Source organism: Labilibacter marinus, assembly GCF_001659685.2.
GTDB classification, from domain to species: domain Bacteria; phylum Bacteroidota; class Bacteroidia; order Bacteroidales; family Marinilabiliaceae; genus Saccharicrinis; species Saccharicrinis marinus.
Window position 1 is genome coordinate 1 of sequence record NZ_LXYE02000020.1, and the last position, 230,686, is coordinate 230,686.

Genomic DNA, 230,686 nt, shown 5'->3' on the forward strand with positions numbered 1-230,686 from the left:
TCTACACCTAACCTATACCCATCAGGTAATATTTTTGTTTCATGTTCTTTAACAGGCTCTACTTTAACTCCCAGACTAACACCTTGTAAGGAGGTTAAAAAAGTTCGTAACCTAAAAGAAGTTGGTCCTTTAGGCATACCTAAAATACAATCTCCACCTAAAGAAACTACTTTAAGAGAATTTTTAGTTGCTTCATTTTCAATTTCATGTAATCTTGGCGCTAATAGCTGACAATGTTCGTGAGAAATGATAATCATTCCTTTACTGCCCAACGATTTAGCTTCCTTCATGAAACTATCCGATTTAGCGATAATATCGCCACCACGCATAGGAACATTAATTAAGTTTTGTGCCAAGTTTTCAAATAGATCATCCACAGTTAAAGCACTATAGTTTTCAAGATCAGGCATTACGTAGTCCCCTAAATAATTAACACCTTCAAAAGCAACATAAGCATTTACTTCATTTAAAATACTCCAAACCTCGGTTCTACCATATGGTATTAAACCATACATAGCCACAGGAATTCCTTCTTTTTCTTCCTCTGGCATATTTTCGGCATAAGCAATATACTCATCTTTTAAGCGCTTACACATATCATATGCTTTATCATCTCCCCACATAGGTAAAAATTGCATATGCCAATGCAATGGCTCCAATCCAAGATTAATTGCCCCATTTTTCTTTCTATAATTCCAAAGTTCTAAGAATTCTTTTCTAGCTATAGATGATTTATACATTACATCTTTAAACTTGGCTAGAGCTATATCATGATCTAGATGAAGAGAATCAGCAATTTCAAGAAAAGTACTCTTGAGTTGTTGAGCCAGGTGCTTGAAAGAACCATCCGCAGAATAAACAGGTAATTCAATATGGTGATGATCAATACCAAACTCTTGCTTCACATCCTCAAATGATAAACCAATACTCTCACAATAAGCACTTGAGCTAACCAACACATCTGGAATAGGAATAAGATTATCAATTAATGCCCCTTTCATTGAATTGATAAAACTACACCTTGGCGCTGTTAAACTCCCTTTATTGTTTAGGTCGATTATTTTAGAATGCGATGCAAGTAAGCTACTAAACATCTCAAGATTTAGCGGTACACAATCTAATGCCCATGCAAACTCAGAAGGCACTAAAAGTGAAGTAGCCATTACTTTAGTATCAGGTTTAAAGGAATCGCGAAGTAAGGTCGTACGACGAGTGATTAAACTTTTAGTAGCTCTCAACTTAATTGGAGAAGCGCTACTTAAAGTATCACCACTTTGAGCAGAGTCTTTATAAAATCCTCGAAAGGCCTCATAAGAGCCATTTCGTTTTTCTGCTTTTAATAAACCATTAGTTAAATTGTGTGTTTTGTTCATTTGGTTTTTGTTAAGAATCGATTATTGAAAATGTGTTGATTGATTCTTATTACAAGTTACTGCCCAAATGAAAAAAATGTTATAAAAATAGCGTGACAAAAGCGTGACAAACATATTCAGCTATATATCTGCACATTACAACCCCATCAGTATGTAAATATTAATGTACGAACTTACCATATCACAAAAAATACCCCCGTATAATTAAGTATTCTTTACCCTTAAATAGGTTCAAAAAAGCATTTCTTATAACAGAAGATATATTTTGAAGGAAAATTTATCAAGGAATGAAGACAATAATTTAAAGCTTTTCTACGAATTCATTAAAGTCGATTCCAGAGAAATTACCAGAGCTCATAAATAGTAAATTGGTATTTTTCCAGTCTTGTTTTAGCAACTCAGCCTGTAATAATTTAGTGTCTGAAAACACCTTTACATTGGAAGTTCCAAAAGCACTAAAAACCATATCTTCAGAAATAGGTTCCAATTTTTTATGCTCAACTACACTCGGGTTAAAATAAACGTATGCAACATCCGCATCTTTCATAGAATTTTTATACTGAGGTAGAAAATCTTTATTTAAACTACTAAAAGTATGCAACTCCATACAAGCCACTAATTTCCTTTCGGGATATTGCTTATTTACAGCACTTACTGTTGCACTTAACTTTGATGGAGAGTGGGCAAAATCTAGAAACGAAGCAAATGTTTCGACTTCTTTAAGGGTTTGCAACCTTTTAGCCGCTCCCTTAAAATTAGAAATACATCTTAAAAATTCATCATCGCTTATACCCAACTCAGCACAAACAATACGAGCACCATTTAAATTTTGCAGATTGTGCGCTCCAAAAATAGACAGTTTAAATTTTTCACCATTAAATGAAACTTCAGACTTACCATCTTTCACTACTGATGGCATTTCATCGTAGGCTAAACTTGTTATATCTGCTCTTAACTCTTTATTAATGTTTTGAAGTTCTTCATCCAATAAATACCAAATTAGCGTACCATTAGTATTCATTGAGTCAGCAAATATTTTAAACTGCTCAACATAATTTTCCCATGTAGGAAATACATTAATATGATCCCAAGCAACTCCTGTCAACAATGCTACATCTGGTTTATACCAATGAAATTTTGGTCGCAAATCAATTGGCGATGACAAATATTCATCTCCCTCGAAAATAGCAATAGGTGCATCGTGAGACAATTTGACCATAGTTTCAAAGCCCTCTATTTGAGCCCCAACCATATAATCGAAATTATAATCCATTTCTTTTAACACGTGCATAACCATAGAGGTGATAGTCGTTTTACCATGACTACCTCCAATAACTACTCTTTTTTTATCCTTACATTGTTCATATAAATATTCAGGATAAGAGAACACTTTTAATCCTAACTCTTGTGCTTTTAATAACTCAGGATTATCCTTACGGGCGTGCATACCAAGAATAATTACATCAATGCTATCATTAATTTTCTCAGGATACCATCCAAACTCATTAGGTAATAAACCATGTTTTAAAAGTCTAGATCGAGAAGGATCAAAAATCTCATCATCCGAACCGGTAACTTTATATCCTTTTTGATGCAACGCAATGGCTAAATTATGCATTGCTGCTCCTCCTATCGCAATAAAATGAATGTGCATGGTAATATTATCTATCTTTGTTTAACAACGAAATTAACAATTATAATAACATGCAAATAAAGGCAAAGCATATAAAATCTATATCTCCGTTTATTCTGTTGGCCGTTACCATTCTGTTACAATATATATTTAACGCAAACAACAACTTAACGGAACGATATTATTCCACTGGTATATATCCCATTATAGCTTCAACACTATCCTTTTTATCATCTAAAGTTGGGTTCTCAATAGGCGACTTATTTTATCTTTTCTTAATCGTATTTTTTTTAGTTGGTATTATCTTACTTTTTATTAAAAAGATACGAATACTCACTTTCTTACTTAGATTCTTTCAGACAATTTGTATTGTATATGCTAGCTTTTACTTTTTTTGGGGGTTTAATTACTACCGAGAATCTGCACATGCAAGGTTAAGTGTAAACAAAACTGAGGCTAACGATTCAACATTTATAAAAACTTTTGAATATATTATTAATAAAACCAATGAGAGTTATTCTCCAACAGCGCATTTTAACTTTGATACCCTAGATTCAACTCTTGAAGCATCTTACCAAAACAATGCCGAATTTCTTCAACTAAAGTATCCATCAGGAACACGACGAATTAAAAACATCAGCTTTAGTGATTTTTTTGCAAAAGCTACTATACTTGGGTATTACGGCCCTTTCTTTAACGAAACTCACATCAATAAACATTTAACTAAGTGGGATATTCCGGTGGTTAGCGCTCATGAAAAGTCTCACCAGTTTGGTATTACAAGCGAAGCCGAAGCTGGGTTTTATGGGTGGTTTGTATGTGTACATAGCAATGATCAGTTTATTGAATATAGTGGTTGGTTATATGCCTTGGATTATTTTATATATCAATCGAAAGATTTAAGCAATAGAAAAAAATGGATTCAGAAAATTCGTCCGGAGATAATAGCAGACATTAAAGCCCAAAATAAACATTGGCGGCAATGGAGAAATGCTAGCATTGACAAAGCTGCTAGCAAAGTCAACGATGCGTATCTAAAAACGAATAATGTTGAGAAAGGAATTCAGGATTACAATGGCGTGGTTCAATTAATTGTTGATTATTTATCCATGACCTCATAGTTTACAGGAACTACTAGATCTGAGATATTTTCTAATCAAGACTTTAATTCCTTCAAAAAACACCTGCCGAAGTAATAGTATTAATAATCTTTTAAACGTTTAAAAGAAATAAAAAAATACTCTACGAGACCTTGTTATAAAACAAACTCGGTTGATACTTTGGGGTATTTTAGGGCAATCTCTATTATATTAATTCATTATTTATCACTGAATAGTTACTTAACCTTAATATAGAGCGTTTTAAAATTTCTCAATTGCAAAAAAGAATTACCTTTGCAGCGATTTTCAATTAATTCGGATCATAGGGGTAATAAACCAATTAATAGAAAGTTTAACACCCGTAATTTTTTTTAAAAGATGAGTAACGTAACTGTGAACAGAGCAGCCGATAACATTAGGTTATTGTCAGCTGCCATGGTAGAACAAGCAAAATCAGGTCACCCAGGAGGTGCAATGGGCGGTGCCGATTTTATTAACATTCTTTATTCTGAATACCTAAACTATGATCCAAAGGATAGAAATTGGGTAAATAGAGACCGTTTCTTTTTAGATCCAGGTCACATGTCGCCAATGTTGTATGCGCAGTTAGCATTAACTGGAGCGTATACGATGGAAGAGGTTGCTAACTTCCGCCAATGGGGAAGTCCAACACCTGGTCACCCTGAGGTTGACTTTGAAAGAGGTGTGGAAAATACGTCTGGTCCATTAGGACAAGGCCATACAATGGCTGTTGGTGCTGCTATTGCAGAAAAATTCTTAACCGAGCGTTTCGGAAACTGGATGACTCACAACATCTATACTTTTATTTCAGATGGTGGTGTTCAGGAAGAGATTTCTCAAGGGGCTGGTCGTATTGCAGGATACTTAGGTTTAAATAACCTAGTAATGTTCTACGATTCAAACGACATTCAATTATCTACAAAAACAGATGCTGTAACTACAGAAGATACAGCTAAAAAATATGAGGCTTGGGGATGGTCAGTAATGACTATTGATGGTAACAATGCTGACGAAATTCGTAAAGCAATGGATGCTGCACAAGCTGAAACTGAAAAACCATTCCTTATTATTGGTAAAACAATTATGGGTAAGGGAGCTGTTAAGGCAGATGGTTCTTCATTCGAAAAAATGGTTTCAACGCATGGTCAGCCTTTATCTGCTGCCGGAGCTTGTTTCGATAGCACAATCAAAAACTTAGGTGGAGATGCTAAAAATCCATTTGTAGTATTTGATGATGTGGCTGAACTTTATGCTACAGCTCAAGCTAAGAAAGCGGAGTATGTGGCGGCCAAAAGAGCTGAACAAGCTGAATGGGAAAAAGCCAATCCTGAATTAGCAGCTAAGTTTGTTAAATTCTTTTCTGGAGATGCTCCAGAACTAGACTATAGCGCTATTGAGCAAAAAGCTGGTGCTGCAACGCGTGCTGCTTCTGCAACTGTATTGGGTGTATTTGCTGAGCAAGTGGAAAACATGATTGTTTCTTCTGCCGATTTAGCTAACTCTGATAAAACAGATGGTTTCTTAAAGAAAACCAAAGCGTTTGAAAAAGGTGATTTCTCTGGTCAATTCTTACAATCGGGAGTGGCTGAGTTGACCATGGCTTCAATTGCTAACGGTATGGCATTACATGGTGGTGTTATTGCAGTAGTAGGTACTTTCTTTGTATTCTCTGATTACATGAAACCTGCTGCTCGTATTGCTGCTTTGCAACAATTACCTGTTAAATATGTATGGACACATGATGCTTTCCGAGTAGGAGAGGATGGCCCTACGCACCAGCCAATTGAGCAAGAAGCACAAATTCGTTTGATGGAGAAGTTGAAAAACCATGATGGAGATAACTCTATGTTGGTACTTCGTCCTGCTGATGTTGAAGAAACAACTGTAGCTTGGGAAATGGCATTGAAAAATACCAAAACTCCTTCTGCATTAATCTTATCTCGTCAGAATATTAAGAACTTACCAGGAAGTAACTACACACAAGCTTTACAAGCTAAAAAAGGTGCTTACATTGTTGAAAAGGATGAGAATCCTGATGTAGTTCTTTTAGCCAGTGGTTCTGAAGTAGCTACTTTAGTTGATGGTGCTGCTAAATTAAGAGCTGAAAAAGGATTAAAGATTCAGATTGTTTCAGTAATTTCTGAAGGTGTATTCCGTAATCAGGATGAAGCTTACCAAACTGAAGTTTTGCCAACAGACCTTCCTCGTTTTGGTATGACTGCTGGTTTACCTGTAACCCTTGAAGGTTTAGTAGGTGCTAACGGTTCTGTTTGGGGATTAGATCACTTTGGTTATTCTGGACACTACTCTGTGTTAGATGAAAAATTCGGTTTTACAGGCGAAAACGTATTCAATCAAGTTGTTGAAATGCTTAAGCTATAGCAAATAGTTACATATTGAAAGTTCCTTAGGTGCTTTCATTATCATATAAGAAAAGCAAGCTCAAAAATGGGCTTGCTTTTTTGTTTGTATTAAACGGACGGAAATAATAAATATTTGCTCACTTGCCGCACGTATCGTTAAATATGGTAATTACCTAAATAATGGAACGCGTTAGGTGAGTGACAAGAAGTAATATTTTTGCTAAATATTTATATGATAGGTAGGATATAATGCTATTTTAGTAGGCGTTAAATGGTGGTAGTACTAGCTATAACCGCAATGCGAAATTTAGTATATAGAATAGTTGCCAACAATTAAACACAATAGCTAAAACAAGTTAATATCTAAGAAAATTGAAAACAATAACCAATCCTAAACAAACAGCTACCCTGATGTTGCTTTTTATTACTTCGAATTTAATTGGTCAGGTGATTCGGATTGATACTATACATAACTCAGAAAACTTCAAATTATTAGACATTGTAAAATATAAAGGAAGTTGTAGAATGCAAATATCTGATTCTGATACAACATTTATGTATGGTAATTGGCTGTATTATGATTTCAAAATTGATAGTTTAAAGAAATCAGAAACGTATATATGTCGCGATATGGTTTCCTACAAGCCTGAATTTATTTTAATTGAAATCAATTATTTTTTCAGAAACAGTTGGAGTGGAAGAGCTTATAATATGTTTTTCTATTTTGATAAAAAACTAAAAGGAAAACAAAAGGGAATTATTCTTTTAAATGATTTTGATCAAAAACGGAAGATTTGTTCATATTTAGACAAAGAAGACATATTTCATTTAATAAATATATTAAACGACAATATGGTATTAAATCATGAAAACGATTACCCTTATTTTAATGAGGATTATATATGCACTATGTCTACATATAATAGAAAAATTAAAGTTATAGTTGACGATAATAATGCAAGGTATGCAAACTCATATATGGTTTATGATTATCAATATGGATTAGGTAGAAATGCATATGAAGAATTTAATAAAATTGGATTTAGCCTGACTGAAAAAACTAAAATGGACAATTATGAATTATTTATGACTAAAAATGAGAAGTTTGTAAAGAAAAACAAGTTATTATCTGAAATAATAGAGAGATATTTAAATGAGGATGATTATAGATAAATAACTGTTGGCAACAAATTGGAATAAACAATGTGGGGCGGCGGTGATTTGGGAGTGAATTATGGCGAAACAAGTTCCGCCAATGCTTTTCATTCCATTTGGACCGCAAATCTACAAATACAATAACAAGCTTTGGCTCGGTAGGATTTCGGAAGTGGATTTAGATTTTATCTCCACACTGTTCATCCAAGCGGCCGTTAGACAAAATACAGTAAGACATATTAATGTCGGGTAAATGTCAGGTAATTGTAGTTGGATTATACTGGACTAAATTAAGATATTTGTGAAAAAATAATTACATGACAATAAGGCATTTTATAAAAGACACAAGGTTACAAAAAAGGCATGACTCAAGTAGAGCTCGCTGGATTTGAAATGATAGGTTCAGTTAAGGGCCTAACACCCCATACTCTTTACAAGCAGCGTCCGAATGAAAGTTATAAGACTAAAGCAAATTTCAGATAATTATTTTCAGAAAGCCTGGGAGCTTTATGAAGATGCTTTTCCTTTTGAAGAGCGAAGACTATTAGATGATCAATCGGATGTCTTACAAAATGAGAACTATCATTTTGATGTATTTATTGATAATAACCAATTTGCTGGATTTATATTATGGTGGGAATTTGATACACATAGATATATAGATCACTTGGCTACTACTGTAGAACAAAGAAATAAAGGAATCGGAAGGTTAATTCTGAATAATTTTATTGATAGTGATGATAAGTCGATTATACTGGAGGTTGAACTACCTACATCCAATATTAATGAACGTAGAATAAGTTTTTATGAAAGAGTAGGGTTTAAACTGAATCAACATCATTATGAAATACCTCCTGTAAAGGAAGACCAATCTCCGTTACAATTATTATTAATGTCCTATCCTAATTTTATATCCGAAAAAGAGGTTGATTTGTTTGTTGAAAAATATCACCCAGTTATTTTTAGGAAAAAATAAAATAACAAATAAAGCCTAGCAGCAATAAAATAAAGTTCATATAATGTCAGTATAAATTGCAGACTTTCTTTTTAAATACCCCCAGCTACCACACGTGTCCCCTCCGTGTGGTAATTGATTTAAAAGAAGGAACGCGTGCGTACACGCGCACCAGCCTGAGGGTATTTATAATCATCCGATAAATGATATAAACCAGAAGTTAAAATCAGCCATTACTGAACCAGAAGCTTTCCTTTAATATGGGTTTGCCCCTGGCTAAGTTGGTATATGTATATGCCTCGCTGTAGTTGGCTTATATCTATCTTTTCGCCAGTCAAATACTGATTGCTTAATACTAGTTTTCCGGTGCAGTCATACAAACTTAGTTGTATAGTTTCAGCTTTATTGGGCCAATTTATACTAAGATAATTACTTGCCGGATTTGGCGAAACATTAATTATCTCCTCACCAGTAGAAGGCACGTTTGTTGGAGTTCCTATAGCTGAATAATAATAGTTTTCTTCTTTATATTGAACCACTTTATCAAAACTCCGGTCGTAGCGAGAAAGCTTATTCTTTGTTAATTGGTGATGAAATACATTGGGAGAAGTGTTTCTGTTTTTATACGGTAACAACAATTTATTGGCAGAAACGCCGAAGTTGTGCGTGTATCTTTTCTCCTCTACTTCCTTGTAACCTTTTCCGTCATGGTCATCATATTCTACATTTATTGCTTCAAGTTCCTTACTTATATTGTAATTGTAAAGTACAGCGCTAATCTTTACCCAATCGTCATTGGATTTTGTAAAGCGTATGATTTGTTCAAGGGTATGATCTGTTCTGTTATATAAATAATTGTACAAAAAAAGAGGTGCCCAACTGTGGGTTTGCTCGTTCCAAAATGAAATGCCCAAGCTCTCCTTTTTACCATCTTTATAAAGGTAAAACTTCTTTCGGGTAGGTTCCCAGGGTATTTCGGGAGCAGCACGTACCAGGCGGATTTCTTCTTTAATATGGCCCGATTCGTAATAATCAATACGAACTCTTTGTCGTGCCTCCCAAGTGTTTGAGCTTGCTTCCCAAATCAATATTTCTTTTAATAACAGTTTGCTGTTATATGAATATGTGTATTTGCGATCGTTGTTCCATTCTCCAAGCTCATCCCATTTATAGTGCGTGTCCGTCATTAAAATACCCGAGGTTGTGTGGCTTGACTCCTTCTTGTCTACATTTTTCCATTTTTCGGTGTTTTCATCCCATAAATAATTGATGGTTTCGGTTTCGTTGCCCTTCGTGTCGTATGAGTAGGCTTGTTTGGTGTTTTTTTTATCCCAATTTTGAGATGATTCGTTAAATACAAATTGAACCACACTATCAAGTTTAAATCCATTGCTGATAAAACTTTGTGTATTAATAGCACTTATTGGCTCTTCAATTTCTGAAAATAGCTGTTCTTGTCCGCATAATGGGTTTAGTATCCATATATTAATGGCAAGAAATAGTACATGTTTAAGCATAATAAATCGTTTTGAGTTTGCGGTTCAAAACAACAATTTGCCTGTTACAAAAAAGTTATCTGTAGATAATAAATAACACTAGTTACAACTTTTAACATTGCTTTTTTATGTGTTTACTTTTTTCTTTACTGTATTGCTGAGGAGTCATGTTTAAATAACTAGCAATGTATTTATCTGGAGTATGCTTTAATATAAATTCCGAGCGCTTAATAATATCATGAAACAGTTGAAATCTTTTTTCAGCACTACGATACTGAAGCATCAACATTCTGTTTTCTCTATCCAGTAGAATAAACTCATATATCTTATAAAGCAAGTAACATAAATCAATGTTTTTTTTAGAAAGTTCATCTATATCCTGCTTTTTGATAGATAGAATTTCAACATCCGTAAGTGCTTCGTGTACTTCTATCGAGGGGCTTGATTTAATAAAGCTTTTCAGACTGTTAAAACCTAAACCTTCGGGGGTAATATTTATGGTTATCACAGCATCTTCATCGTAAATAAACTGATGTACCACACCTTTGGTAACAATGTTGGCATAATTGTCAATATCACCTTCCTTGAGTATTACCTGGCCTTTTTTAAAAGTACGCTTACTAAATAATTCGCTTAAGGCATAAATATGCTCATCACTAACAGTTGCGGCGCTCAAAAAAAAGTCTTTTAAAATATGATGATCGCTAGCAGAAACAGACTTAGTCATTTTATGCAATGTTGATGTTGGCGGCTAAATTAATACAATAATTGAATCCTTGCTGCTATCATTATATTAATATTAGGATGAATCAGTAATTTGGAAAAGTTATCTAGGTATAGTTACAAATAGGTACGCGTGAAGACGCGCACCAGCGAGAGTAATAATTTACAACCAACATCCCCGTTGGGATAAGACCAAAACAGCCTTTGTAGGCCTCATACCGATGGGGATATTAGTGTAGAATAATTATATAACCCCATCCCCACGGGTATGAGGCTAAAGAACGTTGAAATATCAATATCCCTATGGGGATGGAGCTATTCAGGTATAAAACAGGTATATCCCAATCGGGATGTGGATGAATTGGAGCTCAACATCAGGCTAAATATGAAGAGAATAGACTAACACTCTTCCTCCTTTTGAAACAACATGGTAAACCTAGATCCTTTGCCCAGCTCAGAGTTTACTTTTAGCCAACCACCGTGCAAGCGCATTATTTGTCGCGATAAGCTTAAACCTATACCACTTCCTGAATCCTTGGTGGTGAAAAATGGGATAAATATCTCTTCTAATAAATCAGACTCAATACCTTCTCCATTGTCAGTTACTGTAATTTCAACCTGACCTTTACTGTTGCGACCGAACCATAAAATTATCTCTGGTTTATCTTTACCTTCAATGGCATAATTGGCATTTTTTAATAAATTAATTAGCACTTGCGACAATTGATCCTTATCTCCACAAATATTCAAACACTTGTCCTTATTATCGTAATTTAGTTGAATACCCACTCCATTCACCTGATTGATAATGACGTTTTTTTCAAGGAAGTCACATAACTCAATCTTTTCTTTTTTAGGCTTAGGCAATCGCATCAACGATCGATAAGAATCTACAAAACTAATTAAACCTTTACCTTGATCTTGAATTACATCCAGCGCTCTAATGGTTGTTTCAATGGTTTTATCATTGATATCTTCCTTGGCCACAGGTACGCCATCTTTACTATAAAACGAAGCCACAGTTTCAGAAAGCGAAGTTATAGGAGCAATGGAATTCATGATTTCGTGCGTAAGAACACGTATTAATTTCATCCACGAGTCCAACTCATTTTCATCTAACTCCTTATTAATATCCTGAGCAGAAATAAGCATCACATGCTCCTTGCCAGTAGTAAATTCAACCGCTTTAAGAAGTATTTTAATAGGCGTATTATTAAGTCCAATGCTAAAGCTAACCATTCGTTGCTCCTTGTGCTTAATGTCCTTAACCGCTTTAAGCAATGCCCCATCCACTTTTTGAAGTTGCTTAGTGTGGGTCAGTTGTTCGAGCCCTAGCATTTGTTTGATACTGGCATTGGCATGAATAACAAAGCCCTCGGAATTACAAGTTAATACACCTGTTCCTATATGCTCAATTAAAGCTTTAAAGTACTGCTCTTGTTGTGCATTGGCCATTAAGGCATCCTGCATTTTCTGGTTAACCTTCTCTAAATTTTCATTGAGTTGATTAAGCACTTTGCTCTTGCGTTTTAAAGCATAAACCGAATTAAAATCTTCATTTAAAATAGATTCGAAAAAGAAACTAATTTGCTCATGTACGCCATTTAAGTATTTGAACAGATTAAGGATAACCCAAATAAGTAGTAGCAAGAAAGCAAAACCAAAAGCAGTATGAACATCTTCTTTAAGAAAACAGTAGGTAGCTGAAACAGAAAACAATAATACAAATACTATTCTACGGGCTAATTGTAAATAAAACAATTTTCTCATACCAGTCCATACTTTTTCATCTTATTATACAAAGTTTGGCGCGTAATGCCCAGCTCAGCGGCTGCTGCAGAAACATTACCGGGATGAGTATCCATTGCTTTAGCTATTAACTGTTTCTCCATTGCTTCAATGTTTAAAGAATCAATATCCGTTTTACAATTATTGATTGGTCTCAAGCAGAAATCATCTGGTTTAAGTACATTGCTCTCGCTTAAAATAATAGCTTTTTCAATAGCATGTTCCAGTTCTCTAATATTACCAGGCCAAGGGTATTTGAGCAGTTTTTCCTGTGTGTTTTTATTCAGTTTAGGAATTGGTTTATCATACTTAAAAGCATACTTTTTAAGAAAGAAATCTGCCAATACTAAAATATCATTTCCTCTATCCCGTAAAGGAGGAATTTCTATTTGTATGGTATTTATCCGATACAACAAATCTTCACGAAACAAACTCTCTTCAACCATTTTAGGCAGGTCTTTGTTGGTGGCACAAACCAACCTAATATCTATAGCTTTTGGAGTAGTGGAACCTAGTCTATTAATTTCTCTGTTTTGCAAGGCAGCCAGCAATTTAGCTTGAAGGTGAAAAGAAAGGTTTCCAATCTCATCCAAAAACAAAGTACCCTTGTTAGCTACCTCAAATTTTCCAGCTCTAGCTTCTTTGGCATCCGTAAAAGCGCCTTTCTCATGGCCAAATAACTCACTTTCAAAAAGCGTTTCGGTTATGGCTCCCATATCCACAGACACCAGCATCTCATGGTTTCGTTTAGAAAGTCGATGAATTTCGCGCGCTATTAATTCCTTTCCCGTACCATTTTCACCTGTAATTAGCACATTAGTGTCTGTTTTGGCCACCTTTTGCACCATCTTTAACACCTGCATTAATTGTGGAGAAGAACCAATAATAAATTTATCATCTTTGTTGATAACCCGTTTCAACTCCTTTTCCTTCTGCTTGAGGTCGCTGACCTCGTTACGAGAATAACTCAGCTGAATAGCGGATTGAATGGTGGCCAACAACTTTGAATTATCCCAAGGCTTTAATATAAAATCGGTAGCGCCTGTTTTTAAAGCTTTAACGGCAAGTTCAACATCGCCATAGGCCGTCATTAATACAACCGAGGTTTCTGGTGATTTTTCTTTAATCTCACTTAACCAAAATATGCCTTCATTACCAGTATTAGCACCCGATTTAAAATTCATATCTAACAAAACCAACTGATAATTGGTTTGCCTTATCTCAGATACTATTTGATTGGGTGTAGATAAACACTTTACATGCTCGTATTGTACGGATAGTAGTATATCTAATGCGCTTAGAATACTCTTGTTATCGTCTACTATTAAAATATTTCCTTTCATCATAAAAAAATTGGAGACCGGAGACCGAGAATAAAAATTTGAAACTAGAACTTTTCTTTTCTTACTGTGATTAATTTTGCCAACTGGGCAGATATTTTTCGAGTTTGTTCTATCAATATATCACATTCCTGTTTAGGAATATAGTTTAATCTACTAGCTAATATTAATTGAGTTCGAACTTCTCCTATAGAACCCTTTGCGATAAAAAGATACTGCACAAACTCTTTATTATATTGTCTCTCGAATCCTTCTGCAATATTTGAAGGAACCGAAACAGAGGCTCTACATACCTGGTCCTTAAAACCGTAATCTTTGCAATCTTTTAAAACTTGGTATATGGTAGCGCTTAGTTCAATAGAGCTCTGCCAAACATGCAAATCTTCAAACTTTTCAATTTTTCCCATAATAACAGTAATTGTGGTTTATGTGTAAAGATCTTTTTTAACGGTTTCCTGTCCACCTGTTTCCTGTTCCGATTTTTCATTATAAAACTAGGTTAAGATAAGGCCATTTCCAAAATAGTGTAAAATATATTTACACTAGGATGTAAAATTTATTAACACATCATCCGCAAGACAAAACACTTACTCACACATATTCAATACCTTATGCTTTTGGCACTGCTTTAGTATTATAAAAGTCAAAACACAAAAACTATATCGTGAAAAAAATAATATTACATAGCTTTATATTCTTATTAACACTGTCTGCAGCGCAAGGGCAAGAAATGTGGACGGTTAATAAGTGTGTTCAGTATGCCATTGAAAACAACCTTAATTATAAGAGTTATGATTTAAGTGTAAAAAGTGAGCGCATGTCTGCTGCACAATCTAAGTACGATTTATTACCTTCTGTTTCTGCATCAACATCAGGAGGGATGAGTTATGGTAGAAGTTTAGATAACAGCACAAATAGATATACAGATACAGAGCACTTTAGCGCTAACGGTAGCATTGGAGCTAACTTAAATATATTTCGTGGTTTTAGTAAGCTGAACAGAATGGCTTACACTAAATTTAGATTACAAGCAGCGGAATGGAACAAATTGAATTATCAAGACGACTTGGCTTTTGATGTTTTATCTACTTATTATGATGTGGTGTTTTACGCCGGATTGGTTAGCATTGCGAAAGACCAACTTGAGATTTCGGAATATAATCTTAAAAAGACAAATGCTCAGGTTGAGATAGGTTTACAGGCTAAATCAGATCTTCTACAAATGCAAGCCGCTCTAGAAAGAGAAAAGCTAAATATCATCATGGCCCAGAATAAATTAGATGAAATTAAATACAGACTTTGGGAGCAAATGAATTTTAGCCTTGGACAAACGAATGACTTTGATATTGATTATAGTATCCATCCAAAGTTAATACTTGCAAATCCACAGTCTGATTCGGTGTTTCATGTGTTTAGCGAGTTTTCGCCATTGTTAAAAAAAGGACAGGCTGATTTATTGGCAGCTGAAAAAAATGTGGCTATTACCAAAGGTTTTTATTACCCTTCGGTTAATTTAAATGCTTCTGTTGGTTCGCGCTTTAATGATACCGATATAGATGATAACGGCAATGTAGTTGGCTTTCCTACTCAGTTCGACAACAACTTAAACAAGTATGTAGGTGCTTCTATTTCTATTCCTATTTTTAATAGAAATCAACAACGAACACGTGTTAAGCAAGCCAAAATTAGTCATGAGCAAGTTTTAAATGATTATGAAGAGCAAAAATTGTCTTTGTATTATCAAATTGCCAATGACACCCGCGAGTTGCAGGCTTTACAAACCAAATATGTGCAAACAGAAAAGAAGTTAAAGGCAGATAATTTGGCTTACGAGGTAGCCTTGAAAAAATATAACGAAGGGCTAATTAATGTAATTGAATTACTGACTGTAAAGGATAGGTTGGTGAATTCCGAGAGTCAATTATTACTAGCCCAAATTCAGTATCAGATAAAAAGCAAAACCTTAGAATTTTACCTAGGAAATCGCTTTTGGCAATAAGCTAGAAGGAAAAGGGAAATAGGAACAAGGAGAAGGGAACCGGAAGAAAGAAAAAACAAAAATATTAAGCGCTATTACCAATAGCTCAAAACTGAAAAAATACTCGATTATGTCGATGGATAAAGTTATAGAACAGAAAAAGGGATTAAAGAAAAAGCATATTATTTGGGGTGCTGGTGCACTACTATTTATTGCTTTGATTGTACAGATTTCCTTGAGCAGTCATCAATCGGTTTACCGCACCGAAAAAGACAAGCTTACCATAAGTGCAATTATCGATGGGCAGTTTAATGATTATATCACCATCCCTGGAAGGGTAGAACCTATTTCTACCATTTATTTAGATGTGGAAGAAGGTGGAAAAGTAGAGGAAATTTATATTGAGGAAGGCGAAATGGTTCGCAAAGGTGATGTTATTCTTAAACTAAAAAATACAGATCTAAATACTTCTATCATGAATAGTGAATCGCAGTTAGCGTACCACGCCAACGAAATGCGAAACACGCAGATACAGATGGAACAACAGCAAATTTCGAATAAACGCTCGAAATTACAAATGGACTTGCAAGTGGTTAGAGCCAAAAGAAAACATAGTCAATATGAGCGTTTATTTAAGGAAGAGTTAATTGCCAAAGAAGATTACATTCAAGCCAAAGAGGAATACGATTTATCTATTCGTGAACAAGAGCTAACCTACCAAAAAATGGTTCAGGACTCTATCTTCAGATCGGTGCAAAAAAAACAAATGGATGAGAGTTTGGAGAATACTCGTCTAAGTCTTGCAATGGCACGCCAACGTTTAGATAACCTACATGTAAAAGCACCATACGACGGGCAGCTAGGTTTATTAAATGCAGAAATTGGTCAGTCGATAAACCGAGGACAACGATTAGGTTTGGTGAATGTACTCACCGACTTTAAAATCAGCGCACAGATAGACGAGCATTATATTGATAGAGTTAAACGTAAACTTCAGGCCTCTTTCGAAAGAAATGATACGGACTTTGGCCTAAACATTAAAAAGGTTTATCCTGAGGTTAGGAATGGTCAGTTTGAAGTTGACATGGTGTTTACAGGTGAACGTCCAAATAATATCAGAACAGGACAAACCTACCATATTAAGTTAGAGCTCGGTCAGCCAGAACAAAGCGTATTGATTCCACGCGGTGGTTTTTTCCAAAGCACAGGTGGCCAATGGGTGTATGTACTCAACCAAAACGGTACCGAAGCCATTAAACGCAATATTAAAATCGGAAAACAAAACCCTAAATACTATGAAGTAATAGAAGGCCTACAAGCTGGTGAAAAAGTAATTATATCGAGCTATGATTTGTTTGGGGAGAATGACCGAATAATATTGAAATAGCGAAGGGCAAGGGGCAGAGGGCGTGGTGAGGAGAGCAAAGGGCAAGGGGCCAACTATTTATAATAATAGAAATTCATTATTTTGGTTTTAAATATATTAACCAATAAAACTGATAAAACATGGCAACATTTAGATTTATGAATTTGGATATATGGAAGGAGGCCATTGCTTTAAATGACACCTTCTTTGAATTGGCAGATATCCTATCTGAGTCAAGAAGCTATAGAGTCGCTGAACAATTAAGAGCTGCATCCTTAAGTATATCAAATAATATAGCAGAAGGTTCGGGTTCGTATTCTGACAAAGACTTTGCAAATTTTCTAAATTATGCCCGACGTTCTGCTTTTGAATGTGCAAACATTATGTGTGTCCTTTTTAATAGAAAGATAATAAGCAAGGAACAGTTAGATGAGAACTTAAATAAACTAGACATACTGAGTCGTAAGATTTCGAATTTTAGAAAAACGCTATTGAAGACATAGAAATAGATGCGTAGGCAAGATGCTATTTCATCTTACACAATGCTTCAAACTAACAATATAAACTAAGCACCTTGCAAATAGCCATAAGCCCTTTGCTCTGTGCCCCAAGCTGAAAAAATGATAAAAACAGAGAATTTAAAAAAAGTATTTCGCACCGAAGACATAGAAACCAGTGCGCTAAATAGTGTAAATATCCATATTGAAAAAGGCGAATTTGTGGCCATAATGGGACCTTCGGGTTGTGGTAAATCAACCTTGATGAATGTGGTGGGATTACTAGATAATCCAAGTGAAGGAAACTACTATTTCGATGGTACTGAGGTGGGTAACATGAAAGAGAAAAACAGAACTCAACTGCGCAAAGGAAATATCGGTTTTGTATTTCAGAGCTTTAACCTGATTGACGAGCTGAATGTATTTGAAAATGTTGAGCTGCCATTGATCTACCTAAAGTACAAAGCCAAAGAACGTAAGGCAATGGTTGAAAAAGTACTGGACAGAATGAAGATTGGTCATCGTCGCAAACACTTTCCACAACAATTATCCGGTGGACAGCAGCAGCGTGTAGCTATTGCACGTGCAGTGGTAGCTAACCCAAAACTGATATTGGCCGATGAGCCTACGGGTAACTTAGATTCTAAAAACGGACAAGAGGTAATGAACCTGCTAACCGAGCTTAACCGCGAAGGAACCACCATAGTAATGGTAACGCACTCGCATCGCGATTCGGATTATGCACACCGTGTAATCAACCTTTTCGATGGTCAGGTGATTACCGAAGAAATGAAAAAGGAGATTGGCGAATTGTCGATGATGTAGAGGAGCGGAGAGCGGAGAGCAGAGGGCGAAGGGCAGGGAGCGAAGAGCAAAACAATTGACCTGAAATGATTCCTATATGACCTTGAGCCATTCCAAAGCGACCTTGGATGATTCCTGTATGACCTTGAGTCATTTCTGAGTGACCTGAAATGGTTCCTGCATGACCTTGAGTCATTTCGAGTGAACTGGAATAATTACTATGTGACCTTGAGCAATTCCTCATTGACATAGAATGATTCCTGAACGACTTAGTGACGTTTCAGCAGATGCGGAGGTTCTTTCAGTAGACTTGGAGGAATTAATAAAACACTTAATCAAAACCTAACTATTCAGAAATAATAAGAAAATCATGATACTACGTAACCTAAAAACCTTTATCAAACATCTATTAAAAAACAAGTTATATACACTTATCACGGTACTTGGTTTCGCTATCTCTTTAATGTTTGTAACGCTTTTAACGGTGTATATTCAAAAAGAGTATTCAAACGATAAGTTTCACGTAAACAAAGACAGGGTATATCGATTGGTTCATGATGAGTATTCAGGTTTTGCCCCTCCTAGTGGACCGGCTTTAATGGATAAGTTTTCCGAAATAGAGTGCTTTACACGCACATACGATAGGGAAGGATATATTTCCATCAACAGCACAGAGAAGTTTAAAATCAACTACTTAATGGTGGATTCTGTCTTCCTTAAGATGTTCTCATTTCCATTAATTAAAGGAAATATAGAAACAGCACTACAGCATAAATCTATTGTACTTACAGAATCATACGCGCTAAAGTTATATGGTAAAATACCTGAAATAGGTCAATTACTGCAAGTGAACGATAATGTAAAGTTTAAAATTGGTGGTATTATGAAGGACTTTCCTGAAAATACACACTTCAAACAAGTTGATGCACTCATCGATTTTCCTTCTTTAGCAATACAATGGAATTCCCCAAACCTGATGACTACCTATGACAATAACTCATTTGGCTTATATGTTATGGAAAAACTCCATACAAATTTTGCCTCCAGAGCACCCGATATTCTTGAATTATATACCAAAGTAAACTGGATGTATGAAAAAGAACAAGCTAAGGAGGTTGTATTTGAACCCTTAACTGATGTATATTTTGGAGATTCTTATTCTCCTGGTATAAAACAAGGTAGCCAAAGATTACTTCGCGTTCTTTCAAGCATTGTTATACTAATATTACTACTATCTATCTTAAACTACATTAACTTAACGGTAGCTCAATCAGGCAACAGAAGCAAAGAGATTGCCGTTAAAAAATTAATGGGAAGTAAGCGCCACAGCCTATTAATACAGTACACCTTTGAGTCAGCACTAATTACATTTATTTCTTATCTCATAGGCTTAGCTTTATGTTTTGAGGCTGAACCAATATTCAATTATTTATTAAATACAAACTTAGAATTAAGCAGTTTTATAAGTCTTCATTTTCTTGTAACAACTGCTTTAGGAGCCATCTTAATAGGAGTAATTTCAGGAATAATACCTGCCATTACGGTTTCTAATTTTAATCCTGTTGATGTGGTTAAAGGCGTATTCCGCTTAAAAAGTAAAGCCTACTACTCAAAAGGACTTATCACTTTCCAGTATCTCATTATAGTGATACTTATTATAGGGGCTTTATTCATCGATAAACAAACCTCGTTTATGCGTGATTATGATTTAGGTTATAACAAGGACAATGTACTGGTTATTAACAATACCATTGGTGCTCATCAGCGCAATGCCTTTAAGTCTCAATTGGAAGCTATAGCGGGCGTACAACATGTTTGCTATGTAAAAGGAAATCCCATTGATGGAGGAAATAATTACACCATGGAATACAAAGAGAAGATGATTAGCTTCCAAGCTTTTAATGTCGATTCTTCTTTTTTTAAGATGATGAATATGGAAGTAAAGCTAACAGGCGTAGCATACTCTAACAATGCCATTCTGCTAAACAAAACAGCTGTAAAAATGATGGAGCTTCCTAACAATCCTACATCCGCTGAAATTTTTGGAAAAGCCCGACCTGTATACGGTGTTGTTAAGGATTTTCATTTTAGAGCACTGAAAGAAAAAGTTGGACCTATATTTTTTAGTCTCCAGCCTAAGCAAGATGTTTGGAGCATTATGGTAAAGGTATCTAACAAAAATACCTTTAATACAGTTCAGCAAGTTAAAAGTACCTATACCGAGTTTACACATGGCCTACCCATAACCATGAGCTTTATGGATGAAAGTATTAACCAATGGTACGAAAGTGAAAATAGAATTGGACAACTAATAAAGTACTTCACCTTACTTACAGTTATTATCTCCATTATGGGCTTGTTTGCTATGTCGATGTATTACGTGCAACAAAAAACCAAAGAAATTGGCGTAAGAAAAGTAAATGGAGCAAAGGTTATTGAGATACTTACCATGCTTAATAAAAACTTTATGACATGGGTAGCTGTGGCTTATATATTGGCTTGCCCTATTGCCTATTATGCCATGAATAAGTGGCTCGAAAACTTTGCCTATAAAACAGAAATTAGCTGGTGGATATTTGCCTTGGCAGGGTTCATTGCTTTGATGGTAGCACTTATAACAGTAAGCTGGCAGAGCTGGAAAGCAGCCACTCGTAATCCCGTGGAAGCCTTGAGGTATGAGTAAACATTTTAAAGTAAATACTTTTTCTTAATCTGATGAATAAAACAAACATAAAGCTACTCTGGCGCAATATTAAAAGAAAACCCGTTTATTCTTTTATTTCCATATCCGGATTTTCTATTGCTATTACCGCATCCTTGTTAATTTGTTTATGGGTTCTGGATGAAACTAGATTTGAAGAATTTCATCCTTCTCATGAAGATATTTATAGGGTTCTTACCTTATCAAGAAAGGGAGGAGAACTAAAGAAAACTGCTAATAGTGCAAGAGCTTTAGCTGCAACATTAAAGGAAGACTATCCGCAAATAGAAGAAGCAGCCCTAATTAGTTTTAGCTCGGAAGATTCTCCTTTAATTGTAAAAGAAACTGGCAAAAAGATTGAAGCTAGAAGAGCATGGGTAAACGATGGCTTTTTCGTTGTATTTGATGGCTTTAAGTTTATCGAAGGATCACAAACAACAGCTTTAAAGGATAAAAATAACATCATTCTTTCTAAAAGAACGGCCAATAAGTTGTTTGGAAATGAATCTGCCTTAGGTAAAACAATACTTAGTAATAAGTATAACGAAATACTTTATAAAGTAGGTGGAGTTATTGATATCCCAGATCAAAGCCATATTCAGATTGACTATTTGTTGCCTGCTAAAAATATACGAAGCAATTGGCGCTTGACTGTATTTGACCATACCTATATTAAACTATCTAAAAACGCTGTAATAACTAGAGACTTTAAAAAGAACATTAGAAATCATTTATCAAAATATACCAAAACTAATGATAGGCTATTGTTTCAAGCACTTACCGATATTCATTTATATACAGATTATGAGGTATATTTAAATGATAAGCACATTGGTCATTTCAAATATGTTTGGATATTTTCAGGTTTAGCTGTACTAATAATGATTATGGCTGCCATGAATTTTGCTTCATTAACCATTGCCAGATCGTCGGATCGAGCCACGGAAGTTGGAATTAGAAAAATATCCGGATCTAAAAAAAGTGCATTATCCATTCAGTTTATTAGCGAATCAGTTATACAAACCAGTTTAGCTCTTGTTATTGCAGTAGGCTTAACTGCTTTATTACTTCCATGGTTTTCTTCCTTAACTAATAAGGGATATCACATTAGCGACTTACCTATACCAATTTTGGTTGTATTCCTATTTTCAATTATTGTTGGAGCCTTATCTGGTTTTATTCCTTCTTCGTACCTAAGTTCTTTTAATCCAGTCTTAATCTTTAAAGGAGGAAATCCGGAAGGATCAAAGGCTTTATTTATTAAAGCTTTGGTTGTTATTCAGTTTACAATTGCCATTATTTTTATTGTAGCAACTACAACCGTTTTTAAGCAATTGCAATACATCAATAACAAAGAATTAGGAATTAATAAAAGTGATATTGTAGTTATTCATACTGGCCTTTGGTATAGGAATAAACCTTTTAAGCAAGCATTATTAGATAATCCTAATATATTAGGAGTTACTTCTTCTGCACGTGCGCCTGTCGATTTTATGTGGCAAACTACCTTTGGGTACAATAGTAAAGCGGGGCCTGATAGTATCGAAGGATCTCTATTTTGGGTTGATGAAGGTTTTGCATCAACCTATGGACTTGCTCTTGAGAGAGGAAGATTTATTTCTCAAAGTTTTGAAGAATACAAACAAGAGTCAAAAAAAGCCTTTAAGAGTAGGAAGTTTCCTGTTGTGGTAAACGAGTCATTCGTAAAGAAACTAAATGTGAGTGATCCTATCTTAACAAGGTTAAATAGTCAATATGAAATTATAGGTGTGGTAAAAGATTTTCATTACCGCCCTCTTCATCACAAAATTGCACCATTAGTAATGGTTTATGATCCACAGTGTATTAATACACTAAATGTGCGAATAAATAGTAAAAACAAAGAGGCTACTCTTGAATTTATTACTGATGTGTATAAAAAATATCGTAACGGAAGATCTATGTCATATAGCTTTTTTGAGGATGAAGTGGATACAGTATATCATGCAGAAAAACAAATGGGTAACCTGATACTGTATTTCTGTTTATTGGCCATTTTTATAGCCATTATAGGAATGTTTGGTTTATCCATTTTTGCCATTGATCGTCGAGGTAAAGAAATTGGAATTAGAAAGGTAAATGGAGCTAAAATTATAGAGGTATTAACCTTGTTAAATATGGACTTTGTTAAATGGATAACGGTGTCTTTTCTTTTTGCATGTCCTGTTTCATATTTAGTTATGAATAATTGGCTAGAATCATTTGCCTATAAAACAGAACTCAGCTGGTGGATATTTGCCTTAGCAGGATTTTCAGCCTTAGGCATTGCATTAATGACCGTCAGCTGGCAAAGCTGGAAAGCAGCCACTCGTAATCCCGTGGAAGCCTTGAGGTATGAGTAATAACGACCGTCTTTGCACCCTCTAACTCCCTAAAGGGAGAACCGGCAAAAACTACAGTGTATAGAGAATAAATGAAAAAATATGAGTCAGGTCATAACTGAAATAATAAATGAATGCAAGGCCAAATTGGAGCTGCCAGAAAGTCCCCTTTAGGGGATTTAGGGGTAATCACAAACTGGCAAAGCTGGAAAGCAGCTACACGTAATCCTGTTGAGGCCTTGAGGTATGAGTAATTAGCTATGGCAAGCACTAAGTATGAATAAGTATAAACACGACAACTATGAATTTGCTAAGAAATATAAACCTAAGAATCATTATTAGAAACTTGTTACGTAACAAGCTGCACTCATCTATTAATATCATTGGGTTTGCTATTGGTATTGCTGTATTTATATTAATTGTACGTTATACAGATCATCAATTTAGCTATGATGGATTTCATCAACAGCATAACAATATCTACAAAATTCATTTAGGAGAATCTAGGTCTATCCCATCAGCAACGGCACAGTTCTTAAAAGATAATATTGCCGGTATAGAAGATGTAGTACGTTTAGATGAATGGTATGGAGGAGGAAGTGAAGGCTATTTAAAAAAGGGAACAGAAACTTTCAAAACGACTGATTTTATTTTTACAGACCCAAGCTTCTTTAACTTTTTTGACTTTAAGCTTTTATATGGAGATGTAAATAATGCCCTTGGCACTCCAAATTCAATCATTCTTTCTGAGCATTTAGCAAAAAAAATATTTGGAGACCAAAACCCAACAGGAAAACAAATTGAATATCTCAGTAATTATCCAAGTGCAAGCTATCGTTTCACCATTAAGGGTGTAATTAAAGATGCACCCTCTAATTCGTCCATACAATACAATGGTTTAGTTTCCATGTCAACTATCCCCTACCATAATATACGCAACGGGAATATTAGTGAAGATTGGAGCAACTGGGGTTTTGGTACTTATGTCAAAATATCAAATGCTAAGTTGGCTAAGCAATTAAATACTGAATCACCTGAGTTTTGGAACAAACGTGTTTTGGAGCGCTGGCAGGCAGACAAAGGCAGTCCGAGAGCAAAGGAATATAAGCTAACATTTGTTCCTTTTAAAGAGGTTCACTTTGCAAGTGGCACTAAGCGTTCATCGGTATATTTAATTTTACTAATAGGTATAATCATACTTGTTATTGCCATTATTAACTATATTAATCTATCACTTGCAATTTCTACCACCCGAATCAAAGAAATTGGTATAAGAAAGGTGATCGGCTCTCGAAAAAGCACCTTGTTTTATCAGTTTATATTTGAGTCTATTCTGCTTACCACAACTGCTGCAATTTTAGCACTTTCCATAAGCTATCTGCTCCATCCATTTTTATATGATTTCACTGGTTTCGAAACCATTATGGAATCTGGAAAAATATTTATAGCTGTACTTACATTGATGGCAGGCGTAATTACTATAGGTATACTAGCAGGTATTTACCCTGCATGGATACTAACAAATATGGCACCTGTACAAAGTCTGAAAAAGGAATTTCATAAAGGAAAAAGAGGAAATACATTAAAGCATGTATTAATAGTTTCTCAATTCGTAGTATCTATTTTCCTTGTAATATCTGTAATTGTTGTTACAAAACAAGTGGATTTTATGAAATCCAAAGAGCTTGGCTTCAACAAAGAACATATTATAAATCTGTCTGGAGGCTCGAGTATTAATAACGAGTATAAAGCATTTAGAGAATCTCTACTGAAAAATCCTACTATTAAAAATGTTGCCCGCTCAAATGGCATATTTGTTAGAAACCTAAATATCACCTCAAAACACAAAGTAAATGATGAATTCAGAACTTATCGTGCTACAACTATTGATCCTGATTTTATAGAAACTTATGGATTTGAGCTTATTGAAGGTCGCAACTTTTCGTGGAAGATTAAAAGTGATTTAAATAACACTGCGCTGGTAAATGAATGCTTTGTTAAAAAAATGGAACTTGAAAATCCAGTAGGATCGGTTGTGAAATTTTTAGATAACGATATCACCATAATTGGTGTAGTAAAAGACTTTCATATCAACTCACTACATAGTAAAATAGAACCATCCATGCTAGCCTATCTTCCTTGGAATTCTTGCATTAATATTAAAATTTCAGGAACAGATATAAACAATACAATAACAACTATAGAAAGCACTTGGAAAGACTTTTCACCAAATGTACCATTCGAGTATCAATTTTTAGATAAAGAATTTGAAGCACTCTATTCCTCAGAAGTTGAATTTAGTTCACTTATAAGAATATTCACGCTTATTGCAGTTTTCATAGCCTGTTTAGGCCTGTTTGGTTTGATCTCTTTTTCTGCGATACAGCGACGCAAGGAGATAGGTATTCGCAAAGTAAATGGAGCCAAAATTCATGAGGTATTAGCTACACTTAATATAGATGTCATCAAATGGGTCGGAATTGCCTTCTTAATCAGTTGCCCCATATCCTATTATGCCATGAATAAATGGCTAGAATCATTTGCCTATAAAACAGAACTCAGCTGGTGGATATTTGCATTGGCAGGCGTATTAGCAGTAGGAATAGCCTTACTAACTGTAAGCTGGCAAAGCTGGCGAGCAGCCACCCGTAATCCTGTTGAGGCCTTGAGGCATGAGTAATAACGACCGTCTTTGCACCCTCTAACTCCCTAAAGGGAGAACCGGCAAAAACTACAGTGTATAGAGAATAAATGAAAAGATATGAGTCAGGTCATAACTGAAATAATAAATGAATGCAAGGCCAAATTGGAGCTGCCAGAAAGTCCCCTTTAGGGGATTTAGGGGTAATCACAAACGGGCAAAGCTGGAAAGCAGCCACCCGTAATCCCGTGGAAGCATTGCGGTATGAGTAATAGAAATTAATTGATAAATCAGTATTCTTATGAAAAGGACAATTAAAGATATCATACGTATTATAAAACAATATCCATTGTATTCTTCCATCAATACAATGGGTTTAGTATTCGGATTTTTATGCATCATATTAATCAGTTTTTGGATAAAAAATGAGCTAAGCTATGATCGGTTTCATAAGAATAGTGATAACATATATCGATTCCATAGATATTGGTATGATGCCAACGGAACGGAAAACCTACATCTCCCTTTTGTTGCTCCGCCAGTAGCTCCATTGGTAAAAAATGATTTCCCCGAAATAGAAAATATAGCAAGGGTAAGTCACTCCAGTTTGCTTTTTACATTGGGCCAAAAAACCATTGAGGAAAGAGATGTTTGTTTTGCCGAACCGGATATTCTTAAAATATTCACCTTTGAAGGGGTAGACGCCAATAGTAACTTGTTAGTTGAACCGCTAACCGTTATCATCTCTGAATCTATGGCTATTAAGTACTTTGAGAGTGAGCATGCCATTGACAACACGCTAGAATTCAATGATCAATCTGGCGCAAAATATAAATTACGCGTAACGGGTGTTTTTAAAGACTGGAGTACAAACAGTCACTTTCGTCCTGAATTTTTTGTTTCCTTTTCTACCTATAAAGCTTATGTTGGAGAGGAGGAATTAAAAGACTGGGGAAGTAATAATTACGAAACCTATGCATTAATTCCACATTTGCCTGCTGATATAAATTCAAAACTTGATTTATTTATTGACAAGTATTTAAACAACGGTACTGATTGGACAAAATTACGTATCGAGAAGCTCAGTGACATACACTTTAATTGGTTCGGAAATCGATCTTACATTTATATATTGTTTTCAGCTTCTTTATTGATATTATTTCTGGCAAGCATCAATTTCATGAACCTTCATTCTGCCATTTATTTAAAAAGGATGAAGGAAATACAAATAAAAAAAGTATTGGGGGCATCACGTACTTCAATTACTTTAAAACTCATGCTTGAATCTATTTTATTCTGCGTATTGGCACTTTGCTTAGCATTTATGATAGCACCAATGGGCTTATCTCAATTAGATAATATTTTTCAAAATACCACTTCTTTAAGTTTTAATGAACACAAAGAAATGATTAGCGGATTAATTATTCTTTCAATCATTGTAGGTCTTTTATCTGCGACTTATCCAGCATTTATAGTATTATCCTATAAATCAAATAAGGATGGTGTATTAAGCCAGGCTAAAATTGGAAATCTGCCATTTAGAAAAGTATTGATCGTTTTTCAGTTTTTTGTTTCAATAGCCTTAATCATGGCTTTTATTACGGTAAACAAACAATTAAACTATGTCCAGGATAAAAGTTTAGGGTTTAGTAAAGAAAATGTACTAACAATAAGTGCAACCCCGCATCTTATCGAAAAGCTAGAAACGTTCAGACAGCAACTGAAGCGAAATCCAAATATTTTATCTGTAACAGGCTCCAAAAGGATTCCTTCGCAAATGCTTGCAGATTCAAATGGTGCTAATATTAAAAATAACGACAAACTAGAGTCTGTAGATTTTAGATTAGCTAATATTAGAATTGATGAACACTTTTTATCCACTTATCAGATGAAGCTGATAGCAGGAAAAAATATTAGTGATGAAAAGCCACTTGGCGCAGAATATTTACTAAACCAAACAGCCATAAATAAATTTGGTTGGCAAACCGCAGAAAGTGCCTTAGGTAAATTTATGCAGTACGGTGGCAGACAAGGTAAGATAGTTGGTGTAGTGGAAGACTTTCATTACGAATCGTTACATAATTCAGTATCTCCAGTAATATTGTACAAAGATCCATCAAGCTACAATAGGGTTTCAATAAGATTATTGCCGAATGATTTAAGTAATACTTTAGCTTACATTGAAAAAGTTTGGCAACCATATAACTTGATGGATTCTCCTTTCAACTATCAGTTTATTGATGATCGTTTTGATAGGCTTTATAGAGCTGAAGAAAATACACGCACTTTGTTCAGCTACTTTATGATGTTAGCCTTATCAATAGCAATATTAGGCTTATTTGCTATTTCAGCTTTTGTCATCCAACAGCGAATTAAGGAAATCGGAATACGGAAAGTGAATGGAGCAACAGTAGCTGAAATTCTATCCATGTTAAATGTAAATTTTGTAAAGTGGGTAGCCATAGCCTTTGTTATCGCATGCCCTATTGCCTACTACGCCATGAATAAATGGCTACAAAACTTTGCCTATAAAACAGAACTCAGCTGGTGGATATTTGCCTTAGCAGGATTTTCAGCCTTAGGCATTGCATTAATGACCGTCAGCTATCAAAGCTGGAAAGCAGCAACAAGAAATCCTGTGGAGGCATTGAGGTATGAATAGTAAATAATGAATTTATGATAGTTAAAGTAGTTCTTAGAAATTTAAAGAAAAGGCCATTCTTAAACCTGATAAAAATTATTGGGTTAAGTCTGGCTTTGACTTGTATCGTTTCTATTTCGTTGTTTTTAAAAAATGAGTTAACCTATGATAGGCACCATTCCAATGCGGCTCAAGTATATCGTTTAACTACTACTAATCCAAAAGTTTTAGGAGGAAAACACTTTGCCAGAACATTCAATAGCTCCATTGTTAAAGAACTAAAAGATCAGGTACCAGCGGTTGAGGAATACTTGCGTTTAGAACCTGTAAAAGGAGGTATAGTTAAATACGATAAAATGAATTATAACCTTTTGCAGGGTTTCATTTGCGATAGCACCTTTTTTAAAGTATTTGATGCTTCTCTAATATTTGGTAATAAAGAATCGGTTTTAGAGCATCAGGCATCTATGTTGATGTCAGAAAGCTTTGCAGAAAAACTCTTTGGGGATGAAAGCCCAATAGGTAAAATAGTATCCATTCCTTCAGGACAATACTACGAGAAAGAGTTGACTTTTACGGTAAACGGTGTGATGAAGGATTTTCCACCCAATAGCCATTTTCATCCAGATTTTATTGCAACACCACCATCTGGATGGCAAATTGCTTGGGCATGGACATATTTAAAGATGGCTGACAAAAGCAATATGGCTGCATCTTTGGAGAAGATTAATCATCTTGTAAAAGAAACCGGAGATATTGAGTTTAATAAAAATATAGAAGCATACCTTCAACCCTTGCTAAACATACATCTGTATTCCAATAAATATAGAGAAATAGAACCCAATGGTAATATTACAAATGTATATGTATTAGCTATTGCGGCAATAATCTTGCTATTCATCGCTATCAGTAATTACGCAAACCTGAGTATAGGTATGGCAGGGTTTAGTAATAAGTTGCTATTTGTGAATCAGATATTAGGATCCTCCACAAAAGGAGTTCTTAAATACTTTGCTTCAGAAGGAATTATTATTGTTTCTGCTTCCATAGTGCTCTCGATACTCATTTTATTTCCTGTTAGCAAAGTACTTGAAGATACTTTTGGATTACACTTGTTTGATAACAGTGCATGGTTTTTGCTTATTATAGTGACGGGATTTATGTTTTTATCGGTCCTTTCAGGTACTCTTCCTGTTTTAACTTCGGTACATTCTTTTTTTAAAAAATCACACTTAAGCAATATTAACTACAAAGGGAAAGCTGTTAGCAGAAGCCTAGTGATTTTTCAATACGCTGTATCTATTACCTTAATAGTGGCCGTAATTGTTATTACCCGTCAAACCAATTTTGCGTTAAGTAAGGGCTTAGGAATGGCCGATGATAATATATTTTGTTTTGAATCAGTTCATGCTAACGTACAAGATAAGTTTGAGGTGTTTAAAGAGGAGTTAATAAAGCATCATAGCATTGAAAAGGTTTCGGCCATGTTAGAACCTCCTGGAGGAGAGGCCAACGACATGTTCCCATTTGAAATGGAAGGCTATAACTCACAAGTACAGGATAAGAATACTGATAAGATTGGCGTATTTCCTTGCGATCACTCTTTTGCTAGCTTGTTTGATCTAAATTTTATTGGCGGGAAAAACTTCTCCTCAAATAATAAAGACAATGAAGGTTCAGGCGAATATATAATTAACCGTTCTGCTATGCATCGTTTAAATTACACAAATGCAGACGAGCTTATTGGCAAAGAGTTTAAGCTTAATTTTATGTATCCAGGAATTGAGATTCCCAAAGGCAAAATTATTGGTGTGGTTGAAGATTTTAATTTATCAAGTATAAAATCTAAGATTGAACCGCTCGTGCTTTTTAAACGTAAAAATATGTGGCTGCTTAATTTTGTAGTAGCATATAAACCCGAAATGAAAAAGCAAGCCATGCAAGATATTCAAACTGTATGGAATTCTTTATACCCCAATTACCCATTACAGTATGAGCATATAACAGCCATGTATAATAAGGTGTACAAAACCGAAGTGCTTCAATCTAAATTACTATCTATTTTTACCATTGTTGCATTAATAATATGTTCGATGGGATTACTTGGTATATCACTATTAATCACTCAATATCGAGTAAAAGAAATCGGTATTAGAAAAGTAAACGGAGCCAAAGTTTCTGAGGTACTTACTATGTTGAATATTGGATTTGTAAAATGGATTGCCATTGCCTTTGGATTGGCGTGCCCAATTGCTTATTACACCATGGGCAAGTGGCTAGAAAGCTTTGCCTATAAAACAGAACTCAGCTGGTGGATATTTGCTTTGGCAGGAGTTATTGCTTTAGGTATAGCCTTAATAACGGTCAGCTGGCAAAGTTGGAAAGCAGCAACAAGAAATCCTGTGGAGGCATTGAGGTATGAGTAATAAAAAGACCATCACATATAAACATAAACAAACATGAAACGACCATGCAAGTTCAATCAATTAATTTGCACACAGGGCAATGATTGAACTTATTTGGGAGTTCCATCTGACAAATAAAAATAAATTTAAACAGATGAAATTTTTAAAATATTTTATACGTCGAAAACTTATTGGAAATAAGCGAACATGGGGAAATATACTGGGCTTAGTGCTTGGCATGTTTACATTCTTGTTCATTGTATTCTATGTGTACACAGAAAGAAATTACGATAGCTTTTTATCTAACTCGGATAACATTTACCATATTGAATACGAGGTGAATAAAAATGATGTGAGCACTACTTATTCAAACACTCCACTACCTATAGCTAAAGTTATTAATGAAGAGGTAAGTGGTGTGAAGTCCTATGTAACCTACTGCTCCATTTTTGAAACCAATATCTTAAAAATAGGTACGAATGACTTCTTGAATCCTGATATTTTATTTGCCAATAAGGAGATGCCTTCCTTCTTTAACTATCAAGCCATTACAGGAAACATTGAAAATTCTTTGCAAGTAGGTAAAGGCATTATAACTCAATCGGCAGCCTTAAGGTATTTTGGTAAGGTTGATGTTGTTGGTGAAAGTTTTGAACTGCTTTATGATAAAAAGACTCCTTTTTTAGTTGAGGTAGCAGCTGTAATAGAAGATATGCCTTTTAACAGTAACATTCAGTTTGAGATACTCTGTAACTTAGATGATTATGTTCAAATTATAGGCCAATGGATTGATAGCTGGGTATATAAAGCGAGTCAGTCATATATTACTCTGGAAGATGGGGTAGAACTTGCCCAAGTAGAGAATCAGATCACTCAAGTACTTGATAAGTATTGGAATAGTAAAGGCTCCAATGCTAAAGGTTTTGCTCAAGCATATCTTGAACCAATATCTGAGAAACATTTTTACAAAAAGTATGATCTGCAACACCCTACAGAAACCTTTGTTAGCAAAACCACATTAAATATTTTATTGCTAGTTGGTATCATCACATTACTTATTTCGTGGCTCAACTATGTAAATTTCTTAGTTTACGAAAACACAAAATACTTTACCGAAATAGGCATTCGTAAAATTAATGGTGCCTCAAGGCGATCTTTAATCCTTACCTTAGTTAAGGAGTCTATGTTATTAGTGCTTATTCCTATTTTAATAACTATAGTACTCTTTTTTGTGCTGGGTCCACAACTATACGGATTACTTCATCTTGAGGGAATGAGTACGGTAGACATCAATCACTTATCCTTTTGGAGTTTAGTTTTTTTAATGTTTGTTGGTGGAGCTTTGGTATCCTCTATATTTCCCATTCTAAAATTAAGCAGATATCAGCCTATTCAACTAGTACGAAAAGGCAGTAATATAACAACAGTCAAAAGAATGAAAGGAGCCAGTATGTTGACTGTCCAATTTATTCTTTCGTTGATTTTAATTATCGGAGTTTTGGGAATAATTCAGCAATTAAAATTTATGGATAATCAACATCTAGGATTCAATGAAGAGGATATTATTGTTCTTTCTGCGCCCGTAACTGAAGATGCTAATACTTACCAAAACAAGATGGAATTGTTCAAAAATCAGGCTAACCAAGTAAATGGTGTTGTTGGTTTATCTGCATCGAGTTCTATACCTGGCAAAAAGATGACTACACAGAATTTTGGATTAATGAACAAGCCAGAATCTATCAATAAATATTTAATACTCATGGGTGATGGAGACTATTTTAATGTGATTGATTGCGAACTTTTAGCAGGAAGAAACTTTAGCGACAATAAAGAACTCATCAAGAACGAAGTAATTATTAATAAGCAACTGGCGCGCAAACTTGGCTTTACTGACCCTATGGATGCCATTGGTCAAATGACTAATATGCCAAACAAAAGAATAGTTGGAGTGGTAGATAACTATCATCATTATTCCTTACATAAAGAAATAAAACCAATGCTTTTTATTTATGGTCTTAACAACCTAGTTTATTTCACTATTAAGTTTTCAGGAAAAGTACAAGAGCAACAGTTAAGCGTGTTACAAAGCAATTGGGAAGATATTTTTGTACATAGTCCTTTTGAGTCTACAGCATTAAAAACAGAATACCGAATGCAATATGCTGAAGACAAAAAGCTTTCTAATGTTGTCATGATTTTCTCTTTCATATCTGTATTAATCACCATACTCGGATTAGTAAGCACCTGCTTAAATATTATTCAGCAACGCATTAAAGAAATTGGTATTAGAAAGGTAAACGGAGCAAAAGTTCATGAAGTATTAACAATGCTTAACCTAAGCTTTGTAAAATGGGTAGCACTTGCATTTATCATAGCCTGTCCTTTGGCCTATTATGCAATGAACTTATGGCTCGAAAACTTCGCCTACAAAGCCCAACTTGATTTGTGTATTTTTGCCATTAGCGGACTGATAGCCGTAGGTATTACACTAATCACCGTCAGCTGGCAAAGCTGGAAAGCAGCTACACGTAATCCGGTGGAATCTTTAAGATATGAGTAATAATGCAAATTGACAGAACTAAATCAATATCATGATACAAACTACAAGTATAAAGCTAATTATAAGAAATTGGAGACGGAATAAACTGTTTACGTTTACAGCTATTTTAAGTTTAGTTATTGGTTTTGCTTGTTGCAACCTGTTAACTGCTTTCGTAATTAATGAATGGAAAATATCAAATAGTAGTATTGATAATGATAGGATTTTTGCGCTAAAAACAGATAACCCAATGACCTTGGAGACCACGAAAGAAAAGAGTTCGTGGATTATGAAAAAAGTACCGCCATTATTTAAAAAACGCTATCCCGAAATAAACTCCTACTGCAGATTTAATACCGTTTATAGTGAAGCTATTTTTAAATCGAACGGTTTTAAAACAAACGACATCCATTTTCTACAAGCAGATAAAACCATTCGTGATTTTTTTAAAGTCCCTATAGTTGTTGGTAATTTAAGTAAAACGCTTTCTTCTCCCGATGAAGTTGCTATAACTAAAAGTTGGGCTCAAAAAGTCTTTGGTACTGCTGATATAATAGGGGAGGTTTTAGAAATGGAGGAGGATAAATCGTTAAAGAAAATTACAACGGTAATTGACGATTCTTATACGGCATCATTTATTAGTTACGATGTTCTTTTACCATTTAATAATGAGGAATTTTGGGGAGGAGTAACATTTTTAAAGCTCAATGAAGCTAATGCATTGGCAAACCTGCAACAAAAAATAGATAATGATATTAAAGAGCTTCCAAAGTTTACCAATGATTGTAATTATTATTTACAGCCATTAACCGATTTTTATTTCGATAAAAGTGAGTCGCAAACAAATTGGACTTTTTTACTTAAGCGTGATAGCCTTTTTGTTAAGGTAGGCATATTCGCCGCTTTGGCTATACTTTTTGTAGCCTGTTTCAACTTCATCAATTTATACATGGTTCGCCTGTTTAAATCCAACACCAATAATTCAATTCAAAGGTTGCTTGGAGCAAGTTATTGGCAATTACAGAAACATATATTGCTCGAATCCTTCATCACCACTTTTGTTGGCTTTTGCGCTTCATTGGTTGTAGTAATACTCTCATTACCCATCTTTAATAATTTGTTTAGTGCACATCTTTCTCTCTCATTTTTATTAGATAAAACCGTTATTCTTATCTATTTATTATTAATTACCATCTTAACCATTATTCCCACTATTTATCTTGGAATTAAATTTAAGGAGAAAGGTTTTGGTAAATTACTCAATACTAATTCATCTAACGTAAAAACAGTATTTAGTAATACCTTAATAACAATACAATTTGGCTTTTCTATTTTATTAATAATAGCTGCGGTTTTATATATGCGACAACTTAATTTTATTTCTGAAACTGCCAATGTAAACCCAAATGTGATTGAGATACAAGGAGAAGATATCCCAGACATAGAATTTAAGACCTTTAAAGAACAGGTTAATAATTTGGCTCATGTGGAGGCTTCTTCAACAGCCAATAATTCATACTTAAATGCCTGGTTGGTTTTAGGTGATGATAATGTAGCAACCTTAGGTTATAATATGGATTGTGATTTTATGAAGGTTCATAATATCCATCTAATAAAAGGAGAAGGTTATTCCATTAATTCTGAAGCCAATCAAAATCAAGGAATTGTAAATGAAACATTTTTAAAAAAATATCAGCTTGACTCACCTATTGGGAAAAATATAGAAATTGGAGGTAATCATATTCAAATAGTTGGAGTGGTTAAAGATTTTCATACTGAACCTTTTAGTAAGAAAGTACAACCAACGATTATTATGCCGTACAAACCAGCTGATGATATTTTTAAAACCATCAATATAAAATTTCATAAAGGTATACATAAACAGGAAGCATTAAGTAGTTTAGAAGTTTTATGGAATACTAACTTCCCCAACAAAAACTTTACCTATAGTTTTCCTGCTGACGATTTTAAAGCTTTACATAAGGATTACGACAACCTTGCTGAAATGATAGGCTTTTTTACCGTCATTAGCTTCTTACTAACAGCTTTTGGCCTGTTCGGAATTGCTTGTTATACGGTAGAATATCGAACCAAAGAAATAGGCATTCGAAAAGTAAATGGTGCCAAAACATCAGAAATACTCTCTTTATTGAATAAAGGCTTTATCAAATGGGTTGTTTTAGCCTTTATAATAACATGTCCAATCGCTTTTTATATCATGAGAAATTGGCTTGAGAATTTTGCTTACAAAACCGAATTCAGCTGGTGGATATTTGCCATAGCAGGGATTTCGGCCTTAGGTATTACTATAATCACCGTCAGCTGGCAAAGCTGGAAAGCAGCTACACGGAATCCGGTGGAATCCTTACGTTACGAATAAATACTAACCCTTAACAATCTGAATCATGTTAATTCAATACTTAAAAAGTGCGTGGAGAAATATTTGGAGAAACAAGCTTTCTTCATCTATAAATATTATCGGACTTGCTGTTGGGCTAGCCACCGGTATTTTAGCTATGCTTTTCTCATATCATGAAATAAGCTATGAAAAATGCCATGATAAAGCCGATCAAATAGCGAAAGTCATTACGTATGGCAATTTTGGAGCTTTCCGACAGTTACCCACTACTTTCCCGCAAACTGCATTTGATTTACCCGGTAAATTTCCTGCCATAACAAAGGCTGTGCGTACACGAAGTATTGAGAATGCCACTGTTTTTAAAGATAAAACACCTATTCTGGAAGAGTCCATGATGATAGCGGAACCGGACTTGCTGAATATGTTTAGTTTTGATATTACGCAAGGTATATATTCGGGACAAGGCAATACCATCATTTTATCCGATGTAATGGCTCGTAAATATTTTAGTAATGAAGATGCGATAGGAAAAGTATTAAAGATTGAAATTTATGGAAATATATTTCATTTAACGGTAGAAGGTATTTATAAAGACTTACCCGATAATACGCATTTAAAGTCTTCCGCTATCTTAAGTTGGAACGTGGCTAAGGTGTTGTATAAAGAAAGGCAAGGGTTTCATTCTACAGATTTTGATGTCTATTGCTTATTGCAACCTTCAGCTAATATTCAAAGCTTAAACCAGCAAATTGTAGCCAACTATGAGTTGCCAGTTAATATTGAAAATTGCACTGTTGCTTTAATGCCTATCAAAGATTTTCATTTAAGAAGTGCTTTTGAGAACAACTCGGCTAACTTATATCTTCTATTTATTGGAGGCTGTGTTGCCCTGCTCATTGCCATTTTCAACTATGTATCGCAGTCTACCATCCAATATTCTATGCGAACGCAAGAGGTAGGTATCCGTTTATCTAACGGAGGAAAATCCAGGGATATTTTCATACAGTTTATGGTTGATACCCTCCTAATAACCTTATTGGCCTTTGGTATTTGCCTGTTGATGTTATCTTCTGCTTTACCTTATTTCAATGATTTAGTAGATACAAATATCAGCTTAAACCTAGATTTAGAATATTACCTCATCATCCTATCCTTATTTGTTCTGACTGTAGTTCTGGCAGGATTCTATCCCTCCATGGTAATGGCAAAAGTAAAGCCTGGATTGCTATTAAAATCCGCGGTGAGTCCAACCGTAAGTAAAAGTAAGATGCGCAGTGTATTAACAACCGTACAATTTGTTTTTGCAATACTGTTGATTCAAATTATGATTGTATCGCAAAGGCAAGGTCATTATATCGAAAATGCTAGCATAACTGGCTTTGATGCCGAAAATGTAATAGCCATAAACGGATATAAGTGGGGAAAGTTAGATAAAATAAAAAACGAGTTACTTCGGAATAGCTCTATTGAGGCTGTGTCTTGGGGGCAAAGTATGCCAGGCATGCAAACTAGTATGACGGTGGAATGGAAAGGTACGGATAACAAACTAATGGCCAATAAATTTCATTGCGAATCTGGTTATCTCGATCTATTTAAAATTAAAATGGAAAGTGGTCGTAATTTTTCTAGCGACAATAAATCTGATTTAAAAAATGGAGTACTTGTTAATCATTTATTAGTAGAAACCATGGCTTGGAAAGAGCCTATTGGAAAAACGCTAAAAGTGAATAATAAAGACCACATTGTATTGGGAATTGTGAGTAACTACATGGCTGCACCTCCCATTTTTGATGATACGCCTTTAATTATTTTACCCGCAGGCAAACAAGCCTATAATTTAATGATAAGAGTAAATCCTAATAAGAGGCAAGAAGCGCACCAGCATATCACAGCGGTGCTAAGACAAGCCAATCCTAATTACCCTATCAATTTACGATATTACAAAGAGATTACCTATGAATTAGCTAAGTCCTTTATTTCAATGGCTACCTTGGTAAATGCTTTTGTCATCATCATTATACTAAATGCCTTTTTATCACTATTTGGTCTGTCGCATTTTATTACCGAACGCGCCAAAAAACAAATTGGCGTAAAAAAAGTATTTGGGGCTTCCATCATGAATGTGTATTGGGAATTATCAAAAAGCTTTGTCATACGATTTCTAATTGCCTTTGTAATCATAACCCCGATATCCTATCTGTTTAGTACGCAGTACGTGGCCACCTTTTCACGCCAGCTTCCTTTAACAGCAGATATATTTATTCATAGTGGATTAATGGTTTTGGCTATGCTATTGCTAGCCACCAGTTATAAAATCATCAAGTCGGCCCTCGATAATCCTGTAGAGGCATTGCGATATGAGTAATTATTCATCACCTTCAACCTTCTCTGGCTCCCGGTTTCTCCACCACGAAGCCAGAGAAGAACCCGTGATATTCATTAATGGGCCAAAGATGGCAGGAGCAAGACCAACGGTTGCAATCTTCCCCATTTGTAAGGCTAAACCAGAGGCCATTCCTCCGTTTTGCATTCCTACTTCTAAGGCTACAGTTCTGCAATCTTTTTCCTTCATCTTTAATAATTTACTTAAAGAATAACCTAAACTATATCCTAACAGATTGTGAATGCAACATGCTAAAATCAGTAGTAAACCCACTTCTAAAAGGCTATCCCTTCCTGCCGCTGTGATGATGGTGATGATAATCCCAATACCAAGCATTGAGACAAAGGAAAGCGCTTGATTTAATGATTCTTTTCCTCCTTTTATAAAGAACTTAAAGATATATACGCCAACTATTGGAAGTAAAATAAAAATTAGCACATCTATAGAAAAACCTGTGGCAAAACTATTAAAGTCCAGCCCATTTGTATTGTAGTCTATTAAGTTTTTGAGCAAAATGATAAGCAAATACGATGCTATTTGAATAATGGTATTTTTCTTGTTTTTATAGGCAAATGCAAAAAGGTTAAACACCAATCCAGCACAAATTGGAAGAATAACCATATTAAAGATTCCATACATCATTTCCCAAAAATGAATTTCAACCAATTCGCCAGCCAATAATTGCATTAGCAAAGGGGTCATTATAGGAGAAAGTAATGTAGCAAAGGCGGTTAATGTTACCGACAAAGCGAGGTTAGCCTTAGCGATAAACGACATTACATTGGATGCCATTCCGCTAGGAGAAGAGCCAACCAATACAATGCCAGCTGCTACTTCTGGTGGAAATTTGAACAATGTAGCTATGCTTATCCCTAATATTGGCATTAAGGTAAACTGACAGATAACACCAACAATAACGCCCTTGGGCATTTTCATCACACCTTTAAAATCGTTTAAACTCATTTGCGAACCCATTCCAAACATGATGATTTGAAGCAATGGAACAATTAAGCTTTGGTATTCAAATTCGCCATAATTCAAAAAATACTGCGGGTAGTACATGGAAGCGGTAACCGCGGTAAGAATCAATAACGAATATGAAAATCCTTTTAGCTTTTCGCTTCCTCTAACCGCAATTGCCAATGATACGAATGTAAATATTAAAAAAGGACCAGATAATTGACTCTTTCCTGAAAAGTAGAAATACGAGAATAATATGATCGAGAATAAAGAAATAATGCCAGATAGCTTATATACAAATTTCATTTTTAAAGATGCTAATGTTTGATTTGTAAAATAATGAAATATTCTGATTATCTAATTGTCTTTTTTGAACAGATGAGGCAATGCTTTAAAGCGAATAGATATCTGGTACGATTTAAATTAAAATATTTAGAGCTATTAATGTGAAAATTGAATAAGATAAATTTTTATCATACTAAATGCATTTTTACTTTAATAAGTACATGATAAAAACAGGCATTTGCCCCAGTATATTTGCCCAAATATGAATAATCATGGGTGGATAAATACTTTTTGTTTTCTCACGATAGTAGCCCATAAAAAGACCAAGGCTTGTGGCAAAGAAAACAACAGCACAAACAGCCCATATATCCATAAATGTGATACAAGTAAAGTGCATAGCTCCAAAAAATAATCCTGACACCCATACAGGAGTACTCAATTTTAAAAATCTTGACTGCTTATGTTGGTTTATAAATCCCTGAACAAAACCTCTAACAAATATTTCTTCTGCAATACTTGACCAAAGTACAGCAGTTAAAACTACTTCCAATATAGATGTTGGTGGAGGAAACGATTTAATGGGTGTATCTGGAGAAAATAAATTCCGCAGCAAAATATTAAAGATACCAGCTCCTAAAATGGTGGATACCACTATTAATAATGTAGATATCCAAAACAGTTTAAAATATTTTAAACTTTCAGGCTTTTTAAATCCATAACCATTCAACGAGCCTTGGTTTACAAGTAAAATGCTCAGCATCGAAAAAATAATCATTAATGATTTAACGCTTACATTTTTTGTGTAAAAATTCAGATGAACATGGGTTCCTAAAAAGTTATTAATTGGTTTGGCAATCATTGAAGAAGCAAAGAAAATTAAAACGCCTACACCAATTACAAATAACAGGCTTAAGTGTTTATTCCTTTTAATTTTATCTAACATATCGTTTCGTTTATTTTCTTGAATACAGTTCAAATAATTTTTTAACACCTGGGATTTCACTATTAAAAAAGAACTTTTCGTTGTTTAATATTTCTTTGGCCTTTGCACAGAAATCATTATCATTTATATGACTTAACAACTTTATAACCACCTGCTCGCGCGAAAACCCTGCTAATAACATATTTGATTCATACAGGTTATTACTCCATTTTGCTTGGAGAATTTCTGTGGTTGCATTATTCATTAAGGATAATAAATGTTGCTCTCCATCAATTATCACATTCATTTGTTGACTTTGCCAATATTCAAGCACATTACTAGCCATAGATGTATATGCTATTTCTGCACCTGGTAATTCAACTGGATCGTATACTTGTATATGAACTTTTACTCCTCGTTTAATGGCGTCTATAATTGATGATTTCACCCTTTTAAATGGCTCTGGAAAAATATCAATAATTGCTATTTGCTTGCATTGATCCATCATGGAGCAAAATTTTTCAAAAGCTAAGTCTGTTGAATTTATTGAATAACTTCTTTCATCAAAATGTGTTTTTCCAAGATTTCTTAATTGACTTTTTACCTTGGTCATTTTTCTAATTAAAGATTTTTCATAATGACCAATGAACTCATCCGGCAATACTGCTTTGCAAATTCTTTTCGTATTATCCTCTATAATTACGGCCCCTTTTTGAGCCAAAGTATCCATGGCTTTATAAACGTTAGCAGCTGGTTTATTCAAATGCTTTGCAATACCATATGCTGTCATTGGCTCAGTTGTCAGCAAGCCAATATATACTTCAGCTTCTAACAAATTAAATCCTATATCTAAAAGATCCTGATATAGTGTGTTATTTGATTTCATTTATATACCGTTTATACAAAATCACTTATTATACAGACTTGACGACAAAAACTGTAAATAAATAATTACGTGTGTGAATAGATTTGTGCTTGCAAATGTATAGGATAAAACCATATTTATTATTATATATTTATACTACGTCGTAGGAGCATTGACAATCATAGTATTAAAGTCAAATATTGTAGTAGTTAACAATTAATTATATTGTGGAAATCCAATATATGTCTTAAAAAAAAGGTAACTATTCAGTAGTAAGACAAAAGTATAAAGACAAAAGACAAGAGTTTATTCATTGATACTTATAATTATTAAGTTCTGAATGATTCTTATTATTAAACTAATTTAAAGAACATAGCACCTTTTTTTATCATTGTTTAGCATGAACTAGAATGTATGAAAATTGTAAAATGCTCACATCTTTATACTTGTGTCTTTATTCTTTATACTGAATAGTAACAAAAAAGTATCATCCACAACTTATATTTTGCTCTATTGACATTATTTAATCTAAAGCAAATACTCATTTCGAACTGTAAAAAAATCATCCAGTAAACTGTAAATATATTTTACACATCAGATACAGCACTTATAAATAAATAACACTTAATCTGCACTTTATGAATATTGGTATATTGTATGCAATTAGAGTCACATCTAAAACTTAAAGTCTTTTTTATGATTGAATTAAAAGGAATATTTAAATACTTCAACCACAAAACACAACGTACTTTTGTATTAAAAGATATTAATACCAAAATAGGAGAAGGCGAATTTGTGAGTATTATGGGGCCTTCGGGCGCTGGCAAATCAACCCTGCTAAATATTATTGGCTTGTTGGATGAATCATCGGAAGGTGAATACTTGTTCTTTGATGAATCTATGACTAAGGTTAAGGACAAGAAAAAAGTAGAATATCATCGCAATTATATTGGTTTCATTTTTCAGGCTTACCATTTAATTGAAGAGATGACCGTTTATGAGAACATAGAAACACCACTTATTTATAAAGGCATCAAAAAGAAAGAACGTCAGGCTATTATAGCTGATATTTTGGATAGGTTCAATATAGTTGCCAAAAAAGATTTATTCCCTCAACAGCTTTCAGGTGGGCAACAGCAAATGGTTGGAATTGCTCGTGCTATAGCCGGAAAACCTAAATTGCTTTTAGCGGATGAACCAACAGGAAATTTACATACCGAGCAGGGCAAAATGATTATGGAGGTGCTTAAAGAATTAAACGAAGAAGGAACTACCATCATACAAGTTACCCATAACGAGGCTTTTGCTCAATACGGAACAAGAACTATTCGTTTGTTGGATGGCAGAATTGAGGAAGATGTAAAAAGTAAGGTAACGTCATTGGCAGAATAAGCACATGTAATCTTTTATCACGATCATAAATTATGAGAACCATTTTACGACGTTTACAAAAGCAAAAATTCGTCACCTCTTTTAAAATTATAAGTCTCGGAATTGGCATTTCGTGCGCTGTAATATTGTTTTATATAGCGTTTAATCTTTATAGTACAGATAGGTTTTACCCCGACAAAGAGTTGGTTTATCAGGTATTTGAAAAATATACTACACCCAACGACAATTCTACTTCTCGTATTATTCGTCATCCTGTGGCTGGAGCTATGATGACGGATTTTTCGCAGGTGGAATATGGCACTACAGTAAGAAAGGATTGGGATTCGCCTTACGAATACAAACAAGAGATATTAAATTTGGAGACTTATTATGCCGACTCATTGCTATTTAAAGTCTTTCAGCGAAAATGTATTTTGGGTGACGCTGAGCATGCCCTTAAATCTTTAAATACAGCAGTAATTACTAAATCGGTTGCCCATAAGTTATTTGGCAAGGAGAATCCTATTAATCAGACATTAACGCTAAGAGGCTCCAGATTAATTGAGGTGAAGGCCGTAATAGAAGATTGGCCATCGAACGCCAGTTTTGATGCCGAAGTTATTTTATCATTTGAAACACTTAAAAATGAGGACAGGCTAACGATGAGTTGGCATGGAGGAGATAGTTTTACAGGCTACGTAAAGCTGCTTCCTGAAACAGACGTATCTATGCTACGGAGTAAGTTTAACGCTTTTGTGGGCAAATACACCGACCTTAAAAAATTAAACGCTAGCGGTTATAACCTAGAATATTTCATAGTTCCCTTAATTAAGGCTCGTTTTTTAAACAATAATAATTTAATTACTCAAATACTTATTCTGGTTTTACTGGGAACTTTATTATTGGCATTAGTTTGCTTCAATGCCTACCTGCTATCCGTATCACAACAAAACCGAATGAAAAAGGAGTTGGTAGTTCGTAGAATCAATGGTTCATCGTATAGCCAAGTATTAATGCTCATCTTTAAAGATGCCTTGTTTCAGTTTTCCCTTGCCTTAGGTATTGCTATACTAGTAACATGGAACATCGCTCCCATAGCAAGTACATTCTTTAATTTCAGCATCTTAAAAATCATTACTAGTGTTTCGTTTGTAAGCATATTTTTATCTGTTACAGCCATCATATTTTTGGCTATTTTTATTCTTCCCTCCATCAGAACAATGCGTGGAATGCATAAAACAAAGACAGCTAACAAGCCAATTTTTGCCGACTTCCCATTGGCCTTACAAATTGGCATATCATTTACTTTACTCACATTTTTTTGGTTTGTATTTCAACAACTCAATTATATACAAAGCTTTGACAAAGGCTATTCTTCAGAGGGAATTACCTATGTAGAATTACATAATAAGCAATTGTACGATAACCATGCCTTCTTAAAACGAGAGATATCAAAAATACCAGGAGTAATCAGTGTTGGAACCTCCGATGATGTGCCATTATATGGTTTATCAGGCAATATTTTTGGCACCGAGCCTAGTGGCGATAATTATAGAATATTTAGACACCTACAAGCCGATAATGATTTCTTTGAAACGCTTAATATGACCGTGGAAGGTAAAGGCTTTAGTAATACTTCGAACAATAAAAATGAAGTAATTATTACCGAGGCGGTAGCAGATGAACTCGGGTTTGAAAATCCACTATACAAAACTATTTACCAAACCAGAGGTAGACAATTCACCATAGTTGGGGTAGCTAAAGATATTGTATCTGGCACAATACATTCAAAAATTGATGGAATAGTATTTCAGAAGTTTTATGCGCCAGATACCTATACCCTATTAAGCATTAAAATGGATGAAAAAAATATGCTAGCTACTTCTGAGTATGTTACAAGAACTTTCGAAAAATTAATGCCGAATACAAATATCCAACTCAAATATTATAATCAGGATATTGAGGCGGCATATAAAACGGATTTTGCTTTAAAAAAGGCTGTTACATTTTTTGCCATTATTGCCACACTACTTACTATTGCTGGTTTAGTTGGCTTTGCTATCAGCTCAATTCAAAAACGCATGAAGGAGCTTGGCGTACGAAAAGTAAATGGTGCTACAGAATGGAATTTGCTCACTTTACTAAATAAAAACTTGGTGCTTAAAGCAGGTATCACTTTAGTGCTATTTATACCTATTTCCTGGTATTTAGTGAACTCCTGGATTCAATTCTATGCCTACCATGTACCCATTACTCCAATAGTTTTTACCGTGGCATTAATGCTGGTGTTATTTGTCGTTTTTGTAACGGTTTCTATCACGGTATGGAATGCAGTTAGAAAAAATCCTATTGAATCTTTACGCTATGAATAAAAATATGGAAGTGCGATTTTGCTATTAATTCCAAATATATAAGGTGCCGCTTCTAACTTCTGCTTGATATTTATAAAGCGAATGTTTAGATGGCCCTTTTAAAAGCCCTCCATATTCATTGGCAATGGCAAAGGTAGAACCACAAGTTGGACAAATACAGTTGATACCATCCTTTTCAAGTTCTACCAAACTACTCATTTTTTTTTCGTGCGGGCACATCAAATCAAACACATAGTATTCCTCAGGAGTCAACATAAAAATAGCTACCCCTGAATTTCCGATAGTTTGAAAATGCGAGTCGCGATAAACCGTAAAAGGATTTTTTTGATTGTATAAAGGGTCTGTAGCAATATTATTAATTTGTGCTGTAAATCTATGCGTAGGAATTATTTCCTCATAATCTTTACTACATGAAATAGATATTAATAAAATGCTAAAGATATTGATTAATAGTAATTTGTACTTCATCATTAATATTGATTTTGGTTGCAAAAATATTAAAATAATTACAGCATTTACTTGTTCTAAAAAAAAAGGACAAGCCTTGTAAATATATGAACAGATATTTTTATAACTTTATTGTTGCAAAAATAAGTTATATGGAAGATTTCGGAGATTTATTATACATTGTATTTGCCATTATTGGTGTGGTGTATAGCATCATAAAAAAGAACAATAAAAAAGCGAAGGAATCAACGCCTCCTATTGCTCCTATTGAGGATGAAGAGGAAGATTATTCTGGTGACGGTATTCCTAGTTTTGACCAAATATTTGGTAGAACTGAGGCACCCAAGCCTGCTGTTGTGCCAGAGCAAAAGGTGGTGCAACCAGCGGATAATTCGGTGCAAGCTAAAAAGAAACAGCTAGAAGATAATATTCATCGATTTAAAAGCGCTAAAGCTAAAAGTAAGCTTAAAACTGAAGAATCAGAGGAAGAAATCATTGAGCATGAGACAGGTTACAACTTTAACTTGAGGCAAGCCGTTATCTACTCCGAAGTACTTAAGCGTCCTGAATTTTAAGCAAAGGGTCATTTCAATTTTCGCACATAATTTATATATTTGCACTGAAGAGTTTCGGATTCCGGGATTCTTTATTTTTTTTATATAGTATTCATAAAAGAGGAAGACAGATGTCAAACGTAAGTTATCTTACCGGAGAGGGTTTGAAAAAACTAAAAGAAGAACTTCACCAATTAGAGTCGGTAGAAAGACCAAGTATATCGGCACAGATAGGAGAAGCAAGAGATAAAGGAGATTTATCGGAGAATGCAGAGTATGATGCTGCTAAAGAAGCGCAAGGATTGTTAGAAATGAAAATTTCGCAGATTAAAACAATTTTAGCTAATTCACGAATTATAGATGAATCAAAAATAGATACTTCAAAAGTACAGTTATTGAATAAGGTTAAAATTAAAAACCTAAAGAATAATGCTGAGATGACCTATACTTTGGTTCCAGAAAGTGAAGCCAATTTAAAGGAGGGAAAACTTTCCATCTCAACACCTATAGCCAAAGGTTTATTAGGAAAAGTAGTTGGAGATCATGCCGAGATTCAAGTGCCTTCTGGCTTAATGACTTTTGAAATTGTAGAAATATCTATCTAAAACAATTGTACGATGTCAACCATCTTTTCAAAAATAATAAAAGGAGAAATACCTTGTTATAAAATTGCAGAGGACGATAATTACTTTGCATTTTTAGATATTAATCCACTACAGGAAGGTCATACTTTAGTTATTCCTAAAGTAGAGGTTGATTATATTTTTGATTTAGAAGATAATACATTGGCAGGATTACATGTGTTCTCTAAAAAGGTAGCACAGGCTTTAGATAAAGCTTTTGATTGCAAAAGAATTGGAGTAGCTGTTTTAGGACTTGAAGTTCCGCATGCCCATGTTCACTTAGTTCCTCTTCAGGGTGAAAATGACATTAACTTCGCAAAACCAAAACTGCAGCTTTCTTCAGAAGAATTTAAAGCTATAGCTGATAAGATTAAAAAGCATCTCTAAATAATATAGAGAATAAGATAAGTTAGAGCTGGATGCAGAAATGTATCCAGCTTTTTTTATATAAAATCGTCTTCTTCGTCCGAAGAATCTTCAAGATATAGGTCTATTAAGCCTTCAGGCAAATTTACTTCTATCTTTTTACCCGCTTCTTCTACCGAAGTAATAAAATCAGGATTAATAGGCATCAATATTTCCTGGCCTTCATGCTTAATCACAAACAATGGATTGTTGGTTATTTCTTGCACTTCAACTATTTCACCAATATCACCCTTTGTGGCGTCAGTTACCTTAAAACCAACAAATGCTCCGCTAGGCATATGCTCATCATCCTCTTCAAAGGTAATTTCGGCATGTGCTTGACAACCTGATAATTCTTTCGCTTTATTTTCGCTTTCTACGGTTTCTAGCTTAACCAAAATACTCTTGGAGCCTTTTACTCTATATGATTCTACAAAAAATGGTACTAGCCCATTATCAATATCTAATAGCAAAAACTCAAGATCTAAGTCCTCAGCGTAAATACCATCAGATAATGTTAAAGCTAATTCGCCTTTCACACCATGGGGTTTCTGAATAAAACCTATTTGGGTAGTATCTTCTTTTATAATCATACCTATATTTTAAATCGGTGTAAAAGTAGGTAAATGTAAGGCATAAAAAAACCCTCACGTAAAATGAGGGTTCACATTTATCAAAGATAAATAAGCTCTTATAATTATTCTGCAGCTGGTTCTTCAGCAGCAGCTTCACCTTCACTAGCTTCTTCAACAGCAGGAGCATTTGCAGCTTCAGCTTCAGCAGCTAATTCAGATTTTTTCTTAGCGATAGCCTCAGCTCTTTCGCTGTTAATTTTAGCTTCACGTTCTAATTGCTCTTTAGCTTCGTCAGCAGCTTTTCCTGCTAATCCATCCACTTTAGATTGAACTTTAGCTTCTTTGTCAGTTAACCAAGCTTGGAATCTCTTCTCAGCTTCAGCCTCATCAAAAGCGCCTTTTTTAACACCGTCTAATAAGTGTTTTTTCATCATTACACCTCTGTAAGACAAAATCGCTCTTGCTGTATCTGTTGGTTGAGCTCCGTCAGTTAACCATGTTAAGGCTTTGTCGAAGTTCAAATCAATAGTAGCAGGATTTGTATTTGGATTATAAGATCCAATACGCTCAATGTACTTACCATCACGTGGTGATCTACTGTCGGCTACCACAATGTGATAGAATGCGTTTCTTTTACGACCGTGTCTTGCTAGTCTAATTTTTACTGGCATGTCTTTTAATTTTATTTGTTTTACAAATGTTGCAAAAACTCTGTTTTGCGGGTGCAAAGGTAAGTAATATTTTTAAAACACCATCTTTTTGATTAAATATTAACTACTTAGTGATTGAATACGAATAACCAAATGCTAAGTACTAACAACTCACTCTTACCATCCCGATAGGATATTTATGCCAAAGTTACCACTATGCATTTTACTTTGATGGATAGGGAAAGCACAGTATGGCTCAATAATAATAGCTCCTAATAAATTTATGCGAAGCGCTGCACCAGTACTCATCACAGGTATTCTTTTATTAACCTGTTGTGTACTAAAACTCCAAACAGGATTTGAAGTATTGTCCCATGCTAAACCGGCGTCGTAGAATAAAGCCAACTCCGAAAACAGAAAGCTCGACTTAAACCACCCATATTTCCTTGGACCTGAAAAAGGAATGCGCATCTCAAAGTTTGATACCATTACTTTAGAGCCTAAAAGTTGATTCGACGATATCTTCCCTTCCGCTTCGCTACCATAAAAACTACCCGACTCGTATCCTCTAACATACCATGGGTATCCTATAAAGATATCCAATAACTTACTGCTGTCGCTGCCTTTACCGTACCTGCCAAAATGATAAAAACGGAAAGCAAAAGTATAAGGCTTCACTCTAAAATATTTACGATAATCCAAGGTAAAGGTATTCATATTAACACCATGCAAGTATCGCTCATAACCAAACCTAATTCTTTTTCCCTCGATAGGCGATGCTAGTCCAAATTTAGAATTATCAATAACATAAGCCACATCAATAATTCCAACAGCAAAAGGCGATGGAGAATCCACTACTTGCTTTTTTTGAGAGTTCGTACTATAAAAAGAATTTGGGTCTTCAATGCGCTCGGTTCTATAACTATAATGGGCTGCAGAAACACCCGCCTCAATGCGGTGCGCTTTATTAAAAGGGTAATATCCAAAAAAACTGAGTTTATCTACAAACGTACGTTGAAACATATAAACCAGCTCATCATCACCTGTAGAAGAATTTGTATGGTTCGAATAATATCCAGTTCGATATGGAATATGCGATAAGCTGGTTCCCAATTTAATAGGCCTTTTCTGATTCACATAGGCCACTTGCCCTCCAAAATCATAAATTTCGCCATTAATACTCAAACCCGTGTATAATACATGCTCGCTTAATATGTCGCTAAAACGAGCTTCAACACTACCTGCCATTCCGGTACCATAACGGCCAGCCATTACTCCCACAGAGGTATTTCCAATGTAATCTAACTTAAACTTCGATTTAATGGGCTCTTGATAAAAACTATCTGCCTCTACTTTATGATTCATCTTATTCACCAATAAGTTAGCATCTACACCTGAAGGAAATTTAGAATAAGGCATTAAACGCGAAGCATAAAAATTAGCTTGCCTAGTATTAACCTGAATAGCTGTTTTTTCTATCTGAGCTAAATCTGTTTTAACAATGGAGAATTTTCCCTCAGATAACATATTGTAATACAGGTTTCTTCCTGAGATAGATAGAGCTGGAGAAAACTTTGTCATGCCTGTAATACCTGTAGGATATTGTGTTAACTGCTGAAGGTTTTCCGATTTTTCATGGAGCAGGTATAAATTACGCATTCCATCTCTATCCGAAAGAAAATATATTTTGCCATCGTCTTGAGCAACTACAGGATTTAAGTTTTGCGCTCCATCAAATGTGGTATATACTTTCTTCTTCCCTGTTTTAACCTTAACAGAAGCAATGTTGTATTGCGTTCTGTTCTCGGCCTTTTGCGATGGCGAAGACTCATCTGTGACATAAAACACTTGGGTGCTCTGCGCATTCCAGCTAGGCTGAATATTACATCTTATATCCTGGGTAATATTTTCAATTTTCTGAGTACTGAAATAATATAAATACAAATCAGATATTCCACTATTTAGGCCTGTAAAAACAATCTTTTCTCCATCGGGAGACCATGCTGGATATCCAATGCCCTCCACCTCATCAAAAGTAATAGCATCCGAAATATCTCCACTCTCCGTATCAAAAATTACTAACGAGCTTTTTCCTTTTACATAGGCTACATACGCAAAATGTCGATTATCTGGCGACCATGTTCCAGCAGTTTCTAAAAAGCTAATGGCATCTATTTCATCACTAAAAGTAGAAGAATATAATGTATTGATGACATCGCCTGTGTTAGCATCGGCCAAATAAAGATCTAGACTAAACAAATCTCTTTCGGATAAGAAAACAAGCTTTTCTCCATCCGGACTAACCGAAGGTGCTAAGTTGTAATTTCCACTATTTTTAGGCGATATTACTGTTTCTCCATACACCGAAAAAGTAGAGTCATTAATGTTTTCCATTAAATGAGATTCGAGCTTATCCTTCCATAAAACCGATAAAGAATCCATCGACATCATAAAAACATCGCTTATGGCTTGCTCCACCCCTTTATTAGCTGTTTCGAGCATTAAATGCTGAATATAATGCTCCCCATGTTCGTGAGCTATATAACTCCAAAAAGCATGTCCATATCTGTAAGGAGAGTAACCATAATTAACGGTCATTTCTTTTAAAGTTGGGAAGGCGTCATTTATCAAAGCATCACGCATCCAAAGTGCTGTATGACTATCTGTATTTCCTATAGAGAGATATTCGGCCATTCCTTCAATCATCCAAAGCGGTATATTTTGAATGGCAGATAAACCATAGGCCGATTTATTTTGAATAATATGATATTGAAAAGCATGCACCATTTCGTGCCCTAGCACATGGTCCGTTTGATGAGAAGAAAAGTTAACGGGCATCACAACCCTTCTTTTTATTCCCTCAGTAACACCACCAGTACCTACACTAATTTTGCCACTAATAACAGATGTTTGTTGAAAATCGGCATGGTTACTATAAATAAGTAATGGATTCTTGAGTTTAAAGGTATCTAAAAAAACTCCCTGATGATATTTGTACCATTTTTCGCTTTGATTAGCCAAAGCCTTCACCAAGCTATCCGACTTAAAATAGTGATACAGTTCGAAATGGGGTGTTTTATACAGCTGAAATTCAAACTGTTTATATTGCGGTTTGTTTTGGCCAAAATACTGAGCAGAAGCAATGGATGGTGCAAAAAACTGCATCCATACAAAAAGTATCTTTATTACATTTCTCCAGCCCATTCCCGTTCCAATAATTAGCCTTTTGTAAGTTACAACCAGAATGGCGTATACGCAAGAAATTAACATTGGTTTGTTCGTGTTTAAAATAATAATTCTATTGAATTCAGGACATCAATTCCCTAATTAAAGCCATATCAATACAATAAGATTTAATAAGGTCTTCTTTGATGAAAAACACCACTAATCTCATTCAAAAAATTAACTTTGTAAGTCGCCAAAAAGGCTGAACAATAGACGATAAAGAACTGATATAGAATGTTTTTAATATTTGATACTGAAACCACTGGGTTACCAAAAAAATGGAACGCTCCTTTAACCGACACAGATAACTGGCCAAGAATGGTTCAGTTGGCCTGGCAATGTCACGACATTGAGGGTAATTTCCTTTTTGCAAAAAACCATGTTATTACACCCGATGGATATACTATACCTGACGATGTTGTAGCAGTGCACGGTATCACCACAGAAATTGCCCACGAAAAAGGTATTCCCTTAAAAGATGCTTTGGATGATTTTATGGCTGATGTGGCCAAGAGTAAGTTTATCATTGGGCACAATGTTAATTTCGATATCAATATTGTAGGTTGCGAATTATATCGCTCCGAAATGGATGAACAAGCACTGGTAAATGCACCCATGCTTGATACCATGACGGGAAGTAAGGAGTTTTGTGCCCTCACTAGAGGAGGGAAACTTAAAAACCCTACCCTTACCGAACTTCATATCAAACTCTTTACAGTTCCGTTTGAAGAAGCCCATAATGCAGCGGCCGATGTTGAAGCAACTTCGCGTTGTTTTCTCGAATTAGTTCGTGTTGGAGCGCTGTCGTTGCAGATGCTTCAAATGACAGAAGCTGAACTGGAAGCTTTTAAGAAAGCGAACCCCAGTGAGATTCAACTGGTAGGAATCGAATATGAATCTTTTAAGGTAAATGTTTTTGAAGATATTTCTTTAGAAGAAGAAGAACGTATCATTCAAGAAGCAGCTAAAAATGCGGAGATATTACCCTTTGTTCATTTACACGTACACACCCAATATTCTATTCTTGATGGAGCCAATAAAACAGGCGCTATTGCTGCCAAGGCAAAGGAAGACGGACAGCCCGCTGTGGCTATTACCGACCATGGTGGTATGTTTGGGGTTAAAGAGTTTCATGTTTCGTGTAAAAAGAACGATGTTAAACCCATTATTGGTGTTGAGGCTTATGTGGCTCCACGTGGGCATTTGAGTAAAGAAGGCAAAACCGATTCATCGGGACACCATATTATATTATTGGCTAAAAACTATACGGGTTATCAAACGCTATTAAAGCTAACCTCTATAGCGCATACCGATGGTTTTTATTACAAGCCACGCATTGACAAGGAGTTACTTGAAAAATATAACGAAGGATTAATTGTTACCAGTGCATGTTTGGGAGGTGAAGTGGCCCAACATATTATGCAAGGTAATTTAGATAAAGCGAAAGAAGCTATACTTTGGTTTAAAGATGTGTTTGGTGAAGATTATTATCTGGAGCTGATGCGCCATATTAATGACGACCCAATTTTAAGACGCGACACTTGGCAAAACCAGGCCAAGGTAAATCGTATTTTAGTTCGTTTGGGAAAAGAGTTAGGCGTAAAAGTGGTCGCAACCAACGATTCGCATTTTACCAATGAGGAGGATGCGGAGGCACATGATATGTTGGTTTGCTTAAGTACAGGTAGAGATTATACCGACCCAACACGAATGCGTTATTCTAAACAGGAATGGTTTAAAACCTGTGAGGAGATGAGTATGCTCTTTGCAGATATTCCAGAAGCTTTACACAGCACCATGGAAATCTGTGATAAGGTTGAGTTCTTTGAATTAGATAGTGACCCTATTATGCCTCCTTTCGATATTCCTGAGGACTTTGGAACTTTTGAAAGCTATTGCGAAAAATATGATGAAGCTGCACTAATAGAAGAATTTACAGAGGCTTCTTTTAAACGCTTGGGCGGATATGAAAAAGTCGTTCAAATTAAGTTGGAAGCCGATTACCTAGAGCATCTTACTTACGAGGGAGCAAAATTTAGGTACCCTGATGATTTTACTGATGATAAGAGAGAGCGTATAGAATTTGAGCTCAACACCATTAAAACCATGGGATTCCCTGGTTACTTCTTAATTACCCAGGATTTTATTAACTGGGCTAAGGATAATGGTGTACTTGTAGGGCCTGGAAGGGGTTCGGCTGCTGGTGCTGCCGTAGCATACTGCATTAAAATTACCGATGTAGACCCCATTAAATACGATTTGCTTTTTGAGCGTTTCTTAAATCCCGACCGTATCTCCATGCCCGATGTGGATATCGATTTTGATGACGATGGACGACAACGCGTTCTGGATTATGTAACCGATAAATATGGACAGGATAAAGTAGCCCACATTTGTACATTTGGTACTATGGCAACCAAAAGTTCCATTAAAGATGTTGCTCGTGTACTAAATTTAGAACTTTCGGAGGCAAACCGTTTGGCTAAAATGGTGCCAGAAGCGCCTAAGATGAGTTTTAAGAAGGCATACAAAGAAGTGCCAGAATTGGAGCTTGAAAAAGAATCGTCTAATGCATTGATTGCAGAAACACTTAAGTTCGCAGAGCAATTGGAAGGTGCAGTGCGACAAACCGGTGTACATGCTTGTGGTGTATTAATCGGTAAAAACCCATTAGTAGAGCACTTGCCAGTAATGCCTACCAAAGGAGAAGAATTACTGACCACGCAATATGATGGACGATTTGTAGAAGATATTGGCCTGCTAAAAATGGACTTTCTAGGATTGAAAACCCTTTCCATCTTTAAAGAAGTATTGGATAATGTAAAGCTTTCCAAAGGTATTGATATCGATTTGGCCAAGATATCATTGGAAGATGAAAAAACCTTCCAACTTTTTGGTAATGGTGAAACAACGGCTGTTTTCCAGTTTGAATCCCCAGGTATGAAAAAACACCTGAGAGGATTGCAGCCTAACCGTTTCGAAGACCTTGTGGCCATGAATGCCTTGTATCGTCCAGGTCCGATGGAATATATCCCATCATTTATCGAACGTAAGCACGGACGAGAAGAAATTATATATGACCACCCTCTGATGGAACCCTACCTGAAAGATACCTACGGAATTACGGTATATCAGGAGCAGGTGATGCTTCAATCTAGGGCACTGGGTGGTTTTACTCGTGGAGATTCCGATTCACTGCGTAAGGCAATGGGTAAAAAAATCATTGCCATGATGGATAAACTTAAGGAGAAGTTTATCAAAGGGTGTAAGGATAGTGAGGAATTTGTAACGGCTTGTAAAGATGGAAAAACGACCAATGCTAACCCTGATAAGTTAATTGACAAAATTTGGGGAGACTGGGAGGCCTTTGCCAGTTATGCCTTTAATAAATCGCACTCCGTTTGTTATGCCTATGTGGCCTATCAGTCGGGTTATTTAAAAGCCCACTATCCAGCCGAATTTATGGCGGGTGTACTGAGTCGTAACCTAACCGACATTACCAAGATTACCATCTTCATGGAAGAGTGTAAGCGAATGGGAATGGACGTACTTGGGCCAGATGTGAATGAAAGTTACCGCAAGTTTACTGTAAATAAAGATGGTGCTATTCGCTTTGGAATGGCTGGAGTTAAAGGTGTTGGAGCAGGTGCGGTAGAAGAAATAATTAGAGTAAGAGAAAAAGGTGGCCCCTTTAAAGATATTTTTGATTTTGTAGAGCGCGTAAACCTTCAAACGGTGAATAAGAAAAACCTGGAGGCCCTAGCTGCAGCTGGAGGTTTTGATGGTTTCCCTGCATTTCATAGAGCGCAATATTTTGCCAACTTACCAGGCGAACTAACTAGCTTCGTTGAGAATATGGCTCGTTATGGTAATTTATACCAAAACGATATAGCCACAGCTGCTAATTCTTTGTTTGGAGCAGCAGGAGCATCAGCTGCAATTACAAAACCAACCGCCCCTGTTTGCGAAGAATTTTCTTTATTAGAAAGGTTGGCTCGCGAAAAAGACCTCATTGGAATCTACCTGTCAGCCCATCCACTTGACGTATATAAACTAGAGATTAACCATTTCTGCACCACCAAATTTGGTGATCTGGATGATTTGGAAAAAATGAAAGGTCGTGATGTAACCATGGGTGGCATTGTTACTGCAGCTCGTTCTGGCATGACCAAAAAAGGAAATCCCTATGGTATAATGACGGTAGATGACTACAGTGGTTCGTATGAGTTTGCTTTTTTCGGTAAAGATTATCCCGAGTTTGCGCGATTTATGGTGGAGGGGTATTATATCATGATTAGAGGCAGAATACAAGAAAAACAATGGACTAAGACAGGAGAGCTTGAAGTAAAAGTAACTAAGATTGAAATGCTGGATGGCATCCGTGAATCAAGGGTCTCTGGACTAAATATTCAAGTACCACTGCAAGCCCTAGATGAAGCCTTGGTAACCGATTTAGTCGAATTATCAAAAGAAACAGAAGGAAATGTTACTTTAAAATTCTCTATTTACGATAAAGAAGAACAAACTCATCAAGCTCAGTTTTTCTCACGTTCAACTAAAATTAATTTAAGCGATGAGATAGTAGAGTACCTAGAGGCTCATCCTGATATTTCTTTTACTTTGACTTAATATTTCTCGCGGATTAGTAACTGTTTAAATCAGCGAGAAAAAATGCTCAAGACAACAACAAACTTAAAACTAAAATAATTTTCTAATTTTGTGTCTCAAAAAAAAAAGCACTAGTTTAGGTGCTTGCTTAATTACAGTAAAAGACTATGCAACAATATCTTGATTTGTGCCAACGCGTGTTGGAAGAAGGCGTATTAAAAGAAGACAGAACAGGAACAGGAACAACAAGTGTTTTTGGTCATCAAATGAGATTTAACCTACAAGAAGGATTTCCTTTGGTCACCACTAAAAAGCTCCATTTAAAGTCAATTATTCACGAACTTATCTGGTTTTTAAAAGGTAGCACCAATGTAAAATATTTAAAAGATAATGGTGTTCGCATTTGGAATGAGTGGGCCAAAGAAGATGGTGAACTAGGACCAATTTATGGATATCAGTGGCGCTCATGGCCTATGGCTAATGGTGAGTATGTAGACCAGATTAAACAAGTTATTGAATCGATTAAAAGCAATCCAAACTCTCGACGTCATATTGTTAGTGCATGGAATGTAGGTCAGTTAGATGAGATGCAACTACCGCCTTGTCATATTCTTTTTCAGTTTTACGTAGCGGATGGCAAATTGTCTTGCCAGTTATACCAACGTAGCGCCGATTTATTTTTGGGCGTACCTTTTAATATTGCATCTTATGCCTTATTATTAATGATGGTAGCACAAGCTACAGGATTGGAATGCGGTGATTTTGTACACACTTTAGGCGATGTACATATTTACAGTAACCATATTGACCAAGTAAAATTGCAGGTTACGCGTGATCCTCGTCCATTACCTAAAATGACTTTAAATCCAGATATAAAGAATATTGATGACTTTACATTTGAGGATTTTACCTTAAGTGAATACGACCCCCATCCACATATAAAAGGAGCTATCTCCGTTTAAAATTTAACCCATGACAAAAATTTCAATGATTGTGGCCATCGCAAAACTTAATGCAATTGGCCAAAATAACGACTTGTTAGCTTATATCCCTAACGACCTAAAAAGGTTTAAGGCATTAACAACTAGTCACACTATTATTATGGGTCGAAAAACATTTGACTCATTGCCTAAAGGAGCATTGCCCAATAGAAGAAACATTGTAATATCACGAAATACAGCATTAAAACTAGAAGGAGCCGAAATCGTTTCAACACCAGAGGCAGCTTTAGAATTATCCAAGGAGGATACGGAGGTTTTCATCATAGGTGGAGCAACTATTTATGAAGCTTTTTTGCCCAAAGCGAACAAACTCTATCTAACCATGATAGACCAATACTTTAACGATGCAGACACCTTCTTCCCTGAGCTTAATCCATCGGAGTGGAGTGAGGTTTACAAAGAAGAAGTAAAAGATGATGACCGAAACGAATTTAACTATACGTTTATCGATTTAGAAAGAAAATAAATCGTTTGTAAAAGAATTTAAAGCATCAAGGTATGATACCAGAAATCATATTTTGATGCTTTTTTTGTTTTAGCCTATAGCTTTTCTCCACAAAACTTACAATGCGTAGCATCCTTATCATGTCCTTCTGCTAAACAAGCCGGACAAACCTGCGTAGTTGTTTCATCATCCTGTTTTCTGGTTAATTCAGCCGTTACAATACCTGTAGGAACAGCAATAATGGCATAACCCATTATCATCACAATGCCTGCCAATGTTTGTCCAAGAGCCGTAACAGGAGCAATATCACCATACCCTACCGTTGTTAAAGTAACGACGGCCCAATATATACTAATCGGAATACTTGTAAACCCACTGCCATCATCCGATTCTATAATGTACATTAAAGTACCCAGAATCACCACCATAATAATTACGGTAAATAAAAATACACCAATCTTGTTACGGCTGGCAATTAATGCTTTCCATAGATGTGAGGCTTCGTTGATATAACGGGTTAGCTTAAGTACTCTAAAAACTCTGAGTAATCTTAAAGCTCGCAATACAACCAACATATGAGTCCCTATAAAAACCAAACCTAAAAAGGTAGGAATAATAGCTAGTAAGTCAATAATACCAAAAAAGCTAGTGGCATAACGCCAAGGATGTCTAACCACCCAAAGGCGAATGATGTACTCTAGCAGAAAAGCAACAGTAACAATCCATTCTAAAATATTTAAAATTGAGTAGAAAGCTTCTGACTTGCCAGGTAAACTTTCCAGCATTACAATAGTTACACTAAATATGATTAAAACAATCAAGGAAATATCAAAGACTCTGCCCGCTTTGGTATCTGCCTCAAAAATGATATCGTATATTTTTTGTTTCATGATAAATCTTTAGGGTGAATAGTTTTTCAGTAAAAAAACCCATCGTATATTTACCAAAAATAGGAACAAAAATGAGTATTGATAGCATTAAGGACAATTTTAAGGAAGCGCAACGAATATTGAACGATTTTATTCAAGAAGATAGTAACTGGGATAAGTTAAAAGCGGCTGGTGATATCATGGTAAATTGTTTAAAAAATGGAGGTAAAATTATTTCGTGTGGCAATGGTGGTTCAATGAGTGACGCTATGCATTTTGCGGAAGAATTGAGTGGTCGTTTCCGAGATGATAGAGAAGGGTTAGCAGCTATTTCTATCTCAGATCCTACTCATATTACTTGTGTAGGAAATGATTATGGTTTCGATTACATTTTTTCAAGATATGTGCAAGCAGTGGGTAAATCTGGAGATGTATTATTAGCAATTAGTACCAGTGGGAATTCGGCTAATGTTGTGCATGCGGCAGAAGAAGCGCGTAAAAAAGGAATGCAGGTTATTGTATTATCAGGCAAAAGCGGTGGAAAGCTAAAGGATATTTGTGATGAAGAATTAAGAATTGCTCATAACGGTTACTCAGATAGAATTCAGGAATTACACATACAAATTATACATTCCTTAATTCAATATATAGAAATGGAATATTTTAAATAACGTTATTTGAAACTAAACGCTTTTATGCTCTTGTAATAATATAGAATTTAAGTACAAAATCAGAATAGTCTAAATTAGAAGTCATGTTAAATCGGATCTTAATCATATCAACTTTATCGGTCATCTTCTTGCTAAACCCAAGTTGTATTAAAGAAGATCTTAGTAAAATATCGACTAGTAAAGATCTAAATATAAAGACATCTTTTCCTGTTAGTTCTTTTGACATCAATGAGAATGAATATGGAGGTTCTCTTTCTTTATTAGATACCTACAACAGGTACAATAAAATTTTAATAACTGAAGAATTTGATTTTGACTTGTCTAATATATTTAGCGAAAGTGATTACATAGAGCAATTGCTTTTAAGAGTTGAGATTACTAATAACTTTCCTGCAAAACTCGAAATTGATGCATTTTATATGGATGAAGTTGGAAGAACTCTTAAAAGTATCACTCCCTCGGGGCAATTAGAACTTGATATACCTACAATAGCTGATGACGGAACAATAACAACACCTACGTATCTAATTCATGACGAAACATTTACAAAGGCAGACATTCCTACGCTATTGAATGCAAAAAAAATACTGGTGAGAGTTTTCATTAAGGAAATGGTACTTAGCCCTGAAGTACAAGCCAATATGGATAAGTACAATGTAAATATAAATATCGGCTTGCGGTCTGCCTTAAATGTACCGATGTAAGAAATTTTGCTGAGAAGCGATTCAATGACTGATTATATAATGCTAAAACCAATTAATACCATTTTTAAGTTGCGTGCGACTATTAAAAACATATTTATCGCATGAAACTCCTATTAGCTCTTACCCTTACTTTCTGTTTTATAATTAAAACGAATAGTCAACAGAACAACACTTTGTTTTTGATGCACGATTTACCTCAGGCAAATATAGTTAACCCTGCCGTTGGTATTAATTGCAAGGTATTTGTTGGCATGCCCGTATTGGGTTCAACTCACATAAATGCTTATTCAACGGGGTTTGCCCTAAGTGATGTATTAACCCCAAGCACTGGAGATTCATTGATATTTAATCCTGACGAAACCATCAGAAACTTTGGCAAAACAGAAGTGGTTGCTACGGAAGTTCATTTATCATTATTGTCTGCAGGTTATAAACATGGAGCTAACTACTTTACTTTGGGGATAAATGAAAAAATAAACAGTTTCTCAGTTTTAAACAAAAATGCCCTTTTACTACTAAACGAAGGTAACTCACAATTCGAAGGTAAAAATGCTGACATGAGTGGCACTCGTGCTAATACTATTCATTATAGAGAATATGCCTTAGGTTGGGCCAGAGAAGTAAATGAGAAACTAAGTATAGGAGTACGGCTTAAGTTTTTATACGGCAAAGCAGATGTATATAATAAACCTATCGATTTACATCTTTTTACCGATGCTACCACTTTCGAAACCTATATAAATGGTAAAGGTGATTTATATGGTTCTTTACCCGTTGATATAACCACAGATGCCGATGGGTATTTGGAAGAAATAGAATTCAAAGAAGAAATAGATACTAGAGAATACCTCATGAACAAAGCCAATAAAGGCTATGGAGTTGACCTAGGCCTTGTATATCAAATCAATAACACCACAACGCTTTCTGCAAGTTTGTTAGACATCGGCTACCTGAAATGGAAATCGGATGTATTTAGTTTACACAGCGAAGGTGAAATTGATATTACAGATGAATTAACAGATGATGGTGAGATAGGAGATTCTATTGCTGAAATATTTAACCCAAGAGTATTATACGATGGATATTCATCTCCACTTGCGCCAGCTTTGTATATAGGAGTATCTAAAACCATGAATGAGTGGCTAAATGCTGGTGCCGTATTTCATACTGAGATGTACAAAAAGCGATGGCATCCGTCTTTTACGCTTTCTGGAAATGCCGAGATTACAAAGAATATATATGGTAGTGCCTCATACACATTACAAAACGGACAGTTTACCAATGTTGGTTTAGGCTTTGGAGCTAAATTTGGTTTTCTTCATTTTCATGCAATATCCGATAATGTATTTGGATGGTCTGATTTGGGCGGAACTAGAAATGCCAATCTTAGGTTTGGCTTGAGTATGTTATTTGGCTGCGATAAAGAAAAAGGTTCGAATAATGACAATGGCATTAGAGCCTTACCTTGTATTGGCGACCCATACAACGCGGTTAAAAGGAAGCATAGGAGAAGGAGATAAAAAAGCACCAAGGTTTATGGTGCTTAAATATTTTCTTACGGTTTATTTATAAACTCATCTAAAATCTCTGTTAAATCAGGCTTACCGATTTCTTGCAGAGCGTATTTAACTCTAGTATATGGTTTATTAATATTCAATACTCTGGATAAATCAATAGGTGTAGCAATAACAACGCTATCGCATGGTGTATTTTCAATGGTAGCTTCTAACTCCTTTATCTGAGTATTACTATAACCCATAGCTGGTATTACTTCCTCTAAATGAGGGTTATTTTTATAAACATCTTTAATGCTACCTTCAGCGTATTCGGCAGGTTTCACTATTTCAGCAGCTCCATACTTTTTGCTGGCAATAATACCAGCACCAAAACTCATTCCTCCATGCGTTAATGTAGGACCATCTTCAACCACCAACACTCTTTTTCCAGTAATTAAAGAAGCATCCTCTACTTCTACTGGCGAAGCTGCCTCAACAATAGTTGCCTTTGGATTTATAGCTATAATATTCGAACGTAATTGATTTACATCATCTGCATTGGCACTATCTATTTTATTGATGATAATTACGTCCGACATTCTAATATTAGTCTCACTAGGATAATAACTTCCCTCATCTCCTACCCTATGTGGATCTGCAACCGTTATCATTAAATCAGGTTTGTAAAAAGGCATATCATTATTTCCTCCATCCCAAACAATTACATCGCAGCCTTTTTCATCATCCTCAGCTTCGCGTAAAATATCATGATAATCAACACCCGAATAAATCACATTTCCCTGCTTAATATGTGGTTCATACTCTTCCATTTCCTCAATGGTACAGTTATTTTTTTGCAAATCAAGAACCGATGAATAACGTTGAACAATCTGATCTTTTAAATTGCCATAAGGCATAGGATGACGAATAACCACCACTTTTTTTCCTTTGCTCTTCAGGTATTCAGCAACCTTTAATGAAGTTTGACTTTTCCCACAACCTGTTCGCGTAGCACAAACGGCTACCACAGGTTTTAAACTGTTGAGCATGGTATTTTTAGGACCTAACAACCTAAAGTCAGCACCTGCCGCCTGAACAACAGAAGCCAAACTCATCAATCTTTTATAGGAAACATCGCTATACGAAAAAACACAAACATCCACGTTTAGCTTTTTAATCAAGTAAGGCAAATCCTCTTCTTTTAAAATAGAAATACCGTAAGGGTAGTGCTTACCTGTTAATTCAATAGGATAATTTCTATCTGCTATATCAGGAATTTGAGTAGCCGTAAAAGCAACTACTTTATAATCATGATTATTTTTAAAATATACATTGAAGTTATGAAAATCGCGTCCAGCGGCACCTAGTATTATTACATTTTTCATCTGCTTAAATTTTATTTCTTTTGGCCAGATGGAACTCGCCATAATGGTGATCTTCCGATGCCTGATGGCAGGCAGGTAAGAAAAGCTGTCTTGCGGCTCGTTTCATTGGTTGGGGCTTTTTATTTTCAACACATAAAGTAAATGAATTTATTGTAAGCTTATCTATTTCTTTAAGCAAAAATTACATTCGCAGGTAAGAAAATCAGCTATATTGGTAACTTTACACTATGAATTTTCTGGCACATATATATTTATCTGGCAAACCCAGCCCTTTAATGATTGGCAATTTTATAGCCGATTATGTAAAAGGTAAACAGTTGGAACGTTATACTCCAGAAATTCAGCAAGGTATTCGTTTGCACCGTAAAATAGATGCTTTTACGGATAAGCACGAGATTGTAAAAAGAAGCACTGCTCGCTTTAAACCTTGCTATCAACGATATGCTTCTGTAGTGATTGATGTTGTTTACGACCATTATCTGGCTAAATTTTGGAACAATTATTCTGATGCTGAATTAAACCAATATGTTACCGAAGTACATAATTACTTTCTGAAGCATTATTTTACTTTGCCCAATCGGGTTAAAGGCTTTTTGCCTTTTTTAATCAAAAGTAGACGATTGGAAACCTACAAACACATGTGGGGCATTGAGCGCTCTTTAGCGATCATGGCCAACCACAGCTCTCTACCGGCAAAATCAGACTGTGCTATTAAAGTCATGGAGGAGCAATACGATGAAATACATCATGAATTTGATGCCTTTTTTGTTGATATGAGAAATATGGTTCAATCTGAAATAGCTACACTAGCCACTGACCTTTAACCATCCTATCTTTGCCAAATAAATCTTTACGCAATTGTATATTTTTAAACCCTAACGAAATCATTAGGTCGCAAGTTTCCTGACCTAAACCCTCGTTTATCTCAAAATAAAGTAAGCCTCCATTTTTTAATAGCTTTGTAGCTAACTGACTAATTTTTCTGTAAAAAATAAGCGGATCCTGATCGCTCACAAACAAAGCCAAATGTGGTTCAAATTCTAATACATTATCCTGCATCAAATCCTTCTCAAGCTCGCGAATATAAGGAGGATTGCTAACCACAACATCCAATTGCAATGACGATTCAATATCCGATTTTAAGACATCTTGTAATTTGAAATTAACCTTTGTGTCATTTAGTACAGCATTCTGTTTTGCAACATTCAAGGCTTCTTCCGAAATATCCCAAGCGCTCACTTCGGCTTCGGCAATATTCTTTTTTAAGCAAATGGGAATACAACCAGAACCTGTACCAATATCAAGAATATTTGGCTTTGTTAGCTTGTTATCCTCAATAATCCATTGCACTAATTCCTCTGTTTCTGGACGAGGAATTAATACATGCTCATTCACCTGAAAAGTTAGACCATAAAACTCTGTATTTCCAATAATTTGCTGAATGGGTTTATGTTGTTTAAGTTGCGATAGTGCTTCCTCACAAAACAATTGCTGTTCCTCATTCAATACTTGGTCATCCTTGGTTATTAAATCAACTTTTGAAAACCCCAGAACATGCTCAAAAATAATCCAAACGAAATTTCGAATCTCCTCCACAGGATAAAATCCTTTTAATTCAGCTTTAAACTTATTCGAAACCTCTTTAACCGTGCTAAGTGCAATCATTTACATGTATTATTTTTGTGATGCAGCAAAATTAACCATTTTTGTATAAGATTGGTCCATTTCAGAGATGAGCTTATTTTGTATCTCTATTAAAATTGGAAGGATAGCAGAACTATGGATAAAAAATACATGCAACGCTGCCTCGACTTGGCAAAAATTGGTCTAGGAAACACCTACTCAAACCCAATGGTGGGCTCAGTTATTGTGCACCAAGGCAAAATAATTGGAGAAGGTTTTCATCATAAAGCAGGTGAACCACATGCAGAAGTTAATGCTGTAAACTCTGTTAAGGATAAATCTTTACTTACGGAATCTACCTTATATGTAAACCTAGAGCCTTGTGCACACTTTGGCAAAACACCTCCATGTTCGCTTCTGATAAAAGAAAGTAAAATACCCAAAGTGGTTATTGGTTGCACAGATACTTTTTCGAAGGTGGCAGGTAAGGGTATTGAAATGCTGAAAGAAGCAGGTGTTGATATTACGGTAGGTGTATTGGAGGAAGAAAGCCGAGAATTAAATAAGCGCTTTTTTACCTTTCATGAAAAGAAACGACCCTATGTAATTCTTAAGTGGGCGCAAACCTTAGATGGTTTTATCGATATGGATAGAACAGAAGAAAACTATGGTCAGCCCACATGGATAACCAATGATTTTGCTAAAAAATTAGTGCATAAATGGCGTAGCGAAGAGCAGTCTATTTTAGTAGGAACCAATACGGCCATCAAAGACAATCCTTCTTTAACTACCCGAGAATGGTCAGGCAATAATCCTACCCGAATTTTAATTGATCGTCAAGGTAGAGTTCCTGAGTCGCATCACCTTTTTGATGGATCAGTTAACACCATTGTTTTTACCGAACAAGAGAAGGTTGATAAAGAAAACCTGCAATACATTAAGATAAACTTTAACGAGAATATTATTACCCAAATACTCCAAGAGCTTTATAAAGCCAACTTACAATCTGTAATTATTGAGGGAGGTAAACAAGTATTACAAAGTTTTATTGATAGTAACTATTGGGATGAAGCTCGTGTATTTATAGGTGATAAACTATTTGGGAAAGGAGTAGATGCACCAAGTGTTAATGCCGAAATACAGATTCAGGAAGAGGTTGGAAACAGTAAATTATGCTTTTACAGGAATAATGGAGCAAAATAGTATGTTTTTTAAATGCGAAACTCTATTTTTAGGCAAAGCGAATACTTAAACTCTATTTTATGTGGTGGAATGAAAACTGGGATTCACTCGTTTACACCTTTCTGATAACATCTTATATCATCTCCATTTTTGTGGTGATTGGAGTGATGATTCTTGAAAATCGCAGCCCATTAAAATCGCTATCATGGATATTGGTTCTGCTGCTATTACCTATACTTGGTGGCGTACTATACTTATTTTTTGGCCAAAACCTCAGAAAGGAGAAAATCATTCGTCGTAAAGGACTTAAAAACCATGAGTATCTGCAGAACCTAGCCAATTCACAAACCAAGAAACTGGCTGAGCTTCACGGAGAACATGGCGATATAGTAGAAGAGAAAAAACGTATTATTCAATTACAATTAAATAATAGCCATTCGGTAATCACTTCAGGTAATAAGTTAGAATTATATAACGATAGCAAAACCAAGTTTGACTCCTTATTTGAGGAATTAAGAAAAGCTAAACACTTTATTCATCTACAATATTACATCATTGAAAAAGATGAAGTAGGAATGAAACTAAGAGATATTTTAGTTCAGAAAGCAAAAGAAGGAGTTGAAGTAAGAGTAATTGTTGATGATGTTGGCTCTTGGAATATAAAGAAAAAAGATTTCGAGAACTTGCGTAAACAAGGCGTTCATATTTACCCCTTTTTAAAGGTGATGTTTCCTGCTTTTACCAGCAAGCTGAATTATCGAAACCATAGAAAAATAGTGGTTATTGATGGATTAGTAGGTTTTGTTGGTGGTGTAAACGTAGCCGACAGGTATATTCATGGTAGTCCTGAATACGGTATTTGGCGCGATACCCATTTGAAAATTGAGGGTGATGCAGTCAACAATTTACAAACTATTTTTTCTATCGATTGGTATTTTGTGAGTCAAGTTGAATTGGCCGATAAAAAATATTACCCAAGCAAAGATGCCCTTGGAGACAAGATAGTACAAGTTAGTTCTAGTGGACCAGATACCGATTGGCCAGGCATTATGATGGGCTTTTTTAAGTTGATTACCACCGCTAAAAAATATGTATACATTGCCTCGCCTTATTTTATGCCCAACGAAAGTGTTCTGATGGCTTTAAAAACTGCGGCTATGGGTGGAGTGGATGTGCGTATCATTATCCCTGAAAAATCAGATGCTTACATCACAAAACTATCATCCATGTCGTATCTAAAGGAAATGATGCAGACCGGCGTTAAGTTTTACTTTTATCAGAAAGGATTTATCCATAGTAAGGTGATTGTTTCGGATGATATGATTGCTTCGGTAGGTTCAGCCAATATGGATTTCAGGAGCTTTGAGCAAAACTTTGAAGTAACCGCTTTTGTGTACGATAAAGAATTTGCCATACAAGTTAAAGAATCGTTTATTGAGGATTTTGCAGACAGTAGACGTGTAATCCTTTCGGAATGGCGCAAACGACCTTTAAAGCAAAAAGCCAAAGAATCACTGGCCAGGTTGCTAAGCCCGCTGTTGTAGCTAATTTTCTTTCAGCAAATAACTTTGAATAAACTCGGTTACTTCCGAAACTTCACCTTTAGGCGTAGCCAAAACTACATCGGTACTTAAGGTGGTATCTAATTCAACAAAGGACAGCTCTGGATAAATATGGCTTCGTTGTATACTCGATGGCACTATGGAAACACCCAATCCATTTCGCACTAATTGAATGATAGAATTAATATTGTTTGATTCGTGTACAACATTTGGAATAAACCCATACTTAGAACATATCTCCATTAAAGATTGATAATACGATGGAGCGTAATCTTTATTATAAAACACAAAAACCTCATCTTTCAGATGCTTTAAATCTTCTGCTTTTTCCGTAGAGATATTCCGTTTATTATACACTAGAGCATACGAATCCTTATACCACAATTGTGTATCTATATGGGTAGATATTACAGGAGCCCTTAAAATCCCTAAATCAACTTTATGTTGTTCCAACGCGCTTATCTGTTTGTTTGTGGATGTTTCGTATAGTTTAATATTCAGGTAAGGATATTTCTTGATCAAATGCTGCACCAGACTCGTAATAGTTTTCGAAAAAGTAGAGCTAATATATGCAATCCGATATTCACCGCTTACGTTTTCCGAAATCTTTCGGGTTTTTAAAACTATAGCTTCTAGTTTTTGTATTTGCAAAGTTATTTGCTCCTTAAAATACAACCCAGCTTCCGTTAAAGCCACCTTTTTATTATTGCGCTCAAATAATTGAGCTCCAATTTCATTTTCCAGTTCTTTAATCTGTCTACTCAATGGTGGCTGAGAAATATAAAGCCTTTCAGCAGCCTTAGTAAAGTTGAGTTCTTCGGCAACAGCCAAAAAGTATTTTAGGTGACGTAATTCCATATTATACTCATAAGGTATTAATAATTGACAAAATAAGTCTTTTTAACTCATTATACGAATCTATACTTTTGAAATAGTATCCATCACTTAAAAACTAAAGGATGAAAAAATCGAGCGTACAAGAAATTAAGGAACGTTTTGACCATGATGTAGAGCGTTTCTCAGAATTAAACACAGGGCAAGCAACTACAATAGATGCTACGGTTTCACTTGAACTATTAACCGAAGCAGCTAAACGGATTAAACCTGATGCCACTAATTTATTAGATATTGGATGCGGAGCTGGAAATTACACCTTAAAAATGCTAAGTAAAATTCCTCACTTAAATTGCACCTTAATAGACTTAAGTCAAGCCATGTTAAACAGAGCACAGGAAAGAGTATCTCCGCTAACCAATACGCAGGTAAGCTGTATTCAATCAGACATTAGAGAGCTTAAATTGTCCGAAAATAAATATGATATCATATTAGCGGGAGCTGTATTACACCACTTACGTGATGACAACGATTGGGAAAATTCTTTTAGAAAATTGTATGCATTGTTAAAACCAGGAGGTTGTTTGATGATTTCAGATTTGATTATTCAGGAAAGTGATGCCATAACCACATATACCTGGTTTAGGTATGGTGATTATTTAGAGGATTTGAAAGATAAGGCCTATAGAGATTTGGTTTTTAATTACATTGAAAAGGAAGATACCCCTAGATCCATGACCTATCAATTAGATTTAATGAAAAAAGTTGGTTTTAGAACAACTGATATATTGCATAAGAACATGTGCTTTGGGGCATTTGGGGGTATTAAATAATTTTGAACAACAGACAAAATATGACAAACATGAACAAGCAAAAAATTCCCTTTTTCATCTCTCTTATTCTCTTAATATTTACAAGTAATGGAGTAAGCCAAACAACAGATAAAAGATCATTATTTTTAGAAGAATTAACCTGGACAGAAGTTCAGGATTTTATAATTAATGAAGGTTCTTCCATTATAATACCTACGGGAGGTACGGAACAAAACGGGCCACATATGGTGCTCGGAAAGCATAATATTAGAGTAAAATATTTAGCCGATAGAATTGCTCAAGAACTGGGAGATGCGTTGGTAGCACCGACTATTGCATATGTACCTGAAGGTAAAATAAACCCCGCGGAAGGCTGGATGAAATATCCTGGAACGATTAGCTTGCCCGAGGAGTATTTTATTAAACTTCTGGAGTACACTTGCCGAAGTTTAAACCAGCATGGCTTTGTAGATATCTTCTTAATAGGAGATAGTGGTGGCAATCAGAATGGATTGAAAACAGTTTCTACAATATTGAATAAGGAATGGGCTAGTTCAGATACTAGAGTTCATTTTGTTTCAGAGTATTACGGAAAGCCATTTATGCAAGTGAATGATTCCTTAATTGCTGCTGGTTTTTCGCCTGAAACCGTAGGAGCTCATGCAAGTATTGTTGACGTTTCTTTAATGCTAGCCATTGATTCAAGTGGCGTAAGAAGAGACAAACTTAAATATGCAGATTTAAGCAAAGAAGAAAAATTAGAGTTAGGCTTTTCAGGCGATCCATCTAAAGCAAGTATTAAAATTGGTGAGCAGATGATACATAAAACCATAAAAGCTAGCGTAGCTCAGATGAAAACTTTGAAGGTTAAAAACCGACTTAAAGAACAGTAGATATAACCCCGAAAGCTTAAATCTTGGCAATAAAATCAGTTAAATTTTCATTTTTATCCAAGCCAAAACGTTTGCGTAATCTATATCTTGAAACATGAACACTTGTAACTGAAATACCCAAAAGGCTAGCCATTTCTTTACCTGAAAAATTTAGTTTTATCAAGGCACAATGCTTACGCTCCGTTGGACTTAGCTCTGGGTATTTCTTTTGCAGATGTTCATAAAATCCACTATTTACGGCAATAAAACGACTATTAAATTCATTCCATAAGCCCACCGTTTCCGCATTTAAAGTTTTCAGTATAGTTTCAGTCGATTGGTCTCCTTTTGATGTTTCACGCAGTTTCTCGGCCAAGGTATGAATCGTTTCTTCTTTTTCTATCAGCTTAAGTGTAAAAGCAGTTAACTCCTTATTTTTTATATCTAAAGCTTCTTTGGCTTTCTCTTGTTTTTCTTGGATAAGCTCTTTCTCCAGACCAAACTTAGTGCGTTGTTTTTTTATTTGATATAATAAAAAGAAGATAACTAATGTGCCTATTAATACGATTAAAATTATTCTAAAAATAAAGATGCTTTGACGCTGATCAGAGAGTAATTTTTCCTGTTCGAGTAAGGCTATTCTTTGTTGAACTACTTCTTCTTTATACTTGTTTTTTATTTCTATAAGTGAATTATTGCGGACACTTGTGGCACCAAAATATGCATCGCCTAACTCCTTAGATTGCCGAAGACTTAAATAGGCTTGTTTAAATTGTAATGAATTAAATTGAGCCAATGCCTCCCGTTCTAAAATATCCGTACGCAAACTATTGTGGTATCCATATTTTTCGTTGTAGTGTAAGGCTTTTTGATAATACGAAATGGCTGGTTCAAATTTGTTTTCCTTTAAATAAGCATTTCCCAGGTAATAGTAAACCACACTAATAAACCCTTTCAAACCCTCGTACACCTTATCGTCTAACATCTCATCTAAAATAAGCCTTTCAACATCGTGCAAAATCATCTTGGCTGTATCTGTCCTGCCAATTTGAGTATATATAAAAGCCTGCTCCGAACGGTGATAACTGTCAAACACCTTAGGTCGATTCATGATTTCACTAATCACCTCATTTGTATCCAAATGATTTAAAGCTAAATCGTAATGGGCAAACTTTCGGTAATGCGTGGCCAAGGTAAAATGTGCTCCCGACAATCTTTGCTGACTAATTTTGTTTTGCTTATACAAATGCTTCACAAGCTCAAGGGAATGTATGAGGTACTCACGAGAAATATTCTCCTTACCAAATTCTTGATATAAAATGCCCAAGTCGGCCTTTATGGTAGCCATGGAAAGGCTATCCTTAATCGCTTCTGCTATGGCCAAAGCCTGTATAGAATAATCAAAGGCATCTGCAAAATTTTGCTTGCGCCCTTGTATCTTACCAATGCGTATACTGCATACCATAGTAATGGAATCTTGCAAAAGCTCTGCTGAATCTATCAGAGATTTATAGAACACCAAAGCCGAATCTTCATCGGATTTTTCCAATGCTTTAGCCTGTATTAAAAACGCATGCCTCTCTTCTTGAGTTTGTATAGCTATATCTGCGTTAATATCTAACACTGAAATAAAGACAAGGTAAAGTAGTAGTAGATGTTTATTCATTATTTTACTGATAGTGTACAATTTATAACAAAACAAAGCTATGTATTACTTTTTAATTGTATTGATTTTTAAAGCACTAAAATGGTGTTTGTATAGATTTTTCTCATGTTAAATATGAGTATAAGCTTATACTTTCCACGTAATATTGTAATCATAAAACGCCATGACTGAATCTAACGGAAAAATAAAGATGGCTTTAATATCAGTATTTCAACATCCTTAATTTTCTTATCTGAATATGGATAAACGAGATGTTGAATTAATGCCTAGAATATAATGATATCAGCAATACAAAATAAAAATATAGAGTTATGAAAATGAGAATTCTTCTACTTGTTGCCTTTGGTATATTTTATACACTACCAGCACAAAAATTGGTAAAAGCCAATGATCCAGTGTTAGATTTTTTAAATCTGAAATTTGGCATGTTTATTCATTATAACACGGGTACCTACCATGCCGAGCAATGGGCCTACCCTTTCCACGATCCCAAAGATTTTAAACCCTCCGCATTAGATTGTAATCAATGGGCTTCGGCAGCCAAGTCTGCAGGCATGCAATATGCTGTTTTTACCACTAAACACCACGATGGTTTTTGCTTGTGGGATACTAAAGTAAGCAACTACGATATAGCATCGGCTGAGAAGGAGTATAAAAATATGGATATTGTAAAAGAATATGTGGATGCTTTTCGTAAGGCAGATATTACCGTTGGTTTGTATTTTTCGGTATGGGACAGACATCACGGTATTCAGCATGGAAATATTAACGAGGAAAACATTGCCTTTACCAAGCAACAACTAAGCGAATTATTAACTAATTATGGCGAAATAGCTTGCATTGTGATTGATGGGTGGGGTTCGAAATGGGGCAATGGACCAGACTTTAAGGAATTACCCTATGCTACCTTAGCCGACCATATTCACTCAATTCAACCTAATTGTTTGGTGATAAACCATAGCTGTCGTACAGATTTAAGCTTAACGCAATTGGCGCATTACGAGGCTACTCACGGGCAGCATTGCCCATTTGACAATACAGTTCCATCGCAGCAGGGGCCAACTATACAGCCAGCTTGGTTTTGGGAAAAGCATTTTGCTAATCTGGAATTAAAATCGGTTGAAGATGTAAAAAAAGAATTAAATTTTGCCAACACACATTACGCTAACTACCTATTAAATGCAGCGCCAAACGACAAAGGTTTAATGGACGATAATGTTATTGAGCGTTTAAAGGAAATAGGAAAAGCCATCACCTTGTCAGAACCTTTAACAGAATTACCCAAAGTTGAGTCGGTTCATAAAGGAGTAAAAGCAAAAGCAAGTAGTTACAACGGAAAAGAGTTTGCTCCAACTAATGTAATTGATGCAAATTTATTTACTCGTTGGCAATACAAAGAAGGCGATAAAGAACCTTGGTTAGAGTTGGACTTTGGCTCACCTCAAACATTTAATAAGGTAATTTGTGGAGAGTTCAGAAAAGGTATTGAAGCCTTTAAAATTGAAGCTTTAGTTGATGGTAAATGGGTGTTATTAACTGAGGGAAAACAAATGACTTTTAATTATAATCGTAGTTTCCCAGATGTTACTGCACGTAAATACAAACTTACTATTCTTAAAGCTAGCCAGCTCCCTAAGGTGGCAGAGTTGACGTTTGTTAAATATTAAAAATCCATATAAAATGAACTCAAAATATATCTTCAGCTTACTTTTTCTTTTTTGTATAACAATACCCTCAAAATCGCAGCAGAATGCGCCTAGTGTTGAACAAAGTAAAGCGATGTTGGATGCGCAATATCAAAAGGATTGGGCTGAAATTGATAAGAGACCATTACCTGCTTGGTTTAACAAAGCCAAGTTCGGTATTTTTGTGGTTTGGGGGCCGTATTCCGTTCCTTCTTATGCACCTGTTGGCCCTAACGGTTATGCCGAATGGTATTGGGCTCGTTTAAAAAATGAAGACCCAGATATAGTAAAATTCCATGAACGTGTTTATGGCGATACTAAAGTAGAGGATCTGATTCATGACTTCACTGCTGATTTTTTTAATGCTGAGGATTGGTGTAATCTGTTTGCTGAAAGTGGTGCCAAATATGTGGTAACCACAGCCAACTATCATGATGGTTTTGCCATGTATCCAACGGGGTATGCCGAAACAGAATCTACCAAAAACTGGAATAGTGTTGAGTTAGGACCTAAACGCGATGTAATTGGAGAGCTCAATAAAGCTGGAAATAAAATGGGTTTAAAAATGGGTATCTACTTTTCACTGTATGAATGGTATCATCCTTTATGGTTAAGCGATAAGGATAAGTTTGTTACGGATCATTTTCATCCTAAGTTAAAAGAAGTAGTTAACCGTTATGAACCATGGAGCATATTTTTTGATGGCGACTGGGGTATGTCCGGAAAACGATGGCGCAATAATGAGCTGGCCAAATGGTTGTATTACGATTCTCCTGTGAAAGACAAAGTAGTAGTTAATGACCGATGGGGAAGTTCGCGAGGTATTAATGGAGATGTTTTTGAGAGTGAATATGGCTATGGAAAATGGACTTCTCCTCATCATCCTTGGCAAGAAGACAGAGGCATAGGACAAAGCTATGGCTATAACCGAAGCGAAGATATTCATGATTATAATAGTGCCGATGAACTGATTGAACAACTTTGTTTAGTAACAGCTGGTGGTGGTAACTTTTTGCTATGTGTTGGCCCAACCGCAGATGGTAGAATTCCCGTAATTATGCAGGAACGTTTATTACAAATGGGTAATTGGCTTAAAACAAATGGTAATGCAATTTACGATGCTAAAGCCAATCCTTTTTGGCCAAGAACATTTGACTGGGGAACAATAACGACGAAGGAGGATACACTTTTTATGCATGTTTTTAATCCTGAAACAGCAGAAATTATATTAGATGGATTTGCTGGCAAAGTTACTTCGGCCAAATTGCAAGGTATAAATGGAAATAGCAAGGTGAAATTTAAACAGAATAAGGATGCTATCTCACTAAGCTGGGATTTTAAAAACAACCAAAACGATGTGTCAGTAATTAAACTGGTTACTGAGGGAACATGCAGTTATGATACGATTCAAAGGCAGTATAAAAACGGAGATTTATTTTTAACAGCACGTGCTTTTAACTATTCTAATCCTAATATTAAACCTATGTATGGAGGGTTTAGAGACCGTATGAAAGTAATAGGTTGGAAAAATGCCAAGGACTCCGCCTATACAGATATTATTATTACACAACCTGGCACATATAAGGTTTCTGTTAGTTATATGGCTACCAATAAAAAGCAAACGGGTAGTGAAATTATAATAGAATTGGCCAACAAATCGTTATACCATACAACCGTTTTGTGTAAGGAAAATAAGGACTATATTTTTGAACCAAAAACATTAGGAGAAGTACAATTTAATAAACCCGGTAAGTATTCGGTTCGGATAACTGGCAAACCCAATGGCACTTGGAATGAATTTGGACTTCAATCATTCAAATTGCAGAAGGTAGGAGATAAAAAATAAATATCCCATCGCTCTTCCCTTTGCTGTACAAGAGCAAAGAGAAGAGCCAAAGGTGATCGGATGGGAAATTAATCGGAAAAATGCCTCGTCCGCTATTTGGACTTTGATTTCATTCTTACTAACACCTCGTATATTAAAACCCAAGGCTACAATATTTTTTCGTCCCTATCGGGCTTTAACGTGTACATAATTTTCTTCTAAAATTTTAAAGAGCCATAGCTAATATCTATATTTCGCTTAACTAATAAAGTAGTGTATGGCAAACCTTTGGGGAATCCCTAATGAAGTTGAAAAACTAGTTATAAAAAGAGATATCAAATGTGTTTACTGCGGCATTGAGTTTTCTCATGAAAAAATACCAAGAAAGAATAAAGCCTCTTGGGAACACATTATTAATGATATTAGATTAAACAGAGAAGATAACGTAGCTTTATGTTGTATTTCGTGCAATGCAAGTAAAGGAGCAAAACTTATTAAAGAATGGTTTAAAAGTGATTACTGTAAAAGAAAAAATATTTCATTGGAGACGGTCTCGCTAGTAGTAAGAAACGTTGTATTAAAATGAATGCCAATTATGAAATTAAACCGCAATAAAATATTATCTGAAATAAAGCAATGTATACATGATAACAATATTGAATCATTTATTAAAACTGTTTATTCAATGGCCAAGGCCAATTGTAATAACTCTCGCTTTGAATCACACTATATTGAAATAATACATTTTGTACTACTCCCTGAAATACTATCAAACCATAAAACAAAGCATAATGAAATTTTAGAAGCTGTACTTGACTTATTTTGGCACCAAGACACCCCATTAAAAAAGCTAGATAATGACTCTCAGGAACTACTATCCAGTTTATTAAGTTTAGCGTGCAATACAACTTATAAACCAGATGATGAATTTTATTTTTTTGCATTAAATAAATCGATAGACTTAACTAAGTTTATCCATCAAATAGAAACAAAGAGGTTTTTAATTAAACAATACCTAAACCACCCAGACTCTTTGATTCAGTCTACTGCAAATGAATATGCAAAACTTAACGAATTATTATAATTTCTTGGATACAAACTACCACACCTATGAAAACAGAGAAAGAGAAAATGCTTTCGGGCAAACCATATAAAGCTTTTGGCGAAGAGTTATTATCTGAAAGACAACATGCCAAGGAATTGATTTTTGACTTTAATGCTTTACGCCCTAAGCAAATTGAGGAACGAAATGAGATAATTAAAAAGCTATTGGGCAAAACCAAAGGTCAGTTTTTTATCGAACCACCCTTTAGATGCGATTATGGATATAATATTGAGGTAGGAGAAAACTTCTACGCAAACTATAATTTAATTATTTTAGACTGTGCCAAGGTAACTATTGGCGATAATGTTTTGATGGGTCCCAATGTAGCTATTTATGCAGCAGGACACCCTTTACATCACGAAATGCGTAACCAGGAGTATGAGTATGCTTTTCCAATCAACATTGGTTCTAATGTATGGATAGGAGGAAATGTAGTTATCAATCCCGGAGTTTCTATTGGCGAAAATTCCGTTATTGGCTCCGGAAGCGTGGTTACTAAAGATATCCCTGGTAACGTTATTGCCATCGGTAATCCTTGCAAAATATTACGTGAAATAAGCCAAGAGGATAAAGCATATTATTATAAAAATTTAAAGTTTGAGTAGTAGATGTTCCGCCCGCTATTCGGACTATGATTACCATAACTTAATACCTTGGATTAAAATCCTAGGCCACAATATAAGTCGTTCATACAGGACTCTTATACATCATATCTTCATACAGCGTATTCAATCATAAAAATAACGTTTACTCTTGTAAGAGATCAAAAGCCATAGGCTCACTCCATATTGTAAGCATAGAGTAAAATCCTTACATAAGCGCACATAAAAAAATCGAAATTTATAAGTTCGATGTATGTCTCAATCCACAATATTAACCTACACCTAAGTTCCACAAATTACCCCCTGTACATTTTATTATTAGATAGTATTTTCACACTGTATATATATTGTATATCCTTTTGCACAGGACTTTTACGTTCTATAAAATACTTTTGAAACTGAGATTTAAACTTATCACAAACCTTATTTTCACTCGGTTAATCTAATAAATGCATAAAATAATGATATCTGTAGTTAATTCTTTTTGCCATGGACTTTCTAAAGTCGCAGTTTTACTGTTGGTTGTTTTTTATAGCACACAACTTTTGGCACAAACCCATACTCAACCCAATATTCTTTGGATAGTAACCGATGATCAAAGAGCTGATGCGTTAGAATGCTTTAATAAAGCAACTACTGGTAAAAATCAAAGTGCTTTAGGTTATGTTTCGTCTCCCAATATAGATAAGTTGGCCTCCGAAGGAGCTTTATTTGTAAATGCTTTTTGCAACTCGCCTGCATGTGGCCCCTCACGTGGCTCAATGTATAGTGGTCGTTATCCTTTTCGTAACGGTCATTATGCTTTTGAATTAAGTCATCAAAACCCCGATTTTGTAAAACCATCCTTTCCGCAAACACTGCAAAAGCATGGTTACGGAACAGCTGTTTTTGGCAAAGGTGACTCCTATATTTACGAATGGGGTCCTGGACAGAGCTATAAATACCCTGCCCACTTTAATTATAAAATGCATTTTAAACATGATCTTCAACACAATAATGTGGGAGATTTGTGGGGGCCAGCAACAAAAGGAGATAAAAAAGAGTTTGTTTTATATGCCAATGGTAACCTGGTAACTTATGAATATGATAAAAAAACAGGGGAGGCTACAGGAGAAGATAAGGTAAAGAAAAAACAGGTAGAAAAGGATTTTGATATTTTACGATCGTATACACGTTCCAACAAAAGCTTAATTATTGGTGGAGTTAACCCTCAGCCAGCAGGCAAAACTGTTGATGGTATGATTGTTCATGAATATAAATCCTATTTAAAGAACCAAAATAAATCATATACCACCAGTTGGGGCGCCACTGCACAGGGTGCCGACACTCAAAAACCATTGATGATTAATCTGGGTTTCCATCTTCCTCACACGCCAGTATTGCCACCTAAAGAGTTTCGCGATAAGTTTAAAAAACAAACATACAAGGTTCCTGCGTTTGATGAAACAGAATTGGATAAACTTCCTCCACAAATGATAAAGCTGTTCAACGGGCTGAATATGTCTAGAATGACTGATGAGGAAAAACAACAAGCCATTCAGGATTATTATGCCTTTTGCGCTTATGGCGATGCTTTAATTGGAGAATCGGTGGAAGCTTTTAAGCAATATTGCAAAACTAATAAGCAGGAATATGTAATCGTATATACGGTAGGCGATCATGGTTGGCATTTAGGAGAGCAAGGCATCGAAGCTAAGTTTGGCCCTTGGGATAAATCAATTCATGGAGCTTTAATTGTAGTAGCATCCGACAAAGCAAAAGTACCAGAAGGGTTAATTCAAGAACAACTGGTAGAATATGTTGATGTTACACCTACCATACTTTCTGAAGCTGGTGTTGATATTAAGGCTGAAAAGTTTGAATACCTAGATGGTTTTAACCTGATAAACTTTATCGATAACAAGGAGGAAAAAAGAGAGTATATCCTTGGAGAAATACATTTAGTGGCTGGCCCACGAGCTTATATTCGATCCGAAGATTTTGCTTTTTCGATGAAAACAAGACCTAGAAATGCAAATTTAAATAAAGACGTACGTTGGGCATTGGATTGCCCTGTAGAAGAATCCGATTTAGCATTGTACGATTTACGTAATGATCCCTTAGAGCGTAACAATGTAGCTACAGATAAGGAGTATGTTGCTTTAGCACAATGGTTCAGAAAAAAGCTGGGTAATATTGTTTTAGGAGATGGCAGAATTGAGTGCGATTGGTCAAAAGCAAATACTTATGCTTTAAGCAATTTTGCAGTTGGAGCCGATGATAAAAAAATGGACATCCCTAAAAAACTAATACCAAAAATTAAGTAAAGACCATACATATTTAAACAGCGAAGAATGGCCTTCGCTGTTTATGACTATATAGCTTTCCATCAAAACTTTTTTGCTAAAAAGGTAATTTCTCCATATCTACATTACCTCCCGTTAAAATTACTCCTACCCGCTTGCCTTTAAAGGCTTCTTTGTTATCCAAAATAATTGCCAGAGCCACTGCACTTGAAGGTTCTACAACAATCTTCATTCTCTCCCAAATTAAACGCATGGCTTTAATTATCGATTCATCGGAAGTAGTGATAATTGCATCAACATTTTTTGTAATCGCTTCAAAGGTATGATCTCCCAAAGCCGTTAAAAGACCATCAGCAATTGTATTAGGATTGGTCATTGGCATGCGCTCGTTGTTTTTTAACGAACGATAGGCATCGTCAGCACCATCAGGTTCTGCTCCAATGATCTCAATTTCTGGATTTAGATATTTAGCGGTAATAGCTGTTCCGCTTAATAATCCACCACCTCCAACTGGAGCTACTATTGCTTCCAGATCGTTTTGTTGTTCCATAAATTCCAGTGCACAAGTTCCTTGCCCTGCAATAATTTCTTTTTGATTGTATGGGTGGATCATGGCAGCGCCAGACTCTCCAATAATCTTATCTAAAGTTTCCTCTCTATCTTTTAAAGTAGGTTCGCAAAAGGTGATAACGCCACCATAACTACCTACAGCCCGTTTTTTAACGCCAGGCGCATTTTTCGGCATCACAATATAAGCATGCGTTTCTTTTAATTTGGCAGCCAAAGCTAAAGCCGCTGCATGATTACCTGAAGAGTGCGTGGCTACGCCTTTTGCTGCTTCCTCATCAGACAAAGAAAAAACGGCATTACAAGCTCCTCTAAATTTAAAAGCACCTACTTTCTGAAAATTCTCGCACTTAAAATATATATCTGCTCCAGTCATTTTATTAATGGCCGTATTGGTCAGTACTGGTGTTATATGTATATAAGGTTGAATACGGATAAAAGCATCTTCAACATCTGAAAAAGTAGGTAAATCTATCATCTTTATTGATTAAGAACGGTGTGAAATATACACCATAAAAAGCATTAACTGCAATTTATACATTATCATCCGAAATCAAAACTTTACTTTCAAGGCAGCTAAATAAAAAAAGCCCGATTAAGCCATGTCAAAACTTAATCGGGCCTCAAAAAACCAATTATTAACCTAAAAATATGTCTTTTTAAAAGATAGCAAATGCAACAGTAAGTCCACTCATAACCACACTTACCATGGTCATTAATTTTATTAAGATATTTAACGAAGGACCAGCAGTATCCTTAAACGGATCTCCCACTGTATCACCTACAACACCTGCATGATGAGCCTCACTACCTTTACCTCCAAAGTTTCCTTTTTCGATATACTTTTTAGCATTATCCCAAGCTCCACCAGCATTATTTAAGAATATTGCCAAGGTAAAACCTGTAGTTAAACCACCCATCAATAGACCAATAACTCCAGCTACACCAAAAACAATTCCAACAACTATAGGAACAATAATGGCTAATAGAGAAGGTAATAACATTTCCTTTTGTGCTCCTTTGGTTGAGATGGCTACACATTTAGCATATTCTGGAGTACCTGTTCCTTCCAAGATTCCAGGAATTTCTTTAAACTGGCGACGCACTTCATCTACCATAGCTCCTGCAGCACGACCAACAGCTTTCATGGTCATGGCACAGAATACAAAGGCCATCATAGCTCCAATAAATAACCCAGCTAACATCAGCGGATTAAAAATAGTTAGGTCGTAGAATACAGAAAAATCTTTCAGTGTAGCTTCTGATATAACCACATTTCGAACGCCCTCTGTAGCTAATGCAGATGAATCTAACACAAACTGAATCGAGTTTTGAACGATAGTATCTCCTTCAACAAGTGCGCGCTTTATCCATATCTTAATCTCTTCCATATAAGCGGCCATCAATGCCATAGCTGTTAAAGCAGCCGAACCAATAGCAAATCCTTTACCCGTTGCAGCAGTTGTATTTCCTAACATATCTAATGCATCGGTTCTTTCTCGAACTTCCTCAGGTAGTTTGGCCATCTCTGCATTACCACCAGCATTATCAGCAATAGGCCCGAAAGCATCCGTTGCTAATGTAATACCTAGGGTTGAAAGCATACCAACAGCGGCAAATCCAATACCATAAACACCTTCTGCGAAGTTTTCAAATCCACCTGCAAAACCAAATGCTCCAATGATACCTGCAACAATAGTTACAACAGGAATCCAAGTTGAATACATACCAATAGCAATTCCATCTATAATAGTGGTTGCAGGTCCTTGCTGTGCTTGACTAGCTATACCTTGAGTGGGTTTATATCCATCCGAAGTATAATATTCTGTTCCTTGGCCAATGATTACACCAGCCACTAAACCAGATACTACAGAACCAAAAATGCCCCATGAAATCCAATCCATATAGGCCATTCCTGCAATTGCAATTAGTACCAATACCGAACTTCCCCCTGTACCTATTAAAAGCGAATTAAGTAAACTCTTAGCATTAGCATCCTCTTTGGTTTGAACCATAAAAATACCAACGATAGAAAGTACAATACCAATGGCAGCAACCAGCATAGGTGCAATTACTTTTCCTGATAAATCTTCTCCTGCATTAACTGATAAGGCAGCACCTAAAGCAGCCGTAGCCAGTATCGAACCACAATACGATTCGTAAAGGTCGGCACCCATTCCTGCAACATCACCTACGTTATCACCTACATTATCGGCAATAGTAGCTGGGTTACGCGGATCATCTTCGGGAATACCAGCTTCAACTTTACCCACAAGATCGGCACCCACATCAGCAGCTTTGGTATAAATACCTCCTCCAACACGAGCAAACAGCGCCTGCGTAGAAGCACCCATTCCAAAGGTTAACATGGTAGCAGTAATTTCCATTAATTTAGCCGACTCATCCATACCTGCATGTACCAAATCAAGTCCTAAAAAGGAAAAACCATGGGTCATGTTTTCGGCAGTATAAACTACTTTGGTTAATAACATATACCATAAAGAAATATCTAGTAATCCAAAGCCTACAACTACTAACCCCATTACAGCTCCACTTCTAAAAGCAACTTTTAAACCTTTATTTAGTGATTCCGAAGCTCCATGAGCGGTACGGGCCGAAGCAAATGTGGCAGTCTTCATTCCAAGGAAACCGCATAAACCAGAAAAGAAACCACCAGTTAGGAAAGCGATAGGAACAAATGGGTTTTGAACACCCATATAGGCAAGAATAGTAAGGATAATCAATAAAACAAGAAAAACAATTCCAACAACTTTATATTGTCGGGACAAATAGGCCATTGCACCATCTCTTACATGCTGCGCAATTTCTTTCATTCTGTCTGTCCCTTCGGAACTTTTCATCATGCTTTTAAAAAAAAGCCAGGCAAACACCAATGCCACAATAGATGCGACTGGTATAGTCCAAAATAATTGTGTAACCATAATAAAAATAGATTTAATTTGTTTTGATTTATATTGAGTAAGTTATTGAACTAAATAAATAGCATAAACCGATAATAGGCAATATTAAAACAAACCAGAAGTTCACGTTTGAACTTCACATAAGCTGAGATTTTAAGGAAGAAGCCTTTATAATTAAGGGATATTAAAAGACTTCGATTTTTCAATACCTCCAATATAGTAAAAATAAAAGCGCTTAAGTACAGTAATATGCATTATTAATGTAGATTGAATAAAAATTGTAGGAGATAATATGTACACTTATCAAAGGTAGTCCTTGATTAAAAGCATATCTTTGAATGATCAAAAAGATATTAACCAAAGAAGTTGATTAGGATGGCATTTTTTGAATTGGTTTTTCATACTTGGTACGGATCGTTGGTGGTCATGATTATTTCTTCTATCATTATGGCCAAGGCCTGCAATATTTTTGAAGTAGCCACAGACTACCTAGGGCGAAACCTAAGAGATGGAGTGAAAGGTGCCACTTTAAATGCCATTGGCTCATCTATGCCAGAACTCTTAACAACCGTTTTCTTTTTGGCTCTGGCCAGCAGACAAAATTTAGGTAGAGATTTAGCGGCTAGTGTGGGAGGTAATACAGGCTCGGCTATTTTTAATAGTATTGTAATTCCTATATTAGTAATATGGGTTGTGCTGGCTACAGTAGCTGGAGTAAAAGGAATACAAGTAGCTAAAAAAGTAATATTGCGTGATGGACTATTTTTAATAGCTGCAGAAATATTACTACTCGTATTACTTTCGAGTGATTATATAACCTATTGGCACGGTTGGGTTTTTACGGGGTTCTATCTTATTTATCTGACTTATACCTTACTTTCCATGAAAAAAGAGGATAACCAAGTAGAAATGCACCATTGGGAAATTGAAAATTGGTATACCCGCTATCAACTCAGAAAGCCCAAAGGACGAAGCATCAGAAGTTGGATACTCCTTTTAGGTTCTACCGCAGTGATAGCTATTACATGTGCTGGGTTAGTAGAAAGCTGTATAGGCATGGCTGAAGCAATGGAGATTAATCCATTATTTATTGCATTGGTTTTAGTAGCTGGAGCAAGCAGCATTCCCGATACAATTATTTCAATTAAGGATGCCAAAAAAGGAAATTATGACGATGCACTTTCTAATGTTTTAGGTTCAAATATTTTTGACATTACCATCAGTATGGGTCTTCCTTTAGCTATCTATTTAATGATTACTGGATATAAGGTTGATTTTCGTGAGGCGGGAGCAACTCTAATTGACATTCGAATTATGTTGGTAGTGGTTACCATGGCAACAATGAGCGTTTTTTACTTTGCCAAAAAACTAAAAAAAAGACATGTAGCTTACCTCATTTTACTTTACGTGATGTTTGTTTTATATGCTATTGGAGCAGCTTCCTACGAAGCCGGAGGAGATGGTGTTTTAGCGCAATGGGCTGGTAAATTTATAGCGTTTTTAAACAAGCCTGATGGTATAAATGAAACCTTACAGGAATTAGCTAACGGCTTAACCTCAAATTGGTAATCTCGTTTTCTAAAATCATCTATCTATTCAACTCATAATTGCTCTCTTTATCGCAATCAATTCTTATCTTTGTAGCCTTAATTTTTAGAAAGGGATTATACCTATGATGATAGACCAGGGAACTGTTGATAGAGTAGTAGAAACTTCGCAAGCACAAATTGTGGATGTGGTATCGGAGTTTGTCACGCTGCGTAAAAGAGGTATCAACTATCTTGGTAACTGTCCATTTCATAACGAAAAAACACCTTCATTTACTGTTTCTCCTCATAAGGGAATATATAAATGCTTCGGTTGCGGAAAAGGAGGTAACGCCGTTAACTTTTTAATGGATGTAGAGCAAATCTCATTTATCGAGGCTATTAAACAACTGGGTAAAAAATTCCATATTCACATTGAGGAAGTTGAATTAAGCCCAGAACAAAAGCAAGTTAAGAACGACAGAGAGAGTATGATGGCCGTTTCTGGCTTTGCACAAAAGTACTTTACCAACCAACTTCTAAAATCCGACGAAGGTCGCTCTGTGGGTCTATCCTATTTGCGTAGTCGTGGTTTTAGAGATGATATCATACAAAAATTTGACTTAGGATACTCGCCAGAAGCCAAATCTGCATTAACAGATGAAGCCCTTAAAAATAGTTTTAAGCTGGAGTTTCTGGAAAAAACGGGTTTAAGTATCGTCAGAGATAATTATAAAGCGGATAGATTTAGAGGTCGGGTTATTTTTCCCATCCATAGCATATCGGGTAAGCCCACTGCTTTTGGAGGACGTATTTTAAAGAACGATAAAAAAACAGCCAAGTACCTGAATTCACCAGAATCGGAAATTTATCACAAGAGTAGAATACTGTACGGTATTTATCATGCCAAAACAGAAATCACTAAAAAAGATAGATGTTATTTGGTGGAAGGATATACCGATGTAATTTCATTTCATCAGGCAGGAATAACAAATGTGGTGGCCTCCTCGGGAACGGCCTTAACGGTAGACCAGATTAGACTGGTAGCACGTTTTACACCTAACATTACCATTATTTATGATGGTGACCCCGCAGGTATCAAGGCCTCTTTACGAGGAATTGACTTAGTGCTGGAGCAAGGCATGAATGTAAAAGTAATGCTTCTTCCAGAAGGAGAAGATCCCGATTCATTCTCCAAAAGCAGAAATGCGGAAGAGCTCCATGCATATATAGAAAAGCACGAAGGTGACTTTATCAAGTTTAAAACGGGCTTACTTTTAAAGGATGCAGAAAATGACCCTGTTAAACGAGCAGGACTTTTACAGGATATTGTTAAAACCATTTCGGTAATACCCGATGCCATTGTGCGAGGAGAATATGTAAAAGAGTGTAGCGCTCTACTGAATGTTCGTGAGCAGGTACTTTACAATGAAATTGGCAAACTCACTAAAAAAAGTAAAGAAGAACAATATAAAAGTAAAGCGCCAAGCAATGATATTCCTATTGAGATACAGGAGCAAATGGCCGCAGCCTCTTTTGCTCCACAGAGCCTATATGAAGAGGAAGAAAAGGAGCTAATTCGTTTCATTATTAAGTATGCAGATTTAAATTTGGTATCTGTTGAAGAAGGTGAAGAGGAAGTGGAGAAAATGACGGTTGGCGACTATATACTCATGCAACTGAATGAGGATGAGTTAGAGTTTGAAAACCCTTTGTACAATAAAATATTTAAATTGTACCAAGAAAATAAAGATAACCAAGGTTTTCAGGCAGTTAAGTTTTTTGTTAGTAACATGGACAAATCTGTGAATCAATTAGCCACTGATTTATTAAGTCGCGAACATGCCTTAAGTAAGATTCATGAGCGCTTTGGAGCTACCGACCTAGAAGAAAATACAAGGTTGGATATTTTAGTTCCTAAAGTGGTTAACGAGCTTAAACTAAAAAAGGTGAAAGCCCTGATAGAAAAATATAGAAAAGATTTAAAAGTCGCAGAACAGGCAAAAGATGGAGATAAGATGATGGAGATAATGCAAACCATGGTAACTTTACAACAGTTACAAGCATTATTGTCGAAGGAGCTGGGAAATAGAGCAATCGTGTAAGCAATTATTTTATACAATATGAAGACCGTAGAACATTTAAACAACGAGCGAATTGAAACTATCATAAAAAAATGTGATGTATGTTTTATTGGGGTAGTAGATGGTGATGCACCTTATGTACTACCTATGAACTTTGGCTTTAAAGACAATGTTATTTATCTGCACTCCGCACCAGAAGGGAGAATCGTTGACATCTTAAAAAAGAACAGTAACATATGTGTTACATTTAGCACTGGTCATGAACTAGCTTTTCAGCACCCAGAAGTGGCATGTAGCTATCGCATGAAATCCAAAAGTGTAGTCGCTCTAGGAAAAGTAAAGTTTCAGGAAGACTTTGAAAAGAAAGAAGAAGCCTTAAATATTATTATGGAGCAATACTCCGAAAAGAAGTTTAAGTATTCTGGCCCAGCCATTCGTAACGTGTTAATATGGGAAGTACCTATTGATAATGTTACTTGTAAAGAGTTTGGTGCTCCTCACGAAAAGTACAAAGGAGATGATACCGTAAAAAGAAGTTTCTAACACCAATGTAATCTTAACCCTAATCTATATTTTTAAAGAATGGTATTAAATTATATTTGGATAGGCTTTTTCCTGATTGCCTTTGTAGTAGCTTTAGTTCGGCTTATTTTTTTGGGAGATATGGAAATATTTCCCGCTTTGATGAATTCAACCTTTAGTAATGCCAGAACTGGTTTCGAGATATCTTTGGGACTTACAGGTGTTCTTTCACTTTGGATGGGTTTTTTGAAAATAGGCGAAGAAGGAGGCATTGTAAAAGCACTATCTAAATTAATTGGCCCGCTTTTTAACAAGTTATTTCCCGATTTACCTAAAAACCATCCCGTTTTTGGTACCATCATGATGAATCTCTCTGCCAATATGTTAGGCTTAGATAATGCAGCCACACCAATGGGTCTTAAAGCCATGAAGCAACTGCAAGAAGAGAATATTTCGAAAGAAAGTGCCAGCAATGCACAAATTATGTTTCTGGTATTAAATACTTCAGGGCTTACCATTATACCCGTAAGTATTATGGTTTATCGTGCACAAGAAGGAGCCGTAAATCCTGCTGATATATTTATTCCAATTCTGTTAGCAACTTTTTTTTCTACCCTTGCAGGAATTATTGCTGTATCTATCGTTCAAAAAATAAATCTGTTTAATAAAGTTATTTTAGGATATTTAGGAGGACTAACAGCACTTGTTTCGGGACTTATTTATTGGATGTCTACTTTACCTAAGGACCAGATAAAGAGTATTTCACTTGTTTCAGCCAACCTTATTTTATTTTCTATCATCGTTGTTTTTCTTATGGCAGCCATCCGCAAAAAGGTAAACGTTTATGAGAGTTTTATAGATGGTGCTAAAGATGGATTTCAGATAGCCATTAAAATCATACCTTATTTAGTAGCTATTTTGGTGGCAATTGGGTTATTTCGCACATCAGGAGCGATGGATTTTATCACCGATGGCGTAAAGCATTTTTGCTTATTTTTAGGAGTAGATACCCGTTTTGTAGATGCATTACCTACTGCCTTAATGAAACCTTTGAGCGGAAGTGGTGCACGTGGAATGATGATTGAAAGTTTTACCACTTTTGGTGTAGATTCCTTTCCTGCTAAAATAGCATCAACAGTTCAGGGAGCTACCGATACCACCTTTTATATTATTGCGGTATACTTTGGCTCAGTAGGAATTAAAAATACTCGTCACGCCATTAGTTGTGGCTTAATAGCAGACCTGGCAGGTATTATCGCAGCTATAGTTATCGGTTACTTATTTTTTGGTTGATATCACAATAAATAGATAACATTTAACGTATTAACCTCGTACTGATTGCAATGCTTATTTAAGTCTTATACATTGTTTAAAATTCTAATTAAATATATCCTCGCAAACGCTCTACTTGCCTTTGGCTTAATCGTTTCGGCACAGCCCCAGTCAAATAGTGAAATAGATAAGTTTTCTTCCTTAAGTTTTGGAATGGACTACATGGGTGATTATAATGTAAATGGTCGTGTAAATACACAAGCCAGTCAACCCAATTTAACTAGTATGGCTAGCTATTTTCATAAATCTGGATTTGACATTTCATTCATGTATACTAATATCTGGAATTCAGATGAAACTTATACTCAAGCCACGCAAGAAACAGATTTATCCTTAGGCTATTCCGCCGAAATTACCAACTGGTTAAATGGAATGGCATCCTATAGTCACTTTATATATAGTGATAATTCCAATTCTTTTCGCTCCAATTATAAACACCTGGTTTCTGCAAGTTTATTTAGCGAAGTAAATTGGTGGCTAGCAGATGTTACTGTTGGTTATTATTCCGGAAGGTCAAACGAGCTTTTTAGTAGTTTTGAAACAGGCGTACTATTTGAGTTTGATGACTTTTTAAAGAAAGACAATTCCTTATCTATAGAACCAATGGTAATGATAAACATGGGTGATATTGGTTATTACGATGCACAAGCTTATACCGATTATAGGTTTGCTTATGGCTTTGCCAAATCATTCCCTCAATTAACTGCAGGTGAGTTTTTGTCGATAATTGATAATCCACAAACCTATCGAGAAAAGAATATCAGTGATCGCCTGCAAAACCAACCCGACAAAATAGATAAACTGAGAGAGCTGTCTGACGACACTGTTTTGTGGAATATGTTTGAAGAAAAGAGCACCTTTAATTTAAACAATATCGGGTTTACAATACCAATATATTATTATTGGAGTGACTTTATGATTAACATTGGTTTTTCAGCATTTAAACCCATTAATCAGCCTTCATATGTTGAAGAAGAATGGAGCAGTTATGCCAACTTTGGCTTAACCTATTTTATGAGTTGGTAGATAAAACTACTGAAATCAATTAATGAGTTTTTAAAGTAAAAAAAATAGACTCTAAATTATAACACCTAATACAATCTACATACACCTCTAGTTAATTCACGTTTTTGAAATAGAATTTTTGCTTGTTATACTAGTTACAAAACTCCATTAAATAAAAATCGGCTCCTTCATCTCCAAGCGAAGCAGCCTTATTTAAATCCTCACAGCCTGCATCTTTGTTTTCAATATTAAAATGAGCAATGGCTCTGTTAAAATAAAAATCTGATACATCATTATTTAGATCAATCGCTTGCGTATAATCCAAAATAGCTTCGGCATAATTACCCAGCTGAAACCAAGCATTAGCTCTATCGTAATAAGCCAAAGAAAAGTTAGGCTCCAATTTAATTCCTCTATCAAAATCTGCGATGGCATTCTCAAATTCTCCAAGTTGATAATAGGCATTCGCTCTATCAAAATAAGCATCGTAATATTCACTATCTACCTTAATTAAGGCACTAAAAGTCTTTATCGCCAATTTATAATCAACTAGTTCGTAATATACATTGGCCATATTATATAATGCATCTTTATAATTAGCATCTAATTTAACACAGGCCTTGTAGCTATTAATAGCATCCTGAAATTCCTTATTATCCAAATAAGAATTTCCTAAATAAAAATACAAATCAGCATTATTCTCTTCAATAGCAATGGCCTGCTGAAACGTTTCAACGGCCTTTGTAAACTGCTCTTTCTCTAAATATTTATTACCCTGCTTAACCAGATCCTCAACATTGGTTTGTCCCGAAAGATTTACCGAAACCATCACTAGAAAAGCAATTGTATATTTAATCATAGTCATAATAAACTAGTTTATTCTTCAATTACTGGTTTAACTCATTAGCCATAAGCAAAACTATCTCTTCCTTTTTTTCGCTTTCATTCTTTGTTGCTTCCTCATCTTTTTTTGCTGCGCCTTTTTCTGTAGCACCAGTTTTTTATTTCTTGTATTTTGTTGACTACGTAAATTGGCTTTTTGCAGTTGTTTGTTTTTTTGAAGCTGCTTGGCACTCTTTACTTTTCGCTTCATCTGTTGCATACGCATATCCTTACGCTTATGGTCATTACCTCGCGTAACCATAGAATATTGCCTACTATTGGAGCGCAGGTTAATACCTTCAGGTTTAACCGTTTCCTTTACTGCTTTTTTTTCTTGAGCATTGATTCCTCCTTCAACTAAAAGGATCATCAATAATATAAAACCTATTCTCATACCTATCATTTTTCTATCCACAAAAATCGAATAGTTTGTTCGTACTCTTTGGTACTTGGATAACAAATTTATAAAAAGGTTTAAAAGCAAGTTCATTTTTATGCTTAGATATCCACTAATTTTCAATATTAACTAATCAATAACTATTCTGTAAAAAAAGTTAATCCATTGGGATTTTATCATTTTTCAATTCACAAAAGGTCAAACATCAACAAAACAGTACTATATGAGATATATTTCAAGTTAAAACAAATGAATACCTCAAATTATTTGTTAAATGTTTGTTAAAAAATAAAAATAAATTCTATATTAGTGCTCGGAAAAATAATACCCTTTTCCCTTAAATCAGATAAAAAAAATCCGGAAGAAAAAAGACCCACTGCCCTTGGGTCTTTTTTTCGTTTATACCCTCCCATTGAACTAATACTTAAACAAGCCTGTTAACTTTGTTTACAATACAAAACAATTGAGCATGCAACAATTTTGGGACGAACGTTTTTCATCTGAAACATACTTATATGGCGAAAGCCCTAATCCACAGTTTAAGAATTTTTTAGATAGTAATACGCCAGGCAAAATATTGCTTCCTGGCGAAGGTGAAGGAAGGAATGCCGTTTACGCAGCCATGCAAAACTGGAGTGTTTCTGCAATAGACCAAAGTCTGGTAGGCAAAGAAAAAGCACTATCACTAGCTTCTAAAAATAAAGTAAAGATAGATTACCACATTGGTGACTTATTAAAACATCCTTATAAAACAGAGCAATTTGACGCGATTGCTCTTGTGTTTTTGCATTTACCTAAAGAACTCCGCTTTAATATTCATCAGCAATTAACATCTCTGTTAAAGACAGGTGCTAAATTATTAATTGTTGGATTTTCTGAGGATCAGTTAAAATATAATAGCGGCGGACCAAAAGATATAGAGATGCTATACTCAACAGATAAATTACAGAGTGATTTTAAGGATCTGCAGATAGATAGAAATGAAAACGTTATGGCAAATCTAGAAGAAGGAATTGGGCACAAAGGACAGGCTTCTCTGATTGTATTTGAAGCCACAAAAAAGTAAGTAACTATTTGAAATGATTAATTTTTACCAATAAGTATAGGTTCTGCAATCAAAGGATGGCCTGGGTTTTCAAGAATAACACGCTCCAGTACATCATGAAGTTCAGCATCACTAAAAATCGGAATCCAATTTTCGTTGGTATAACTAAAATCTTTATTTTCGTTTTGTAAATCCCTCATCACTACCAATTTTATTTTTATCTCTATTCCAATATTTATGCCAAAAAATTTAAACTTCCTCGCATCACGATTTCAGCAACAACTTAGTTTTATTACCGAAATTGATCAGTTAAAGCAAATTATACGGCAAACTTTGCTATTAGATTCATCAAAACAAGAAAATGATGCAGAACACTCATGGCATATGGCTGTATCTATCATTATACTTGCTGAATACGCCAACGAAAAGGAATTAGATATTTTAAAATGTGTAAAAATGGCGCTCATTCACGACGTAGTTGAAATTGATGCAGGAGATACCTACGCTTATGATGAAATGGCTCATCAAGACAAGGAAGAAAGAGAACAAAAGGCTGCTCAAAGAATATTTGGATTATTACCTCCTGATTTAAATAAAGAGTATACTGATTTATGGTATGAGTTTGAAAAGGGAGAAACGAAGGAGGCTAAATATACAGGGGCTGTCGATAGATATATGCCAGTTCTTCATAATTATAAAACACAAGGTAAGCAATGGGTAAAACACAATATTAGTGCCGATATGGTTTTGAAAAGAAACAAACCTATTGAAGAAGGGTCAGCCTTTTTATGGAATGAAGTGAAACAGATGGTTGCCAAAGCGCAATCAAAAGGCTTTTTACGATAGTGCACTAGATGGCATTTGTATGAAGCCTTAATTATGGTATTTTTGAACGAAATTAATGATTAGATGGAAAATGTAGATAGTAGTTGGGAAGAGTTACTTTTAAAAGTGAGCAAAAAATTTAATGTGCTAGCAGATTTCGATTTCTTGTTATTCCTGATTGGGATTCAAGAAAGAGGAACGGGTTATTTAAAGTACAGCAAGGAAGAAAAGATGGATTTAATTAACTTAGCCAGATGTATTTTATTTGAGCAAAAAGGTTTTTACGAAAACAATGGTGTGGATGATGCTGGATGGCCTACATTTACTGTCATTAACGAAGTTTCAGACCTTCCTCCTTCAGAAAGAGAGGCTATTTTAAAAGGTGCCATGATGGAATACCTAAACGACAAATTATAAACAACAAAAATGATGAGGAACGTATTATTTGTATTTACAACAGTTTTAATTTTTAGCGTATTTGGTTGCTCTGCAAAAACTAACGAAGCTATTGTATTAATTAAAACCAACCATGGTAATATTAAAATTAAGCTATACAACGAAACACCTGCTCATCGCGATAATTTTATAAAACTTGCCAACGAAGGCTTTTTAGATGGTACGATATTTCATCGTGTAATTAAGGATTTTATGATTCAAGGAGGAGACCCGAACTCTAAAGATGCAGAAGCGGGTCAGTCCTTAGGAGAAGGTGGACCAGGATATACCCTACCTGCTGAATTTGATTATCCTAAATACTATCATAAAAAAGGAGCGCTATCTGCTGCCAGACAAGGCGATAGGACTAATCCTGAAAAAAGGTCGTCTGGTTCGCAGTTTTACATTGTACAAGGCGAAGTTTTTGATGATAACAAACTTACTAAAATTGAGAATCAAACGCGCGAAGGAAAACGAAGAGCAGTTTTTAACGAATTAATTGTGGAATATAATGATTCGTTAAACGCACTTCAGCGCTTGGGTGACGAAACTCAAATTGTAGCACTTCAGAATTTTATCATGGCTGAAGTAAATAAAAAATACGGCGAGCAAGATGAATTCACTATTCCTGAGGATATTAAAGAGGTATACAGAACTGCTGGTGGAACACCATTTTTGGATGGAAGCTACACTGTATTTGGCGAGGTGATTGAAGACAAAAATTTAATAGAAAAAATAAAATCTTTGTTTGGTGCCAAGTATGGTTTTGAGGTGCTGGATTTAATTGCCAATGAGGAAACTGACTCAAGAGACAGACCGCTTAAAGATGTGGTTATGGAGGTGAAGGTTATTAAAGACTAATTTGATGCGTACTACTTTATATTTTCTTGTATTTATATTCATATGCTCTTCGTGGGCTCATGCTCAAAGCAAAAAAGTAATTATCTCTACTAATTTTGGAGATATTAAGGTGATGCTTTATGATGATACGCCTAAACATCGTGAAGCTTTTTTAAAGCTTGCAAAAGAAGGACACTACGATGGTACTTTGTTTTATAGGGTAGTTAAAAACTTTGTGATTCAAGGTGGTTCTAGCGATTCGAAAAATGCACCAGCTGGCAAGCATATTGGATATGGAAGTTCAAAATTGACTATCGATTCGGAGTTTACAGAAAAGCGTTTTCATAAAAAAGGAGCTATATGTGCACCTCGACAGCCCGAAGAAATTAATCACTTTAAACTTTCCGATATCAGCCAGTTTTATATCGTTCAGGGTAAAGTGTATAAAAACGAAGAATTGGATTTGCTGGAAAAAGCGACCAACAACCCCATTAAAATAAAATTAAAGAAGAAATATTACGTACCCTATAAAGAGGAGCTTCAAAAACTAAAAACGGAAAACCCTAAGGAATTCAATAGGCGACTAAGAGAGATAAAGCAAAAAATAGCGGTTGATTATGCTTTATCGCGAAAGCTTGAATTTACTGAAGAGCAACGAAACGTATATACTACAATTGGTGGATTGCCCGAATTAGACGCCGACTACACCGTTTTTGGAGAAGTAATTAGTGGTTATGATGTGATGAAAAAAATTGCTGCTTTAGAAACGGATAAAAACAGTCGTCCTTATAAAGATGTTAAACTAGTTGTTAGAATTCTATAATTGTACCTCATGAATAAATTAGTTGTTCTTGTTTTTACCGTGCTGGCCTTTGCTGCCTGTAAACAAACATCACAGAAACAAGTCATATCTGAGGAGGAATATTCTAGACCCAAAGGTTCGTATCAAAAAAACATAAAGGCCATTGCCACAATTGAAACCTACGATCATTACAATCGACAATTAAAAAGAGGTTATGGTTTTTATATTTCAGCCAATACCTTGGTTACAAATTTAGATTTAATAAAAGGTAGCTATAAAGCAAAAGTTACCCCAATTGGAACGGATGCTTTCACTGATGTGGCTGGCTACACGGCTTTTGACATTGCGAACAACCTGGTCATCATTAAAACCTGGAAGGAGAATTTAAAATACATCCATCTAGAAAAATCAGTGAGGAATATTCCTGATTCCGTAGCTAGCTTATATCGTAAATCGAAAAATATTTATTTACCCAAAACAGCAGTATCTGCAACCAAAACCGATTCATCCACCAACTATATTTTAAGTAAAAAAATATCATCTGGTTTACCTGCCTTTACATTTATGCATCACCCAGTTGGTATGGTTCAAAATCTTAAAACAGATAGTGGTCGGGTTTCGTACCTTGTACCATCTAGCACCATTGAAGCACTTAGCAAGCAACAGCTAAAACAACAGAAAGCGATTTACGACCTCAGGAATAAAACCAATAAAGTATATCCTTCTTATAAAAATATTAGTGGTTTTAAGGTACATACAACGGCAGGTAATTTTACGCTTCGTTTATATAACCAAACGCCAACTTTTAGAGATAATTTTATCAAACTAGTCAGTGATCAGTTTTACGATAGTTTACTCATTCATCGTGTATTAAAAGATTTTTTAATTCAAACAGGAGCGGCGGATAGTAAATATGCAAAAAAGGATGATATAGTAGGATGGCAAGGACCAGGATATAATTTAAAAACTAAAATTATTGATGGCCTTTACCATAAAAGAGGGGCTATAGCTGCGTCAAAAATGCCACCTGAGCGAAACCCCAAAGACAGGTCTGATGGATCTCAATTTTATATTATATCAGGACGTGTTTTTAATATGGCCGAGTTACAGGAAATTGAAAAGGATAAAGGAATCAAATTCACTTCTGCTCAAATTAAGACCTACACAACAATTGGAGGAGCTCCACATTTAGATGGCGAATATTCTGTGTTTGGAGAAATTACTTCGGGCATGGAAGTAGTAGATAAAATTGCTGCCGAAAAAACCTACGCTGTGGATAGACCAATAAAGGATATCCGTATAAAAGAGATTGAAATTTTAAAGAAGTAAAGCAGCTCAAAAATCAATATTAAAGCGCTTTGGTTTAGCTGTATTAACCACAATTTGTACTTTCTTATCTTTCAACTTTAAGAACTTTCAACTTTAAGAACTATTATTGATTCCTTTTATTAAATTTGCAGATTCAGAATAACGATAAAAAAGCCAGCAATGCTTGATAAAATAAAAGCTTTACGCGAAGAAATAAAGCAACTTACAGCTCAATCGGCTGAGGAAGCAGAACACTTAAGAATTAAATACCTGAGTAAAAAAGGTATTGTATCGGAACTATTTAACGACTTTAAAACTATACCTAACGAACAAAAACGTGAGGTAGGACAAGTTATTAACGTGCTTAAAAACGAGGCTCAGGAATTTATCAATTCGCTAAAAGAGCAGTTTACCAGCACGCAAGTAAAAGGTACTGGTGTTGATTTAACGCTTCCTGGAACATTGATGAAACTAGGTAGTCGTCACCCCTTGTCGTTAGTGCGTAACGAAATTGTAGATATTTTTGCTCGCTTAGGTTTTAATGTTTCTGAAGGTCCTGAAATTGAGGATGATTTTCATGTGTTTACCGCATTAAACTTTCCTGAAGAACATCCGGCTAGAGATATGCAAGATACTTTCTTTATTGAGAAAGATCCAGATGTGTTATTACGAACACATACTTCTTCTGTACAGGTGCGTGTGATGGAAAAAAAGAATCCACCAATTCGTTCTATTTTCCCTGGTCGTGTATTTCGTAACGAAGCAATTTCTGCCAGAGCACATTGTATTTTCCATCAGGTAGAAGGTTTATATATTGATGAAAATGTTTCATTTGCGGACTTAAAACAAACATTGCTTTACTTTGCAAAAGAGATGTTTGGTGAGAAAACAGAAATTCGTTTACGTCCATCATATTTCCCATTTACAGAACCATCTGCAGAAATGGATATTTCGTGTACGCTATGTGGTGGAAAAGGATGTAACGTATGTAAGTATACCGGATGGGTAGAGATTTTAGGTTGTGGAATGGTCGACCCTCATGTATTAGAACATTCTGATATTGATAGCGGGAAATATACTGGTTTTGCTTTTGGAATGGGTATAGAACGTATTACAATGCTTAAATATCAAATTAAAGATATTCGTTTATTCTTTGAAAATGACGTTCGCTTCTTAGAACAGTTTAAAGCAGATATTTAGCGAGTAATCGCATAGATAAATATATCACAAGGTCGATTCATAATTTGAGTCGACCTTTTTTATGCTTCATGAATAACAATTAGAGCAGCACCCTGCTCTTTAGCTGAAACTACTTTGCTTCGCAAGGAGCGCTATTCTTGGCAATTAAAGCAGCCACTACCGCAGCTCTTAAACCACCATCAATATTAACCACCGTTAAATTAGGCGCACATGATGCCAACATAGACGTAAGAGCAGCTTCTTTGGCTCTAAATCCATAACCCACTGAAGTAGGAACACCAATAACTGGCAGAGCCACTAAAGACGCCACAAAAGGGGCCAGTGCACCTTCCATACCAGCCACCACAATAACAGCCTTCGCATTTTTCTCAACACCATGTTTAATGGCTTCTAACACACGTGTAGGATGAGCAATTCCTCTATCCTCAAAAACAATGGGGTTTACGCCAACAGCTTTTAAAATAATTTCACATTCCTCACTTACTGGATGATCAGCTGCTCCAGCACTCACTACCAAAATATGACCTTTCGCTTTAGGAAGTTCACCAATAACTAGCACGTTATCGCTTTTTATTACCGGATGATTATACTCAAAGTGCTCGGCCAGATCGTTATTAAACTTACTTCGAGAAATAACCACACGTGGATGCTCTTTTAATATATTAGTAGTTAGCTCAATGGTTTGTTCCAGCGACTTATATTCTCCATAAATAATCTCAGGAATATTAGTGCGCATACCTCTATTAACATCTAAAATATAGCGACTTGCGGTTTCCATCCAATCTAAAGAAAAATGCTTTTGTGCATCTTCTTTGCTTATTTCACCAGCTTGTATTTTATTAAATAGTTCGTCAAAAGTCATTTTAATCGTAGTTATAAATTAGTCCTAAATCTATTAAGCCTTATTAATTCTGTTATCGTAAGCATTTGGTCTGGATGGTTTTAAATCAACTGTTGTAAATAAGGCAGATTGCTCACCCATTGTTATTAATTCATTTCTAAAGTCGGCATCAACAATAGCCCTAAAACTATCTTCGGATGATAATTCAATCCTAATATGGTCGGCATCATCAATTCTACACCTCACATTAAAATCTCCTGTTTTAGCAATAACTGCCTGTTCAATTGCTCTAAGCACTTGCAATGATCCATCCAACAAAGGCACATCATAATTAATACGAGTGGCTAAACAACTTTCTAAGTCAGCAATATCTTTATTGGCTCCCATAAAAATAGCCATTTCTTTTGCTTCCGCAGAAGAAATATCCAGTTCTGCCAAAGGAGAAATAACCCCATATTCATTCAATGCTTTTCTACCAGGACGATAGCCTGTATCACTACCGGTAGTACCATCTATAACTTTACAGGATGAATTAAGTTTACGAATGGCTGATATAATCTGTCCTTTACAATAATAACATCGATTGGTTGGGTTTTCAATAACCGATTCTTCTGGCTTCAGATGAATTATCTGTAAAGGTTCACCGCCCATTAAATTAACCTGCTCTCTAATCTGCGCCTCATCTGCTCTACCAAACCCATTATTAATCCACACTGGCTGAACACGAACCCCTCCTCTAACTGCAGCACCCAAAATAGCACAACTATCCAGCCCGCCAGAAAACATTAAGTAGCTTTCTCCTATTCCTTTTACCCTTGAAATTAAGGCGTTTAATTTATCCATAAATGCAAAATAACGGTTTTGGAACAATTATTGAGTTAACACGATGTAAAAATAAAAAGTTTGAGAAGTGTATGTATTGTTTTTTAACGAACACCACTTATGTAGTTACATATATTTCATTAACTTACAGTGTTCATCATCATTTTTTTGAATGTGCATAAAAAATTCCATTTGTATAATCACAATGGTTTTATAATTTTTAACCTTTCATACCCCAATTGGCAAAATTAGATTTTATGGAGAAGAATGGATTTATTGGCATGATTGAGCATGCCTTAAAAACACATAGCAATCAAACCGCATTTAGCGACTATCAAGGATCAAGCTATACATATAATCAGGTGAGTGAACGTATTTATTGGATTCATGAGCTTTTTAAAAAGTGCGACATTAACAAAGGAGACAAAGTTGCATTAATAGGCAGAAACCTTAGCAACTACGCCATTACCTATTTGGCTACCGTTTCGTATGGAGCTGTTGCGGTACCAATTTTACCCGACTTTGGTAGTAACGAAATCCATCATATTGTAAATCATTCGGAGTCTAAACTTTTGTTTTCCACCGATTTAATATTCAACAAAATTGATGATAATAAGATGCCTCATATACATGGCATTGTTAGTATTGAATCGTTTAAACCTTTATTAAAAGGGAAAGGAAGCCTAGCTGGTTCCATTGATTCTATTCAAATTCCAGATGATTTTAGTGTGAATATGATTGACTTCCCTCAGATTGATCAGGAGGAGTTGATGGTGCTCTCCTACACCTCTGGAACTTCAGGGTTTTCAAAAGGAGTGATGTTGCCACACAGAAGCATATGGTCGAATGTACTTTATGCACAAGAGCATCTTGAACTAAAACCCCAAAACAGAATAGTTTCCTTTTTACCGCTAGCACACGCCTACGGTTGTTTATTTGAATTTTTATGGCCGTTTACCGTTGGTTGTCACATCACATTTTTAAGCAGAACGCCTTCTCCACAAATTATTACAGAAGCCTTTCAAAGTGTAAAGCCGCATTTAATATTGGCTGTACCGCTAATTTTAGAAAAGATATTTAAGAAGCGTATTCTTCCTGTATTAGAGAAGAATCCTGTAAAAACATTAAGCAAAATTCCGATACTTAATCAGGTTGTTTATCAGAAAGTGAAAAAGCAACTAGTAGAAGTTTTTGGGGGTGAATTCCAGCAAATTATCATTGGTGGTGCTGCGTTAAATAAAGATGTGGAAGATTTCCTACGTAAGATTGGTTTTCCTTTTACCATTGGCTACGGCATGACCGAGTGTGGTCCGCTTATTAGTTACGAACCTTATGACACTATTCAACCCCGATCTGCAGGTAGATTAGTAGATAGAATGGAAGTTAAAATAGACTCAACAGATCCGTTTAACGAAGTTGGCGAAATAATGGTTAAAGGCGTTAACTCTATGCTGGGTTACTATAAAAACCAGGAAGCCACCGAAGCAAGTTTTGATAAAGATGGCTGGTTACACACTGGAGATTTAGGAGTAATTGACGAGAACAATTTCATCTTTATAAAAGGCCGAAGTAAAAACATGATTTTAAGTGGTTCTGGCCAGAACATTTACCCCGAAGAAATTGAAGCTAAACTCAATAACATGGAGTATGTGCAGGAGTGTTTGGTACGAGATATGGGTGATGGAAAATTAGAAGCATTGGTTTACCCAGATTACGAAAGAGCCGATAGCGAAAATTTACGGGAGAAGGAAATCACCGCAACCATAGAGGGACTTAAGGCCATTATTAATGCCGAATTACCCGCTTACATGAATCTTTCGAAGGTAACCTTGTTTCCTGAGGAATTTGAGAAAACACCCAAGAAAAGTATTAAGCGATATAAGTATACTAAATAATAAAATATCAGTTTATTACAAACAAAATAGGGAGCCGAATATCGACTCCCTATTTTTTTGCGCCAACATAAACGGTTGACCTATATTCTAAGAACTTTTTTTAGTATCTGTAATGATCCGGCTTATAAGGTCCTTCAACAGGTATACCTAAATAATCGGCTTGCTCTTGTGATAATGTAGTTAGTTTCACACCTAATTTATCTAAGTGTAAACGTGCTACTTTTTCATCTAAAACTTTAGGTAAAGTATAAACATTATTGTCGTACTTACTAGCATCAACATGTAACTCAATTTGAGCCAATACTTGGTTGGTGAATGAAGCTGACATTACAAAACTTGGGTGACCTGTAGCACATCCTAAGTTTAATAAACGACCTTCAGCTAAGATCAATACCGAATGACCATCTTTGAAAGTAAACTTGTCGTACTGAGGCTTAATGTTTGTACGTACAATACCGTCAAACTTCATCAATTCAGCCATCTGAATTTCATTATCGAAGTGACCAATATTACCTACAATAGCCATATCCTTCATTTTTGACATATGGTCTGCTGTAATAATATCTTTGTTTCCTGTAGTGGTTACGTAAATATCGGCATACTCTAAGGTATCTTCAACAGGAAGAACCTGATAACCTTCCATAGCAGCTTGTAAAGCACAAATAGGATCGATCTCAGTAATAATTACACGAGCACCTTGACCTTTTAACGACTGAGCACAACCTTTACCCACATCACCATAACCACATACTACAGCAACTTTACCTGCAAGCATCACATCTGACGCACGCATAATACCGTCAGTTAATGAATGACGACATCCGTATAAATTATCGAACTTCGATTTTGTAACAGAATCGTTTACATTAATAGCAGGGAATGGTAATTTACCGGCTTCAGCTAATTGATATAAACGGTGAACACCCGTTGTAGTTTCTTCGGAAACACCGCGGATCGCTTCTCTTTTTTGCGTCCATAAGTTCGGTGTTTCGGCCAATGTTTTTCTACAAAGATCAAGAAATACACCTTCTTCCTCAGAATGCTTGTTAGGATCGAAAGCAGGCACCTCTCCAGCAGCTTCAAACTCTGCACCTTTAACAACTAACATAGTTGCATCACCACCATCATCTAAAATTAGATTTGGACCGGATCCATCAGGCCAAGTCAAAGCTTGAGCTGTACACCACCAGTATTCCTCAAGTGTTTCACCTTTCCAAGCGTAAACAGGCACACCTTTAGGAGCATCAATAGTTCCTTCTTTACCCACAACTACTGCGGCAGCAGCATGATCTTGGGTAGAGAAAATATTACATGATACCCAGCGTACATCCGCACCAAGTTCAACAAGAGTTTCAATTAAAATAGCAGTTTGAACGGTCATATGAAGAGAACCCATGATCTTGGCACCAGCCAAAGGTTTCTTTCCTTTATACTCATCTCTTAATGCCATTAAACCTGGCATTTCAATTTCTGCTAAATCCAATTCTTTTCTTCCAAACTCGGCTAATCCAAGATCAGCTACTTTATATGGAAACGAATCTGTTAATATTTTTGACATAACAATATCTTTTAATTTTGATGTGCAAAAGTAATAAAAAAGTAAGGTTTTATACTGTTTTATATCAGCATAATTGCAACGGTTCCAAAACCTTTCTTATCGTAACTTCATCCAGCTTAAGCTGATGAACTAAAGCATCTAGACCATCAAACTTTTTTTCGTCTCTAACCTTAGAAATAAAAGTTACTTCTATTTCTTCTGAATAAATATCTTGATTAAAATCGAGGATATGCACCTCAATGGTTAATGCTTTATCTGAATTAACAGTTGGCCTAACCCCAATGTTTAACATACCACCATAAGGTTTACCCATAACATGAACCAAACAGGCATATACACCAGATGACGGTATTAACTTATAATGTTCGTTTGGGGTGATATTAGCGGTAGGATAGCCCAACTTACGACCTAATTTTTGTCCTCCTTTTACCGTTCCGAAGATAGAGAAACGATAACCCAAGAGTTCATTTGCTTCCGCTATTTTACCTTCTAACAAATATTCTCGAATTACAGTAGAGCTTATAGATGTTTCATTTTTAAACACTGCATCCACCTTAGAGATACCAAAGCCATGCTTTTCACTATATCCTTTATATGCGTTAAAATCTGCAATACGATCCTTTCCAAAACGGTGATTATAACCTACTACCAAATGACTCAACCCTATTTTCTTAATTAGAATATCTGTGATGAATTGTTCTGCTGTGAGGTTGGCTAACTCTTTGCTAAATGGCAGAAGAATCAAATTATCTATTCCTTTTTCGCTGATAATTTTTGTTTTCTCATCCAGCGTCGTAATAAACTGGAGATCGCTGGTGTCTTGTTGTAACACCAACCGTGGGTGTGGCCAAAACGTTAAAACAGCGCTTTTTGCATTCTTCTTCTTTGCCTGATCTACCACATGTTCAAGCAACTTGGCATGACCTTCATGAACACCATCAAACATACCAATAGTTAGCACTACATTTTTATCAGTAAAAGAATCTGGATCAGAATAGATCTTCATGCGCTTAATTTTTGATTTGCTTCGTGGGCAAAAATACCGTAAAAATTGAGAAAACTATAATTACTGCAAAACAAGTAACACCAATAGAAAACTAAAAATTGATATGGGTAGTTCTTTTGCAAAAGAATAGGACAAGATTTACAAGATTAACAGGACTCAATTTTTAAGGAGATATCTTCATATTGATGAAGCATTTTTTCCTCCATGATGGAGTTATTTTTTCATACCTATAAAAATATTCCTTCATAGGTATGACCAATTAATAAAATCAAAAACACAAATTTATTGCAAAAGGAAATACCATCTAGACTTTAAATATTATGAAAAAATTAAATAAAGAAGAACATGTAAAAACATTAAATAATCTTTTGACCTGTTTTCACAAGAATTAGAATTAGTCAAGGTGTGAAATTTACATGGTACTTATAGCCATACTGTGACGAGCTAGATTACAAACTAAGCACATCCTTTAATAGTTTATACCCACTTTTGCTCACCTTCAGTTTACAGTTTTCGTTTACAATGGCCACATAACTTTCTTTATCGTATTGCTCTATTTTATTTATTTTAGAGATATTTAAAATATAGGACCGATGAATGCGAACGAATTGTGCTTTATCCAAATTTTCTTGAAAGTGCTTCATGGTGGCTGATTTGATAAACTTGTTATCTGCTGTATGAATAAAAACATAATCATCGTCCGCCTCAATATAAACCACCTCGTTAACTGGAATTACGTTTAACTCTGAACCCTTTTTAACCACTATTCTGGTTAATCGCTCATTTTTTAATTGATGTGTTTCTTCAACCGTTTTTGAAATAACCTTTTTATTTACCTTTTCTTTACCATCGATGGCTTTTTGCAATGCGGCATCAAACCGTTCTTCGCTAAAGGGCTTTAATAAATAATCGATAGCATTTAACTCAAATGCCTTTAGCGCATACTCATCGTAGGCCGTTGTAAAAATTACAAAGGGAGGATTATCAATTACTTCTAACATTTCGAGTCCGGTAACCTTGGGCATTTGAATATCTAAAAAAATAACATCAGGCTTAAGTTCCTGAACTACTTTTATGCCTTCAAACCCGTTGGAAGCTTCTCCCAATACATCAATATTATTGTGCTTTTTAAGGTAGGCCTTAATTAAATTTCGAGCAGGAAGCTCATCATCAATGATTACAACGCTTATTTTATGACTCATAACTTACCAATTGAGGACATGTTAGCACTACCTTAAAAACCTTTTTTGTTTGGGTAAGCTCTACCAAATCTGATTTATTATAAATACTATACATTCGCTTTTTTATATTACTCAAGCCAATACCTTCCCCTTTGTTTACCAAGGCATCTTGCTCGTATTCGTTTTCAACAGATATCACCAAATCTCCACTTTTCATCTCTGCTTTTACCGCAATTAAAACAGGCTCTAACGAATCGTAAACCCCGTACTTAATGGCATTTTCTAAAAGTGGCTGTAGAATTAAAGAGGGTAACTTTTTAAGCTTGCATTCTTCATCCACATCGAGCTCAAAGATAATTTTATCACCAAATCTTACCTTTTCAATTTCAATATATCGTAAGGAATTATCCAGCTCTTCGCTGAGCATTAAAAGCTCTTGATTATTTTTTAATGAATAACGCAGAAAATCCGATAGTTCAGTAATCATTTTGCGAGCTCCCTGAGGTTCTGTTATAGTTAATGAACTAATGGAGTTTAAGCTATTAAATAAAAAGTGCGGATTTAATTGCGACTTTAAGGCATTCAACTCCGCCTCTTTAAGTAGCCCTTTTAATTTGCTCTGGTGTTGTTTTTGCTCCTGCAGATTATCGGCATATATCAACACAAAATATACCGATAGGAACGACAGAAATATAAAACACCCCGTTAAAATCCGAACTAAAACATAACCTGAACCAACAGTCAAATCGAGCTCGGAATAGTATTCAACCGAAGAAATTAAAGAGTGACTTATCAAATACCAAATACCAATATAAATACCCCCAGTAACAATAAATTGAATGCTATTATAAACAATTCCTTTGCTTTTATCCAGATAAAAAATAGGATACCAAAGCGGTAAGGCTAGGAGCAAAATAACCAAGTTATATACACTGGCATTGATAGCAGCATTAATTATGGAAGTTTTGAAACCGTATCGTAAAACAAAATAATCTAAGATTATTAATACCAGTCCTACCAGCCAATATGCACCTACTATACCTCTATTTGCAAAAACAGGATGACGCATATAATCTGAAATTTAGCTATTAAAAGTTACGTAATTCACCACCTCCAAAAATGGCTGCTCCTTTAATCACGAGTGTTTTTGTGTTTTCTCCAGGCTCCGATTCATAAATTCTTTTATCGGCAAACCCACCGAAAATAGAAACCACCTCCACACGTACACTCCAATCGCGCGGCACAGTAAGTTTAGAACCTCCAAAAATAGTGGTTAACTCAATCACTGCACCTTCGGGCGATATTTGCGCATTCTGTAGGTTAATCTCTGCGCCTCCAAAAATACAGGTTATTTCGCCGCCTTTAAAGTCATCGCTTTCAATTTTAGTAACGCCGCCACCAAATATTGAAACTACATCCACCACATCTTCTTTACTCGATGAAGAAAACCAGTTTGATGATGCCTCGCCACCTTTTTTACCAAAGATAAACACCACACCGGCAATAATTAGCAATGCTGGCCAGTACATAAATATATCCCTAAAATGAAAACCATTTACCACATGAGGTAAAAGAAAAAATGTACCTACAGAAATTACAATTAAACCCGAACCAAAATCTTTACGGATAATTTGAAATATTCCCACAACAATAAGAATGCTTGGCCATCTGAAGAAGGTATGATAAATTTCGTGAGGAATAAGCCCTAAGTTGCCTAATAAAAGAAATCCACCAACTATTAATAATATAAGTCCTAAACTTGCTTTGCCTTTGTTAAATATCTTTTCCATCGTTTTAAGTTTTTAATGATTATGCCAACAAATATAGCGTGTACATTATCTCCATTAAAAGGTAAATCGGTAAATCGGCGCAACTTTTCGGTAAATGGAGAAAGGAAAAAGGCAGAATATTTACTGTAAACATTCCGCCTTATATTTTATTCAAACTTAAGTTCAAAAATTAAACCTTATTTAAGTGGACCTTAAAGGTCTTTCTGAGTCTAAATTTCTCGAAGTACCTAATAATGTTTCGCAATACATCAAAATATAAAGTCCAGTATAAAATAAAGGTGCTTAGCCAAATAACCAACACATTATAAAAGGGGGTAGGAATAATGATTCCTGCAATTGTTTTGGTAGGTGCAAAAAAGTGAGCACGCCCCCAATAAGAAGAGCCATCTCGTAATACGGGTTCCTTTTTGGAGATATACTCTCCATTTTTTAACACAATTTGCTTTAGCACACCCTTATTCAGTACTAAGCCTGCTAACTTATTATTATGATATTCTTGCTTTAGATTAAAGACTTCTTCCTTGCCACCCAACTCTTCTGTAAGAGATTTATAGGTCTGGTCTTTATGTTTTCGAGTTATTCTATATTGATTCTGAAAATAGGTAGCCAAGCTATCTAATACCAACTCTGTTTTTTTAATCTTAGCTTCAGTTAAATCTCCAACATAGCTTTGTAATTGAAAAGGTGTTTGAAGGGCTACGTTGTTATGCATCTTTCCCAACTCAATATTTACTATAGAATTATGCGCATTAGCAGCTTCCAGATTTCCTGATTTAAAATTGGTTTCGCAACTGTGGTTATGCTGCTTTAGTTTGGGTATAAGTAATGAATTATAATATGAAGCTTGACTTATTTTTTCCTCATCTTCAAAAAAGTGCTTTTCGTATTTATTGTTGGCAAACTGATTTACGGCCAAGGCTTCATAGGCCCATCGTGCTGTCATTACATCCGCAATTCGCGGCACATAATCTTTGGTTGATATGGAGTTATGGAGTTTATCAAAGTCGACAATTACTCCACTAAAAAGCAACTGAGGCACCAACACGAGTGGAATTAAAATATAAATAGCTACCACCGATTTTAAACCGCTACTGATATTCAATCCCAGCATATTAGAAAAACATGCTGTAGAAAATAGTATCAGCCAATAGCTAAAATGAAGACCTTTAATTTCGAGAATATAATTACCTATAAGCACCAAACTGAGCGTTTGTACCGCCGATATGCCAAATAGAATCATGATTTTACTATTCAAGTAACTCGATCTACTTAAATTTAGAAATCTCTCACGTTGCAATAGCTTTCTATCCTTTATAATTTCCTCTGCACTTACATTTAAACCCAAGAATAAGGCCACCACTACTGCCATAAAAAGATACGCAGGTATATTATCATTTTGACTGAAAATATACTCGTTAGCATTCGATTCGGTGCCAATGATAAACTTTGTAAAATAACCCAGAATCAATGCCAACAAAGGAGCTTCCAGAAAATTAATCATCATATATTGCCTATCCTTCCATTTAGATAAACTATCTCGGTAAGAATATATCATAAACTGCCTTAACCTTCCTGGTATATTATATAGGTTAGGTGGCAGTTCTTCCTTTTCTTCTGGCTCCTTAGAATTCTTCCAGTCAAACGTGCTCTCAATTTCTTTTTGATAGCTTTCGTACCATTCAACAGGCTTCGTTTTTCTTTCACGAATCAATCGACCATTGGGGTCAACCATACGCGCTTCAATGATACGCAAAGGCTGTTCTACCTTAACATTACCACAAAGGTAACATTCGCTATCCTCAGGATTTACGTAATGCGCACTTTGCTTAAAATACACAATGGCATCCATAGGATTACCATTATAAATAATATATCCACCTTTATCAATAATCAACAACTTATCCAGTAACTTATATAAGTCGGATGATGGTTGATGGATATTGATGATCACTAGTTTTCCCTTTAAAGTCTGGCGTTTTAGCAACACCATTACTTTTTCAGAATCCATAGAAGATAAGCCTGAAGTAGGTTCATCTACATACAGGATAGAAGGTTCTCTAATCAGCTCAAGTGCAATATTTAAGCGCTTACGCTGGCCTCCACTTAATATTTTATTTAAAGGATTACCAACTACTAAATCACGTGCTTCAACCAGGTCAAAGTCCTTCATCGCTTCTTCAACCAATCGATCGATTTGCGGTTTAGTGAAATCGCTAAAACACAGCTGCGCATTAAAAAATAAGTTCTCAAAAACGGTCAGTTCTTCTATCAGCATGTCCTCTTGAGGTACATAACCGATTACCCCTTTTAGCTCTTCCTTATTTTCTTGAACATCTAATCCATTTATTCTTAAAGAACCACTCGTTAGTTTGTAATTACCATTTAATACATTCAGCAGTGTAGATTTACCTGTACCACTGCCTCCCATAATACCCACCAATTGCCCCGATCGTCCAGTAAAAGAGAAAGGATGGATACCTGTTTGTTTATCATTAAACTTATAAACAACATCCTGGGCTGTTAGCATTATTCGGCCTCTATCAGCCTTCTGCACAAAAACCTCAGCAACCTTGCCATAATATACAGGAGCCATTCTGGAAGTTTTAACAACCGAACCAACCGATAATATATATGAGTTGTTACGCTCAACCATATGACCGTTTAGGTAAAGGTTTCGGTCTCCTGAATATCTAAAAATAAAAGTATGCGTACTTTGAATATAAAGCACCCAAACGTAAACTTGCTGTTTTTCGTTATATATGTGTTTGAATTCTGGTAGTGGAGGCTCTTCTTGGCCACTTATCACCAAAACTTTTTCACGATTACTAACCTCCATAGGTCCGTTTAGGATAAAGGTTTTTAGTAACTCGTAGTCTTCCGGATCAATCATCATACCATCCGATAGTTTGTCCACCACCTGATTGGCAATTATGCTGGTCTTCTCCTCTTTGCGCATAAACTCAAAGAGCTGCACAAACAACCAAATTTTCGATTCACTCTCCAGTTCTTTATTTAATTCGTCGCAAATAGAAGTTATTTGATTGTAATTATCTGATGACTGTTGTTCTACTTGAGACTGTATAGGACTATATGAATATTTATGAAACGATTGTATATAAAAATTGAATCTTTGCAAATACTGATCTACATATTCTCTATTGAAATTGCGCAGTAATTCCTCTTCAATTAATTTACGAGCACTATCAAGCCTACTCTCTTTCCTTACGTTAGTAAGCAAAGCATACAACTTCATCAATGCATCCAATAATGTTTCGCTCATAATAATTATAGTTGTTTTAACTACCCCTGCTATACCTTATAATTGGTATAAAAATACAATATACTCTATAAAATCAGCTATTTATACAGGCAAATAAAACATGATGGTATAAAAAAAGCGATCATAGAATGATCGCTTTAGTGATATCCTGTTCTTGCTTACTTAATTAGCAGCAATAAATTTCTTTCTAATTTTTAATGATTCTTCAGCAATTTGAATCATCTGCTCTTGTGTAATGGCAGTATCCTCAATTCCCGAATAGATATTAGCCATAGTTGACAAATCTTGGATTGTTTCTGCAATACCTTCATCATCCTTATACTTAGATAAGATTTCCATTAATTTTAATAATGGTTCTTTTTGCTTTAAGATGATAGTAACCATCTCTTTGCTATTGAATGTTTCTTCAGAGATATGCGTTGCAATGTATAATCCTTCAACCCAAGCACCAGCCATAACTAAGGCAGATACAGCAGCTCTATCATGAGCATTTAAGAAATCATACGTATCATAAAACGAATTCGTAATTAAGTCTACTAAAGCTTCCTTATTATCTTCGTTAGCCTCAATTTGCTGTGGTAAATCTTCGCGAACTGCAGCATTTAAATCTAAGCCTTCTAACATCTTTCTTGAAGCATCAATAAAGTTTACAGTTTCTTGCTTTTGATTATAAGTACTTGCATAACTTAAGTCTCCACCAAAGATTCCTAAATTGATAGCCATATCTTTTTCAGTAGTATACTTATCAGCATTTGCTGGATTGTTGGCTAAGTCGAAAATGTAAGCTGCTTCAATTTTATTTAGCATCTGTACAATTTCGTAAGAAGTAGGAAGAGGATATACAAATTCTCTCACTTTAGTTTCCACTTCTTCTTTTTCAATTAGAACAGTTTCTGATTTCTGCCCTTTTTTAGACGTGCCATTGCAAGATGCAAAACCAATCATAACTGCTAATAACAATGAGGCTACACCCCAAAAATTTAAACTTTTTTTCATGTGTATAGGTTTTACTATATAAGTAAATCAGTGTATTTAAACCTTAATTTTTAACACTTAAGTGTTTGTTTATTTTTGAATTGCTACAAATATAATTTATTTCAAAAACAAATTGATTTTTGTTGTTTTATTTTTCTAACAAATCAACATTTATTAGCAATATATAGCAGATTTTAATCAGAATACTCTCCTGCATAAGGAAATTTAAGATCCTTAAGCATCATTTGAAGGGTTGATCGGCCGTTATAAACATTTTCTTCAATGGTATAACAAATATCAAAGGGGTTACCTGTTTGAAGTTGATCTAAATATTTACCCATAGAAAAAGCAATACCCTGTTTTATAGAACCTGATTTTTCCTCAATCAACTCTACCTTCAGATGATCTTGATCTTTTCCTACCTTTTTACTTGTACCGTAATCAAAGACTCTTTTTGTAACAAACACAGGCCTTAAGTTTCCTGGTCCAAACGGACGGAACTGCTTTAAAATACGAAAAAACTTATCATTGATATCCGTTAAACCAATCACCTCATCTACTTCAATTTGCGGTATCAGCTGATCTGGAGTGATATGATTGGATACATATTCTTCGAACCTTCTGGTAAATTCTGGAATATTTTCAATTTTTAAGGTTAGCCCTGCAGCATACATATGTCCACCGAAGTTCTCCAATAAATCACTACACGAGTCAATGGCTTTATACAAATCAAAACCATCTACCGAACGAGCCGATCCTGTTGCAAAACCTTTTGATTCCGTTAAAATAACCGTAGGGCGATAATACGACTCAGTTAGCCTAGAAGCTACAATTCCAATAACACCTTTGTGCCACTCTGGCTCAAAAAGCACTGTCGCTTTTTTACTTTTAAGCTCATCGCTATTCGCAATTAAATCCAGCGCTTGCTGCGTTATATCTCTATCAAAGCCTTTACGCGTATCGTTACATTTATCAATATCGATACTCATACTATTGGCTTTCTCTTCGTTGTCACTTACTAATAAATCAACAGCATCTCCACCCGAATCTATTCTACCAGCAGCATTAATTCTTGGGCCAATTTTAAAAACAATATCGCTAATGGTAATTTCGCGACCTTGCATTCCTGCCACTTTAACAATATGCTTTAATCCAATACCTGGATTAGTATTTAGTTTTTCTAAACCAAAATGCGCTAGAATACGATTTTCTCCTGCAATAGGAACAATATCAGAAGCAATACTCACCGCCACTAAATCAAGAAGATCATACAACTTGGTATGATCTAAATCTCGTTTAACACAAAAGGCCTGAATAAATTTAAAACCAACTCCGCAACCCGAAAGGTTTTCATCAGGATAAGAACAATCAGCTCTTTTAGGATCTAAACATGCTGCCGCATCAGGCAACACATCACCTGGTGTATGATGATCGCAGATGATAAAATCTATACCGCGCTCTTTTGCATATTCCATCTTTTCAACGGCCTTTATACCGCAATCAAGCGCAATAACCAAAGAGCACTTTTCTTCGGCAAAATGATCGATCCCTTTATAGGAAATACCATAGCCCTCTTCGTATCTATTGGGAATATAAAAATCTATGTTTTTGAAGTACGAACGCAAAAAAGAATATACCAAAGCAACCGAAGTGGTTCCATCCACATCGTAATCACCATATACAATCACTTTTTCATTGGCATCAATCGCTTTTTCAAGCCGATCAACGGCCTTATCCATGTCCTTCATCAAGAAAGGATCATAAAGTTGATCCAATGATGGACGAAAAAACGCCTTGGCCTCATCATAGGTATCGATACCACGTTGAACTAGAAGATTTGATATAAACCTGTCTACATTAAGCACTTCACACAGGTGTTTTATCTTTTCTTCGTCACCAGTATCTTTAATATTCCATCTTTTTTCCATGTTGTAATTGAGGCCTTTTTTGCGAGGTTAAATTTTCCTAAAAAAAATGGATTTTCAAAGCTCGATACCGTTTAATATATTGATTTTACAAGCGATTGCGATTGGTAAGGAGGTAAACCAAACCAGTATCAAACAATTAGCAGGTTAATTAAATGTTAATTTTTAATTCAAACACACGTTGTATATGTCCTAATAGCTTTCGCTTAATTTCCTCGAAATTTTGCTCCTCTCCAAGCTCTTTCTGTAAAGAAGTAACACCTTTGTCGACAAATCCACAAGGATTAATATGATTAAAATAACTTAAATCGGTATTTACGTTTAAGGCAAATCCATGCATGCTCACATATCTACTTGCCTTTACTCCAATAGCACAAATCTTACGCGACTTTCCAGGCACATCAGTATCTAACCAAACCCCAGTTGCACCATCTAATCTAGCACCTTTTATTCCATATTCGGCTATACAATTGATGATAGATTCTTCCAACAGGTGAATATAACTTTTTACAGTTAATCCCAATTCTTCCAAATCAAAAATAGGATAACCCACAATTTGGCCTGGTCCATGATAGGTAATATCTCCACCTCTATTACTTTTATAATAAGTGGCATTTATCTGCTTTAAAAACGCATCATTTATTAAAAGATTATTGACCGCACCACTTTTACCTAAAGTATAAACATGAGGATGCTCACAAAAAAGTAACTTATGAGTTATTTCTTTAGGCTTATCAGCATTCTCACGATTAAAAAGCTTGGTATCAATAATGGCATTAAAATTTTCTTCCTGATAATCCCAAGCCTTTTTATATTCTACAGAGCCTAAATCTTCAAACTGAGTTTTTGCATTCATAATAACTTAATCTTTTAATGCATTAATGTGTTTTTCGGCATGATAAGAAGAACGGACCATCGGACCACTCTCAACGTACTTAAAACCCAATTCTAAACCAAACTTCTCGTATTTGGCAAATTGCTCAGGTGTTACATATTCTTCCACTGGTAAATGCTCTTTACTTGGCTGTAAATATTGCCCAATAGTAAACACCTTTACACCTGAAGCATAAGCGTCTTTCATAGTTTGAAAAACCTCTTCTTCTTTTTCGCCAATACCTACCATAATGCCAGTTTTAGCAACCACACCAGCATCCGAAATATATTTAAGTACATCTAAACTTAAGTCATATTTGGCTCTACTCCTAATAATAGGCGTAATCCTTCTCACCGTTTCTAAATTGTGCGAAATAACCTCTGGTTTTGCATCAATCACTTTTTGTATTAGATGATGAAGTCCATTAAAATCAGGAATTAAAACCTCCTGCGTGGTGTTAGGATTTGTTTCTTTCACCTTTAAAATGGTTTCGTGCCAAATATTAGCACCACCATCCTCTAAATCATCACGATCTACCGAAGTAATAACCGCATGCTTGAGTTTCATGATTTTAATAGAACGTGCAATTCGTAACGGTTCTTTTACATCAACGGCTAATGGTTTACCGGTTTTCACATTACAAAACTTACATGCTCTGGTACAGATATCTCCCAATATCATAAATGTTGCCGTACCCGCGCTCCAGCACTCAGCTGCATTGGGACATTTTCCGCTGGTACAAATAGTATGTAATTTATTATCTCGGATGGTTTGATTCATCCATTTATAATCTTCGGTATTGGGAAGTTGTATTTTTAACCAATCTGGTTTTTTAGTTCTTATCTTCATCTCACTCTGAATAATTATGCCTACAATATTAATTAATCTATCGACTTTTACCTATGAAAAATATTAGGTTTATGCTTTCTTCACTGCATCAATATCACCAATAAACATTAAAAAATAAGTTAAAGTTCATTGCCTATATGTTATATATCTTCAATATTAAAGGTTATTGATTATCTTTGCATCGATTTTTCTATAATTTTTACTTGTTATAGTTAATGCTATCTCATTGAAAATGTGCTTTTGATGGTGTTTTTTCTTTGAGAATCTTTAAAAATATTTAATAGATAATAATTGGTATGAGTGCCGTTGAACTAAGCGAACAGGAATTAATCAGACGAAATAGTCTGGAAGAATTAAACAAATTGGGAATAAATGCATTCCCTGCGGATGAATTCGAGATAACCCACTATTCGGAAGATATAAAGAAACAGTTCGAAGCAAACGAGGAAGAGGAAGGTTTGAAAGATATTACTATGGCTGGTAGAATTATGAGCCGTAGAATTATGGGAAATGCTTCTTTTGCTGAAATCAAGGATCAACAAGGCCGCATTCAATTATATTTCCGCCGCGATGATATTTGCGAAGGTGACGACAAAACCATGTATAATACCGTATTTAAAAAGTTATTAGATATTGGTGATATCATTGGTATTCGCGGATATGTGTTTAAAACACAAATGGGCGAAACTTCGGTTTATGTAAAAGAGTTTAAAGTATTAACTAAATCGTTAAAGCCACTTCCTATTGTAAAAGAGAAAGATGGTAAAACATACGATGCTTTTACTGATCCTGAATTACGTTACCGTCAGCGTTATGTTGATTTAATTGTGAACGATCAAGTAAAAGATACCTTTTTAAAGAGAACGAAAATCATCAATACGATGCGCGATTTCTTTAATGACAAAGGATATATGGAGGTAGAAACTCCGATTTTGCAAGCTATACCAGGTGGAGCTTCGGCACGTCCGTTTGAAACGCACCACAATGCACTTAACATCCCATTATATTTAAGAATTGCCAACGAACTTTATTTAAAACGATTAATTGTTGGTGGATTTGATGGTGTTTACGAGTTTGCTAAAGATTTCCGTAACGAAGGAATGGACAGAACCCATAATCCGGAATTTACGGTAATGGAAATTTACGTGGCTTATAAAGATTATAAGTGGATGATGAATTTCACGGAAGAGATGATTGAAAAAGTAGCTCTTGCATTACACGGTACAACTAAAGTACAGGTGGGCGATAAAGAGATTGATTTCAAGCGTCCTTTCAAACGCATCTCTATGATTGATTCTATTCAGGAACACACTGGTGTGGATATTAATGGAATGAATGAAGAGCAACTGTTTAAAGTGTGTGCTGACTTAGGTATTGAAACAGATCCATCAATGGGTAAAGGAAAGTTGATTGATGAGATTTTTGGTGAGAAATGTGAAGGTAGTTATATACAACCTACATTTATTACGGATTATCCTGTTGAGATGTCGCCTCTTTGTAAAAAACACCGCGAAAATCCTGAGTTAACAGAACGCTTTGAGTTGATGGTGAATGGTAAAGAATTGGCTAATGCTTATTCTGAGTTAAATGACCCAATCGACCAATTAGATCGTTTCCAAGATCAGTTAAAGCTATCTGAAAAAGGAGATGACGAAGCTATGTTTATTGATATGGACTTTGTTCGTTCTTTAGAGTATGGTATGCCTCCTACATCTGGTATGGGAATTGGTGTAGATCGTTTAGCTATGCTAATGACTAACCAACAGTCTATTCAAGAAGTTCTTTTATTCCCTCAAATGCGCCCTGAGAAAAAAGTGGAAGCTGATGGACCAGAAAAATATGTAGAACTGGGAATGGCACAAGAATGGGCCGAAGTAATCATTAAATTGGGCTACAAAAAAGTGGATGCAGTAAAAGAGGTTAAGCCTACTAAGTTGCATCAAGAAATGTGTGGATATAACAAAAAGAATAAATTAGGATATAAGAATCCATCGCAAGATGACGTTAAAGCTTGGTTAGCTTAAGCGGAAATCTTAATTTTAAGGCGGATAAGCACAAAATATGGACGAATCATCTAGAGTTGGTATAATTGGTAGTGGGAGTTGGGCTACAGCTATAGCTAAAATGCTCACAAACAATGTACTCGAATTTAATTGGTATTTTCGAAATCCTAAGCACATAAAAAAGTTTAGGAAGCACGGCCATAATCCCAATTATTTAACTAGCGTTGATTTTGAAACAGATAAGGTTAACTTTTATTCTGACATCAACCATATTGTGGAAGAAAGTGATGTTTTAATCATTGCCATCCCATCTGCCTTTGTTAAAAATACTTTTAGCGAACTGTCTGTATCTCTTAAAGATAAATATGTTGTATCGGCAGTTAAAGGGTTAGTTTCTGAAGAAAATATGATAGTGGGTACTTTTTTAAACGAGTTTTATAAGGTACCCCTTGATAATATAGGTGTAATATCGGGCCCTTGTCACGCAGAGGAGGTAGCCCTTGAACGCTTATCCTATTTAACTATCGCGTCACAGGATGTTAAGAAAGCACGCGCTTTCGCTTCATTTTTAAGTTGCGGATACATTAAAACATCTGTGTCTGACGATATCTACGGAACCGAGTTTGCCGCTGTATTGAAAAATATTATGGCAGTTGCTTCAGGTATTTGTCACGGTATGGGATATGGAGACAACTTTCAGGCGGTGCTGATGTCTAATGGTATTCAGGAAATTAAACGCTTTGTAGACACGGTGCATCCGATTACTCGCGACATAAAAAGCTCAGCTTATTTAGGCGATTTATTGGTAACAGGATACTCTCAGTTTAGCCGTAACCGTACCTTTGGAACCATGATTGGTAAAGGTTACTCAGTAAAATATGCCCAAATGGAAATGTTGATGATTGCCGAGGGATATTATGCCGTTAAAAGCATTAAAGAAATCAACGAAAAGTACAAGGTTAATATGCCTATTACCGACGCGGTATACAACATTATCTACGAACGTATTTCACCATCAATTGAAATTCGGTTATTAACCGAAAACCTACGATAATTAATAGTCCTTATTCATAAAATCAATTTCACAATGGAAAACTTAAAAATTGATATCTCGAGAACTTTCGATTTTGTATCGGAAGAGAAAGTGAACGGATACAAAAGTGAGGTTGCCTCTCACCTGAAATCCTTATACGAAAAGTCAGGAAGAGGAAACGACTTTTTAGGTTGGGTAAACCTTCCAACAAGCATTGACGATGCTCAATTAGCCGATATTGAAGCTACAGCTGCTAGCTTAAAATCAAAAGCCGACATCGTTGTTGTAATCGGTATTGGAGGAAGTTACCTAGGAGCCAGAGCTGTTATCGACGCCATGTCAAATAGCTTTGATCACTTAATTACGGATAGAAAAAATCCTGTTGTAGTATACGCAGGTCAAAATATCGGTGAAGATTACACCGCTGAATTATTAGATCTTTTAAAAGATAAATCTTTTGCTTTAGTAGCTATTTCTAAATCAGGAACTACTACTGAACCTGCATTGGCATTCCGTTTATTAAAGGATTTATTAGAGAGCAAGTATTCTGCTGAAGAAGCAAAAGATCGTATTGTTGCTATTACAGATGCTAAAAAAGGTGCATTAAGAACTTTAGCTGACCAAAAAGGATATAAAACTTACGTTATTCCTGATGATGTTGGTGGTCGTTTTTCAGTATTAACTCCAGTTGGTTTATTACCTATTGCTGTAGCAGGTATTGATGTACGTGCTTTGGTAAAAGGAGCTCAGGACATGGAAAAAATTACTGCTGAAGAAGGCGAGAATAGTGCTGCTGCAACTTATGCTGCTGTACGTAACGAGCTTTACAGAAACGGTAAAGGGACTGAGATTTTAGTAAACTACCAACCAAAGCTTCACTTTGTTGCTGAGTGGTGGAAACAACTTTACGGAGAGAGCGAAGGAAAAGAAGAAAAAGGAATTTTCCCTGCTGCTGTTGATTTTTCTACTGATCTTCACTCAATGGGTCAATGGATTCAGGAAGGTGTAAGAAACATCTTTGAAACTATTGTTACTGTTTCTAACGCCAACAGAAAAGTTGAAGTACCCACTGATGCTGCTGACTTAGATGGTCTAAACTTTTTAGCTGGAAAACGTGTGGACTATGTAAATAAAATGGCTGAGTTAGGTACTTTATTAGCTCACGTTGATGGTGGTGTTCCAAACATTAAAGTTGAAATTCCTGAGTTAAACGAGTATTACCTGGGTCAATTATTATATTTCTTTGAGATTGCTTGTGGTATCAGTGGTTACATTTTAGATGTAAATCCATTTGATCAGCCAGGAGTAGAGGCTTACAAGAAAAACATGTTCGCTTTATTAGAAAAGCCAGGTTTTGAAGCTGAAACTGCAGCATTAAAAGCGAAGTTATAGAACTTCATTATCTACAGATATACAAGCCCGAGGATATATTTCTTCGGGCTTTTTTTATAATCGCGCTAGCGACATTTCCGCAGTATTTAAATAAAATAAGTTGTCTTTATAATAGGAAAAGCCTAATTTCTGAAAAAAAGCGTACAACTTTAATTGTACCGTTTCCTCGTCAAATGAACCATCCTCATAACGCATTGATTTGGTAAAGTCATCCAAGTTTTCACCCACTATTCTTTTTCTTTTAGTAACAGAAGTTTGAAACGGCACAACCTGAATGCATAAGGTAGAAAACATCGACTTAAATCGACATAGAAAGTCGGTAAGCGTATAAACTCCAATTCCCTTTCCTCTAAAACCAGGAAGTAAATCCAAGTCATGAATAATACACAAATTTCCCTTTTGCTCCGCATTGATGTCATTTAAAAATTGACCATTATCAAGCCTTATAAATTTAGAACAGATATGAATCAACTCTTCTTGTTCCTGCAAAACATCCAAAGGACTTTTATTGAGTTCAATAATTTGATTTACCAAAACAATTGAAAAATTAAAACGTCCCACTTTAAGTGGAGTACCTGACGATTTTTGAACAAATATTTCAGCCTTAAAATTATTAATAAACTTACAAGCACCGTCTTCCTGAAAATCTGAATCTAATTGATAATTAATAGAATAGTCAAATGAACCCATAAATAACCTGTTATGTGACGCCAAACAAGGTAATTATTTATTCAAGATTATCACAATTTCAGGTATAAAAAAAGCTACCCAAGAGTAGCTTAAATATATTATTCCGATAGGATTTTACTAGTAATACTTTTGTCCACCCGAAGAGCTTACTCCAGTTATTAAGATACCACCTTTATCAATTTTCAATTTCTTTTTACCGTTGGTTCCTTTGGCCTGCAAACCACCAGAAGAGGCTGTCAAATCAAAAGATAATTCTTCCGATCCATTGGTCAACCCCATTTTAATACCACCCGATGAAGATTTGAAAGACGAATTCCCTGTTAAAGAAATATTTTCACCATACTGACCTCCACTCGATGTATTTACCTTTAGCGCTCCTTCAATATCTCTTAACTTGATGCTTCCAGAACTGGCCTTAGCAGTAACATCACCTTTGATTCCAGAAATATTTAAACTACCAGAAGATGCTGTTGCTTTTACATTTCCTGCAATCATTTTTATGTTTTGTGATCCAGATGAGCACGTAGTAGTCACATTACCCTTAATATCCTCCATCTTAATACTTCCTGAGGAACAAGTCGCTCTAGTTTCTCCACCAATTTTAGATAAATACTGACTACCCGAAGAACAAGTTGAAGTTAAGTTACCACTAATATTAATTGCTTTAATGCTACCTGAACTTGCAGAAACCTTTAGGTTACTATCAATATTTTCAGCCTTTACACTTCCTGAACTTGCGGACAAATCAACGATGCTTTGACCAATATTGGCTACATAAACACTACCCGAGGAATTCTTTACGGTAATATTTGTATTGCCTGGAACCTTAAAGTCAAGCATTCCTTTAAACGAACCTCTGTACGAATTCGGCTTATCGATCCAAACCTCTAGTGTAGATCCATTTTCTTCATATCTTATCTTGATATCATCGCGTTGTTTATTGGCTTTTATTTCGCCTTTAAAAGCAACCGTATTGGAACTATGACTATCAATATTAACAGCACAAAACGCACCTTTTACAACTACTGTAGCAATATTATCAAAGTCCTTTTCTGCCTGATCAATTACAATGTTTGCTTGCCCCGTAACCTCGTTTATAAAGCAGCTATTCATGGTAAGCATCACCACTGCCAACGCTAAATAAGTTTTTAAATTCTTCATGATAATTAAGTTAATGTTATAGATATTAGGTGAGACGCCTATAGATAAGTATAAGTTACAAAAGCTGTTAAAAAATAAATGGGAGACTATCTGCATAGCACAGCCAGTCTCCCACTCATCTATATAAATAAAATATTTCTATCCCAATATCATTCCGACAATGGTGGCCGAAAGCAAAGAAGCTAAAGTACCTGCAAGAAGGGCTTTAACACCCAGTTGAGTTAAAGTAACACGTTGTTTTGGGGCGATGGCTCCAATTCCTCCAATCTGAATTCCAATGGAAGCAAAATTAGCAAATCCACAAAGCACATAAGTCGCTATATAAATTGATTTTTGTTGCGCAAAAATACCAGCTTCTTTCATCTCACCAAGGCTTACGTAGCCAATAAACTCAGTCATAATAAGTTTCTCACCAAGTACTCTTCCTACTAAATCAATATCTTCGGCGCAAACGCCAATTAACCACATCAATGGCGAGAAAAAGTAGCCTAATAAAAACTGAAGGCTTAGTTCAGTGTAGTCTCCACCCGTAGCACTTGCAATTACCTCGTTTAACCCTGAATAATATCCAATTTTAAGGAAAATATAGTTGGCCATAGCTATAAAGGAAATAAAGACCAATAACATAGCTCCAACATTAACAGCTAACTTAAGTCCTTCTGTTGTTCCATTAGAGATAGCATCTAAAACATTTTTGCCAATTTTCTCCTGACTTACATTAACCTCGTTATCTATTTTTTCAGTTTGAGGAATTAATATCTTTGAAATAACTACTACGCCTGGAGCTGCCATAATAGAAGCTGCTAAAAGATGTTTGGCATACATTACTTCCTGCACAGGGTCACCTCCACCAAGTATTTTAATATAAACCGCTAAAACACCACCTGCTAAAGTGGCCATTCCTCCAGACATAACCAATAGCATTTCAGAGCGATTCATTTTATCCAAATATGCCTTAATCATTAAGGGCGACTCTGTCTGCCCTAAAAAAATATTTCCTGCTACAGAAAGACTCTCGGCTCCAGACAATCTCAATAGCTTTGTCATAGCTAGTGCTAAAACATAAACCACTTTTTGAATAATCCCATAATAAAATAATAAACTGGTCAGGGCTGAAAAAAAGATAATAGTTGGCAGAATAGTTATTGCAAAATTCACTAATGGCGACTCAATCACTCCTGAGCCAAAACTTTTAAATAGAAAAGCGGTTCCTGCTTCGGTAAAATTAAGTACCTGAACGAATATTTTACTTACAAACTCAAAAATAGATTGTACAAATGGAATATTTAAAATAGATATAGCTAATACAAGCTGAATAGATATACCTACACCTACTACCTTCCAATTAATGGCTTTCCTGTTAGAACTAAAAACCCAAGCGATTCCAATTAGAACGCACATTCCTATAATTCCACGTATAATACTTATAGCCGAAATTCCTGAACTTTGAGAGGTATCAATAGCGGAGTCAGCAAAAGAGGGTTGTGCTATTGCCAACAATAGCATAGCAATGATAGGTACTGCCTTTTTAATCATGTAAGTTGGGTGTAATTATTAATCTTAAAACAAGCTATTAAGAAGCACTTCGTCGTTGAATTTCATCTCTAATATCCGAAGCCTTTTCATAGTCTTCGTTTCCGATAGCCTCATCCAACAACTTATTTAAATCATCCAGCGATTTTTTAGTGTATTTAGATTCACCACCTTTAGCTGCTTGTTCGTCTACATCTAACTCAATTTCCTGGTCTTTATTAACATCCAGAACAATACCTGCCGATTCAATAATAGATTCGTAAGTATAAATAGGGCAATTAAAACGTAATGATAATGCAACCGCATCCGAGGTTCTTGAATCTATCCTTACTTGTTCACCTTCCTTTTTACAAACTAACTCAGAATAAAAGATACCTTCCTCCAGTTTATAAATAACTACCTCGATAATTTCAATATCAAAGGCTTTAGAATAATTCAAGAATAAATCGTGTGTTAATGGACGAGGTGGCTCTAGTCCCTCTAGCTTAATCGCAATAGATTGTGCCTCTACACCTCCAATAATAATTGGAATTCTTCTTTCCCCATCTTCCTCGGCAAGAACTAACGCATAAGCGCCAGATTGAGTTTGGCTATAGGATAAGCCAAGTATATTTAGTTTAATTTTCTTTTTGCTCATAGACTAACTTCGTGGTTCGAAGACTCGTTTTATTGTACATTTACTAAGAACAAATATAACAAAATGTTTTTAACAAAGTTTATGCATGCACCCCTAATAACTTGGGTATTTTTGCTCATCTTACCACTTGTAATACCGTATAAATATTTCCTAATCAATCTGAATTTCACACTTTTAAATCAAATATTTTTGCAAGAACAAAATTAATGTCTACTTTTGCACTCCAATAATTCTCGCAAGGCCTGATAAAGTAGCTAATTATTAGAGAATAAGCTCGCCTTCTGGATGAAATTTTTAAACAATTTGTGATGTACGCGATTGTAGATATTGCAGGTCAGCAATTTAAAGTAGAAAAAGACAGCAAAATTTATGTACACCGTCTTGCTCAAGAAGAAGGTGCAGCTGTTGAATTTGAAAAAGTAATGTTAATCGACAATGATGGAACTGTTCAAGTAGGAGCTCCTGTTGTAGATGGCGCTAAAGTTACCGCTAAGGTACTTTCTCATGTTAAAGGTGATAAAGTAATCGTTTTCAAAAAGAAAAGAAGAAAAGGTTATAAGAAGAAAAACGGTCACCGTCAACAATTTACTCAAATTCAGGTTGAAGACATTTTAGTTGGATAATTAAAAAAATTAGAATAAGATGGCACATAAAAAAGGAGTCGGTAGTTCGAAAAACGGTAGAGAGTCCGAAAGTAAACGTTTAGGTGTTAAAATTTTTGGTGGTCAGGCCGCTAAAGCTGGAAACATCCTTGTTCGTCAAAGAGGAACTCAGCATCACCCTGGTGACAACGTAGGTATGGGAAAAGATCATACTTTATTTGCACTTATTGAGGGAACAGTAACATTCCGTAAAAAAAGAAACGACAAATCTTACGTATCAGTTGAGCCTTTCGCTGCTGAGTAAAAAAGATTTGTAAAGATTTTAAGAGTCTCCTGTTTTTGTTACTTTCGTAACGGATTCAGGAGATTTTTTTTTATCCTAATTAGTACCCTGAGAAACCGCTATTTTTAAGTCTTTGATAAGAAGACTAATCAACAATAAATTATACACCATATAATGCTTACGCTAAAATTTATTCGCGAAAACAAAGACGAAATTATTAACCGTCTTAAAATAAAACGTTTTGATGCCGCTGAGGTAGTTGAAAAAGTGATAGAACTTGACGATTTGCGTAGATCTACTCAAGGTGAGGTAGACCAAAAGCAAGCCGAGATGAATACACTTTCCAAGGAAATTGGAATGTTATTTAAACAAGGTAAGGCCCAGGAAGCAAACGAGGCCAAAGCAAAAACTGCAGATTTAAAAGAGCAAATTAAAGAATTAAACAACCAGTTGAACGAAGCAACTTCATCACTGGATATTGAAGTAGTGAAACTTCCTAACATACCTCACCCAAGTGTTCCTGAAGGAAATAGCGATGAAGACAATGTGGTTATTAAAGAAGGTGGTGTAATTAAAGAAGTTGAAGGAGAAAAAGCTCCACATTGGGACTTAATTGAAAAATACGATATCATTGATTTTAAACTAGGAACTAAAATTACTGGTGCTGGATTTCCTGTTTACAAAGGTAAGGGTGCAAGATTACAACGTGCTTTAATTAATTTCTTTTTAGATGAAGGTGAAAAAGCAGGTTACAATGAGGTACTTCCTCCAATATTAGTAAACGAAGATTCTGGTTTTGGAACAGGGCAATTACCTGATAAAGAAGGAATGATGTATCACGCAACAGCGGATAATTTATATTTAATTCCTACCGCAGAAGTACCTGTTACCAATATATATAGAGATGAAGTGGTAAAAGAGGAGGAGCTTCCTTTAAAAAACATGGCTTATACTCCTTGCTTCCGTCGTGAGGCTGGTTCGTGGGGAGCACATGTACGTGGTTTAAATCGCTTACATCAGTTCGATAAAGTGGAGATTGTACAAATCTCGCATCCTGATAAATCATACGAAGCTTTAGATAGCATGGTTGCTCATGTAGAAAGCTTAGTCAACAAGCTAGGCTTACCATACCGAATCTTAAGACTATGCGGAGGAGACATCAGTTTTACCTCAGCCTTAACTTTTGACTTTGAGGTATATTCTGCTGCTCAAGAGCGATGGTTAGAAGTTAGTTCTGTATCCAACTTTGAGAATTACCAAGCCAACCGTTTAAAGTGTAGATTTAAAGGTAAGGATATGAAGAAGCCAGAGTTAGTGCATACCTTAAACGGAAGTGCTTTAGCTTTGCCTCGAATATTGGCCGCTATTTTAGAAAACAACCAAACTGCAGAAGGAATTAAAATTCCTGAGGTACTTGTACCTTATTGCGGTTTTGATATCATTAAATAAATAATACGATTGGCTCTTTAGGAGGTTATCTTAAAGAGCCATATCCATATAGAATATTAAAATTCATGTTTGTATTTAATACTACGTTTGTAATTGCACCCGCTAAATTTAACCAGTGGGAAAAATGGTTAAAGGGGACTTATAAGCCTTTAATTAAAACTGTTGTTCCTAAGTGTGAAGTGGGCATTTACGAAGTAATGACGGCTGAAGAGCAGAAGGAAAGAACAGTATCTGTTCAATGGAAAGTGAGTACTCCAGATGACTTAGAAATCATCAACAAACAATCTCCTGTTGTATTAGGCCAGATGAGTTCCGAATTTGGTCAGGATGTATTATACTTCAGCACCATTTTAAAATCTTTACAATAATTACGTGGTAAAGGAGCGTATTATATTAGGAATCGACCCTGGTACAACTGTAATGGGGTACGGTATTCTAAAGATAATAGGCAATAAACCATCTTTAGTTTCAATGGGTGTTCTTGAACTTCAAAAGTACGACAACCATTATATTAAACTAAGGAAAATATACGATACTGTTGTACGATTATGCGACAACTATCATCCCGACGAGTTAGCCATTGAAGCCCCTTTCTTTGGTAAAAACGTACAATCTATGCTAAAGCTTGGCCGTGCACAAGGAGTTGCCATGGCCGCTGCTCTATCCAGAGACTTACCCGTATTTGAATACGCTCCTCTTAAAATCAAACAAGCTATAACGGGTAATGGAGGTTCAAGCAAAGAACAGGTAGCCAATTTTCTTTCGCGCTATCTAAAAATTGAAGCACAGCCCAAATACCTTGATGCCACCGATGGCGTAGCCGCTGCCTTATGTCATTTCTTCCAAAATCAAAATTTAAAAGCTGAAAAAGGACCTAAGACCTGGAAGGATTTTATGAGCAAAAACCCCAATCGGGTTAAAAAATAATTTTCTAAGCTCAGCAGCAGTTATTTACATTCCCTTCTTTCTAAAGTGTCAATACTAATCACTTCATCACGATTATGTTCATAGCAAACTAAAAGTTTACCCTGTCATTTTTTACACATTAATACAATTAAATATACTCAAAGGCCAAATATTTAACATTCTTTGACTTTGTTCAGGAAATAATACATTATGATTTAGGGTAAAATTGTACACCTCAGTATTATATATTATACACAATCTGAATCTTTCCAATTAAAACTCACGATACCCTAACACCTCTCTTACTGACTCTTACAGAACATAGAATAGTAAATATCAGCACACAAAACTATAAACATTACTGAAAAGCACAATTCGTATTGATAAAAATATTAAATTCAATTGTAACATTATTTAACTTTTTTAAAACACCCCAAAACATTATACCTAATTAACATATGCAATTAATGAAATTGAATTTTAAAAACTATAGCACTATTAAATACAACCTTAAAAATTAAAGTATGAAAAAAAGCCTATTAAGTTTAATGTTATGCTTCCTGAGTTTTGCATTTATGCATGCTCAAAGCATTCAGGTATCGGGTAAAGTAACCGATGGTAGTAATGGGGATCCACTCCCTGGAGTATCCGTAGCAGTAGTTGGTACATCCACTGGTACTATTACCGACATTGATGGTAAGTACTCTCTTAGTGTACCAAGTGAAGCTACATTAGCAGTCTCTTTTATTGGTTATGCAATGCAACAAGTTGCGATTGCAGGTCAAAGCAATATTGATATTGTATTACAACCAGACTTAATCTCATTAGATGAAGTTGTTGCCGTTGGTTATGGAGTCGTTAAAAAAAGAGACGTTACAGGTTCGGTAGGTTCAGTATCTGCAGATAAATTGTTAGCACAACCAATTACATCATTAGATGCCGGTCTACAAGGAAAAATCGCAGGAGTTTCGGTACAACAAACCACCGGCGCACCAGGTCAGAAGATGAAAATTCGTATTCGTGGAGGGGCTTCTATTAACTATAGCAATGAGCCTCTATATGTAATTGATGGGTTTATAGGCGCAGATATTACTACAATAAACCCTAGTGATATTGCTACAATTGATGTATTAAAGGATGCCTCTGCTACCGCTGTATATGGTTCTCGTGGCGCAAATGGTGTAGTCCTTATCACAACAAATACTCCCAAAGCAGGCAAGTTTAAATTTTCTTTTGATGCGAATGCAGGTGTCAGCACTATGATTAATGAGTATAATAGATTATCAGCAGTTGACCAAATGTTACTAATGAACGAGCAAGACATTGCTGGAGATAAAGATCCAGCTTTTGATGAAGGCTTCATTAATCTTTATAGAACCGGCGAAAGAAAAGCAACTGATTGGACTGACCTACTAACTCAACAAGGAGTAACGCAAAACTACAGTTTTAATGCCACCGGTGGATCAGAAAAGATTCAGTATTATTTCTCAGCAAACTACAATGACGAAAAAGGAGTAATCAAAAACTCTTTTTATAAACGCGCTGCAGTTAGGTCTAACATTAAAGCTGCTTTATCCGACAAAATTGATTTAGTATTTAATACATATGGAACTAGTACTAAATCGCAAGCTAATGGACGTGGCACTGGAGGAAGAAATAACGTAATTGGGATGGGAACAATACATCCACAATTATGGGAACCATACATCACTGCTGACAATATTGATAGGTATCAAGCCGTGGATGAATTTGGTAAAAATAAATATCAAATAGGTGATATTATCGACCCTAATGATGACGACAACTTCAATGGTACATACCAAGCTGGAGGCGATGATAGTCCTCTACATAGGATTCGTCAGAATCAAGAAAGTTTTAGCGATAGGGTTATTTCTAATCTGGATTTAACGTTTGATCTAGGAGCCAATTTAACATTGTTTATTTCCAATTCAGGTAGTTACAACTCTACCTATAGTGGCTCTAGAGCTTTGGAGACATGGATAAAAGTACCTTCAGAAAATATAACTGCTCAACAAAGGTATGGAAGAAATGTAAGATGGATGAATACTGATATTTTAACTTACGAAAATGACTTTGGCAGACACCATTTAAAGGTTTCAGGGGTATACGAATATTCAAAGACCGTTAATCGCAACATGACAGGTTCCGTTGGGGAGCTTTCAACATTAGCTAATGAGTGGTACTTGTTAGGAAACGGTAAAAAGCCACTTAGTACAGTTTCAAATTACTACCAGCTAGCCATGAGATCTTGGATGGGTCGTGCAAACTATAGTTTTGCAGATAAATATTTATTTACTGCCTCTGTTCGTGCGGATGGAACCTCTGTATTTAGTGAGGATACTCGCTGGGGATACTTCCCATCAGCAGCTTTTGCTTGGAGAGCATCAGAAGAACCGTTTATTAGAGATATAGACTTTATTCACAATTTAAAACTAAGAGCGGGATTTGGTGCCACTGGTAATACTGCTATTGGTCCATATGTAGTTACACCAAGTATCGATGGAACTCCAAGCCAAAACCAAACATACTATCCAATGTATGGCGAATTAACAAGTGGAACAAGACCTGCATCACCAGCAAATAATGCCATTCAATGGGAAACAACAAAACAGTATAACTTCGGTCTTGATATTGCAGTACTGAATGGAAAATTATCTGCTGTACTTGATTTATATTCGAAGCAGAGTACCGATGTAATTATTGGAAAATCTATACCGAGACATTCTGGTTTTAATTCTTACACAGATAATGTTGCCGAAATTCACAACAAAGGTTTTGAACTTGGAATAACTTGGAATATTATAAACAATAGTGATTTTAACTGGGATGCTAACTTCAATATCGCACGAAATGTGAATGAGGTAGTAGACCTAGGTGGAGATTCAGATCAAATATTTATTGCCAATGAAGAAGCAATTGGTATGTGGGGACAAGGAACTAAGTTTGTGGTTCAAAAAGGTGAATCTATGGGGTCTTTCTACGGATTAAAAAAAATTGGCCTTTGGCAACCGGGAGAAACTACGTATCATAAAGCTAAACCAGGAGAAACTAAATATGAAGATGTTAATGAAGATGGAAAATACACGGCTTCTGATCGTCAGATTATTGGTAATGCCTCTCCTGATTTTACCTACGCTTTAAATACAAGTTTAATGTATAAAGGGGTTGACCTTAACATACAATGCGTAGGTTCGCAAGGAAATGAAATTTACAACTACTCAGAAAGTGTTATGCAAGAACAGGCTAGAATTGTAAGTTCTAAATATCTAGACAGATGGACTCCTGATAACCCAAACTCTGACCAACAAACAATGCCAGTTGGTAACGACCAATCCATGAAGCACTTAGTCAGTCAACATGTTGAAGATGGTAGCTTCTTTAAAATAAGTAACATTACATTGGGCTACACCTTACCCAAAAAGCTTACCGACAAAGCTAAATTGGGCAATGTTAGATTTTATGCAAGCATGGACAATGTTCTTACAATCACAGGCTATACTGGTTTAGATCCCGAAGCATCAAGTACAAATCTACAGAGTGATTCTCAAGCAGGAATTGATGCCTTCTCATACCCATTAACTCGAACAGTAAGAGGTGGAGTTAAAATTAATTTCTAGAACATATATGCAATAAAAAATAAAAAAAATCATATGAAACTAAATATATTCAAATACATTACTCCAATCATAGTCTTATCAGCTACACTACTTAGTAGTTGCGAAGAATTAGAGTTGGATACAAAAGGGACAGTACCTGAAGAAAACTATTTTACCATTGAAAATGCCCTAGAACCAGCAGTAGTTGGTATATATGCAAGAGTACACAGAGGAACTTGGGCTCTTGATCAATGTGCACCATACTACGGAGCTGACGATCTAACATCTAGAACTGGCAGTAACAAACAACCTGTACTAGAAGCAGATCAGTTTGCTCGAACCGATGGTAATAGCTGGGTAGCTAACACCTATAACCTATATTACGATGCAATAAATGCATGTAATAGTTTAATTAGTGGAGTTGAGCGCGATGGTGAAAACCTAGATCCTGCTCAAGCCACTAATGCAATAGCTAATGCAAGATTCATTAGGGGTATGTTGTACTTTAGATTAGCCACTAGTTTCAAGAATATTCCGATGCCATTAACTTCAGAGCTTGACTTGACTATATCTAGAACTCCTTATCAGGAGGTAATGAACCAAGTAATAAGTGATTTGAAATATGCAGAGAAATTTTTGAATAGTGCAAGAGACGGAAATCCTGAAGCTATAGATGGACATGCAACAATAGTTGCGGCTAAAGCTTTTTTAGCTAAAACTTATATGCAGCTGACAGGATACCCTACTGATTTAACATCTATTATCGTTGGCGATGAAACAATAATTTTATGGGACGAGGTTCAGCGATTAACAAAGGAAATTATTGATGAAGGAAAGTATTCCTTAACGGATGATTTTGCAGCCTGTTTTCAGGAGCCAACTCAAATAAATAAGGAAATGATATTTTCTCATATGTGCACTAGAGGTGCAGGGGCCGTAAAGGCCGAGAGTAGGTATTATGGTTTTAAATGGCGCGATTGGGGAGATTGTTATCTGGAACATAAGTTTTCAGACGCTTATCCTGATGGATATCGCAGACATTTTTCTATAGTTACAATTGCTGATACAATTACTAAAACTGATAAAACAACTAAAGAGTACAAGCCATTTATTAAAACCTGGAAGCATCCTATGGTATCTAAGTTTTCATATGGTACGATTAAAGGAAACCCTGGATTTGAGCATAAATGGCAAACCTCTAATGACTGTCCTGCAATGCGCACGGCTGAGGTTTACTTAATGTATGCAGAAGCTTGTGCCAGAAAAAGCGAATTTACTGAAGCCAAAAGATATTTAAATTACATTAAGAGAAGAGCCTCTGCAAGAGGAACAACTACTCAGGCTGAAGCACAAGCATTACCAATGGGTTTCTGGATGGATGACTCTTATACTATGGATGATTATTCAGGAGCTGACGTGGTGGATGAATTGGTTGATGCAATAGTTATGGAACGTGCTTATGAGTTCCTTGGAGAAACAGGAGGAAACAGATGGTTGGACTTATTACGCCTTAGAAGAATTGCTGAGGTAAATGAGTATAGAAAAACAGCGGACAATGAGGAAGAAATGATTGGTGACCCCGCAGATGAAACTCAATGGTGGACACCGCTTCCGGGAACAGAGTTGATACTAAATCCAAATTTAGTAGAGTAACTATAGAATTAGTGATGTATTTGAGGCCTCCAATTCTGGGGGCCTTTTTTATTTACCACTTCTCAACAACACCAATCCTCTTCCTCCATTCCTCAGGAATAACCATTGAAGTATGATTTTGTGGATTAAAACCTACCATCACTGATTTACAGGTAGCTTTAAGGATTTCTTTATCATCATAAACATGCTGGGTAAGCTGCATACTTTTATTTCCGATAGAAGTGATTTTTGTTTTCACAATTAAGGAATCTGAAAGAAATACAGGGGCAATGAAATCGGTTTTTATGGAAGCAACAATAGCTCCAAATTTACTCCAATTCACCTTATTATCAAACACCTTGTTAAAATAGCCTAGCCTACCAAGATCGAAATACTCTTGAAGCGTAGTATTATTGACATGACCTAGGCCATCAATATCGTTAAATCTTATTTGAATTGAATCTTGGTGATTAAATACAATTTTTTCCTCGCTCATCCTATTCTCTTATAACTTGTACCAAACCATCCACTTCAAGTTTAACTATACTGGAAGGAGCAGGATTATTAGTTTCATCTTGCCTATACCCTACTATGTAATCTACACCTTTTTTTACTTCCTCAGATATTTCTCCAAAGAATTTAGGTGAAGGCTGGCCACTGATATTAGCTGAAGTGGAAACAATCGGCTTCTTAAATCTTTCGCAAAGCTTTTTCGAGAATTCCTCTTTGGTGATTCTAATTCCAACACTTTTATCCTCTGCCAATAGATTTTTGGCCAAGTTTTTAGCGTTTGGATAAATAATGGTGATAGGTTTTGTACTCAGCTCAATCATATCCCAAGCCATTTCTGGCACTTCAACAACATATGAATTAAGCTTAGCATCGTTACCCAATAAAACCAACATGCTTTTACTGTCCTCACGCTGCTTTAAAGCGTACACCTTTTTCACAGCCTCTTCATTGGTAGCATCACAACCTATCCCCCAAATAGTATCCGTTGGATAAAGAATCAAACCTCCTTGCTGAAGTACTTCAACCGCTTTTTTAATATCGTCAGTCATTATATCAGTCATTAGTTAAATGGTCATTGGTCATTAGTTACTACCTACTATTGACCAATGACTAATAAGCTTATTAAACCGCTACGTTATTTTCGCGCAAAGCATCGTTTAACGAAGTCTTTTTATCAGTAGATTCCTTACGTTGCCCAATAATTAAAGCACAAGGAACTTGATATTCTCCTGCTGGGAATTTTTTAGTGTAAGTACCTGGAATAACTACAGAACGTGGAGGAACATAACCTTTAAATTCAACAGGCTTATCTCCGGTAACATCAATAATTTTAGTAGACATAGTAAGTACTACATTAGCACCTAAAACAGCTTCTTTACCAACTCTACATCCTTCAACTACAATACAACGAGAACCAATAAATGCGTCATCCTCAATAATACATGGAGAAGCTTGAATTGGCTCAAGTACACCACCGATACCAACACCACCACTTAAGTGAACATTTTTACCGATTTGTGCACAACTACCAACAGTAGCCCAAGTATCAACCATTGTACCAGCATCAACGTAAGCTCCAATATTAGTATAAGATGGCATTAAAACAACACCACTTGAAATATAAGCACCATAACGAGCAACAGCATGAGGTACTACGCGGATACCTAATTTAGCATAGTCTTTTTTAAGCGCCATTTTATCATGAAACTCTAATGGACCAGCTTCTATAGTTTCCATTTTTTGAATAGGGAAATAAAGAATAACTGCTTTCTTCACCCACTCATTCACTTGCCAATCGTCACCTTTGGGCTCAGCTACACGAATTTTACCTTTATCTAGCATCTCCATTAACTCACGGATAACATCTTGTGTTTCCGTTTTCTTTAAAAGATCCCTGTTTTCCCAGGCTTGCTCAACAACTTCTTTGTATTGCTCTAACATGATTGTTCTAATTTATAATTTGCTGCAAAAATATAATGAAAGCAATCTAATTGCAAATCAAATATCTATAATAAATGATAATTTGAAATTAAGATGCTCTTTTAAGTTAGATATTACCTTAACAAGGTACGATTCTTGTAACACCTAGCATAGGTTAAAGTTTGGTTAACAACCTGCAAAAAATACTTCAACTCAAATTTTGTTTATAATTTTCCGACATTAAATTATAGTTGTGATATGCGCCTAGCCCTACTGGTACTTCTCATATTAATTTGTGCACGTTCTCATGCACAAGACTCTCTACGCACTGAGATCTGGGTAAAAGTATTGGTGTTTGATAAAACAGACGACCGAATTATTGAAAATGCACAAATCATCAGTTACGAAACTATGCAGGCATTTTCTACCGATACCTTAGGAACATTTAGAAATATATTTAACGACTCCGATTCCTTAAAAATATTTAGCTTAGGTTATGATGCGGTTACAGTTAAGGTAGCTGATTTTAAAAATCTACCCGATGGAGGAGAAATAGGGCTTACCAGACGCACGTATATGATTAAGTCAGTTGATGTGCAGGCCAAACAAGAACTACATTTACATTTACCAGATGATATTAAGCTGGCTAAAAAAAGCAAAGATGACAAACCATTAGCAGTACGAAGCGAATTATTTTCGAGTAAACCACCAGTACTAGCTGCTGTGGTTAACCCCATTAGTTTTGTACATTATTACACCAGCAAAACGGAGCGAAGAAAAAGGAATGCTATCAAAGAATTGGCAAAGTCTGCAGAACAGCAAAAAATTAACACCTTCTTTAATCGAGACATTATAAAAGAGGTATCTGGTTACAGTGAAGGTGATTCATTAACTAACTTTATAGTGTACTGCAATGTTAACCTTAAATTAAGCTCACGCGATAACCCTTTAATTGTAAAACAACAGATTTTAGAACTGAAGGAAAAATTTGAAACAGATGCGAAGTAATATATCCATAATATCTATCTTACTTTTAACTCTTACCTGTGGGTTAAACGCTCAAGAAAAGGAGCTTCATACTTTGTCTGCTTACTTATCGGAAAGCGTTTCTGAAAACAAAGTACGCTTTGCAGCCATTAAAAACGAAGTATCTGGCGAGATTACACTTAGCAATACGGATGGTCTATTTACCATTCAGGGCTCTGTTGGCGATACTCTACGTTTTCATAGTTTGGGTTATAAAGACACCACTTGGGTGATTCCAACAGTATGGGTAAACATGCATGAAACCATTCAACTCAATGTTCAATCAAATATTTATTCGTTAAGCGAAGTAGAAGTGCTTCGTTACCGCTCTTACGCCCATTTTAAGCAAGCCTTTAAAGATTTAAGAGTGGATAAGACCGAAGCTGAAAAAGTTAAAGATATCTTTATTTCATGGAAGGATGAAATAAATTTGGCTGCTGCGATGGGTTATGCCGAGAGGAAATCAGGAGGAGGAATTTCTATAGATATTAAAAGCGAAGATGAAAGAAAACGAGAAGAGGTAAAACGTTTAGAGAATATCCGAGAAAAAAGCACACGCTTTAACTACTTTGTTTCTCGAGACAACCTGCTTCAACTAACAGAATACAAAGGCACTTGCCTGGATTCGTTTATGATTTTTCTAAATACGGGATATAATTTACACTATAAAATGGATGAGTATCAACTACTAGAATCTATCCTGCAAGCATCAAATGATTTTAAAGCTAAGTATGGAGAGAAAGATTGGTATAGTCAACCAATCGACTAGCTGTATACTCATTTCTTAAAACATGTTGAATAGTTTCGGATGAATGGAAATCTTTCGTTATTTTGTATTTCATTCAAACGTTATCCGAAATGAGTTTGCAGTTAGATTCTTTGCCTCAGTTAGTGGCTAAATTTATCAATAACACCAATCAAAACATTTTCTTAACAGGAAAGGCCGGAACTGGTAAAACTACTTTTTTAAGAAATATTACCAAATACACGCATAAGAGTGTGATTGTTGCTGCTCCTACAGGTATTGCTGCTATTAACGCTGGTGGAGTAACCTTACATTCCTTATTTCAATTACCCTTTGGTGCATTTATTCCAGATAACAATGGATTGAACAGTCAATCCATGAGTACACAAATTAATACACCTCGTACATTGCTCAGCTCCTTTCAAATGCATAAAACCAAACGCAATATGCTCAAAAAAATGGAGCTACTCATTATTGACGAGGTTAGTATGTTGCGTGCTGATTTGTTAGATGCTATAGATTTAATTTTACGTAGCGTTCGAAGAGAGCGCGACCTCCCTTTTGGTGGCGTTCAGGTACTTTTTATTGGCGATTTATTGCAGCTTCCTCCCGTTGTTAAGGAAGATGAATGGCGAGTAATTGGAGCATATTATCCAAGCGCCTTCTTTTTTAGTGCTCAAGTTTTAAGACAAATGCCTCCACTTTACGTGGAATTAGAAAAAATATATCGTCAGTCCGATGATACTTTTATTAAACTATTAAATAACCTTCGTAACAATATAGTTACTGCGGAAGATGCTAATTTGTTGAATAAATATTATAAACCAAGTTACCAACAGAAAAGTGACGAAGGCGTAATTCTTCTTACTACCCACAATAGAATTGCCAACGACAAAAACCTAAAAGCTTTACAAGGTATTAAGGAATCCTCTGTATTTTTTAAAGCAGAAGTAATTGGCGATTTTAAAGAGTTTAGTTATCCAACCGACGAAAGTCTTGAGCTAAAAAAAGGTGCTCAGGTCATGTTTACTAAAAACGACTATTCAGGAGAGCAAAAATATTTCAACGGTAAAATTGGAACCATTACAAAGTTGAATAGGGAACAAATTGAAGTCAGCTTTTCCGATGGCTCTGAATCAGCCATTGCTGAACAGTATTTATGGGAGAATAAAAAGTACTCTGTAGATAAGGATTCTAACGAAATTGAAGAAAGTATTGTAGGTACCTTTAAGCAATATCCTTTAAAATTAGCTTGGGCGATTACAGTGCACAAAAGTCAAGGTTTAACTTTTGATAAAGCGATTATTGATGTACAAAATGCTTTTGCTCCAGGGCAAATTTATGTTGCACTTTCACGCCTGCGCAGTTTAGATGGTTTGATCTTAACCTCTCCTATTCCTACCGAAGGTTTTCAAGTAGACCCATCTTTAAAGTCCTTTTCGGAGATAAAGAAACAACCAGAGGAACTAATACCTATCCTGAAATCCGAATCACAAAATTATTTTAAAAGCTTTGTTCTTCACGCATTCGACTTTGCAGGATTAATGCAGGATTTGAGCTATCACATTTCCACCTATAATAAGGATGCTAAAAAGTCTATAAAACAGCAACATAAATCAAAGGCATTAGCTTGGTTAGAAAACACACAACCTATCAGAACAGTTGCAGATTCGTTTAGAGCTGAAGTAAATCGAATTGTAACCGAAGGAAGTAAGAATTACCAATTGCATTTACTAGAACGCATCAATAAAGCAGCAGCTTATTTCGAACCATTGATAAAAACCATTCACGACGACATCCGTGAATTATGTAATGAATTAAAAGGAACTAAAGGTGCTAAAGCCTATCATACAGAATTGATTGATTTATCCAACCTATATTATGGCCAGCTGCAATTAGTTTATAAAGCACAAACCTTAATTAAAACAGCTATCGACGGAACGGACTTTGATAGAAACTCCATAAAAAAACCTTCGTTTGCCGAGAGTAGAGAAAACCTAAGTCCTGTAAATAAAAAGCGTACGCCGAAGGAAAAGAAAGAGAAAGTAGATACCAAGCAGGTTAGCTTTGAAATGTACAAGGAAAGCAAAAATATTAAGGCCATTGCCAAAGAGCGTTCTTTAACAGAAGGAACCGTTGAAGGCCACTTGGCTCATTACGTTCAGTTGGGAGAATTGGATGTATTAGATTTTATTGGGCAAGGTAAGTTGTCTATGATTGAAAAAGCGATTCACAGTTTAGACACATTTGCCCTAACTCCGCTTAAAAAAGAATTGGGTAAAGAGTTTTCCTTCGGAGAATTAAGATTGGGGGTAGCTTATATGATATCGCAAAACAAAGTTGATAATAGTGATTAGATATATTTATCTTTACAATGCAATTATACAATCGTGGCAAAAGAAAAACAAAATATACCAACATACGGGCTTCAGTCTTTTAGTCATCCACAATTTGGCAGTAGACAGTTTCACGTGGAGCCTTTTGATGCTAACCGACACTTTACGGTAAAGTATCCGCATCGTCACGACTTTTTTGAGGTATTGTATTTGACCAAAGGCTCTGGGTATCATATTATCGACAGTAGTTATTATGCTATAGACCCTCCGTGCATCTTTTTTATGTCTCCAGGACAAGCGCACAAAATAGAATATTCAACTGATATAGAGGGCTACCTATTTATTTTTTCAGCTGACTTTTACCTGTTCGACAAAAACAACCAAAACAGGCTATTAGAATTTCCTTTCTTTTTTAATATCCAACAAGATAACCCTCCACTACAACTCGTGGATAAATCAGATTGTGAATTCTTAAGACAACTATTTGTAAAAGGAATAGACGAGATAGGTAGAAAAGATGGAGGTAAAATAGATTTACTTCGTTCAATATTAGATACTATATTAAATTACACCGCTTGCTTATACCCAACTGAAGAGGAAGGGCTAAGCTCTGGCAAAGGTCACCTACTCGTAAAACGTTTTTTTCAGCTAGTAGAGGAAAATTACCAAAAAAATCTAAGCGTAAATCAATATGCCGAACTTTTGGCCATTACTCCTAATCATCTAACGCAAACACTGAAACAATTAACTGGACGTACCTCAAATGAAATTATCCAGTCGAAACAAATGTTGGAAATAAAGAGGCTACTCATTCATACAAGCCTTACTGTTACACAAATTTCAGACCAATTAAATTTCTCCGATCAATCGTACTTCACCAAGTTTTTTAAGAAACAAATCGGCGTTACTCCCAACCAGTTCAGAAGTCAATTTGAACGTTGAAAACATATACAACACTTCTGTATATTTATAAATCCATGAAAAGTACCTAACAAAAGTGCTTTTATACGATAATTATTCCCTTTTTTATCCGTTGATTTGTATCATGAACTTATGTACCTTAGGTATCGTTTTAAAAATCAGACCTAAATACTAAGTTTTCAGTGTTTAAAAATTAAGAAATAGTTTAAATATTTAAAATTATTAAAATGGCTAATTATTTTAATACATTACCGTTACGTGAGCAGTTGAATCAATTAGGAGTTTGTGAATTCATGGATAACACAGAATTTGCAGATGGTGTTGAAAAACTAAAAGGTAAAAAAGTAGTAATTGTAGGTTGTGGAGCTCAAGGATTAAACCAAGGGTTAAACATGAGAGATTCTGGATTAGATGTATCTTATACATTACGTCCTGCTGCTATCAAAGAGCAACGTCAATCATGGAAAAATGCTACTGAAAACAACTTTGCAGTGGGCACTTACGAAGAGATGATTCCTACAGCTGATATGGTTGTAAACCTTACTCCAGATAAGCAGCACACTAACGTAGTGACTGAAGTAATGCCATTGATGAAAAAAGGAGCTACACTTTCTTATTCTCACGGTTTTAATGTGGTTGAGGAAGGAATGCAAATTCGTGAAGACCTTACGGTTGTAATGGTTGCTCCTAAATCTCCAGGTTCTGAGGTACGCGAAGAGTACAAAAGAGGATTTGGTGTTCCAACATTAATCGCTGTTCACCCAGAAAATGATCCTAATAAGGATGGATTAGAAATTGCAAAAGCATATGCTGTAGCAACTGGAGGTCATAGAGCTGGTGTTTTACATTCTTCTTTTGTTGCTGAGGTTAAGTCTGACTTAATGGGAGAGCAAACTATTCTTTGTGGTTTATTACAAACAGGTTCTATTCTTTGCTTCAACAAAATGGTTGAAAAAGGAATCGACAAAGGATATGCTTCTAAATTTATCCAATACGGTTGGGAAGTTATTACTGAGGCTTTAAAAATTGGTGGAATCACTAACATGATGGACCGTTTATCTAACCCAGCTAAAATTGAAGCTTTCAAAATCTCTGAAGAATTAAAAACTATCATGCGTCCATTATTCGAAAAGCATATGGATGATATCATGAGCGGTGAGTTTTCTTCTACTATGATGGCTGACTGGGCTAACGGAGATAAAAACTTATTGACTTGGAGAGCTGCAACTGGCGAAACTGATTTCGAGAAAACACCTGCTGGTGATGTAGAAATTTCTGAGCAAGAATATTTCGACAATGGTACTTTAATGGTTGCTATGGTGAAATCTGGTGTTGAGCTAGCTTTTGAAGCTATGACTGAAGCTGGTATTAAGGAAGAAAGTGCTTATTACGAGTCGTTACACGAAACTCCACTTATTGCAAACACTATTGCACGTAGAAAATTATATGAAATGAATAGCGTAATTTCTGATACTGCTGAGTACGGATGTTACTTATTCGACCATGCTTGTAAGCCTCTATTAACTGACTTCATGAAAAAAGTTGAAACCAATATTATTGGTAAAAACTTTAACGAAGGAAATACTGGGGTTAGCAACAAAGAATTAGTAGACGTAAACGAAGCTATCCGTTTTCATGATGTGGAAATTGTTGGTGCTGAGTTAAGAGATGCTATGACTGCTATGAAAGCAATTATCTAAGACTAATTATTAGATGAATATATAAAACCCTGTTTTGATTAATTTAAAACAGGGTTTAATTTATCCAATGTATTGAAAAACAGTAGGAGTTTTTCATGAAAAGAATGAGTGAAGTCAAAATTACATAGTAGAACAGATGATTTAAGTATTCGAGCAATACAGAATCTGTTTTCAGTTTATTACTTCAATAAACAAATTATCGTAAAACGAAGTAAATGAACACTTTGTAATGACATTTACATTGACTGTATAATCATGCAATCTGATTGCTTAAATATGGAAAAATATACATTTTGAAATTCAAATTGCTTTAAGTAGTTATCTAACAGCTTGAAAGTAAATGTATGATTTAGCATTTATTTTTTTGGAGATTCAAAAAAATCTCTACATTTGTAAACGTTGTTTAACAACATAAAGCAAAACGAAATGAACAATATTTTTTCACTCATTCTCATTAACGTCATTCTCTTGGTCATCACCAAGCGAACGTGAGAATTCTGTGCAAAAAATAATCATATAAGATATTTTGTATAGGCCTTTCTCACATGTTGAGAAAGGCCTTTTTTTTGCCTTTAACTGAAACGCATAGTAAGCTTTTTTAAGCTTCAATAAAATATAAATCGCATTTAAGCAAGTCACGATTCGTCCTGATGCTTGAGTCTTGATACAGATAACGAAATGAAGAATAAATTAAGAAGTGCAACCACCACCGAAGGCCGTAGAATGGCTGGAGCACGTAGCTTGTGGAGAGCTAACGGCGTAAAAGAAGAGCAATTCGGTAAGCCGATGATTGCGATTGTTAACTCATTCACACAGTTTGTTCCAGGTCATGTTCATTTACACGAAATTGGACAAGACGTGAAGAAAATGATTGAAGCACAAGGTTGTTTTGCTGCCGAGTTTAATACCATTGCTGTTGATGATGGTATTGCCATGGGACACGACGGTATGTTGTATTCTTTACCTTCAAGAGATGTTATTGCAGATAGCGTGGAATACATGTGTAATGCGCACCAGGTAGATGCTATGGTTTGTATTAGTAACTGCGATAAAATTACACCTGGAATGTTAATGGCAGCTATGCGATTAAATATTCCTGCTGTATTTGTATCAGGAGGCCCAATGGAAGCGGGTAAAGTTGGCGATAAAGCACTTGATTTGGTTGATGCTATGGTAATGGCTGCTGATGACAGTGTATCTGATGCAGACGTTCAAGCTGTTGAAGAAAACGCTTGTCCTACTTGTGGTTCTTGTTCAGGTATGTTTACCGCTAACTCCATGAACTGCTTAAACGAGGCAATTGGATTAGCTTTACCTGGTAACGGAACAATTGTAGCTACTCATGCTAACAGAAAGAAGTTATTTGAAAAAGCTGCTAAAATCATCGTTGAAAATACTTATAAGTATTACAGAGACGGCGACGATTCTGTATTACCCCGCAACATCGGATCATTTAATGCATTTAAAAATGCGATGACTTTAGATGTGGCTATGGGAGGTTCTACCAATACGGTATTACACATTTTAGCTATAGCACACGAAGCTGGTGTTGAGTTTACCATGGATGATATCGATAGAATATCACGTAATACACCTGTGTTATCTAAAGTAGCGCCTAATTCAGACTATCATATCGAAGATGTAAACCGAGCCGGTGGTATCATCGGAATTTTAGCTGAGTTAGATCGAAAAGGGTTGTTAGATAATAATGTATCTCGTGCAGATGGCCTTACTCTTAAAGAAGCGATTGCAAAGTATGATATAATGAATCCTGAAGTTTCGGAAGAAGCCAAAGATATATACACTAGTGCTCCTGCCGGAATCAGAAACCTAACAATGGGCTCGCAAAAAACACATTACGCAAAGCTTGATGTGGATAGAGCAAATGGTTGTATCCGTTCTGTTGATGAAGCTTACAACAAAGATGGCGGCTTGGCTGTTCTTAAGGGAAATATTGCCGCAGATGGCTGTGTTGTTAAAACCGCAGGTGTGGACGAATCCATCTTTATTTTTAAAGGAAAAGCCAGAGTTTATCAATCGCAGGATGCTGCTTGTGATGGTATCTTAGCAGGAGAAGTTAAAGCAGGAGAAGTTGTTGTTATTACATACGAAGGACCCAAAGGAGGACCAGGTATGCAAGAAATGCTTTACCCTACTTCATATATCAAATCTCGTCATTTAGGCGAAAAGTGTGCCCTCATTACAGATGGTAGATTTTCAGGAGGTACTTCTGGTTTATCTATAGGTCACGTTTCTCCTGAAGCTGCTGCAGGTGGAGCTATTGGATTAGTTCAAACTGGCGACGAAATTGAAATCAACATTCCAGAACGCTCTATTAATGTACTGGTATCTGATGAAGTTTTAGCAGAAAGAAGAAAAGCAGAGGAAGCAAAAGCTGAAAATGCATTTATGCCAGAACCTCGCGAACGTAACGTATCTAAAGCACTTAAGGCATATGCAAGCTTAGTTAGCTCTGCCGATAAAGGTGCTGTTAGATTAATATAATATAAATAAGAAAATGGAAAAAGAGACCAAGCTAATTCTAGGTCTCTGTTCTAAATTCAAATAAATATGCAACCACAAAGCCAATTACTCATGGAAAAGAACAAAAAAGGAAAAGAGAGAATTTCCGGTTCAGAAGCAGTGCTTCGCTCGTTAATATGTGAGGGTGTGGATTTAATTTTTGGATATCCTGGAGGTGCTATCATGCCAGTTTATGATGCCCTTTACGATTATCAAGACAAACTACACCACGTACTCACAAGGCATGAACAGGGTGCCGTTCATGCTGCACAAGGATTCGCAAGAGTTACGGGTAAGGTGGGTGTCTGTTTTGCAACTTCGGGGCCTGGAGCAACAAATACCGTTACAGGAATTGCTGATGCGATGATTGACTCAACCCCAATGGTGGTTATCACTGGCCAGGTTGCTTCACCATTACTTGGAACAGATGCTTTTCAAGAAATTGATGTGGTAGGCATAACGCAACCCATTACTAAGTGGAACTACTTGGTTAAAACTGCGGAAGAAATTCCTGAGGCCATTGCTAAAGCTTTTTACATTGCTTCAACGGGCCGTCCAGGACCAGTAGTTATTGATATAACCAAAGATGCTCAGTTTGGAGAAGTGGATTTTGATTATGAAAAAGTAAATCATATCAGAAGTTATATTCCAGTTCCATTAACTAAGCCTGAATCTGTTCATGATGCAATAGACATAATTAATTCAGCAAAAAAACCAATGGCACTTGTAGGTCAAGGAGTAATCCTAGGACACGCAGAAGAAGAGCTAAGGGAGTTTTTAGATAAAACAGGTATTCCTGCCGCATGGACCTTATTAGGAATGTCGGCTATGCCAACTGATTATCCTTTAAATGTAGGTATGTTAGGTATGCATGGTAACTATGGTCCAAATGTTAAAACCAATGAATGCGATGTATTAATTGCCATTGGAATGAGATTCGACGATAGAGTAACCGGTGATGTTAGCAAGTATGCCAAACAAGCCAAAGTTATTCATCTAGAAATAGATCCTGCTGAGGTAAATAAAATTATTAAAGCTGATGTAGCTGTTTTAGGAAGCGTAAAAGACACCTTACCTGCTTTAACGAAAGAAGTAAAAGGTAATACTTATCCTGAATGGTTGGCAGAGTTTAAAGCTTGTGATAAAATAGAGGACGAAAAAGTTATTTCTGGCGAGGTATTTCCAACCCAAGAAGGAATGACTATGGGTGAAGTAGTTCATAAAGTATCAAAAGCATTTAATGATGATGCGATTTTGGTAAGTGATGTAGGTCAGCACCAAATGATGGCTTCTAGATATTTTAACTTTAAGCAATCCAGAAGTAATGTAACTTCAGGAGGACTTGGAACCATGGGATTTGGATTGCCTGCAGCTCTTGGAGCAGCCCTTGGTGCACCAGATAGAGATGTTTGTGTGTTCATTGGCGACGGTGGTTTTCAAATGACAATACAAGAACTAGGTACTATTTGGCAAACCAGAGCAAAAGTTAAAATTATTGTACTTAATAATAACTTTTTAGGTATGGTACGTCAGTGGCAAGAGTTATTCTTTGATAGAAGATATGCATCAACTGAATTAATGAATCCAGATTTTCAGATGATTGCTAAAGGATTTGGTATAGAAAGTGCTTTAGTTGATTCGAGAGACAACCTTGATTCTGCTATTGAAACTATGGCAAAACATGATGGACCTTATTTCTTAGAAGTAAAAGTGGAGAAAGAAGGTAATGTTTTTCCAATGGTACCAGCAGGAAGTTCAGTTTCTGATATTCGTTTAGAGTAGTTATTTGTCATCTTTAAAGATTGAAATCATGCAACAAGAATTCACAATTACCATATTTTCCGAAAACCACGTAGGTCTCCTCAATCAGGTTACAACGGCTTTTACACGTCGTAGTATCAATATTGAGAGTTTAAATACATCTGAGTCGGCACTCGAAGGAGTTCATAAATTCACGATTGTAGTTTTTACTACTCGTGAACAAATGGATAAACTCGTTGGTCAACTCGAAAAGAAACTCGATGTTCTCAAGGTATTTGTTTTTACTACTGATGAAATAATACATCAAGAGCTAGCACTTTATAAAGTACCTACTGAAGCACTCCTCAATGGAAACGAAATTGAAGGAATTGTAAGAACGTACGGAGCACAAATTATGGAGGTAACGCCAGAGTATACCGTAATACAAAAAACCGGGCATAAAGCCGAAACACAAGAGCTATTTGTAAAACTCGATAAATATGGTGTATTACAGTTTGTTCGTTCTGGTAGAATTTCTATTACAAAACTGAGAACTGAGCTCCTCGAAAAATACCTCAGGGAACTGAGAACAGAAAACAAGATTCGAGGAATCGAAACATATTAAAGTAAAAAAAGAGTAATTAATTATAGGAAAGAGGTCCTCCCGGCTTCTTCCATTTAAAGCGTTATAAATATTATGGACAATAAAGTTTATATTTTTGACACCACGTTGAGGGACGGTGAGCAAGTTCCAGGTTGCCAGTTAAATACTATTGAAAAAATAGAAGTAGCTAAGCAACTAGAAAAACTAGGTGTTGATATTATTGAGGCCGGGTTCCCAATCTCCAGCCCTGGGGATTTTAATTCGGTCGTCGAAATTTCAAAAGCAGTTACTAATCCTACTATTTGTGCATTAACACGTGCTGTAAAAAAGGATATTGAAGTGGCTGCCGATGCTCTTAAATTTGCTAAGAGAGGCCGTATTCACACAGGAATAGGCACCTCACCTTACCATATCTATCAAAAATTAAACTCTAATCCTGAAGAGATTATTGAGCGTGGTGCTGCTGCGGTTAAATTTGCTCGTCAGTTTGTAGATGATGTAGAGTTTTATGCTGAGGATGCAGGACGTAGTGACAATGAATATTTGGCACGTGTAGTTGAAGCAATGATTGCTGCTGGAGCAACCGTAATTAATGTTCCTGATACAACGGGTTATTGTTTACCAGGTGAGTATGGTGAAAAGATTGCTTACTTGATGAATAATGTACCTAATGTTGACAAAGCCATTATTTCAACGCATTGTCATAACGATTTAGGTATGGCTACGGCCAATACTTTGTCGGGCATAATTAATGGAGCTCGTCAGGTAGAGGTTACTTTAAATGGTTTAGGCGAACGTGCTGGTAACACTGCTTTAGAAGAAGTAGTAATGGCTATTCAGGCGCATAAAGATCTTGATTTTAAAACTGAAATTGATGCCAAGCAAATCATCAAAACAAGTAAGTTAGTTTCTACTTTAATGCGTATGCCAGTTCAGGCAAACAAAGCTATTGTAGGACGTAACGCATTTGCACATTCATCAGGCATCCACCAGGATGGGGTGTTAAAAAATCGTGAGACTTACGAGATAATTGACCCAGCAGATGTAGGTGTTAAGGAGTCGAGTATTGTACTTACAGCTCGTAGTGGACGTGCAGCTTTAAAACACAGGTTAGAAGTTCTTGGTTATAAATTAGATCAGGAGAAAATCGATCAGGTATATAAGAATTTCTTGGTATTGGCTGACTCTAAAAAAGACATCTCTGACGAAGATTTAGAGGTGTTAGTAGGTCATGAAAAGAAAGAAGAAAGAGTATTGAAGTTGGATAAATTCCAGGTGATTTGCGGTAAATCTTGTATCCCATCAGCTACTGTTACCATTAACCACAATGGCACTATTAAAACAGAAACAGCTACAGGTGATGGTCCAGTTGATGCAGCTTTTTCTGCCATCAAAAAAATGATAGATATAGATGTTGTACTTGAAGAGTATTTAGTACAAGCTATTACTAGAGGTTCTGATGATATTGGTAAAGTACACGTTCAGCTTTCGCACGACGATAGAACAGTACACGGATTTGGTGCTAACGTAGATATTTTAACTGCTTCGGTTTGGGCATATTTAGATGCTTTATCGAAAATAGTTTAACAGAGATAAAAATTTAAAGACGAAAGCTATAAAGAGGTTGAACAAGCTACTTTATCTTTTGTCTTTAATATGAAGTACTTTATACTTGAAATAAATAATAACTTATAAATAATAGTAAATTGGCAGGGAAAACACTTTTCGACAAGATTTGGGATATGCACGAAGTGAAGACTATCGAGGATGGTCCTTCCGTATTGTATATCGACCGCCACTTGGTTCATGAAGTAACCAGTCCGCAAGCATTTGCAGGATTAAAGGCAAGAGGAATTAAAGTATTCAGACCGCAAAACACATTTGCAACGCCTGATCACAATATTCCAACCATCAACCAACACCTTCCTATCGCAGACGAGATTTCAAGATTCCAAGTGGATACCTTGACTAAAAACTGCGAAGATAATGATGTAACGCTATTTGGTTTAGGTCATCCTAAAAATGGTGTTGTACACGTTGTAGGACCAGAGCTTGGGATTACTCAACCAGGTATGACCATCGTTTGTGGAGATAGTCATACTTCTACACATGGTGCTTTTGGTAGTATTGCCTTTGGTATTGGTACTTCTGAGGTTGAAATGGTACTTTCTACGCAATGTATCATGCAACCACGTCCTAAAACGATGAAGATTAACATCGATGGGGAATTAGAAAAAGGAGTTTCAGCAAAAGACCTTGTTTTATATGTCATCTCTAAGTTGACTACAGGTGGTGGAACTGGTTATTTTGTTGAGTTTGCTGGATCTGCTATCCGCAACTTAAGCATGGAAGGCCGTATGACCGTTTGTAACATGAGTATCGAAATGGGTGCACGTGGAGGTCTTATTGCTCCTGATGAGAAAACAATTGAGTACGTTAAAGGTCGTGAGTATGCGCCTAAAGGTGCTGATTGGGATACAGCTGTTGAAAAATGGAAAGCTTTAGTAACTGACACTGATGCTGAGTTTGACAAAGTATATAACTTTGATGCTGCTGATATTGAGCCAATGATTACTTACGGTACTAACCCAGGAATGGGAGTTGGTATCACTCAAACTATTCCTGCCTTGGATACCGTTGAGGAAGCTTCTCAAAAAACTTACTTAAAATCGCTTGATTACATGGGCTTTGCTCCTAGCGAAAAGATGTTAGGTAAGAAAATAGATTGGATTTTTGTGGGTTCATGTACGAATGGACGTATTGAAGATATACGCACTTTTGCTAACGCTGTAAAAGGTAAGAAAAAGGCAGATGGCGTTACAGCTTGGATTGTTCCTGGCTCTCACAAAGTAGAAGATCAAGTTATTGCTGAAGGTTTAAAAGATATTCTTGAAGAGGCAGGTTTTGAATTACGTCAGCCTGGTTGTTCAGCTTGTTTAGCAATGAATGACGATAAAGTACCTGCAGGTAAATATTCTGTAGCAACTAGTAACCGTAACTTCGAAGGTCGTCAAGGACCTGGTTCAAGAACTTTACTAGCTGGTCCGTTGACTGCTGCCGCTTGTGCTGTAACAGGTGTAATTACTGATCCTCGTACTTTATAACCTTTAAATTTCAAGAAAATGCCTATAAATAAGTTTATAACATTAGAGTCAACATACGTACCTCTTCCAATTGAGAATGTAGATACGGATCAAATTATCCCGGCTCGTTTCTTAAAAGCAACTACTAAAGATGGTTTTGGCGATAATTTATTTGCCGACTGGAGATACAACAAAGATGGTTCTCCTAAAGCTGATTTCGTTTTAAACAAACCTGAATATAAGGGATCTGTTTTAGTAGCTGGAAAAAACTTTGGATCTGGATCTAGCCGTGAGCACGCTGCTTGGGCCGTTGATGGATATGGATTTAAAGTAGTTGTTTCTAGTTTCTTTGCAGATATTTTTAGAAATAACTCTTTAAACAATGGTGTATTACCAGTGATTATCTCTGAGGAATTTCTAGCAGAATTATTCGCAGCAGGTGCCGATAATACAGTAGTAGTTAACCTTGAGGAACAAACTATTACTAATAAAGCGAACGGAAAATCAGAATCTTTTGACATTAATAGCTATAAGAAAAACTGTTTACTAAACGGTTTCGACGATATCGATTATTTAATGAACGCAAAAGACGAGATAGAGACTTACGAACGAAACAGATCGTAATAAAATCATATAACGGCATAAACTTTTTAGGGTTTATGCCGTTTTCTTCTTTGAAGATTCATAAAGTAGATGCCGAATTTCTGCGTCTAGAACTAAACATGATAGCATGAAGATTGAAGTAATGGATACGACGCTCCGTGACGGGGAGCAAACTACTGGGGTGTCATTTAACGAAAGTGAAAAGCTAGCTATGGCTGGTTTGTTAATTGAGGAATTAAAGGTAGATCGGATTGAGGTGGCTTCAGCTCGTGTTTCTGAAGGAGAATTTGCTGCTGTAAAGCGCATTACCGAGTGGGCAAAAAAACATGATTGCCTTGAAAAAATTGAAGTACTTGGATTTGTAGATGGAGACATCTCGCTAAAATGGATTCAAGATGCTGGAGCCAAAGTAATTAATTTACTGACTAAAGGTTCTTTAAAGCATGTTCAAAGCCAACTTCGAAAAACACCTGAGGAACATATGACAGATGTGGCCAAAGTAGTTGAAACTGCTGAAAAGATGGGCATCACAGTTAATGTTTACCTTGAGGATTGGAGCAACGGCATGCTTACCTCTCCAGAATACGTTTACTTCGTGATTGGAGAGATTCAGAAAATGAATGTGAAAAGAATTATGCTTCCTGATACTTTAGGGGTGCTTAATCCAGATCAAACATTGGAGTTTTGCTCTAACATAGTGGCCAAATTTCCAGATGTTCATTTCGATTTTCATTCTCATAATGATTACGATATGGCTGTAGCCAATGTTTTTTCCGCACTCAAAACAGGTATAAAAGGAATTCATACTACCGTTAATGGATTGGGAGAGAGAGCAGGTAACGCTCCTCTAGCAAGTGTCATCGGTATTTTAAACGATCATCTTAAATTAGAGCATAATTTAGATGAATCGAATATTACTAAAGTAAGTAAAGTCGTTGAGCAGCTTTCTGGTTTAAGAATTCCAGAAAATCAGCCCATCACAGGTTATAACGTGTTTACACAATGTAGTGGTGTACATGCCGATGGGGATAACAAAGACAACCTGTACTTTAATAACCTGATGCCAGAGCGTTTTGGTCGTAATCGTAAATATGCATTAGGCAAAACATCGGGCAAAGCCAACATAAAGAAAAACCTTGAGGAATTAGGAATTGAACTCGGTGCAGAGGACATGAAAGAAGTCACTCGAAGAGTCATTGCGTTGGGCGATAAAAAAGAAATTGTTACCATAGAAGATCTTCCTTTTATTATAGCCGATGTACTTAAAAGCTCATCGGTAAAGGATGCCATTAAAATTAGAAACTATCATCTTTCATTAGCACACGATCTGCGTCCATTGGCTTCTATTAGCATAGAAATAAATGGAGAAAGGCAAGATGAAACTGCTGTAGGAGATGGTCAATACGATGCTTTTATGAAGGCATTATGGCGTATTTATAAAAGATTAAATAAAGCACATCCAGTATTAGTAGATTACTGGGTTAGTATTCCTCCTGGAGGAAAAACAGATGCCATTGTAGAAACCATGATTACCTGGGATTACAAAGGAGTAGAAATTAAATCGAGAGGTTTAGCAGCTGACCAGACTGAAGCTGCTATTGAAGCCACTATAAAAGTGTTAAACGTAATAGAAGAAGGTTCGTTAACACGCCAGGCCAACTGGAAAGAGACATTAGAGAAGTAAACAAATAAGACAAAAGTATTAAGTATAAAGACAAAAGAAATTGAGAATAAAAAAGTCTTTCGTCTTACTACTTACTACTTTATACTAACAATTGAAACATGAAATTAAATATTGGAGTATTAGCCGGTGACGGGATTGGTCCCGAGATTGTAGAGCAAGCGCAAAAGGTGCTTGATGCAGTAGCAACAAAGTTTAACCACGAAATAGTTTACACACCTGCAATCGTAGGAGCTTGTGCTATTGATGAGGTAGGTGATCCTTATCCAGAGGCAACTCATGAGGTTTGTATGAACTCTGATGCGGTTCTTTTTGGTGCAATTGGTGACCCAAAATTTGATAATGATCCTTCAGCTAAGGTTCGACCAGAGCAAGGTTTATTAGCGATGCGTAAAAAGTTAGGTTTATATGCCAACATTCGTCCGGTTACTACATTTCCTTCTTTATTAGATAAAAGTCCTTTGCGTTTAGATATCGTAGAAGGTGCTGATATGGTTGTTGTTCGTGAGTTAACAGGTGGTATCTATTTTGGTGAAAAGGGTCGTTCAGAAGACGGAACTAAAGCGTTTGATACTTGTACTTATACCACTGAGGAAATTGAGCGTATCTTAAAGCTTGCTTTTTCTTATGCTGAGAAAAGAGATAAGCGCTTAACCGTAATCGACAAAGCTAACGTATTGGCTACTTCTCGTCTTTGGAGACAAGTTGCTCAAGCTATGGAAGCCGATTACAAAGATATTGAAGTGGATTATATGTTTGTTGACAATGCTGCTATGCAGTTAGTTCAATGGCCTAAGAAATTTGACGTAATGGTAACTGAAAACATGTTCGGTGATATCATTAGCGATGAAGCTTCTGTAATTACTGGTTCATTAGGTTTATTACCATCTGCATCAGTAGGTATTCATACTTCTGTATTTGAGCCTATCCATGGTTCGTATCCACAAGCTGCAGGTAAAGATATTGCTAACCCTATTGCAACCGTTCTTTCCGCTGCTATGTTATTAGAGTCTTTAAACTTATTAGACGAAGCTGCTGCTGTTAGAGAAGCAGTTAACAAGTCTTTAGAGGCTGGAGTAGCAACTGAAGATATTGTAAACGAAGGCGAAAAAGCTTATAAAACTTCAGAAGTTGGAGATTGGTTAGCTAAGGCTATCTAAGGGTAATATACCTTGATATTATGATATAAGTAAGCCCTGATTGCGAAAGTAATCAGGGCTTTTTTGTGTTTATGCGATGGTGCCTTTGCTCCGTTGGAGCGATAATGACTAATATGGTATATTTACCTATGGCGTTGCCATAGGCTTTTGCTGCAAGTCCGTTGGACTTGAAAGCATATGTTACAATAGAAAGAAATGCTATTTGTAGCTCTTCCTGCACAATTAGGAACATTCTCCCTACGACTTAAGGGAAATGCTCCCTATAACCTTAAAAGCACACTCCCTACCTCCTTAGGGAGATTCTCCCTATGGCATTAGGTATAACCTCTCCACCATATTGAAGTTTAAGAGAGGTAAACACAGGGAGATTCTTATTGGAATATAAAGCAGTTACAGAATGCTATCCAACTTAAAACTCTCTCCTTCTTTAATGCCTTTATCTGTTTTAATTACATGGCAGCATTCGTTATATAAATCGTGCTCAAAAAACAGGATATACTCTTTCTCTACTGCTTCCTTTAAGAACTCTCTTTTCTCTGTCATGGCAGTGATAGGGTCGGCATCATATGCAGAAACCCAAGCTTCGGGTACGCTGGGCATAACAGGAATTAGATCGGCTGTATACACCAGGGTTTTATCTTTATACTGGATAAGCGGGATGATTTGTCCCTTGGTATGGCCATTGAATAACCTCATCTCTACTTCAGGAATGAGTTGGGTATCTTCCTTAATAAACTTTAACTGACCAGACTCTAATACTGGTAGTATATTCTCTTTAAAATAGACTGAGCCTTCGCGTATGTTAGGCTTATTAAAGTTGTCCCATTGTGCTTGTGCTAACCAATGTGTTGCATTCGGAAAGGTTAAAACCAAATTATCTTCAGCATCTCTTTTTACCGCTCCTCCACAATGATCGAAATGCAAATGGGTTAGTATTACATCGGTTACCTCATCATACGAAGTACCTATGGCAGCAAAGGATTTTTCCATACTATCATCGCCATTTAGGTGTTGATATGATAGAAACTTCTCGCTTTGCTTATCTCCTATTCCGGTATCTATAAGAATAACTCTATCGCCTGTTTTAATTAACAAGCAACGCATGGTCAGGTTGCAATAATTGTTCTCATCACAAGGGTATTTCTTTTCCCACATTACTTTGGGTACTACTCCAAAAATAGCACCTCCATCGGCCATAAAATTGCCTGTATTAATTATATGTAATTCCATAACTATTAGTAAAACAAAAGGGCTTCAGTAAAACCGAAACCCTTATATGATGTATGTTATTAACGTATTTAATGCGATTGAACCGCTGCCACAAAATCGTCTACCTTCCAATTATCGGCATCGGCAATTAGCTTGGCTTGTTTATAAAAGTCTTCCCTTTCTGCTAGTTTAACAGCAATAAAGTGTAAGAGTTCATCGCCCTGTTTTCCTTCAATTAAAGGTCTTTTATTTTTAGATGTTTGTAACCTATCGTATATAACCTGTGGTGTTAGCTGTAAATAAATAGCTAAACCAGTATTATTCATTACCTCCATATTATCGAAATAACAAGGGGTTCCGCCACCTGCTCCAATAATCACTTTTTCGAAGGTGCTCACCTCTTTTAAGCAAGAGGATTCCATCTTACGAAATTCAGTTTCTCCCTTTTCTTCAAATATTTGAGGAATGGTTTTATGGTACTTGTTCTCAATAAAATGATCCAGGTCAATAAAGGTCCAACCTTCCATGGCATCTGTTAACCATCTACCCAGCGTTGACTTACCGCTACCCATAAAACCAATTAGATATACTCTTTCTGTCATTTGATCTTTATTTAAAATAATGACATTTGGTCCTTATCATCTTCATCCTCCTCCTCTTTCACTTCAGGTTCTGGCTCCTTAGGTTCAGGGAGTCTAATAGGCTCTAACTCGTTAATCTTAGACACCTGATAAGTCGTTAATCGTTTACCTCTGGCTTTAAAACTCTTTACTCCAATAAACTCATCAACCTCCACAATCATCTTATCCTTCTCCTTATCATCGCCACCAAACTTAACTTCTAATCTAGGATAATCAACGGTTGTTACTCTTACTAAATACGATTTACTGTGATCGCCAATAAAACTTTGTGGCTTGGTAGACGCCTCCACTTGGAAGCGTTTTAAGTAAAAATACTTCTGATCGGCATCGTAATAAGCCACCGACCAAACTTTATCTGCATTAAACTTCTCAATCAGTAATATATTATCCTCGTAATGATTACTTAAGTCGAAATTGGTATGGTAGAACTTACCTTCTTTGGTAATAACCAATATTGTATCATCCGCATGAAACTCTCCTAAATAATCACCTCTACTATCCGAATTTATGCGCAATACATCTTTATCAAACCAAATTTTTCGTCCACCTAAAGTAGAAACACCCTTTTTACGCAAGGAAACCTTCTGGACTTCGTACTTGGTTAAAATATTACCCATAGCACCACGACCTTTAATGGCCAATTCGGCCATATCGAAATCAAAAATCATATTCCGAATTCTGGCCTTCGGTTTAAGTATAACCTTCAGTACCTCAGCTTCGCCATTAGGGTTGGCACTAAAATATAAAATATCAGAACCTTTAGTTCCTTTGGTAACATTGTATTCTTTATCGCGTGTGATACCCGTAACAGCAAACCTTTTTACGTAACTCGAACCACCTTTCCCATCTCGATAAACCAAGTTGTAAATGGTTCTGGTATCTGACTTCTTAAACACCGCTAGGTGAAGGATTCCTTTACCAATAAAGGCTTTATCAGATACTTTGGTAATGAGGTAACGTCCATCTTTATAAAAGATGATGATATCATCAATATCGGAACAGTCACAAACAAACTCATCTCTACGCAACGAAGTTCCCATGAAACCCTCGGCACGATTGATGTATAACTTCTCGTTTTTAACTACCACCTTACTGGCCTCAATACTCTCGAAACTTCTGATTTCTGTTTGGCGAGGATGATTTTTACCGTATGTTTTTTTAATATGCTTGTAATACTTGATAGAATAAGGAATAATATTCTCCAGGTTGTAAGCTATTTGCTCTAATTCCTCCTCAATAGAAGCAATATACTCATCTGCCTTTTTAGCATCAAACCTCGAAATTCTCTTAATCTTAATCTCAGTAAGCTTGATGATGTCATCGCGCGTAACGTCTCTTCGCAGATTCTTTTTAAAAGGCTCTAAACCATGATCAATGGTTTGGATAATAGCCTCCATCGTTTCACAGTCTTCAATCTTTTGGTATATCCTATTTTCAATGAAGATACGCTCCAAAGAAGAAAAATGCCACGCTTCCTCTAATTCTCCTCTTCTAATCTCTAGTTCTCGCGTAAGCAGATGAACCGTGTTATCCGTGTTTCGTCGTAAAATTTCAGAAACAGGCATAAACTTAGGCGTGTTATCTTCAATTAAACACGAGTTAGGTGAAATAGAAATTTCACAATCGGTAAATGCGTATAAGGCATCAATGGTTTTATCTGTAGAAACACCGTTAGGCAAATGGATTAAGATCTCTACCTTTTCTGCGGTGTTATCATCAATCTTTTTAATCTTAATTTTCCCTTTATCATTGGCCTTAATAATAGACTCAATAAGGGTAGTCGTATTTTTACCAAAAGGAATATCCGTAATATTTAGTGTGCGATTATCCTCTTTAACAATGCGAGCACGAACCTTTACTGCTCCCCCTCTTATACCATCGTTGTAACGAGATACATCGGCCATACCTCCTGTAGGGAAATCTGGAAATATCTCGAAACCTTTTCCTTCTAGATGAGCTACAGAGGCATCAATCAACTCATTAAAGTTATGCGGCAATAGCTTAGAAGCCAACCCTACTGCAATACCTTCAACACCCTGAGCAAGCAATAGCGGAAACTTAACAGGAAGGGTAATAGGCTCTTTGTTACGACCATCGTAACTCATTTTCCAATGCGTAGTTTTTGGATTAAAAACCACCTCTTGAGCAAACTTGGTTAATCGTGCCTCGATATAACGAGCGGCAGCAGCTCCATCACCTGTAGCTACATTACCCCAGTTACCTTGACAATCAATTAATAAGTCCTTTTGCCCCAGCTGCACTAAAGCATCTCCAATAGAAGCATCACCATGTGGGTGAAACTGCATGGTAAAACCAATGATATTAGCCACCTTATTATACCTACCATCGTCCATACGGCGCATGGCATGTAAAATCCTACGCTGTACTGGTTTTAAACCATCGTTTAAATGGGGCACAGCACGTTCAAGAATTACATAAGAAGCATAATCCAAAAACCAACTTTTGTACATGCCACCCAAATGTGATATTCGGGTATCCGCAACTGGGTTATCTGATTTATGTTCCTCTTGAGAATTATTCTCTTCGTGGTTAGGCTCTAACTCTTCTTCGTTTGATGTGTTATTTTCGTCGCTCATTCTACTGGTGCATTATAAAAATTAAGCAGGGTCTTCTTCTATCACAAGATTCTCAATAATAAACTCCTGACGGGTTGGTGTATTTTTACCCATATAAAAAGTAAGTAACTCTTTTACGGAGTCCTCTTTTTTCATTCTAACAGGCTCTAATCGTATATCTTTATTAATAAAATGCTTAAACTCGTCTGGGCTAATTTCTCCAAGTCCTTTAAATCGAGTAATTTCTGGATTAGCACCCAACTTTTTCATGGCTGATTGCCTTTCCTCTTCGGAGTAACAATATATAGTCTTCTTTTTATTTCTTACCCTAAACAATGGTGTTTGTAATATATACAAGTGGCCATTTTTAACTACCTCAGGGAAGAATTGTAAAAAGAAAGTAATCAATAATAATCGGATATGCATACCATCCACATCGGCATCGGTAGCAATGATAATATGATTATATCGTAAAGTATCTAAACCGTCTTCAATATTTAATGCCGCTTGCAGTAAGTTAAACTCTTCGTTTTCGTATACTACCTTTCTGGTTAAACCGTATGAATTTAGCGGCTTACCCTTTAAACTAAAAACGGCTTGGGTATTTACATTTCGAGCCTTGGTAATAGAACCACTCGCAGAATCTCCCTCGGTAATAAATATGCTGGAGTTAATGGCATCTTCATTTTTGGTATTGTAATGAACACGACAATCTCTTAGTTTCTTATTATGCAGACTTACTTTTTTGGCTCTTTCTTTAGCTAGTTTCTGAATTCCTGAAATGGCCTTACGCTCTTTCTCCGATTCTAGTATCTTCTTCATCAAACTTTCAGCCACCTCTGTGTTTCTATGCAGAAAGTTATCCAGCTCCTTCTTAATAAAGTCAACCACATAATTTCTTACAGAAGGTCCTTTAGGTCCCATATCTTTTGAACCCAACTTAGTTTTAGTTTGTGATTCAAAAACAGGCTCTTCAATTTTAATACTTACGGCAGCAATGATACCCGTCCTGATATCCGACACATCGAAATTCTTATTATAAAACTCTCGAATAGTCTTCACCAAAGCTTCTCTAAAGGCCACTTGGTGTGTACCTCCTTGCGTTGTATGCTGACCATTTACGAAAGTATAATATTCTTCACCATACTGATTTCCATGGGTAAAAGCCACTTCAAAATCTTCAGTTGTTAGCTGAATTAATGGATATTCACCTGGAGAAGTCATGTTATCATTTAATAAATCAAGTAAACCATGTTTTGATTTATATATCTTACCATTATAATTAATGGCCAATCCAGCATTCAGATAAGTATAGTTTTTTAATAGAGGTTCAATATATTCATCGCGATAAGTGAACTTTTCAAAGATTTCGTGGTCAGGCGTAAAAGTCACAAAGGTACCGTTCTCCTCCGTACTTGGCTCAACATCAAATTCCTTGATAACATTTCCTTGCGAGAATTCTACTTTTTTGCATTCGCCCTCTCTAAAAGCAGTTACTGTAAATGTTGTAGACAGTGCATTTACTGCCTTAATACCTACCCCATTAAGGCCTACCGACTTTTTAAATGCCTTAGAATCGTACTTGGCACCCGTATTCATTTTTGAAGCTACATCGATTACTTTACCTAAAGGAATACCTCTACCATAGTCGCGAATGGTAACTACACCTTCTTGCACTGTAACGTCAATTTTTTTACCATAACCCATCATATACTCATCAATGGAGTTATCCATAACCTCCTTTAATAGGACGTAAATACCATCATCGGGATATGCACCATCACCAAGCTTTCCAATATACATACCCGGTCTTTTTCGAATATGTTCTTTCCAGTCTAATGTTCTAATGGCGTCTTCAGAATACTGTTGCTGCGACATAGCTACCTTATATTTAAAGATTAATACTGTATCAAAGAGTTAGATACAGAAGTATGCTTCTAAAAAATCTCTCAAATATAATAAAAGCGAGTTTTGTTTGGTAATTCTTTTATCAACAGTTGAAATTAAAATGCCCAAGAAGCAAACTGTTATTGGGTTTACCTAGTTAGTAAGTTTTATTAATTTTTTATCTTACAAAATAGAAATCTCCAAAGCATGTATCAGATATTAAAGAATTCCAATACTCAAATATCAAACTGGTTTAGTGCAATATTGACACTTATTATAAGTTCTCTCCTCAAATATTTTCTGATATTCGTACTCAATTTAACGCCAATAGCACCTTCGATACTAAAATGTTATTATTTTTATACCGCCAACATAAAAGCATATTGATATAGATGGAATATTCTTTAATAGATTTACTTAAACTAGCCGGTGCAATTGGGCTTTTCCTATACGGAATGAAGCTGATGAGCGAAGCGCTCCAGAAGGTTGCTGGGTCAAAAATGAGAAACATCTTTGCCGCCATGACATCTAATCGATTTTTAGGTGTTTTTACTGGGTTACTTGTATCTGCCACCATTCAATCGTCCAGTGCAACCATATTAATGGTTGTAAGTTTTGTGAATGCTGGTTTAGTTTCATTGGTAGAATCTATCGGAGTAATCATGGGAGCTAATGTTGGAACCACCATAACAGGTTGGTTAATCTCCTTATTTGGGTATAGATTTAACTTTACCGAATACGCGCTACCATTAATGGCCGTTGGTTTTCCCCTAGTATTCTCCAAGGGGCAAAGACATAAGTCATGGGGTGAAGCTATCATTGGGTTTTCGATACTTTTTGTAAGCCTTGACTTTATAAAAACTACCGTTCCTGATATTAATAATAACCCTGGCTTACTTAGCTTTTTAGCTGATTACACTAACCTAGGTTTTGCTTCGGTAATGCTATTTTTGTTTATTGGTAGTCTGCTTACCGTTATTGTACAGTCATCAGGAGCTACTATGGCCATAACCTTTGTGATGTGTAGCCAAGGTTGGGTACCTTTTGAATTAGGGGCTGCCATGATTTTAGGAGAAAACATAGGAACCACTATTACACCCAATATCGCAGCCACCGTTGGAAATGTGTCAGCTAAGCGGGCAGCTCGATTTCATATGTTATTTAATCTCTTGGGAGTTATTTGGATGTTGTGCATTTTTACGCCATACACCAATTTTATTGAAGAGGTAATTACTAGCATCAACGCAGTATCTGTTAAAAATCCACAAGCACTTATTCCATTTTCACTGGCATTATTTCATACCTCCTTTAATATTATCAACCTACTATTGTTTATTGGATTTGTTCCTTTAATTCACAGAGTAATTATTGAATTAGTGCCACAAAAAGGTGAAGAGGGAGAAGAGTTCAAACTTAGATATATTACAACGGGAATGTTATCTACCTCGGAATTATCTATACTTCATGCTAAAAAAGAGTTACAATCCTATGCAAAGCATACTAATAAGATGCTCGGCTTTAACCGCAAGCTTTTATTGGAAGAAAACGAGAAAAGATTCAACAGACTGTATTCCAATATCGAAAAATACGAATCTATTAGTGACGATGTTGAGGTAGAAATTGCCAATTACCTAGCTAAAGTATCTCAAGGTAAACTGAGTGAACAAAGTAGAGGAAAAATTAGAGCCATGCTTAAGCTAGTGAGCGATTTAGAAAGTATAGGCGATAGTAGCTACACCTTGGCTCGCATCATTAACCGTATGCATAAAAACAAATTGAAGTTTTCTCCATTAATTATGGAGAAGCTAGATTTGATGTTTAATCTGGTAGAAGAATCATTAACCGTAATGCGTCAGAACTTAAATGCGGATGAGAAAAAGATTGAACTGGCCAGAGTAAATAAAATTGAAGGGCAGATTAACCAATATTGCGACCAATTAAAAATGGAGCATTTAGAGAGCTTGAAGAATAAAGACTACTCCTATGACGAAGGTGTGGTTTTCACCGATATTTTTCATGAGTGCGAAAAAATTGGAAACTTTGCCATCAATGTGTCCGAAGCTCTTTACGAAACAAAGAAGAAATTCATTATTTAACTATCTAACATAACAAACTCAAGCTTATTAAAATTAAATTCTCCTCCAACTACTAGAGGAGAATCTAAATGATTTTAGTAGTTTAATGTCTTACGTGTTACAGCTATAAAAATGTCCATAGCCCGCAACTGGTCTTTAATAGCGAGTAAATCTTTAATTTTTATGAGTCCTATTTTGTAATTGCAATCTACGCTAGAATACTCCTCTGAAATACTTTTAAACTTGAATTGCGTTAAATCCGCATCATTTTTATATCTCAAGTAAATTTCAATCTCTCCAGTTTGTTCGTATGACAATTTCTGATAATAGTTTTTCTTTTTGTACTCGTATTTATAATCGTGTGCAATCGCTGTGATATCCGATAAAACTGCCGAACCAGTTGGATGTCCTCCGGCTCCTTTTCCAAACATAAATTGTTTGTCGTAAGCTAAACCTTGAATAACCACTCCATTAAACTCGTCCTCCACATTATAGATGTATTTATCCTTCATCACCAAACGTGGCAACACAAACAAGGATATTTTATCTTCTTCCAACTTCTCAACCTGACCAACTAATTTTAATTTATAACCTTTTTCTTTGGCATAACGAATATCGAAATCGGAAATATTAGATATACCATAGTGTAAAACATCCTCTGGGCTTACAACAGTTCCAAAACTGTGGGCAGTAAGTATTACTAATTTAAATAATGAGTCAAAGCCATCTACATCAAAACTTGGGTTAGCTTCAGCAAAACCTAAATCTTGTGCTTCTTTTAAGGCTTCATCGTAACCCTTGTTATGATCGAATATTTTAGATAAAATATAATTAGATGAGCCATTTAAAATTCCTGTTACCGATAACAATAAATCATTATCGTAATACTCCTCCAGATTTCGAATGACTGGAATACTGCCACAAGCAGAAGCTTCGTATAATAATGAAACATCATGCTCCTTCTGCAACTCAATGAGTTCAGCCAAATTTTCAGCAATCATCTTTTTATTTGCAGAAACTACATTCTTACCACTTTTTAAAGCCTCCGTAACAATGGTATAAGCCTCATCTGCATCCGAAATTAATTCAACGATAAGGTTAATTTCTTCGTTTTCGATAAGCTCTTTAGGAGAATAACAGAACATATCCTCTGGCAAAGAACGTTCTTTTTTATTCTTAACACATATTTTTAGAACCTGTGCATTTAAGGCAGGACTTTTTTGTAACACATCGTACAATCCCTGGCCTACAACACCAAAACCAGCTAATCCTATTTTTAATTCTTTATTCATTTGTCTTCGTTATTGGGTAAAAACTAAGGAGGTTCAAAACTGAGATATCTCCCGCAAAGTTCACTAAAGTAACACAAGGCTAAGAACGCAAAAGGAAGTTATTCTAACACTTTGCCTTTGCGAACTTAGCATAATTGATTAGCGCTTTTTGCGCGAAACTATATCATGTAATAATATAAATTAAGAATTTTTGAATCCACCTTCTAGGTCAGCAATAATATCATCTATATGCTCAATTCCAACAGAAAGACGTAATAGACCTGGCTCAACACCAGCCGCCTTTTGCTCTTCTATAGATAACTGCTCATGCGTAGTTGTACTTGGGTGAATAATTAAAGTTTTAGCATCACCAATGTTAGCCAAGTGACTCACTAAACCTAATGACTCAATAAATTTATCCGCTCTTTCGTTTCCGCCTTTAACTTTAAAAGTCATTACGCCACCAAAACCACGCTTCAAGTATTTTTTAGCTAGCTCATGGTATGATGAACTTTCTAAACCAGGATAGTTTACATACTCCACCTCATCATTACTCTCTAACCATTTGGCTACTTTTAAAGCATTTTCAACTGTTCTATCTAAACGAAGAGATAATGTTTCTAAACCTTGAATTAATTGAAATGAGTTAAATGGACTTAATGCTGGTCCGAAGTCTCTTAAACCTTCAACTCTACAACGAATGGCAAAGGCAATGTTTCCAAATGGACTCCCTTCGCCAAATACATCCCAAAATTTAAGTCCATGATATCCTTCACTTGGCTCTGTTAATGATGGAAATTTACCATTCCCCCAGTTAAAGTTACCTCCATCTACAATTACACCACCAATTGACGTACCATGACCTCCAATCCATTTAGTAGCTGACTCAACAACTACATTGGCTCCATGCTCTAATGGACGGAATAAATACCCCCCAGCTCCAAAAGTATTATCCACAATTAAAGGAATTCCATGACGCTTAGCAATATCTGCTAACTTCTCAAAATCAGGAATATTAAACTTAGGGTTACCAATAGTTTCTACATATATAGCTTTTGTTTTCTCATCTATTCTAGCTTCATAATCCTCAGGACTATCTCCCTCAACAAACTTAACATCAATGCCTAAACGTTTAAATTGGACTTTAAACTGAATATAAGTTCCTCCATATAAATAAGATGTAGACACAAAATTATCACCTGCCTCAAGAATATTATTTAAGGCAATAAATTGAGCAGCCTGACCTGAAGATACGGCCACAGCAGCAGCTCCACCTTCTAAAGCGGCAATTCTTTTTTCAAAAACATCCGTAGTAGGATTCATGATTCGGGTGTAGATATTACCGAACTCTTTTAATCCAAATAAATTAGCGGCATGCTTTGAATCGTTAAATAAATAAGATGAAGTTTGATAAATAGGTACAGCTCTTGAGTTGGTTGTTGCATCAACCTCGTGACCTGCATGTAACTGTAATGTTTCAAATTTTAACTCAGCCATGATATTTTAAAGTTTAATGAATAATAAACAAGTTCGTACTTTCCTAATGCATGCCTAACGCATTATATTAAGAAGTGTTTAGTAATTATTCAAATACAATGCGTTGTGACCCTATAATAGCATCATCATACAACACATCATATCTCTTGTATCAAAAGAATGAGTTCCGTTAGCTTCTGAAATATCGCTAGCGGTATAAAGGAAAGTTGATATATAATTATGGTTTTTCAAACTTAATTATGCTTTTCACAAATAAAGGAAATAAAACTTTAAAATAAAAGAGTCTACTGTCCTTTTTATTTATTTTTAAAATATTTCCAGACAAAAAGCAACCTTTTTATAAAACTTGAGTCTAAGCATTAGAAACCCTTAAAAAACCAATTTCATGAAACACCTAATGCGTATTAATCTCCTAAAATTCAAACGGATTGAAATTCCCGAAAGATTCTTACTTCTTCAAATTATGGTACTCGCTACTATAGCACTATTGATGGCATTTTAATGCAGAAACCAGGCATCCTATAAGGGATGCTTTTTTTATCTAGTAAATAATCCTTTTTGTCTCCCTTGTTTATTTCCAAAGTGATAAGTTAAATCAAAAATAGGCATAATAGGTCCTTCACTTCCTTTACCAAAAGTTAACCAGTAACCTCCAGAAAGAGAAAAGCGGGGTGTTAGTTTATACCGCAACAAGCCATTGTTCTCAATAGAATTACCAATCTCTCCTCCACTAAATAATGCCCGAATGGCCATGGTTCCGTATAAATCTCTGGCAATATAAAAATCACCTTGAAGTCTTGCTGTTATAAAACCACCTCCTCCTAAAATAACACCGCTCCTTTGCTGAAAGAACTTTCTTTCCATCATTTCAACGCTTGTATCATATATCGGGATACCATAATCAAAAGCTGCTGCAGCGGTAATTATAATATAAGGTTGTTTTACACTACCGCACTTTAAATCTTTTAAAAACGGTTTACTTAAAATCAATTCGTTTTTTATACCAATAGAAATAGGCAGATTTTCATTTGGAGGAAATATTCCAGGATATTCTAATTGCTGAGCCCAGTATAACATGGGAGCATACGAATATATTTGATGTCTACTAGCTACATAAACTCCACCTTCTTTCCATCTTTTCTTTATATAGAAGTTAGGTGCCACAGGCAAGGCAGCTATAGAGCCACCAAACTCAACACCTCTATAAGTAGAAAAACGAGATGGCGCTATTAAACTAATATCACCAGCATATATCGGCACAGTATTGGCTGTTTCATAACTCCAAATCATATCAATACGAGCTTGCGACGATTTATGCCCCATAGGCTGTAACTCATTAAACTTGTTGTATTGGCTTTTTTTATTGGCCTCTTCCTGCCTTTTTCTTATCTCTCTTTTACTGGTTCCTTTATTCCGATTTTTCTTAAACTGACCCTGTACTTGAGGAGCAGCCATTAAAACCAATGTTATAACAAGTAAAATATGTCTCAATTTTATATTCATAAAAAAACTTTTTAGGATCTTAAGCGTCTCAATTCAAATATGGATATGCTGTAATATTATAACGTTTATTGATTTTAAATATTTTAATAAAATGTTGGGTTGAGCTAATTTCCAATAATATATAAAGTATATAACTTCAGTTAGAAATTAACCGAAACTTAAGAAACTTTTTACGTCTTAATAGTTTCCAAAACAAAAAGCTTTTTTACTTTTGTACCAAATTATTTAATTATTCCTGAATTTTAGGAAATTATATGAACGAAATAGAAGAATACATTAGTAAGATTACCGCTCTCTTTTTGCAGTATGGTATTAAAAGCGTTAGCATGGACGATATTGCAAAAGAGCTTGGCATATCTAAAAAAACAGTATATCAGGTTTTTACGGATAAAAATGATGTTGTTTTTAAAAGCATTGCTCACCTTAAATTACAGATGGATAACATCATTGAGGAGTTTAATAAATCTAAGCTCAATGTAATTGAAAAGGAAATTGCGCAGCGTAAAAAGTACATGAAAACCTATTTAAAAATAAAGCCAACTTATATGTACGACTTAAAGAAGTTTTATCCGAACATATTTGACGACTTTATTCAATACAAAACCAGAATTATTTCAGAAACAACTTATAACTTTATTAAGGAAGGTAAAGAACAAGCATTGTTTAGAAATGATTTGGATCCAGAGTTTATGACCAAACTATCGGTTACCTTAACTTTTGCAGTTTTTCATCCTGACATAGAAACTTTTTCGGAAGGTGATTTAACCTCTAAAAAATTTTCGGATCAGTTTTTTATTTACCATATGAATGGTATTTGCTCTGATAAAGGAAGAAAGTTATTCAACGAATTATTAAATAACGAACAATTACTAGAGGACTAAATCATAACACAAATGACAACAAAAATGCGAATATTAATTATTACACTTTTAATGTGTTGTTCATTAATAACCAAAGCCCAAAACGACACCCTAGAAGTTTCTATGAATCAAGCTATGGCTTATGCAACGGAGTTTGGTTACCAAAGTATAAATGCACGAACCGACATTGAAATTGCAAAAAGAAAAGTAAGGGAAACATTAGCTATTGGATTACCTCAGGTTAATGCAAGTGGATTTCTAAATAGCAACCTTAGAATCCAAGAAAATCAAATTCAATTTGGAGATACTACAACGATCAGAACAAAATTTGGCACAAAACTAAATAGTTCAATTGGAGGAAGAGTTGATCAATTGTTATTTGACGGCTCTTATTTAGTAGGACTTCAAGCCAGTAAAGTTTACGTTCAGCTTTCTGAGAATGCCAAGCAAAAGACAGATATTCAAATTAAAGAAGCTGTGGCTAACGCATACTTTTTGGTTTTACTAGCTCGAGCTAATATAGACGAATTTAAGGCAAACTATGAAGTTATTAACAAGACACTTAAGGATACCAAAATTTACTATGAAAATGGTTTAGTGGAAGAAACGGATGTTGATCAGGTTAGATTAATGGAAATCGAAACTCGACGTTTGTATTCCAATGCTCAACGCCAATTAGAAATAGCTATGGCGGTGTTAAAGTTTTCTATGGGTGTTGATATTGATAATGGAATACGGTTGTCGGATAAAATTAGCGATATCTTGCTTACTATTCCTAATGATCCAAGTAGTACTACTAATATTCAATCACATATAGATTATAGAATTCTAGCAACTCAAATAGATATCCAGGGATTGGATATTAAAAACCAAAAAGCTCAGGCTATGCCTAAGTTAAATGCTTTTGCTAATTATGATTATTCTTGGTTTGGAGATGAGTTTAGTCAATTAGTAAATACTGATGCTGCTGCGATTGGTGTATCCTTAAATATCCCAATTTTTTCAAGTGGAATGCGCTCATCTCAACTAAAGCAGAAAAAACTGGAACTTAAAAAACTAGAAGTTGATAGACAAATGTTAGAACAGGATTTAAGAATGACTGTTCTAGTGGCCTCTACCAACTTAAGCAACGCCAAGGAAGAATTTGAAAGTGCCATTGAATCTAAAAATATTTCCTCAAAAATTTATGATAAGTCACTGATTAAATTTAAGAATGGCTTATTAAATAGTCTGGATTTATCGCAAGTAGAGGGTAGAAAAGTTGAAGCCATTATCAATGCAAGTAGAGCCGCATCTACCTATTTCGACAACTATATTATTTACCAAAAAGCCACATCTCAATTATAATACCTATTCCCAAAAATGATAACAATGAAAAAGATATTCACATTACTATTTTCTGTCTTGCTACTAGCTTCATGTACAGAAACTGATACTGAAAAAATAAAAGCTGAAATAAAAGCTAATAAAGCGCAAATACAGGAACTGAAAGCTAAAAACAAAGAACTTGAAGAGGAATTAGCCAAGGTAGATACGGTTGAGATCAAGCATAGAATTCCTATCATTACAAGAACAATTTCTACTAAAACCTTTAACCACTTTATTGAAACCAGTGGTCTTTTAGAGGCTAAAGAAATTGCCTATATCAGCCCTGAAGTTCCTGGGCAAGTAACAAAAATTCATGTTATGGAAGGCCAGCGTGTAAATAAAGGTCAGTTATTGATATCCTTAAACTCTAGTGTAATTAAAAATGCGATTAGAGAAATAGAAACCAATCTGGAGCTTGCTACAACTACTTTTAAAAAACAAGAAAACCTTTGGAACCAAAACATCGGGTCAGAAATTGAGTACCTGCAAGCCAAAGCACAAAAGGAATCTTTAGAGAGCACCTTAGAATCGCAAAACGAGCAACTAAAAATGTATAATGTTACGGCTCCTTTTAGTGGAATTGTAGATGACATTATTATTAAGGAAGGTGAACACTCTTCTCCTGGAATGACCAATGTATTAAGCTTGGTTAACCTGGATAAAATGAAAGTTAATTCGGATGTTTCTGAAGTGTATTTACCTGCCATTCATAAAGGTGACACCGTAAAACTAAGCTTTAGCACATACCCCGATTTAATTATTGAAACACCTATATCACGTACCAGCAATATTGTACATCCTGATAACAGAACTTTTAATGTACAAATTGTATTGGATAACATTAACAATAAACTTAAGCCTAATATGATGGCCAAATTGCAAATTAAAGATTATAGTTTAAGCAATGCCATTACTGTTCCTTCAGCCATTATAAAAAATGATATTTCGGGTAAGTTTTTGTTTACAGTACAAGAGGGCCAAGCACAAAAGGTATATATAGAAACTGGTCGTTCGTATAAAGATGAAACACTAGTTACTAAAGGGCTAATGGCAGGAGATGTTGTTGTAGTTGAAGGATATAACACGGTTTCTAACGGAGCCTTAGTTGCTGAAAAATAATATTTTGCATCATGCTATAATTGATAAAAAATGCAAGAAAAAGAAAACCAATCAAATCAAAGTTTTAAGGAGAAAGTAGCCAGAGAATTTAAGTTGACTACTTTAGCCTTGAAAAATAAAACTACCATCTTATTATTAACATTCTCGTTAATGATATTTGGCTTGGTATCATACAATACGCTCCCTAAGGAATTATTTCCTGAAGTACAATTACCTTGGGTTATGGTAATGACACCATACCCTGGTAACTCTCCTTTAGATATTGAAAACTTGGTTACTCGACCAATCGAGAAAGAGTTGGAAAGTATCGATGGAATAAAAGATATCAAATCTACCTCCTCACAAGGGCTTTCGTATATATTCCTGATATTTAATAGTGACGTAGAATCAAAAGTCGCTTTGCAGGATACCAAAGATGCAGTAGATGTTGCCATTAGTGAATTACCAACTGATTTACCCGCCGATCCAGTTGTTAAGGATATCGATGCTTCAGAGTTTCCTATTGTGAACATTAATCTTTCGGGAGATTACAGTATTGATGAACTAAAAAAGTACGGCGAAATTCTGGAAGATAGAATTGAGAGTCTTTCTGAAATTTCGAAAGTGGAAATTCAAGGAATCAATGAAAAAGAGATTAAAGTAAATGTAGACCCTCTAAAAATGTCTGCCTATAAACTAGGCTTTAAAGATATTTCGGATGCCATTGAATTCGAAAACATGAGTATCTCCAGTGGTGAGATTAAACTTGGTAACACACGAAGAGCCATTCGTGCGCTTGGTGAGTTTGTCGATGTAAAAGAGATGGAAGATATCATTGTTAAAAGTGAAGAGGGAAAGGTGGTTTACCTAAAAGATGTAGCTGAAGTTATTGATGGTTACGAAGAACCTTCGAGTATTACTCGCTTAGGACAAGAGCCTGTTATCTCGCTTCAGGTAGTTAAAAAAGGAGGAGAAAACCTATTAAATGCCACCCGACAAATTGAAGAGATTCTACAAGAAGTGAATGATAATCACATCTTCCCTGAATCCTTAAAAATTACTATTACTAACGATCAATCCGATCAAGTTAAGGCGCAGTTAAACAGCCTTGAGAATAGTATGATTATGAGCGTTCTTTTTGTGGTGTTAGTGTTATTCTTCTTTTTAGGAACTCGTAATGCCTTGTTTGTTGGTTTGGCTATTCCGTTATCCATGTTCATGTCTTTTATCATTTTACAAATGATTGGATATACCATTAATATGATGGTATTATTCGGACTTATTTTAGCCTTGGGTATGCTAGTGGATAATGCGATTGTGGTGGTCGAAAATATTTATCGATTTGTAGATAAGGGATACAAACCACTTGAGGCGGCCAAGCTAGCTGTAGGTGAAATTGCCGTTGCCATTATCGCTTCTACCGCGACTACGTTGGCAGCTTTCTTCCCATTGGTATTTTGGGATTCTATTATGGGTGAGTTTATGAAATATTTACCCATCACCCTTATCATTGTATTATCCTCATCCTTATTTGTGGCCTTGGTAATTATCCCAGTTTTCTCTTCTATTTTTATTAAACATACAGAGGAAGATAAATTACCAGAAAGCAAAATGGTATACCGCATCATCGGTATATTATTGGTATTAGGAACCCTTTGTTACGCAGGAGGAATAAATATTTTAGGAAGCTTGTTGTTTATAGCAGCTTTTGTTTCGTTAATGAACTTGCTATTTTTTGCTAAGATAGGCATCTGGTTTAAAACCACTTTTTTAGATTATTTAGAAAAAGTGTACGTTACCTTTCTAACGGCCGTGTTAGAAGGTAAGCGACCAAGAAATATGCTGATAGGAACAGTAGTATTGATGTTTGTAACCATGTCGTTCTATAATTTAAGAGCACCCAATACTATATTCTTCCCTAATGGGGATCCTAACTTTATCAATATTTTTGTTGAGTTACCTGCAGGAACACATATTACTACAACCGATGATTTTGCTAAAAAGCTTGAAGGTGATGTTATTGACTTGTTAAACCCTTATAAGACTATTGTAAAATCGGTATTAACTAATGTGGGTGATGGTGCCAGACTTGAAAACGACCTCGACTTTTCAACACGTGATAATAAATGTTTGGTTACTGTTTCGTTTGTTGATTACGAGGATAGAGAAGGTGTTAATACTTCTGAGGTGATGAAGATGTTTAACGATGAGTTAACCTACAATTATCCAGGAGCCATCTTTACCATTGACAGAAATCAAGATGGACCACCAACAGGAAAACCAATTAACCTAGAGATTTCCGGGTACGATTTTGATAAGCTAATATACCTATCTGATACTATTATGCAGGTAATAGATCAATCGGACATTGAAGGTATTGAAGGCCTTAAAATGGACCTTAACGTTAACAAACCAGAAATGATTGTTACTATTGATAGAGACAAGGTACGAAGGTTTGGAATGTCCACCGCTCAGGTTTCTGATGCACTGCGTACTGCGCTTTTCGGTAAAGAGGTTTCTGATTTTAAAATTGGTGAAGATAAATTCCCTATACAGCTCCGATTTATGGAGGAATATCGTAATAACATTTCTGCATTGATGAATCAGAAAATAGTTTTCAGAAACAACATGGGAAAACTTAGGGAAATTCCTATTGCATCCGTTGCTTCGTTTAAATATGCCAGCACTTACGATGCTATTAAACGTATTGATTTAGATCGTGTAGTAACCGTATATTCCAATGTATTGGAAGGGTATAATGCCAACAATGTAAATGCACAAATCAAGGAGCTTCTTTCAGACTTTGAAATGCCAACAGGTTACCAGTATAACTTTACAGGAGAACAAGAGGAGCAGGCAGAATCAATGGAGTTCTTACTATTTGCCTTGGTCATGGCTATTGTACTTATCATGATTATTTTAGTATCTCAATTTAATTCTATTGTAAAACCATTTATTATCATTGCAAGTGTTGTATTTAGTACCATTGGAGTATTTGGAGGTATTGCCACCTTTAAAATGGATTTTGTGGTTATTATGACTGGTATTGGTATTGTATCGCTTGCTGGTGTTGTAGTTAATAACGCCATTGTACTCATTGACTACATTGAGTTACTAAAAAAGCAAAAACGCGATGATCTTGGACTAGGAGAAAATGACTTTTTACCTGTAGAACATGCCACTGAATGTATTGTAAATGCTGGTAAAACAAGGTTACGCCCTGTACTTTTAACCGCTATTACAACTATACTTGGTTTATTTCCTATGGCTGTAGGTATCGATATCAACTTCTTTGGATTACTAAGCAGCTTTAACCCTGAAATTAGTTTTGGTGGAGATATGGCATCCATGTGGTCACCTATGTCGTGGACGGTAATATTTGGACTTACCTTTGCAACTTTCTTAACCTTAATTATCGTACCAGTTATGTACAGAATTGCAATACTAACTAAGAAAAGAATGATGCGTCTTACAGGAAAAGCATAACGTATTTAAATGATAAGACAAAGCCCCGATTGATTCATCTCAATCGGGGCTTGCTTTATTATATGTATTTAGCATTATATTATCCAACGATCGCGGAACTATGCATCCAATGTCATTGGAACTAGGCTTCCAAGGTTGTTGGAAAATAGAACCTGCAATCCTATTTGGTATAAACTCTATTTTCCTGTTCAGCCACTCTAATAAAAGTAGTTCTTTTAGATAGCTCTTTTAACTGTTGAGCTCCCACATAAGTACACGTACTTCTAACTCCCCCAAGAATATCCAATAAGGTATTATTTACTGGGCCTCTATATTCTACTTCAACCGTTTTACCTTCGCTAGCTCTATAATTAGCTACTCCACCAACATGTTTATCCATGGCTGTTGCCGAACTCATTCCGTAAAACTGCTTATACTGTTTCCCGTCTTTTTCCACTGTTTCTCCACCACTTTCATCGTGCCCTGCTAGCATACCACCGAGCATCACAAAATCGGCTCCTGCCCCAAATGCCTTTGAAACATCACCTGGTACCGAGCAACCACCATCACTAATAATTAAACCTCCTAAGCCATGAGCAGCATCGGCACATTCAATAATAGCTGATACTTGCGGATAACCTACGCCTGTTTTAACACGAGTAGTACAAACAGAACCTGGTCCAATACCAACTTTAATAATATCAGCACCAGCCAACAATAATTCCTCTACCATCTCTCCAGTAACTACGTTACCAGCTATAATAACCTTATCAGGAAATAAAGCTCTAGCCTTTTTTACAAACGCAACAAAATGCTCTGAATATCCATTGGCCACATCTATACAAATAAATTTTAGATGCGGGTGTTTATTCATCATTTCTTCTACCTTATTTAAATCAGCATCGCCAGTCCCTGTGCTGATTGCTATATAATTCTCAATACCTTTGGGTGCATTGCCTAAAAATGCATCCCACTCCTCAATCGTATAATGTTTATGAATTGCTGAGAAGAGCTTTTTATCAGCCAAAGTAAGCGCCATTTCAAAAGTACCTACTGTATCCATATTTGCCGCCATAATAGGCACACCTGTCCACTCATGTGTACTATGCATAAATTTATAGGTACGCTCCAAACTTACCTGAGACCTACTTTTTAAAGTGGAACGTTTCGGTCTGAACATAACATCTTTAAACCCTAATTTAATCTCATTTTCAATTCTCATAAGCAAATGTTTTTACACAAAAAAGGTTGGTAAAAAACCAACCTTCATCATTCAATTTTAATATATTCTATTTGGAGAGGGCTTCTGCTCCTCCTACAATTTCAAGTATCTCGTTTGTAATTGATGTTTGTCGAGCTTTATTATATACCAGCTGTAAATCACCAATCATTTCGCTTGCATTATCCGTTGCTTTGTGCATCGAGGTCATCCTTGCCCCATGCTCTGCTGCAATAGAATCTAATACAGCTTTAAAAAACATTGTTTTTAGCGATTTAGGAATTAAATCATTAATGATGGTTTCCTGATCTGGCTCGTATAAATATTGCGAAATATGATTGATATCTTTTTCAGGTAATTCTAAAGGCAAAAACTGTTGAACAGAAACTTTCTGAACAGCCGCATTCACAAATTCATTATAAGCCAATAAAACTCTATCGTATTTCTTACTTAAAAAGCCTTCTAGTATTTCATCCGATATTTCTTCAACACTACTAAAATCAACATGGTTATAGATATCGTTTTTATCATCACTACAAATAATACCTGCCGACTTTAATAACTTTTGACCTTGTTTACCAATCGCCAGAATATCTATAAAACCATTTTTAAGATGAGAACTATACTTTTCATTCACTAAATGATTTACTTCTTTTACCACATTTGAGTTAAAAGCACCACACAAACCTCTATTGCTTGTAATCATAACCACAAGAATATGATCTGCCTCTCTCTCCTCCGCCAAATTAATGGTAATACTCTCATCCATTGCATTCACCAAGTCATAGATAATCTCGTTCAGCTTATTTGCATAAGGTCTAATCTGAACAATATCATCCTGCGCCTTTTTTAGCTTGGCTGCCGATACCATCTTCATGGCACTGGTTACCTGTCGCGTGGTTTTAACAGAATCAATTCGAGTACGTATATCTTTTAAACTGGCCATTGGCTAATTTTAATTTCTATTCTTCAACTGATTTAAATCTTCGCGAAATATCCGCAGCTACTTCCTTAAGAACATTAATTTGTTTATCCGAAAACTGACCTGCACCAAGTTCTTCTACCGTTTCTTTATGTCTCATATCTAAGTCATCGATAAAGCTTCGTTCAAACTCCTTCACTCTATCTCCAGCCACATCTGACAATAAACCTTGTGTACCACAATAGATTAATGCAGCCTGATGAGCTACATTTACTGGTGCATATTGAGGTTGTTTTAGTAACTCCACATTTTTTCGTCCTTTATCTAACACTGCTTTAGTAGCAGGATCTAAATCAGAACCAAACTTAGAGAAAGCTTCTAATTCACGATACTGAGCCTGATCCAACTTTAATGTACCAGATACCTTTTTCATGGACTTAATTTGCGCATTACCTCCCACACGTGATACTGAAATACCTACGTTAATGGCAGGACGAATACCCGCATTAAATAAATTACCTTCTAAGAAAATCTGCCCATCTGTAATAGAAATTACATTGGTTGGAATATATGCCGAAACATCACCAGCTTGCGTTTCAATGATAGGAAGTGCGGTTAATGATCCACCACCTTTTACCTTATCTCTAATAGATTCGGGCAAATCATTCATTTGAGCTGCAATTTCATCTGATTCGATGATTTTTGCAGAACGCTCTAATAAACGTGAATGAAGATAGAATACATCTCCTGGATACGCCTCACGACCTGGCGGACGACGTAATAACAATGAAACCTCACGATAAGAAACTGCTTGCTTTGATAAATCATCATAAATAATCAACGCAGCTCTACCTGTATCTCTAAAGAACTCTCCTAAAGCAGTACCGGTAAACGGAGCATAAAATTGCATCGCAGCTGGATCAGCAGCACCCGACGAAACAACCGTAGTATATTCCATTGCCCCATGTTTTTCTAATGTATTTACAATTTGTGCTACCGTTGAACCTTTTTGTCCAATAGCCACATAAATACAATAAACAGGGTTTCCTTTTTCAAAATTTTCTTTTTGGTTGATAATGGTATCAATTGCAATTGCAGTTTTACCCGTTTGGCGGTCACCAATAATTAACTCGCGCTGACCTCTTCCAATAGGAATCATGGAATCGATGGCCTTTAAACCCGTTTGCAAAGGCTCCTGAACAGGCTGACGATAAATTACGCCAGGTGCTTTTCGTTCTAACGGAAATTCGAATAACTCTCCATCTATACTACCTTTACCATCAATCGGCTCTCCGTTGGTATTAATCACACGACCAAGCATTCCTTCACCTACCTTAACGGAAGCGATGGTTCCTGTTCGTTTAACGATATCTCCTTCTTTAATACCTCTTGATGTTCCCAATAATACAATTCCAACGTTATCTTGCTCAAGATTTAAAACTACTCCTTTGCACGATTCAAACTCAACTAACTCATTAGCTCTAACTTTTTCCAATCCGTGCACACGAGCAATACCATCCCCTACCTGAAGTACAGTTCCAACTTCTTCTAAGTTAGTATCATTGGTAAAACCTTGTATTTGCTTTTTTAATAATTCCGAAACCTCGGCAGGTCTAATATTTTCCATTAGTACAATTTTAACCGGTAGTAATTTAACTCAACAGCTTCTTTTTAATTTCCTTTAGTTTATTGGCTACAGAGGCATCCATCATTTTGCCATCTACCATTAAAACAAACCCTCCAATAAGGTTATCCCTTACTCTTACATTCATCTCAATTTTGGCTGCCAATTCTACTTGCAATAAGTCTTTAATTTTTTCAAGATAATCCTCATTCAACTGAGAAGCCGTAAAAAGCGTCACAGTTTTTAAGTCTTTCTCTTTTTTATAAAAATCAATATAATTTCTGGCAATATCATCTAATAAAGCTTCTCGCTTATTATCGACCATAATGGCCAAAAAATTTATTGTAAGTTGATTTACATGCTTATCAAAAACAGTTTTTAAGGCCTTTTTTTTCTTTGCCGGTGTTATTACCGGGCTAGACAAAAGTTCTTTAAACTCTTTTGTATCGGAACAATACTGATACAGCATGTTCATATCGTTATAAACATTATCAACTTCTCCCTTTTCTTTACTTAAAAGGAACAAAGCTTTTGCATATCTTACGGATATTAAACTGTTGTTCATGCGTTTACATTTCAAATTTCAAGGTCACATGAAAGGGCCTTATTACAAGACTTTTCATTTTCCTTACTCCGTAATTAATTAAAATTTACATTATCCAAGTACTTATCAATGATAGCCTTTTGTTTGTTATCATCTTTTAATTCTGTTTCAATTAAAAGACTTGCTATATCCACTGATAATTCTGCAACCTGCTTTTTTAATTCCTTTATAGCGGCACTTTTTTCTGCCTCTATTTGTTTTCGAGCCGATTCGATTATTTTATCAGCTTCGCTATTGGCACCTGATCTTGCTTCTGCTAAGATTTTATCCTTTAACTCACGTGTTTCTTTTAATAGATCATCACGTTCGTTTTTAGCATCATCCATCATTTCTTGCCTGGTTATAGCCAATTGTTCCACTTCAACCTTAGCACGTTCTGCAGCTTTTAACGACTGCTCAATCGTTTCGTTTCTAAGATTTAATGCATGTAAAATTGGTCCCCAAGCAAACTTTTTTAATATGAATGCCAGAATAGCAAATGATATGGTAGTCCAAAAGACTAAACCAGGATCGGGTGTTAATAAAAAATCCATACGCCTCGTTTTTTAATTCAAGCTCTGATCGGAAATATTATCCTTTAAGCAGAGCAACTACAATAGCAAAAAGAGCAGCACCTTCAATAAGGGCGGCAGCAATAATCATCGCTGTTTGGATTTTTGAGCTGATTTCTGGCTGACGAGCCATTGCTTCCATTGCTCCATTAGCTAATTTTCCGATTCCTAAAGCGGCTCCTAATACAATAATTCCTAGACCTAAAGCTGTAAGAGAAAGTGTCATAACTTTTTAATTTTATAAAAATAATATATTAAACTTCGATATTAATGTTCGTGATCTTCAACGGCCATACCTATAAATAAGGCCGATAATAAGGTGAAAATATAAGCTTGTAACGCTGCCACTAAAAGTTCTAAAACAAACATAACGAGTGTAAGTAAAATTGACACTGGCGAAATGTAAATCGTTTTTAAAATAAAGATGAGTGAAACTAAGCTTAATATTATAATATGACCTGCTGTAATGTTGGCTAATAAACGAATCATTAAAGCAAATGGCTTGGTAAATAAACCAATAATTTCAACTGGAACTAATAAAACTTTTACGAAAAATGGTACTCCTGGTGCGGTTAAAGTATGTTTCCAATAACTTTTACTACCATTAATATTAGTAATAAAAAAGGTTATTAAAGCCAACACCATAGTTACAGATATGTTTCCAGTAAAGTTACTTCCTCCTGGAAAAAATGGAACCAAACCTAATATGTTGTTAAACCATATAAAAAAGAAAACGGTTAGTAAGTAAGGAGCAAATTTAGGTCCTTTTTCAGCACCAATTTGTTCCGTAATGATATCCTCGTTTACAAACTGTATAATCGGCTCAAATAAAGACTGAGCTCCTTTGGGCTTTGCAGGCCCGCCTTTGTAAGCTTTAGCAACAGATGTAAATACCCAAATCATAATAACAATAGATATCCACATAGACCATACATTTCTTTTTAAAGAAAAATCTAATGGCTTGCTATTGATTATATGATGATCTGAATCATACTCTACATTACCATGCTTATCCGTATTGTAAATTTTACCGTGATGATAAAAAAAGTAGCTTCCTTTACTCTCTGCTATATGGGTATCATGATCAAACTCAGAATATAGAAAGAAATGAAAAGTACCATCATTAATTAAAATAATAGGCAAAGGAATTTCGATATGTTTTTCGTTTTCTCCTTCGCCCCACGAAACCACATGCCAAACATGAGAATCTGATATGTGATGCATAATTAACTCTGTAGGATCAAACGCCTCTTCGTTTTCTTCCGTTTTAGAATGAGTATCTGAAGCATAAATTGCAGAACAAAATATACTCGAAAGCACTACTAACACACAAAGAAATTTCTTCATTTCAATTCTTTATACAATCGGCTTATAAAATTACTCGCTTTTTACGATAGTTACCACCGAAAAATTAAGGTAAATTAAATAATTCACCATAAAAATAAGTATTACTGTTTCCTTGTTACTTGCCTCACTATAAATGATAGGTAGCATATAAACTAATGCTATTAACATTTTAATACTCATCATGACCAGCAAAAACATGGCACTATTATTCGCTATTTTTTTCCTAAGCCAAGTAGTTAACCATGTAAATGATCCAAATAAAATTATTAAAAAAACCTGTGCTTTTAAAACATCTTTTAATAATTCATTATAGAAAATAGTAGCACTGCCAACATTTAGCAATAGCAATACTACTGCAAACAGTAAAAAAACCTTAAACAAGCGTCGACCCACTTTTGTTGACCCAATTATTTTTTATTTGCCCCATTTGATGTTTCAACTTGCTTAGCAGCTCCACCCATTTGACATTTTCCTGTAAATACAGCACCTGGTTCAATTGTTAATTTACTTGTATTAATATCACCTAAAAGTTTTGATGTAGCTTTTAGTGATAATAGTTCTTTTACGTTTAATTTTCCTTCCAACACACCCTCAACTTCAGCATTAAGGCAATTAACCTCACCTTTTACTTTACCTTTAGTACCAATAACCACTCTACCATTAGAAACAATATTTCCCTCTATATCTCCATCAATTCTAAAATTCTCATTGGTTTCAATGTTACCTACTATTTTTGTTCCTGGACCTATAACATTTGCTTGATGAATTGGTGTTTCGTTTGACTTTCCCATGATTTTATTGAATTTTAGCTTAAATATATTTATTGATATCCAAAGAAAATAAAAAAATAAAGAATCTTAAATCAATCGTAGATTTATATTTTATAGAAAAAAAGCTAGTGACACAAAATTGCACTTCTTTATTTTAAAGATACGGTTTCTATTTCAATAATTCCTCTATTTTTTTTAACTGCATCTCTTTATTTACTTGTCTTAACTTTCTTGCTGTTTCAGTATAATATACATGCCTGGATATGAATGCATATTGCTTTTTGTTCCACTCCTTTTGCGAAATCTTACCATTATAATTACATAATTCTTCCCAAAGTTTTTCGGATAATGGTATAAAGTCTGCCCTTCCTAAATAATCTAAATCAGCATCTTTAATAATTTTCTCCATTAAAATTTTAGGCTCCACATCACTCTCTGTTACCAATATTAACTGAGCAATAGCTTCTATTTCAGCAATACTATACGAAAAATGGGGTAACATCTCTTTAGCAATTCTTACACTTTGCTGTTCATGTCGATGTGGATTAACCATATAACCGGTGTCATGAAATAACGCTGCTGTTTTTAACAATAGTAGTTCCTTACTATTTAAACCTTCTGCCCTACCAAAAACTTCAACTTGAGTACAAACATCCATTGTATGACTAATGTTGTGATATTTTAACGAAGAGGCCAACTCCTGCCTCATTTGGCCAAAAACAGCATCTTCCAAATCATTATATCTTATCCATTGTAGCTTGGTAAGAAAATCATCATTCGGAACCTTTCCCTGTCCATCGATAGAAAGTTTAGGCTTAATGCCTTTTACAAAATACATATCGGTTTCACCCTTATATTTAATAGGCATTTTACCTCGGTATTCGCACTCAAAAAAATCTTTAATGAGCTGATAAGTTACACCAGATACATTTATTTTTCCCGCCACACCAGAGGATTCCATCCTACTGGCTATATTTACGGTGTCGCCCCAAATATCAAACGATAGTTTTTTACGACCAATAACACCAGATATTAATGCTCCAGTGTGAATTCCGATTCTAAGCTCCCAGAAGTCCTTTCCGCTACGCTGTGCATCTTCACCAGTCTCTTGCATAAACCGTTGCATTTCAATAGCTGCTAACACTACTTCAATTGGGTTAGTTCTATTTTTCTCGGGCAAACCACCAGCACACATATAGGCATCACCAATGGTTTTTATCTTTTCTATTTTATATTTCTCAGCTACTTCATCAAAATGTACAAAAAAACGATCCAGTTCATCAATTAATGTTTCTGGATTCATATGCTCAACTATTTTTGTGAAACCCTGAATATCTGCAAAAAGAACTGTTGCCTTTTCGTACTTAACCGATGCCCTATGAGTTAAGGTTTGACTATTCTCTTGTTCAGGTTCTTTCTTTTTGATATACTTTTCTATAATCGGTGCAATAGAGTCTTTGCGCCAAGAGTGCATTTTTTTTGAAACACTTTGCGATAACCTTAACTTTAATAAAAAAATAGAAAAAAGTATGATAAAAAGGAGAACTATGGATGATATTAAATATCTATTATAATTGTTAGTAACAAGAATAATTAAACTTTGAGAATCATCTTCACTCTCAATTATAAAATTATAGGAACCTGTTGGTATACGGCTATAGGTAACACTATTTTTATAACTCCAATTACTCAATACGGAATCTACACCCTCTAGACGAAATCTATACAATTGAATTTTCTCCTTTCGTTTTGGAATAAAATTGATTTCCAGATACTCAAATTGAGCCTCTTTTAATACCAAAGTATCCATATTTTGATTGAAATCAACCGTATCTCCAGAAACTATGATAGAATTAATCAAATTTTCTTTTCCTTCAGAAAATGAAATTACATTGTTGGCAAAACATCCATCTCCTTGGATTAGCAACACATATAAAACAATTAACGCTGCATATTTTCCTTCAACGTTGAAAAGTTTTTCCCTCACAATGGATAGTTTTATTCTTAAATTCTTGATTTTTTATCAAAAGTAGTATATTTATTTCGCAAAATAAACCGTTATCTTTTAATTATATCTCATGGAGAACTCGGAAAACATAATACTAGTACCATATGACTTCACAGAAGTTGCCATGCATGCAATAGAGCACGCCAAATCACTTTCTGATAGAAGCAACTCTTCCATTTGCATCTTACATATTGTTAAAAAAGATACTGATATGGATGCGGCAACGGAACTTTTAAACAAGGAAAAAGATGTTATTAAAGGCAAATTTGGAATTGATATTAAAGCGATAGTTAAGGAAGGTACCATTTTTAAAACCATTAATGAAGTTGCCGATGAAATTGGCGCAATCATGGTGGTAATGGGAACTCATGGTATCAAAGGCATGCAAAAACTGACAGGAAGCTGGGCACTTAAAGTTATTATTGGCTCTAAGATTCCATTTTTTGTAGTTCAAGAGAAACCATTAAATAGCCCAGTACATAAAATTGTTTTCCCTGTTGATTTTAAAACTGAGAATAAGGAAAAATTAGTTTGGGCAGAGTTTATTTCTAAGTTTTTAAACACTAAAATATATTTACTGAGTAGCTCTACAAAAGATGGAGTTATTGAACCACGTACAAAAGCTAACTTAGTATTCTGCAAAAAATTCTTGGAAGAAAAAGGTATTGATTATGAATTATCGCTTTCTGAGGGAGGCGGTTCATTCTCTCAAGAAACCATTAAGTTTGCAGATAATATTGAAGCTGCAGCTATTATCATAATGACCACACGAGACATTGCATTTCATGATTATATACTAGGTGCTAATGAGCAACAAACAATTGCAAATAGCTCTAAAGTTCCAGTAATGGTAATTAACCCTCGAACGGACCTAATGAAATATGGTTATGGCGGTTTTGGTTGATTCTTAAAAATCTTACATATAAAAATTAAACAACGGCTGCTTTGTCGTTGTTTTTTTTTAGTATAAAATACTATCACAACCAATAATTACGTTAATGTTTTAAATATGGAACTAGTTTTTGCTACCAATAATTTAAACAAACTGGAAGAGATTCGTCATCTTTTAGGAGATAAAATCAAAATAGTTAGTTTAGAAGATATTAATTGTACAGAAGAAATACCTGAAACAGGTTTTACATTAGAGGAAAACGCATTACAAAAATCCGAATACGTTAATAAGAAATTCAACATCAATTGTTTTGCTGATGATACAGGTTTAGAAATTGACGCTTTAAATGGTGAACCTGGAGTTTATAGTGCAAGGTATGGAGGAGAAAGTAAGGATGCTAACTTAAATATGGAGAAGGTTCTTGAAAAAATGAAAAGAACTAGCAATCGTAAGGCTCGGTTTAGGACGGTTATTTCTTTGATTATAGATGGCAAGGAATCTCAGTTTGAAGGTGTAGTTGAAGGAAGAATTAGTGAAACAAAATCAGGCAGCAAAGGTTTTGGCTACGACCCTATATTTATACCAGATGGTTATGGTACATCTTTTGCTGAACTAGATATTAATGAAAAAAACAAAATAAGCCATAGAGCTTTAGCTATAAAAAAACTAGCTGCGTTTTTAATGGATATTAAATAAAAATAAGATTGTTGAGATGAGAGTTGTTGTAATTATATCTATTTTTCTTTCTAGTATAACATTGTCTTTTGGTCAAGCTGCAATTGGAGAATGGCAAGATTATTTATCCTTTTATAATGTACATAGCATTGCAAAAGTAAATAACAAAATATATGCGGCATCTGAAGTTGGCATGTTTTCCTACGACATAGAGGAAAAAGCATTACAAAAACACACTAAAATTAATGGACTATCCGATATTGAAATAAGTGCCATAGCAGCCATTCCAAATACTAACAGCTTATTTATTGGATATAAAAATGGAAACATTGATATTTTAAAAGAGAATTCCATTGAGAACATCCCAGATCTTTATCTTAAAGATCTTATGGTTGATAAAGCTATAAATCATATTCATTTTGATAAAAACAAAGCATATTGTTCCACCAATGTTGGAATTGTTGTAGTTGACTATGCTAAACGAGAGATTTCAGACACATATATTCTTGGCGAAAATTCGTCATATCTAAACGTAAACCAAGTAACTTCAACCTCTGATTCAATTTTTGCAGCAACTCAAAACGGAATACTAGGCGCTCCAATTAATAGTAATGCACTTACATACTTCAAAACCTGGAAAGACATTACAAAGGATGATAAAGAATATTCTTCAATAGCTTCTTATGAAGACAAAGTTTATGCAGCTCGTATAGAAAACCAACAAGGTAAAATATATACCTATGATAACGGCCTTTTAAAGTTCGAATTCAATCAAAATAAATTTAAACAATTGACAATTACTGCTGATAAGGTAGCCTTAATTTCAAGTGATCTTATTTCTATTCGATACCCGAATCTATCTGCTATTGAAGATGTAGCTAATTATAACCTCGAAGATAAAACAATTAGCCCCAATTTCTCAAACATTATTATTGATACGGAGGGCAATAAATGGATATCAGATAATTCAACTGGTTTAGTTAAAAACTCTGAACCTTACGATTTATTAATAGTTCCCGATGGTCCAAATTCAAACCTTGCGTATAAAATAAAAGCTTCTGAAAATTCTCTTTGGGTTGTTGCTGGTGTAAATCATTATGTATATCCAATATTTATCCGAGCAGAGTGTTCAATCCTAAGAGATAACAAATGGACAAACGTTAATACCCACAATAATGACATTTTAAAAAAATCATATATCCTAAATATCAATGGTGATACTTTATGGGGTGCATTTAATTTTAATGATATTGCCATTGACCCAAGAGACGACACGCATGGATATATCAGTAGTGCTCATACAGGAATTTATGAATTTAAAGACGATAAAATAGTTACTCATTACTCCCTATATAACGACAATTTTCCAATTGCTCTTGCTCACATTTGGCAATCGGTAAACGGTGTTGCAATAGATAGGGAAGGTAACCTGTTTTCTACTAATATAGGTGATTCAATACCCATTTTAGTTAAACCTGACATTATACAAGATAAAAGTGAAAATAATAATTATGGCTGGTACAAATACAACTATGTTTCATATGAAGACAATGTATCAGACCCATGGTTATGGCAGACTATTATAACAACTTGGAATCATTTTTGGTGTATTTCATTTCGTAATCCTGCTGGGTTATTCGTTTATGATATTAATGGAACAATTGAAACAGATTCCGATGATTCCTATAGATATGCTGGAGATTCGAATAATACAGGTTACTCACCGTTTTTACTTTGGGATGAAGATGGAAAGGTTATAGATGCTAAGCCCACTTGTTTAGCTGAAGATAAGAATGGGTATATCTGGGTTGGCACCTCTCAAGGAATACTAGTCTATTATAGACCTAGAGATATATTCAACATTGAGAAACTTGTAGCCTCTAGAATAAAAATTCCACGAAACGATGGCAGTAGTTTAGCTGATTTCTTGCTTGATAAAGAAGAGATAACGGACATAGCTGTTGATGGAGCGAATAGAAAATGGATTGGAACATTAAACAATGGAGTTTATTTGGTATCATCGGATGGTACAAAAACAATAAACGAATTTAACACTTCTAATAGTCCTCTTATTTCTAATATTATTACTTCAATTACTATCAACCCTAAAAGTGGTGAGGTATTTATTGGTACGAATAAAGGAATTGTTTCTTACAGAGGCACAGCAACTGAAGGTGAGAAATCATACTCAAATGTTAAGGCGTTTCCAAACCCAGTTCAGCCAAATTATATGGGTTCAATTAGCGTTACAGGATTAATTGAAAACTCCAATATTAGAATTACAGATATTAGTGGTAAAGTTGTATACCAAGCTAATTCTACCGGAGGTCAAATAATCTGGGATGGGAAAAATGTTTTTGGTGAAGCTGTTTCTAGCGGTGTGTATTTAGTTTTTGCAACGAATGAAGATGGGTCAGAATCCATGGTTACAAAAATTATGATTATTAAATAAACTTATAATATCAAGCACACTAATAAAGAAACACTCAAGCTTTCAGCTTAAATTAATGAATAAGTTTTTCTATTTTTGAGGGATTAATATAATCCCGTATTTATCTATTAACTTTTTCATTAGATGACAAAAAGAATTGTTTCTATTTCTTTGGTTATAGTTTTATCTGGCCTTTTAGCTTTTGCATATTTCTACTTCAATAATCTTAAAAATTTCAAAAACAATGATACTATCAAAGGTATACCTACTGATGCATCATTAATAATTCAAATCCAGAATCCGGATAAAGTTATAGATATAATCTTAAACGAAATAGCATATAGTGAATCTCTAAAAGCATTTAATTGGTTCAGAGGATTCTCATCTTCATTAAACTATATAAAAGAGGATTCTTTAATAGACCAATCATTTGCCAAAAAACTATTAAAAAAATCTCTAACTATTTCATTACACCCAATTGGAAAAGATAAATCCTTTCCATTGTTTATTTATTCACTAAATAATAAAGCAGAACAAAATAAAATAATTGGTTTATTCGAACAGAATAACTTAGGCTTACAATTCAATCAAAGAAAATATAATTCTTCCACAATATATTCTTCAAAACTTTCTAATGGTAATGGTGATATAAATATAAGTATATACCGTGGCCTTCTATTAATTAGTAACTCATCTCTTTTAGTAGAAAACTCTTTAAGGCAATTAAGAGCGGATTTTTCGTTGCTTGAAGATCCAATCTTTAATAAACTTTTTAAAACAAAAGGAAATAACACCGATGCTAATTTATTAATCAACTTCGAAAATCTACCAAAAACTATTTCTGCACTATTTAAAAATTCAGATAAAAAAATCACAAACAAAATAAATAGAATAGCCAATTGGGGGGAGTTGGACATCAATCTGAAGGATAACCACATTTTAATTAATGGTTTTTTATATAGTCAAGATAACGTAGGTAAGTTAAATTTACTTTTTAAAAATATCAATTCTAAAAAATCAGATATCATTGAGGTAATTCCTGATAATGCGAGTTTTATCCACTCCTATAGTTTCGATCATTCAAAAAGGCTATTGAATAATTATAGAGTATATCACAATACAGTAAATCAGTATGGCGCAAAAAACAAACTAATTAAGGATTTAAACTTAAAGCTAGAGGGTGCAGAAATTGAAGAAGGTGTTTTTAATCTATTAGATAACGAATTTGCTAGTGTAGTTCTTAATTCAAATGTAAAAACTGAAAATAAAATCCTGATTATAAAAACAAAAAGTAAATCGAAAACCCTAGAATTTTTAAAAGAAATACAGAAAACAGAAGTTAAAACTGCACTAAATTATAATATTGATGCAGAAACTAAGCACATTATATACAAGAGTCAAGCTTCTATTATCTTTCCTGTACTACTTGATACTTATTGCCCCAATTTACCCAATAAGTATTTTACATTTATTGATAATTACCTTATTTTTTCAAACTCAACTAATACAATAAAAGAAGTAATTTACTCCAACGTGTTAAATAAAACACTTGATAATAATATATATCAGGAGCAATTCAAAGATCTATTTTCATACAAAGACAATATGTATATCTATTGCGATCTTTCAAAGATTAAAAATATCCTTCCTAAGACTAGTAATTTTGAATTATTGAATCCCAACGAAACGCAAGAAATTGCGCTAAGTAAATTCTATGGCTTGGGTATTCAACTATCTACTGCAAATGACTTATTATACGTAAATGCATGTATTCAACACCTTCCTAATAGGGAGAAAGAACCAGAAACAGTATGGCAAAGTGGTTTAGATAGTACAATTATTGCCAAACCTACCTTAGTTAAAAATCACAATACTAAAGAAAAAGAGATTATAGTTCAAGATAAATCGAATATGCTTTATCTTATCTCTAATTCTGGAAGGATTTTATGGAAGAAACTGCTTGATGGCCCTATCTTAAGTAAGATTGAACAAGTTGACTACTATCGAAATAATAAATTACAATACATCTTTAATACACGCAATAAAATTTACCTATTAGACAGAAATGGTAATACTGTAGATAGATACCCAATTAATCTGGCGGATAAGGCTACCAATGGTATATCTATATTTGATTATGACAATAATCGTAATTACAGAATTTTTATAGCCTGCGAAAACAAGAATGTATATGCTTACAACATTAAAGGTCGTTTGTTAACAGGTTGGAAAATGGACAAAACAGAAGGGGTAATCAGCAAACCAATCCAGCATTTTAGAACCCAAGGAAAAGATTACATCGTACTTTCCGATGATAAACGAAATTATATTCTAAATAGAAAAGGTAAAATAAGAGTGCCTATTAAATCAAACTTCATCGCTAACTCAAGAAGTGAGTTTAGTTTAATAAGTGAGAACAATATTTCGATATTATCTACTACTGATACGAAAGGTAATATTCGCAAAATAAATTTAGCAGATGGAAACTGTGAAATGGTTACTCTTCTAAATAAGCAAGTTGAACATTATTTTTTATCCAAAGATATCACCTCTTCCAAAGGGAATGAAAACATCCTAGTTACTAAAGATAAAGTAAAAGTATATAATGCCGCATATAAAAAGCTATTTGACATAGATATAGATGGTGATCTTGCATTAGTGGCAGATACCTACATATTCTCCAAAAACAACACCAAAATAGGCGTATACGATACAAAAAACAGTATGATCTACTTAGTTAATAACGATGGAACTATCTATAAAAACTTTCCGTTACGTGGTCGTTCAAGATTCAGCATTGGATTTATGAATAAATCAAGCACAAATTTTAACCTCATTGTAGGCGGAGAGAATAATTATCTATACAATTATAATGTAGAATAGAATGAAAAAACTAAAAGTTGGTGTTCTAAGCACTTCAAATCACTTGGTAAAAAGAATTGTTCTTCCTTTACAAAACACAAAAAATTGTGAAATATATGCTATTGCTTCTCGCGATATAAAAAAAGCACAACAGTTTGCTGAAGATTTCAATATTCAGATAGTCCACGAAAGTTATCAAAATATTATTGATGATCCTTCCGTAGATATCGTATATATACCATTACCAAACCATCTGCACTTAGAATGGGTAAAAAAAGCAGCCAATGCTGGTAAGCACATACTGTGCGAAAAACCCATTGCTTTAAATACCGAAGAGGCCATTAAATGCTTTGATGTAGCGAAGAAAAACAATGTGTTACTAATGGAGGCATTTATGTATAAGTTTCATCCTCAATGGCAACATGCCAAAAACACAGTTAAAACAAAGCAAATAGGAGATATTACATACATTAGAAGCTCATTTGCCTATAGTAACCCTTCACCTTCTAACATTAGAAACATTAAAGGATTTGGTGGGGGAGCATTAATGGATATTGGTTGTTATGCTATTTCAGTTCCTCGTTTTATACTTGACATGGAGCCACAGAAGGTTATTTCACTTCAACAAACTCATCAAGAATTCAATACAGACTTTTTAAGTAGTGGGATTCTCGATTTTAATGGAATTCATGCTAGTTATACTGTTGGCACACTTAGTCAGCCAAATCAGTCTGTTGAAATAATTGGAACAGGAGGTAGTATTAAAATAGAAATCCCTTTTAACACATATGTGGATACAAAAGCTGTTATTGAAATATCCACTCCGCAAGGTTTAAGGAACGTTGTTTTTGATGCAGAAGATCAATATGGATTAATGTTTGATGCATTCGCTGAAGCTATTATAAACAAAGGTAACTCTCCTATCAATATTGAAGATGCCATTAATAATATGAAGGTAATTGATGCTGTTTCTTTATCTGCAACGTCTCAGCAATGGGAAATATTATGATGCAAAAAAGAGCGTTACTTAAATTAAGTAACGCTCTTTTTTTATTTTATCTTATCTTCTATTAAAAGTTCATTTCTCCAGCAGAATATTGCTTTACCAAAGACATAACAGCCTTTGAACAACCTTCTTCTCCTCCTTTAAATGAAAATACCAAATTATATACTTTTGATTTACGACATATATACTCGATAGAGTTATACATTTTGCCACCCTCAAAATTACTAATTAACATTCTATCTCCATCAAAAAGTTGTAAAATAACTTTTTCAGGATTACCAACACCATTAGATGTATTAAATTTATAATGGCTTCTACTATTTAAAATTACACTGAACTTGATAGTACCTGTTTTTGTATCTTTTTTAGCTTTTTTAAGATCAATAGTAAAATCCTTCATGTATTGGGCATCACCCATTTCTTTTAAAGCTTTTTTAAGCAAATCATCACCACATTGAGCATTACTCGAAACAGTAAATACCGAAATGAACAGAATTGCTAAAACTAATATCTTTTTCATACGCTTAATTTTTTATCCAAATTCTTGTAATAAGAATTACTTCAAATTTCAGCTTAAATATCTACCGAAACTCTACTTATCAATAACTAATTAAATATTAATTACAAAGGTAATTTATTAAATTTAAATACCTATGAAACAATAAAATCACGAAGACTATTTATTTCATTTATAATATTATCTATCTGTTCTGGAGTAACTTCTATATGACTTATTTCATCCTGAACTATAATTAAAGTACCGTCTTTCTCTATACGTTTCGGTTCTCCAAATGTAGTTGTAATCTTAACATCAGCATAAGCTTGTTTAATCTGCTCCATCTTAACAACCATTTCTGCAAAGTTCGGGTCTGCACTATAGTTCTCTAAAATGATAAGCAAAATATCAATAATATCTTTTTGCTCACCAATACGGTTTATTAATTCCTCATCGTTAGTTTGCTTAATAACTTTACCCGAAATATATAAACCTTCTACCCAGGCACCAGTTACAATTAAAGTACTAACATTACTTCTGTTTTGCTCTCTCAAATAAGAATCCATTTTATTGAAGCTACTTACAGAAACCTCCATCAATGAATCTAAATTATTACTGTTAGTAGCCATCTTTTTTAAAGCTGCAAAGTCAAAAAACTGACCAACTTTAATACCCTCAGCTAATTCTTTAACAGATAGTAAATACGAAACAACAATATTGTTTTTATCAAATGTGTTGATATAACCTAAGTCTGCACTAAAAACACCTAGGTTTAATGCTCTCTTAAAACTTGTGTTATAATCGTCAACATTCTCAGGTTTATTTAAGATTTTCTGAGAAAAATCAACACCCGATTTTTTAATTAAGGCAGCCATCTCTACAGGAGATGAGATGTTCTGAATTACATCACCAATTATTTCTTCTGATAATTGTAAAGGTGCATCTTCATTTAATGCTGAGTCTGATAAGGAAAAATCTCCATCCCCTTCTTGCTTATTCTTATTAGAATTTCCTGCACAAGCAGAAAATAATAGTATCCCGCCGAATATAGCCGTTGTGTAAAATAATTTCTTTAACATGATATAGGTTTTTTAAAAATAAAAACTTCTGACTTATACTAGAAACCCTTTAAAAGGTTACTTTTTAAGATATTTTAATTCCCCAAATACCTTAAACAACTTTCTTAATAAATCATAATACAGAGCAATATACATCAATATAGTAAATATCCATACCATTGCAATATTGAACCATAAGGTATTAAACATACTTCCGCCAATATGTTTTTTGGGAGCGAAAAAATGTGTTCTAAAAGCCAATGCGTGTTCAGGTTCAGGTAACTGATAAATTGGATCTACATTTTGAATCAGGTTATCTCTTTCCCTTAAAATCTTATTCTTTTCAAATACTTTTCTAACGATATCTGAGATACTTTCATTCAGATGTTTATTCTTAACAGCAGTAAACTCCTCCTTACCATACTTAGACATGGCAAGATTTATCATCTTCTCTTTTTTAGTTGTAGCCGTAACAAACCTAGTAGTGTAATACGATTTTAAATTCTCAATATGATCTGTTATTTCGTTGAACAAATCCATATTAAAATCAATAGAATTGATTCTTTCTAAATCATTAAATTGAATACTTTCTATTCTAGAATTCTCTTTGCTTAACTCATTCTTTATTAAAGCTAAATTTAATTCAAAGTCCTTATCTTCTTCATTAGAATGATTTTGTAATTTCTTTCTACAATCGTTTAAAATATCTTCTATTTCAGGTAGATAGTGAACAATTTTAAAATCAGTAGTACTTTCTTCCTGTTCAATATTAAAGAATAGCTTCTTAAATTTATTATTGGAATACTGATCCACCATTAAGCCCTCATAAATCCATCTGGATGGCATAAATTCAGCGATCCAAGGCACCTTATCAGCACTCGAAATATCCCTATTTAGTTTATCAAAAGTAAACATCGCTCCTCCTAATACCATTTGCGGAATCATTACAAGAGGTATTAAAATATAGATAGTTACAATTGAGTTAAAAGAAGCTGATAACACAAGACCTAGAATATTAGCAAAAGCAGATACCGAAAATAACGCTAACCAAAATTCAAAGTACATTCCTTTTATTCCTAATACGGTATTAGCCACACCTACAAAAAGAGCCATCTGCAATGCAGAAATGGTAAATAAAATAAGCACTTTAGAAACTAGATAACTAGATCGTGAGAGGTTCAAGAAAGATTCTCGCTTCAATATCTTCGCATCTTTAAATATTTCTTCCGCACTAACTATTAAACCAAAGAACAATGCAACAACAATACCCATAAAGATGTAAGGAGGTATATTTTCATTGTCTCTAAAGATGTAGATATTAGAATCTGGATCAACAATATATCTTATTAGAAAGGAAAGTATTAAACCTAGAATAGGGGCTTCGAGTAGATTTAATAAAATATATTGTTTATTAGCAATTTTAGAGAAGAAATCTCTTAAAGTATAAATCTTAAATTGCCTTAACCAACCTGGAATATTTAATGATTGTGGTGGTGAAGTATCTAAATCTTGAACTTCTGGAATCTCTATATTCTTTATATAGAAATCATTCCATTCCTGAGGACTTGTTTTTCTTCTATTTGTATAGTTACCATACTCATCGAGAACATTAGCATCAATAATATTAAATACCATCTCTGGATTTAAATTACCGCACTGAGGACATTCACCCTGCTCACTATTAATTTGTTCATCGAGCTGTTTAAAGTATATTAAGCTCTCACTTGGATTACCATAATACACTGGATATCCACCTGTATCCAGAATAAACATCTTATCAAACATTTTAAAAATATCTGATGATGGTTGGTGAATAACAACAAATATTAATTTTCCTTTAAGGGTTAATTCCCTTAATAGATTCATTACATTTTCCGAATCTCTTGAAGATAGCCCAGAAGTTGGTTCATCCACAAAGAGAATTGCAGGCTCACGAATTAGCTCTAGAGCAATATTTAACCTTTTTCTTTGTCCTCCACTAATCATTTTATTTAAAGGAGAACCTACCTTTAAATTTCTACGCTCAAACAGGCCTAAACTTTGAAGAGTATCATTAACCATCATGGTTATTTCTTCTTCATTTTTATCCTTAAAGCAAAGTTTAGCGTTATAGTAAAGATTTTCAAAAACCGTTAATTCTTCAATTAATAAGTCATCTTGAGGAATAAGACCGATTACACCTTCAAGCTTATCCTTTTCGGTGTGAAGATTAACCCCATTAATACGAACCTCTCCTTTACTAGGAGACTCTGTTCCTGATAATACATTCAATAAAGTAGTTTTACCAGCTCCACTAGCTCCCATTATACCAACTAACCTACCGTGCTCCTCACCTAGGTTAACATCGCGTAAACCAACGCCTCCATTTTTAAAAGTATATCCTAAATTTTCTACAACATAAGATATTTTAGGCGTTGAGGCATCACTCATAAAATGACCAACAACATCAGTATAGTATATTGGAATACCAACAGGAAACTTTAAGAAGCTTCCCTTGGGAAATAGATAAATTCGTCTTTGATTTAGGAGAAGACCATTTAAAAACACTTCTTGATTTCCTGTATATCTTAAGAAATAAAGGTCTGCACTCTTTATTCTTAAAATTAAAACCTCTCCATCTAATTTCCCAACCTTTATATGCTCTCTATTTTGTCCATCATCTTCTGATGAATTGAGCACCATTAGGTTTTCAATATCCAAATCATTTAACTGTGTGTTGACAATAAATGATTCAATACTTTTCTTTTCGTCTTCTGGTAAGCGAAAAACATCCGCTGCAGTATTAATAATAGCCATCCTTTGATCCGTAAATCTACGGTCAGCATTTATTAATTCATACAACCTAACCAGAACTACAACTTTTTGTTCTTTATTAAGTTGCTTATTAATTTTTTTGCAGATTCCGATAATCCTTACAGAATCTTTCATTGAGGTAAGCTTAACCTTACCCTCATCTTCTTCCTTATTATTACCTCGAGCTTTTTTATCTTTTGAGTGCTTTTCGAATAATGCAAAATACTCAGCCACAGCCTCTGCACTTAACTGCTGTTTCAAAAAGTTTTTTACGTAATCGATCTCTGTTTCTTGTACCCCACCATCTTGTTTGGCAATTAAACCAAACAACTGCATTAAGGCTTTTAAAATTTCTTCACTCATAAAACTAAAGTATCAGTATCAATAAGGCTTTACTTAGTCAGTATACGCTTCGTATTCGAATGGTATTTCAACAATGTCGGCATATTCTTCACCTGCTTCTAACATATCTTCTTCTTCTTCATGATAATGCCAGATGATTTTCACATCATTTCCATCTTCCACTATTTCTTCAAACTTCAATAAGATATCTAAAATAATTTTTGATGATGCAGTATTAAAATACTCTAGCTTGATATGAAAAATTGTTTGATCATTGGTATCTTTAGAGTATCCATCAATCCAATCCATGATAGGTTGATAAAACAAATTTACATCTTCTGGTAATGATCTTCCCGATATTTCAAATTTTCCGTTGTCCTTGTCAAGAATTACATTAGGAGTATCATCGGTTCCCTGAATATTGATAACTTCCATGGTTAATTTTTTATACGTTAATTATAGATTTCGTTTAATAGTAGATGTTAGAATAAAGAAAGAAACTTCATCGTTTAATTCTTTAAACTGGTATGTTAGTGTGCTTCCTGTTTTTTTAGCAATATCAATTAAGCCTAAACCAGCACCACCTTTATCTGAGATTTTTCCATCTCGCATTTGAGTTTTATAAAGCTCAGAAAGGCCCTTTTTATCTAAAGAATTTACTTGTTCAAGGTTTTCTTTTAACCCTGGAACCTTTTCATTTTTGATAATATTACCTGTGATAATATTATGTGAGTCTTCATTTTTACTCACCATAACAATACCTCGCCTTTCTTCTCCATCTTCATCACCCATGGAGTCAGCATGTTTACTAATATTTTGTAAACATTCCACCATTACATTAAAAACTTTCCTTTGAACGGCGTTTGACTCCTCACTTTTAGCAAGGTTTCTTTCTGTTAAAGAAGTAAAAGTTTTAGTAATCTCCTGCGTAACTTCTCCTTCGTATACTAAACTAATTTCATTCGTTTTCATAGTACGATAAAGCTGATACGCAAAATCTAAGAAACTATGTTTATCTAAATTTCCCATTGTAATAATTATTTAAATAGATACTTACAATTCAATTCCAATTAATAAAACATCGTCAACTTGTTTTTCTTCTCCCATCCACTCGTAAAAGTCGGAAGAAAAATGTCTCTCAAAATGAGCCATTGACAAATCTTCTTTTTCAGTTAAGGCCTCCCTAATTCTTTTTGATTGATATTTTTTTCTTCTGTCACCTCCCAATTGATCAGGTAAACCATCAGAAAAAATAAATACTTTATCACCATCTTGATAAGGAATTTCATGATTCTCAAAAACCTTTTCTTTTTTCTTCAAAAGAGGCTTTCCTCCAATTCCTTTTCTACTTCCTTTATATTCAATTAGCTCTCCATCTCTAAGCAAATATAACGGATTATGTGCTCCTGCATACTGAATAACCTTTTTTTCTTTATTAATCTTACATAAAGCTAGGTCCATTCCGTCTCTTCCATTATTCCCTTCATCATACTGCTTTAATGTAGTACGAACCCCTTCGTGAAGTAAATCCAATATTTTTGCTGCATTAAAGTTGTTATCGATATTCACAATATTATTTAAAAGGAAATATCCGATAAAAGACAATAAAGCTCCAGGAACACCGTGACCAGTACAGTCTACGGCTGCTACATAAAAAGTTTCATCTTTTTTCACAAACCATGGAAAATCACCACTAACAACATCCTTTGGTCTATAAAAAATAAACGATCTTGGAAAATGTTTTTGTATAAATGACGTATCAGGTAGAATAGCTGTTTGAATGCGCTGGGCGTAATTTATACTATCAGAAATCTTTTTGTTCTTTTCTTTTACTTCCTGTTCAATCCTTTTAATATCAGTCATATCATGAGATACAAACAATACCGATTCTAAAATCTTTTCGTCACTTAATTCTGGTATAGCCTTAATCTGCATTATACGATCACCTAAAGGTGTAGATAATTCAATTTCATCAATAATTTGTTCTTCGTTCCGTTTAATTTCGCTTAATACATTATTAATAAATTCTATTAAACGTTCGTCTATATTTAAATCATTGATTCTTTTTTTGGTAACTTCTTGGATAGATAAATCTATAAATTCAGACACAATTGGATTAGCATATACAATTTTCCCAGTTGTATTTATCCTTAATATCATATCTGGCGAATTCTCAGATAAGGATTGCATACGACTTTTCATTCGCTCTTCCTTTTCTGCTCTAATTCTCTCAGTTATATCTTGCGTATTAAAAATTATTCCTTTTATTGCTGGATCATGTAATAGGTTTTTTCCTTGGGTTTCAAGAAAAAGTTTTTCTCCTGTCTTTTTTAGATAAGAATACTGAGCAACACTTTCTCCTCCAGGAGTTTGTTTAAGATAATTAAAAAGATTGTTGATGGTTTTGTATCCTTTAGGTGTCATCATTTCAGGATCCATTCCAATTATCTGTTCCTCATCATCATATCCAAGTATTCGTTTGACTGAAGGACTTTCAAACACTAAACGTTGTGACTCATCATAAATAGAAATAAATTCAGAAGCATTTGTTAATAAGGCTACAAGACGCTTTTGTCCATTTTCAACCTCCTGAATTTTTGTTTCAAGTAACTCATTTGATTGTTCAAGGTCTTCTTGAGCAATCATCATCTCCTTAGCATTCTCCTTTAATTTCTCCTCATTCTGCTGAAGTGTTACAGTCATCTGTTGCGATTCGGATAGTAAAACTTCCGTTCGTGCATTTATTTTTTGAGCATAAATGGTTCTACCCACCATAGAACTTAACTCTTGAGCAAAGTTTAATTTATAGGTTGGAATATGATCCTGTAAGTATGCTATTTCTAAAATTCCTTGAAGTTCTTCCTCCTGCATTATCGGGAGAATAATCAAGCTTTTAGGCTTAACATCATCTAATAATCCTGATTTTACAGTAAAATAATCATCTGGAATTTCCGTTCTGTAGATCATTTGTTTTTCATAAGCTACCTGCCCAACCAATCCTCTACCAATCTCATATTCTTGTTTAAGAAAACGTTGTCTATTAAATGCATAAACGGCATGACTAACTAGCTTCTCATTTTCTAATAAATAGAAAGCCCCTTGAACACCTTCTGTATACTTAATGATACCTTTTAGAACTTCTATTGATAATTCATCAATATTCCTATATGTTCTTAAAATATCATTAATTATTTCTTTTCCTTTTGTAATCCATTTTAGTTCCTCCTCTTTATGATTTGTTTCCATCAAATCTTTGGCTAAACTAATTAAGGGAGAATCTTCATTTCCAATGTTTAAAATCTTCTTATAATCGGTTTTTCTAATTAAATCCGCTATTAAAGTATTTGATTTTATTTCCTCATTTAGTTCCTTAACTTCCTTATCCTGATCAATTTTTAACCTTCTAAAATAATTTACAGCAATTAGTACCCCAAAAGAAATAAGAAACAGTAAAACATCTACAAACCAAACCAACCACGAAGTATGAATGGTTAAGATTGTTTTCATTGAAAACGGATATCTCAAAAAATCGATAAACCCTAGCCATGTTACCAAGTAAATAACCAATAAGAAAAAGCCAAGAAAGAAGATCTCCTGTTCTTTTAATACCGAAAAGTCTAAGTAACCCTTTATATGTTTTTTTATCCTCTTATCAGGCATATCTAATTTTTAAATTGAAATTGTATTAACTAATTTTTCATTTAAATTATCCCATTGGAAATCTAAACTTAATTTAGCAAATGAAGCAATTTCTATTAATCCAATACTTTCTTTATCCTTAACTATCGGTAAAAGGTAAATATATTTAGGTTTCGATGATCCTGAACAAGATTCTATATCAAAATACTCATCATCAATTTCATTCAATACCATCGTTTTTTGATCTCTGATCGCTTGACCATTTAGTCCCTCATCTGGAATAAAATCTTTAATTACAACTTCATCTCCTAAACCATAAGTTCCAACCGCTTCATAATTATTAGCCGTATCGTTATAAAAATAACATATTCCAATACTAATATCATATTGTTTTGATAAGCCTAAAAGAATATGCTTTCCTATATCTTTAATATCGCTTAAGCTTTTTAAAATAGTAGCAAAATAGTCCTTTACAAGACTTACTTCATCTCCATCAGATCCGGTTTCATTGTTCGCTTTTAATTGCTCAACCTCTCGTTCTAACTCTTCAATTTTATTATCGGATTGTTTTTTAAATTCAATGAACTGCTTTTTTGAACTAAGTTGTTCATTTTTATTATCTCGAATTGATCGATCATATAAATAAATGAGTAATAAAAACAAGCCATAGGATACAAACTCAAAAATGAAAAATTTAGGAGATAACTCTTCACTTCTAATAAATACATATTTAACTAAAGCAAAAAGAAATGCTCCTAAAGCCAAAAAATACAATTTATATAATGAGTTCTTTATCATCGAAACTTACAATTATAGATTATTTAAAAAAACAACAATTTCTTCAGGAGTTAAAACCTGATTTGGACTAAATAATTGCAATGCTGATTTAGTCATAGTATCTACATCACATGTATTTGGATCTTGTACAATGGTATAACCTTGTTTTGTATGCACTTCGAAAATACCTTGCGCTCCATCTTTATTAGCTCCTGTCAATAAAATCCCAACCATTTTGTTCCTAAATGAGGTTGCTGCAGAAGAAAAGGTATAATCAATAGAAGGCCTACTATGATTTAATACATCCTCCGCTGATAAACTAACAGTAGCATCGAACTCTACAAACATGTGATAATTTGAAGGGGCAAGATAAACTTTTCCTCCTTCTATTTTTTGTTTGTCGTATGGCTCAACTACAGGTAAGTTAGATTTAAGATTTAAACCCTCTACTAAACCTGATCTAATATGTTTTAACCTATGCATACAGAGAATAATAGGGTATTTAAAATCATCTTTTATCTGAGATAAAATTTTAGATACAAGAGAGAAACTTCCTGCTGAACCTCCTATTACAATTCCCTTATATTGTATATTCTTTTGCACTAATTAAATGTTTATGAAACCTTATAAATTTGCTCTCCATTATCATATAAATCATAATAGTTCTCATTCTCATCCAATATTCTTTCTTTTATCCCTAGACTAAGAAAACTACCTCTTTCAATACTACTATGTATATGTCTCTCTGCATTTAATTGCAGCTTTTGATTATAGTACAACATTTTGTTCCTGAAAATAGTCATTCCAATTTTGTCAACTGGTACTTTCTTAAAATAATGCTCTCCAATAATCTCAACATTCTTAAGTAAATCAACATATATAAAGGTAAAATCACGATCTTCTTTAAAATATTTATCATAAGAAGCATCTAACTCTAACCTTTTAAAGTTTTGCTTATTTATGTCAATATTGTTTGAATAAATTTTACCTTCTTTAATTTCTTGAATTCGTTTTTCACTGTTTATATTGCAATAAACCTTCGATTTATTAATTAATTCTTCTTCGTTCAGAATAACCAATAATGAAAATAACTCCGCTGAAGAAGAAACTTCAGGAAACCAAAATACTAATTCCTCATCACTTAGTTTCGGAAGAATTCTTGTTCTTAAATTTCTCCAAAAAGATGGGTCTCTAAATAACTCCGTCTGCCCTACTGGGAAATAATAATTAAAATCCTCAAGGATTTTACCATCATTAATAGCAGTTATAAAATCGGCAGTATTTTTAACCTTTAGCTTATTATAAACAAAAGCAAACCTTCTTCTTAGAAAAGAAAAGGCATAATTAGAATAATCCATGCCTAGTTTTTTGGACAACAAGGCTGTTACCTCTCTAATATCATTAATAGTTGGACCTGCCATTTCGCTATTTATACTTTAAATGAAAGGTATTACTTTTTGTATATACCATTCCATGTTTAACAAAACGGGTTTTAAAAAAACCATGTAAAGCTTCATGCGTTCCTAAAATTAACACTCCTCCATCATGTAATTTATCAAAGAATTTTCTCACTATTTTCAATTGCAGCTCTGGATTAAAATAAATTAGAACATTTCGACAAAAGATGATATCAAACTTTTGATAAAAAGGAATATCCTCAACTACTAGATCATGTTTAATGAATTTCGGAATCTTCTTAATAAAATCCTTGGCTATTATTTTATCATGGTCTTCATCAATATTGAAATAATGTTCAAATGGTTTTGGATTAGTCTTTAGTCCGTTCCATAATTCATTAAATACTTCAATATATTGAGCATTAAATTTATAATCATACTCCCCTAATTTAGCAGATCTAATAACCTTTTTATTAATATCTGAGGCCACTACTTTTACTTTATCTAATAAGTCTAATTCGTTAAACAAAATTAAGTTTGAATAAACTTCTTGACCAGTGGAACAACCAGCGTGCCATATATTAATGTTTGTTTTCGATTTTAAACCAGGTATAACTTTATTGTATAAATACTCCCAAGTTTCCTTGTTACGAAACAATTCTGTAGTATTAACAGTAATATCATCTACCAACTGCTCAACAAATTCAGGCTCTGACTTGGTTTTAGCTAAGAGCTCATCTATTTGCAAATTATGTTCCTTTAAAACTTTATCAATACGCCTTTGAATAGAATTATCTGAATAATCACAAAAATTATAAGGTGTATGTTTTTTTAGTTCTTCAAGAAATTCTTTAAAATTAATCTCTGCCACTTGTTAGTGATATATTTTAAAATAATTCAACTTCTACATTCTGTATAAATGCAGTAAATGATTGATCATCTCCAACTTTTGCTTCCGAAAGCAAGAATAAAACATCAACGTCATCCCCAAATTTATTTTTAATAGGAACTTCTTTCCTTTCTCCAATAAACTTGTCGTCTTCTGTTGTTACATAGGCTTTAACAAAAGCATCGTTTTTAGCCGTTTCTGCAGAAAACAGCATTCCAATATGTTCTCCTAATACTTCAGCCCTTTCATAACCCCATAGCTTTTCTGCAGCCTCATTAAAGAATTCAACTATTCCTTCCTTATTGGTTGTAATTATAGCATCCAGTGCTCCCTCTAATGTTTTTTCATTTCTTATTTTTACCGCTTCAATTTCTTTAAACTGTTCCTTCATTTCATCACGTGCCTGTTCGAGCATTACACCAAGTTCCTCTTTCGAACTCTTCATTTGCTCTTCCATATGCACCTGATCGGTAATATCATTTTCCAAACTTAGAATCTTAACAATGTCGCCTTGGTTATCCATAACTGGCGTATACGTTGCTAATAAAAATATTTCTTCGCCCAGCTTAGTTCTTCTTCGAACTCTACCCTTGAAGTTTCGACCTCCTTTAAGGTCTGATAGTATTTTATTTAATTCATCAATATCATCTTGGAAAAAGAATATTTTAAGGTTTTGACCTTCTATCTCTTCAGGTAAATATTTAAAACTCTGCAAAAACAATTGATTAACTGAAATAAGAGAACCATCTGTTTCAAACTCTGAACTTATTGCAGAGTTGTCAATAGCTTCAAGTATACCTTTCATTTCAACCTCTCGCCTATCAGACTCCTCTTGAGTGGCTTGCATTTCTTCGAGGTTTTGCCTCAACTCTTCCTCCTGTTGCGACATCTTCTCTGCTTGAATTTGTGTTTCATGTAGAAGTTTGGTCGTCTGAATATTGATTTGAACCGTTGAAATAGTGGAAGCAATGCTTTCTGCTGTTTTCTCTACAAATTCAATTTCATACGGATAAAATTCTCTAAAGGATGCCAATTCAATTACGCCATAAATCTCATCATTAACCTTTAGGGGTACTATTAATATTGCTTTTGGGTTTGCTTCACCTAAACCTGAAGTTATTGTAGTATATTCATTAGGCAAATCAGTAATATATATTGTTTCTTTTTCTAGCGCACATCGTCCCAATAATCCGGCATTGGCATCAATCTGCTTATCCGCAAACTTCTTTCTATCAAATGCTATACATGCTTTTAATTCAAATATTTTCTCGTTTCTCTTATTAGTATTTAATAAAAAGAAGCCACCTTGATTAATCTTTAAATAATTAACCATGTAGCTTATAATATTATAAGATAGTTCCTCTAAATTGTCATTATTCTTTCTTAAAATTTCTGCAAATTGAGCAAGCCCTTGAGTCACCCAAGTTCTTTGTTCCTCTTCAAGTCTTCCTTGTTCCTGTTCCTTTTTACTTTTAATTAGATAATCCCGGAGTTTTAACAACGATTTTGCAAGTTGATCTTTCTTTTCAGACCCAATAGTAACAGCATCTAAATTTCCTTGTCTCAGATTATTAATAAACTTAAGTATAGATTCAGATCTACGAGCCTCTGCTTTTATTGATTTGCGCTGTTTGCGTATTATTTTCTCAAATACCTGAGCCCAAAAATAACCAACCATTCCTGTAATGAGAGGTAAAAATATTAAAACCCACATTCCTGGAAATATATAGAACATATTAGCTATTGTTCTATTTGATTGCATAAATACTTCAGAATTTAAGTTGATTAAAACCACAAAGATTAAAACCACTAATCCTAAAAATATCCCTCCCAATGTAAATCTTCCTTTTATGCGAGATAATTCAACTTTTTTCACAATGATCAGTTTTGTATTTAATAATAAAATTCGCTAAGCGAAATTAAAAACTTTTAGTCTTTTTTCTAGCAAATTACTAGTCTAAAAAGTCAATAGAATTAATACTTTTAAAGAGATTTTAAAATATGAGGTCCAATTTCCTCTAACGATAGTATCTCATCGGCTGCCCCAAGTTTAGCTGCTTCCTTCGGCATACCATAAACAACAGAACTAGCTTCATCCTGAGCTATAGTATTAGCTCCAGACTCTTTTAATTCTAAAAGCCCTTTTGCACCATCATTCCCCATACCTGTTAGCAAAATACCTGTAGAGTTTTTACCCGCATATCTAGATGCACTTCTAAAAAGAACATCAACTGATGGGCGATGTCTATTTACCAATGGACCATCTTTAACTTCAACAAAATACTCTTTGCCTACCCTCTTAAGAAGCATATGGTGATTACCAGGGGCTATTAGAACTCTACCTTGATAAAGCTTATCTCCATTTTCCGCTTCTTTTACCTCTAAATCGCAAATATTATTTAGACTATTCGCAAATGATTTGGTAAAACCTTCAGGCATATGCTGAACAATAGCAATACCAGGCATTTTTCCTGGCAAATGTTTTAAGAAGTGCCTTATAGCTTCAGTACCGCCTGTTGAAGCACCAAGTACAATTACCTTTTCCGTTATTGTAATTCTATCTGAAGCAGACCCTTTTTCCAAAATAACATCTGCAGAATACTTTGGTTTTACCTCTAGGGGTTTTGTAGGCCTTTGGGATGATGGTCGAGACTTTGGCTTAGCTATTACTGTAGCATTTGAAACTATCTTTTTTCTCGAAAGCTTAGCTTGTGCCGATGCCTTTACAGCATCACAAATCATTATTTTTGATTCGTTAATAAACTTAGCCGCATTCATAGCTGGCTTCCCTATAATTTCTGAAGCTCCGTATTCTAAGGCTCTCATCGCAACCTCAGTACCTTCCGTTGTTAAAGAAGAAATAATAACAACAGGAATAGGATGTTGTGACATTATTTTTCGAAGGAATGTTAAGCCATCCATTCGAGGCATTTCAATATCCAGCGTTATAACATCTGGAATTTCCTTCATTATCTTTTTAACCGCAATAATTGGATCCGCTGCCGTACCCATCACCTCAATCTCAGAATCTGAGCTTAAGATAGAAGATAGGCTTTGTCTTACAACGGCCGAATCATCAACTACTAATACCCTAATTTTATTCTTCCCCATAGAACAAGGTTAACAAGTCATCTTAATCTATAAACGCTAGGTAATATAGAAAAAAAATTCGTGGTTCATTAAAAAAACTAAGGCAAATGGTTATTAAATAGATTTCTTATCTAATAATTTATGCCTTACTTCTCCAGTATCAGTAAAAAAAATTATTTTTCTACCTTGCTTGCCTCCTGTGCTAGAAGCAACTACCGGAATATTTCTTTCCTCAAGCATTAATCTGGCAACTCGTATATTCCTTTCTCCAATTAAGGTCTTAGAATTACCTGTTTGCATTAACTCACCACCTCCAAATACTTTTGCCTGCAGATCGTCAATTCTAGATCCCAGAAAAAGCATTCTATCAATTAGCTTATCAATTGCAATATTACCATACTTTGGCGACGCTAGGTCATTACCATTCCAGTTTGGTAACATATAATGATTAATACCCCCTACTTTTAATTTAGAATCCCATAAACAAACAGCCACACAAGATCCAAGAATCGTTTTAACCAAATGTGGCTCTTTACTTACAAATAAAGAGGAAGGATACAAAAAATGTTGTAAATATTGATTCATCTAATATTCCTTAAAAAATCTCATCCTCTTCATCAAAGAAAATATCATTACCATCACCACTAAAACCATCAACAATATTTTTTGCTTCTGGAACGCTAATAGTAAATGTAGATCCTTCTCCTTTTTGACTAGCTATTTCAATATCGCCACTTAATACATCAAGTAATGCTTTTGTTATCGATAATCCTAATCCGTGACCTCTATTAATAGAGTTAATTCCTGTATCTAATCTTTTAAAACGTTGAAAAATTGTTTGCTGATTCTTTTCAGAAATTCCTGTACCAAAATCTTTAACCGATATTTTTAATACATCTTCATCATCCAGCCAAACAGAAATAACAACACTACTATCTTTATAACTATATTTTAATGCATTATTAATTAAGTTACTTAGTATTAACTTAAGTTTCTCAGAATCAGTTTTAAAGTAGAAGTTTTTCCCAAAGCCATGTTCAATATTAAACTGAATATCAAAATTAATACCCATTTTTCTGGAGATAATATTAAAAGAATCAACTACTGTTTGCAGCAAACTTCTAATATTCACTTTCGCCACGTTTGGAGCTATTTCACCAGCTTCAATTTTAGCTGCAACAAATATGTTCTTCAACTGAAAATCTAAATTAAAAGCTTCTGAATGAATTAATGCAACCATAGAAACTACTTTTTTCCAGTCATGCTTTTCAACAGACAAAATAGCTTTTGATAAACCTAATATCGACGTAAATGGGTTTACTATCTCGTTAGATATATTTGATATAAAGTGACTTTTAAGTGCTTCCGAATCCTTAAGCTTCTTTGATACACTTTGTAAGTCAAGCGTTAAATCCTTTATTTCCTTTTCACTACTCTTACCACTCTCAAGTCGCATTCTTAGCTCCTTAAGCAACTGTCTGTCAGATAAATTATTCATGGTTATAATTTTGTACTTTATTTTTTTCTAAAAATAGTTGGCTTAATATGTTCTAAAGGCACATCCATTCCTGTTAAGGATTCTGAATGTCCGATAAAAAAGTATCCTCCTGGTTTAAGGTGCATACTTAGTTTATTGATAACACTCTCTTGAGTTTTTCTGTCAAAGTATATTAAAACATTTCTACAGAATACTACGTCAAATGTTTCATTAATATTAGAATAACTCGAATCCATTAAATTTAAATATTTCAATCTTAAATTACTTTGTAATTCTGGACGAACTTTAATGGTTGGATTTTCCTTATCCTTACTTTTTAATAAATACTTCTTCTTTAATTCTAAAGGAACAATATCAACTTTACTACTTGCATAAATTCCTTTTGCAGCTTTGGTTAAAACATTTTGAGAAATATCCGTTCCTAGCATTGAGAATGAAAATGATCTATGTTCAGCCTTATACTCATTCAATGTCATTGATATTGTATATAACTCTTCTCCACTAGAACATCCAGCGCTCCATATCTTAAATGGTTCATTTATCCCTTTGTTAGAATACTCAGGTAAAACACTTGATTTTAAAAAATCGAAATGAACAGGTTCTCTAAAAAAATCTGTTTTATTGGTAGTTACAACATTCAGAAAATTAAATATTTCTTCTTTTTGTCCTTCACTACTAAAAAGATAATCCTTATACTCACTATATGTTTTCATGTTTAATTGCCTAATCCTCTTTAGCAACCTTCCTTGTAACATGACTCTTTTCACAGGTGGCATTTTTATACCAAATTCACTGTATATAAAGTTACTAAAAGCTTCAAAGTCTTTCTCAGACAGTTCTGCTTTAAAGCAATCCAACTCTTTTGAGTATAATTTACTATCTCCCTCCACTATTCCTTTATTTCTTCAACTAATTTGCCAATTCCAATAATTTCGTTTATGCTAAACACTTCATCAGAGTTGAGAACTAAATAAAAGTTTCCTCCTATATTACATGTAGCCTGAATATAATTTGGACTATAATCACTCTCTATTTTCTTAAAATCATCATCTCCAGCTTCAAAAACATCAGATACTCCATCCGTAAGTACACCTACTTTAAAAATTGAATCTGTATCTTTTCTTTTAACATCAATGATTACAATACAAGTAAGTTGCGTTATCTCAACAGGATTTAGTCCAAATTTAACTCCTGTATCAATTACAGGTATTACTTCATCTCTATGGTCAATAACACCAGCCATGAAAGAAATAGTTTCAGGCATATTTCTTGGTTCCTCGTACTCTCTTATCTCATTTACTTTACTAACATGTATAGCAAATGTTTCAGAACCTACTTTAAATGATAGATATGAGTTATTTATCTCTTCCATCCTATTTATTTTTACTTTCTATTTGCGATACAACATGAATTAGATCTATTAGATGAATAAATTCATCTTTTTCTTGAACCGTCCCTTCAAAGGATTCAATCAGTCCCATATTATTTTGAAAAACAGTAGGTTTAATATTTTCCTCCTGTACCTCAAAAACCTCTTTAACCACATCCACCATTATTCCAAATTGCGATTCTAATTTGTCCTCTGGAGATACAATAATTATTGAGGTATCTTTGGTTCGTTCTTGATCATCTAAATCCATAATATTACGCATATCAGCTACTGGAATAATATTACCATGCAAGTTTATTACCCCGAGTATATAGCTACGTGTATTTGGCACTTTGGTTATATTTCCTTCGTAAGGTAAGATATTTCTTACTTTAAGACTATCAAACGCAAAGGTTTGCTCTCCAAGGCCAAAGGATATTAATGTTTTGAAATTACCCTCCATAATTATTTGTGTAATTTTTGATTCCCATGAAAATGAACGAGTCTATTGGTATCAATTACCATTGAAATGGTACCATCCCCCATAATTGAAGCTCCGGAAATAACTTCCTGATCTTTTAGGAGTCTTCCAAATGGTTTAACTACCGTTTGATATTCTCCAATTACTTCATCTACCACTAATCCTACTTTTTTATCCTCAAATTTAACAAGGATTATATGCTGCTTGATTTCCTCTAATGGTTCATTAAAAATATTCCTTAAATTAATGATAGGGAACTGCTCATTATCGAATGTTATAACATCATTAAATATATTTTTTCGGTCTTCAATTTCCAGTGGAAATATTTTTTCTATAGCAGAAATTGGAATCACATATTGCGAACCAGAAACAGTAACCAATAAACCATCTATAATCGATAAGGTTAAAGGTAGTTCCATAGTAACAGTGGTTCCCTTATCTATTTCTGAATCAATAGAAACCTCACCTCGGATTTCGCCAATTTTTCGTTTAACAACATCCATTCCCACTCCTCTACCTGATAAATCGGAAACATTATCTTTTGTAGAGAAACCGCTCATAAATACCAAGTCAAGAATTTCCTTCTTAGTTAATTCTACTCCCTCGTCAACTAGGCCTTTACTAATCGCTTTTTTAAGAATAAAATCGGGGTCAATTCCCTTACCATCATCAATAATTTTAATGATAACACTGGCTCCTTCGTAATAAGCTTTAAAGATGATAGTACCTTTAGGATTCTTTCCTTTTTTAATACGATCATCAGGCATCTCAATGGCATGATCCACACAATTACGAATCATATGTAATAAAGGATCGGTTAAATGCTCAATAATATTCTTATCAAGTTCAATATCTCCACCTTCAATAATAAAGTCAATATCTTTATTTAATTCTTTAGAAAGATCCCTTACCAATCTTTGAAAACGCATCAGATCGTTTTGGATTGGAATAAGGCTTATTTCAAAGGCATTATCACGCAGTTGACGTGTTAATTTTTGAATACTTTCTGATAAAGCTAAAACTTTCGGTTCCCCACTATTTTCAGCATATAAATTTAATTGCGCTTGAATGGTAACTAATTCACTCACCAAGTTAACTAGTTCATCAATTTTTGTTGAAGCAACTCTAATACTTGAAATCTTATGTTCCTTGAGTTGTGTTTTCTTCTTTTCTACAACTTTCTTTTCAGCACCCGACCAGGCAACTCCTTTAAGTAGTTCAGCTGTTAGCTTTTCTTCTCCATTTTTACACTTATCAAAAAGTGCGTCAAACAATGGGTTATCAATAATATTCCCACTAAAAATTTCTGTGATATCTAAATCACATTCATCTTCAACAAAAATAAATACATCCTGAATTTCATTTAACGGTTCTGTTGTGTTTAACACAATATCCCAAGTAACAAAACACTCATGTGGGTTTAACACACTTAATTCAGGTACTTTATCCTTATTTCCTAAAACAATGGCTTTACCTAGCGCATGTAAATCATCTAAAAGAAACAAAGGGTTTGTTCCGTTCTGAAGAATATTTGTATGAGGCCTAAAACTAATTAGATAAGTCTTAGAATCGTCCTGTTCTACTTTTACTTCTGTAACAGAACTAGGTTGATCTTCTTTTTTTGCCTCTTGTTTTTCAGAAACAAGACTTTGTATCTTTTGAGTAAATTCTGCTAATTCTTTCTTTTCAGCTTCATCCGTTAAATCTCCAACTTCTAAAAAATGCTTAATTTGATCGATGGCATTGAATGTAACTGAGATTATTTCATCCGAGATTACCAGTTTTCCATTTCTAACCCAATCAAAAACAGTTTCTAAATGATGTGTAAACTCACTTAAGTCGTTAAAACCAAACATAGCCCCTCCTCCTTTTAGAGAGTGCATGGCCCTAAAAATACGTTCGATAATTTCCTTATCAGACCTATCATTTTCAAGGAGCAGTAAAGCTTCTTCTAAGTCGTGTACATTGTCGAGGGATTCTTCGACAAATTTGGCTCTAAACTTATCAATCATGTGCTTGATTTAAGGATATAAGAGAGTCAAAAAAACGCAAAGATTTACTAACGTCTTCTGAATCAAATTCAAATTGTTGACTTATACCTAATTCTGATTTTAAAACAGGAATAAGCTTAATTGTGTTTGATAATATTTCATTCGAAAAAGAAAGATCACCTTGACGAATAGCACCATAAACGCGTTCTATAGAAAATGCTATCTTATCCATGCCATTTATACCAAGCATAGGTGCTGTACCTTTAATTTTATGTACCGCTGTAAACACTTTTTCTACGATACAATCTGATGCATCTCCAAGTCTATCAACCCCTAAATCTAATTCAATCGAATTTAAGTCGTTTAGGGTATCATTGATAAATCCTTCTTTAATTTTGTTTATCATCTTAATACTCTTGATATAGCACTTAATAATTTTGCTGGCACAAATGGTTTTATAATCCAACCTGTAGCTCCAGCTTGTTTAGCTTCCATTTTTTTAGCCGCCTGCGATTCCGTAGTTAAAAATAGAATTGGAATATGCTTATAAGCATCAATTTCTCTTACCTTACGTATCAACCCTAAACCATCTAGGTTAGGCATATGAAGGTCAGTAATAATAATATCGATATTTCTTCCATCAAGAAATTGAAGAGCATCTTCTCCATCAATTCCAACCAATACGTCATACCCTTCGTTTTCTAGGGTAAAATTTACTACTTCTCTTATACTTTCGGAATCGTCAACAATAAGAACTGTCTTAGCCATAATTAGTTATAATTTATTCTATAGTTTAAATAGGTCGTTAAAACCTGCATTTGCAACTAAAGCGAACATATCTTCATTTAATGTTCCCTCCATATTAAAATTTAATCCATTGTTTATATAGGTAGCTTCAATAGCAACTATTACTTGTATAAAAGTAATATCTATACCAGAAGGATTAGTAACATTAATATTTATGTGTTTAGAAAGATCAATTACCTCGATAAGTTGCTCTTTTATTAAATCTATATGATTAATAATTAACTCACCCGAAATAATTAAACTTTGAGAATCACTTGTGCGATTAATATCAATTGAAAATGGGTTATCCATATTTTGCAGGTTTCAATTAGGGATTTAAAATTTTTCGTAATTATCTAAATCCATCTCTCTTTCGAGATTTATTAAATTTCCTTTTTCTGACACGTTAGTTTTAGCAGGGGCTTTTTCTGTTCTATCTTCTTTAACATCAATACCAGCTTTCTTTTCTTCGTCGACCTTTTCTGCTTTTTTAGCAACTATTTCATCCTGATCTCCAATTTTAAAGAAACTAACTGCTTCTTTTAAACCATCAGCAAGTACAGATAGTTGCTCAGCACTTTGTGTTAATTCATCAGATGAAGAAGCATTTTCCTGCGTAATTAAATTAAGCTGTTGCATAGCCATATTAATTTGCTCTGCTCCAGTTTTTTGCTCCAAACTAGCTGCCGATATTTCTTTAATCAATTGCGTAGTCTTTTCAATATCTGGTACTAAAAGTCTAGATTTTTCTCCAGCTTCTTGAGAAACTTTCAATCCACCATTTACTAAGCCATGAATTTCATCCGCTGCTACTTTACTTCGTTCCGCTAATTTACGGACCTCAGCAGCAACAACAGAAAAACCACGACCGTGTTCACCTGCTCTTGCAGCCTCAACCGCTGCATTTAAAGCTAATATATTTGTTTGAAATGCAATATCTCCAATAATGGTTATTTTTTCAGCTACACCTTTCATTGAATCGGCAGCTTCTGATGATAGTTTATCTGCCACATTTACATCTTTAGCTGTTTCAACTGTAATCTTTTCTGTTTGAACAGCATTATCTGTATTTTGATCGATATTAGCTACCATTTCTTCAATAGAAGTAGACACTTCTTCAGCTGAAGCTGCCTGATCGGCAGAACCTTTGGATAATTGCATCGAACTATCTTTTACACTTTTGCCACTTGATACAAGATCGTTGGCATTATCCTTAATAGATACAACAATGTTTTTGATATTTAAAGCCATTGCTTTTAAAGCATCGGCTAGTTGCCCAATTTCATCCGTCTGATTAATCTCTAGTTCTACAGTTAAATCACCTTCTCCTATAGCTTGAGCGAAACTAACACCTTTGATTAATGGTTTAACAATGCTTGAATATAATATATACGCAATTGCTGCTGAAACGATGATCAATAATATCATCATGAAAATAACAACACGATTAAATCCAGCAAATGATTCATCCATCTCGTTTAACGCATCTCCATTTTGTTTGCTAAACTTATCAACAAAGACAGTTAGTTCATTAACTATTTCATTACTTAAAGTTAATATTTCTCCATCTTCCTGAACCATAGGCTCCACTTCGAAAATAACCATAACATCATCATAAGACTCAAACGAGTTTAAACTTGACATTACGTATTGATGTTTGGTAAACAGAGAATCAACTTTATGAACAATTGCATCAAACGCTACTTTATCGTCCTCATTTGCCCAACCTTTTTTGTATTTATTAATGTTTTCAATTAAGGCAGGATAATCTTCTGAATGAAGCTTTTGTAAAACAACTTTATCTGCAGTACCTGGTTGTCTATCAATAAAAACCCAACTTTTAATTAAAGCCTTAGAGCTAATAACCATATCCTTAAAAGACTGAATATTACTCTCAGATGGGCCATATACTTGTGTAATATTTTCACTTAATTTTCGACTTTCATTTAAAGTAACAGAAGTCAAAACACCGTTAATAATAATTGCCAAAAGAATTAAACTAAAACCAGCAATTAGTTTTTGGGCAATATTTAATTTTAATTTCATTTAATACTACTTTTTAATGGCAGCAGCCATGTTAGATAACTTTGAACTAATACTAAGTCCTAAATTTTGAGCATTACTATTATGTATCTCAAATTTTAAATTATTTTCTCGAACTACAAAATTTATTACCGCTCCATGTTTAGTAGCCCCTTCTGTTTCAGTAATAAGTAAGGAACTTTTTCCTATTTTTCCTAATAAATTTTCAGATTGTCTTGAAAAATTAACACTACCTGAAACATAAAGAACTTGGCAATCTGTAACCTCATCTACAGACTTAAACTGCTTTATAACTACATTCTGGTAACCAAATTTTTTACCTCCAGATTGTTTAGTTAACCAATCGGCAATTTTTGGATTTTTTAAAACACCAATAACAAAGTCACCTTGCTTTGCATCTTCTGGCCAACCTATATAACGAATAAAATTTAAGGTGAAAACAGATTTATATTTCTCTACTTGACTAAAACCTAATTTAGGTATAAACAAGAGAAAAACTAAAATTAATAATATTTTTCTCATAACACACTCCATTAAATTATTTGTTTTCCTGCACTCTGTTACGGTCTATGCATAAAATAGGTTACTTTTTTTGTTCATAAAATGTTAATAAAAGAACATTGCTTAAAAAATGTCGAACAGTAATACATGGTAAACCAATAAAACCAATAAATTTGCCCCAAATTAATTTGATAATAAATGAGGGTTGTAAAACAGGCAAGTGCTAGAGGTGATAAATCGTTTGAAAATAAAATAAAAGACACGTTAGAATCCCTTATAAAGCAATATAAAGAATACAATTTAGCTAAACTAGATATTTTCGTAGATAACGCTATTTGTAAGGAAAATAAGCAAATAGGATTAAGTATATCTTCTATAATTAAAGATCTTTTTAAATCCAATAGCCCAGCCTTTATTGTTCATACTCTAGATATTTGTGATAACTCAGATATTTATATTTGCGCACAAATATTTGAAAAGTCAGAATCAGAAATTCAGTATAAAACAATTTTAAAACATCCTTACGTTGTTATTAAAAGCAATAATAGCACCGAAGTTTTATCTGGAAGCATAAGATTTCAAGAAGATTCATTATTATTCTCAGCACAACGCTGTTTTGATTTTGCGGAACAGATTTTGATGGCAGAGGATATGAATTTTGGAAACATTTATAAACTATGTAATTATATTCCAGACATTAATGGTTCATCAAATTATGAAAATACACAAAGGGGTAACCTTCATATTTTTAATGAAATAAAAGGTTTTTTCTTTGAGGAAAATTTATTTACTCATGGAAAGCCAATAATTTCTAACAGAGATAACTCTGCTGGTAGCTTAGTAATTGATTTCAATGCTATTATTCAAAATAATGAAAGCACAGACTTATCGATAGAGCAGAATGCAAAAATTAATTCTGATATCATAAATTGTAAATCTGTTGGTAATGTGAGTAATAATTATTGGTTCTCTTCAAATAAGGATTTTGAAATAAAATCTGATGATATAGAACAACAGACCATTGAAATAATTAAAGCTATTACATCGCTACAAAATAATATTAAAGGAGAATCAGCAGCACTAAAATTTATTAATGTTAATATTAAAAATAAAGATGATTTTAAATGTGTGAATGAAATTATAACAGGAATTTTTCCTGATACTCCGATAATAATATATACATCGGATGATTTTAAAAATAATCTTCTTATAGAAATTGAAGGTTTAATTTCATGTTAATAAAAAAATAGAATATAGTAAATATCTACTTATTCATTAAATACTTTTTAAAATAAAATGTGGATTATAATTGCACGTACCATATTAAAAAATAGAATTCTATTTTTATCAATTTTAGCTGTTATTACAATCTTTATGGGATATAAAGCTGGTGATGTACAGATGTCGTACCAGTATGCTCCTTTATTACCTGAAGATGACCCAGCATATTTAGAATACGAACAGTTTGAGGAAGTTTTTAGCAACGAAGGAAATCTATTAGTTTTGGGTATAAAAGATCGTGATTTTTTTACCTTAAATAATTATAAAAACTGGATATCATTAACCGAAAACATAGATTCTATTGCAGGGGTTAGTTCTGTTTTTTCTGTTTCGGAATCATACAATTTAATTAAGAATAAAGCCTTAAAAAGATTTGAAATTGAACCTCTTTTCAAGAATAAAGTGGCTTCTCAATTCGAACTCGATTCTTTAAAAAACAAGTTTTATACTTTACCTTTCTACGAAGGTACCATCTACAATAAAGAAAATAGCACTTATTTAATGGCAGTCACTTTAGATCCCGCTATTTTAAAAAGTCCAGAACGTGTTAAATTAATTCAAGAAATTGAAAAAGCTGGAGAAGCTTATACGGAAGCAACAAAAATTGAAATTCACTACTCAGGATTACCATACATTAGAGTAACCACTGCCGAAATGATTAAAAAAGAATTGAATATGTTTATATTCATGGCTTTAGGGATAACGGCTGTTATTATTTTCATGTTCTTCAGATCTTTTAAAGTAGTCATTTTCTCCATGCTAGTTGTAGGAGTTGCAGTGATTTGGGCCTTAGGTACACAAGCCTTATTCGGATTTAAAATTACAGTTTTAACAGGAATGATTCCTCCACTTATCATTGTAATAGGTATTCCTAACTCTGTATTTTTGCTTAACAAATATCATCAGGAATATAAAAATCATGGTAATAAAATTAAGGCTTTACAACGTGTGATTAGAAAGATTGGTAATGCTACATTTTTAACCAACTTAACAACGGCTTCTGGTTTCGCTACATTTATATTTACCAGTAGTAAAATATTGGTTGAATTCGGAATTATTGCTGCAATCAATATCATTGGAGTGTTTATTCTTTCTTTATTGTTGATACCCATCATCTTTAGTTTTTTATCAGCTCCCAAAGAAAGACACTTAAATCATTTGAATAATAAAGCTATAAATAAGGTGGTTGATAAACTAGTTCATATTTCTTTAAACCACCGAAATATAGTTTATGCAACAACAGGAGTTATATTATTACTTGGGGCTATTGGTATAACCATGATTAAAACAACAGGGTATATGTTGGATGACATACCACATGAAGACCCATTGTACTTAGATTTAAAATTCTTTGAGGAAAATTTTGATGGTATGATGCCATTAGAAATCATGATTGATACTAAAAAACCCAATGGAGTTTTAAGAGCAAGTAATTTAAAAAAGATGGATCAACTCCATAAAAAACTATCTGCTCATCCTGACATTTCCAAAGCCCTTTCCTTATCCGAAGCGGTTAAGTTTGCTCGTCAGGGTTTTTATAATGGAAATCCAAAATATTATAGCATACCAAGTAATCAAGAGCGTACTTTCTTACTTTCATATATCTCAAAAGGAGAAGGGGAACAAAAGCAAATTATCAATACTTTTATTGACACACTAAAACAAAAAACCAGATTTAGTTTTAGAATAAAGGATGTTGGAACCACTAAAATGACTGAGTTAAACGATTTGGTTATTGAGCATATCCATGAAATATTTCCTGAAGAAAGATATAACACTACCGTTACTGGAGCAAGTGTGTTATTTTTTAAGGGTACCAAATATTTAATCCGAAACTTATTCATAAGTCTGTTTTTAGCTATCGTTTTAATCGCCTCTTTTATGGCCTGGATGTTTTCATCCAAACGTATGGTAATAGTATCACTGATTCCTAACTTAATTCCTTTAATTATGACAGCAGCATTAATGGGATATTTTGGAATTCCTATTAAGCCATCCACTATATTGGTATTTAGTATAGCCTTTGGTATTTCGGTAGATGATACCATTCACTACTTGGCTAAATACAGACAGGAATTAAGTGAAACCAATTGGAGTATTAAAGCTGCAGTAGTGCTTGCTCTTAAAGAAACTGGGGTAAGTATGATTTACACATCTATCATATTATTCTTTGGTTTTGGTATTTTTGGATTCTCTGAATTTGGAGGAACAGTAGCCTTAGGTATTTTAGTGGCTGTTACTTTATTAATAGCCTTAGTTTCTAACTTAGTTTTATTACCATCATTATTATTGACCTTAGAAAAACATATCACCAATAAATCCTTCAGAGAACCTCTTCTTCATATATATAACGAAGATGAAGACATTGAACTTGAAGATTTAAAAATTAAAGAGGAGTCAAAACCTTTACAAGAGTAAAACAAAAAACCTTAACTAATGCTCAATATAAAAGAACTACAAGAACTGGTAAATAAAAAAATAGATAGTTTAGATATAATATCAGCCCCCAGAGAACTATATACACCTATTGAGTATACGCTTTCGCAAGGAGGTAAAAGAATACGACCCGTTCTTTGTTTAATGGCTAGTCAGCTATTTAAAAAAGATGTTAATGAGATCATTTTCCCTGCGCTCGCTGTAGAGGTATTTCATAATTTCACCTTATTACACGATGACATTATGGACAATGCTGATGTTCGCCGAAACCAACCTACTGTGCACAAAAAGTGGGATGCTAATGCTGCTATTCTTTCAGGAGATGCAATGATGATTAAAGCATACCAATACTTGTGCAAATGTGATGCTAAGCAATTACCCGAAGCCATTGAATTGTTTAATAATGTTGCTCTGGGCGTTTGCGAAGGTCAGCAATACGATATGGAGTTTGAAACTAGAAATGATGTTACTGTTGATGAATATCTGGAAATGATTCGATTAAAAACAGCAATTCTTTTAGCGGGTAGTTTAAAACTTGGAGCCATTTTGGCCAAGGCATCAAAAAAAGATGCTGATTTAATATATGAGTTTGGCATTAATATAGGATTGGCTTTTCAGTTACAAGACGACTACCTCGATAGTTTTGGTAATCAAGATAGCTTTGGTAAAAAAATAGGTGGAGATATAGTTGCCAACAAGAAAACATTTTTATTATTATCAGCATTTAAAAATGCTAAAGGTGAAGATCAACTTAATCTTAATCATTGGGTTGACAAAAAAGATTTTAATAGCGAAGAAAAAATAAACGCAGTTAAACAGATATATTCTAAACTTAAAGTTGATAAATTATCTGAAGAAAAAATGAATGGTTTTTACGAAAAAGCAGTTCATTGTTTGTCGCAAATTGAAGGTGAAAACGAGGCTAAAAAGGAGCTATTAAACTTTTCTTCGAAATTAATGCATAGAATTAATTAGTACTTTTAGAACAATCTTGTTATTTTTAACTTTACTATTCAGTACAAATAAAAAATTCTCTATATCTCACAGGTAATAATAGCCTAATTTATTATTGCCATTTTAGATAAACATATAAGATGGAACAATTAGAAGGGAAAATCATTCAGGTAGTTGGACCTGTAATCGATGTAAGTTTTGACCTAATAGATCAAGAACTTCCTAATATTTTGGATGCACTCGAAATCACCCGAGATAATGGCGAGGTAATAACCGTAGAATGTCAGCAGCATATTGGTGAGCAAACCATTAGATGTATTTCTATGGATGCTACGGATGGACTAGTTCGTGGAATGAAAGTAGTGGCTACAGGCCAGCCTATTCTTATGCCACCTGCCAATCTAGTGAAAGGTAGATTAATGAGTGTAACAGGTAAAGCCATTGATGGGATAGGAGAATTAGATAAAACTAACGGTACACCTATTCACCGTGAACCGCCAAAGTTCGAAGAGCTTTCTACAGAAACAGAAATTCTGTTTACAGGTATTAAAGTAATTGACTTAATTGAACCATATGCCAAAGGAGGAAAAATTGGTTTGTTTGGTGGAGCTGGAGTTGGTAAAACTGTTCTTATTCAGGAATTGATTAATAATATTGCCAAAGGATATGATGGTCTTTCAGTATTTGCTGGGGTAGGGGAACGTACTCGTGAAGGTAATGACCTACTGAGAGAAATGATTGAAGCTGGAATTGTAAATTACGGTGACGAGTTTAAGAAAAGTATGGAAGAGGGTAGTTGGGATTTATCTAAAGTAGATAAAGATGCTTTAGACGATTCTCAGGTAACCATGGTTTTTGGTCAGATGAATGAACCTCCGGGTGCACGTGCTCGTGTAGCATTATCCGGGTTAAGTATTGCTGAAAGTTTCCGTGATGGAGATGGTTCAGGAGCAGGAAAAGATATTCTACTATTCGTAGATAATATTTTTCGTTTTACTCAAGCTGGTTCAGAGGTATCTGCTTTATTAGGACGTATGCCTTCAGCGGTAGGTTATCAGCCAACTTTATCTTCGGAAATGGGTGAGCTACAAGAACGAATTACTTCTACTAAAAGTGGATCAATTACTTCAGTACAAGCAGTATATGTACCTGCAGATGACCTTACAGATCCAGCACCGGCAACTACTTTTACTCACCTTGATGCAACCACAGTATTGAGTCGTAAAATTGCTGAATTAGGTATTTACCCAGCAGTTGACCCATTGGATTCAACATCTAGAATTCTTTCTCCAGATATTGTTGGAGAGAAGCATTACGAAACAACGCAACGTGTAAAAGAAATTCTTCAACGCTATAAAGAATTACAAGATATTATCGCCATTCTAGGGATGGAAGAATTATCTGAAGAAGATAAGTTAGTCGTTCATAGAGCACGTAGAGTACAAAGATTTTTATCGCAACCTTTCCATGTTGCTGAGCAGTTTACAGGTTTAAAAGGTACCTTTGTAAGTATCGAAGACACCATTAAAGGTTTTAATATGATTATTGATGGTGAAGTGGATAAGTATCCAGAGGCTGCTTTTAACCTAGTAGGTACCATTGAAGAAGCGATTGAAAAAGGAGAAAAAATACTTGCTGAAGCTGAAAAATAATGGATTTAAATTTACAGATAATAAGCCCTGAAAAAGTATTATATTCTGCTGATGTAGGATTAATACAACTACCTGGTGTAAATGGAAGCTTTACAGTTTTAAAAAATCACGCAGCTATTGTATCATCGTTAACCCAAGGTAAAATAAGGGTTATTGGTAAAGATGGAAAAGAAGATTTTTTTGATTGTGAAGAGGGTATATTTGAATGCAATAACAACAAAGCAACCGTATTAATTGGTGCTGTTAAAAAATAAAAAAGTAATTACAATATAGCATAGAACCGTTACCACTTGTGGTATCGGTTTTTGCATTTTATAGGTATAGTTTTGGAAAAGATTTTAATTATTAGACTCAGCTCTATAGGAGATATTATTCAATGCATGTCGGTAACAGGTGGTTTTAAAAATCATTACCCTAATTGCGAGGTCCATTGGATTGTGCGTAAGGACTTAGCTTCTTTACTAAAAATTGATCCTCGTATAGATAACTTAATTGAGTTTGATAGAGAAGCGGGGATGGGTGGTTTAATTAAACTGGCTTTTCAGCTAAAAAAGGAAGGTTATACTCATATTTACGATGCACATAGCAACATTCGTTCTAATGTATTAAAAAGCATTCTAAGTCCTTTAAAACTGAAAGCTAAAGTTATAACCAGAACTAAAGCCAGATTGAAAAGAATGCTTCTTTTTAATTTTAGAATTAACCTACTTCCAAAACCATTTAGAGCTTTTGAATCTTTCAGAAAACCAGTTGAAAAATGGGGAATTACTAACTTTTATACCGACACTAATAATTGGGTATTTCCAAAGGAAACTGAAGAAAAATGTATAGAGTTATTAAAAGATCAATCGGCAAAATCAATTACCCTAGTTCCTTCTGCAGCTTGGGAACTAAAAAGATGGCCTGTTGAATATTGGCAAAAATTAATACAGTTACTTCCCGATTTTAGTTTTAATATATTGGCAGGTCCGCAAGATGATTTTTGTGAAGATATAGCAAAAGTTGCCCCTGATAGAGTATTAAACTTAGCAGGCAAAACCTCGTTACTGGAAAGCTTTTGTGTCACTGCCCATTCGAAATATGTGGTGAGTGGAGATACTGGTTTTTTACATGCTGCCGATTTATTCAATATTTCAGGTTGTGCCATTATTGGACCTACAGCCTTTGGTTACCCTACTGGTGAAAAAATGAAAATATTTGAATTGGGTCTTCCATGTCAGCCATGTAGCAAACACGGAGATACTAAATGTAAACTTCAAGAAGTGAAAAAGTGCTTGGTAGATATTACACCTGAACAAATTGCCAAACAAGTATTAAATAGTTATCCAGCTTAAGCTGAGTTTTCTAAAATACTTTTTAAAATTTTAGATTAACAGTGGTTAAGTATTATTGATTCTCTTTTATGAATGTAATATTGGTATAACTATCAATAATATTACTTTTGCAGGATAACCAATTTATATAAACTATATGACCATACTTTTTATAAACTCCATTGGGAAAAATAAATGGGGGGGTGGAGAAAAATGGATTGTGAATACAGCTGCTGGATTACAAGACATGGGTCATAAAGTAATTATTGGTTCCAGAAAAAAATCAATTCTTCAAAAAAAATCTGTTGCTAAAAATATTGATACCATAAATATAAAGCACAGCAACGATTTTAGCATTTTCAGCGCATTTAAGCTTGTTAAATATATCAATGATAACAACATTCAAATTATCGTTGCTAGCTTAAATCGTGATGTTAGAATATGCGGTTTTTCCTCGCTCATATCAAAACATAAACCTAAGGTTATTGGTCGTCAAGGAGTGCAGTTAATTTCTAATAAATGGAAATACAGATTTAGCTTTAAAAATCTGTCCCATGGTATTTTAACCAACTCAAAATCTATCAAAAAAATATATGATAGTTATGGTTGGTGGAACGATTCTTTTGTAAAAGTTATTTATAATGGAATAGCACCTAACGAAACCACCAATAATACCTTCGATTTATCTACAATTCCTTCCATAAAAACAACGGATAAAATAGTAGTTAGTGCTGGTAGATTAGATAAACAAAAAGGCTTTAAATACTTAATTGAAGCTGCTAAAATAGCTAGAGACGAGCAGGATAATATTAAGTTTATAATTGCTGGTACGGGTAAACAATTAAATTATCTGACCAAGTTAATAGTTGATTATAAACTACAGGAGCACGTATTTTTAGTTGGATTTGTAGAAAACATTCAAGGCTTATTAAAAAATGCGGATGTATTTGTGCTAACCTCTTTGTATGAAGGCATGCCCAATGTACTTTTAGAGGCTATGTTGCAAAATATTCCTGTTGTAACTACGCCTGTTAATGGAGCTTCAGAATTAATAGAAGAAAATAAATCGGGCCTTTTTGTACCGATCAAAGATCCTAAAGCCATTTATAGTAAAATTAAACAGGTAATTGATTCCCCTGAAGAAACAAAAGCTATTGTTAAGAATGCGAAACAAGTTGTAACCGAAAATTTTAGTTTAGAAAAATCAGTTGAGAGGGTAAATCAATATTTTTTAGATGTATTAAAAGCAGATCATGAATTGTATTTCCTTGGAGATCATCCAAAAATACGAAAAATACGTTCTGAGTATAATACATTTCGACATAAAAATTTTAAACCTGGTTATTACCTTAAAAACTATTTAAAGGTTAAATACCTGCCTCAATTCTCAAAAATGAAGGCAAGTTCCATGATAAAACATCTTAATCGTTTCGATAACGATTATATCAACTCACGTATTGAGTATTACAATAAGATTAATACACCTACATCCTTACATACTGATTCAATTGAATTAAAAGACTTTATCTACACAGGAGAGGAAAAGACCTATTATTTTGATACGTGGAAATATACACGTCATTTCAATCCGAATAATAAGTTCGCGTTTGAATTTGGTGATGTAACGAAAATTCCCAACGTTCCATCCATTGTAAAAAGCAGACCTATCAATGGTAAAAATCAAAATTCTGTCCTACTAAACCTAAATAGAATAAGACACTTTATCTTTGTTAATGATAAAAAGTCTTTCCTATCTAAAAAAAACAAATTAGTTTGGCGCGGCAATATATGGACTTACCAACCGCAACGTATTGATTTTTTGGAGAAACACTTTAACAATCCAATGTGTAATGTTGGTCATGTAAATAAGGCTGATATAAATACAGTATGGAAAACTGATAAACTATCCATTGATGAACAACTTCAATATAAATTTATATTGTCTATTGAAGGAAATGATGTAGCCACTAATTTAAAATGGATTATGTCTTCCAACTCTTTAGCCGTTATGCCTACCCCAAAATATGAAACCTGGTTTATGGAAGGTAAACTAAAACCAGATTATCATTATATTCACATTAAGGATGATTATTCCGATTTAAATGAAAAATTGGAGTATTATATTACTCATCCTGAAGAAGCTGATCAAATACGCTTAAATGCTAATAAATACGTCAATCAATTTAAAGATAAGAAGAGAGAGAAATTGATTTCGTTATTGGTATTAGATAAGTATTTTGAGAATATTAATTAATCAGACAAGTAAAAAACAACTATACAGAAACTGATAAACAAATTAAGCATGAAAAATATTGGAGTGATTTTGGCAGGAGGCAGCGGGACTAGATTTGGAAGTGAAAAACCCAAACAATTTTTACGCGTTGCAGGAAGAAAAATACTAGAACATACATTGGACACTTTCCAAAACTCCCATATTATAGATGAAATAGCTATTGTAACGCATAAAGGTCATGTAGATGAAGTTAAAGAATCAATTACCGTTAATTCTTTCAATAAAGTAAAAAAAATATTATTAGGAGGAAGTACTAGAAACGAATCAAGCTTAGCTGCTATTAATGCATACTGGTCTAATGAAGACGCAGACAAAATAAATTTAATTTTCCATGATGCCGTTCGTCCATTTGTATCTAACAAAATTCTTAAAGACATTAAAAGTAACTTAGAAAAATATAATGCAATTGATGTTGCTATTGCATCAACGGATACAATAATTGAAGTTGAAGATGATAAAATAGTAAACATTCCTGATCGTAGTAATTTAATGAATGGGCAAACCCCTCAAGCTTTTAAACTTAAAACTATAAAAGAAGCATACGATATTGGTCTTCAAGATCCTAATTTTAAAGCAACAGATGATTGTGGTGTGATAAAAAAATACCTTCCTAAAGAACCTATTTTTGTAGTTCAAGGCGATCCTACTAATATTAAAATTACACATGAATTAGATCTTTTTATCTCGGATAAAATATTTCAAATACGACACAAACAATACTTTAATCAACCATCTCTCGAAGAAATAAAAGGTAAAGTTTTAGTTGTTTTTGGAGGAAACGATGGGATAGGAGGAGCTGCAGCAGATTTAGCAGAAAAAATTGGTGCTCATGTATTTAGATTTAGTAGAAGTTTAACAGGAACAGATATTACATATCCAGAAAAAGTTAAGCAAGCACTAGAGCATGCTTATAATGAGTGTGGAAGAATTGATTACGTTGTAAACAGTGCAGCAATACTTAATAAGCAACCTTTAGATTTAATGGATTACGAAACTATTAACGAATCATTAAATGTAAATATTAAAGGTGCAATTATTGTAGCTAAAGAGAGTTACCCTTATCTGAGTAAATCACATGGTCAACTTATAAATTACACTTCCAGTTCATATACAAGGGGACGCGCTTTTTACTCTGTTTATTCGTCAACCAAAACAGCCATAGTAAATTTAACGCAAGCATTGGCAGAGGAATGGGAGTTAAATAAGGTTAGAGTAAACTGTATAAACCCAGAAAGGACTAAAACACCTATGCGTACCAAGAATTTTGGAATGGAAGAGGAAGATACTTTATTAAAAGCTGAAAAGGTTGCTGAGGTTACTTTGAAAACACTATTAAGTAAATCTTCAGGTCAACTTATTTACGTAAAAAAAATATAGTATTATTTAATTAATAGAGGCTAGAATTTAGCCTCTATTAAAGATTATCATACAGTCACATAAACTGGCGATCTCCTAAATATTTTCCTTCTTTCTTTTCCTTTTATAAATATAGACGATACTTGTTTTATTGTTCTTAGGACAATTGCTTTATATAAATATAAATAGTACATTTTATTGGCTTCTTTTTCTGAAATTGGTTTAATATTATTAGAATAAGGAAAAGCCTTTATTAATTCTTTTCTAATTTTATCTACGTCTTCTTTTCTAACTGCATAATCCTCAATTATAGTGTCAATATTATCTGCGGACAAATCTCGTTCAGATAAATCTATAAATTCAGGTTTTAAATTAAAAACTGAATAATAATCATCAAATTTATAGTTAGAAACATCTTTATGCTTTGCACTATTTCTATTGCTTTCATTTGTAGAAAACTTTAACCATTTATTAGGAACTCCAAGTCCATCCGCAATGATTAAAGGATGCATTGCAGAAGAAACCAATACTTCACATTGAGCTATTTGCTTCACTAATTTATAAGGATTACCTAATACATCAATAACGACTGAATCATTAATATTCTTTTTAATTCTTTTAATTGCTGGATTATTTTTATGTGTAAAATGAGCAACAATACCCAATTTATACTTCTTCTGAATATTTTCTACATTAAAAATATCTTTTACTAATAAACCAGGATCTCCAAGTGCAATACCTTCAAGCGATGAGTTTAAAATATCTTCTAATCTCTTTTTAGAAATCTTACCTCGTAAAGCATGTGGAATTACAGGTCGAATTAGAGTTTCTGGCTTAACAATTTTTTGTTGCATTGTATGGCTATATTTTGGATAATGAAATCCAGAACCATAAATAAAAATTGGACTTTGATTTTCAGGTATCTTCTTTTCAATAGCCCCTAAAAGCAAACGACTATCGGCACAAGATCCTATACCAATACAATCTGCCTCTCTCGGAGGACAACATTCCACATCTACACCAAAAGCCTTAAACATATAGGTATTTAAAGCATCTCCAAAATTATTACTATCCCAAAAACTTAATTTAATTTTGTTTAATTCTTTACTCATAGTTTATATAATACTATAGATTATAGGTTTAATATTTTTCTAAAATATCACAAATTCGTAATGAAACTTTTCCATCTACTTTACCAACAATTTGTTCAGTAACTTCCTTTCTTTCTTTTTCTTTATTATTTATATGCTCTAATTCATTCATTACAACTTCATGAATGAAAGAAGAATCCAATATTTCAATACCTACCTTTCTGTAAATATCCATATTAGAATCTAAACGCTTTTTTATTTTTGATTTAAAAATTCTATATGATAATCTATATCGAATATCTCTATTTATAATAACTGGTTTATTTAATGCAGCGAATTCAAATATAGCGGATGATTCATCTGTAAGCATTATATCCGAAACCGCCATAAATGGGCATAAATCAAAATCCTCGGCATCTGCAAAAAACACATTATTGTATTGTTTCCATAAGGCAAACTTTTTTAAATGATGTTTGTATTTTTTACGTTGTAAACTAAAGAAATGGGGCTTTACAATAATATTTAAATCCTTGAATAATTCAGGGAAATTATTGGGCATATTTTCAATTGAACTTGGATAGAAAGTAGGTGCATATAAAAGAGTTTTTTTACTTAAATCAAGATTGTATTTTTTGAAATAATACTCCTTATCCTCTTTTATAATTTTTATAGCTGTATCTAATTTAGCAAACCCAACGTTATACAAGTTACATTTAGTATCTGGAAATAATTCCTTAATTCTATCTACCCTTTTTTGACCTTCAATAAATCTAATATCATGGTTGTTTAAAATATCAGAATAATAACCGGATTTAGTACCAATACCATGTACAATTGAAACAGAATAATCATAGTTTATATCGAAAACAGGAAATTTATTTCCTCCATTAATCATAAACTTACAAAGAATAGGTTCATCCTCTTCTTTAAAGAGCTTATATTCAAAACCATTGTCAATGCAAAAGTCAATTGCTACTTGGTTTTGATACTCTAAATCTTTACACATCAAGAGAATTAAAAAATCTCTATTTCGTTTTTTTAGCTCTAAAGCAATAGGGTAGAACTGCGGTAAAAAATAAAGATGTTGCGAAACAAATAAGGCAAAATATTTTTTATCCATATAAAATTAATATTGCTTAGATTTAGGATGATTACATTTGTTAAATGGTAAGATTTTATGTGCATGTACTTTTCTTTGATCTTCTGGAGGTAAAGACATATAATCACCATACATATGTGTTAAATACTCATCAACTTTATTAGGACCATAAAAAGATAAACCTTCAAATTCTATCTTTCTTAAAGGGAACATGGTGTCATATTCAAACGAACAAAAACCAACAGTAATATCTATTCCTGTTGACACCATATTATTGCCACTATTTTTTCTTAAAAAGTAATTTTTCCATCTATTAAAACCAACTGTTTTAACTGCAATTGTTGCTAGCATATTTAATAAACCAGACATTTTCTTAACTTTTTTATTTTTAGAAAGATGGTATCTTCTATTAATAAATAGTTTATTCTTATTAAAAGTATCTTCAATGATATCGTACGGAAAAATATCTACAAAAATACCTTGATGATATTTAATGCTTTTATCCACCTCTGTTTTTTGAATAAAAGTGCTATAAACATCTCTAATTTTTGCCCATTTCCAAATAGAATGATCAGTGTCTCGAGTTTGTAAAAACAAACCTTCAGGTAATTCACTCTCAACTATTGAAATAAATTTTTCATAATCACTCCTGATCATACAAATATCTAAATCATCATCCCAAGGTATAAAACCTTTATGACGCACTGCACCCAATAAAGTACCCGCATCTAGCCAATACTTTATGTCATATTTTGAGCATATTTTATCAATAACCTTTAAAACTTCCAACATAACTAATTGAGCTTGTTTAAGAACTTCGTCCGATTTCTCTCTTACCCTTATATCATACTCCATATAAACTATATTCTTTTACTACCAATTAATTGTAATTTTTAACCAATCTAATCATCAAAAGTAAACAAATAAACACAATCGCAAATAGACTTATCATCAATACTTAATGTAAATAGGTACACTAATTCCTAAAATAAGTACATTTGTAATCTATTTGAATCATTTAGCATAACAATGAAAAGAGAAGATTTTGAGATAATGGCGCCAGTTGGTTCTTACGAATCACTTAGAGCGGCAATTCAGGGAGGAGCCAATTCTGTATATTTTGGCATTGAGGGGTTAAATATGCGTTCCAGATCGTCGAATAATTTTACCGTTGATGATTTACATGAGATTGTAAAAATAGCTCAAGAAAGTAATGTTAAAACATATCTTACAGTTAATACTGTTCTTTACGATCAGGATTTAAATTTAATGCGTAAGATTATAGTTGCAGCAAAAGAAGCTAATATTTCGGCTGTTATAGCATCTGATGTTTCTGCTATTTCATTTGCGCGTGAAATTGATGTTGAAGTTCATTTAAGCACACAATTAAATATTTCAAATATTGAGGCTTTAAAATTCTATGCTCAATTTGCAGATGTTGTTGTTTTAGCTCGGGAGTTAGATTTAGATCAAGTTGCAAACATATATCGCGAGATTCAACTACAGCAAATTAAAGGACCAAACGGAAATTTAATTCAAATAGAAATGTTTAGTCATGGTGCCCTGTGTATGGCAGTTTCTGGTAAATGCTACTTAAGTCTGCATAACACCACATCATCGGCCAACAGAGGAGCATGCCTACAAACCTGCAGAAGAAGTTATATTGTTACAGATAAAGAAACTGGGCAGGAACTTGAGGTAGATAATGAATATATTATGTCGCCAAAGGATTTAAAAACCATTCACTTTTTAAACAAAATGGTAGATGCAGGAGTTCGTGTATTTAAAATAGAAGGTAGGGCACGTGGTCCAGAATATGTTCATGCTGTAGTAAAAGCGTACAACGAAGCTTTAAATTCGATATTAGAAGGCACATTTAATCAAAAAAAGATTGATACTTGGGATAAGGAATTAACAACCGTATTTAATCGCGGTTTTTGGGATGGTTATTACTTAGGTCAAAAGCTTGGTGAATGGAGCCATAATTATGGAAATAGGGCCTCTAAACGAAAAATTTACATAGGAAAAGGAACTAATTACTTTCCGAAGATAGGTGTGGCCGAGTTTTTAATGGAAACGCAAAATTTAAAAGTTGGTGACGAAATTTTAGTAACAGGGCCAACCACAGGTGTTGTAAAACTAGTGGTTCCTGAAATACGTGTTGATTTAAAATCTGTTGAAGAAACAGTAAAAGGGGAGAGGTTTTCAATTCCTATTGAAGAAAAAATAAGACGTTCGGATAAACTGTATAAATTAGTCGATGCTCATGCATTATTAAATCAATAATACAACAAAATAAGCACAATGAAATATAAAGGCAATATATCTAAAATGAAAAGTAATTTATCCAATGAGGTAGAGTATTCTTTACCTATTGGCAATGATTTGGTAGAACTAAGTTCTCAAATTAATAAACCAATTACTTTAAATTTCCTTAATCAGATTAATTGTATTGCCTGTGGTAAAATCACAAAAAAATCCTTTGGTCAAGGGTTTTGCTATAATTGCTTTGCTTCAGCTCCAGAAGCCAGCGAATGTATCTTACATCCAGAAAAATGTCAAGCTCATTTAGGCATTTCAAGAAATATGGATTGGGCAGAAAAACATTGCTTACAAGCTCATATAGTTTACTTGGCCATATCATCTAATTTAAAAGTTGGGATAACTCGTAAATCACAAATTCCAACACGATGGATAGATCAAGGGGCAAGCCATGCAATTGTTATAGCAGAAACGCCCAATAGACACATTGCTGGAACAATAGAGAAATTTCTGATGCAATTTTATTCAGATAAAACTAGTTGGCAAGCCATGCTAAAAGGTAAATCGGTTGATGTTGACTTAAAAGCTGAAGCTATTACTGCAATAAATAAATTACCAAAAGAGCTCCAAAAATATACAGACACAACAAATGAAGTTCTTGATATTAACTTTCCAATCAATGAATATCCTACAAAAATTTCAAGTTTGAGTTTTGATAAAACTAGTATAGTTGAAGGAGTTTTAAAAGGTATTAAAGGACAATATTTATATCTTAATGATAATCAAGTTATAAACATTAGAAAACATACTGGATATTTAATAGAAATGGATGTTTAAAGATTATTCAGGTATAGTATTTCCTGATTTATTTCTTTTAATTTTTTGAGTACTAAATTTAAACTCCACATTATTTACCAAAGAATCTTTATTGGTATTTACTGATGAAGTTATCACATCAAAAAAATCGTTTACTAAAAATTCAGAAATTTCTCCATTTACAATATTAACTTCATTTAAAGGATATATTCCTTTCCAATTATTAATTAATACCTTTCTTAAGGTAGTATTTTGAGAAAAAAAGTCGCCAATTAATATTACTGGAAGGCCAGCAGAAACATTGTCTATACGGCGTAAAACTTCGTATGCAATAAATTCAGACTGCTCATTATTTAAAACCCTCTGCAACTGTAAATTAAATAAGTAAAAAACATGACCTGTTTGAATATTTTTTAACTGAAACCATGAAACTATATTCTTATCCTTTTCTAAATATTCCTTTTTAAAAATATAAAAGGAAGAACCTAACAGTGTAAAAGAAGTAGATTTATAAACTATAGGCGAATAGAAAATATTTGAATCTGACTGTAAATGGTGAATAGGAATAAACTGATATCCTTTAGCTTCTATAACAGATTTACAATTATCACTAAAGATAGTTTCCTTAAAGCTAATTAAATCAGGCTCCAGTTTTGAAATAAATACCTGTAAGGTGTCGAAGTATGGTTGATTTATATGTACAGGGTTTGAGGTATACTTACAGTTAAATTTAATGGTAGATATAGATACTTTTTTGCCTTGATTATTACACGAAGCAAAAATTAATAATAAACATACCCATATAGCACCAGTTACTTTCATTCTTTGATAGATTTTGGGCTAAATATACTGGTGTAATAGGCAATTAAAATACCTTTTTACATATGAGTAGTTTAATCGTTGATAATAGTGCTTAAAACGATGACTACGGCAACTAATCTAACGAATCAATATGAATAGTAACTCCTAAGTTATATTTTTCTTTTACCACATTTTCATACTCTGTGGCAATATGGTGAGCTTCAGATAAACTCATGTTTCCAGGCAATGATATATGAAAAGTTAACTCACTGTGATGTCCATATTTATGAATCAGAAAATGATGTGGATCAAGATCTCTCGTAAATGTATTCACACCCATTTGTTGAATACTCTCCTTTAACTCATCTTCAATTCGTTCACCTAAAAATAACGACAGTGCTTCTTTTAAAATAGAGTAAGTGGTATAAAATATTAATGCAGAAACAATTAAACCTAAAACTCCATCCATCCACCAGTAATATTTTCCAACGAATATCCCAACCAATATAACTACACTCGAAATAGCATCACTTCTATGATGCCAACCATCCGCAATAAGCGAAGAAGAACTAGTCTTTTTTCCATAGTAAATAGAATATTGAGCCATTACTTCTTTTACTAGAATAGAGATAACAGTAATAATAATAGCCCATTTTCCATAAGTCACAGATTCATGAGAACTCAACTTTAAAATTGATTCGTAAGTAAAGTTAGCTCCAACTATGGCTAATAAAATACCCACGAAAATAGTTGCAATAAGCTCAGCTCTACCGTGCCCAAATGGATGATCCTCGTCAGCAGGCTTTAATGAAACTTTAATACCAATAAGTACAGCAAATGATGAAATTGAATCCGTTAAAGTATGCCAGGCATCGGCAATTAATGCCACTGAGTTGTATAATAAACCAACCCAGAATTTAATAACAAACAGAACTATATTTAATAAAATAGATAACCAGGAAACAATTACACCTACATTATATTTTCTTACTGAACTCATTTAATCAATTCTTAATAATTATATTCTCTACGGGATAACCTTCTCTTATCCATTCTTTTAAACCACCTTTAAGCTCATATGCTTTTCTGTAACCTCTATTTTTTAATAGTTTAGCACATTCATTACTTCTTTTACCTATTTTACAATAAAGTAGGAGAGTAGTTTGTCTAGGCACATCTTTTAAAAGTATAAATAAACTATCCTTTTCACCAGCCCAAAGTGCATTTTTAATCCTATTATTCTCATACATTTCAATAGGTCTAATATCTAAAATAAGGGCATTTTCTTCCTCATTTATTAATTTATAAAATTTTTCGCATTCTACCTCAGTTTTTTTTTGAGCAAAACCTGGAATAGAAAATAAACCAATGAAGAAAACTACTATAAATACTCTCATAAAACACATTTAAACAATAAAGAAATCGGATATAATTTGATCAGTTAAAAACTTACTTTCACGTCTCACTTTTAAATAACCTTGTTCTTCAATTAGTTTTTTTGCCTTTATATTTTTTTGCTTTATCTGTTTAAATTCATCCATAAAAATAGCACTAAAATTATTCATTGAATTAAGATAAACTCCTTTACTTGTGCGTAAACCAAGCATAATTAATTCATTATACAAATCCTTTTCTGTTAAAGTTTCAGTTTCATAAAACACTTTATCCTGACTTATATTTGTAATATATTTTTTTAAATCAGAAACATTCCACCTTCTCCTATTATTAGTATACGAATGTGCAGATGGCCCTAAACCAACATAACTATTTCCTGTCCAATAATTAGAATTGTGCTTGGACTCAAAACCTTCCTTACAAAAATTTGAAATTTCATAGTCATTAAATTTAGCACTTGTAAGCTTTGTAATTAAAGTATTATACTGCGAAACACTTTCCTTATCATCAATTTCGCTTACAATATTTCTTTTTAAGTTTTTATAAAAAGGAGTACCTGGTTCAAAAGTTAAATGATAAGCTGAAATATGTATTACATCTAATTCTATGGCGGTATCAATAGTATGTTTCCACTCCTGATCAGTCATTTTAGGAATACCATAAATTAGATCTATACTCATATTAGTAAATCCTGCAATTTTTGCTAATTGAACCGCAATTTTTGCTTCTTCAGCACCATGCCTGCGATTCATATAAGTTAAAATTCTGTCGTTAAAACTTTGAATACCCATACTTAAGCGATTAAAACCAATTTCTTTTAAATCACCTAAATATTCAGTTGTTATATCATCAGGATTAACTTCTATCGTTATTTCCTCTAAAAACGAAAAATCATAAACCTCTTTTAAAGCATTAAAAATGATTACTAATTCCTCTTTTTTTAAAAGGCTAGGCGTTCCACCACCAAAATAAATAGTTTTAATTTTTTCATCAACTTCACCGGCTCTCAGCCCAATTTCCTTAACCAATGCATCAATAAATTCAGACTTATCTTTTAGTCTTATAATACTGTAAAAATCACAGTATCCACACTTTTGAGTGCAAAAAGGAATATGAATATAAACTCCTGCCATTATATATTTTTCTATTCAACTATTAATTACAAATAATGTTTAAAATTATTTAACATGAACGTTTCACGTGAAACATTTGTTTTATACTTATTTATGGTATTTTTGTTGATAACTTTAATAGCGTTGTTAATAACCAAATTTACAATTCAAAACTTTCGTATATATCTAATTATGAATATATTAAAAAATTATTGGAGAACCCTTTTACTAGTCGCTATCATCATTTTTTTAAGCCTTATGAACGTTAATAAGGTTATGCCTGATAAAGTTAGTTTTCATAAACATTTTGATAAATTCGCACACTTTTCAATGTACTTTTCATTAAGTTTTATCTTTTTTATAGAAAACTATAAAAACTCAAAACATATTAGAAAACGTTGGATTGTGCTAGATACTATAACTTTAGGTATTGCATTAGAATTTATGCAAGCTCTTTTAACCAGTAATAGAAGTGGTAATTTTTATGATGCCGTATTTAATAGCATTGGAGTAATATGCGGAGCTATA

At 34.6% G+C, this 230,686-nt stretch carries 185 protein-coding genes (1 of these 185 cut by a window edge); 95 read left to right on the forward strand and 90 right to left on the reverse strand.

What is annotated here, in order from left to right; translation table 11 throughout:
* Together A8L32_RS09030 and A8L32_RS09035 are read right to left on the reverse strand one after the other, a co-directional pair.
* Window positions 1–1,373 (reverse strand): 2-hydroxyacyl-CoA dehydratase family protein (locus tag A8L32_RS09030; protein WP_143525048.1); only part of this gene is annotated, 1,373 nt, incomplete at its 3' end.
* A 301-nt stretch (window positions 1,374–1,674) separates the two neighbouring features.
* Window positions 1,675–3,027, reverse strand: a complete 1,353-nt coding sequence (locus tag A8L32_RS09035) for a UDP-N-acetylmuramate--L-alanine ligase (protein ID WP_066629975.1) — start codon at window positions 3,025–3,027, stop codon at window positions 1,675–1,677.
* A 50-nt stretch (window positions 3,028–3,077) separates the two neighbouring features.
* Here A8L32_RS09035 and A8L32_RS09040 point away from each other — a divergent pair, with 50 nt between their 5' ends.
* The 4 genes from A8L32_RS09040 to A8L32_RS09055 all read left to right on the forward strand — a co-directional run bounded on the left by A8L32_RS09040 (window position 3,078) and on the right by A8L32_RS09055 (window position 8,621).
* Window positions 3,078–4,127, forward strand: coding sequence for a DUF3810 domain-containing protein (locus A8L32_RS09040; protein WP_066629977.1), 1,050 nt, complete (start codon window positions 3,078–3,080; stop codon window positions 4,125–4,127).
* Between the two features lie 357 nt (window positions 4,128–4,484).
* A complete protein-coding gene (locus A8L32_RS09045; protein WP_066629978.1) occupies window positions 4,485–6,509 on the forward strand; it encodes a transketolase family protein in 2,025 nt (674 codons plus the stop codon).
* A 353-nt stretch (window positions 6,510–6,862) separates the two neighbouring features.
* Window positions 6,863–7,663: a hypothetical protein gene (locus A8L32_RS09050; protein ID WP_143525049.1), complete on the forward strand. Its 801-nt coding sequence runs from the start codon at window positions 6,863–6,865 to the stop codon at window positions 7,661–7,663.
* Window positions 7,664–8,093: 430 nt separating this feature from the next.
* Window positions 8,094–8,621 carry a GNAT family N-acetyltransferase gene (locus tag A8L32_RS09055; protein ID WP_066629982.1) on the forward strand — a complete coding sequence of 176 codons (528 nt, stop codon included), beginning with the start codon at window positions 8,094–8,096 and terminating at the stop codon, window positions 8,619–8,621.
* Window positions 8,622–8,833: 212 nt separating this feature from the next.
* Here the strand turns inward: A8L32_RS09055 and A8L32_RS09060 are convergent, their stop codons facing one another.
* The 5 genes from A8L32_RS09060 to A8L32_RS09080 form a co-directional block, all read right to left on the reverse strand.
* Window positions 8,834–10,117 carry a T9SS type A sorting domain-containing protein gene (locus tag A8L32_RS09060; RefSeq protein WP_066629984.1) on the reverse strand — a complete coding sequence of 428 codons (1,284 nt, stop codon included), beginning with the start codon at window positions 10,115–10,117 and terminating at the stop codon, window positions 8,834–8,836.
* 91 nt (window positions 10,118–10,208) lie between these two features.
* Window positions 10,209–10,823, reverse strand: coding sequence for a Crp/Fnr family transcriptional regulator (locus tag A8L32_RS09065; protein WP_066629986.1), 615 nt, complete (start codon window positions 10,821–10,823; stop codon window positions 10,209–10,211).
* 395 nt (window positions 10,824–11,218) lie between these two features.
* A complete protein-coding gene (locus A8L32_RS09070) occupies window positions 11,219–12,589 on the reverse strand; it encodes a sensor histidine kinase (RefSeq protein WP_083631245.1) in 1,371 nt (456 codons plus the stop codon).
* The gene (locus tag A8L32_RS09075; RefSeq protein WP_066629988.1) at window positions 12,586–13,953 is read right to left on the reverse strand and encodes a sigma-54-dependent transcriptional regulator; all 1,368 of its coding nucleotides are present in this window, start codon (window positions 13,951–13,953) and stop codon (window positions 12,586–12,588) included. Before A8L32_RS09075 ends, A8L32_RS09070 begins: the two co-directional genes overlap by 4 nt.
* Before the next feature lie 41 nt (window positions 13,954–13,994).
* A complete protein-coding gene (locus A8L32_RS09080) occupies window positions 13,995–14,354 on the reverse strand; it encodes a four helix bundle protein (RefSeq protein WP_066629990.1) in 360 nt (119 codons plus the stop codon).
* 257 nt (window positions 14,355–14,611) lie between these two features.
* Between A8L32_RS09080 and A8L32_RS09085 the strand changes: the two genes are divergently transcribed.
* The 12 genes from A8L32_RS09085 to A8L32_RS09140 all read left to right on the forward strand — a co-directional run bounded on the left by A8L32_RS09085 (window position 14,612) and on the right by A8L32_RS09140 (window position 38,603).
* Window positions 14,612–15,946 carry a TolC family protein gene (locus A8L32_RS09085; RefSeq protein WP_066629992.1) on the forward strand — a complete coding sequence of 445 codons (1,335 nt, stop codon included), beginning with the start codon at window positions 14,612–14,614 and terminating at the stop codon, window positions 15,944–15,946.
* 115 nt (window positions 15,947–16,061) lie between these two features.
* The gene (locus tag A8L32_RS09090) at window positions 16,062–17,312 is read left to right on the forward strand and encodes an efflux RND transporter periplasmic adaptor subunit (protein WP_066629994.1); all 1,251 of its coding nucleotides are present in this window, start codon (window positions 16,062–16,064) and stop codon (window positions 17,310–17,312) included.
* Between the two features lie 119 nt (window positions 17,313–17,431).
* Window positions 17,432–17,794, forward strand: a complete 363-nt coding sequence (locus A8L32_RS09095) for a four helix bundle protein (protein ID WP_066629995.1) — start codon at window positions 17,432–17,434, stop codon at window positions 17,792–17,794.
* 117 nt (window positions 17,795–17,911) lie between these two features.
* Window positions 17,912–18,613: an ABC transporter ATP-binding protein gene (locus A8L32_RS09100; protein WP_066629996.1), complete on the forward strand. Its 702-nt coding sequence runs from the start codon at window positions 17,912–17,914 to the stop codon at window positions 18,611–18,613.
* A 349-nt stretch (window positions 18,614–18,962) separates the two neighbouring features.
* A complete protein-coding gene (locus tag A8L32_RS09105) occupies window positions 18,963–21,275 on the forward strand; it encodes an ABC transporter permease (protein WP_071797459.1) in 2,313 nt (770 codons plus the stop codon).
* Window positions 21,276–21,307: 32 nt separating this feature from the next.
* On the forward strand, window positions 21,308–23,674 hold the full coding sequence (locus A8L32_RS09110; RefSeq protein WP_066630000.1) for an ABC transporter permease: 2,367 nt from the start codon (window positions 21,308–21,310) through the stop codon (window positions 23,672–23,674).
* A 280-nt stretch (window positions 23,675–23,954) separates the two neighbouring features.
* Window positions 23,955–26,333: an ABC transporter permease gene (locus tag A8L32_RS09115; RefSeq protein WP_075590470.1), complete on the forward strand. Its 2,379-nt coding sequence runs from the start codon at window positions 23,955–23,957 to the stop codon at window positions 26,331–26,333.
* Between the two features lie 262 nt (window positions 26,334–26,595).
* Window positions 26,596–28,956, forward strand: a complete 2,361-nt coding sequence (locus A8L32_RS09120) for an ABC transporter permease (RefSeq protein ID WP_066630006.1) — start codon at window positions 26,596–26,598, stop codon at window positions 28,954–28,956.
* 14 nt (window positions 28,957–28,970) lie between these two features.
* Window positions 28,971–31,361 (forward strand): ABC transporter permease, encoded by a 2,391-nt coding sequence (locus A8L32_RS09125; protein ID WP_066630007.1) that lies wholly within the window; start codon window positions 28,971–28,973, stop codon window positions 31,359–31,361.
* Window positions 31,362–31,494: 133 nt separating this feature from the next.
* The gene (locus A8L32_RS09130) at window positions 31,495–33,900 is read left to right on the forward strand and encodes an ABC transporter permease (protein WP_075590471.1); all 2,406 of its coding nucleotides are present in this window, start codon (window positions 31,495–31,497) and stop codon (window positions 33,898–33,900) included.
* Between the two features lie 31 nt (window positions 33,901–33,931).
* Complete coding sequence (locus tag A8L32_RS09135; protein ID WP_066630010.1) at window positions 33,932–36,259, forward strand: ABC transporter permease; 2,328 nt, start codon at window positions 33,932–33,934, stop codon at window positions 36,257–36,259.
* A 25-nt stretch (window positions 36,260–36,284) separates the two neighbouring features.
* The gene (locus A8L32_RS09140; protein ID WP_066630012.1) at window positions 36,285–38,603 is read left to right on the forward strand and encodes an ABC transporter permease; all 2,319 of its coding nucleotides are present in this window, start codon (window positions 36,285–36,287) and stop codon (window positions 38,601–38,603) included.
* Here the strand turns inward: A8L32_RS09140 and A8L32_RS09145 are convergent, their stop codons facing one another.
* The 3 genes from A8L32_RS09145 to A8L32_RS09155 all read right to left on the reverse strand — a co-directional run bounded on the left by A8L32_RS09145 (window position 38,604) and on the right by A8L32_RS09155 (window position 41,674).
* Complete coding sequence (locus A8L32_RS09145) at window positions 38,604–39,887, reverse strand: bile acid:sodium symporter family protein (RefSeq protein WP_083631246.1); 1,284 nt, start codon at window positions 39,885–39,887, stop codon at window positions 38,604–38,606. It abuts the gene before it with no gap.
* A 184-nt stretch (window positions 39,888–40,071) separates the two neighbouring features.
* A complete protein-coding gene (locus tag A8L32_RS09150) occupies window positions 40,072–40,809 on the reverse strand; it encodes a CPBP family intramembrane glutamic endopeptidase (protein WP_143525050.1) in 738 nt (245 codons plus the stop codon).
* 10 nt (window positions 40,810–40,819) lie between these two features.
* The gene (locus tag A8L32_RS09155; protein WP_066630015.1) at window positions 40,820–41,674 is read right to left on the reverse strand and encodes a TrmB family transcriptional regulator; all 855 of its coding nucleotides are present in this window, start codon (window positions 41,672–41,674) and stop codon (window positions 40,820–40,822) included.
* Window positions 41,675–42,349: 675 nt separating this feature from the next.
* Between A8L32_RS09155 and A8L32_RS09160 the strand changes: the two genes are divergently transcribed.
* Both A8L32_RS09160 and A8L32_RS09165 read left to right on the forward strand, forming a co-directional pair.
* Window positions 42,350–43,045, forward strand: a complete 696-nt coding sequence (locus tag A8L32_RS09160) for an ABC transporter ATP-binding protein (RefSeq protein ID WP_066630017.1) — start codon at window positions 42,350–42,352, stop codon at window positions 43,043–43,045.
* A gap of 32 nt (window positions 43,046–43,077) precedes the next feature.
* Window positions 43,078–45,396, forward strand: coding sequence for an ABC transporter permease (locus tag A8L32_RS09165; protein WP_066630018.1), 2,319 nt, complete (start codon window positions 43,078–43,080; stop codon window positions 45,394–45,396).
* A 24-nt stretch (window positions 45,397–45,420) separates the two neighbouring features.
* On the opposite strand, the gene A8L32_RS09170 is transcribed toward A8L32_RS09165, so the two are convergent.
* Entirely contained in the window at window positions 45,421–45,867 is a 447-nt protein-coding gene (locus A8L32_RS09170; protein WP_143525051.1) for a Rieske (2Fe-2S) protein, read from the reverse strand.
* Window positions 45,868–45,995: 128 nt separating this feature from the next.
* On the opposite strand from A8L32_RS09170, the gene A8L32_RS09175 reads away from it, so the two are divergent.
* From A8L32_RS09175 to A8L32_RS09185, 3 genes are all read left to right on the forward strand, one after another.
* A complete protein-coding gene (locus A8L32_RS09175) occupies window positions 45,996–46,418 on the forward strand; it encodes a hypothetical protein (protein WP_143525052.1) in 423 nt (140 codons plus the stop codon).
* A gap of 110 nt (window positions 46,419–46,528) precedes the next feature.
* Window positions 46,529–47,002: a transcription elongation factor GreA gene (gene greA / locus A8L32_RS09180; RefSeq protein WP_066630023.1), complete on the forward strand. Its 474-nt coding sequence runs from the start codon at window positions 46,529–46,531 to the stop codon at window positions 47,000–47,002.
* Window positions 47,003–47,014: 12 nt separating this feature from the next.
* Complete coding sequence (locus tag A8L32_RS09185; protein WP_066630025.1) at window positions 47,015–47,407, forward strand: HIT family protein; 393 nt, start codon at window positions 47,015–47,017, stop codon at window positions 47,405–47,407.
* Window positions 47,408–47,463: 56 nt separating this feature from the next.
* Here the strand turns inward: A8L32_RS09185 and rimM are convergent, their stop codons facing one another.
* From rimM to A8L32_RS09200, 3 genes are all read right to left on the reverse strand, one after another.
* Window positions 47,464–48,018: a ribosome maturation factor RimM gene (rimM, locus tag A8L32_RS09190; RefSeq protein ID WP_066630027.1), complete on the reverse strand. Its 555-nt coding sequence runs from the start codon at window positions 48,016–48,018 to the stop codon at window positions 47,464–47,466.
* Window positions 48,019–48,122: 104 nt separating this feature from the next.
* Complete coding sequence (locus A8L32_RS09195) at window positions 48,123–48,671, reverse strand: 30S ribosomal protein S16 (RefSeq protein ID WP_066630029.1); 549 nt, start codon at window positions 48,669–48,671, stop codon at window positions 48,123–48,125.
* A 156-nt stretch (window positions 48,672–48,827) separates the two neighbouring features.
* Window positions 48,828–51,920: a PD40 domain-containing protein gene (locus A8L32_RS09200; RefSeq protein WP_083631247.1), complete on the reverse strand. Its 3,093-nt coding sequence runs from the start codon at window positions 51,918–51,920 to the stop codon at window positions 48,828–48,830.
* Between the two features lie 189 nt (window positions 51,921–52,109).
* Between A8L32_RS09200 and dnaE the strand changes: the two genes are divergently transcribed.
* The 3 genes from dnaE to A8L32_RS09215 all read left to right on the forward strand — a co-directional run bounded on the left by dnaE (window position 52,110) and on the right by A8L32_RS09215 (window position 57,950).
* Window positions 52,110–56,504, forward strand: a complete 4,395-nt coding sequence (gene dnaE, locus A8L32_RS09205; RefSeq protein WP_071797461.1) for a DNA polymerase III subunit alpha — start codon at window positions 52,110–52,112, stop codon at window positions 56,502–56,504.
* 146 nt (window positions 56,505–56,650) lie between these two features.
* Window positions 56,651–57,445, forward strand: coding sequence for a thymidylate synthase (locus tag A8L32_RS09210; RefSeq protein ID WP_066630031.1), 795 nt, complete (start codon window positions 56,651–56,653; stop codon window positions 57,443–57,445).
* Between the two features lie 10 nt (window positions 57,446–57,455).
* Window positions 57,456–57,950 carry a dihydrofolate reductase gene (locus A8L32_RS09215; protein ID WP_066630033.1) on the forward strand — a complete coding sequence of 165 codons (495 nt, stop codon included), beginning with the start codon at window positions 57,456–57,458 and terminating at the stop codon, window positions 57,948–57,950.
* A gap of 74 nt (window positions 57,951–58,024) precedes the next feature.
* Here A8L32_RS09215 and A8L32_RS09220 read toward each other — a convergent pair whose 3' ends face one another.
* Window positions 58,025–58,819: an ion transporter gene (locus A8L32_RS09220; protein ID WP_066630035.1), complete on the reverse strand. Its 795-nt coding sequence runs from the start codon at window positions 58,817–58,819 to the stop codon at window positions 58,025–58,027.
* 71 nt (window positions 58,820–58,890) lie between these two features.
* Between A8L32_RS09220 and lpcA the strand changes: the two genes are divergently transcribed.
* The 3 genes from lpcA (at window position 58,891) to A8L32_RS09235 (ending at window position 61,693) form a co-directional block, all read left to right on the forward strand.
* A complete protein-coding gene (gene lpcA / locus A8L32_RS09225; RefSeq protein ID WP_066630518.1) occupies window positions 58,891–59,469 on the forward strand; it encodes a D-sedoheptulose 7-phosphate isomerase in 579 nt (192 codons plus the stop codon).
* A gap of 83 nt (window positions 59,470–59,552) precedes the next feature.
* Window positions 59,553–60,173 (forward strand): hypothetical protein, encoded by a 621-nt coding sequence (locus A8L32_RS09230; RefSeq protein ID WP_143525053.1) that lies wholly within the window; start codon window positions 59,553–59,555, stop codon window positions 60,171–60,173.
* Window positions 60,174–60,274: 101 nt separating this feature from the next.
* Window positions 60,275–61,693 (forward strand): DUF5723 family protein, encoded by a 1,419-nt coding sequence (locus A8L32_RS09235; RefSeq protein ID WP_143525054.1) that lies wholly within the window; start codon window positions 60,275–60,277, stop codon window positions 61,691–61,693.
* A gap of 35 nt (window positions 61,694–61,728) precedes the next feature.
* Here the strand turns inward: A8L32_RS09235 and A8L32_RS09240 are convergent, their stop codons facing one another.
* The gene (locus A8L32_RS09240) at window positions 61,729–63,054 is read right to left on the reverse strand and encodes a cyclic 2,3-diphosphoglycerate synthase (protein WP_198931751.1); all 1,326 of its coding nucleotides are present in this window, start codon (window positions 63,052–63,054) and stop codon (window positions 61,729–61,731) included.
* 227 nt (window positions 63,055–63,281) lie between these two features.
* Between A8L32_RS09240 and A8L32_RS09245 the strand changes: the two genes are divergently transcribed.
* Window positions 63,282–63,878 carry an ACP phosphodiesterase gene (locus tag A8L32_RS09245; RefSeq protein WP_066630043.1) on the forward strand — a complete coding sequence of 199 codons (597 nt, stop codon included), beginning with the start codon at window positions 63,282–63,284 and terminating at the stop codon, window positions 63,876–63,878.
* Here A8L32_RS09245 and prmC read toward each other — a convergent pair.
* Entirely contained in the window at window positions 63,856–64,719 is an 864-nt protein-coding gene (gene prmC / locus A8L32_RS09250; RefSeq protein WP_066630044.1) for a peptide chain release factor N(5)-glutamine methyltransferase, read from the reverse strand. The two genes, A8L32_RS09245 and prmC, sit on opposite strands and share 23 nt — an antisense overlap.
* Window positions 64,720–64,833: 114 nt before the next feature.
* On the opposite strand from prmC, the gene ribD reads away from it, so the two are divergent.
* Window positions 64,834–65,880, forward strand: coding sequence for a bifunctional diaminohydroxyphosphoribosylaminopyrimidine deaminase/5-amino-6-(5-phosphoribosylamino)uracil reductase RibD (ribD, locus tag A8L32_RS09255; protein WP_066630045.1), 1,047 nt, complete (start codon window positions 64,834–64,836; stop codon window positions 65,878–65,880).
* Window positions 65,881–65,939: 59 nt separating this feature from the next.
* Window positions 65,940–67,403: a cardiolipin synthase gene (cls, locus tag A8L32_RS09260; RefSeq protein ID WP_066630046.1), complete on the forward strand. Its 1,464-nt coding sequence runs from the start codon at window positions 65,940–65,942 to the stop codon at window positions 67,401–67,403.
* On the opposite strand, the gene A8L32_RS09265 is transcribed toward cls, so the two are convergent.
* Window positions 67,404–68,279 carry a LysR family transcriptional regulator gene (locus tag A8L32_RS09265; RefSeq protein ID WP_066630047.1) on the reverse strand — a complete coding sequence of 292 codons (876 nt, stop codon included), beginning with the start codon at window positions 68,277–68,279 and terminating at the stop codon, window positions 67,404–67,406. It abuts the gene before it with no gap.
* A gap of 101 nt (window positions 68,280–68,380) precedes the next feature.
* Between A8L32_RS09265 and A8L32_RS09270 the strand changes: the two genes are divergently transcribed.
* Window positions 68,381–69,088 (forward strand): class I SAM-dependent methyltransferase, encoded by a 708-nt coding sequence (locus A8L32_RS09270; RefSeq protein WP_066630048.1) that lies wholly within the window; start codon window positions 68,381–68,383, stop codon window positions 69,086–69,088.
* Window positions 69,089–69,117: 29 nt separating this feature from the next.
* Window positions 69,118–69,960: a creatininase family protein gene (locus tag A8L32_RS09275; RefSeq protein WP_066630049.1), complete on the forward strand. Its 843-nt coding sequence runs from the start codon at window positions 69,118–69,120 to the stop codon at window positions 69,958–69,960.
* Between the two features lie 16 nt (window positions 69,961–69,976).
* Here the strand turns inward: A8L32_RS09275 and A8L32_RS09280 are convergent, their stop codons facing one another.
* The gene (locus A8L32_RS09280) at window positions 69,977–71,605 is read right to left on the reverse strand and encodes a tetratricopeptide repeat protein (protein ID WP_066630050.1); all 1,629 of its coding nucleotides are present in this window, start codon (window positions 71,603–71,605) and stop codon (window positions 69,977–69,979) included.
* Window positions 71,606–71,916: 311 nt separating this feature from the next.
* Between A8L32_RS09280 and A8L32_RS09285 the strand changes: the two genes are divergently transcribed.
* From A8L32_RS09285 to A8L32_RS09310, 6 genes are all read left to right on the forward strand, one after another.
* On the forward strand, window positions 71,917–73,272 hold the full coding sequence (locus tag A8L32_RS09285; protein ID WP_198931752.1) for an alpha-L-fucosidase: 1,356 nt from the start codon (window positions 71,917–71,919) through the stop codon (window positions 73,270–73,272).
* Window positions 73,273–73,285: 13 nt separating this feature from the next.
* Window positions 73,286–75,136: an alpha-L-fucosidase gene (locus A8L32_RS09290; protein WP_075590473.1), complete on the forward strand. Its 1,851-nt coding sequence runs from the start codon at window positions 73,286–73,288 to the stop codon at window positions 75,134–75,136.
* 256 nt (window positions 75,137–75,392) lie between these two features.
* Window positions 75,393–75,701, forward strand: a complete 309-nt coding sequence (locus A8L32_RS09295) for a hypothetical protein (RefSeq protein ID WP_066630054.1) — start codon at window positions 75,393–75,395, stop codon at window positions 75,699–75,701.
* Between the two features lie 9 nt (window positions 75,702–75,710).
* A complete protein-coding gene (locus A8L32_RS09300) occupies window positions 75,711–76,199 on the forward strand; it encodes a hypothetical protein (RefSeq protein WP_143525055.1) in 489 nt (162 codons plus the stop codon).
* Window positions 76,200–76,225: 26 nt separating this feature from the next.
* On the forward strand, window positions 76,226–76,825 hold the full coding sequence (locus A8L32_RS09305) for a sugar O-acetyltransferase (RefSeq protein WP_066630058.1): 600 nt from the start codon (window positions 76,226–76,228) through the stop codon (window positions 76,823–76,825).
* Window positions 76,826–77,271: 446 nt separating this feature from the next.
* Complete coding sequence (locus A8L32_RS09310; protein WP_198931753.1) at window positions 77,272–79,128, forward strand: sulfatase-like hydrolase/transferase; 1,857 nt, start codon at window positions 77,272–77,274, stop codon at window positions 79,126–79,128.
* A 76-nt stretch (window positions 79,129–79,204) separates the two neighbouring features.
* On the opposite strand, the gene A8L32_RS09315 is transcribed toward A8L32_RS09310, so the two are convergent.
* Window positions 79,205–80,152: a pyridoxal-phosphate dependent enzyme gene (locus A8L32_RS09315; protein ID WP_066630064.1), complete on the reverse strand. Its 948-nt coding sequence runs from the start codon at window positions 80,150–80,152 to the stop codon at window positions 79,205–79,207.
* 181 nt (window positions 80,153–80,333) lie between these two features.
* Window positions 80,334–82,616, reverse strand: a complete 2,283-nt coding sequence (locus A8L32_RS09320) for a sodium-translocating pyrophosphatase (RefSeq protein WP_066630065.1) — start codon at window positions 82,614–82,616, stop codon at window positions 80,334–80,336.
* Window positions 82,617–82,970: 354 nt separating this feature from the next.
* Here A8L32_RS09320 and A8L32_RS09325 point away from each other — a divergent pair, with 354 nt between their 5' ends.
* The 5 genes from A8L32_RS09325 to A8L32_RS09345 all read left to right on the forward strand — a co-directional run bounded on the left by A8L32_RS09325 (window position 82,971) and on the right by A8L32_RS09345 (window position 89,085).
* Entirely contained in the window at window positions 82,971–84,164 is a 1,194-nt protein-coding gene (locus A8L32_RS09325; protein ID WP_066630066.1) for a sodium:calcium antiporter, read from the forward strand.
* A gap of 103 nt (window positions 84,165–84,267) precedes the next feature.
* Window positions 84,268–86,226, forward strand: coding sequence for a DNA primase (gene dnaG / locus A8L32_RS09330; protein ID WP_233145473.1), 1,959 nt, complete (start codon window positions 84,268–84,270; stop codon window positions 86,224–86,226).
* Window positions 86,227–86,244: 18 nt separating this feature from the next.
* Window positions 86,245–86,748: a pyridoxamine 5'-phosphate oxidase family protein gene (locus A8L32_RS09335; RefSeq protein ID WP_066630068.1), complete on the forward strand. Its 504-nt coding sequence runs from the start codon at window positions 86,245–86,247 to the stop codon at window positions 86,746–86,748.
* A 39-nt stretch (window positions 86,749–86,787) separates the two neighbouring features.
* On the forward strand, window positions 86,788–88,020 hold the full coding sequence (locus A8L32_RS09340; protein ID WP_066630069.1) for a nucleoside recognition domain-containing protein: 1,233 nt from the start codon (window positions 86,788–86,790) through the stop codon (window positions 88,018–88,020).
* Window positions 88,021–88,092: 72 nt separating this feature from the next.
* Window positions 88,093–89,085, forward strand: a complete 993-nt coding sequence (locus tag A8L32_RS09345) for a hypothetical protein (RefSeq protein WP_143525056.1) — start codon at window positions 88,093–88,095, stop codon at window positions 89,083–89,085.
* A gap of 130 nt (window positions 89,086–89,215) precedes the next feature.
* Here A8L32_RS09345 and A8L32_RS09350 read toward each other — a convergent pair whose 3' ends face one another.
* Entirely contained in the window at window positions 89,216–89,929 is a 714-nt protein-coding gene (locus A8L32_RS09350; protein WP_075590475.1) for a tetratricopeptide repeat protein, read from the reverse strand.
* A gap of 54 nt (window positions 89,930–89,983) precedes the next feature.
* Window positions 89,984–90,340 (reverse strand): hypothetical protein, encoded by a 357-nt coding sequence (locus A8L32_RS09355; RefSeq protein ID WP_143525057.1) that lies wholly within the window; start codon window positions 90,338–90,340, stop codon window positions 89,984–89,986.
* Between the two features lie 472 nt (window positions 90,341–90,812).
* Here A8L32_RS09355 and A8L32_RS09360 point away from each other — a divergent pair, with 472 nt between their 5' ends.
* Window positions 90,813–91,409 carry a class I SAM-dependent methyltransferase gene (locus tag A8L32_RS09360; RefSeq protein WP_066630074.1) on the forward strand — a complete coding sequence of 199 codons (597 nt, stop codon included), beginning with the start codon at window positions 90,813–90,815 and terminating at the stop codon, window positions 91,407–91,409.
* A 17-nt stretch (window positions 91,410–91,426) separates the two neighbouring features.
* Here the strand turns inward: A8L32_RS09360 and A8L32_RS23520 are convergent, their stop codons facing one another.
* Window positions 91,427–91,588, reverse strand: coding sequence for a hypothetical protein (locus A8L32_RS23520; RefSeq protein WP_158027220.1), 162 nt, complete (start codon window positions 91,586–91,588; stop codon window positions 91,427–91,429).
* A 37-nt stretch (window positions 91,589–91,625) separates the two neighbouring features.
* Between A8L32_RS23520 and A8L32_RS09365 the strand changes: the two genes are divergently transcribed.
* The 6 genes from A8L32_RS09365 to pheS all read left to right on the forward strand — a co-directional run bounded on the left by A8L32_RS09365 (window position 91,626) and on the right by pheS (window position 96,798).
* On the forward strand, window positions 91,626–92,234 hold the full coding sequence (locus A8L32_RS09365) for an HD domain-containing protein (RefSeq protein ID WP_066630075.1): 609 nt from the start codon (window positions 91,626–91,628) through the stop codon (window positions 92,232–92,234).
* Between the two features lie 63 nt (window positions 92,235–92,297).
* Window positions 92,298–92,630, forward strand: a complete 333-nt coding sequence (locus A8L32_RS09370; protein ID WP_066630077.1) for a hypothetical protein — start codon at window positions 92,298–92,300, stop codon at window positions 92,628–92,630.
* Window positions 92,631–92,642: 12 nt separating this feature from the next.
* Window positions 92,643–93,509, forward strand: a complete 867-nt coding sequence (locus A8L32_RS09375) for a peptidylprolyl isomerase (RefSeq protein ID WP_198931754.1) — start codon at window positions 92,643–92,645, stop codon at window positions 93,507–93,509.
* 4 nt (window positions 93,510–93,513) lie between these two features.
* Window positions 93,514–94,311 (forward strand): peptidylprolyl isomerase, encoded by a 798-nt coding sequence (locus A8L32_RS09380; protein ID WP_066630081.1) that lies wholly within the window; start codon window positions 93,514–93,516, stop codon window positions 94,309–94,311.
* Window positions 94,312–94,320: 9 nt separating this feature from the next.
* On the forward strand, window positions 94,321–95,619 hold the full coding sequence (locus tag A8L32_RS09385; RefSeq protein WP_066630083.1) for a peptidylprolyl isomerase: 1,299 nt from the start codon (window positions 94,321–94,323) through the stop codon (window positions 95,617–95,619).
* A gap of 159 nt (window positions 95,620–95,778) precedes the next feature.
* Complete coding sequence (pheS, locus tag A8L32_RS09390) at window positions 95,779–96,798, forward strand: phenylalanine--tRNA ligase subunit alpha (protein ID WP_066630084.1); 1,020 nt, start codon at window positions 95,779–95,781, stop codon at window positions 96,796–96,798.
* Between the two features lie 109 nt (window positions 96,799–96,907).
* On the opposite strand, the gene larB is transcribed toward pheS, so the two are convergent.
* Both larB and A8L32_RS09400 read right to left on the reverse strand, forming a co-directional pair.
* On the reverse strand, window positions 96,908–97,660 hold the full coding sequence (gene larB / locus A8L32_RS09395) for a nickel pincer cofactor biosynthesis protein LarB (RefSeq protein WP_066630086.1): 753 nt from the start codon (window positions 97,658–97,660) through the stop codon (window positions 96,908–96,910).
* A gap of 33 nt (window positions 97,661–97,693) precedes the next feature.
* On the reverse strand, window positions 97,694–98,482 hold the full coding sequence (locus A8L32_RS09400; RefSeq protein ID WP_066630088.1) for an adenine nucleotide alpha-hydrolase family protein: 789 nt from the start codon (window positions 98,480–98,482) through the stop codon (window positions 97,694–97,696).
* Window positions 98,483–98,718: 236 nt separating this feature from the next.
* On the opposite strand from A8L32_RS09400, the gene A8L32_RS09405 reads away from it, so the two are divergent.
* The gene (locus A8L32_RS09405; RefSeq protein WP_066630090.1) at window positions 98,719–100,356 is read left to right on the forward strand and encodes an AMP-binding protein; all 1,638 of its coding nucleotides are present in this window, start codon (window positions 98,719–98,721) and stop codon (window positions 100,354–100,356) included.
* Window positions 100,357–100,456: 100 nt separating this feature from the next.
* Here A8L32_RS09405 and ahcY read toward each other — a convergent pair whose 3' ends face one another.
* The 10 genes from ahcY to lipA all read right to left on the reverse strand — a co-directional run bounded on the left by ahcY (window position 100,457) and on the right by lipA (window position 113,794).
* A complete protein-coding gene (gene ahcY, locus A8L32_RS09410; RefSeq protein WP_066630092.1) occupies window positions 100,457–101,914 on the reverse strand; it encodes an adenosylhomocysteinase in 1,458 nt (485 codons plus the stop codon).
* 64 nt (window positions 101,915–101,978) lie between these two features.
* Window positions 101,979–102,920 carry a bifunctional riboflavin kinase/FAD synthetase gene (locus A8L32_RS09415; RefSeq protein WP_066630094.1) on the reverse strand — a complete coding sequence of 314 codons (942 nt, stop codon included), beginning with the start codon at window positions 102,918–102,920 and terminating at the stop codon, window positions 101,979–101,981.
* A 449-nt stretch (window positions 102,921–103,369) separates the two neighbouring features.
* The gene (locus A8L32_RS09420) at window positions 103,370–104,122 is read right to left on the reverse strand and encodes a LytR/AlgR family response regulator transcription factor (RefSeq protein ID WP_066630096.1); all 753 of its coding nucleotides are present in this window, start codon (window positions 104,120–104,122) and stop codon (window positions 103,370–103,372) included.
* Window positions 104,112–105,170, reverse strand: coding sequence for a sensor histidine kinase (locus A8L32_RS09425; protein ID WP_066630098.1), 1,059 nt, complete (start codon window positions 105,168–105,170; stop codon window positions 104,112–104,114). Before A8L32_RS09425 ends, A8L32_RS09420 begins: the two co-directional genes overlap by 11 nt.
* Window positions 105,171–105,189: 19 nt before the next feature.
* The gene (locus A8L32_RS09430) at window positions 105,190–105,891 is read right to left on the reverse strand and encodes a LiaI-LiaF-like domain-containing protein (protein ID WP_066630100.1); all 702 of its coding nucleotides are present in this window, start codon (window positions 105,889–105,891) and stop codon (window positions 105,190–105,192) included.
* Between the two features lie 169 nt (window positions 105,892–106,060).
* On the reverse strand, window positions 106,061–109,171 hold the full coding sequence (locus tag A8L32_RS09435; protein WP_066630102.1) for an ATP-binding cassette domain-containing protein: 3,111 nt from the start codon (window positions 109,169–109,171) through the stop codon (window positions 106,061–106,063).
* A 162-nt stretch (window positions 109,172–109,333) separates the two neighbouring features.
* Window positions 109,334–110,167, reverse strand: coding sequence for a hypothetical protein (locus A8L32_RS09440; RefSeq protein WP_066630103.1), 834 nt, complete (start codon window positions 110,165–110,167; stop codon window positions 109,334–109,336).
* A 173-nt stretch (window positions 110,168–110,340) separates the two neighbouring features.
* A complete protein-coding gene (gene recJ, locus A8L32_RS09445) occupies window positions 110,341–112,074 on the reverse strand; it encodes a single-stranded-DNA-specific exonuclease RecJ (RefSeq protein WP_066630104.1) in 1,734 nt (577 codons plus the stop codon).
* A 148-nt stretch (window positions 112,075–112,222) separates the two neighbouring features.
* The gene (gene lipB, locus A8L32_RS09450; protein ID WP_066630105.1) at window positions 112,223–112,927 is read right to left on the reverse strand and encodes a lipoyl(octanoyl) transferase LipB; all 705 of its coding nucleotides are present in this window, start codon (window positions 112,925–112,927) and stop codon (window positions 112,223–112,225) included.
* Window positions 112,928–112,933: 6 nt separating this feature from the next.
* Window positions 112,934–113,794, reverse strand: coding sequence for a lipoyl synthase (gene lipA, locus A8L32_RS09455; RefSeq protein WP_066630107.1), 861 nt, complete (start codon window positions 113,792–113,794; stop codon window positions 112,934–112,936).
* Window positions 113,795–114,090: 296 nt separating this feature from the next.
* Between lipA and lysS the strand changes: the two genes are divergently transcribed.
* Genes lysS through A8L32_RS09470 form a run of 3 tightly spaced genes read left to right on the forward strand, consistent with a single transcriptional unit; the run spans window position 114,091 to window position 118,222 of the window.
* A complete protein-coding gene (gene lysS, locus A8L32_RS09460) occupies window positions 114,091–115,818 on the forward strand; it encodes a lysine--tRNA ligase (protein WP_066630109.1) in 1,728 nt (575 codons plus the stop codon).
* A 37-nt stretch (window positions 115,819–115,855) separates the two neighbouring features.
* Complete coding sequence (locus A8L32_RS09465) at window positions 115,856–116,851, forward strand: NAD(P)H-dependent glycerol-3-phosphate dehydrogenase (RefSeq protein WP_066630111.1); 996 nt, start codon at window positions 115,856–115,858, stop codon at window positions 116,849–116,851.
* A gap of 33 nt (window positions 116,852–116,884) precedes the next feature.
* Window positions 116,885–118,222 carry a glucose-6-phosphate isomerase gene (locus A8L32_RS09470; protein WP_066630113.1) on the forward strand — a complete coding sequence of 446 codons (1,338 nt, stop codon included), beginning with the start codon at window positions 116,885–116,887 and terminating at the stop codon, window positions 118,220–118,222.
* A 54-nt stretch (window positions 118,223–118,276) separates the two neighbouring features.
* Here the strand turns inward: A8L32_RS09470 and A8L32_RS09475 are convergent, their stop codons facing one another.
* The 4 genes from A8L32_RS09475 to A8L32_RS09490 all read right to left on the reverse strand — a co-directional run bounded on the left by A8L32_RS09475 (window position 118,277) and on the right by A8L32_RS09490 (window position 122,243).
* Window positions 118,277–118,912 carry a hypothetical protein gene (locus tag A8L32_RS09475; protein WP_066630118.1) on the reverse strand — a complete coding sequence of 212 codons (636 nt, stop codon included), beginning with the start codon at window positions 118,910–118,912 and terminating at the stop codon, window positions 118,277–118,279.
* Window positions 118,913–119,029: 117 nt separating this feature from the next.
* Window positions 119,030–120,073: a DUF4097 family beta strand repeat-containing protein gene (locus A8L32_RS09480; RefSeq protein ID WP_066630120.1), complete on the reverse strand. Its 1,044-nt coding sequence runs from the start codon at window positions 120,071–120,073 to the stop codon at window positions 119,030–119,032.
* Between the two features lie 138 nt (window positions 120,074–120,211).
* Complete coding sequence (locus tag A8L32_RS09485; RefSeq protein WP_066630122.1) at window positions 120,212–121,609, reverse strand: NupC/NupG family nucleoside CNT transporter; 1,398 nt, start codon at window positions 121,607–121,609, stop codon at window positions 120,212–120,214.
* A gap of 37 nt (window positions 121,610–121,646) precedes the next feature.
* Complete coding sequence (locus A8L32_RS09490; RefSeq protein WP_066630124.1) at window positions 121,647–122,243, reverse strand: bifunctional nuclease family protein; 597 nt, start codon at window positions 122,241–122,243, stop codon at window positions 121,647–121,649.
* 308 nt (window positions 122,244–122,551) lie between these two features.
* Here A8L32_RS09490 and rplU point away from each other — a divergent pair, with 308 nt between their 5' ends.
* The 7 genes from rplU to A8L32_RS09525 all read left to right on the forward strand — a co-directional run bounded on the left by rplU (window position 122,552) and on the right by A8L32_RS09525 (window position 130,753).
* Window positions 122,552–122,866, forward strand: a complete 315-nt coding sequence (gene rplU, locus A8L32_RS09495) for a 50S ribosomal protein L21 (protein ID WP_066630125.1) — start codon at window positions 122,552–122,554, stop codon at window positions 122,864–122,866.
* Between the two features lie 19 nt (window positions 122,867–122,885).
* Entirely contained in the window at window positions 122,886–123,149 is a 264-nt protein-coding gene (rpmA, locus tag A8L32_RS09500; RefSeq protein ID WP_066630127.1) for a 50S ribosomal protein L27, read from the forward strand.
* Between the two features lie 153 nt (window positions 123,150–123,302).
* Complete coding sequence (gene serS / locus A8L32_RS09505; protein WP_066630129.1) at window positions 123,303–124,577, forward strand: serine--tRNA ligase; 1,275 nt, start codon at window positions 123,303–123,305, stop codon at window positions 124,575–124,577.
* Between the two features lie 65 nt (window positions 124,578–124,642).
* Window positions 124,643–124,945: a DUF4286 family protein gene (locus A8L32_RS09510; protein ID WP_066630131.1), complete on the forward strand. Its 303-nt coding sequence runs from the start codon at window positions 124,643–124,645 to the stop codon at window positions 124,943–124,945.
* A 4-nt stretch (window positions 124,946–124,949) separates the two neighbouring features.
* Window positions 124,950–125,504: a crossover junction endodeoxyribonuclease RuvC gene (gene ruvC / locus A8L32_RS09515; protein ID WP_066630135.1), complete on the forward strand. Its 555-nt coding sequence runs from the start codon at window positions 124,950–124,952 to the stop codon at window positions 125,502–125,504.
* A gap of 503 nt (window positions 125,505–126,007) precedes the next feature.
* Window positions 126,008–129,121: a SusC/RagA family TonB-linked outer membrane protein gene (locus tag A8L32_RS09520; RefSeq protein WP_075590477.1), complete on the forward strand. Its 3,114-nt coding sequence runs from the start codon at window positions 126,008–126,010 to the stop codon at window positions 129,119–129,121.
* A gap of 33 nt (window positions 129,122–129,154) precedes the next feature.
* Window positions 129,155–130,753: a RagB/SusD family nutrient uptake outer membrane protein gene (locus A8L32_RS09525; RefSeq protein WP_066630137.1), complete on the forward strand. Its 1,599-nt coding sequence runs from the start codon at window positions 129,155–129,157 to the stop codon at window positions 130,751–130,753.
* Window positions 130,754–130,805: 52 nt separating this feature from the next.
* Here the strand turns inward: A8L32_RS09525 and A8L32_RS09530 are convergent, their stop codons facing one another.
* From A8L32_RS09530 to A8L32_RS09540, 3 genes are all read right to left on the reverse strand, one after another.
* Window positions 130,806–131,228: an acyl-CoA thioesterase gene (locus tag A8L32_RS09530; protein ID WP_066630141.1), complete on the reverse strand. Its 423-nt coding sequence runs from the start codon at window positions 131,226–131,228 to the stop codon at window positions 130,806–130,808.
* 1 nt (window position 131,229) lies between these two features.
* Window positions 131,230–131,805 carry an L-threonylcarbamoyladenylate synthase gene (locus A8L32_RS09535; protein WP_066630143.1) on the reverse strand — a complete coding sequence of 192 codons (576 nt, stop codon included), beginning with the start codon at window positions 131,803–131,805 and terminating at the stop codon, window positions 131,230–131,232.
* A 61-nt stretch (window positions 131,806–131,866) separates the two neighbouring features.
* Window positions 131,867–132,685 carry a 2,3,4,5-tetrahydropyridine-2,6-dicarboxylate N-succinyltransferase gene (locus A8L32_RS09540; protein ID WP_066630145.1) on the reverse strand — a complete coding sequence of 273 codons (819 nt, stop codon included), beginning with the start codon at window positions 132,683–132,685 and terminating at the stop codon, window positions 131,867–131,869.
* A gap of 237 nt (window positions 132,686–132,922) precedes the next feature.
* Here A8L32_RS09540 and A8L32_RS09545 point away from each other — a divergent pair, with 237 nt between their 5' ends.
* The 13 genes from A8L32_RS09545 to leuB all read left to right on the forward strand — a co-directional run bounded on the left by A8L32_RS09545 (window position 132,923) and on the right by leuB (window position 150,786).
* A complete protein-coding gene (locus A8L32_RS09545) occupies window positions 132,923–133,672 on the forward strand; it encodes a hypothetical protein (protein ID WP_066630147.1) in 750 nt (249 codons plus the stop codon).
* Window positions 133,662–134,459, forward strand: coding sequence for a hypothetical protein (locus A8L32_RS09550; protein WP_066630148.1), 798 nt, complete (start codon window positions 133,662–133,664; stop codon window positions 134,457–134,459). The genes A8L32_RS09545 and A8L32_RS09550 overlap by 11 nt, the downstream gene beginning before the upstream one ends.
* Before the next feature lie 89 nt (window positions 134,460–134,548).
* Window positions 134,549–136,792, forward strand: coding sequence for a helix-turn-helix domain-containing protein (locus A8L32_RS09555; RefSeq protein WP_066630149.1), 2,244 nt, complete (start codon window positions 134,549–134,551; stop codon window positions 136,790–136,792).
* 33 nt (window positions 136,793–136,825) lie between these two features.
* Complete coding sequence (locus A8L32_RS09560; protein ID WP_066630150.1) at window positions 136,826–137,713, forward strand: AraC family transcriptional regulator; 888 nt, start codon at window positions 136,826–136,828, stop codon at window positions 137,711–137,713.
* 206 nt (window positions 137,714–137,919) lie between these two features.
* A complete protein-coding gene (gene ilvC / locus A8L32_RS09565; protein WP_066630155.1) occupies window positions 137,920–139,392 on the forward strand; it encodes a ketol-acid reductoisomerase in 1,473 nt (490 codons plus the stop codon).
* A gap of 678 nt (window positions 139,393–140,070) precedes the next feature.
* On the forward strand, window positions 140,071–141,897 hold the full coding sequence (gene ilvD, locus A8L32_RS09570) for a dihydroxy-acid dehydratase (RefSeq protein ID WP_066630522.1): 1,827 nt from the start codon (window positions 140,071–140,073) through the stop codon (window positions 141,895–141,897).
* A 90-nt stretch (window positions 141,898–141,987) separates the two neighbouring features.
* Window positions 141,988–143,697, forward strand: a complete 1,710-nt coding sequence (gene ilvB / locus A8L32_RS09575) for a biosynthetic-type acetolactate synthase large subunit (protein ID WP_233145474.1) — start codon at window positions 141,988–141,990, stop codon at window positions 143,695–143,697.
* A 28-nt stretch (window positions 143,698–143,725) separates the two neighbouring features.
* Window positions 143,726–144,280: an acetolactate synthase small subunit gene (gene ilvN / locus A8L32_RS09580; RefSeq protein WP_066630159.1), complete on the forward strand. Its 555-nt coding sequence runs from the start codon at window positions 143,726–143,728 to the stop codon at window positions 144,278–144,280.
* Between the two features lie 72 nt (window positions 144,281–144,352).
* Window positions 144,353–145,846, forward strand: coding sequence for a 2-isopropylmalate synthase (locus tag A8L32_RS09585; protein WP_066630160.1), 1,494 nt, complete (start codon window positions 144,353–144,355; stop codon window positions 145,844–145,846).
* Window positions 145,847–145,965: 119 nt separating this feature from the next.
* Window positions 145,966–147,363, forward strand: coding sequence for a 3-isopropylmalate dehydratase large subunit (gene leuC, locus A8L32_RS09590; RefSeq protein WP_071797463.1), 1,398 nt, complete (start codon window positions 145,966–145,968; stop codon window positions 147,361–147,363).
* Between the two features lie 18 nt (window positions 147,364–147,381).
* On the forward strand, window positions 147,382–147,966 hold the full coding sequence (leuD, locus tag A8L32_RS09595) for a 3-isopropylmalate dehydratase small subunit (RefSeq protein ID WP_198931755.1): 585 nt from the start codon (window positions 147,382–147,384) through the stop codon (window positions 147,964–147,966).
* 106 nt (window positions 147,967–148,072) lie between these two features.
* On the forward strand, window positions 148,073–149,629 hold the full coding sequence (locus A8L32_RS09600) for an alpha-isopropylmalate synthase regulatory domain-containing protein (protein WP_066630164.1): 1,557 nt from the start codon (window positions 148,073–148,075) through the stop codon (window positions 149,627–149,629).
* Between the two features lie 98 nt (window positions 149,630–149,727).
* Window positions 149,728–150,786, forward strand: a complete 1,059-nt coding sequence (gene leuB, locus A8L32_RS09605; protein ID WP_066630166.1) for a 3-isopropylmalate dehydrogenase — start codon at window positions 149,728–149,730, stop codon at window positions 150,784–150,786.
* A 52-nt stretch (window positions 150,787–150,838) separates the two neighbouring features.
* Here the strand turns inward: leuB and A8L32_RS23395 are convergent, their stop codons facing one another.
* The 5 genes from A8L32_RS23395 to A8L32_RS09625 all read right to left on the reverse strand — a co-directional run bounded on the left by A8L32_RS23395 (window position 150,839) and on the right by A8L32_RS09625 (window position 157,090).
* On the reverse strand, window positions 150,839–151,018 hold the full coding sequence (locus A8L32_RS23395; protein WP_066630168.1) for a hypothetical protein: 180 nt from the start codon (window positions 151,016–151,018) through the stop codon (window positions 150,839–150,841).
* A gap of 158 nt (window positions 151,019–151,176) precedes the next feature.
* Window positions 151,177–152,016, reverse strand: coding sequence for an MBL fold metallo-hydrolase (locus A8L32_RS09610; protein ID WP_066630170.1), 840 nt, complete (start codon window positions 152,014–152,016; stop codon window positions 151,177–151,179).
* A gap of 68 nt (window positions 152,017–152,084) precedes the next feature.
* Window positions 152,085–152,597 carry a shikimate kinase gene (locus tag A8L32_RS09615; RefSeq protein ID WP_066630172.1) on the reverse strand — a complete coding sequence of 171 codons (513 nt, stop codon included), beginning with the start codon at window positions 152,595–152,597 and terminating at the stop codon, window positions 152,085–152,087.
* Between the two features lie 11 nt (window positions 152,598–152,608).
* On the reverse strand, window positions 152,609–155,233 hold the full coding sequence (locus A8L32_RS09620; RefSeq protein ID WP_066630176.1) for a DNA gyrase/topoisomerase IV subunit A: 2,625 nt from the start codon (window positions 155,231–155,233) through the stop codon (window positions 152,609–152,611).
* 21 nt (window positions 155,234–155,254) lie between these two features.
* Complete coding sequence (locus A8L32_RS09625; protein ID WP_066630178.1) at window positions 155,255–157,090, reverse strand: DNA topoisomerase IV subunit B; 1,836 nt, start codon at window positions 157,088–157,090, stop codon at window positions 155,255–155,257.
* Between the two features lie 401 nt (window positions 157,091–157,491).
* Between A8L32_RS09625 and A8L32_RS09630 the strand changes: the two genes are divergently transcribed.
* Entirely contained in the window at window positions 157,492–159,195 is a 1,704-nt protein-coding gene (locus A8L32_RS09630; RefSeq protein WP_066630180.1) for a Na/Pi cotransporter family protein, read from the forward strand.
* A gap of 74 nt (window positions 159,196–159,269) precedes the next feature.
* On the opposite strand, the gene A8L32_RS09635 is transcribed toward A8L32_RS09630, so the two are convergent.
* From A8L32_RS09635 to A8L32_RS09645, 3 genes are all read right to left on the reverse strand, one after another.
* On the reverse strand, window positions 159,270–160,466 hold the full coding sequence (locus A8L32_RS09635; RefSeq protein ID WP_066630182.1) for a homoserine dehydrogenase: 1,197 nt from the start codon (window positions 160,464–160,466) through the stop codon (window positions 159,270–159,272).
* A gap of 180 nt (window positions 160,467–160,646) precedes the next feature.
* Window positions 160,647–161,942 (reverse strand): O-acetylhomoserine aminocarboxypropyltransferase/cysteine synthase family protein, encoded by a 1,296-nt coding sequence (locus tag A8L32_RS09640; RefSeq protein WP_066630184.1) that lies wholly within the window; start codon window positions 161,940–161,942, stop codon window positions 160,647–160,649.
* Window positions 161,943–162,479: 537 nt separating this feature from the next.
* On the reverse strand, window positions 162,480–163,445 hold the full coding sequence (locus A8L32_RS09645) for a hypothetical protein (RefSeq protein WP_066630186.1): 966 nt from the start codon (window positions 163,443–163,445) through the stop codon (window positions 162,480–162,482).
* A 254-nt stretch (window positions 163,446–163,699) separates the two neighbouring features.
* Between A8L32_RS09645 and A8L32_RS09650 the strand changes: the two genes are divergently transcribed.
* Genes A8L32_RS09650 through A8L32_RS09665 form a run of 4 tightly spaced genes read left to right on the forward strand, consistent with a single transcriptional unit; the run spans window position 163,700 to window position 170,257 of the window.
* Entirely contained in the window at window positions 163,700–164,326 is a 627-nt protein-coding gene (locus tag A8L32_RS09650) for a TetR/AcrR family transcriptional regulator (protein ID WP_066630188.1), read from the forward strand.
* A gap of 12 nt (window positions 164,327–164,338) precedes the next feature.
* Window positions 164,339–165,652, forward strand: a complete 1,314-nt coding sequence (locus A8L32_RS09655) for a TolC family protein (protein WP_083631250.1) — start codon at window positions 164,339–164,341, stop codon at window positions 165,650–165,652.
* Window positions 165,653–165,676: 24 nt separating this feature from the next.
* A complete protein-coding gene (locus A8L32_RS09660; RefSeq protein WP_066630192.1) occupies window positions 165,677–166,792 on the forward strand; it encodes an efflux RND transporter periplasmic adaptor subunit in 1,116 nt (371 codons plus the stop codon).
* A 30-nt stretch (window positions 166,793–166,822) separates the two neighbouring features.
* Window positions 166,823–170,257 (forward strand): efflux RND transporter permease subunit, encoded by a 3,435-nt coding sequence (locus tag A8L32_RS09665; protein WP_066630194.1) that lies wholly within the window; start codon window positions 166,823–166,825, stop codon window positions 170,255–170,257.
* 160 nt (window positions 170,258–170,417) lie between these two features.
* On the opposite strand, the gene A8L32_RS09670 is transcribed toward A8L32_RS09665, so the two are convergent.
* From A8L32_RS09670 to A8L32_RS09715, 9 genes are all read right to left on the reverse strand, one after another.
* Entirely contained in the window at window positions 170,418–171,458 is a 1,041-nt protein-coding gene (locus A8L32_RS09670) for a GMP reductase (protein WP_066630198.1), read from the reverse strand.
* A 67-nt stretch (window positions 171,459–171,525) separates the two neighbouring features.
* A complete protein-coding gene (atpG, locus tag A8L32_RS09675) occupies window positions 171,526–172,401 on the reverse strand; it encodes an ATP synthase F1 subunit gamma (protein WP_066630199.1) in 876 nt (291 codons plus the stop codon).
* A 16-nt stretch (window positions 172,402–172,417) separates the two neighbouring features.
* Entirely contained in the window at window positions 172,418–174,004 is a 1,587-nt protein-coding gene (gene atpA, locus A8L32_RS09680; RefSeq protein ID WP_066630200.1) for a F0F1 ATP synthase subunit alpha, read from the reverse strand.
* Between the two features lie 25 nt (window positions 174,005–174,029).
* Window positions 174,030–174,566, reverse strand: a complete 537-nt coding sequence (gene atpH, locus A8L32_RS09685) for an ATP synthase F1 subunit delta (RefSeq protein WP_066630201.1) — start codon at window positions 174,564–174,566, stop codon at window positions 174,030–174,032.
* Between the two features lie 74 nt (window positions 174,567–174,640).
* On the reverse strand, window positions 174,641–175,138 hold the full coding sequence (gene atpF / locus A8L32_RS09690; RefSeq protein ID WP_066630203.1) for a F0F1 ATP synthase subunit B: 498 nt from the start codon (window positions 175,136–175,138) through the stop codon (window positions 174,641–174,643).
* 37 nt (window positions 175,139–175,175) lie between these two features.
* Window positions 175,176–175,382 (reverse strand): ATP synthase F0 subunit C, encoded by a 207-nt coding sequence (atpE, locus tag A8L32_RS09695; protein ID WP_066630205.1) that lies wholly within the window; start codon window positions 175,380–175,382, stop codon window positions 175,176–175,178.
* Window positions 175,383–175,423: 41 nt separating this feature from the next.
* Window positions 175,424–176,503 carry a F0F1 ATP synthase subunit A gene (atpB, locus tag A8L32_RS09700; protein ID WP_066630207.1) on the reverse strand — a complete coding sequence of 360 codons (1,080 nt, stop codon included), beginning with the start codon at window positions 176,501–176,503 and terminating at the stop codon, window positions 175,424–175,426.
* Between the two features lie 407 nt (window positions 176,504–176,910).
* Entirely contained in the window at window positions 176,911–177,294 is a 384-nt protein-coding gene (locus A8L32_RS09710) for a bactofilin family protein (protein WP_083631252.1), read from the reverse strand.
* 148 nt (window positions 177,295–177,442) lie between these two features.
* A complete protein-coding gene (locus A8L32_RS09715; RefSeq protein WP_233145475.1) occupies window positions 177,443–179,260 on the reverse strand; it encodes an adenylate/guanylate cyclase domain-containing protein in 1,818 nt (605 codons plus the stop codon).
* A 91-nt stretch (window positions 179,261–179,351) separates the two neighbouring features.
* On the opposite strand from A8L32_RS09715, the gene A8L32_RS09720 reads away from it, so the two are divergent.
* The 5 genes from A8L32_RS09720 to A8L32_RS09740 all read left to right on the forward strand — a co-directional run bounded on the left by A8L32_RS09720 (window position 179,352) and on the right by A8L32_RS09740 (window position 187,150).
* Complete coding sequence (locus tag A8L32_RS09720; protein WP_066630211.1) at window positions 179,352–180,185, forward strand: universal stress protein; 834 nt, start codon at window positions 179,352–179,354, stop codon at window positions 180,183–180,185.
* A 105-nt stretch (window positions 180,186–180,290) separates the two neighbouring features.
* On the forward strand, window positions 180,291–180,869 hold the full coding sequence (locus A8L32_RS09725; protein WP_066630212.1) for a non-canonical purine NTP diphosphatase: 579 nt from the start codon (window positions 180,291–180,293) through the stop codon (window positions 180,867–180,869).
* 16 nt (window positions 180,870–180,885) lie between these two features.
* Window positions 180,886–183,300, forward strand: a complete 2,415-nt coding sequence (gene porZ / locus A8L32_RS09730) for a type IX secretion system anionic LPS delivery protein PorZ (protein ID WP_066630213.1) — start codon at window positions 180,886–180,888, stop codon at window positions 183,298–183,300.
* 123 nt (window positions 183,301–183,423) lie between these two features.
* Complete coding sequence (locus tag A8L32_RS09735; RefSeq protein WP_066630215.1) at window positions 183,424–186,162, forward strand: DUF3352 domain-containing protein; 2,739 nt, start codon at window positions 183,424–183,426, stop codon at window positions 186,160–186,162.
* A gap of 1 nt (window position 186,163) precedes the next feature.
* Window positions 186,164–187,150, forward strand: coding sequence for a Gfo/Idh/MocA family protein (locus A8L32_RS09740; protein WP_066630216.1), 987 nt, complete (start codon window positions 186,164–186,166; stop codon window positions 187,148–187,150).
* 61 nt (window positions 187,151–187,211) lie between these two features.
* Here the strand turns inward: A8L32_RS09740 and A8L32_RS09745 are convergent, their stop codons facing one another.
* The 23 genes from A8L32_RS09745 to A8L32_RS09855 form a co-directional block, all read right to left on the reverse strand.
* Window positions 187,212–187,667 (reverse strand): hypothetical protein, encoded by a 456-nt coding sequence (locus A8L32_RS09745; protein WP_066630218.1) that lies wholly within the window; start codon window positions 187,665–187,667, stop codon window positions 187,212–187,214.
* A gap of 131 nt (window positions 187,668–187,798) precedes the next feature.
* Window positions 187,799–188,722, reverse strand: a complete 924-nt coding sequence (locus A8L32_RS09750) for a hypothetical protein (protein WP_066630223.1) — start codon at window positions 188,720–188,722, stop codon at window positions 187,799–187,801.
* Window positions 188,723–188,779: 57 nt separating this feature from the next.
* The gene (locus tag A8L32_RS09755; RefSeq protein WP_066630224.1) at window positions 188,780–191,857 is read right to left on the reverse strand and encodes an ATP-binding cassette domain-containing protein; all 3,078 of its coding nucleotides are present in this window, start codon (window positions 191,855–191,857) and stop codon (window positions 188,780–188,782) included.
* Between the two features lie 33 nt (window positions 191,858–191,890).
* Window positions 191,891–192,271: a DUF1987 domain-containing protein gene (locus A8L32_RS09760; RefSeq protein WP_066630225.1), complete on the reverse strand. Its 381-nt coding sequence runs from the start codon at window positions 192,269–192,271 to the stop codon at window positions 191,891–191,893.
* Window positions 192,272–192,292: 21 nt separating this feature from the next.
* Window positions 192,293–192,865: a SiaB family protein kinase gene (locus A8L32_RS09765; protein ID WP_066630226.1), complete on the reverse strand. Its 573-nt coding sequence runs from the start codon at window positions 192,863–192,865 to the stop codon at window positions 192,293–192,295.
* A 24-nt stretch (window positions 192,866–192,889) separates the two neighbouring features.
* Window positions 192,890–195,343: a PAS domain S-box protein gene (locus tag A8L32_RS09770; RefSeq protein ID WP_233145476.1), complete on the reverse strand. Its 2,454-nt coding sequence runs from the start codon at window positions 195,341–195,343 to the stop codon at window positions 192,890–192,892.
* A gap of 162 nt (window positions 195,344–195,505) precedes the next feature.
* A complete protein-coding gene (locus A8L32_RS09775) occupies window positions 195,506–196,240 on the reverse strand; it encodes a GAF domain-containing protein (protein ID WP_143525059.1) in 735 nt (244 codons plus the stop codon).
* Between the two features lie 45 nt (window positions 196,241–196,285).
* A complete protein-coding gene (locus tag A8L32_RS09780) occupies window positions 196,286–196,855 on the reverse strand; it encodes a chemotaxis protein CheB (RefSeq protein ID WP_066630233.1) in 570 nt (189 codons plus the stop codon).
* A gap of 11 nt (window positions 196,856–196,866) precedes the next feature.
* Complete coding sequence (locus tag A8L32_RS09785) at window positions 196,867–197,673, reverse strand: CheR family methyltransferase (RefSeq protein WP_066630234.1); 807 nt, start codon at window positions 197,671–197,673, stop codon at window positions 196,867–196,869.
* 4 nt (window positions 197,674–197,677) lie between these two features.
* Window positions 197,678–198,520, reverse strand: a complete 843-nt coding sequence (locus A8L32_RS09790) for a CheR family methyltransferase (protein WP_233145477.1) — start codon at window positions 198,518–198,520, stop codon at window positions 197,678–197,680.
* Between the two features lie 16 nt (window positions 198,521–198,536).
* Window positions 198,537–200,414, reverse strand: a complete 1,878-nt coding sequence (locus A8L32_RS09795) for a PAS domain S-box protein (protein ID WP_066630235.1) — start codon at window positions 200,412–200,414, stop codon at window positions 198,537–198,539.
* Between the two features lie 107 nt (window positions 200,415–200,521).
* On the reverse strand, window positions 200,522–201,649 hold the full coding sequence (locus A8L32_RS09800) for a protein-glutamate methylesterase/protein-glutamine glutaminase (RefSeq protein WP_066630236.1): 1,128 nt from the start codon (window positions 201,647–201,649) through the stop codon (window positions 200,522–200,524).
* 93 nt (window positions 201,650–201,742) lie between these two features.
* Window positions 201,743–202,213 carry a chemotaxis protein CheD gene (locus A8L32_RS09805; protein WP_066630237.1) on the reverse strand — a complete coding sequence of 157 codons (471 nt, stop codon included), beginning with the start codon at window positions 202,211–202,213 and terminating at the stop codon, window positions 201,743–201,745.
* Between the two features lie 10 nt (window positions 202,214–202,223).
* Entirely contained in the window at window positions 202,224–203,126 is a 903-nt protein-coding gene (locus tag A8L32_RS09810; RefSeq protein ID WP_066630238.1) for a sensor histidine kinase, read from the reverse strand.
* 17 nt (window positions 203,127–203,143) lie between these two features.
* A complete protein-coding gene (locus A8L32_RS09815) occupies window positions 203,144–204,016 on the reverse strand; it encodes a CheR family methyltransferase (RefSeq protein ID WP_066630239.1) in 873 nt (290 codons plus the stop codon).
* A complete protein-coding gene (locus A8L32_RS09820; RefSeq protein ID WP_066630244.1) occupies window positions 204,016–204,498 on the reverse strand; it encodes a chemotaxis protein CheW in 483 nt (160 codons plus the stop codon). Before A8L32_RS09820 ends, A8L32_RS09815 begins: the two co-directional genes overlap by 1 nt.
* A gap of 1 nt (window position 204,499) precedes the next feature.
* Entirely contained in the window at window positions 204,500–204,958 is a 459-nt protein-coding gene (locus A8L32_RS09825) for a chemotaxis protein CheW (protein ID WP_066630246.1), read from the reverse strand.
* A gap of 2 nt (window positions 204,959–204,960) precedes the next feature.
* Window positions 204,961–206,988 (reverse strand): chemotaxis protein CheA, encoded by a 2,028-nt coding sequence (locus tag A8L32_RS09830; protein WP_066630248.1) that lies wholly within the window; start codon window positions 206,986–206,988, stop codon window positions 204,961–204,963.
* The gene (locus A8L32_RS09835) at window positions 206,981–207,373 is read right to left on the reverse strand and encodes an Hpt domain-containing protein (protein ID WP_066630250.1); all 393 of its coding nucleotides are present in this window, start codon (window positions 207,371–207,373) and stop codon (window positions 206,981–206,983) included. The genes A8L32_RS09830 and A8L32_RS09835 overlap by 8 nt, the downstream gene beginning before the upstream one ends.
* Window positions 207,370–207,735 (reverse strand): response regulator, encoded by a 366-nt coding sequence (locus A8L32_RS09840; RefSeq protein ID WP_066630252.1) that lies wholly within the window; start codon window positions 207,733–207,735, stop codon window positions 207,370–207,372. Before A8L32_RS09840 ends, A8L32_RS09835 begins: the two co-directional genes overlap by 4 nt.
* 18 nt (window positions 207,736–207,753) lie before the next feature.
* Entirely contained in the window at window positions 207,754–208,065 is a 312-nt protein-coding gene (locus tag A8L32_RS09845) for a hypothetical protein (protein WP_066630254.1), read from the reverse strand.
* 24 nt (window positions 208,066–208,089) lie between these two features.
* Entirely contained in the window at window positions 208,090–209,799 is a 1,710-nt protein-coding gene (locus tag A8L32_RS09850) for a methyl-accepting chemotaxis protein (RefSeq protein ID WP_066630257.1), read from the reverse strand.
* A 6-nt stretch (window positions 209,800–209,805) separates the two neighbouring features.
* Window positions 209,806–210,318, reverse strand: a complete 513-nt coding sequence (locus A8L32_RS09855; RefSeq protein WP_066630259.1) for a YfiR family protein — start codon at window positions 210,316–210,318, stop codon at window positions 209,806–209,808.
* 177 nt (window positions 210,319–210,495) lie between these two features.
* Here A8L32_RS09855 and A8L32_RS09860 point away from each other — a divergent pair, with 177 nt between their 5' ends.
* From A8L32_RS09860 to A8L32_RS09900, 8 genes are all read left to right on the forward strand, one after another.
* Window positions 210,496–211,536: a RidA family protein gene (locus A8L32_RS09860; RefSeq protein ID WP_066630261.1), complete on the forward strand. Its 1,041-nt coding sequence runs from the start codon at window positions 210,496–210,498 to the stop codon at window positions 211,534–211,536.
* A gap of 57 nt (window positions 211,537–211,593) precedes the next feature.
* Window positions 211,594–213,996, forward strand: a complete 2,403-nt coding sequence (locus tag A8L32_RS09865) for an efflux RND transporter permease subunit (protein WP_066630262.1) — start codon at window positions 211,594–211,596, stop codon at window positions 213,994–213,996.
* An 18-nt stretch (window positions 213,997–214,014) separates the two neighbouring features.
* Entirely contained in the window at window positions 214,015–214,989 is a 975-nt protein-coding gene (locus A8L32_RS09870; RefSeq protein ID WP_066630263.1) for a polyprenyl synthetase family protein, read from the forward strand.
* A 119-nt stretch (window positions 214,990–215,108) separates the two neighbouring features.
* Window positions 215,109–216,620, forward strand: coding sequence for a F0F1 ATP synthase subunit beta (gene atpD, locus A8L32_RS09875; RefSeq protein WP_066630268.1), 1,512 nt, complete (start codon window positions 215,109–215,111; stop codon window positions 216,618–216,620).
* Entirely contained in the window at window positions 216,620–216,874 is a 255-nt protein-coding gene (locus A8L32_RS09880; RefSeq protein WP_066630270.1) for a F0F1 ATP synthase subunit epsilon, read from the forward strand. The genes atpD and A8L32_RS09880 overlap by 1 nt, the downstream gene beginning before the upstream one ends.
* Before the next feature lie 72 nt (window positions 216,875–216,946).
* Window positions 216,947–217,954: a glycosyltransferase family 9 protein gene (locus A8L32_RS09885; protein ID WP_066630272.1), complete on the forward strand. Its 1,008-nt coding sequence runs from the start codon at window positions 216,947–216,949 to the stop codon at window positions 217,952–217,954.
* Between the two features lie 136 nt (window positions 217,955–218,090).
* On the forward strand, window positions 218,091–220,187 hold the full coding sequence (locus tag A8L32_RS23305; RefSeq protein ID WP_083631254.1) for a glycosyl transferase family 90: 2,097 nt from the start codon (window positions 218,091–218,093) through the stop codon (window positions 220,185–220,187).
* 48 nt (window positions 220,188–220,235) lie between these two features.
* Window positions 220,236–221,603, forward strand: a complete 1,368-nt coding sequence (locus A8L32_RS09900; RefSeq protein ID WP_066630274.1) for a bifunctional cytidylyltransferase/SDR family oxidoreductase — start codon at window positions 220,236–220,238, stop codon at window positions 221,601–221,603.
* A 47-nt stretch (window positions 221,604–221,650) separates the two neighbouring features.
* Here A8L32_RS09900 and A8L32_RS09905 read toward each other — a convergent pair whose 3' ends face one another.
* From A8L32_RS09905 to A8L32_RS09915, 3 genes are read right to left on the reverse strand one after another with little or no spacing between them, the layout of a single operon-like run.
* Window positions 221,651–222,694, reverse strand: a complete 1,044-nt coding sequence (locus A8L32_RS09905) for a polysaccharide pyruvyl transferase family protein (protein ID WP_066630276.1) — start codon at window positions 222,692–222,694, stop codon at window positions 221,651–221,653.
* Between the two features lie 28 nt (window positions 222,695–222,722).
* Window positions 222,723–223,793: a CDP-glycerol glycerophosphotransferase family protein gene (locus A8L32_RS09910; protein ID WP_066630278.1), complete on the reverse strand. Its 1,071-nt coding sequence runs from the start codon at window positions 223,791–223,793 to the stop codon at window positions 222,723–222,725.
* A 6-nt stretch (window positions 223,794–223,799) separates the two neighbouring features.
* Window positions 223,800–224,627: a LicD family protein gene (locus tag A8L32_RS09915; RefSeq protein ID WP_066630280.1), complete on the reverse strand. Its 828-nt coding sequence runs from the start codon at window positions 224,625–224,627 to the stop codon at window positions 223,800–223,802.
* Between the two features lie 174 nt (window positions 224,628–224,801).
* On the opposite strand from A8L32_RS09915, the gene A8L32_RS09920 reads away from it, so the two are divergent.
* Together A8L32_RS09920 and A8L32_RS09925 are read left to right on the forward strand one after the other, a co-directional pair.
* A complete protein-coding gene (locus A8L32_RS09920) occupies window positions 224,802–226,058 on the forward strand; it encodes a peptidase U32 family protein (protein ID WP_066630282.1) in 1,257 nt (418 codons plus the stop codon).
* 18 nt (window positions 226,059–226,076) lie between these two features.
* Window positions 226,077–226,871, forward strand: a complete 795-nt coding sequence (locus A8L32_RS09925) for a DUF2797 domain-containing protein (protein ID WP_066630284.1) — start codon at window positions 226,077–226,079, stop codon at window positions 226,869–226,871.
* Window positions 226,872–226,874: 3 nt separating this feature from the next.
* Here A8L32_RS09925 and A8L32_RS09930 read toward each other — a convergent pair whose 3' ends face one another.
* The 4 genes from A8L32_RS09930 to hemW form a co-directional block, all read right to left on the reverse strand.
* Window positions 226,875–227,672 carry an exonuclease/endonuclease/phosphatase family protein gene (locus tag A8L32_RS09930; RefSeq protein ID WP_066630286.1) on the reverse strand — a complete coding sequence of 266 codons (798 nt, stop codon included), beginning with the start codon at window positions 227,670–227,672 and terminating at the stop codon, window positions 226,875–226,877.
* Window positions 227,673–227,784: 112 nt separating this feature from the next.
* A complete protein-coding gene (locus A8L32_RS09935; RefSeq protein ID WP_066630288.1) occupies window positions 227,785–228,651 on the reverse strand; it encodes a cation diffusion facilitator family transporter in 867 nt (288 codons plus the stop codon).
* Window positions 228,652–228,655: 4 nt separating this feature from the next.
* Window positions 228,656–229,048 (reverse strand): rhodanese-like domain-containing protein, encoded by a 393-nt coding sequence (locus A8L32_RS09940; RefSeq protein ID WP_075590480.1) that lies wholly within the window; start codon window positions 229,046–229,048, stop codon window positions 228,656–228,658.
* 9 nt (window positions 229,049–229,057) lie between these two features.
* Complete coding sequence (gene hemW / locus A8L32_RS09945; RefSeq protein WP_066630292.1) at window positions 229,058–230,179, reverse strand: radical SAM family heme chaperone HemW; 1,122 nt, start codon at window positions 230,177–230,179, stop codon at window positions 229,058–229,060.
* A 171-nt stretch (window positions 230,180–230,350) separates the two neighbouring features.
* Here hemW and A8L32_RS09950 point away from each other — a divergent pair, with 171 nt between their 5' ends.
* Window positions 230,351–230,686, forward strand: partial view of a VanZ family protein gene (locus tag A8L32_RS09950; protein WP_143525060.1) — the 5' portion only. It continues 60 nt past the right edge of the window; the window shows 336 of its 396 coding nt (coding positions 1–336); the start codon lies at window positions 230,351–230,353; its stop codon lies beyond the right edge, outside the window.

What these genes read in the sequence shown, in the direction of transcription:
- atpG (WP_066630199.1), bottom strand. Translation starts at nt 172,401, where the DNA reads ATGGCCAGTTTAAAAGATATACGTACTCGAATTGATTCTGTTAAAACC.
- porZ (WP_066630213.1), top strand. Translation starts at nt 180,886, where the DNA reads ATGAGAGTTGTTGTAATTATATCTATTTTTCTTTCTAGTATAACATTG.
- A8L32_RS09290 (WP_075590473.1), top strand. Translation starts at nt 73,286, where the DNA reads ATGAACTCAAAATATATCTTCAGCTTACTTTTTCTTTTTTGTATAACA.
- leuB (WP_066630166.1), top strand. Translation starts at nt 149,728, where the DNA reads ATGAAATTAAATATTGGAGTATTAGCCGGTGACGGGATTGGTCCCGAG.
- A8L32_RS09585 (WP_066630160.1), top strand. Translation starts at nt 144,353, where the DNA reads ATGGACAATAAAGTTTATATTTTTGACACCACGTTGAGGGACGGTGAG.
- A8L32_RS09855 (WP_066630259.1), bottom strand. Translation starts at nt 210,318, where the DNA reads ATGAGAAAAATATTATTAATTTTAGTTTTTCTCTTGTTTATACCTAAA.
- A8L32_RS09835 (WP_066630250.1), bottom strand. Translation starts at nt 207,373, where the DNA reads ATGATAAACAAAATTAAAGAAGGATTTATCAATGATACCCTAAACGAC.
- A8L32_RS09065 (WP_066629986.1), bottom strand. Translation starts at nt 10,823, where the DNA reads ATGACTAAGTCTGTTTCTGCTAGCGATCATCATATTTTAAAAGACTTT.
- A8L32_RS09740 (WP_066630216.1), top strand. Translation starts at nt 186,164, where the DNA reads ATGAAAAAACTAAAAGTTGGTGTTCTAAGCACTTCAAATCACTTGGTA.
- A8L32_RS09325 (WP_066630066.1), top strand. Translation starts at nt 82,971, where the DNA reads ATGGCATTTTTTGAATTGGTTTTTCATACTTGGTACGGATCGTTGGTG.
- A8L32_RS09555 (WP_066630149.1), top strand. Translation starts at nt 134,549, where the DNA reads ATGAGTTTGCAGTTAGATTCTTTGCCTCAGTTAGTGGCTAAATTTATC.
- A8L32_RS09115 (WP_075590470.1), top strand. Translation starts at nt 23,955, where the DNA reads ATGAATTTGCTAAGAAATATAAACCTAAGAATCATTATTAGAAACTTG.
- A8L32_RS09925 (WP_066630284.1), top strand. Translation starts at nt 226,077, where the DNA reads ATGAAATATAAAGGCAATATATCTAAAATGAAAAGTAATTTATCCAAT.
- A8L32_RS09620 (WP_066630176.1), bottom strand. Translation starts at nt 155,233, where the DNA reads ATGAGCGACGAAAATAACACATCAAACGAAGAAGAGTTAGAGCCTAAC.
- atpD (WP_066630268.1), top strand. Translation starts at nt 215,109, where the DNA reads ATGGAACAATTAGAAGGGAAAATCATTCAGGTAGTTGGACCTGTAATC.
- pheS (WP_066630084.1), top strand. Translation starts at nt 95,779, where the DNA reads ATGCTTGATAAAATAAAAGCTTTACGCGAAGAAATAAAGCAACTTACA.
- A8L32_RS09130 (WP_075590471.1), top strand. Translation starts at nt 31,495, where the DNA reads ATGAAATTTTTAAAATATTTTATACGTCGAAAACTTATTGGAAATAAG.
- A8L32_RS09385 (WP_066630083.1), top strand. Translation starts at nt 94,321, where the DNA reads ATGAATAAATTAGTTGTTCTTGTTTTTACCGTGCTGGCCTTTGCTGCC.
- A8L32_RS09930 (WP_066630286.1), bottom strand. Translation starts at nt 227,672, where the DNA reads ATGAAAGTAACTGGTGCTATATGGGTATGTTTATTATTAATTTTTGCT.
- A8L32_RS09380 (WP_066630081.1), top strand. Translation starts at nt 93,514, where the DNA reads ATGCGTACTACTTTATATTTTCTTGTATTTATATTCATATGCTCTTCG.
- lysS (WP_066630109.1), top strand. Translation starts at nt 114,091, where the DNA reads ATGAGTGCCGTTGAACTAAGCGAACAGGAATTAATCAGACGAAATAGT.
- A8L32_RS09245 (WP_066630043.1), top strand. Translation starts at nt 63,282, where the DNA reads ATGAATTTTCTGGCACATATATATTTATCTGGCAAACCCAGCCCTTTA.
- A8L32_RS09075 (WP_066629988.1), bottom strand. Translation starts at nt 13,953, where the DNA reads ATGATGAAAGGAAATATTTTAATAGTAGACGATAACAAGAGTATTCTA.
- A8L32_RS09660 (WP_066630192.1), top strand. Translation starts at nt 165,677, where the DNA reads ATGAAAAAGATATTCACATTACTATTTTCTGTCTTGCTACTAGCTTCA.
- leuD (WP_198931755.1), top strand. Translation starts at nt 147,382, where the DNA reads ATGCCTATAAATAAGTTTATAACATTAGAGTCAACATACGTACCTCTT.
- A8L32_RS09510 (WP_066630131.1), top strand. Translation starts at nt 124,643, where the DNA reads ATGTTTGTATTTAATACTACGTTTGTAATTGCACCCGCTAAATTTAAC.
- A8L32_RS09630 (WP_066630180.1), top strand. Translation starts at nt 157,492, where the DNA reads ATGGAATATTCTTTAATAGATTTACTTAAACTAGCCGGTGCAATTGGG.
- A8L32_RS09110 (WP_066630000.1), top strand. Translation starts at nt 21,308, where the DNA reads ATGAATAAAACAAACATAAAGCTACTCTGGCGCAATATTAAAAGAAAA.
- lpcA (WP_066630518.1), top strand. Translation starts at nt 58,891, where the DNA reads ATGAGTATTGATAGCATTAAGGACAATTTTAAGGAAGCGCAACGAATA.
- larB (WP_066630086.1), bottom strand. Translation starts at nt 97,660, where the DNA reads ATGACTTTTGACGAACTATTTAATAAAATACAAGCTGGTGAAATAAGC.
- A8L32_RS09430 (WP_066630100.1), bottom strand. Translation starts at nt 105,891, where the DNA reads ATGGAAAAGATATTTAACAAAGGCAAAGCAAGTTTAGGACTTATATTA.
- A8L32_RS09440 (WP_066630103.1), bottom strand. Translation starts at nt 110,167, where the DNA reads ATGAAAAAAAGTTTAAATTTTTGGGGTGTAGCCTCATTGTTATTAGCA.
- A8L32_RS09240 (WP_198931751.1), bottom strand. Translation starts at nt 63,054, where the DNA reads ATGAAAAATGTAATAATACTAGGTGCCGCTGGACGCGATTTTCATAAC.
- ilvD (WP_066630522.1), top strand. Translation starts at nt 140,071, where the DNA reads ATGAAGAATAAATTAAGAAGTGCAACCACCACCGAAGGCCGTAGAATG.
- A8L32_RS09655 (WP_083631250.1), top strand. Translation starts at nt 164,339, where the DNA reads ATGACAACAAAAATGCGAATATTAATTATTACACTTTTAATGTGTTGT.
- A8L32_RS09810 (WP_066630238.1), bottom strand. Translation starts at nt 203,126, where the DNA reads ATGAATAATTTATCTGACAGACAGTTGCTTAAGGAGCTAAGAATGCGA.
- A8L32_RS09160 (WP_066630017.1), top strand. Translation starts at nt 42,350, where the DNA reads ATGATTGAATTAAAAGGAATATTTAAATACTTCAACCACAAAACACAA.
- prmC (WP_066630044.1), bottom strand. Translation starts at nt 64,719, where the DNA reads ATGATTGCACTTAGCACGGTTAAAGAGGTTTCGAATAAGTTTAAAGCT.
- A8L32_RS09375 (WP_198931754.1), top strand. Translation starts at nt 92,643, where the DNA reads ATGAGGAACGTATTATTTGTATTTACAACAGTTTTAATTTTTAGCGTA.
- A8L32_RS23520 (WP_158027220.1), bottom strand. Translation starts at nt 91,588, where the DNA reads ATGAGGGATTTACAAAACGAAAATAAAGATTTTAGTTATACCAACGAA.
- A8L32_RS09355 (WP_143525057.1), bottom strand. Translation starts at nt 90,340, where the DNA reads ATGAGAATAGGTTTTATATTATTGATGATCCTTTTAGTTGAAGGAGGA.
- A8L32_RS09610 (WP_066630170.1), bottom strand. Translation starts at nt 152,016, where the DNA reads ATGGAATTACATATAATTAATACAGGCAATTTTATGGCCGATGGAGGT.
- A8L32_RS09915 (WP_066630280.1), bottom strand. Translation starts at nt 224,627, where the DNA reads ATGGAGTATGATATAAGGGTAAGAGAGAAATCGGACGAAGTTCTTAAA.
- A8L32_RS09265 (WP_066630047.1), bottom strand. Translation starts at nt 68,279, where the DNA reads ATGGAATTACGTCACCTAAAATACTTTTTGGCTGTTGCCGAAGAACTC.
- A8L32_RS09805 (WP_066630237.1), bottom strand. Translation starts at nt 202,213, where the DNA reads ATGAATCAATATTTACAACATTTTTTGTATCCTTCCTCTTTATTTGTA.
- A8L32_RS09665 (WP_066630194.1), top strand. Translation starts at nt 166,823, where the DNA reads ATGCAAGAAAAAGAAAACCAATCAAATCAAAGTTTTAAGGAGAAAGTA.
- A8L32_RS09165 (WP_066630018.1), top strand. Translation starts at nt 43,078, where the DNA reads ATGAGAACCATTTTACGACGTTTACAAAAGCAAAAATTCGTCACCTCT.
- A8L32_RS09860 (WP_066630261.1), top strand. Translation starts at nt 210,496, where the DNA reads ATGAGGGTTGTAAAACAGGCAAGTGCTAGAGGTGATAAATCGTTTGAA.
- A8L32_RS09305 (WP_066630058.1), top strand. Translation starts at nt 76,226, where the DNA reads ATGAAAACAGAGAAAGAGAAAATGCTTTCGGGCAAACCATATAAAGCT.
- A8L32_RS09315 (WP_066630064.1), bottom strand. Translation starts at nt 80,152, where the DNA reads ATGATAGATTTACCTACTTTTTCAGATGTTGAAGATGCTTTTATCCGT.
- A8L32_RS09845 (WP_066630254.1), bottom strand. Translation starts at nt 208,065, where the DNA reads ATGGATAACCCATTTTCAATTGATATTAATCGCACAAGTGATTCTCAA.
- A8L32_RS09470 (WP_066630113.1), top strand. Translation starts at nt 116,885, where the DNA reads ATGGAAAACTTAAAAATTGATATCTCGAGAACTTTCGATTTTGTATCG.
- A8L32_RS09420 (WP_066630096.1), bottom strand. Translation starts at nt 104,122, where the DNA reads ATGAGTCATAAAATAAGCGTTGTAATCATTGATGATGAGCTTCCTGCT.
- A8L32_RS09270 (WP_066630048.1), top strand. Translation starts at nt 68,381, where the DNA reads ATGAAAAAATCGAGCGTACAAGAAATTAAGGAACGTTTTGACCATGAT.
- A8L32_RS09060 (WP_066629984.1), bottom strand. Translation starts at nt 10,117, where the DNA reads ATGCTTAAACATGTACTATTTCTTGCCATTAATATATGGATACTAAAC.
- A8L32_RS09235 (WP_143525054.1), top strand. Translation starts at nt 60,275, where the DNA reads ATGAAACTCCTATTAGCTCTTACCCTTACTTTCTGTTTTATAATTAAA.
- A8L32_RS09520 (WP_075590477.1), top strand. Translation starts at nt 126,008, where the DNA reads ATGAAAAAAAGCCTATTAAGTTTAATGTTATGCTTCCTGAGTTTTGCA.
- A8L32_RS09200 (WP_083631247.1), bottom strand. Translation starts at nt 51,920, where the DNA reads ATGTTAATTTCTTGCGTATACGCCATTCTGGTTGTAACTTACAAAAGG.
- A8L32_RS09435 (WP_066630102.1), bottom strand. Translation starts at nt 109,171, where the DNA reads ATGAGCGAAACATTATTGGATGCATTGATGAAGTTGTATGCTTTGCTT.
- A8L32_RS09645 (WP_066630186.1), bottom strand. Translation starts at nt 163,445, where the DNA reads ATGAATATAAAATTGAGACATATTTTACTTGTTATAACATTGGTTTTA.
- A8L32_RS09340 (WP_066630069.1), top strand. Translation starts at nt 86,788, where the DNA reads ATGGTATTAAATTATATTTGGATAGGCTTTTTCCTGATTGCCTTTGTA.
- A8L32_RS09335 (WP_066630068.1), top strand. Translation starts at nt 86,245, where the DNA reads ATGAAGACCGTAGAACATTTAAACAACGAGCGAATTGAAACTATCATA.
- A8L32_RS09120 (WP_066630006.1), top strand. Translation starts at nt 26,596, where the DNA reads ATGAAAAGGACAATTAAAGATATCATACGTATTATAAAACAATATCCA.
- rpmA (WP_066630127.1), top strand. Translation starts at nt 122,886, where the DNA reads ATGGCACATAAAAAAGGAGTCGGTAGTTCGAAAAACGGTAGAGAGTCC.
- A8L32_RS09360 (WP_066630074.1), top strand. Translation starts at nt 90,813, where the DNA reads ATGCAACAATTTTGGGACGAACGTTTTTCATCTGAAACATACTTATAT.
- A8L32_RS09745 (WP_066630218.1), bottom strand. Translation starts at nt 187,667, where the DNA reads ATGAAAAAGATATTAGTTTTAGCAATTCTGTTCATTTCGGTATTTACT.
- greA (WP_066630023.1), top strand. Translation starts at nt 46,529, where the DNA reads ATGTCAAACGTAAGTTATCTTACCGGAGAGGGTTTGAAAAAACTAAAA.
- A8L32_RS09710 (WP_083631252.1), bottom strand. Translation starts at nt 177,294, where the DNA reads ATGGGAAAGTCAAACGAAACACCAATTCATCAAGCAAATGTTATAGGT.
- A8L32_RS09035 (WP_066629975.1), bottom strand. Translation starts at nt 3,027, where the DNA reads ATGCACATTCATTTTATTGCGATAGGAGGAGCAGCAATGCATAATTTA.
- atpE (WP_066630205.1), bottom strand. Translation starts at nt 175,382, where the DNA reads ATGACACTTTCTCTTACAGCTTTAGGTCTAGGAATTATTGTATTAGGA.
- A8L32_RS09040 (WP_066629977.1), top strand. Translation starts at nt 3,078, where the DNA reads ATGCAAATAAAGGCAAAGCATATAAAATCTATATCTCCGTTTATTCTG.
- A8L32_RS09640 (WP_066630184.1), bottom strand. Translation starts at nt 161,942, where the DNA reads ATGGCTGAGTTAAAATTTGAAACATTACAGTTACATGCAGGTCACGAG.
- A8L32_RS09475 (WP_066630118.1), bottom strand. Translation starts at nt 118,912, where the DNA reads ATGGGTTCATTTGACTATTCTATTAATTATCAATTAGATTCAGATTTT.
- A8L32_RS09650 (WP_066630188.1), top strand. Translation starts at nt 163,700, where the DNA reads ATGAACGAAATAGAAGAATACATTAGTAAGATTACCGCTCTCTTTTTG.
- A8L32_RS09090 (WP_066629994.1), top strand. Translation starts at nt 16,062, where the DNA reads ATGGATAAAGTTATAGAACAGAAAAAGGGATTAAAGAAAAAGCATATT.
- A8L32_RS09215 (WP_066630033.1), top strand. Translation starts at nt 57,456, where the DNA reads ATGACAAAAATTTCAATGATTGTGGCCATCGCAAAACTTAATGCAATT.
- A8L32_RS09045 (WP_066629978.1), top strand. Translation starts at nt 4,485, where the DNA reads ATGAGTAACGTAACTGTGAACAGAGCAGCCGATAACATTAGGTTATTG.
- A8L32_RS09850 (WP_066630257.1), bottom strand. Translation starts at nt 209,799, where the DNA reads ATGAAATTAAAATTAAATATTGCCCAAAAACTAATTGCTGGTTTTAGT.
- A8L32_RS09100 (WP_066629996.1), top strand. Translation starts at nt 17,912, where the DNA reads ATGATAAAAACAGAGAATTTAAAAAAAGTATTTCGCACCGAAGACATA.
- A8L32_RS09760 (WP_066630225.1), bottom strand. Translation starts at nt 192,271, where the DNA reads ATGGAAGTTATCAATATTCAGGGAACCGATGATACTCCTAATGTAATT.
- A8L32_RS09425 (WP_066630098.1), bottom strand. Translation starts at nt 105,170, where the DNA reads ATGCGTCATCCTGTTTTTGCAAATAGAGGTATAGTAGGTGCATATTGG.
- A8L32_RS09195 (WP_066630029.1), bottom strand. Translation starts at nt 48,671, where the DNA reads ATGCCAGTAAAAATTAGACTAGCAAGACACGGTCGTAAAAGAAACGCA.
- dnaG (WP_233145473.1), top strand. Translation starts at nt 84,268, where the DNA reads ATGATGATAGACCAGGGAACTGTTGATAGAGTAGTAGAAACTTCGCAA.
- A8L32_RS09295 (WP_066630054.1), top strand. Translation starts at nt 75,393, where the DNA reads ATGGCAAACCTTTGGGGAATCCCTAATGAAGTTGAAAAACTAGTTATA.
- A8L32_RS09170 (WP_143525051.1), bottom strand. Translation starts at nt 45,867, where the DNA reads ATGATGAAGTACAAATTACTATTAATCAATATCTTTAGCATTTTATTA.
- A8L32_RS09840 (WP_066630252.1), bottom strand. Translation starts at nt 207,735, where the DNA reads ATGGCTAAGACAGTTCTTATTGTTGACGATTCCGAAAGTATAAGAGAA.
- A8L32_RS09465 (WP_066630111.1), top strand. Translation starts at nt 115,856, where the DNA reads ATGGACGAATCATCTAGAGTTGGTATAATTGGTAGTGGGAGTTGGGCT.
- A8L32_RS09155 (WP_066630015.1), bottom strand. Translation starts at nt 41,674, where the DNA reads ATGAAATCAAATAACACACTATATCAGGATCTTTTAGATATAGGATTT.
- A8L32_RS09480 (WP_066630120.1), bottom strand. Translation starts at nt 120,073, where the DNA reads ATGAAGAATTTAAAAACTTATTTAGCGTTGGCAGTGGTGATGCTTACC.
- cls (WP_066630046.1), top strand. Translation starts at nt 65,940, where the DNA reads ATGTGGTGGAATGAAAACTGGGATTCACTCGTTTACACCTTTCTGATA.
- A8L32_RS09140 (WP_066630012.1), top strand. Translation starts at nt 36,285, where the DNA reads ATGTTAATTCAATACTTAAAAAGTGCGTGGAGAAATATTTGGAGAAAC.
- A8L32_RS09935 (WP_066630288.1), bottom strand. Translation starts at nt 228,651, where the DNA reads ATGAGTTCAGTAAGAAAATATAATGTAGGTGTAATTGTTTCCTGGTTA.
- A8L32_RS09095 (WP_066629995.1), top strand. Translation starts at nt 17,432, where the DNA reads ATGGCAACATTTAGATTTATGAATTTGGATATATGGAAGGAGGCCATT.
- A8L32_RS09485 (WP_066630122.1), bottom strand. Translation starts at nt 121,609, where the DNA reads ATGATTAAAAAGGCAGTACCTATCATTGCTATGCTATTGTTGGCAATA.
- A8L32_RS09765 (WP_066630226.1), bottom strand. Translation starts at nt 192,865, where the DNA reads ATGGGAAATTTAGATAAACATAGTTTCTTAGATTTTGCGTATCAGCTT.
- A8L32_RS09725 (WP_066630212.1), top strand. Translation starts at nt 180,291, where the DNA reads ATGGAACTAGTTTTTGCTACCAATAATTTAAACAAACTGGAAGAGATT.
- A8L32_RS09175 (WP_143525052.1), top strand. Translation starts at nt 45,996, where the DNA reads ATGGAAGATTTCGGAGATTTATTATACATTGTATTTGCCATTATTGGT.
- A8L32_RS09905 (WP_066630276.1), bottom strand. Translation starts at nt 222,694, where the DNA reads ATGAGTAAAGAATTAAACAAAATTAAATTAAGTTTTTGGGATAGTAAT.
- A8L32_RS09635 (WP_066630182.1), bottom strand. Translation starts at nt 160,466, where the DNA reads ATGAATAAAGAATTAAAAATAGGATTAGCTGGTTTTGGTGTTGTAGGC.
- A8L32_RS09350 (WP_075590475.1), bottom strand. Translation starts at nt 89,929, where the DNA reads ATGACTATGATTAAATATACAATTGCTTTTCTAGTGATGGTTTCGGTA.
- A8L32_RS09600 (WP_066630164.1), top strand. Translation starts at nt 148,073, where the DNA reads ATGAAGATTGAAGTAATGGATACGACGCTCCGTGACGGGGAGCAAACT.
- A8L32_RS09880 (WP_066630270.1), top strand. Translation starts at nt 216,620, where the DNA reads ATGGATTTAAATTTACAGATAATAAGCCCTGAAAAAGTATTATATTCT.
- A8L32_RS09870 (WP_066630263.1), top strand. Translation starts at nt 214,015, where the DNA reads ATGCTCAATATAAAAGAACTACAAGAACTGGTAAATAAAAAAATAGAT.
- A8L32_RS09530 (WP_066630141.1), bottom strand. Translation starts at nt 131,228, where the DNA reads ATGAGCGAGGAAAAAATTGTATTTAATCACCAAGATTCAATTCAAATA.
- A8L32_RS09185 (WP_066630025.1), top strand. Translation starts at nt 47,015, where the DNA reads ATGTCAACCATCTTTTCAAAAATAATAAAAGGAGAAATACCTTGTTAT.
- A8L32_RS09755 (WP_066630224.1), bottom strand. Translation starts at nt 191,857, where the DNA reads ATGAGTGAAGAAATTTTAAAAGCCTTAATGCAGTTGTTTGGTTTAATT.
- ilvB (WP_233145474.1), top strand. Translation starts at nt 141,988, where the DNA reads ATGGAAAAGAACAAAAAAGGAAAAGAGAGAATTTCCGGTTCAGAAGCA.
- A8L32_RS09865 (WP_066630262.1), top strand. Translation starts at nt 211,594, where the DNA reads ATGTGGATTATAATTGCACGTACCATATTAAAAAATAGAATTCTATTT.
- A8L32_RS09625 (WP_066630178.1), bottom strand. Translation starts at nt 157,090, where the DNA reads ATGTCGCAGCAACAGTATTCTGAAGACGCCATTAGAACATTAGACTGG.
- atpA (WP_066630200.1), bottom strand. Translation starts at nt 174,004, where the DNA reads ATGGAAAATATTAGACCTGCCGAGGTTTCGGAATTATTAAAAAAGCAA.
- A8L32_RS09125 (WP_066630007.1), top strand. Translation starts at nt 28,971, where the DNA reads ATGATAGTTAAAGTAGTTCTTAGAAATTTAAAGAAAAGGCCATTCTTA.
- ribD (WP_066630045.1), top strand. Translation starts at nt 64,834, where the DNA reads ATGGATAAAAAATACATGCAACGCTGCCTCGACTTGGCAAAAATTGGT.
- A8L32_RS09105 (WP_071797459.1), top strand. Translation starts at nt 18,963, where the DNA reads ATGATACTACGTAACCTAAAAACCTTTATCAAACATCTATTAAAAAAC.
- A8L32_RS09615 (WP_066630172.1), bottom strand. Translation starts at nt 152,597, where the DNA reads ATGACAGAAAGAGTATATCTAATTGGTTTTATGGGTAGCGGTAAGTCA.
- dnaE (WP_071797461.1), top strand. Translation starts at nt 52,110, where the DNA reads ATGTTTTTAATATTTGATACTGAAACCACTGGGTTACCAAAAAAATGG.
- A8L32_RS09770 (WP_233145476.1), bottom strand. Translation starts at nt 195,343, where the DNA reads ATGAAAACAATCTTAACCATTCATACTTCGTGGTTGGTTTGGTTTGTA.
- hemW (WP_066630292.1), bottom strand. Translation starts at nt 230,179, where the DNA reads ATGGCAGGAGTTTATATTCATATTCCTTTTTGCACTCAAAAGTGTGGA.
- atpF (WP_066630203.1), bottom strand. Translation starts at nt 175,138, where the DNA reads ATGGATTTTTTATTAACACCCGATCCTGGTTTAGTCTTTTGGACTACC.
- A8L32_RS09670 (WP_066630198.1), bottom strand. Translation starts at nt 171,458, where the DNA reads ATGAGAATTGAAAATGAGATTAAATTAGGGTTTAAAGATGTTATGTTC.
- A8L32_RS09405 (WP_066630090.1), top strand. Translation starts at nt 98,719, where the DNA reads ATGGAGAAGAATGGATTTATTGGCATGATTGAGCATGCCTTAAAAACA.
- A8L32_RS09280 (WP_066630050.1), bottom strand. Translation starts at nt 71,605, where the DNA reads ATGAATAAACATCTACTACTACTTTACCTTGTCTTTATTTCAGTGTTA.
- rimM (WP_066630027.1), bottom strand. Translation starts at nt 48,018, where the DNA reads ATGATTATAAAAGAAGATACTACCCAAATAGGTTTTATTCAGAAACCC.
- A8L32_RS09080 (WP_066629990.1), bottom strand. Translation starts at nt 14,354, where the DNA reads ATGGGAAAAATTGAAAAGTTTGAAGATTTGCATGTTTGGCAGAGCTCT.
- A8L32_RS23305 (WP_083631254.1), top strand. Translation starts at nt 218,091, where the DNA reads ATGACCATACTTTTTATAAACTCCATTGGGAAAAATAAATGGGGGGGT.
- A8L32_RS23395 (WP_066630168.1), bottom strand. Translation starts at nt 151,018, where the DNA reads ATGTTCCTAATTGTGCAGGAAGAGCTACAAATAGCATTTCTTTCTATT.
- A8L32_RS09275 (WP_066630049.1), top strand. Translation starts at nt 69,118, where the DNA reads ATGAACAAGCAAAAAATTCCCTTTTTCATCTCTCTTATTCTCTTAATA.
- A8L32_RS09320 (WP_066630065.1), bottom strand. Translation starts at nt 82,616, where the DNA reads ATGGTTACACAATTATTTTGGACTATACCAGTCGCATCTATTGTGGCA.
- A8L32_RS09070 (WP_083631245.1), bottom strand. Translation starts at nt 12,589, where the DNA reads ATGAGAAAATTGTTTTATTTACAATTAGCCCGTAGAATAGTATTTGTA.
- A8L32_RS09415 (WP_066630094.1), bottom strand. Translation starts at nt 102,920, where the DNA reads ATGAAGATCTATTCTGATCCAGATTCTTTTACTGATAAAAATGTAGTG.
- atpB (WP_066630207.1), bottom strand. Translation starts at nt 176,503, where the DNA reads ATGAAGAAATTTCTTTGTGTGTTAGTAGTGCTTTCGAGTATATTTTGT.
- A8L32_RS09230 (WP_143525053.1), top strand. Translation starts at nt 59,553, where the DNA reads ATGTTAAATCGGATCTTAATCATATCAACTTTATCGGTCATCTTCTTG.
- A8L32_RS09365 (WP_066630075.1), top strand. Translation starts at nt 91,626, where the DNA reads ATGCCAAAAAATTTAAACTTCCTCGCATCACGATTTCAGCAACAACTT.
- A8L32_RS09920 (WP_066630282.1), top strand. Translation starts at nt 224,802, where the DNA reads ATGAAAAGAGAAGATTTTGAGATAATGGCGCCAGTTGGTTCTTACGAA.
- A8L32_RS09150 (WP_143525050.1), bottom strand. Translation starts at nt 40,809, where the DNA reads ATGTTAGATAAAATTAAAAGGAATAAACACTTAAGCCTGTTATTTGTA.
- A8L32_RS09540 (WP_066630145.1), bottom strand. Translation starts at nt 132,685, where the DNA reads ATGTTAGAGCAATACAAAGAAGTTGTTGAGCAAGCCTGGGAAAACAGG.
- A8L32_RS09400 (WP_066630088.1), bottom strand. Translation starts at nt 98,482, where the DNA reads ATGGATAAATTAAACGCCTTAATTTCAAGGGTAAAAGGAATAGGAGAA.
- A8L32_RS09210 (WP_066630031.1), top strand. Translation starts at nt 56,651, where the DNA reads ATGCAACAATATCTTGATTTGTGCCAACGCGTGTTGGAAGAAGGCGTA.
- A8L32_RS09525 (WP_066630137.1), top strand. Translation starts at nt 129,155, where the DNA reads ATGAAACTAAATATATTCAAATACATTACTCCAATCATAGTCTTATCA.
- serS (WP_066630129.1), top strand. Translation starts at nt 123,303, where the DNA reads ATGCTTACGCTAAAATTTATTCGCGAAAACAAAGACGAAATTATTAAC.
- A8L32_RS09750 (WP_066630223.1), bottom strand. Translation starts at nt 188,722, where the DNA reads ATGTTAAAGAAATTATTTTACACAACGGCTATATTCGGCGGGATACTA.
- lipA (WP_066630107.1), bottom strand. Translation starts at nt 113,794, where the DNA reads ATGAAGATAAGAACTAAAAAACCAGATTGGTTAAAAATACAACTTCCC.
- A8L32_RS09735 (WP_066630215.1), top strand. Translation starts at nt 183,424, where the DNA reads ATGACAAAAAGAATTGTTTCTATTTCTTTGGTTATAGTTTTATCTGGC.
- A8L32_RS09820 (WP_066630244.1), bottom strand. Translation starts at nt 204,498, where the DNA reads ATGGAAGAGATAAATAACTCATATCTATCATTTAAAGTAGGTTCTGAA.
- A8L32_RS09830 (WP_066630248.1), bottom strand. Translation starts at nt 206,988, where the DNA reads ATGATTGATAAGTTTAGAGCCAAATTTGTCGAAGAATCCCTCGACAAT.
- atpH (WP_066630201.1), bottom strand. Translation starts at nt 174,566, where the DNA reads ATGAACAACAGTTTAATATCCGTAAGATATGCAAAAGCTTTGTTCCTT.
- A8L32_RS09285 (WP_198931752.1), top strand. Translation starts at nt 71,917, where the DNA reads ATGAAAATGAGAATTCTTCTACTTGTTGCCTTTGGTATATTTTATACA.
- A8L32_RS09300 (WP_143525055.1), top strand. Translation starts at nt 75,711, where the DNA reads ATGAAATTAAACCGCAATAAAATATTATCTGAAATAAAGCAATGTATA.
- ahcY (WP_066630092.1), bottom strand. Translation starts at nt 101,914, where the DNA reads ATGTCAAAAATATTAACAGATTCGTTTCCATATAAAGTAGCTGATCTT.
- A8L32_RS09800 (WP_066630236.1), bottom strand. Translation starts at nt 201,649, where the DNA reads ATGGGGAAGAATAAAATTAGGGTATTAGTAGTTGATGATTCGGCCGTT.
- A8L32_RS09940 (WP_075590480.1), bottom strand. Translation starts at nt 229,048, where the DNA reads ATGAGAGTATTTATAGTAGTTTTCTTCATTGGTTTATTTTCTATTCCA.
- A8L32_RS09135 (WP_066630010.1), top strand. Translation starts at nt 33,932, where the DNA reads ATGATACAAACTACAAGTATAAAGCTAATTATAAGAAATTGGAGACGG.
- A8L32_RS09825 (WP_066630246.1), bottom strand. Translation starts at nt 204,958, where the DNA reads ATGGAGGGTAATTTCAAAACATTAATATCCTTTGGCCTTGGAGAGCAA.
- lipB (WP_066630105.1), bottom strand. Translation starts at nt 112,927, where the DNA reads ATGAATGCAAAAACTCAGTTTGAAGATTTAGGCTCTGTAGAATATAAA.
- A8L32_RS09055 (WP_066629982.1), top strand. Translation starts at nt 8,094, where the DNA reads ATGAAAGTTATAAGACTAAAGCAAATTTCAGATAATTATTTTCAGAAA.
- A8L32_RS09220 (WP_066630035.1), bottom strand. Translation starts at nt 58,819, where the DNA reads ATGAAACAAAAAATATACGATATCATTTTTGAGGCAGATACCAAAGCG.
- A8L32_RS09785 (WP_066630234.1), bottom strand. Translation starts at nt 197,673, where the DNA reads ATGGCAGGTCCAACTATTAATGATATTAGAGAGGTAACAGCCTTGTTG.
- A8L32_RS09550 (WP_066630148.1), top strand. Translation starts at nt 133,662, where the DNA reads ATGCGAAGTAATATATCCATAATATCTATCTTACTTTTAACTCTTACC.
- A8L32_RS09490 (WP_066630124.1), bottom strand. Translation starts at nt 122,243, where the DNA reads ATGAGCAAAAAGAAAATTAAACTAAATATACTTGGCTTATCCTATAGC.
- A8L32_RS09535 (WP_066630143.1), bottom strand. Translation starts at nt 131,805, where the DNA reads ATGACTGATATAATGACTGACGATATTAAAAAAGCGGTTGAAGTACTT.
- ilvC (WP_066630155.1), top strand. Translation starts at nt 137,920, where the DNA reads ATGGCTAATTATTTTAATACATTACCGTTACGTGAGCAGTTGAATCAA.
- A8L32_RS09910 (WP_066630278.1), bottom strand. Translation starts at nt 223,793, where the DNA reads ATGGATAAAAAATATTTTGCCTTATTTGTTTCGCAACATCTTTATTTT.
- A8L32_RS09370 (WP_066630077.1), top strand. Translation starts at nt 92,298, where the DNA reads ATGGAAAATGTAGATAGTAGTTGGGAAGAGTTACTTTTAAAAGTGAGC.
- A8L32_RS09545 (WP_066630147.1), top strand. Translation starts at nt 132,923, where the DNA reads ATGCGCCTAGCCCTACTGGTACTTCTCATATTAATTTGTGCACGTTCT.
- A8L32_RS09900 (WP_066630274.1), top strand. Translation starts at nt 220,236, where the DNA reads ATGAAAAATATTGGAGTGATTTTGGCAGGAGGCAGCGGGACTAGATTT.
- rplU (WP_066630125.1), top strand. Translation starts at nt 122,552, where the DNA reads ATGTACGCGATTGTAGATATTGCAGGTCAGCAATTTAAAGTAGAAAAA.
- recJ (WP_066630104.1), bottom strand. Translation starts at nt 112,074, where the DNA reads ATGGAAAAAAGATGGAATATTAAAGATACTGGTGACGAAGAAAAGATA.
- A8L32_RS09720 (WP_066630211.1), top strand. Translation starts at nt 179,352, where the DNA reads ATGGAGAACTCGGAAAACATAATACTAGTACCATATGACTTCACAGAA.
- ilvN (WP_066630159.1), top strand. Translation starts at nt 143,726, where the DNA reads ATGCAACAAGAATTCACAATTACCATATTTTCCGAAAACCACGTAGGT.
- A8L32_RS09310 (WP_198931753.1), top strand. Translation starts at nt 77,272, where the DNA reads ATGCATAAAATAATGATATCTGTAGTTAATTCTTTTTGCCATGGACTT.
- A8L32_RS09145 (WP_083631246.1), bottom strand. Translation starts at nt 39,887, where the DNA reads ATGAAATTTGTATATAAGCTATCTGGCATTATTTCTTTATTCTCGATC.